The 229,896-nt window shown below is 68.4% G+C and carries 203 protein-coding genes, 7 tRNA genes and 7 pseudogenes (1 of these 217 only partly in view); 122 read left to right on the top strand and 95 right to left on the bottom strand.

Features of this window, described 5'->3' with window-relative positions:
• Positions 1-763: the 3' portion of an RNA polymerase sigma factor gene (locus EAS64_RS30475; protein WP_145858638.1), read on the top strand. Its footprint begins 419 nt before the window's first position; only the last 763 of its 1,182 coding nucleotides appear in the window; the start codon falls outside the window, past its left edge; it ends in the stop codon at positions 761-763.
• 9 nt (positions 764-772) lie between these two features.
• Here EAS64_RS30475 and EAS64_RS30470 read toward each other — a convergent pair whose 3' ends face one another.
• Entirely contained in the window at positions 773-1,864 is a 1,092-nt protein-coding gene (locus EAS64_RS30470) for a DUF5937 family protein (protein ID WP_145858637.1), read from the bottom strand.
• Positions 1,865-2,087: 223 nt separating this feature from the next.
• On the opposite strand from EAS64_RS30470, the gene EAS64_RS30465 reads away from it, so the two are divergent.
• The 5 genes from EAS64_RS30465 (at position 2,088) to EAS64_RS30445 (ending at position 7,054) form a co-directional block, all read left to right on the top strand.
• The gene (locus EAS64_RS30465; RefSeq protein WP_246115923.1) at positions 2,088-2,621 is read left to right on the top strand and encodes an MFS transporter; all 534 of its coding nucleotides are present in this window, start codon (positions 2,088-2,090) and stop codon (positions 2,619-2,621) included.
• A gap of 60 nt (positions 2,622-2,681) precedes the next feature.
• Complete coding sequence (locus tag EAS64_RS30460; RefSeq protein ID WP_145858634.1) at positions 2,682-5,447, top strand: helix-turn-helix transcriptional regulator; 2,766 nt, start codon at positions 2,682-2,684, stop codon at positions 5,445-5,447.
• 69 nt (positions 5,448-5,516) lie between these two features.
• Positions 5,517-5,846, top strand: a complete 330-nt coding sequence (locus EAS64_RS30455; protein WP_145858632.1) for a nickel-binding protein — start codon at positions 5,517-5,519, stop codon at positions 5,844-5,846.
• 9 nt (positions 5,847-5,855) lie between these two features.
• A complete protein-coding gene (locus EAS64_RS30450) occupies positions 5,856-6,377 on the top strand; it encodes a hypothetical protein (protein ID WP_145858631.1) in 522 nt (173 codons plus the stop codon).
• A gap of 89 nt (positions 6,378-6,466) precedes the next feature.
• A complete protein-coding gene (locus EAS64_RS30445; protein ID WP_145858629.1) occupies positions 6,467-7,054 on the top strand; it encodes a hypothetical protein in 588 nt (195 codons plus the stop codon).
• A 65-nt stretch (positions 7,055-7,119) separates the two neighbouring features.
• On the opposite strand, the gene EAS64_RS30440 is transcribed toward EAS64_RS30445, so the two are convergent.
• From EAS64_RS30440 to EAS64_RS30425, 4 genes are all read right to left on the bottom strand, one after another.
• A complete protein-coding gene (locus tag EAS64_RS30440) occupies positions 7,120-8,136 on the bottom strand; it encodes a CU044_5270 family protein (RefSeq protein WP_145858627.1) in 1,017 nt (338 codons plus the stop codon).
• Positions 8,133-8,789, bottom strand: coding sequence for an RNA polymerase sigma factor (locus EAS64_RS30435; protein ID WP_145858625.1), 657 nt, complete (start codon positions 8,787-8,789; stop codon positions 8,133-8,135). Before EAS64_RS30435 ends, EAS64_RS30440 begins: the two co-directional genes overlap by 4 nt.
• Positions 8,790-8,835: 46 nt before the next feature.
• The gene (locus EAS64_RS30430) at positions 8,836-9,243 is read right to left on the bottom strand and encodes a TrmH family RNA methyltransferase (RefSeq protein WP_281283348.1); all 408 of its coding nucleotides are present in this window, start codon (positions 9,241-9,243) and stop codon (positions 8,836-8,838) included.
• Positions 9,244-9,464: 221 nt separating this feature from the next.
• Entirely contained in the window at positions 9,465-10,907 is a 1,443-nt protein-coding gene (locus EAS64_RS30425) for a DUF2786 domain-containing protein (RefSeq protein ID WP_145858622.1), read from the bottom strand.
• Positions 10,908-10,992: 85 nt separating this feature from the next.
• Between EAS64_RS30425 and EAS64_RS30420 the strand changes: the two genes are divergently transcribed.
• Complete coding sequence (locus EAS64_RS30420; RefSeq protein WP_145858620.1) at positions 10,993-12,255, top strand: beta propeller repeat protein; 1,263 nt, start codon at positions 10,993-10,995, stop codon at positions 12,253-12,255.
• Positions 12,256-12,327: 72 nt separating this feature from the next.
• Here EAS64_RS30420 and EAS64_RS30415 read toward each other — a convergent pair whose 3' ends face one another.
• Entirely contained in the window at positions 12,328-16,032 is a 3,705-nt protein-coding gene (locus tag EAS64_RS30415; protein WP_145858619.1) for an FHA domain-containing protein, read from the bottom strand.
• A gap of 49 nt (positions 16,033-16,081) precedes the next feature.
• The gene (locus tag EAS64_RS30410; RefSeq protein WP_145858617.1) at positions 16,082-16,525 is read right to left on the bottom strand and encodes a CBS domain-containing protein; all 444 of its coding nucleotides are present in this window, start codon (positions 16,523-16,525) and stop codon (positions 16,082-16,084) included.
• A gap of 227 nt (positions 16,526-16,752) precedes the next feature.
• On the opposite strand from EAS64_RS30410, the gene EAS64_RS30405 reads away from it, so the two are divergent.
• Positions 16,753-17,202 carry a DUF1269 domain-containing protein gene (locus EAS64_RS30405; protein ID WP_145858615.1) on the top strand — a complete coding sequence of 150 codons (450 nt, stop codon included), beginning with the start codon at positions 16,753-16,755 and terminating at the stop codon, positions 17,200-17,202.
• 15 nt (positions 17,203-17,217) lie between these two features.
• Here EAS64_RS30405 and EAS64_RS30400 read toward each other — a convergent pair whose 3' ends face one another.
• Together EAS64_RS30400 and EAS64_RS30395 are read right to left on the bottom strand one after the other, a co-directional pair.
• Positions 17,218-17,466 carry a hypothetical protein gene (locus EAS64_RS30400; RefSeq protein ID WP_222849722.1) on the bottom strand — a complete coding sequence of 83 codons (249 nt, stop codon included), beginning with the start codon at positions 17,464-17,466 and terminating at the stop codon, positions 17,218-17,220.
• A 164-nt stretch (positions 17,467-17,630) separates the two neighbouring features.
• Complete coding sequence (locus tag EAS64_RS30395) at positions 17,631-18,626, bottom strand: sigma-70 family RNA polymerase sigma factor (RefSeq protein WP_145858614.1); 996 nt, start codon at positions 18,624-18,626, stop codon at positions 17,631-17,633.
• Positions 18,627-18,815: 189 nt separating this feature from the next.
• On the opposite strand from EAS64_RS30395, the gene EAS64_RS30390 reads away from it, so the two are divergent.
• The 6 genes from EAS64_RS30390 (at position 18,816) to EAS64_RS30360 (ending at position 24,676) form a co-directional block, all read left to right on the top strand.
• Positions 18,816-20,264, top strand: a complete 1,449-nt coding sequence (locus EAS64_RS30390) for an MFS transporter (protein WP_145858613.1) — start codon at positions 18,816-18,818, stop codon at positions 20,262-20,264.
• A gap of 203 nt (positions 20,265-20,467) precedes the next feature.
• A complete protein-coding gene (locus EAS64_RS30385; RefSeq protein ID WP_145858611.1) occupies positions 20,468-20,887 on the top strand; it encodes a hypothetical protein in 420 nt (139 codons plus the stop codon).
• On the top strand, positions 20,836-21,057 hold the full coding sequence (locus tag EAS64_RS47670; protein ID WP_369333568.1) for a S41 family peptidase: 222 nt from the start codon (positions 20,836-20,838) through the stop codon (positions 21,055-21,057). Before EAS64_RS30385 ends, EAS64_RS47670 begins: the two co-directional genes overlap by 52 nt.
• A 404-nt stretch (positions 21,058-21,461) precedes the next feature.
• Complete coding sequence (locus EAS64_RS30375; protein ID WP_145858609.1) at positions 21,462-22,307, top strand: hypothetical protein; 846 nt, start codon at positions 21,462-21,464, stop codon at positions 22,305-22,307.
• A 565-nt stretch (positions 22,308-22,872) separates the two neighbouring features.
• Positions 22,873-23,571 carry a hypothetical protein gene (locus EAS64_RS30365; protein ID WP_222849721.1) on the top strand — a complete coding sequence of 233 codons (699 nt, stop codon included), beginning with the start codon at positions 22,873-22,875 and terminating at the stop codon, positions 23,569-23,571.
• A 235-nt stretch (positions 23,572-23,806) separates the two neighbouring features.
• The gene (locus EAS64_RS30360) at positions 23,807-24,676 is read left to right on the top strand and encodes a hypothetical protein (protein ID WP_145858604.1); all 870 of its coding nucleotides are present in this window, start codon (positions 23,807-23,809) and stop codon (positions 24,674-24,676) included.
• Between the two features lie 800 nt (positions 24,677-25,476).
• Here the strand turns inward: EAS64_RS30360 and EAS64_RS30355 are convergent.
• Positions 25,477-25,764 (bottom strand): hypothetical protein, encoded by a 288-nt coding sequence (locus tag EAS64_RS30355; protein WP_145858603.1) that lies wholly within the window; start codon positions 25,762-25,764, stop codon positions 25,477-25,479.
• Between the two features lie 232 nt (positions 25,765-25,996).
• Here EAS64_RS30355 and EAS64_RS30350 point away from each other — a divergent pair, with 232 nt between their 5' ends.
• A complete protein-coding gene (locus tag EAS64_RS30350; RefSeq protein WP_145859113.1) occupies positions 25,997-26,545 on the top strand; it encodes a NuoB/complex I 20 kDa subunit family protein in 549 nt (182 codons plus the stop codon).
• Between the two features lie 797 nt (positions 26,546-27,342).
• Here the strand turns inward: EAS64_RS30350 and EAS64_RS30345 are convergent.
• Positions 27,343-27,915 carry a TetR/AcrR family transcriptional regulator gene (locus tag EAS64_RS30345; protein WP_145858601.1) on the bottom strand — a complete coding sequence of 191 codons (573 nt, stop codon included), beginning with the start codon at positions 27,913-27,915 and terminating at the stop codon, positions 27,343-27,345.
• A gap of 133 nt (positions 27,916-28,048) precedes the next feature.
• The gene (locus EAS64_RS30340) at positions 28,049-28,246 is read right to left on the bottom strand and encodes a hypothetical protein (protein WP_145858600.1); all 198 of its coding nucleotides are present in this window, start codon (positions 28,244-28,246) and stop codon (positions 28,049-28,051) included.
• A 519-nt stretch (positions 28,247-28,765) separates the two neighbouring features.
• Here EAS64_RS30340 and EAS64_RS30335 point away from each other — a divergent pair.
• Together EAS64_RS30335 and EAS64_RS30330 are read left to right on the top strand one after the other, a co-directional pair.
• Positions 28,766-29,863: an IS630 family transposase gene (locus EAS64_RS30335; protein ID WP_145852754.1), complete on the top strand. Its 1,098-nt coding sequence runs from the start codon at positions 28,766-28,768 to the stop codon at positions 29,861-29,863.
• A 785-nt stretch (positions 29,864-30,648) separates the two neighbouring features.
• Complete coding sequence (locus EAS64_RS30330) at positions 30,649-31,419, top strand: GntR family transcriptional regulator (RefSeq protein WP_145858598.1); 771 nt, start codon at positions 30,649-30,651, stop codon at positions 31,417-31,419.
• A gap of 39 nt (positions 31,420-31,458) precedes the next feature.
• Here EAS64_RS30330 and EAS64_RS30325 read toward each other — a convergent pair whose 3' ends face one another.
• The 5 genes and pseudogenes from EAS64_RS30325 to EAS64_RS30305 form a co-directional block, all read right to left on the bottom strand.
• Positions 31,459-32,061 carry a GTP-binding protein gene (locus tag EAS64_RS30325; protein WP_246115921.1) on the bottom strand — a complete coding sequence of 201 codons (603 nt, stop codon included), beginning with the start codon at positions 32,059-32,061 and terminating at the stop codon, positions 31,459-31,461.
• Positions 32,062-32,107: 46 nt separating this feature from the next.
• Positions 32,108-32,413 (bottom strand): annotated as a pseudogene (locus EAS64_RS30320) (DUF742 domain-containing protein); the annotation flags it as partial.
• Positions 32,410-32,850: a roadblock/LC7 domain-containing protein gene (locus EAS64_RS30315; protein ID WP_145858596.1), complete on the bottom strand. Its 441-nt coding sequence runs from the start codon at positions 32,848-32,850 to the stop codon at positions 32,410-32,412. The pseudogene EAS64_RS30320 and the gene EAS64_RS30315, both read right to left, overlap by 4 nt.
• Positions 32,851-32,867: 17 nt before the next feature.
• On the bottom strand, positions 32,868-35,165 hold the full coding sequence (locus EAS64_RS30310) for a sensor histidine kinase (RefSeq protein WP_187366283.1): 2,298 nt from the start codon (positions 35,163-35,165) through the stop codon (positions 32,868-32,870).
• A gap of 899 nt (positions 35,166-36,064) precedes the next feature.
• Entirely contained in the window at positions 36,065-36,943 is an 879-nt protein-coding gene (locus EAS64_RS30305) for an SAM-dependent methyltransferase (protein ID WP_145858593.1), read from the bottom strand.
• A gap of 132 nt (positions 36,944-37,075) precedes the next feature.
• Between EAS64_RS30305 and EAS64_RS43945 the strand changes: the two genes are divergently transcribed.
• The gene (locus tag EAS64_RS43945; protein ID WP_187366282.1) at positions 37,076-37,228 is read left to right on the top strand and encodes a hypothetical protein; all 153 of its coding nucleotides are present in this window, start codon (positions 37,076-37,078) and stop codon (positions 37,226-37,228) included.
• Between the two features lie 44 nt (positions 37,229-37,272).
• On the opposite strand, the gene dnaB is transcribed toward EAS64_RS43945, so the two are convergent.
• The 5 genes from dnaB to rpsF form a co-directional block, all read right to left on the bottom strand.
• Complete coding sequence (gene dnaB, locus EAS64_RS30300; protein WP_439333633.1) at positions 37,273-38,628, bottom strand: replicative DNA helicase; 1,356 nt, start codon at positions 38,626-38,628, stop codon at positions 37,273-37,275.
• A gap of 768 nt (positions 38,629-39,396) precedes the next feature.
• Positions 39,397-39,843, bottom strand: a complete 447-nt coding sequence (rplI, locus tag EAS64_RS30295) for a 50S ribosomal protein L9 (protein ID WP_145859108.1) — start codon at positions 39,841-39,843, stop codon at positions 39,397-39,399.
• A gap of 28 nt (positions 39,844-39,871) precedes the next feature.
• Complete coding sequence (gene rpsR, locus EAS64_RS30290; protein ID WP_145858592.1) at positions 39,872-40,108, bottom strand: 30S ribosomal protein S18; 237 nt, start codon at positions 40,106-40,108, stop codon at positions 39,872-39,874.
• A 59-nt stretch (positions 40,109-40,167) separates the two neighbouring features.
• Positions 40,168-40,695: a single-stranded DNA-binding protein gene (locus tag EAS64_RS30285; RefSeq protein WP_145858590.1), complete on the bottom strand. Its 528-nt coding sequence runs from the start codon at positions 40,693-40,695 to the stop codon at positions 40,168-40,170.
• A 54-nt stretch (positions 40,696-40,749) separates the two neighbouring features.
• Positions 40,750-41,040: a 30S ribosomal protein S6 gene (gene rpsF / locus EAS64_RS30280; RefSeq protein ID WP_145858589.1), complete on the bottom strand. Its 291-nt coding sequence runs from the start codon at positions 41,038-41,040 to the stop codon at positions 40,750-40,752.
• Between the two features lie 208 nt (positions 41,041-41,248).
• On the opposite strand from rpsF, the gene EAS64_RS30275 reads away from it, so the two are divergent.
• Positions 41,249-41,584: a hypothetical protein gene (locus EAS64_RS30275; RefSeq protein WP_145858587.1), complete on the top strand. Its 336-nt coding sequence runs from the start codon at positions 41,249-41,251 to the stop codon at positions 41,582-41,584.
• Between the two features lie 72 nt (positions 41,585-41,656).
• Positions 41,657-42,448: a deoxyribonuclease IV gene (locus tag EAS64_RS30270; RefSeq protein ID WP_439333632.1), complete on the top strand. Its 792-nt coding sequence runs from the start codon at positions 41,657-41,659 to the stop codon at positions 42,446-42,448.
• A 13-nt stretch (positions 42,449-42,461) separates the two neighbouring features.
• On the opposite strand, the gene EAS64_RS30265 is transcribed toward EAS64_RS30270, so the two are convergent.
• From EAS64_RS30265 to EAS64_RS30250, 3 genes are all read right to left on the bottom strand, one after another.
• Complete coding sequence (locus tag EAS64_RS30265) at positions 42,462-43,808, bottom strand: glycosyltransferase family 87 protein (protein WP_145858586.1); 1,347 nt, start codon at positions 43,806-43,808, stop codon at positions 42,462-42,464.
• A gap of 35 nt (positions 43,809-43,843) precedes the next feature.
• Positions 43,844-46,960: a transglycosylase domain-containing protein gene (locus tag EAS64_RS30260; protein ID WP_187366281.1), complete on the bottom strand. Its 3,117-nt coding sequence runs from the start codon at positions 46,958-46,960 to the stop codon at positions 43,844-43,846.
• A 221-nt stretch (positions 46,961-47,181) separates the two neighbouring features.
• Positions 47,182-47,595: a DUF5318 family protein gene (locus tag EAS64_RS30250; RefSeq protein ID WP_145858581.1), complete on the bottom strand. Its 414-nt coding sequence runs from the start codon at positions 47,593-47,595 to the stop codon at positions 47,182-47,184.
• A 211-nt stretch (positions 47,596-47,806) separates the two neighbouring features.
• Here EAS64_RS30250 and EAS64_RS30245 point away from each other — a divergent pair, with 211 nt between their 5' ends.
• From EAS64_RS30245 to EAS64_RS30235, 3 genes are all read left to right on the top strand, one after another.
• Positions 47,807-48,466 carry a PadR family transcriptional regulator gene (locus EAS64_RS30245; RefSeq protein ID WP_187366280.1) on the top strand — a complete coding sequence of 220 codons (660 nt, stop codon included), beginning with the start codon at positions 47,807-47,809 and terminating at the stop codon, positions 48,464-48,466.
• On the top strand, positions 48,466-49,560 hold the full coding sequence (locus EAS64_RS30240; RefSeq protein ID WP_145858579.1) for an inositol-3-phosphate synthase: 1,095 nt from the start codon (positions 48,466-48,468) through the stop codon (positions 49,558-49,560). Before EAS64_RS30245 ends, EAS64_RS30240 begins: the two co-directional genes overlap by 1 nt.
• Positions 49,561-49,697: 137 nt before the next feature.
• Entirely contained in the window at positions 49,698-51,110 is a 1,413-nt protein-coding gene (locus EAS64_RS30235) for an MFS transporter (RefSeq protein ID WP_145858578.1), read from the top strand.
• On the opposite strand, the gene EAS64_RS30230 is transcribed toward EAS64_RS30235, so the two are convergent.
• A complete protein-coding gene (locus EAS64_RS30230; protein ID WP_145858576.1) occupies positions 51,046-52,536 on the bottom strand; it encodes a CCA tRNA nucleotidyltransferase in 1,491 nt (496 codons plus the stop codon). The two genes, EAS64_RS30235 and EAS64_RS30230, sit on opposite strands and share 65 nt — an antisense overlap.
• A 51-nt stretch (positions 52,537-52,587) precedes the next feature.
• Between EAS64_RS30230 and EAS64_RS30225 the strand changes: the two genes are divergently transcribed.
• The 8 genes from EAS64_RS30225 (at position 52,588) to EAS64_RS30195 (ending at position 62,823) form a co-directional block, all read left to right on the top strand.
• On the top strand, positions 52,588-54,786 hold the full coding sequence (locus EAS64_RS30225; protein ID WP_145858574.1) for a DUF6049 family protein: 2,199 nt from the start codon (positions 52,588-52,590) through the stop codon (positions 54,784-54,786).
• Entirely contained in the window at positions 54,783-57,029 is a 2,247-nt protein-coding gene (gene murJ, locus EAS64_RS30220) for a murein biosynthesis integral membrane protein MurJ (RefSeq protein ID WP_145858572.1), read from the top strand. Before EAS64_RS30225 ends, murJ begins: the two co-directional genes overlap by 4 nt.
• Before the next feature lie 262 nt (positions 57,030-57,291).
• On the top strand, positions 57,292-58,965 hold the full coding sequence (locus EAS64_RS43940; RefSeq protein WP_187366279.1) for a protein kinase family protein: 1,674 nt from the start codon (positions 57,292-57,294) through the stop codon (positions 58,963-58,965).
• A gap of 18 nt (positions 58,966-58,983) precedes the next feature.
• Positions 58,984-59,616 carry an RNA polymerase sigma factor SigM gene (gene sigM / locus EAS64_RS30215; RefSeq protein ID WP_145858570.1) on the top strand — a complete coding sequence of 211 codons (633 nt, stop codon included), beginning with the start codon at positions 58,984-58,986 and terminating at the stop codon, positions 59,614-59,616.
• A complete protein-coding gene (locus EAS64_RS30210) occupies positions 59,613-60,539 on the top strand; it encodes an RsmA family anti-sigma factor (RefSeq protein ID WP_145858569.1) in 927 nt (308 codons plus the stop codon). Before sigM ends, EAS64_RS30210 begins: the two co-directional genes overlap by 4 nt.
• Positions 60,540-60,603: 64 nt before the next feature.
• Entirely contained in the window at positions 60,604-61,545 is a 942-nt protein-coding gene (gene trxB, locus EAS64_RS30205; RefSeq protein WP_145858567.1) for a thioredoxin-disulfide reductase, read from the top strand.
• 40 nt (positions 61,546-61,585) lie between these two features.
• Positions 61,586-61,909: a thioredoxin gene (gene trxA, locus EAS64_RS30200; protein WP_145858565.1), complete on the top strand. Its 324-nt coding sequence runs from the start codon at positions 61,586-61,588 to the stop codon at positions 61,907-61,909.
• A 116-nt stretch (positions 61,910-62,025) separates the two neighbouring features.
• On the top strand, positions 62,026-62,823 hold the full coding sequence (locus EAS64_RS30195; RefSeq protein ID WP_145858563.1) for a maleylpyruvate isomerase family mycothiol-dependent enzyme: 798 nt from the start codon (positions 62,026-62,028) through the stop codon (positions 62,821-62,823).
• A 35-nt stretch (positions 62,824-62,858) separates the two neighbouring features.
• Here the strand turns inward: EAS64_RS30195 and EAS64_RS30190 are convergent, their stop codons facing one another.
• Entirely contained in the window at positions 62,859-63,497 is a 639-nt protein-coding gene (locus EAS64_RS30190) for a GNAT family N-acetyltransferase (RefSeq protein ID WP_145858562.1), read from the bottom strand.
• A 116-nt stretch (positions 63,498-63,613) separates the two neighbouring features.
• Here EAS64_RS30190 and EAS64_RS30185 point away from each other — a divergent pair, with 116 nt between their 5' ends.
• Both EAS64_RS30185 and EAS64_RS30180 read left to right on the top strand, forming a co-directional pair.
• Positions 63,614-64,684: a threonine aldolase family protein gene (locus tag EAS64_RS30185; protein ID WP_145858560.1), complete on the top strand. Its 1,071-nt coding sequence runs from the start codon at positions 63,614-63,616 to the stop codon at positions 64,682-64,684.
• 196 nt (positions 64,685-64,880) lie between these two features.
• Complete coding sequence (locus EAS64_RS30180) at positions 64,881-65,918, top strand: ParB/RepB/Spo0J family partition protein (protein ID WP_145858558.1); 1,038 nt, start codon at positions 64,881-64,883, stop codon at positions 65,916-65,918.
• Between the two features lie 114 nt (positions 65,919-66,032).
• Here the strand turns inward: EAS64_RS30180 and EAS64_RS30175 are convergent, their stop codons facing one another.
• The 7 genes and pseudogenes from EAS64_RS30175 to rpmH form a co-directional block, all read right to left on the bottom strand.
• Positions 66,033-66,836, bottom strand: a complete 804-nt coding sequence (locus EAS64_RS30175) for a ParA family protein (protein ID WP_246115947.1) — start codon at positions 66,834-66,836, stop codon at positions 66,033-66,035.
• Between the two features lie 382 nt (positions 66,837-67,218).
• On the bottom strand, positions 67,219-67,848 hold the full coding sequence (gene rsmG, locus EAS64_RS30170; RefSeq protein ID WP_145859104.1) for a 16S rRNA (guanine(527)-N(7))-methyltransferase RsmG: 630 nt from the start codon (positions 67,846-67,848) through the stop codon (positions 67,219-67,221).
• Positions 67,849-67,913: 65 nt separating this feature from the next.
• The gene (locus EAS64_RS30165) at positions 67,914-68,372 is read right to left on the bottom strand and encodes a Jag family protein (protein ID WP_246115946.1); all 459 of its coding nucleotides are present in this window, start codon (positions 68,370-68,372) and stop codon (positions 67,914-67,916) included.
• A 216-nt stretch (positions 68,373-68,588) separates the two neighbouring features.
• The gene (gene yidC, locus EAS64_RS30160) at positions 68,589-69,737 is read right to left on the bottom strand and encodes a membrane protein insertase YidC (protein ID WP_145858555.1); all 1,149 of its coding nucleotides are present in this window, start codon (positions 69,735-69,737) and stop codon (positions 68,589-68,591) included.
• 8 nt (positions 69,738-69,745) lie between these two features.
• Positions 69,746-70,000 (bottom strand): annotated as a pseudogene (yidD, locus tag EAS64_RS30155) (membrane protein insertion efficiency factor YidD); the annotation flags it as partial.
• Between the two features lie 11 nt (positions 70,001-70,011).
• The gene (rnpA, locus tag EAS64_RS30150; protein WP_145858552.1) at positions 70,012-70,383 is read right to left on the bottom strand and encodes a ribonuclease P protein component; all 372 of its coding nucleotides are present in this window, start codon (positions 70,381-70,383) and stop codon (positions 70,012-70,014) included.
• A gap of 27 nt (positions 70,384-70,410) precedes the next feature.
• The gene (gene rpmH, locus EAS64_RS30145; RefSeq protein WP_145858550.1) at positions 70,411-70,548 is read right to left on the bottom strand and encodes a 50S ribosomal protein L34; all 138 of its coding nucleotides are present in this window, start codon (positions 70,546-70,548) and stop codon (positions 70,411-70,413) included.
• A gap of 451 nt (positions 70,549-70,999) precedes the next feature.
• Between rpmH and dnaA the strand changes: the two genes are divergently transcribed.
• The 12 genes and pseudogenes from dnaA to EAS64_RS30090 all read left to right on the top strand — a co-directional run bounded on the left by dnaA (position 71,000) and on the right by EAS64_RS30090 (position 85,412).
• Positions 71,000-72,643 carry a chromosomal replication initiator protein DnaA gene (gene dnaA, locus EAS64_RS30140; protein ID WP_439333631.1) on the top strand — a complete coding sequence of 548 codons (1,644 nt, stop codon included), beginning with the start codon at positions 71,000-71,002 and terminating at the stop codon, positions 72,641-72,643.
• 456 nt (positions 72,644-73,099) lie between these two features.
• Entirely contained in the window at positions 73,100-74,218 is a 1,119-nt protein-coding gene (gene dnaN / locus EAS64_RS30135; protein WP_145858546.1) for a DNA polymerase III subunit beta, read from the top strand.
• A 40-nt stretch (positions 74,219-74,258) separates the two neighbouring features.
• Positions 74,259-75,434, top strand: a pseudogene (gene recF, locus EAS64_RS30130) (DNA replication/repair protein RecF); the annotation flags it as partial.
• 193 nt (positions 75,435-75,627) lie between these two features.
• Complete coding sequence (locus EAS64_RS30125; protein WP_145858543.1) at positions 75,628-76,143, top strand: DciA family protein; 516 nt, start codon at positions 75,628-75,630, stop codon at positions 76,141-76,143.
• A gap of 240 nt (positions 76,144-76,383) precedes the next feature.
• A complete protein-coding gene (gene gyrB, locus EAS64_RS30120; RefSeq protein WP_342782087.1) occupies positions 76,384-78,384 on the top strand; it encodes a DNA topoisomerase (ATP-hydrolyzing) subunit B in 2,001 nt (666 codons plus the stop codon).
• Between the two features lie 300 nt (positions 78,385-78,684).
• Positions 78,685-81,267 carry a DNA gyrase subunit A gene (gyrA, locus tag EAS64_RS30115; protein WP_145859101.1) on the top strand — a complete coding sequence of 861 codons (2,583 nt, stop codon included), beginning with the start codon at positions 78,685-78,687 and terminating at the stop codon, positions 81,265-81,267.
• 1,105 nt (positions 81,268-82,372) lie between these two features.
• Positions 82,373-82,738 (top strand): annotated as a pseudogene (locus tag EAS64_RS48000) (DUF3566 domain-containing protein); the annotation flags it as partial.
• Between the two features lie 54 nt (positions 82,739-82,792).
• Positions 82,793-82,866 (top strand) — tRNA-Ile (locus EAS64_RS30105).
• A gap of 146 nt (positions 82,867-83,012) precedes the next feature.
• The gene (locus tag EAS64_RS45155) at positions 83,013-83,135 is read left to right on the top strand and encodes a DLW-39 family protein (protein ID WP_222849720.1); all 123 of its coding nucleotides are present in this window, start codon (positions 83,013-83,015) and stop codon (positions 83,133-83,135) included.
• A 73-nt stretch (positions 83,136-83,208) separates the two neighbouring features.
• Positions 83,209-83,886, top strand: coding sequence for an HAD family hydrolase (locus tag EAS64_RS30100; RefSeq protein WP_145858538.1), 678 nt, complete (start codon positions 83,209-83,211; stop codon positions 83,884-83,886).
• A 24-nt stretch (positions 83,887-83,910) separates the two neighbouring features.
• Positions 83,911-84,789, top strand: coding sequence for an Fpg/Nei family DNA glycosylase (locus tag EAS64_RS30095; protein ID WP_145858537.1), 879 nt, complete (start codon positions 83,911-83,913; stop codon positions 84,787-84,789).
• 550 nt (positions 84,790-85,339) lie between these two features.
• Positions 85,340-85,412 (top strand) — tRNA-Ala (locus EAS64_RS30090).
• Positions 85,413-85,545: 133 nt separating this feature from the next.
• Here EAS64_RS30090 and EAS64_RS30085 read toward each other — a convergent pair.
• From EAS64_RS30085 to EAS64_RS30075, 3 genes are all read right to left on the bottom strand, one after another.
• A complete protein-coding gene (locus EAS64_RS30085) occupies positions 85,546-86,706 on the bottom strand; it encodes an Ig domain-containing protein (protein WP_145858535.1) in 1,161 nt (386 codons plus the stop codon).
• A gap of 260 nt (positions 86,707-86,966) precedes the next feature.
• On the bottom strand, positions 86,967-88,280 hold the full coding sequence (locus EAS64_RS30080; protein ID WP_145858533.1) for an IS110 family RNA-guided transposase: 1,314 nt from the start codon (positions 88,278-88,280) through the stop codon (positions 86,967-86,969).
• Positions 88,281-88,664: 384 nt separating this feature from the next.
• Positions 88,665-89,327 carry a hypothetical protein gene (locus EAS64_RS30075; RefSeq protein ID WP_145858531.1) on the bottom strand — a complete coding sequence of 221 codons (663 nt, stop codon included), beginning with the start codon at positions 89,325-89,327 and terminating at the stop codon, positions 88,665-88,667.
• A gap of 174 nt (positions 89,328-89,501) precedes the next feature.
• Between EAS64_RS30075 and EAS64_RS47665 the strand changes: the two genes are divergently transcribed.
• From EAS64_RS47665 to EAS64_RS30045, 6 genes and pseudogenes are all read left to right on the top strand, one after another.
• Positions 89,502-89,609: a DUF4259 domain-containing protein gene (locus tag EAS64_RS47665; RefSeq protein WP_145858529.1), complete on the top strand. Its 108-nt coding sequence runs from the start codon at positions 89,502-89,504 to the stop codon at positions 89,607-89,609.
• Positions 89,610-89,754: 145 nt separating this feature from the next.
• Complete coding sequence (locus EAS64_RS30065) at positions 89,755-90,720, top strand: amidohydrolase family protein (protein WP_145858527.1); 966 nt, start codon at positions 89,755-89,757, stop codon at positions 90,718-90,720.
• A gap of 330 nt (positions 90,721-91,050) precedes the next feature.
• Positions 91,051-91,401: pseudogene (locus tag EAS64_RS30060) on the top strand (nucleoside deaminase); the annotation flags it as partial.
• A gap of 20 nt (positions 91,402-91,421) precedes the next feature.
• Positions 91,422-91,910 (top strand): DUF6188 family protein, encoded by a 489-nt coding sequence (locus EAS64_RS30055; RefSeq protein ID WP_145858523.1) that lies wholly within the window; start codon positions 91,422-91,424, stop codon positions 91,908-91,910.
• 110 nt (positions 91,911-92,020) lie between these two features.
• Positions 92,021-92,545 (top strand): GNAT family N-acetyltransferase, encoded by a 525-nt coding sequence (locus tag EAS64_RS30050; protein WP_145858521.1) that lies wholly within the window; start codon positions 92,021-92,023, stop codon positions 92,543-92,545.
• 1,631 nt (positions 92,546-94,176) lie between these two features.
• Positions 94,177-94,611: a VOC family protein gene (locus EAS64_RS30045; protein ID WP_145858519.1), complete on the top strand. Its 435-nt coding sequence runs from the start codon at positions 94,177-94,179 to the stop codon at positions 94,609-94,611.
• Positions 94,612-94,821: 210 nt separating this feature from the next.
• Here the strand turns inward: EAS64_RS30045 and EAS64_RS47660 are convergent.
• From EAS64_RS47660 to EAS64_RS30035, 3 genes and pseudogenes are all read right to left on the bottom strand, one after another.
• Positions 94,822-94,977 (bottom strand): annotated as a pseudogene (locus EAS64_RS47660) (transposase); the annotation flags it as partial.
• 18 nt (positions 94,978-94,995) lie between these two features.
• The gene (locus tag EAS64_RS43935; protein ID WP_187366278.1) at positions 94,996-95,163 is read right to left on the bottom strand and encodes a hypothetical protein; all 168 of its coding nucleotides are present in this window, start codon (positions 95,161-95,163) and stop codon (positions 94,996-94,998) included.
• Between the two features lie 596 nt (positions 95,164-95,759).
• The gene (locus EAS64_RS30035) at positions 95,760-95,996 is read right to left on the bottom strand and encodes a hypothetical protein (protein WP_145858515.1); all 237 of its coding nucleotides are present in this window, start codon (positions 95,994-95,996) and stop codon (positions 95,760-95,762) included.
• Between the two features lie 143 nt (positions 95,997-96,139).
• Here EAS64_RS30035 and EAS64_RS30030 point away from each other — a divergent pair, with 143 nt between their 5' ends.
• Positions 96,140-96,673: an isochorismatase family protein gene (locus EAS64_RS30030; protein ID WP_145858513.1), complete on the top strand. Its 534-nt coding sequence runs from the start codon at positions 96,140-96,142 to the stop codon at positions 96,671-96,673.
• 86 nt (positions 96,674-96,759) lie between these two features.
• Entirely contained in the window at positions 96,760-97,758 is a 999-nt protein-coding gene (locus tag EAS64_RS30025) for a DMT family transporter (RefSeq protein ID WP_187366277.1), read from the top strand.
• Here the strand turns inward: EAS64_RS30025 and EAS64_RS46920 are convergent.
• Both EAS64_RS46920 and EAS64_RS46915 read right to left on the bottom strand, forming a co-directional pair.
• A complete protein-coding gene (locus EAS64_RS46920; RefSeq protein WP_222849719.1) occupies positions 97,639-98,124 on the bottom strand; it encodes an FAD-dependent monooxygenase in 486 nt (161 codons plus the stop codon). The two genes, EAS64_RS30025 and EAS64_RS46920, sit on opposite strands and share 120 nt — an antisense overlap.
• A complete protein-coding gene (locus tag EAS64_RS46915; protein WP_222849718.1) occupies positions 98,121-98,828 on the bottom strand; it encodes an FAD-dependent monooxygenase in 708 nt (235 codons plus the stop codon). The genes EAS64_RS46920 and EAS64_RS46915 overlap by 4 nt, the downstream gene beginning before the upstream one ends.
• 172 nt (positions 98,829-99,000) lie before the next feature.
• On the opposite strand from EAS64_RS46915, the gene EAS64_RS30015 reads away from it, so the two are divergent.
• Positions 99,001-100,266, top strand: coding sequence for an N-acetyltransferase (locus EAS64_RS30015; RefSeq protein WP_187366276.1), 1,266 nt, complete (start codon positions 99,001-99,003; stop codon positions 100,264-100,266).
• On the top strand, positions 100,250-100,660 hold the full coding sequence (locus tag EAS64_RS30010; RefSeq protein WP_187366275.1) for a Rossmann-fold NAD(P)-binding domain-containing protein: 411 nt from the start codon (positions 100,250-100,252) through the stop codon (positions 100,658-100,660). Before EAS64_RS30015 ends, EAS64_RS30010 begins: the two co-directional genes overlap by 17 nt.
• Positions 100,661-100,667: 7 nt before the next feature.
• On the opposite strand, the gene EAS64_RS30005 is transcribed toward EAS64_RS30010, so the two are convergent.
• The 9 genes from EAS64_RS30005 to EAS64_RS29965 form a co-directional block, all read right to left on the bottom strand.
• Positions 100,668-101,894 carry an acyl-CoA dehydrogenase family protein gene (locus EAS64_RS30005; protein ID WP_145858508.1) on the bottom strand — a complete coding sequence of 409 codons (1,227 nt, stop codon included), beginning with the start codon at positions 101,892-101,894 and terminating at the stop codon, positions 100,668-100,670.
• Positions 101,894-102,907 (bottom strand): phosphotransferase family protein, encoded by a 1,014-nt coding sequence (locus EAS64_RS30000; RefSeq protein ID WP_145858506.1) that lies wholly within the window; start codon positions 102,905-102,907, stop codon positions 101,894-101,896. Before EAS64_RS30000 ends, EAS64_RS30005 begins: the two co-directional genes overlap by 1 nt.
• Positions 102,908-102,987: 80 nt before the next feature.
• Positions 102,988-103,521, bottom strand: a complete 534-nt coding sequence (locus EAS64_RS29995) for an aldo/keto reductase (RefSeq protein ID WP_145858504.1) — start codon at positions 103,519-103,521, stop codon at positions 102,988-102,990.
• Positions 103,522-103,566: 45 nt separating this feature from the next.
• Positions 103,567-104,880 (bottom strand): MFS transporter, encoded by a 1,314-nt coding sequence (locus tag EAS64_RS29990; protein ID WP_145858503.1) that lies wholly within the window; start codon positions 104,878-104,880, stop codon positions 103,567-103,569.
• Between the two features lie 73 nt (positions 104,881-104,953).
• Entirely contained in the window at positions 104,954-106,537 is a 1,584-nt protein-coding gene (locus EAS64_RS29985; RefSeq protein WP_145858501.1) for a purple acid phosphatase family protein, read from the bottom strand.
• A 119-nt stretch (positions 106,538-106,656) separates the two neighbouring features.
• Positions 106,657-107,895, bottom strand: a complete 1,239-nt coding sequence (locus EAS64_RS29980; protein WP_145858499.1) for an ABC transporter permease — start codon at positions 107,893-107,895, stop codon at positions 106,657-106,659.
• Entirely contained in the window at positions 107,892-108,875 is a 984-nt protein-coding gene (locus EAS64_RS29975; protein WP_145858497.1) for an ABC transporter ATP-binding protein, read from the bottom strand. Before EAS64_RS29975 ends, EAS64_RS29980 begins: the two co-directional genes overlap by 4 nt.
• An 87-nt stretch (positions 108,876-108,962) precedes the next feature.
• Positions 108,963-109,835: a formyltetrahydrofolate deformylase gene (gene purU, locus EAS64_RS29970; RefSeq protein ID WP_145858495.1), complete on the bottom strand. Its 873-nt coding sequence runs from the start codon at positions 109,833-109,835 to the stop codon at positions 108,963-108,965.
• A gap of 95 nt (positions 109,836-109,930) precedes the next feature.
• Entirely contained in the window at positions 109,931-111,391 is a 1,461-nt protein-coding gene (locus EAS64_RS29965) for a trimethylamine methyltransferase family protein (RefSeq protein ID WP_145858493.1), read from the bottom strand.
• Positions 111,392-111,460: 69 nt separating this feature from the next.
• Between EAS64_RS29965 and EAS64_RS29960 the strand changes: the two genes are divergently transcribed.
• From EAS64_RS29960 to EAS64_RS29920, 9 genes are all read left to right on the top strand, one after another.
• Positions 111,461-112,237, top strand: coding sequence for an IclR family transcriptional regulator (locus EAS64_RS29960; protein WP_145858491.1), 777 nt, complete (start codon positions 111,461-111,463; stop codon positions 112,235-112,237).
• Positions 112,234-112,899: a cobalamin B12-binding domain-containing protein gene (locus tag EAS64_RS29955; protein WP_145858490.1), complete on the top strand. Its 666-nt coding sequence runs from the start codon at positions 112,234-112,236 to the stop codon at positions 112,897-112,899. The genes EAS64_RS29960 and EAS64_RS29955 overlap by 4 nt, the downstream gene beginning before the upstream one ends.
• A 12-nt stretch (positions 112,900-112,911) precedes the next feature.
• On the top strand, positions 112,912-113,811 hold the full coding sequence (locus tag EAS64_RS29950; protein ID WP_145858488.1) for a dihydropteroate synthase: 900 nt from the start codon (positions 112,912-112,914) through the stop codon (positions 113,809-113,811).
• The gene (locus tag EAS64_RS29945) at positions 113,808-115,622 is read left to right on the top strand and encodes an ASKHA domain-containing protein (RefSeq protein ID WP_145858485.1); all 1,815 of its coding nucleotides are present in this window, start codon (positions 113,808-113,810) and stop codon (positions 115,620-115,622) included. The genes EAS64_RS29950 and EAS64_RS29945 overlap by 4 nt, the downstream gene beginning before the upstream one ends.
• Positions 115,591-116,217 (top strand): DUF1638 domain-containing protein, encoded by a 627-nt coding sequence (locus EAS64_RS29940; protein ID WP_222849717.1) that lies wholly within the window; start codon positions 115,591-115,593, stop codon positions 116,215-116,217. The genes EAS64_RS29945 and EAS64_RS29940 overlap by 32 nt, the downstream gene beginning before the upstream one ends.
• Positions 116,214-118,718, top strand: coding sequence for an FAD-dependent oxidoreductase (locus EAS64_RS29935; RefSeq protein ID WP_145858483.1), 2,505 nt, complete (start codon positions 116,214-116,216; stop codon positions 118,716-118,718). Before EAS64_RS29940 ends, EAS64_RS29935 begins: the two co-directional genes overlap by 4 nt.
• Before the next feature lie 2 nt (positions 118,719-118,720).
• Positions 118,721-119,494, top strand: coding sequence for an electron transfer flavoprotein subunit beta/FixA family protein (locus EAS64_RS29930; RefSeq protein WP_145858481.1), 774 nt, complete (start codon positions 118,721-118,723; stop codon positions 119,492-119,494).
• Positions 119,494-120,558 carry an electron transfer flavoprotein subunit alpha/FixB family protein gene (locus EAS64_RS29925; RefSeq protein WP_145858479.1) on the top strand — a complete coding sequence of 355 codons (1,065 nt, stop codon included), beginning with the start codon at positions 119,494-119,496 and terminating at the stop codon, positions 120,556-120,558. The genes EAS64_RS29930 and EAS64_RS29925 overlap by 1 nt, the downstream gene beginning before the upstream one ends.
• Positions 120,559-120,697: 139 nt before the next feature.
• Positions 120,698-121,483: a glutaminyl-peptide cyclotransferase gene (locus EAS64_RS29920; protein ID WP_187366274.1), complete on the top strand. Its 786-nt coding sequence runs from the start codon at positions 120,698-120,700 to the stop codon at positions 121,481-121,483.
• A gap of 27 nt (positions 121,484-121,510) precedes the next feature.
• On the opposite strand, the gene EAS64_RS29915 is transcribed toward EAS64_RS29920, so the two are convergent.
• From EAS64_RS29915 to EAS64_RS29895, 5 genes are all read right to left on the bottom strand, one after another.
• Entirely contained in the window at positions 121,511-121,936 is a 426-nt protein-coding gene (locus EAS64_RS29915; protein ID WP_145858475.1) for a hypothetical protein, read from the bottom strand.
• Position 121,937: 1 nt separating this feature from the next.
• Positions 121,938-124,529, bottom strand: coding sequence for an AAA family ATPase (locus EAS64_RS29910; protein ID WP_145858473.1), 2,592 nt, complete (start codon positions 124,527-124,529; stop codon positions 121,938-121,940).
• On the bottom strand, positions 124,526-125,089 hold the full coding sequence (locus EAS64_RS29905) for a hypothetical protein (protein ID WP_145858471.1): 564 nt from the start codon (positions 125,087-125,089) through the stop codon (positions 124,526-124,528). Before EAS64_RS29905 ends, EAS64_RS29910 begins: the two co-directional genes overlap by 4 nt.
• A gap of 185 nt (positions 125,090-125,274) precedes the next feature.
• Positions 125,275-126,573 carry an MFS transporter gene (locus EAS64_RS29900; protein ID WP_222849716.1) on the bottom strand — a complete coding sequence of 433 codons (1,299 nt, stop codon included), beginning with the start codon at positions 126,571-126,573 and terminating at the stop codon, positions 125,275-125,277.
• Complete coding sequence (locus EAS64_RS29895; RefSeq protein ID WP_246115920.1) at positions 126,566-127,789, bottom strand: amino acid deaminase/aldolase; 1,224 nt, start codon at positions 127,787-127,789, stop codon at positions 126,566-126,568. Before EAS64_RS29895 ends, EAS64_RS29900 begins: the two co-directional genes overlap by 8 nt.
• A gap of 66 nt (positions 127,790-127,855) precedes the next feature.
• Here EAS64_RS29895 and EAS64_RS29890 point away from each other — a divergent pair, with 66 nt between their 5' ends.
• Positions 127,856-129,154 (top strand): D-arabinono-1,4-lactone oxidase, encoded by a 1,299-nt coding sequence (locus EAS64_RS29890; protein WP_145858467.1) that lies wholly within the window; start codon positions 127,856-127,858, stop codon positions 129,152-129,154.
• Positions 129,155-129,196: 42 nt separating this feature from the next.
• On the opposite strand, the gene EAS64_RS29885 is transcribed toward EAS64_RS29890, so the two are convergent.
• The gene (locus EAS64_RS29885) at positions 129,197-130,375 is read right to left on the bottom strand and encodes a hypothetical protein (protein WP_145858465.1); all 1,179 of its coding nucleotides are present in this window, start codon (positions 130,373-130,375) and stop codon (positions 129,197-129,199) included.
• A 140-nt stretch (positions 130,376-130,515) separates the two neighbouring features.
• Between EAS64_RS29885 and EAS64_RS43930 the strand changes: the two genes are divergently transcribed.
• Positions 130,516-133,329 (top strand): ATP-binding protein, encoded by a 2,814-nt coding sequence (locus tag EAS64_RS43930; protein WP_187366273.1) that lies wholly within the window; start codon positions 130,516-130,518, stop codon positions 133,327-133,329.
• Positions 133,330-133,333: 4 nt separating this feature from the next.
• Here the strand turns inward: EAS64_RS43930 and EAS64_RS29875 are convergent, their stop codons facing one another.
• Positions 133,334-133,558 carry a hypothetical protein gene (locus tag EAS64_RS29875; RefSeq protein ID WP_145858463.1) on the bottom strand — a complete coding sequence of 75 codons (225 nt, stop codon included), beginning with the start codon at positions 133,556-133,558 and terminating at the stop codon, positions 133,334-133,336.
• A 139-nt stretch (positions 133,559-133,697) separates the two neighbouring features.
• Positions 133,698-134,318: a hypothetical protein gene (locus EAS64_RS29870; RefSeq protein WP_145858461.1), complete on the bottom strand. Its 621-nt coding sequence runs from the start codon at positions 134,316-134,318 to the stop codon at positions 133,698-133,700.
• A gap of 175 nt (positions 134,319-134,493) precedes the next feature.
• Here EAS64_RS29870 and EAS64_RS29865 point away from each other — a divergent pair, with 175 nt between their 5' ends.
• Positions 134,494-135,018, top strand: a complete 525-nt coding sequence (locus EAS64_RS29865) for a peptidylprolyl isomerase (protein ID WP_145858459.1) — start codon at positions 134,494-134,496, stop codon at positions 135,016-135,018.
• A 17-nt stretch (positions 135,019-135,035) separates the two neighbouring features.
• Complete coding sequence (locus EAS64_RS29860) at positions 135,036-135,968, top strand: rhomboid family intramembrane serine protease (protein ID WP_145858457.1); 933 nt, start codon at positions 135,036-135,038, stop codon at positions 135,966-135,968.
• A 91-nt stretch (positions 135,969-136,059) separates the two neighbouring features.
• On the opposite strand, the gene crgA is transcribed toward EAS64_RS29860, so the two are convergent.
• From crgA to EAS64_RS29820, 8 genes are all read right to left on the bottom strand, one after another.
• Positions 136,060-136,311 carry a cell division protein CrgA gene (crgA, locus tag EAS64_RS29855; protein WP_145858455.1) on the bottom strand — a complete coding sequence of 84 codons (252 nt, stop codon included), beginning with the start codon at positions 136,309-136,311 and terminating at the stop codon, positions 136,060-136,062.
• A 159-nt stretch (positions 136,312-136,470) separates the two neighbouring features.
• On the bottom strand, positions 136,471-138,396 hold the full coding sequence (pknB, locus tag EAS64_RS29850; RefSeq protein ID WP_145858453.1) for a Stk1 family PASTA domain-containing Ser/Thr kinase: 1,926 nt from the start codon (positions 138,394-138,396) through the stop codon (positions 136,471-136,473).
• A gap of 36 nt (positions 138,397-138,432) precedes the next feature.
• Positions 138,433-139,872 carry a serine/threonine-protein kinase gene (locus EAS64_RS29845; RefSeq protein ID WP_246115919.1) on the bottom strand — a complete coding sequence of 480 codons (1,440 nt, stop codon included), beginning with the start codon at positions 139,870-139,872 and terminating at the stop codon, positions 138,433-138,435.
• Complete coding sequence (locus tag EAS64_RS29840; protein WP_145858451.1) at positions 139,869-141,404, bottom strand: penicillin-binding transpeptidase domain-containing protein; 1,536 nt, start codon at positions 141,402-141,404, stop codon at positions 139,869-139,871. Before EAS64_RS29840 ends, EAS64_RS29845 begins: the two co-directional genes overlap by 4 nt.
• Before the next feature lie 5 nt (positions 141,405-141,409).
• A complete protein-coding gene (locus tag EAS64_RS29835; protein WP_246115944.1) occupies positions 141,410-142,852 on the bottom strand; it encodes an FtsW/RodA/SpoVE family cell cycle protein in 1,443 nt (480 codons plus the stop codon).
• A gap of 5 nt (positions 142,853-142,857) precedes the next feature.
• Positions 142,858-144,666 (bottom strand): protein phosphatase 2C domain-containing protein, encoded by a 1,809-nt coding sequence (locus EAS64_RS47220; protein WP_187366272.1) that lies wholly within the window; start codon positions 144,664-144,666, stop codon positions 142,858-142,860.
• Positions 144,663-145,145, bottom strand: a complete 483-nt coding sequence (locus tag EAS64_RS29825; RefSeq protein WP_145858449.1) for an FHA domain-containing protein FhaB/FipA — start codon at positions 145,143-145,145, stop codon at positions 144,663-144,665. The genes EAS64_RS47220 and EAS64_RS29825 overlap by 4 nt, the downstream gene beginning before the upstream one ends.
• Before the next feature lie 97 nt (positions 145,146-145,242).
• Complete coding sequence (locus tag EAS64_RS29820; RefSeq protein ID WP_145858447.1) at positions 145,243-145,998, bottom strand: FHA domain-containing protein; 756 nt, start codon at positions 145,996-145,998, stop codon at positions 145,243-145,245.
• A 91-nt stretch (positions 145,999-146,089) separates the two neighbouring features.
• Here EAS64_RS29820 and EAS64_RS29815 point away from each other — a divergent pair.
• The 8 genes from EAS64_RS29815 (at position 146,090) to EAS64_RS29780 (ending at position 155,625) form a co-directional block, all read left to right on the top strand.
• A tRNA-Leu gene (locus EAS64_RS29815) sits at positions 146,090-146,172 on the top strand.
• Between the two features lie 405 nt (positions 146,173-146,577).
• On the top strand, positions 146,578-147,261 hold the full coding sequence (locus tag EAS64_RS29810) for a BON domain-containing protein (protein ID WP_145858445.1): 684 nt from the start codon (positions 146,578-146,580) through the stop codon (positions 147,259-147,261).
• Between the two features lie 292 nt (positions 147,262-147,553).
• Positions 147,554-148,384, top strand: a complete 831-nt coding sequence (locus EAS64_RS29805) for an alpha/beta fold hydrolase (protein ID WP_187366271.1) — start codon at positions 147,554-147,556, stop codon at positions 148,382-148,384.
• 502 nt (positions 148,385-148,886) lie between these two features.
• Positions 148,887-150,482: a trypsin-like peptidase domain-containing protein gene (locus EAS64_RS29800; protein ID WP_145858442.1), complete on the top strand. Its 1,596-nt coding sequence runs from the start codon at positions 148,887-148,889 to the stop codon at positions 150,480-150,482.
• A gap of 62 nt (positions 150,483-150,544) precedes the next feature.
• Positions 150,545-152,113 (top strand): hypothetical protein, encoded by a 1,569-nt coding sequence (locus EAS64_RS29795; protein WP_145858440.1) that lies wholly within the window; start codon positions 150,545-150,547, stop codon positions 152,111-152,113.
• Positions 152,110-152,928, top strand: coding sequence for a vWA domain-containing protein (locus tag EAS64_RS29790; RefSeq protein ID WP_145858438.1), 819 nt, complete (start codon positions 152,110-152,112; stop codon positions 152,926-152,928). Before EAS64_RS29795 ends, EAS64_RS29790 begins: the two co-directional genes overlap by 4 nt.
• Positions 152,843-154,306 (top strand): protein phosphatase 2C domain-containing protein, encoded by a 1,464-nt coding sequence (locus EAS64_RS29785; protein ID WP_145858437.1) that lies wholly within the window; start codon positions 152,843-152,845, stop codon positions 154,304-154,306. The genes EAS64_RS29790 and EAS64_RS29785 overlap by 86 nt, the downstream gene beginning before the upstream one ends.
• Before the next feature lie 5 nt (positions 154,307-154,311).
• The gene (locus EAS64_RS29780) at positions 154,312-155,625 is read left to right on the top strand and encodes a protein kinase domain-containing protein (RefSeq protein WP_145858435.1); all 1,314 of its coding nucleotides are present in this window, start codon (positions 154,312-154,314) and stop codon (positions 155,623-155,625) included.
• Here the strand turns inward: EAS64_RS29780 and EAS64_RS29775 are convergent.
• Positions 155,582-156,187, bottom strand: a complete 606-nt coding sequence (locus tag EAS64_RS29775; RefSeq protein WP_145858434.1) for a universal stress protein — start codon at positions 156,185-156,187, stop codon at positions 155,582-155,584. The two genes, EAS64_RS29780 and EAS64_RS29775, sit on opposite strands and share 44 nt — an antisense overlap.
• A gap of 442 nt (positions 156,188-156,629) precedes the next feature.
• On the opposite strand from EAS64_RS29775, the pseudogene EAS64_RS29770 reads away from it, so the two are divergent.
• A pseudogene (locus tag EAS64_RS29770) lies at positions 156,630-158,477 on the top strand (PAS domain-containing sensor histidine kinase); the annotation flags it as partial.
• A gap of 6 nt (positions 158,478-158,483) precedes the next feature.
• Here EAS64_RS29770 and EAS64_RS29765 read toward each other — a convergent pair.
• Positions 158,484-159,173, bottom strand: coding sequence for an ABC transporter ATP-binding protein (locus tag EAS64_RS29765; RefSeq protein ID WP_342782091.1), 690 nt, complete (start codon positions 159,171-159,173; stop codon positions 158,484-158,486).
• 305 nt (positions 159,174-159,478) lie between these two features.
• Between EAS64_RS29765 and EAS64_RS29760 the strand changes: the two genes are divergently transcribed.
• From EAS64_RS29760 to pheA, 6 genes are all read left to right on the top strand, one after another.
• A complete protein-coding gene (locus tag EAS64_RS29760; protein WP_342782086.1) occupies positions 159,479-159,988 on the top strand; it encodes an ATP-binding protein in 510 nt (169 codons plus the stop codon).
• Positions 159,989-160,221: 233 nt separating this feature from the next.
• Positions 160,222-161,367: an arginine deiminase family protein gene (locus EAS64_RS29755; RefSeq protein WP_246115917.1), complete on the top strand. Its 1,146-nt coding sequence runs from the start codon at positions 160,222-160,224 to the stop codon at positions 161,365-161,367.
• A 154-nt stretch (positions 161,368-161,521) separates the two neighbouring features.
• Positions 161,522-161,851: an STAS domain-containing protein gene (locus EAS64_RS29750; protein ID WP_187366270.1), complete on the top strand. Its 330-nt coding sequence runs from the start codon at positions 161,522-161,524 to the stop codon at positions 161,849-161,851.
• A 24-nt stretch (positions 161,852-161,875) separates the two neighbouring features.
• Positions 161,876-162,568, top strand: coding sequence for a glycosyltransferase family 2 protein (locus EAS64_RS29745; RefSeq protein ID WP_145858427.1), 693 nt, complete (start codon positions 161,876-161,878; stop codon positions 162,566-162,568).
• 89 nt (positions 162,569-162,657) lie between these two features.
• Entirely contained in the window at positions 162,658-163,116 is a 459-nt protein-coding gene (locus tag EAS64_RS29740) for a DUF4446 family protein (RefSeq protein ID WP_145858425.1), read from the top strand.
• 7 nt (positions 163,117-163,123) lie between these two features.
• Positions 163,124-164,050 carry a prephenate dehydratase gene (gene pheA / locus EAS64_RS29735; protein ID WP_145858424.1) on the top strand — a complete coding sequence of 309 codons (927 nt, stop codon included), beginning with the start codon at positions 163,124-163,126 and terminating at the stop codon, positions 164,048-164,050.
• 65 nt (positions 164,051-164,115) lie between these two features.
• Here the strand turns inward: pheA and EAS64_RS29730 are convergent, their stop codons facing one another.
• Positions 164,116-164,655 (bottom strand): bacterial proteasome activator family protein, encoded by a 540-nt coding sequence (locus tag EAS64_RS29730; protein ID WP_145858422.1) that lies wholly within the window; start codon positions 164,653-164,655, stop codon positions 164,116-164,118.
• Between the two features lie 27 nt (positions 164,656-164,682).
• On the bottom strand, positions 164,683-165,663 hold the full coding sequence (locus tag EAS64_RS29725; protein ID WP_145858420.1) for an NAD(P)H-quinone oxidoreductase: 981 nt from the start codon (positions 165,661-165,663) through the stop codon (positions 164,683-164,685).
• A 168-nt stretch (positions 165,664-165,831) separates the two neighbouring features.
• Between EAS64_RS29725 and EAS64_RS29720 the strand changes: the two genes are divergently transcribed.
• From EAS64_RS29720 to EAS64_RS29685, 8 genes are all read left to right on the top strand, one after another.
• Entirely contained in the window at positions 165,832-167,382 is a 1,551-nt protein-coding gene (locus tag EAS64_RS29720; RefSeq protein WP_145858419.1) for a MinD/ParA family ATP-binding protein, read from the top strand.
• Positions 167,383-167,395: 13 nt separating this feature from the next.
• Positions 167,396-167,484, top strand: a tRNA-Ser gene (locus EAS64_RS29715).
• A 350-nt stretch (positions 167,485-167,834) separates the two neighbouring features.
• The gene (locus EAS64_RS29710; protein ID WP_145858417.1) at positions 167,835-168,908 is read left to right on the top strand and encodes a hypothetical protein; all 1,074 of its coding nucleotides are present in this window, start codon (positions 167,835-167,837) and stop codon (positions 168,906-168,908) included.
• A gap of 114 nt (positions 168,909-169,022) precedes the next feature.
• Entirely contained in the window at positions 169,023-169,898 is an 876-nt protein-coding gene (locus EAS64_RS29705; RefSeq protein WP_145858416.1) for a DNA-methyltransferase, read from the top strand.
• 122 nt (positions 169,899-170,020) lie between these two features.
• Positions 170,021-170,221 carry a hypothetical protein gene (locus EAS64_RS29700; RefSeq protein ID WP_145858414.1) on the top strand — a complete coding sequence of 67 codons (201 nt, stop codon included), beginning with the start codon at positions 170,021-170,023 and terminating at the stop codon, positions 170,219-170,221.
• A 49-nt stretch (positions 170,222-170,270) separates the two neighbouring features.
• Positions 170,271-171,308, top strand: a complete 1,038-nt coding sequence (locus EAS64_RS29695; RefSeq protein ID WP_145858412.1) for a cytochrome c oxidase assembly protein — start codon at positions 170,271-170,273, stop codon at positions 171,306-171,308.
• A gap of 173 nt (positions 171,309-171,481) precedes the next feature.
• Positions 171,482-171,697, top strand: a complete 216-nt coding sequence (locus EAS64_RS29690) for a hypothetical protein (RefSeq protein WP_145858411.1) — start codon at positions 171,482-171,484, stop codon at positions 171,695-171,697.
• A gap of 77 nt (positions 171,698-171,774) precedes the next feature.
• Positions 171,775-172,959: an ATP-binding protein gene (locus EAS64_RS29685; protein ID WP_145858409.1), complete on the top strand. Its 1,185-nt coding sequence runs from the start codon at positions 171,775-171,777 to the stop codon at positions 172,957-172,959.
• 43 nt (positions 172,960-173,002) lie between these two features.
• Here the strand turns inward: EAS64_RS29685 and EAS64_RS29680 are convergent, their stop codons facing one another.
• Complete coding sequence (locus tag EAS64_RS29680; RefSeq protein ID WP_187366269.1) at positions 173,003-173,881, bottom strand: MauE/DoxX family redox-associated membrane protein; 879 nt, start codon at positions 173,879-173,881, stop codon at positions 173,003-173,005.
• Positions 173,878-174,888: a hypothetical protein gene (locus tag EAS64_RS43920; protein ID WP_187366268.1), complete on the bottom strand. Its 1,011-nt coding sequence runs from the start codon at positions 174,886-174,888 to the stop codon at positions 173,878-173,880. The genes EAS64_RS29680 and EAS64_RS43920 overlap by 4 nt, the downstream gene beginning before the upstream one ends.
• Before the next feature lie 266 nt (positions 174,889-175,154).
• Here EAS64_RS43920 and EAS64_RS29675 point away from each other — a divergent pair, with 266 nt between their 5' ends.
• The 3 genes from EAS64_RS29675 (at position 175,155) to EAS64_RS29665 (ending at position 177,660) form a co-directional block, all read left to right on the top strand.
• Positions 175,155-175,769, top strand: coding sequence for a SigE family RNA polymerase sigma factor (locus EAS64_RS29675; RefSeq protein WP_145858406.1), 615 nt, complete (start codon positions 175,155-175,157; stop codon positions 175,767-175,769).
• A gap of 36 nt (positions 175,770-175,805) precedes the next feature.
• Complete coding sequence (locus EAS64_RS29670; RefSeq protein WP_145858405.1) at positions 175,806-177,458, top strand: long-chain fatty acid--CoA ligase; 1,653 nt, start codon at positions 175,806-175,808, stop codon at positions 177,456-177,458.
• A 113-nt stretch (positions 177,459-177,571) separates the two neighbouring features.
• Positions 177,572-177,660, top strand: a tRNA-Ser gene (locus EAS64_RS29665).
• 274 nt (positions 177,661-177,934) lie between these two features.
• Here EAS64_RS29665 and EAS64_RS29660 read toward each other — a convergent pair.
• Positions 177,935-179,059 (bottom strand): NHL repeat-containing protein, encoded by a 1,125-nt coding sequence (locus EAS64_RS29660; RefSeq protein WP_145858403.1) that lies wholly within the window; start codon positions 179,057-179,059, stop codon positions 177,935-177,937.
• A gap of 786 nt (positions 179,060-179,845) precedes the next feature.
• Between EAS64_RS29660 and EAS64_RS29655 the strand changes: the two genes are divergently transcribed.
• The 7 genes from EAS64_RS29655 (at position 179,846) to EAS64_RS29625 (ending at position 188,305) form a co-directional block, all read left to right on the top strand.
• The gene (locus tag EAS64_RS29655; protein ID WP_145858401.1) at positions 179,846-181,162 is read left to right on the top strand and encodes a glycosyltransferase family 2 protein; all 1,317 of its coding nucleotides are present in this window, start codon (positions 179,846-179,848) and stop codon (positions 181,160-181,162) included.
• A 30-nt stretch (positions 181,163-181,192) separates the two neighbouring features.
• On the top strand, positions 181,193-182,806 hold the full coding sequence (locus EAS64_RS29650; RefSeq protein WP_145858399.1) for an ArnT family glycosyltransferase: 1,614 nt from the start codon (positions 181,193-181,195) through the stop codon (positions 182,804-182,806).
• Positions 182,803-183,645, top strand: coding sequence for a polyprenol monophosphomannose synthase (locus tag EAS64_RS29645; RefSeq protein ID WP_145858397.1), 843 nt, complete (start codon positions 182,803-182,805; stop codon positions 183,643-183,645). Before EAS64_RS29650 ends, EAS64_RS29645 begins: the two co-directional genes overlap by 4 nt.
• Complete coding sequence (locus tag EAS64_RS29640; RefSeq protein WP_145858395.1) at positions 183,642-185,942, top strand: galactose oxidase early set domain-containing protein; 2,301 nt, start codon at positions 183,642-183,644, stop codon at positions 185,940-185,942. Before EAS64_RS29645 ends, EAS64_RS29640 begins: the two co-directional genes overlap by 4 nt.
• A 14-nt stretch (positions 185,943-185,956) precedes the next feature.
• The gene (locus EAS64_RS29635; RefSeq protein WP_145858393.1) at positions 185,957-186,412 is read left to right on the top strand and encodes a hypothetical protein; all 456 of its coding nucleotides are present in this window, start codon (positions 185,957-185,959) and stop codon (positions 186,410-186,412) included.
• Between the two features lie 12 nt (positions 186,413-186,424).
• Complete coding sequence (locus EAS64_RS29630) at positions 186,425-187,102, top strand: SCO family protein (RefSeq protein WP_222849714.1); 678 nt, start codon at positions 186,425-186,427, stop codon at positions 187,100-187,102.
• Positions 187,103-187,282: 180 nt separating this feature from the next.
• Positions 187,283-188,305 (top strand): ROK family protein, encoded by a 1,023-nt coding sequence (locus tag EAS64_RS29625; protein WP_145858391.1) that lies wholly within the window; start codon positions 187,283-187,285, stop codon positions 188,303-188,305.
• Positions 188,306-188,398: 93 nt separating this feature from the next.
• Here the strand turns inward: EAS64_RS29625 and EAS64_RS29620 are convergent, their stop codons facing one another.
• Positions 188,399-188,926, bottom strand: a complete 528-nt coding sequence (locus tag EAS64_RS29620) for a PH domain-containing protein (RefSeq protein ID WP_145858389.1) — start codon at positions 188,924-188,926, stop codon at positions 188,399-188,401.
• A gap of 31 nt (positions 188,927-188,957) precedes the next feature.
• On the bottom strand, positions 188,958-189,113 hold the full coding sequence (locus tag EAS64_RS43915) for a hypothetical protein (RefSeq protein WP_187366267.1): 156 nt from the start codon (positions 189,111-189,113) through the stop codon (positions 188,958-188,960).
• Positions 189,114-189,373: 260 nt separating this feature from the next.
• Between EAS64_RS43915 and EAS64_RS29615 the strand changes: the two genes are divergently transcribed.
• The 4 genes from EAS64_RS29615 (at position 189,374) to EAS64_RS29600 (ending at position 190,983) form a co-directional block, all read left to right on the top strand.
• Positions 189,374-189,889 (top strand): tRNA adenosine deaminase-associated protein, encoded by a 516-nt coding sequence (locus tag EAS64_RS29615; RefSeq protein WP_145858387.1) that lies wholly within the window; start codon positions 189,374-189,376, stop codon positions 189,887-189,889.
• Between the two features lie 97 nt (positions 189,890-189,986).
• On the top strand, positions 189,987-190,418 hold the full coding sequence (locus EAS64_RS29610) for a nucleoside deaminase (RefSeq protein WP_145859086.1): 432 nt from the start codon (positions 189,987-189,989) through the stop codon (positions 190,416-190,418).
• 44 nt (positions 190,419-190,462) lie between these two features.
• Positions 190,463-190,549, top strand: a tRNA-Ser gene (locus EAS64_RS29605).
• Between the two features lie 218 nt (positions 190,550-190,767).
• Positions 190,768-190,983: a hypothetical protein gene (locus EAS64_RS29600; RefSeq protein ID WP_145858386.1), complete on the top strand. Its 216-nt coding sequence runs from the start codon at positions 190,768-190,770 to the stop codon at positions 190,981-190,983.
• Between the two features lie 225 nt (positions 190,984-191,208).
• Here EAS64_RS29600 and EAS64_RS29595 read toward each other — a convergent pair whose 3' ends face one another.
• From EAS64_RS29595 to EAS64_RS29570, 6 genes are all read right to left on the bottom strand, one after another.
• Positions 191,209-192,198: a heme o synthase gene (locus EAS64_RS29595; protein WP_145858385.1), complete on the bottom strand. Its 990-nt coding sequence runs from the start codon at positions 192,196-192,198 to the stop codon at positions 191,209-191,211.
• The gene (locus tag EAS64_RS29590; RefSeq protein WP_145858383.1) at positions 192,195-192,503 is read right to left on the bottom strand and encodes a hypothetical protein; all 309 of its coding nucleotides are present in this window, start codon (positions 192,501-192,503) and stop codon (positions 192,195-192,197) included. Before EAS64_RS29590 ends, EAS64_RS29595 begins: the two co-directional genes overlap by 4 nt.
• Before the next feature lie 35 nt (positions 192,504-192,538).
• Positions 192,539-193,204 carry a cytochrome c oxidase subunit 3 family protein gene (locus EAS64_RS29585; RefSeq protein WP_145858381.1) on the bottom strand — a complete coding sequence of 222 codons (666 nt, stop codon included), beginning with the start codon at positions 193,202-193,204 and terminating at the stop codon, positions 192,539-192,541.
• A gap of 2 nt (positions 193,205-193,206) precedes the next feature.
• On the bottom strand, positions 193,207-195,174 hold the full coding sequence (locus tag EAS64_RS29580; protein WP_145858380.1) for a cytochrome c oxidase subunit I: 1,968 nt from the start codon (positions 195,172-195,174) through the stop codon (positions 193,207-193,209).
• Between the two features lie 66 nt (positions 195,175-195,240).
• Positions 195,241-196,227 (bottom strand): cytochrome c oxidase subunit II, encoded by a 987-nt coding sequence (locus EAS64_RS29575; RefSeq protein ID WP_145858378.1) that lies wholly within the window; start codon positions 196,225-196,227, stop codon positions 195,241-195,243.
• Positions 196,224-196,952 carry a hypothetical protein gene (locus EAS64_RS29570; RefSeq protein ID WP_145858377.1) on the bottom strand — a complete coding sequence of 243 codons (729 nt, stop codon included), beginning with the start codon at positions 196,950-196,952 and terminating at the stop codon, positions 196,224-196,226. The genes EAS64_RS29575 and EAS64_RS29570 overlap by 4 nt, the downstream gene beginning before the upstream one ends.
• A gap of 534 nt (positions 196,953-197,486) precedes the next feature.
• Here EAS64_RS29570 and EAS64_RS29565 point away from each other — a divergent pair.
• From EAS64_RS29565 to hisC, 5 genes are all read left to right on the top strand, one after another.
• Positions 197,487-198,035 (top strand): hypothetical protein, encoded by a 549-nt coding sequence (locus tag EAS64_RS29565; protein WP_145858375.1) that lies wholly within the window; start codon positions 197,487-197,489, stop codon positions 198,033-198,035.
• A 216-nt stretch (positions 198,036-198,251) separates the two neighbouring features.
• Positions 198,252-199,985, top strand: coding sequence for a cytochrome c oxidase assembly protein (locus tag EAS64_RS29560; RefSeq protein ID WP_145858374.1), 1,734 nt, complete (start codon positions 198,252-198,254; stop codon positions 199,983-199,985).
• A gap of 108 nt (positions 199,986-200,093) precedes the next feature.
• Positions 200,094-200,648, top strand: a complete 555-nt coding sequence (locus tag EAS64_RS29555) for a hypothetical protein (RefSeq protein ID WP_145858372.1) — start codon at positions 200,094-200,096, stop codon at positions 200,646-200,648.
• 536 nt (positions 200,649-201,184) lie between these two features.
• Positions 201,185-201,853 carry a hypothetical protein gene (locus EAS64_RS29550; protein WP_145858371.1) on the top strand — a complete coding sequence of 223 codons (669 nt, stop codon included), beginning with the start codon at positions 201,185-201,187 and terminating at the stop codon, positions 201,851-201,853.
• Positions 201,854-201,863: 10 nt separating this feature from the next.
• The gene (gene hisC / locus EAS64_RS29545; RefSeq protein WP_145858369.1) at positions 201,864-202,940 is read left to right on the top strand and encodes a histidinol-phosphate transaminase; all 1,077 of its coding nucleotides are present in this window, start codon (positions 201,864-201,866) and stop codon (positions 202,938-202,940) included.
• Between the two features lie 86 nt (positions 202,941-203,026).
• Here hisC and murA read toward each other — a convergent pair whose 3' ends face one another.
• The 5 genes from murA to EAS64_RS29520 form a co-directional block, all read right to left on the bottom strand.
• The gene (gene murA / locus EAS64_RS29540; protein WP_145858367.1) at positions 203,027-204,325 is read right to left on the bottom strand and encodes a UDP-N-acetylglucosamine 1-carboxyvinyltransferase; all 1,299 of its coding nucleotides are present in this window, start codon (positions 204,323-204,325) and stop codon (positions 203,027-203,029) included.
• A gap of 101 nt (positions 204,326-204,426) precedes the next feature.
• The gene (gene purB, locus EAS64_RS29535; RefSeq protein ID WP_145858366.1) at positions 204,427-205,734 is read right to left on the bottom strand and encodes an adenylosuccinate lyase; all 1,308 of its coding nucleotides are present in this window, start codon (positions 205,732-205,734) and stop codon (positions 204,427-204,429) included.
• Positions 205,731-206,891 (bottom strand): low temperature requirement protein A, encoded by a 1,161-nt coding sequence (locus tag EAS64_RS29530; RefSeq protein ID WP_222849713.1) that lies wholly within the window; start codon positions 206,889-206,891, stop codon positions 205,731-205,733. Before EAS64_RS29530 ends, purB begins: the two co-directional genes overlap by 4 nt.
• Complete coding sequence (gene purD / locus EAS64_RS29525; protein WP_145858364.1) at positions 206,842-208,101, bottom strand: phosphoribosylamine--glycine ligase; 1,260 nt, start codon at positions 208,099-208,101, stop codon at positions 206,842-206,844. Before purD ends, EAS64_RS29530 begins: the two co-directional genes overlap by 50 nt.
• Positions 208,102-208,174: 73 nt before the next feature.
• The gene (locus EAS64_RS29520; protein ID WP_145858362.1) at positions 208,175-209,458 is read right to left on the bottom strand and encodes an adenylosuccinate synthase; all 1,284 of its coding nucleotides are present in this window, start codon (positions 209,456-209,458) and stop codon (positions 208,175-208,177) included.
• Between the two features lie 137 nt (positions 209,459-209,595).
• Between EAS64_RS29520 and EAS64_RS29515 the strand changes: the two genes are divergently transcribed.
• Complete coding sequence (locus EAS64_RS29515; RefSeq protein WP_145858361.1) at positions 209,596-210,012, top strand: DUF3151 domain-containing protein; 417 nt, start codon at positions 209,596-209,598, stop codon at positions 210,010-210,012.
• 96 nt (positions 210,013-210,108) lie between these two features.
• Here EAS64_RS29515 and fbaA read toward each other — a convergent pair whose 3' ends face one another.
• On the bottom strand, positions 210,109-211,131 hold the full coding sequence (fbaA, locus tag EAS64_RS29510) for a class II fructose-bisphosphate aldolase (RefSeq protein WP_145858359.1): 1,023 nt from the start codon (positions 211,129-211,131) through the stop codon (positions 210,109-210,111).
• Positions 211,132-211,296: 165 nt separating this feature from the next.
• On the opposite strand from fbaA, the gene EAS64_RS29505 reads away from it, so the two are divergent.
• Positions 211,297-211,953: a DedA family protein gene (locus EAS64_RS29505; protein ID WP_145858358.1), complete on the top strand. Its 657-nt coding sequence runs from the start codon at positions 211,297-211,299 to the stop codon at positions 211,951-211,953.
• A gap of 40 nt (positions 211,954-211,993) precedes the next feature.
• Here EAS64_RS29505 and pyrE read toward each other — a convergent pair whose 3' ends face one another.
• The gene (pyrE, locus tag EAS64_RS29500) at positions 211,994-212,527 is read right to left on the bottom strand and encodes an orotate phosphoribosyltransferase (protein ID WP_145858355.1); all 534 of its coding nucleotides are present in this window, start codon (positions 212,525-212,527) and stop codon (positions 211,994-211,996) included.
• Positions 212,528-212,697: 170 nt separating this feature from the next.
• Between pyrE and EAS64_RS46215 the strand changes: the two genes are divergently transcribed.
• The 4 genes from EAS64_RS46215 to EAS64_RS29475 all read left to right on the top strand — a co-directional run bounded on the left by EAS64_RS46215 (position 212,698) and on the right by EAS64_RS29475 (position 217,259).
• Positions 212,698-214,704: an NYN domain-containing protein gene (locus tag EAS64_RS46215; protein ID WP_246115916.1), complete on the top strand. Its 2,007-nt coding sequence runs from the start codon at positions 212,698-212,700 to the stop codon at positions 214,702-214,704.
• A 124-nt stretch (positions 214,705-214,828) separates the two neighbouring features.
• Entirely contained in the window at positions 214,829-215,374 is a 546-nt protein-coding gene (locus EAS64_RS29485; protein ID WP_145858353.1) for a tetratricopeptide repeat protein, read from the top strand.
• Between the two features lie 113 nt (positions 215,375-215,487).
• Positions 215,488-216,126, top strand: a complete 639-nt coding sequence (locus EAS64_RS29480; protein ID WP_145858351.1) for an RNA polymerase sigma factor — start codon at positions 215,488-215,490, stop codon at positions 216,124-216,126.
• Positions 216,123-217,259, top strand: a complete 1,137-nt coding sequence (locus EAS64_RS29475) for a CU044_5270 family protein (protein ID WP_145858350.1) — start codon at positions 216,123-216,125, stop codon at positions 217,257-217,259. The genes EAS64_RS29480 and EAS64_RS29475 overlap by 4 nt, the downstream gene beginning before the upstream one ends.
• Before the next feature lie 72 nt (positions 217,260-217,331).
• Here EAS64_RS29475 and clpB read toward each other — a convergent pair whose 3' ends face one another.
• From clpB to dnaK, 5 genes are read right to left on the bottom strand one after another with little or no spacing between them, the layout of a single operon-like run.
• A complete protein-coding gene (gene clpB, locus EAS64_RS29470; protein WP_145858348.1) occupies positions 217,332-219,947 on the bottom strand; it encodes an ATP-dependent chaperone ClpB in 2,616 nt (871 codons plus the stop codon).
• Positions 219,948-220,006: 59 nt separating this feature from the next.
• Complete coding sequence (locus EAS64_RS29465; protein ID WP_145858347.1) at positions 220,007-220,513, bottom strand: heat shock protein transcriptional repressor HspR; 507 nt, start codon at positions 220,511-220,513, stop codon at positions 220,007-220,009.
• Between the two features lie 35 nt (positions 220,514-220,548).
• Entirely contained in the window at positions 220,549-221,694 is a 1,146-nt protein-coding gene (dnaJ, locus tag EAS64_RS29460) for a molecular chaperone DnaJ (protein WP_145858345.1), read from the bottom strand.
• Positions 221,695-221,712: 18 nt separating this feature from the next.
• Entirely contained in the window at positions 221,713-222,459 is a 747-nt protein-coding gene (gene grpE, locus EAS64_RS29455; RefSeq protein WP_145858344.1) for a nucleotide exchange factor GrpE, read from the bottom strand.
• On the bottom strand, positions 222,459-224,312 hold the full coding sequence (gene dnaK / locus EAS64_RS29450) for a molecular chaperone DnaK (protein WP_145858342.1): 1,854 nt from the start codon (positions 224,310-224,312) through the stop codon (positions 222,459-222,461). The genes grpE and dnaK overlap by 1 nt, the downstream gene beginning before the upstream one ends.
• A 230-nt stretch (positions 224,313-224,542) precedes the next feature.
• Between dnaK and EAS64_RS29445 the strand changes: the two genes are divergently transcribed.
• Positions 224,543-226,687, top strand: a complete 2,145-nt coding sequence (locus tag EAS64_RS29445) for a (Fe-S)-binding protein (protein WP_187366322.1) — start codon at positions 224,543-224,545, stop codon at positions 226,685-226,687.
• On the opposite strand, the gene EAS64_RS29440 is transcribed toward EAS64_RS29445, so the two are convergent.
• Entirely contained in the window at positions 226,666-226,881 is a 216-nt protein-coding gene (locus tag EAS64_RS29440) for a hypothetical protein (RefSeq protein ID WP_145858340.1), read from the bottom strand. The two genes, EAS64_RS29445 and EAS64_RS29440, sit on opposite strands and share 22 nt — an antisense overlap.
• Before the next feature lie 599 nt (positions 226,882-227,480).
• On the opposite strand from EAS64_RS29440, the gene EAS64_RS29435 reads away from it, so the two are divergent.
• From EAS64_RS29435 to EAS64_RS29420, 5 genes are all read left to right on the top strand, one after another.
• Entirely contained in the window at positions 227,481-228,161 is a 681-nt protein-coding gene (locus EAS64_RS29435) for a helix-turn-helix domain-containing protein (protein WP_222849712.1), read from the top strand.
• A 149-nt stretch (positions 228,162-228,310) separates the two neighbouring features.
• Positions 228,311-229,069 carry a transposase family protein gene (locus tag EAS64_RS29430; RefSeq protein WP_145851078.1) on the top strand — a complete coding sequence of 253 codons (759 nt, stop codon included), beginning with the start codon at positions 228,311-228,313 and terminating at the stop codon, positions 229,067-229,069.
• 21 nt (positions 229,070-229,090) lie between these two features.
• A complete protein-coding gene (locus EAS64_RS47655) occupies positions 229,091-229,300 on the top strand; it encodes a Scr1 family TA system antitoxin-like transcriptional regulator (protein WP_369333569.1) in 210 nt (69 codons plus the stop codon).
• Between the two features lie 93 nt (positions 229,301-229,393).
• Entirely contained in the window at positions 229,394-229,609 is a 216-nt protein-coding gene (locus EAS64_RS29425) for a DUF397 domain-containing protein (protein ID WP_145858338.1), read from the top strand.
• 148 nt (positions 229,610-229,757) lie between these two features.
• Positions 229,758-229,831 (top strand) — tRNA-Gly (locus EAS64_RS29420).
• Positions 229,832-229,896 lie beyond the last annotated feature (65 nt).

The following is a 229,896-nucleotide window of genomic DNA, read 5'->3' as shown; positions in this document are numbered from 1 at the left end:
GCTGGCGTTCCTCGTCCCGTTCGAGACGATGAGCAAGCGACTGGCCAGGGCCAAGCACAAGATCCGCGACGCGAAGATTCCGTTCGCCGTACCGCCCGATGATCAGCTGCCCGACCGGCTGGCGGCCGTACTCGCCGTGGTTTACCTGATCTTCAACGAGGGCTGGGGCGGTGGCCGCGTCGACCTCGCCGCCGAGGCGATCCGGCTCGGCCGCGCGCTTGCCGGGCTAATGCCTGACGAACCGGAAGCCCTCGGACTGCTTGCGCTGATGCTGCTGCATGACGCACGGAAAGCGGCCCGCCTGCGCGATGGGCAGTTCGTCCGCCTCGACGACCAAGACCGCGACCTCTGGGACACGCAACTGATCGACGAGGGCCGCGCGCTGTTGCGGCGGGCCATGGCGGGGAAGCGCACTGGACCGTACCTGGTCCAGGCGGCCATCGCGGACCTGCACCTGCAGCAGCCGCGCGACTGGGCTCAGATCGCCGCCCTGTACGAAACGCTCGCCAGGCAGACGGGGTCGCCGGTCGTCGAAATGAACCGTGCCATCGCCGTGGCAGAGACCGACGGGCCAGAAGCGGGCCTGGCCATCCTCGACCACCTCGGTCTCGACCACTACCGGTACTTCCACTCCACCCGTGCCGACCTGCTGCGCCGGGCCGGCCGGCCCGGCGAGGCGGACGCCGCGTACCGCCGCGCGCTCGACCTGGCGCAGACCGAGCCAGAACGGCGTTTCCTGCAAGACCGGCTGGCCGAGACGTAGGCCCAGCAGCTATCGCAGCACCGTTGCCACCAGATCCGTGCCCAGCGCGGCCAGCGCGGGCAGGTCCGCCGCGTAGTGCACATAACGTCCGCGCCGCTCGCCGGTAATCAGCCCGGCCCGTTGCAAGACCGCGAGGTGGCGGGAGACCTCAGGAGGCGTCAGGTTCCAGGCGTGCGCCAGCTCAGTGGTGGTATGCGGGCCGCGGGCGAGGGTGCGCACCAGCCGGAGCCGGACCGGGTGGGCGAGGGCGCTGAGCCTGCCTTCGACCACCTCAAGCGAGGCCGGCTCGGTGGAGGCGAACCTCGCCGGCGCGCGGACCGGGTACTGGACCACAGGCCGCCACCCAGGTGCGCGGACCGCCACGAGATGCGGGCTGCCGAAGACGCTCGGGATGAAGGTCACCCCGGTCCGGCCTGCGCTCGCCGTGTCATCCTGGAGCTTGTCGATGACGATGCGGGTGCCATCGGGGGCGAGCGTGACGGCCGTTGACACGGCCGCGAGGGCGGCGCCGAGGCCCCGGCTGTCCCGCAGGCCGGCCTTCATCCGCAGGTCCGTCTTGATCCGCGCGGCGGTAGCTGTCCATGCCGCATCGAAGAACGCGGCCGCACACTGTTCCAGCGTTTCCCGCACCCGCGCCCGCACCGCCGGCGGATCGGCGAGCAGGCGCTCGGCGAATGCCTCCTGACGCGCGCCGCGCGCCTTCGCCTGGTCGAGCGCGCGCTCACGGGCGGCCGCGTCGCTGAGCGGCGAGGCGCCGAAATGGACCCGGCTGCTGCCGCAGGAGGTGACAAGCGCGGAGGTCACGTAGGCCTCGTCCGGGATGCGATCGACGTCGTCCAGTTCCTCCTTCAGCGTCTCGCGCGGCTGGGCGGGCAGTAGGAAATCCGCGCGAGAGGATCGCCAGAGGAACTCGGCCTCCTCAAGCCGTTCCGCTAGCTCCTGCGGCAGACCCGCGCGCACGATCGCGACCCAGGCGGTTAGCTCCAGGTGATGTCCTATCGCGGCCAGGGCGTGCAGCATCGCGGTCAACTCCGCCAGCGGGGAGGCGGCGAACGACACCCGTTCTGACGGCAATCCGCTGATATCGATGCGCAGCGTCATGTCGCCATTATTACTAGTGCGGCATGCGGGCCCGCTCAGTTGACGGAGGCCGTCAACCGGAGGCACTCCCGCCCTGCGCGCGCTGGCGGGCGTTACCGGACTGAGCTACCTGCTGTCGGCCGCCCTCGCCTGGTCCGTCCGCGTCCGGGCTGACCCCAGGCAGCACGCGCCTGGCCAGCCCGGCGGCCTCGCTGACCGCGGACCCGCCGCCACCGTTCCGCGGATGCGCCTACTGCTGGCCGCAAACGTCTGCTACGTGTTCTGCCTCAACGTGCCCGAGGTCGCGCTCCCGCTCGTGCTTGTCACCCAGCTGCACGCGTCCCCGGCGTGGGCGGCGGGCGCCTTCGCCGCGAACACGGCGCTCGTGGTCGCGTTCCAGGTCCCGGTGACGATCTGGATGTCCCGGTTCTCCCGCCGCACCGCCATGGCCATCTCCGGGGTCGTGATCAGCGTCTCCTACCTGGGCTTCCTGGCCGGCGCCGAGCTCGGCCACGGCTGGGCAGCGCCCGCCCTCGTGGGCGTGTCCGTGCTTTGCACCGTCGGTGAGATTATCTACGCCGGCAGTTCCATCGCGTTGGTGACGGCGACCGCTCCGCAAGAGGCGCTCGGCCGCACCCTGGCGCGATTCCAGCTGTCCACCGGATTCGGCCTGGCCATCTCTCCCGCGGTCATCACGGTCCTCGCCGCCCACGGCCCCGCCGCCCTGTGGGTCCCCCTGGCCGCCGCGACCCTGCTTTCCGCCGCCGCGGTGCGATAGCGTCTCACCTGGGGACACTGGACCGCGGGTCCGTGTCGCCAACGCGCGGAGGCGATTGGCTTGAATCCCGTCCATGAGTCGATCGTTGGTCGCGAGGCGGAACTCGCGGTCGCGCGGGGTTTCGTAGGCAACCACGCCGCCGGTCCGGCTTCGCTGACCATCGCGGGTGAGGCCGGCATCGGCAAGACGGCGATCTGGGCGCAGGCTCTGCTGGACGCTCAGGCGGCGGGGGCCGCGGTCCGGAGCTGCCGTTGCAGCCAGTCGGACGCGGCCTTGTCCTTCGCGGGTCTCGGTGATCTCTTCGATGGGCTGGACCCGTCGGAGCTGGCGGCTCTGCCCGCCGTCCAGCAACGAGCGCTGTCCGCTGCCCTGCTGATCTCCGGTGACGGCGATCGCGAGCCAGGCAGCAGGGTCGTCGGAGTCGCGGTGCTTGGCGTGCTCCGGGCTCTCGCCCGGTCCGGGCCGGTCCTGCTCGCAATCGACGACATTCAGTGGCTGGATATCAGCTCCCGCAGCGTTCTCTCCTTCGCGCTCCGGCGGCTGGACCGCGAGCCGGTGCGGCTCATCGCGTCCTGCCGCACGGACGCCGCCAGTCCTGTCACCGCGGACCTTGGCCTGCCTGGCGAGCGACTCGTGGTAGGTCCGGCGAGCGTCGGCATGATGCAGCGAATCATCCAGACCCGGCTGCGCGAGCCGCTGGCCCGGCCGATGCTCACCCGGCTCCACCGGGCCACCGGCGGGAATCCGATGATGTGCCTGGAGATGACCCGTGCGCTGCAGCGTCGGGGCGCGGAGTTCTCGGCGTCTGATCCTCTCCCAGTGCCGGCCGACTTCAGGGTCCTGGTCACCGAGCGGCTCCGCGGGCTCGCACCGCAGACAAGCGAGGCACTGCTGCTGACGGCCGCACTCGCGCAACCCACGGTCACCGCCGTGGCCGCCGCGGTGGGGGACGCCGCGGCGGCGGCGCGATGCCTGGAGGAAGCCGTGACCGCGGGGGTCCTTGAGGTCGACGGTGAGCGGGTCCGTTTCACGCATCCGCTGATCGCGTCGATCCCGTACGCGGACCTGACTCTGGCCGCTCGCCGGGCGCTGCACGAGCGGCTGGCGGGAACGGTGGCCGATCCCGAGGAGCGCGCACGGCACGCCGCACTTGGCTCGGCCGAGCCGTCATCCGCCGTCGCGGCCGCTCTCGACTCCGCGGCCCGGCATGCCCGCCGTCGTGGCAGCATCGACGCCGCCGCCGAGCTTGCCCAACTGTCACTCAGCCGTACCGCGACGAGCGATCCTGACCGCCTGCGCCGGACCGTCGAGGCGGCACGATACCTCTTCCTGCTTGGTGACCCGGCAGCGGCACGAGAACTGCTCGCCGGTGCGATCGACGCGACACCGCCGGGGCCGACACGGGTAGACGCACTACTGCTTGCCGCATCGATCGCGTCGTGGGAGAGCGGAGATGCCAACGTCGCGCGCTGGTGCGAGCAGGCACTCGCCGAGGCGGGCGAGGACAAGCTGCTGCTAGCCCGCAGCCACGCTACGTTCGCTGAGACAAGCCCCTCCGGGACCGCTGTCGACCTGTTCCACGCCGAGGCGGCGGTGGAACTGCTTGAGGCCATGCCCGCTCCGCCCGGCGGCCTGCTCGCGAACGCCCTGACGAACGTGGCCATGCACCGGTTCCGGCTGGGACGAGGGCTGGCGGTCTCGACTCTAGAACGCGCCGTGGCCCTGCAGGCACAGGCAGAACCGGTCCCGGTCAGCGACCGGGCCGGCCTCGCCCTTGGCATGTACCTCAAGGTTGTCGACCGCTTCGCGGAGTCACGCGCCTGGCTGCAGGTCATGCGCACCTGCGCCGTCGACGAGGGGGATGACAGCGCGCTGCCCATCACGCTCGGGCACCTCGCCGCCCTCGAATGCTGGGCAGGTGAGTACGACCTCGCCGTCACGCTGGCCACGGAGGGCAGGAATCACGCCGAGCGGATGGGCATCCGCGCTCCCATGCCTGCCTCGGTGCATGTGCTGGCACTGGCCCATCGAGGGCGCGTCGGAGAAGCGCGTGCGCTCGGCGAGCATGATCTCGCCGCAGACGAGTCAGTTGGCTTCGTGTCGGCGGTGGCGCTGGACCTGCGCAGCCTGGGCGCCGTGGAACTGATGGCAGGCGACCTTCCAGCGGCTGCCGGTCACTTTCTTCGCGCATTGCTGATCTCGTCCGAGGAGGTTGGCATCAACGAGCCGGCCATCCTCCGGGTGCACGCGGACGCGGTGGAGGTGCTGGTCGCGCTCGGACGCTTTGCCGACGCTGAGCGGCTGACCCAGCAGCTCGACGCCGCTACCGAGGCCAACCACCACCCGTGGTCGACGGTAATGGCAGCGCGTTGTCATGGCCTGCTGAGGGCCGCCTCTGGCGATCGAGCCGCAGCCGTCGAACTATTTGAGAGCGCTCTCGTCGACCATCAGCGACTGCCTATGCCCTTCGAGGAGGCACGAACCCGCCTGCTGCTTGGCCACACGCTCCGGCGGGCAGGCCAGCGGTCTCACGCCCGCCGGGAGCTGGAGGCTGCCTGCGCCGTGTTCCTGAACCTCGGGACCCCGATTCAGGAACGGCAGGCGCGAACGGAACTTGACAGCATCGGCGGCCGACGGCGGCTGGAATACGAGCTCACCCCCGTCGAGCAGCGGATCGCCGACCTGGTGGCAGTGGGTAAGACCAACCGAGAGGTCGCCGCGGCCACGTTCACGAGTGTCCGGACCGTTGAGACCCATCTGGGCCGGATTTACCGCAAGCTCGGGATCCGGTCGCGCACCGAGCTTGCCGCGCGGCCGCCGGCCTGATCCCCGCGGATCAGAGTTGCGTAGTTCCCCTGACGCGGGATCGCACCTTGCGCTCGTAGCGTTCCGGGCATGACCACACTGCGCCGCCCCGACCCGGACAGCCCCAGCTCGGTGTTCCTCGTGGAGCGGTACCTCCCGGCGGCGGCGGCCGGGAACCTGGCGTCGTCCGTCGCCCGCGCGGCTCGGCTCTGCGCGTTGTCCGCCGAGTCAGGCTCCGCTTCGAGGGTGCAGTACCTGCACTCCGTATACCTGCCCGCCGAGGACACCTGCTTCTGCCTGTTCCGCGCGGCGACGGCCGAGGTCATCCACGCCCTGAACGATGAGGCCAGCTTCGCGCTCGACCGAATCGCGGAAGCGGTCCAGCTCTACCCGGTCAATCCAGCACCCGACGAAACCTGAAGGATCACCATGTCGCAGCTCCCGCACCCGCTGGTCAGCCAGCCCGTCAACCCGGCACGCAAGCGAACTGGCCGCCGCTTCGCATCGCTGCTGCTGGCCGCCGGGCTGACTGTCGGCGCAATGACCGCCCTCGCCACGTCGTCGGCAAGCGCCGCAAGCGTCTGCGCCCCCGGCACCGACACCTGTGTAATCACGGACTCGGTGAATACCCCGCTCGGCCCGGTCGCCATCGCGGTGAGCGCCGAGAACGTCGTCACCGTGCAGCTCACCCCGACGGCCCCCAGGACCCTGGTGCTCGGCATCCCGTTCGCCATCCCGCCTGGTCCGCCTGGGTTTCCCGGGTACTCGCGCACGAGCATCACGACCGCGGGCGGAGTGGTGAACATTGACACGTTCCTCGCGCCACCGGGGACGGCGACTTGGTCCGGCCTGGCGGTTGTCTCGATCCACCCGCCGGGCCCGTGCCGTGTCCAGACCAGCGGGACCACCGTGGTCTTCACCCCGATCATCCCGCCAGGACCGCCCGCCTAACAGCAGGGTTCTCCAGCCAACCGCAGCAACTCCGACGCGATTCGCGTTCGGCTCACGGCCGCGATCCGCGGCCGGCAAAGGAGATCATCATGATCGGAACCGGCACACGCAGAGTCCTGCTCGCCGCCGCAGGCTGCTTGCTTCTGGCCAGCTGCGGTGCGGCAAAAACTTCCACCGCGCCCCCTGGCGCAAACCCCGCTGGGACTTCTTCGGCGGCTTCTTCCGCGGCAATCCCTGCCGCCGCTAACCCCGCTGCGACTACTACCGCGGCAACCCCTGCTGCCACAGCCGCCGCCGCGGAGGCTGGCGGCAGTGGCATGACCGCGTGCGGGCTGGTCACCGAACAGGATGCGAGCACGGCTCTCGGCAGGCCGGCAGGCCGCGGAACGGCGGGCGGCAGCTCAGCCCTTTCTGAGTGCATCTACGACGGCGGTGCGCTCATAGTCAGCATGAAGACGGACGGCAAAGCACTCTACGACAAGTCGCGTGCACAGGCGAAGGCCAAGGGCGTGCCCGACGTGCCCGGCATCGGCGACAGCGCGTTCAAGGCGGGCACCGATAAATTCTGCACGCTGCTCTTCATCAAGGGAACGACGCTCGTCAGCGTCCTGTTCGGCGGAACTGGTGCGCAGGATGCGGCCGTCGCAGTCGCCAAGACCGCAGCGGCAAAACTGTAGGTTTCGACCGGTGGTACGGAGGTTCCTTCCGTACCACCGGTCGCCGCGGTGTGCGGTGAAAGCCGCTAGCGCTTGGGGAACTGCCCTGGCTTGGCGACAAAGGCCTGCTGCAGGATCGCCGTGTCTCCGGTCACCTGGTGTGCGTTGTTGTCGTAGTCCCGCTCGCCGATGAACTGCAGCGTGGCCCGGTCGAAGATCCATTCGCTGCGGCCCTGGCTATTGGTCCAGGCGATGGCGATGCCGGGCCGTCCAACGGCATTTGTCACGTGGCCGACCAGGGTGACGCCGGGGATAAGGGCGGCCGCCCGGTACAGCGCCGCAGCGGTTCGCGGCGGCACGATAGCCTCGCGGATCAGGTCGCCGATGGTGGTGAAGGCCTCGCCATCGGGCCCCACCGCCTGTCCCTCGCCCTGCGTGTCGGCGTAGATGAGGTTGAGCAGCGCCCTGGGATCAGTGGGCAGTGACTGAAGCAGCCGGTAGGTGGGTCCGTTCACCGTCCCCTCGCCGCACCTGACAGCAGGCTCACCGGGCGATGGATGGACAATCTTCCCGTTGATCACCGTGTAGGGGCTGAGCAGAGTGCTCTCGCCTTCCTCAATGAGCAGGCCGGTGACGCAGACGTTGGCTACCGGCAGCCAGACCTGGCGTTCGTGCAGCTTATCCATCGTCGGAGTCGGCGAACCGTTGGTGTAGCTGGCGAAGGCAACCTCGCTGCGGATGTACATGAACTCGCTGTCACGTACCTGCGGGCTGGACTGCTGCTCAGCCGCGGTGGCGATCCGGGCGAGCAGCCGAGCCGCCGCTGGGGTGGCCCCGCCCGGCGAGCTCGTTGCGGAAACAATCGCGAAACCGCCGGCCGCGGCGGCCACGGCGACCACGCAGGCACCCGCCAGCGCCATCCGCGACGGACGCCGGGCCAGTCGTCGGCGAATGCGCGCAGGGACTGCGGTGTTCCTCTCCGGTGCTCGCCGGAATTCGGTCATCATGTGCTCCCGCAGCACGTTCGCGCGGTCGTCCGGCAGATCGCGTGAAGCGGGAGAGGGCAGCATGCTCGCTAGTTCACTGATCTCGTTGCCGTTCACTGGGTACCTCCAAGGGCTGACCGGGCTGCTCTGTTGCCGTCACCTGGTAGCTGTTCGCCGCGACGACCGGGTTCCCCGACGCAGCCGCCGGACTGCCGCGGCGTCCCATCGCCCCGCGGTTCGATGGCCATCTGCCGCAGCTTCCCGCGCGCCCTGTGCAGGCGCGACCGGACGGTTCCGATGGGGACGTCCAGTGCCTCCGCCGCGGCTGCGTAGTCGAGTCCCGCCCACACGCATAGCGCGATCACTTCCTGCTCGGCCGGCCTGAGCCTGCCGAACGCGGCGCGCAGTGCGGCCAAGCGGGCTGTGTCGTCGATGCGCTCGGCGATCTCGTCGGCGAAGTCCGGCACGGCAGCCGGCTCGGGCAGCCTGGCCATCGCCGCCTTGTGCCGTCGCGCCGCCCTGGAGAAATTCCTGACGACGTTGACGGTGATACCCAGCAGCCACGGCCGCAGCGATTCACCGTCGAGCTCCACCCGAGCCCGCAGCCGCCAGGCCTCGAGGAACGTCAGCGATACGACTTCTTCGGCTTCGACCCAGCTTCCAGTCAGCCGGAACGCAAGGTTATAGACCGCGCGTGAGTGGTTGTCGAACAGCGCGCCAAAAGCATCCGGGTCACCGTCGCGCACCCGGCCACGCAGGTTTGGCTCCATACACCTGCCCTGTCCGGCTAGTGCTGCAGAGTTCCCGCCATCCTTCCTACAGGAACCCTGCCAGCCGGTACAGGACCAGCGAGCCCGCAACGGCCACGTTGAGGCTGGCCCCGGTGCCGACCATCGGAATCTCGATGGCGACGTCGATCAGTTCCATCGCGTCGTCCGGAATCCCGTCGTGCTCGTGCCCCAGGACGACGACGGTCCGCTCTCTCGCGGCAGCCAGGTCCGCCAGCCTGATCGCCTCGTCGGCGAGTTCGACGCCGACAATCCGCGAACCCTGCTCTCGATGCCGGCTGAGCCAGGCGATCGGATCCCGGCCCGTCCAGTGCACGCACGCAGGACGTCGCAGCGTATTGCCCTTGTCCAAGGCCTCGGGCATCCATGGCAACTTCGGTACCGCCATGCACGCCCCGACCGCATCGCACGTCCGGAGCAGGGTGCCGAGGTTCACCCCGTACTTGGGCCAAAGCGGGGCGATTATCAGGTGATCCCAGCAGGAGTGCGAATGCCTCCTGCGCTGGCGCTTGATCTCCTTACGAGGAGTGACGCGCGCCCCGCTCACGATGCGCGACGAGCTGATTCCGATCTCATAGATACGGTGCTTAGCGGCGCACCAAGGCCATCACCGGAAATGCTGTCGCCACCACTTTACCGATGACCGCAGCTTCATGATCAACTGCCGGTTGACGACTCATTCGTCACTGGCTGGCGGTCATGTAGCTTGGCGAGGTCGGCGGCAGCGCGGCCCGATGCCCAGCCCTCCGCGTCGGTAACCCGGGCGGCGCGGCCGCGCTTCACGTTCCCGCCGAACAATTCGCCGACGGCTTCGTCAACGGCCTGCTGCCGTGCGGCCAGGAACGGCACCAGGTCGGCGCCCGAACGCACCGTCCCGGCACCGTCCCGCTCGACTGCGGCCAGTTCATCGACGGCCTCCGCAGTGGCGTGGGCAGTCGCTTCTTCTAGTCGCTCGCCGATCCGGATCGCGTACGAGACAAGAAACGACTGGCGGAACGCCCGCGTGCGGCTGCGGCCAAACTCGTCCTTCTTGCCTCCGGCGCGCAGCATCGCCGTGTTGGCCTGCACAAGCAGCGAAGTAAAGAGGAGTTCAACCGCGTCCAGGTCGGCAGGGAACCCGACCACCGTCATCAGGCCGACATCCTTCGACCAGACCGCCCGGCATCGGTTGGCCAGGGCGATGACGTTCAGCAGGGTAGCCTTCGGCTCCTCGTAGGGGTTGTCGACGGGGATCCGGCGGCCGGACGGCTCCTCGCGCTCACCGGACCGCGCGGCGAGCAGCGCGTGGTCGATGCTGTACTTGGCCATCAGCTCCTGCGCCCGGGCAGAGAGTGCCTCGGCTTCCTCGGCGAAGTCCGTTGACTCGGCCTTGGCAAGCAGCGCGCGAATCCGGCCAAGCATCCGGTCGTCGGCCGCGCTCGCGGTGCCTGCGCGGGCCGGCGCGCTCCCGGGCTTGCGCGCCCCGGCGCGACGGACCGTCCCCGGGAGCGGAAGGAGCAGCTCCAGCCGCTGCAGGTGGCCGAAGAGATGCACAGTCTCGATCGCCGTCGCGACGGCAGCCCAGAACGTGGGGTCGGTGCTCTGTGCCTTCCACGCGGTCAGGTAATCGCCGTCGCTCCCCCACCAGTTCGGCCCTTCATAGGCAGCCGGGCCGTAGGAGGTGGCGCGCAGCCCTGCTACCTGATCGGCCCAGCGGGGATCGATGGTGGCGGCGGCGTAGGTGTGCGCCTCGTTGGTGATCATGTCCGCGATCATCGCAGCGTGCGCCGCACTCAGTTCGCGGCCGAAGTGCCTGGCCAGCTCGGCTGGCTGCCAGCCGCCGCGCCAAGCTTGCGCCACCTGGGAGCGCATGGCCTCGGCGAGAACGCGGCTGACCGTCTGGGTCCACTCCGCGGATCGCTCCGCCGCCAGCTGATCCAGGGCGGAACGGTAGGTTCGCTCGTCACCGGAGCAGACGGCCTCGATAGCACCCCCGACGAGCTCCGATACCTGCTCCGGCTGCGACCGGAAGGGCACGGACGTCGGCCTGTCGGCCGCCGCACGGGCGCGCTGGCGAGACTGCTCCTTCTTCTGCCGCCGTTGCCTGCCCGCCTTGCCCATGGAGCGAGCTTACGGTGCCGGTACCTAGCAGGGATGAGCATTCGTACTCAGGCGCGCGCGAGCGGCGGCTGCTGATACTGAGCTCATGAGCGTGTCGCGGGAATGCGGGAAGACGCAGCGGAACCGGGTCCTCGGTGCTGTAGCGGCAGCTGCGGCAGCCACGGTGCTGGCTTCGTGCGCGGCAGCCGGGCAAGGTGCCGGCGCCGGGGCGGGGACGCCCGGGCCAAGCCAGCAGGCTGGCCTGCCGGCGCCGGGGCGGGCCTCATCGCTGATCATCAGCGGCGGCCTGTACGGGGTGGCAGCGCTGTCAGCTGCCGACGTGTGGGCGGTCGGCAGCACCCCCATGACCGACCCGATGACGGTGCGCTGGAACGGCAGCGCGTGGACCGAAAAGGTGCTCACTCTCCTTAAAGGCCAGCCGGGCAACCCTCCCGGCAGTTTCGCTGCGGTAGCGACGGTGTCCCCTCATGACGTCTGGGCAGTCGGCGTGACCGCAGGGCAGCCCCTTGCCCAGCACTGGAACGGCCGGGCCTGGACAGTGGTGCCCACGCCGTCACCGGGTCCCCAGGGCAGCGGCATCGGCGCCGATCTCTACAGCGTTGCCGCGGTGTCAGCCCGGGATGCCTGGGCGGTCGGCGGAACAAACGGCGGCAAGACCTGGATCATCCGCTGGGACGGCACCGCCTGGACCCGGGTGCCCAGTCCCAGTCCCGGGCAGAGCGCGCAGCTGAACCGCGTGGCCGCCGCATCCGCGGACAGTGCCTGGGCCGTCGGCAGCTACACCAGCCCCGCCACTGGCATCTCGCTCCTCCTGATCGAGCACTGGGATGGCCATGCATGGACTGCGGTGCCCAGCCCGGCCATCCGCGGCGGGGCAGCGCTCATGGGCGTGGCCGCAGCCTCCCCGGATAGCGCCTGGGCAGTTGGCGGAGGCGGGGAAGGCGCGCTGATCGAGCACTGGGACGGCCGGGCGTGGGCGAGGGTACCCAGCCCGCACTTGGCTGGCGGGGGTACTCTGCGCGCCGTGGCAGCGCTGTCTCCCGCCAGCGCCTGGGCAGTCGGTACCGGAAGCCTGCGCCCAGGGCACTCGCTGACGACCGTCATCGAGCACTGGGACGGCCGGGCCTGGACGCTAGTCCCCAGCCCAGCCACTGGCGACCTGACCGCCGTGACCGCCGCCTCCGCCGACAGCGCCTGGGCTGTCGGATCCTCCTCGGTCGGCGGCGGCGGCACCGCCGTCATCGAGCACTGGGACGGGAAAGCCTGGACCTGGCCCCCCGGTTTCTGCGCCAGCCCCGCTGGCCCTGGCTGCCCCGCGCCCCCGAGCCAGCCTCCGGGCAGCAGCTGACGCGGGCAGAGCTGCTGACGCAGGCGCAGCAGCTGACGCGGGCGCACCGGCGAGGCTCCGGCGTGTACATGTTCAGTCGGGAAGGGCGAGCGGGCCGCCGTGCCCAGGAATGCCCCGGTCGGCCGGGATGACCTCCTCGACCGCTTCGCCGGCGTCGATGCCGTGGCCGCGCGTGTACTCGGCCAGGCGCTTGTAGTAGGCCGACACCACATCGAGCGTCTGACGCGCCGCGTTCAGCACGGTGGCTCCGGCGTGCTCGACGACATCGGCCTCGTGCGCCTCAAAGGCACGGATTCCCTCTAGCACGGTGTTCTTCAGGTCGCGCAGGAGCTGGACGTCCATGTGCGCGTAGCTGCGGCACATCGCCGCGACCCGCCCGAAGTCCTCCCCGGCGAGCAGCTGCTTCTTGACCGAGCCCACAGAACGACGGACCAGTGCGACCTCCGGGCGCGCCAAGGTGGCGGCAAGTTCGGTGTCGAAGGACCGGATATCCAGGTTCGGGTCACAGAATCCGACGGTCAGCTGCCACAGGTTGCGCAGGTCGTCGTGAACCAGGCCGTCGAGGTAACTGATGAGGAACCGCCGGTGCGCCTCCATCACGTACTGCGCCTTGAAGGGCGTCAGCTGCTTAGCATCCTCGCCCAGGGTGGTCACCATCGCCACGAACGCGTAGTCGGCATTCAGCGCATTTTCCATACCGACCAGCAGGTAAACGAACCGCACCCAGGTCCGGAACAGGTCCTCAAGCGACATCGCATGCAGGCCGTCTTCGGTGAGCACCACGCCCCATCGGTCGCGGAAGTCGAGCCTGCGCAGATGGCCGATCTCATACATGGCGAGCTGTGCGTCGATTTCGGAGTGCGCGTCGTGCAGGACTTTCCGGTAGGCGGCGGTCGCGTCGAGCCCGACGTGGTTGCGGACGATGTGCGCCCCGCCGATGTGCAGGTGCTGGAATTCGGTGACATCGAAGACCGCGCCGCTGATCGCCATCCAGTAGGGCGCACCGGGGGCGTTGTGGGTGGCCAGTTCCGATACCTCGAAGCGGCGACCCTGCTGGGCGTGACCGAGATAGGTGGTGAATACGTCCTCGCCGAGACGTCCGTCCGCCACCAGCTGGCGGAGGAATTCTGCTCCGTCACCAGGCACGATGCCGGCCAGTGCCTCGCGCACCGCGACCGCGAATCGAGCGGTGCCGCAAACATAGGCAAAGGCGCCGCGACCGCCCTCGGCCGTGGGGCGCAGCAGATCCCACAGGCTGTCTGCTTCGGCGCGGATGACGTCGTCTACCCGGCGTCGCTGCCCGCTCTGGACAACATGGCGCTGGCCGTCGAAGCTGACCGCGGCATCGGCGCGGGAGAAGGCGACGGAAAGTCTCAGCCGGCCCGCGGCGGCCGCCGCGTCCAGATCTGCCTGCACGGCGAATTCTTCCGGTGTCCTGATGCCCAGATAGAGCCGGTTCTCGCCGGAGCCGGTGCGCGCGGCGACGAATCCCAGGAAGGGGGCGACCCCCGAGCCAGCCGCGAACATCACGACCGGCGTCGCAGGATCGGCAGGCAGCCGGAACCGCGGGGCGGAGACGATCTGCAGTGACAGCCGGTGCTGCCCTTCGACGCTCGCCCGGCGCAGGAAATGCGATGCCGTTCCCTGCCGTGGGCGGGGGTATGACCAGGGCGTCTGGGCGGAGGAGTAACCCAGGCCGGCGACTACTAGCCGGAGCGCGGTCGCCGGCTGGCCAGGCGCCGCCGCCGAAGCGATTGAGTACAGCCGGAAAGGCTCGGGCGGGATCACCGCGCAGAACGCGTCGTCCTCGCCAGGATCGGCCTTCCACAGCCGGGTGACGTCATATCCCCCCGCATACAACAGGTTCAGGACGTCCCACAGCTCCCACTGATCCTCCATGCGGGCGTCAACCACTCGCTGCCACGCACCGACGGCCGTCAGCTTCACCAGTCGTTTCGCCACCGCGCGGGTGACCGGGCGGAGCTGGGCAAAGCGCAGCAACGTCCGCAGTGGCAGCAGGTCGGTTTCGCTGTATCCTTCCCGGCAGGCCACCGCCGCCTTCCATTCCGGAGTGAGCCGCACGAGTTCGTCGCCGGTTGCCTGCAGCGCGGCCACGGTGCGGCGCACCAGGTCCTGGTCGTTCTCGGCCAGCACGCCGACCCGGTCACCCGGCAGGTGGTACACCCCTTGACTGGTGACGTCGATCTCCAGGTAACAGGTCCAGGCACCAGATTCAGCGGTCACGACGCGGCCCCTGCGGGCGGTGCCGAACACGACGGGCGGTCCAACCGGCGGGCGGCGCTCTTCCCGGACAAAAGCCAGCTCGTTGTCGACCTTGTCCCAGGTCCTGTCCTTGAACAACCCGGTGAACCGGGCGCCGGTGGTCACCTGCCTGCCGACCTTGAAGGCCACCTCAAGGAAGCCGTACGCCTTGACGCGATGCAGTCCCATCCAGCCGCGGTCGCCGAGGTAGGCGTCAAGCATCGCGTTGTAGACGCCGCGCAAGGCGCCGCTGCGGCTGCGCTCGATGTACTGGCGTACCGACACCTCGCGCAGGGCGGCTACCAGCTCCTGCCAGTGACGCGGAAAGAACCCGGCGAGGTAAATGCTCTGCTGACCGACCACCGACGCGAAGTCCTGACGCTCGAGAAACGCGTCAAGTGCGTGGATCTGCGGCTGCGCGGTGCCGCTCGGGCTGGGCGCGCCATCGAAGATCGGGACGCCGGCGGTGCCGACCGTCTTGGCCCACAGCACCTGGTCGAGCGCATACCTGCCCCGCAAGTTGGGATCAATCTGCGGGTAGATGGTACGGGTCACGTACTGCAGCTGGTCGAGGATGACCAGCAGCGCTCCCTCCAGCGCCGCCGGATCGTCGGCGACCACAGCTTCCTGTGCGTCAAGCATGGCGCCGAGGACTGGGGTAAGGCCCATCGCGAATTCAGTGGTCACCAGGTAGAAGACGCGCTCGGCCGCGTTGTTCCAGGTCGGCACCAGCAGGTCCATGTTGTCCAGCATCCGCGGCCCGGCTGGGTCTCGGAGCCGCCAGTTATAGAAGAACAGGTCGATGTAGGAGACAGCCGGGACCTTCTTGCCCAGCCGACGCGAAACGGTCGTCCACGGTCGCAACAGCGAGTCCGGCAGCGCCGGCGGTGGATCGATCGCCATGTACTGATAGGCGTGGGCGAATACCCCGAGCAAAGTCGATGCGCGCAGCAGGTACCGGTCAGGCAAGGCAGCCGGCGACGCATCAAGCACTGGCATCGCATCGAACGCCCGGCGCAGGGACAGCCGCCGGAACAGGTCTGGGAGCTGATCGGTCATGTCGTCCCAGGCCCGGTGCGATTCCGGGAACGCGAGCAGCGGCTGCTCTGCGGGCAGGAATCCGTGCGCCAGCGACAGGAAGCCGTCGAGTTCGTGCCCGGACTTTTTGTTGTGCGCTTCCGCGGCCTGCACCACGCGCCGCGCCGCCACGCCCTCAAGCGGAGCCTGCCGGACGGCGGTCAGCTGGCCGGGGTCGATGAGTCTCGTCGCGCTTGAGTCAATGAAGGACCACGTGACGTCGTACCGGCCGATGCGCACTCGGTCGCCGGGGACGAGCACGTGGCGTGTCACTCGCTTATCGTTGACGTGGGTCCCGTTGGTGCTGCCGAGGTCTACGACCACCAACTCGTCGCCGGCCATCTCGATCCGCGCGTGCCGCCGGGAGACGTCGGGATCGTCGAGGACCACCGCCGCGGCGCCACTGTCGCGGCCGAGGGTCGCCGGCAGCGCGCACACCCGGTGGCCGATGTCGCGGGTGTGGCGATCGATGAGGGTAAGCCGGATTTCAGGAATGGTAAATCACCGCGCGGCACAGATCGGCCCGGGACAGCGTGCCCACCAGGGCACCGTCATCGACCACGGGAAGTCTCCGGATCCCGCGGTCGATCATCACGATCGCTGCCCTGGCGAGGTCGTCGGCCGGCCGGACCGTCGCCGCGTCGCGCACGACGAGCGGATCGATGACACGATCGGCGAGGGCACGGCCGCGCTCAAGGAAAATGCGGAACGCGTCCGCGAGCGTGCCCCCGGCGGCGGTTACGTCTCCGAAGCCGGGCAGCATGGCCCGCACCACGTCCTCCTCGGACAGCGACCCGACGAAGCGGCCGTCGTGATCCAGAACCATCAGATGGCCGACTTCAGAAACGCTGACCATCTCGGCTGCCCGCCGGATAGTCGCCCCGAGCCGTATGTACGCGGGAAACGCCGTCATCACGTCGCTGACCAGCACACGCCCACCCCTTCATGGACCAGTCAGAGGCCTTAGAACTTTCTTAAATGTTAGTGGTAAAGCCGCGAATCGTCCTAGCCCTCCGGACACGGCTGTATTGCCCTTTTTGCGAACCGGGCAGCTTTCGCGCGCCTGGAGGTGCGGGAGGTGTGCGCGGCCGCGGGCCGGGGAACATCCGGCAACGGGGACGGTTCTGGCATGTCTGACACCGGGGGAAGGAGCAGACGATGCAAACTTCAGCATGGCGGTTCAGCGGCACCGAGGGCGCCGATGACGCGGTGGTCAAGCTTAAGGCCCTGGCCGCCCAGGACCTCATCGAGCTGCAGGATGTCACGGTGATCCGCTGGCCTCGGTGGGCCGCCCAGCCCATCGTGCAGGAGCACGTTACCGAGGAGATGAGCAAGGTTTCCGCCCTGATGGGCAGGCGCAAGAACGCGGTAGTTGACGGCTCGATGATCGACGCGGCCCGAGGCGACATGACGCCGGGAACCTCGGTGATCGTGATGATGACCGCCAACGCCAAGATTGACGCGATAGCCGGGACGTTCCAGGGACTGGGACGGGACATCGAGCTAATCCGCAGCGATTTGTCGGTTCCCGAACAGGACCAGCTGAAGGAGGCCATCAGCCAGGCGATCAGCCGGGGTCAAGGTCCGCCGCCGCAGAGAACCCAGTAAGCGGGAATCGCTGGATCAGGCGATAAGCAGCCGCTCGCCAAGCTCTGCCGCGTCGAGTTCGACGAGGTCGCGGTTGCGTTCCCCTCGGCCGGATGCTAGGTCATCACGGAGGCTGCGGACTGCCCGCTGCTCGGCGGCCGGCCCGACTCTGGCCCAGATCGACATTCCGCGGCGGACGTGCTCGTCCAGGTACGCCTCGGGCCGGCGCCAGTAGGCCTCGTAGAGGCCGTCCGCGCAATCCCAGGGAATGAGCACCGGTTCCACCCGGGCTCCGATAGCGCGGGCCAGTTCGGCCGGCCGACGAGAAGGCCAAAGCGCTCGGGCAGATAGTGGCCAGCGATTCCACCCTCCCATCCTCCCCCCGCCACACCGCGCGGTACAGCCCAGCGAGCCTCGCAGCCAACCCGGCGGCGACACGCGCTGGGCGGTCATCGGCCGGGCAACGAGGTCACGGCAGCCGGGAGGGTCTGCGGCAGGCCGAACGTCGCGAATAGGCCAGGGTCCTTGAAGAAGGTGGCCCGTGCGACACGCGACCCGGCGATGGTGACCACGCATATCGCGTGTGCCCTATAGACGCCGTCGTGGTGGCGCTCGTATACGGCGAAGGCGGGCTGGCCGTTGGCGGCCACCGGGATCATCTGGAGGCGGCCCGGTCGGGTAAGGACCCGGGCTCGCAGGAAGCGCCCGATCAGCTCCCGGCCGGTGAACCAGGTCACCTCGGGCGGCATCTCGAAGACGGCGTCCTCGCGCAGCAGCTCCACGACCGCAGCGACGTCGGCATCCTGGAACGCCGTCGCGAACCTGTCGAGCAGGGCAACGTCGGCCGGGTTAGCGGGCTCGCGGATCAGGTCCTCCTCAGGTGCCGCCTGCTCCAGCCGGGCCCGAGCCCGCTGCAGCGTGCCGTTCACCGCGACCGTTGTCGTGCCGAGCAGATCGGCGACCTCCGTGGCCCGCCAGCGCAGCACGTCGCGCAGGATCAGCACGGCGCGCTGCCGGGGAGGTAGGTACTGCAAGGCGGCGATCAGGGCGATCCGCATGCGCTGACGTGACGCGACGATCTCGGCTGGATCGGCGAACCCGGCGCTGACCAGCGCGTCGGGAATGGGCTGCAGCCACGGGATCTCCGGCCGCGGCGCGGCAAGCGGAGCCTCCGGGTACTCGCTCGGGCCGCCAAGGCCGGACGGCAACGGCCTGCGGCCGCTGTTCTCCAGTGCGCGCAGGCAGGCGTTGGTCGCGATCCGGTACAGCCAGGTCCGCAGCGACGCCCGCCCCTCGAAGTCGCCGTAGGACCGCCAGGCACGGATCATGGTCTCCTGCACCTGGTCCTCCGCATCGTGGACCGAGCCCAGCATCCGGTAGCAGTGCGCAAGCAACTCAGGCCGGAAGGGATCGGTGAGACGCGCGAAATCCTCGCTCACTGCCATGGCCCCTCCCTCCGAACATCGCGTGCCAAGCCGTCACTGGTAGAGATCCGGCCCGGCCGCGAAACTAACCGGCCTGCAGCACATCCATCCGCGCGCGTGTCCCGCGGTCAGTTTCCCGTGCGTCTCGGATCTGTAGTGGCGTACGCGGCTGACGGCCGCATCATCGACTTCAGTAGCAGGGGGCAGGGCATGACTCAGGTTCATCGCTGGCGCGCGTTCGCGGTGCTGGCTGTCTCGTTCTTCATGACGATCGCGGACCTCGCGATCGTCAACGTGGCGCTGCCAACTATCGGCGTCAAGCTGCACATGCCGGAATCGAGCCTGCAGTGGGTCGTCACCGGCTACGCGCTCACCTTCGGCGGTTTCCTGCTGCTCGGCGGCCGTGCCGCGGATCTGCTTGGGCGCCGCCGCATGCTGATGATCGGCCTAGCCGTGTTCAGCGCGGCGTCGCTGGGCTGCGGGCTGGCGACCGCGGAGGGGTTCCTCATCGCGATGCGCTGCCTGCAGGGGCTCGGCGCCGCGATTGTGCTCCCGGCGGCGCTGTCGATCGTGATGAACATGTTCCCCGAGGGCGCCGAGCGGAACAAGGCGCTGGGCGTGTGGGGTGCCATCGGAGCCAGCGGCGCGACCGTCGGACTGATTGCAGGGGGCCTGCTCACCCGCTACGCCGGCTGGCAGTACATCTTCTTCCTCAACGTCCCGATCGGCGCCGCCGCGCTGCTGCTCGCCCCGCGCGTCGTGCCGGAGAGCCGGCTCGCCACAGCGCGCAGGCGCTACGACCCGTTCGGCGCGGTCGCCGTCACCGGCGGCCTGTCACTGCTGGTCTACGCGATCTCGACCGCCCCGCAGGTTGGCTGGGGCACGGCCCGGACGATCGCGCTGCTGGCGGTGTCCGCCGCCCTGCTCGCGGCCTTCCTGGTCATCGAGACGCGCGTAGAGGCGCCGCTGATGCCGCTGCGGATCTTCCAGAACAAGACGCTGGCGGGCGCGAACGCCGTCAGCGTGCTGCTGGGCGCCAGCTTCTTCGCGTTCATCTTCATCGGCACCCTGTACATGCAGCAGGTGCTGGGTTACTCCGCGCTGAAGGCCGGCCTGGCCTGGCTGGCGACGTCGCTCACCTCGGTCGCCCTCGCGGGCCTGTCGCAGGCGCTGGTCACCCGCGGCTGGGCGAAGCTCGTGATGGCGGCCGGCATGGCCATGATCGGCGGCGGCGTGCTGTGGGCCACCCAGGTGCCCGTGCACGGGCACTTCTGGGCCAACCTGGCCGGCCCGTTCGTCATCGTCGGGATCGGCACCGCATTCGCCTTCATCCCAGTCTCCATCGCCGCCCTGGCCGGGGTCGCCGAGCATGAGGCCGGCCTGGCCTCCGGGCTCCTCAACACCTCACAGCAGCTCGGCGGGGCGATCGGCGTCGCGATCGCGTCCACGCTCGCCGCCACCCAGGCCAGCACCCTGCTGCGCCAAGGCGCCGCGCCAGCCGCCGCGCTGACCAGCGGCTTCCACTGGGCGTTTTGGGCCTGCGGCTTGATCGGCCTGTGCGGTGTCCCCGTGACATACCTCCTGGTTCGGCGTAACGAGCTGGCCAAGGCGGTTGCCCGCACAGCCCAGAAGCCCCAGCCAGCAGCCGCGGAGGTTTAACCCGGCGTGTCGGGTGCCGGCACACGGCATCCGCCACCTGCGCGGATATGGCATTAAGTCCGGCGTCGAGTTCGGCGACGAGGATCTGTAGATCCGGTCACGGCCCGCGCCGCCGTGGATCGTCGGTCGGTGCCGGTCGGCGACCAGGCCTAGGAGGAGGGCTGGGCATCTCATCGAGGAGAACACAAGTAGCGTGACGCGCTATGGGCATGACCAACTCTGAGATCATCGACGCAGCGCTCGCCCGCATCTTGACTGAGTACATAGACGAGGACAAGGCGATCCAGACAGCGGACTTCGTCCGGGATCGGCTGGCCGCAGGATTGTACGAAGCGTTGCGGGCAGAAACTCTGTGCGAGTTGGTGACCGAGGACCTCCAGCAGGTCACCAACGACAAGCATCTGCGCCTGTTGTGGAGTGACGAACTGCAGGAGGTTGGCGGCGCGGAGGAGGACGAGGAGTTCTTCGCCGATCTCGCCCGCTCGGAGAACCAGGGGATCCGGCGGGTGGAGCGAACACGCGGGCGCTCATCCTGGACCTGCGAGAGAACCGCGGTGGCTCGACCTACGGCATGGCCTACTGGTGCAGCTACTTCTTCCCGGAAGGGGAGAGCGTTCACCTGACCGATGTCTACCGGCGCACCGCCGGGCAGACCCAGCAGTTCTGGACGCTTCCCTACGTGCCCGGCCAGCGCTACCTCGATCGCCCTGTGTACGTCCTGACGGGGCCGGTGGCTCTCGACGTCGCCTATCAGTGCGCGCTCGAGAGGATTTCGTCATCCCCCGCCCGATGAACTACACGCGCACCGTAGATGCGCGAGCCTTGACACGTCGGCCACGGTGGAGCTCGACGGCCCAGCCGGGACCAGTTAAGACCTTCATCGCCAGGGCGAAGGGACCCTGCCGAGCTGGCCTGCAGTCTTCCCGCTGTTCTTGCGGACCGTCACCTCGCCGGAGTCGGTGACGGCAACCGCATCCAGGCCGTAATCGGCCTGGGCCAGCCTGCGCCCTGCGCCTTTCCCTCCGGCGCAGGTTGCCCGCCCGGGCGGCCCGTCGCAGCAGGAAGAACGCGCCAGCGGGGCGACCAGGCCGCCTTCCGGGCCGAACGACCCGCCGGTCAAGGCGGCAGGACCGGGCAGCGTGGTGTGCAGCAGGCCGAAGTGCTCCTAGTGCCACCGCGCCGGGCTAGGCTGGCGCTGTGCAAGACCAAGGGTACGGTCGGCCGCCTGGGGCCGGCGCGGAGCCGTCGGCTGGCGCCACGGTCATTCGGGGCCGCAACACCGGGGCGGCTGTGATTTTCGGCTGCCTCACGCTGCTTTTCATCCTCGTCCTGACGGTCTCGGAGGGCAGCCAGGAAACCACGGGCGGGCGGATCGCGGCGGCCGTGTTCTTTGGCGTCTTCGCGCTGATCAGCCTGGCCGGGCTGATCGCCGGGCTGGTGCGCACGAGCCGCATGGAAATCGGCCGGGACGTGATCGTCAGCCGGCCCCTGGCCAGCAGGCGAGCCCCGCGCAGGCCGTCCGCGAGCACGCCGCAGACCCGGGTGTTCACGTTTCCCCGGCACGAGGGTGACACGCTGCGGCTGCTGCCGAAGTTCACGTTCTACGCCCGGGCCAGGAAGCCGAAGCTGATCTTCCTCGGCCGGGGCGGCTTCATCCCGCTGAACGGGTACTCGCCCGCCCGGGTACAGCGGGCCTGCGAGGCGCATGGCTGGCGGTTCGACGGTAACCCGGCCCTGGCGGTCAAGGACGTGCAGGACTGGCTGCACTCCGGGCTTTCCCTGGACGCGGTGCAGTTGCTGACGACGTTCGGGCCGTTCCCCGGGGCGGCGGCGGACAACGAGCCCCATACCAGCCTGGAGGCCGCGGTCTTCGAGGACCTCGGCGACAAGTTCACCGGCTCCGGCCGGAGCAACGCCCGCGACGCCTACCGGCGGGCGGCCGGGCTGCAGCGCGCGTTCGCCGGGTACGCGGCGACGCCGGACGAGGCCGCCGCCCGGGTCGCGGAGGCGGTCAGGATCGAGGGCAAGCTCCACCAGCGGTAGCGCCGCACGGGCCTGGCCTGCACCATTTGGGCTCCCGTTCCCCAGTTGTTACATAGCCGCAACCAGCGCTGGGCATGCTTGGCCTCGTGGGGGACCTCAGGCGGGCTGGCGCGGGCACGTAATCGTGTGCAGGCTGCCCGGGTGGGCCTTCGGATCGTGGAGCAGCTTGCGCTCCAGGCGCGCTCCTCGGGCGCCAGGTCGGCGGGGTCGCCCGAGTAGGCCGGCACCACCCCCGCGTCCCGAGTCGAGCGGCGGGCCATGTGCTCGCCGTGGGCAGCGACGTCATCTGAGCAGCCGTGAGCCCGATTGGTGCAGAGTCGAGGCGTCGGTGACCGGCTCGTCCGCTGCCGGCCGCCCTGGCGGGGACGACGGATCAGTGCGGAACCGGCGCGCTGCGGCGGATTGCGCCTGCGCGCAGGGGCCTGCCGCGGCTGTCTTACCGTCACCGTCGTCAGGCCCGGGGATCCCTGGGTGCCTGGGATGCCAGAGACCACCGCCCGGGTCACCTTCTGGCGTGACCCGCCAGATGATGTCTAACCTTGAGCGAAGATGGGAGTACGGCGTGATGGCAAGTGACGGGCTGTCCCCCGCGGGCGTGACTGCTCCCGCCGCAGGGATGGGGGCAGAGGACGATCTTCAGTTGCTGCGGCATTACGAGCCAGTGCTGCGCTTTACCCTCGGCGAGCTTTTCTTGCCGATGTCGGTTGAGGGCTATCTGGGCAACTGCAGTCTGTGGCGGTCGGCCGTCCCCGGGGGCGCCGGGCCGCGCGACGGCGCGGAGCAGCTGTGCACGCCGGGAGAGCTGACGCCGGCTCGCCTGGCTCAGACCAGCGCGGCGACAGGGCGGGACCTCTCGCTTCGGTTTGTGGAGCGCCCGCTAGGCCGGAGCGAGTTCCGCGCGTGGCGGCGTGATGCGGGGCGCGCGCAACTGGCGGCTGGGGGCAGTCGGTTCGCCGCGGTCGGCCTGCTGAGCCGGTTCATCGACGCGGCGATGCGGTTGTCGCTCCTGCTGCGCGGACGGGTGCCCGGCGGCACCGCGGCCGCAGCCGAGCAGAAATACCGGGCTCAGGCCGACCCGGACAGCTGCCCGTACTATGGCCGGGTCACCCGGGACCGGGGTTTCGTTGCCTTGCAGTACTGGTTCTTTTACGCGATGAACGACTGGCGGTCGACCTTCGGCGGCGTCAACGACCACGAGGCCGACTGGGAGCAGGTCCACTGTCTTCCTGCCGGACCCGCCGGACCTGTTCTGCCGCCCATCTGACGATCCCGACCTGGAGTGGCGGGACACCCACCCGGTCGTCTTCGCCGGCGCTGGGTCGCATTCGGGGGCCTGCCTGCCGGGGGATTACCTGGTCACCGTCGAGCCGCCCGAACTTGGGCGGCTGCTCGCCTCGCTGCGCCACCTGAGTCGGCTGCTTCTGCCGTGGACACGCACGCACGCCGGCACCGCACTCGGCATCCCGTTCATCGACTACCGCCGGGGCGACGGTCCCTGCGTGGGATCCGGCGAGGATAAGAAGTGGCGCCCAGTGGTCGTCAACGACCAGACGCCCTGGCTGAGGGACTACCGGGGCTTGTGGGGGCTAGACACTCGCGACCCGTTCGGCGGGGAGCGCGCGCCGGCCGGCCCGCGCTACGAGCGCGACGGGTCAGTGCGGCTCTGCTGGTCCGACCCGGTGGGATGGGCAGGCCTGGATAAGGAAGCACCCTCGCCGGGGGCGGAGCGGAAAGCAGTCATGGACCGGATTACGGAGCTAGACGTCCAGCTCGCTGCGGCCGCGGCCGAAGTCGGCGACCGCGGCGATGAGCTGCGCCGGGTCCGCGCCGGCTCCCGGACAATGAGCAGGGACGGGATCACCAGGGACCCGGCCGCGCTGGCCGCGCTGGAGACCTCTGTCGAGCAGGCGCGCCGCCGCCGTCTGGCGCTCGCCGAGGAACGCGAGGCGCTGACGCGCTCATCCGTCCACGGCCTCCCGCAGGAGGAGCCGCACGCGCACCTGCGGCACCGGGCACTGCCGAACGTCGACCCGGTGCGCACCCGCCGCCGGGTGCTGGGGGAGTGGTCCGCCGTTTCGGCATCATTCCTGCTCGCCGGGTTCGCCGTGGTGATCCTCGGTCACCTCGGCGAGTACGTGCCAGTCGTCGGCGGCCTGGCGGTGATCATGCTGTGCGCGGAGGCGTTCGCCAGAGGTCACCTGGGGCGGTTCGTCGCGGAACTGCTCGCCGCTGCCGTCGTCGCCGCAACGGTGTGGCTGGTGGCCTGGGCAGCGCTGGGCCACTGGCGGACGGCCGCAGCCGCTCTGCTCATGCTGGCCGCCACCATGCTGTTGCTCGCCAACATCCGCGACCTCTTCGTCAAGCGCTGACCTTGGCACCCGCCGCACAGGTTGCATTCATGCGCGGCCTGAACGGCGGTGGGCAAGTGTAGGATCTCAAATCCGATAACATGTTGATCTTGTCTGACCTGCGGGTTCTCGGGTTGTCTCACGACGATTGCACCAAGCTCAGTCTCAAACTCGTGGCATTTTCACAGCGCGGCCTGTTCCGCCGGGGGCCGGTCCCCACCTGGCGCCGACTCGTTCGCCGGTACATGCAAAACTCGGCGAGGACATGATCCGGCGCGGTTGGCTGGATGCACGTCGCCGGAGATAAGTCCTCGGAGGGCTGGAAGAGTACGCGCCGCACCCGCGGCATCATCGGCACGCCGGACCGCCTGGCGCAGCTCGGACCGGTGTCGGGGATGCCGGGCACCATGGGGTCGGGTATGACGGTCCTGGTGCGGCTTTCCCGGCGAGGCTGGTGGCCCGGAGCCGAGTGGCGCCGCCGCCCTGATCACAGGTCGAACGAGTAGAGCCCGGGGTAGGTGACCCATGGGGCGGGAACCGGTTCCTTCAAGCCCGAGTCAGCTGGCCGTGAGCAGGTAGGGATCCAGGTAGCCGGTGTCGCCGCCGAGTGCTTGGTAGGGAGCGAACGCGACCACCGCAGCGGTCTCAAGGTCGGGGTGCTAGTCGCCGATGGCGATGCCAACCTGGTGGCGGGTTTCCTGCATGCCGAACCGGGTGGCGACCTCAACCAGCAGCACGTCGCCCTCCGCCAGCGCCGCGGGCCTTCAGGCCGGTAGAACCAAGACGGCGCCCCCAGGCGACGAGCCCCCGGCCAGACCACATCACCGCGCTCGCCGGGCAGCCGAGCCGGAGTGCAGCGGCTGTCCCGGCCGCGCACACCGTACCGTGGCCGCAGGCTCACTGCGGTCAGCCAGGGCAGGCACGCCGACCTCGGCGAACAGTACCCGGGACCGGGCGGCGCTCTGCCGGATCAGGGCAGCCGCGGGCAGCGGGACGCCCGCGGCCACGAGTGGCTTGCTGAAATCGAGGCGCCGCGACGCCAGCACGGCATTGGGCTGAACGGTGAGCCTCGTGGCCGCCGGGGCAAGCTGCACGGCCTGCTCCGCCACGAGTGCGGGGTGCCGCGCCGCGAAAGCCCGGCCCCGAAGGCGAGTCCGCCGATGCTCGCACCGGCGATGAGCACAAGTTCCATGAATCCCTCCTCGCGAAAGACCGACCGTCGGGCGAATCCCGGCGTCCGTCCTGCGCTGCAATGACAGCGATGTGCGCTCTACACCTGTAGAGGAGGATGGTACTCTACAAATGTAGAGGACAGCTCGAGAACGGAAGGGGGCCATGCCAATGGGCCTGGAAGACCACCTGCCCGCCGGGTTCTTGCTGACCAGCGTGGAGAAGTGGGCCCGGTACGCGCGGTCCCGGTCGATGTGGCCGGCCACGTTCGGCCTGGCCTGCTGCGCGATCGAGATGATGCAGACGGCCGGCCCGCGGCACGACTTGGCCCGGTTCGGCATGGAGAAGATGGGGGCCACGCCGCGGCAGGCCGACCTGATGATCGTCGCCGGGCGGGTCAGCCAGAAGATGGCGCCGGTGATGCGGCAGGTCTACGACCAGATGCCCAGCCCGAAGTGGGTGATCGCGATGGGCGTGTGCGCGTCCTCCGGCGGCATGTTCAACAACTATGCCATCGTGCAGGGCGCCGATCACATCGTGCCCGTCGACATCTACCTGCCCGGCTGCCCGCCGCGGCCGGAGATGCTGCTGGACGCCATCCTCAAGCTGCGCGACCAGATCCGCCACACGAAGCTCGGCGCCAGCCGGGACCGGGAAATCAACGAACTTGAGCACGCCGCGCTCCGGCGGCAGCCGCTGCACCATCCCCGCAATGCATAGCCGCCACCCGTTGCCTTGTGACATGTCATAGCGACGTCATGGCCAATTGGCCAGAAGGGATCGATGCGCTATGGGGAACAAGCCGCGCTTCATTAGCACCACCTTCCCCGAGGAGTCATCGTGGGCACCATCAAGAACATCTTCTTGAGTGCGTACTTCGCGGCCTGCGTGGCTGTCCTCATTTGGGGTCCCCTGATCGTCATACACGGCTACCGTCAGTGGTGGCTGGTGAGGTTGTACGCAGTAATGGCCGTTGCTGCCATCGCTGGCAGCATCAGCCACTACCGAATCCGACGGCGGAACAGGAAGAGCTAACCCCGCCGGACCTCGCAGCGAACAGCCAAGGACAACGCCAGGACTGTGCCGCAGTAGCCTTCCAGCGAGGCAGGCACTACGCGAGCCGCGCTGGCTTCGAGACGAAGAGATCACGCCCACCATTGGCGACGCTGGGCCATCCACGGGCCGGAAGCGCGGAAGTCCGAGAGGCACGCGAGGCACGCGAGGCACGCACCGACAATGACGATAGGTCTGACCTGGGATATCGAACGCGCCGGTGAGCGCGGGTAGCGGCTCGACAGTTCTTTCAAGCTGGTCGTGCCAGCCGCATGCCAGAACGAGGCCGAACCGCCGACGTCGAGCGGTAGCCAGCCGACGAGGAAACCAGTCCTGTCCAGGTGAACAGCAGTTGACTGTCGCGCTCAAAAGAGTGCAGGTCTTCTGAAGGGATTTATGACCTGGAGTTTTTGCCTGATTTCCGGGTGATCGGTAATGCGGTCTTCGCGATACACCGCGATTTGCTACGCGCGAGAGGCGGGATCCGGGCGGGTGACGGCGGTCAGCAGGGCCTGGACAGTCGCCCGCAGGCCCGTGCCGGCCAGATCACGGTCCCCAGTCCCGGCGATGGCATCGAAGAGCAGCCCGTCCAGGAGGGCGAGCAGATCGACAGCCCGGCGGCGGGGATCAGCCAGTCCGAGGGCGGCGAGCTGCTCAGCGACCGCCTCCTGGACGACGGCCCAGGATGCGGTCAGGGCCGCGCGCAGCTCAGGACGGCGGACAGCCTCCAGGATTAGCTCGTACCGTGCCAGGTGCCGCGACCGCCCGGTGGTGGCCCCGATCTCGATGATCGTGGTGATCGCCTCGGCGGCCGCATCCAGGTCCGTAACAGGAAGGGCAGGGATCTCGGCTGTGATGAGCTCGGCCAGCCGCTCGACCACTGCCTGCAGCAGGGCCTGGCGGGTCCGGAAGTAATAGGACGTAGATCCTTCGGGCAGCCCTGCGCTCCGGTCGACAGCGCGATGGGTAAGCCCGCGCATCCCGGCCGCCGCGATCGTCTCGATGGCCGCGTCGGCTAGGTCAGACCGGCGAGTCATGAGCTGCTCTCCTCTGCTGTCCGGTTAGGCCAACATCCTTCTACAAGCGTAGAGGGTGTCTATAGGCCGCGAGCGGTCGCCGGCATGGCTGACGCGTTGCTGTTCCGGCCACGGCACGATGCGCTCGACGCGTTCAGGCAATGACGACCGATTTCCAGGGAAATGCAAGCAGATCGAGGAACGCGCCCGCCCGGCGGGTGTCGGGGATCGGGTCGCGCTGGGAGTCGCGGGCGACGACCGCGCCGCGGTGGCCGCGGTGGCCGCGATTGTGGACGACCTCGGCTTCGACCCCATCGACATCGGTCCACTTGCATCGGCGCCCTCCTGGCATCCGGCCGCGAACTGTTCGGTGCCCTGCTCAACCGTGCCGAGTGCCGCGCCGTAATCCAGCGAGCACTGCGGCAGCGCCAACGCAATCCAGCTCTCGCCACCGCATCCACACGCCCGTAACAGAGGCTTATCCGGCACCCAGCCAGGGCTGCGCTGCTAGGTGGGGGACGGTCCCAAATCTGTCTGATTATTCCCGAGAAGCGTTCCGGCGTGTCTTACAGTCAATGTCGTATACGCAACCCGTACGACATTGACTGTGCGATTCCGCACGCGACGTGAGACCCTACAACGAATCCCTACAACACCACCAAACATAGCTGCTGGGGCAATGTAGGGTCTCACGTCACGTGACATGTTGATCTTGCCTGACCTGCGGGTTCTCGCTTGTCTCACGGAGATATCGCCATGATCAGTCTCAGACTCGTGGCATTTCCTCTGCCGTAGCCCGCTTCAGTGCATGGATCTGCAGGTTCCTAGTGTCCCGAGTCATTGAAGACTTTGCAGGTTGTAGGCTTGGCTTGTGCCGAGCCCGAAGCTGATTCCGCTGGTTCTGTCTGATGCTGAGCGCGCGTCGCTGGAGGCCTTGTCGCGCAAGCGGACGGCGTCGCAGTCGCTGGCCGGGCGGGCCCGGGTGATCCTGGCCTGCGCGGAGGAGGGCGGGGTGGCGCCGCTGACCCGGGTCGCCGCCAGGACCGGGCTGTCGCGGGAGTCGGTCCGCAAGTGGCGGGTCCGGTTCGTGGAGCGCCGGCTGGACGGCCTCGGCGACGCGCCGCGGCCCGGGGCAGCGCGGAAGATCACCGACGAGCAGGTCGAGGTGCTGGTCACGCGGACGCTGACGGAGAAGGGCCGCGGGCAGGACAGCCACTGGTCGACCCGGTCGATGGCCGCCGAGACCGGCCTGTCGCAGTCGTCGGTCTCGCGGATCTGGCGGGCGTTCGGCCTCAAGCCGCACGTCGTGGAGACCTGGAAGCTGAGCACCGACCCGGAGTTCATCGGCAAGGTCCGCGACGTCGTCGGCCTTTACATGTCGCCGCCGGAGAATGCCCTGGTCCTGTGCGTGGACGAGAAGTCGCAGATCCAGGCCCTGGACCGGACCGCGCCGTGCCTGCCGATGCTGCCGACGACCCCGGCCCGGATGACGCACGACTACGTGCGCAACGGCACGACCAGCCTGTTCGCCGCGCTTGACCTGGCCAGCGGCTCGGTGATCGCCCAGCCCTACCGCCGCCACCGCCACCAGGAGTTCCTGCGCTTCCTCAAGCTCATCGACACCGCCGTCCCCAACGGCCTGGAACTGCACCTGGTGCTGGACAACTACGCCACCCACAAGACGCCCGCGATCCACCAGTGGCTGCTGAAGCACCCGCGGTTCCACCTGCACTTCACCCCGACCAGCTCCAGCTGGATGAACCTCGTCGAACGCTGGTTCGCCGAGCTGACCAACCGCAAGCTGCGCCGCTCCGCGCACCGCAGCGTCACCGAACTCGAAACCGACATCCGCAAGTGGATCAACGAGTGGAACAAGGACCCCAAGCCGTTCGTGTGGACCAAGTCCGCCGACGAAATCCTCGAAACCCTCGCCGCCTACTGCCAACGCATCATCGACTCAGGACACTAGTTTGCGTGTCATCTGAGAACCGACTGAGCTGGCATAACGCATGACGTCTCACAGCGTGGCATCGCCTCTGCGTCTCACGACCGTGGCATGCCAATGCATGCTGCGGTGTAGCGTTTAGTCGATTGGAGGCGCCTGCCGGACCTACCTGAGAGGCGTGGCGCTTCCCGGCCGCCGGCTCTGGCCACGGTCAGCTCCGCCGTCAGCCGCACCCACTCGCGGCGCGCCTGTTCTTCGACGGTCAACCCTCCCGCCTTCGAGATACCCCATTGTTCCGGAATACCGCTCGGCTGCCGGCGGGTACAGCATCACTTCCGGCACCGCCTCCAGCCCTGCCCTGGTCGCCTAATCGGCGAGCTTGCCGACCTGCGGTCTGCCGAGGCCGCGCCGATCATCGGCACGCGGAAGAAGGAGGGCGCGTCAGCGAGTGAGGACCCGGGCGGGACGTGACCTCAGCTTCACCCGCCGATGTCGGCTTTCTGCGGGCAGGCTGCTCCGCCTGGCGACGGACAGTCATCGCACGGTCGCCAGCGAGCGCTGGCGACCGCCTGCCAACGCTGCTACTGATCCTGTCCGCCTCCGTGGCGGTCGCCATGCTCGGTGACGGCTACTACCTGATGAGGCGACCACGCTGGGGCAGCCCATCTCAGCCTTCCGCCCCTCGCGGTGGTCGCCAATGACCACGCTGCCTGCGCCTTCCATCCGGCCCTCGCTACACATACATAGGGTTACTGTCGGCAGAGTGGCAGGTCTCTACAGATGCATGATTCGATCGCGGCGAGGCGTGTATGACCAAGTATCCGGCTGACGGGCACCGCGCCCGCGAACAGCGCGAGGGCGACAACGTTGAATTGGTGCACGAGAAGATCCGCCGCCAGATCCTGTCCGGGGAATTGCGGGCGGGCGAGTCGTTCTCTCAAGTCCAGCTTGCGGCGCAGTGCGGTGTCTCGCGAACTCCCCTGCGCGAGGCTGTCCGGATGCTCCAGCGCGAAGGGCTGCTCATCAACGAACCAAATCGCCGCCTTGTCATTGCGCCCTTCTCGCTTAATGATCTGGAACAGATCTACGGCATGCGACTCGTGCTCGAAGCTGCGGCCCTACGTGCGAGCGTGCCGCAGATGAGCCCGGAAGACATCGCTGACCTGCGGGGCCAACTCGCCCGGATGGAACACTTCGCTGTTCAGGGCGACTACAACCGGTGGCAGGTTCCCCATCGGGCGTTCCACATCGGACTGATCGCACACGCCGGTGAGCGGTTTCGCGCGACATCGTCCGAGCTTTCGGATCATGGCGAGCGCTATCGGCGGTACTACACGGTCAACGAGCCAAAACTCGTCCCCCCAGTGACGCAGGAACATAAGGCGATCTTTGATGCTGTCAAAGACCGCGACGCCGAGGCCAGCGCCCGCAACCTGATCGCGCACCTGTCGCACACGGCTTACGGGGTGATCGACATGGTGCAGCCAGGATATGAACCAGCGGTGCTGGACGGCATCCTGCATGATCTCGTCGGCGCCGCGGCCGCCGATCTGAGGCCGCGGCGGCAAGGCGGCAAGTGACTGCGCGCGGACCGGCCCCTCGTTGCCGGCGGCGAGTAGCTAGCGGTAGCGCTGGTGTGCCATCGCGGTAGCCATCAGGTATTCCAGCAGCCGTACCAGGACTTGTTTGCTGGAGCGGCGGTCCCGGGCGTCGCACTGCTGGACCGGGACGTGGGCGCCGATGTCGAGGGCCTGGCGCACCTCGTCTTCCTCGTAGATGTCCGCGCCGTCGAAGCAGTTCACCGCGACGATGAAGGGGATGTTGCGGGACTCGAAAAAGTCGAGGGCCCCGAAGCAGTCGCCGAGCCGACGGGTGTCGGCGAGGACGACCGCGCCGAGCGCGCCGACCGACATTTCTTTCCACATGAACCAGAACCGGTCCTGGCCGGGGGTGCCGAACAGGTACAGCACCACGTCGGAGCTGATGGTGATCCGGCCGAAGTCCAGTGCCACCGTGGTCGTGGTCTTTCCCCCCACGCCCGTGAGGTCGTCCACAGCTGCCCCAAGTTCGGACAGCCGCTCCTCGGTCCGCAGGGGCTTGATCTCGCTGACCGCGGAGACCAGGGTCGTCTTGCCTGCCCCGAACCCGCCCGCGATGAGTATCTTGACCGCCTGCGCGCCCTCTAGATCCGGGGATCCAGCTATGTAAGAGTTTGCGAACACCTTCAAGCACCGCCTGTAGCAGTTTGATGTCGGGCGCGCCCGCGGCGGGCTGCGGCGACCGGTAGATGAGATACCCCGAGTCGATCAGGTCGCTGACGAGCACCTTGACCGCCGCCAGCAGCAGGTTCATGTGAGCGGCGATCTCGGCGACCGACAGCGCTCGGTGCTGGCACAGGCGCAGTATTTCCCGGTATTCCCGGTCCAGCGCCGTGACGTCCGCCTCGGCGCGGGCGGCCATGACCAGCGTGAGGATGTCGAGCTTGTGCAGATCCTTCCCGGCACGTCCCCGGGTTACCGCGAACGGGCGGACGAGCGGCCCGGGATCGTCCTCGAACGAGAAGTCGTCCGTCATGGCGAGCGCGGAGCCGTCGATTCCGAGGGAAGCACGCGCGGGCTGGCCGAGAGGTTGCTGCCCACTTGCTGCACGATCACGTTCAGCTCATAAGCCACCATGCCCAGGTCGGCGGACGCCGAGGCGAGCAGTGCCAGGCAGGCGCCCTCGCCTGCCTCGGTCACCACGAGGTACCCGTACTCAAGCTCGACGACCGTCTGCAGCACCAAGCCCTTGCCGAACTGCGTACCCACGCCGCGCGACAGGCTCTGGAATGCCGAGGCCATCGCCGCCAGATGGTCGGCGCTGTCGCGGTCCAGGGTCGACGAACGGCCGAGCAGCAGCCCGTCGGCGGACAGGGCGATGGCCTGCTCGGCCCCCGCCAGTCGCCTGACCAGATCGTCCAGCAGCCAGTTCAGCCGGTCCCTCCTGGCCGTGGCCATCCCATCGTCATTCATCGCCTGACCATTCGTGTTCATCGGTTGTCCTGACCCGAGGAGTCACGTCCCAGACGCGTGCCCCGCTGAAATGCCGACATGGAGCCGCGGGCTTCCTCGGGGCTGCGCGTCCGCCGGGGGCCGGTGCTGTCCGCGGCCTCTGCGTCCAACCGCAGCCCCGGCGCGAGGTTCGCCATCCGCTCACGGCGCGGCAACGCCACCCGGTTTCGCCCGGCTGGCCCTGACGCCGGACCGGGGGCCGTGTCCCAGGGCGTCAGCGAGGCCGCGGCGACTTGCACGTCCGGCCAGGACGGAGGCAGTGAGACAGGTTCCGCGGGCCGCTCCGCCGTCGGCTGCCCTCGCAAGTCCGCGTCTTGCCTGCCGCGCGGCCGTGGCACCGGGCCCGGTGCCACCCCGGCCAGAACCTGCTGCGGTTGCTCGTGCCGCCCGGGGCGCCTCATCGCGGACGAGTCGCCGCCAGCGGTGGCGTCGGCTTCGATGACACCGGACGGGATTAGCACGATCGCCTTGATGCCGCCGTAGGCCGACTCCAGCAGGCTGACGGCGATGCCGTGCCGCTGGGCCAGTTGGCCGACCACGAACAGGCCCAGCTGCCGCTGCCCGGACAGGGCCATCGCCTGAAAGTCCGGCGGATTCGCCAGCGTCTCATTCAGCCGCTCCCGCTCGCCGAACTCGATGCCCAGTCCCTGGTCCTCCAACTCCACGACCACGCCCTTGCCCACCAGGTTGCCGCGCACGGTCACCGCCGCATCCGGCGGCGAAAACGCTGTGGCGTTGTCGACCAGCTCGGCCAGCAGGTGGATGAGGTCGCCCACCACGGCGCCCTGCACCTGCACGTCGGGCAGCCGTACCGTGCTCACCCGCGCGAAGTGCTCGGTCTCCGACACCGCGCTGCGCACGATGTCCTCCAGCGCCGCCGGCCGGCGCCATCTGCGGCCCGGCTGGCCGCCGCCCAGGATCAGCAGGTTCTCCGCGTTGCGCCGCGCGCGGGTGGCCAGATGGTCCAGCTGGAACAGCAGCTCCAAGTGCTCCGGGTCATTCTGCTTGGCCTCCGCGACATCCAGCAGCTCCAGCTGCCGGTGCACCACCAGCTGGCTGCGGTGCGCGATGTCCAGGAACACCTTGCTGATGCCGGCCCGGGTTCTGGCCTCGGCGGCGGCCGCCGCGACCGCCGTCCGCTGCGCGGTGTTGAACGCCTCGGCGACCTGCCCGATCTCATCGCTGCCATAGTCGAGCATCGCCACCTCCGACTCCACGTCGACCGAATCTCCGCCCCCGATGCGCCGCACTATCGACGGCAGCTTCGAGTCGGCCAGCTCAAGGGTGTTGGTACGCAACCTGCGCAGTCGGCGCACCAGCCCGTTCGCCAGCACGATGGCGGCGACGAACGCGGCGACGGCCAGCACCAGCACCAGCGAACCCGCGAGAATCGACCTGGACAGCGACCGGTTCGCCGCGTCCACGGCCGCTGCCTGAGCATGGCGGAGGTCATCTCCCCACAGTCCGAACAGGTCCGCGGATACCGTGTTCTCGGCGGAGAGCCAGGAGCCGAGGGGCATCGCGAGCTTGCCGCGCTGGGCAAGGTCGTCTTCGCCGGACGTGGCCAGCCGCCACGCGTTCCCGGCCACGAGCCGGTCGTAGGCCGCCTGCCCGGACTGGGGCAGCCGCGAGGCCAGCGCCTGGAGCTGATTCCGGTAAGCGCCCGTCAGCTGTGCCAGGATCAGCCGGTCAGGCTGAGTCACGATGCCACGCACCGCCCAGCCCGCACCCAAGCCGACCACGCGCGAATGCAGGTCGGGGACCGAGTTCAGGTCCAACACGGTGATCTCGTCTATAGCGGTCGTAGTGTCGGGGGCCGAGAGCGCGGATTGCAGCAAGACCGACGAGTCGCCGACGGCAAGGCGAGTGTAGAAGGCATCGACGTCGCTGACGCTCGCCCGGCCCGTTTGCACGCCCTGGCGCACCACCGGCATCTCGTCAGCCAGCTCATGGAGCAGCGCGTTGCTACGGGTCACCGCATGCGGGTTGAGGCCTTGCGCCACATTGGCCGCTGGGATGAGCCTGTTGAGCGCCGCGTCCGTCGTGTTCCACTGCGCCTGCAGGCCTGCCTGCGCCTGCCGGTCACCTCCGAGGGCCCGCAGGCTGATCGTCCGTTCCTGCTCTAGGGCGGATGTGAACTGGACGAGCGGCCCGCTGGCCTGCACGAAGTAGCTAGAGAAGTTGCGTGCCGAAATACCTTCGGAGATCAGGTAACCGGCGACCGAGGCGCCCGTGATAAGCAAGGCCGCGCTCGGGATCAGCACGATCGCGAGCACTCGGGTCCGGATACTCGAGGTCCATCGCCTGCGCCACCCTTGTCTTCGCCGCCGCGGGTTCGCCCGGAGATTGCCAGTCATGAACGCGCACCCTTTCCCCTCCGACGTGTGTCAAGAGACCGCGCCAGAGCTCTTGCGAATCACTGCGCGGCATGGACGATGAACGAGCTGACGAGCGCCACCGCACATGCGGCGGCCGGGTCGCTCTTCTGTACCGGAACTGTATCCAGTTCTAATGATTGGATCCAGCTGTTAACGGTATCGATTCCGGATCAAGGTCTCGTTCCGGCTGATTTCCGGTAGGACTGCACGGCGAGGTGACCCGCGGCGTTACGGCTCTGTTCGCCGGGGGCGCGGTCCTCTTCTACCGCGCGGTGTGCAGGCGATCGCGACGGGCTCAGTGCAGCGCCGTCGGCGCACCCGGCGTGCCCGCGAAGAGACGCCACCTTCCGTAGTAAGAAGCACCCAGCTCAGCAACCACACGACAAATCAGCGCAAGCCACAGCCGGCACCCCTTGATAAGTATCCTCTTACGCTGAAGGTGGCGCCTGTGGTCGGTTGGATGACTGCCCCAGCGCCGTCGCTGTCCGCGGCCGAGCAGGGATCACGCCGAGTGACGGATCCGCCATCGTCCCGCCATTCACCGTGAGATTACGTCACGCGGCGTGAGACCCTACAGACATCTGTAGGGTCTCACGCCTCATGACATGTTGATCTTGAGTGATTGCGGTTTCTCGCTTGTCTCACGACGATTGCACCGAGAGCAGTCTCAAACTCATGGCATTTCCTCGGCTGCGGTCGCCTTCACGTGCCGCGTCGCGCGCCGTCTGGGCTGTTGTCACACGTCGATGGTTCTTCGGGTGCCCGCCCGGGTGTCAATCGTTGCTGATCGCAGAATGTCAGGGCTTCCGTGCGACCAGGCCGTGGATCGGGACCTGCGCCGCCGCCGGAGGATCGGAGGAGTCGGGTCGCCAGTCGTTCACGGGGACCAGCCCGGGTGGGACCAGGTCAAGGCCGGTCACCAGGGCGGCGATCTCGGCCGACGATCGGAGCACGATGGGCATGGTGGCCGCCGCGTTCCACTGCTCGATGGCGGCGACCAGCGACGGGTCGAGGTCGCTGGCCAGGTGGTAGATCGCCAGGTAGCTTCCGGACAGCAGGGCATTCATCAGCGCCGTCACGAGGTTGGCCGCATCGGCCGCCGAGGGCACGTGGGAGAGGGTGGACAGCAGCAGGACGGCGACCGGCTGGCCGACGTCCAGGATCGCGCCGTCGCCCGGCCGGGGGACGTCCGAGGCAAAGGCGCTCGCACCGGACCTGCCCACGCCGGACAGGCCCGCGCCGGAGACGATGCCGTCCACGTCCGCGATGTCCCCGTCGACGCAGCTCACCATCCCGCCTGGCGCAGACGTCAGCGTCGCGTTGGCGTGCGCGAACACCATCGGGTCACTCTCGACGTAGACGATCCGGCAGGTCGGGTCGGCCGCCTGCGCGACCTCGTGCGTGTTGCCGGGCGGCACCAGGCCGTCGCCGACATCGAGGAACTGCCTGATCCCCGCGTCGGCGGCCAGGTACCTGACCACCCGGCAGCGGAAGGCCCGGGCCGAGGCCGGAAACGCGGCTACCGACGGCGCCGACTCGATCAGGGCGGCGGCCGCCTTGCGGTCGGCGGCGAAGTGATCCTGTCCGCCGTGCAGGAAGTCACTGGCGCGGGCGGCGTTGGGCACGGTGATGTCGATCAACCCGGGCTTGACCCAGTGACCCCCGTCATGAGCCAATTCCTCCCCCTTGCAGCGTCGTGATCCAATTCCTCACTCACGTACTATCTCTCCCCGCGAGTCACGCTAGCTAATCGTTGCCAGCGGCAACGCGTCCGTGCAGGGCGGGTCATCGGGCTCAGGACGCCAGCCGTGCAGCTCGACGAGGTCGAGGCCCAGGTCGGCGAACCAGCTCTCGACCGTGACACGGTCCCGGAGGACGACGGGGACCGGGCTGATGTGGTCCACCGCTCGCCGGCGGCCGCAAGCTTCTCGTCCGCCGTCGGCCGCATGGCGACCAGGTAGCTGCCGGACGGCAGCGGCGCCATGGAGCGCGCGCGGCAACTGGATCAACCCGGTGCCATGTCGACGAAGCGGCTGTAGTGCCCCTGGAACGCCACCGTCACCGTCGCGGTCGGGCCGTTCCTGTGCTTTGCGACGATCAGGTCCGCCTCGCCGGCGCGCGGCGATTCCCGCTCATACGCATCTTCGCGGTGCAAAAGTATGACAACATCCGCATCTTGCTCAATCGAGCCACTTTCCCGCAAATCGGACAGCATGGGCTTCTTGTCCTGGCGCTGTTCCGGACCTCGGTTGAGCTGGGAGAGTGCGACCACGGGCACCTCAAGCTCCTTGGCGAGCAGCTTGAGCGACCGGGACATCTCAGAGACTTCCTGCTGGCGGCTTTCGACTCGCTTCGGCGAGGACATCAGCTGCAGGTAGTCGATGATCACGAGCTTCAGGTCGTGCCGCTGCTTGAGACGGCGGCACTTGGCGCGGATCTCCATCAGCGACATGTTCGGCGAGTCGTCGATGAACAGCGGCGCGTCGGCGACCTCGCTCATCCGTTTCGCCAGGCGGCCCCAGTCGTCGTCGCTCATCTGCCCGGTCCGCATGATGTGCATGGGCACCCGGGCCTCGGCCGACAGGAGCCGCATGGTGATCTCGTTGCGCCCCATCTCCAGGGAGAACACGACGGTGGGCAGCCCGTGCTTGATGGTCGCGGATCGCGCGAAGTCGAGCGCGAGCGCGCTCTTGCCGACGGCAGGCCTGGCCGCCACGACGACCATCTGGCCCGCGTGCAGGCCGTTGGTCAGGGCGTCCAGGTCGGCGAAGCCGGTGGGGACACCGCTGATGCCGCCGCCGTGCGCGCCGATCGCCTCGATCTCCTCGAGGGCCGCGGGCATGATCTCGGACAGCGGGTGATAGTCCTCGGCGATCCTGCGGTCGGTGACCGCGTAGACCTCGGCCTGGGCGCGGTCCACCAGGTCGTCGGCGTCGCCGTCGCCGGCGTAGCCGAACTGGACGATGCGCGTGCCCGCCTCGACCAGCCGCCGCAGGATGGCGCGCTCCCTGACGATCCTGGCGTAATACCCGGCGTTCGCCGCGGTGGGCACCGACGCGATGAGCGTGTGCAGGTACGGCGCGCCGCCGATGCGGGTCAGCTCGCCGCGCCTGGTCAGCTCGTTCGAGACGGTGATCGCGTCGGCTGGTTCGCCGCGCGCGTACAGGTCGAGGATGGCCTCGTGCACGAGCTGGTGCGCCGGGCGGTAGTGGTCGCTTGGCCTGATGGTCTCGATGACGTCGGAGATGGCGTCCTTGGACAGGAGCATGCCGCCGAGCACGCATTGCTCGGCCGCGACGTCGTGCGGCGGCATCCGCTCGAATTCCTCGCCGCCGCGCGACGGCAGTTCGGTTACGCTCACCAGACGCCTCCCCCCAGACGAGCAGCCAGGCCCCCGTGACAGTCACCGTTTTACCGAGGGGCTCTGACATTCTTGGCGGTCGCGGCGCGGCCGGCAACACGCCCGTGTGGATAACCTGTTGACAACCAGACGACAGTCTGTGTGCAGCCGGTGGATTGCGCTGTGGACATCCCGTTGCTGCAAACGATTCCGACCGCTATGAGCTGCGATAACGATATCCACCGGCTGTGCACAAGAAAAAGTCGGTCACATTTTGGGTATGCGTTTTCCACAGAGATATTCACAAGCGGCATTCGCTTGCCTGTGGAAAAGGTGTGCGGACATGCCATCGGCCGAGGGCTTTTCCCCAGCTTCGGAACGGGTTCGGCATCCTGTCCACAGGCACGCGAACCGATCAAACGAGCCGCCGGGCGTCCGACCGGTCGGCTATCATTCGCGTGTGTGTTCGACCACGGGGGACGCGATCGAGCGCATCGCAGCGGCAATTGACCAGCTAGCGAGCGATGCGCGTGATGCCGGGAGCGCGCGGGGCGCGGCTGACCAGCGAGAGCTGAGCAGGCGCGTCGCCTGCCTTTGGCAGATGGTCAGCGATCTCGACCCAGAACTTGCGCGACGCACGCGGCGCTACACAACTCCGGCCGACGGCGGCCCTTCGGCCTGAAGGGCACACCGCCGACCGGCAGCTGTGGACACAGCGGGTTTCCTGTGGACAACCAATTGCCTGTGGAAAGCGCTGTGGATAAGACAGCCAGAGGCTGTGAATGGGGCCTAGGCTCCGGTGACCTCGATGCCCACCGAGGCGGTCACCTCGGGGTGCAGCCGGACCTGGACCTTGTAGGACCCGGCGGCCTTGATCGGGTCCGGCACGAAGATCTTCCGACGGTCGATCTCCGGGCCGCCCGCGGCGCGCACCGCGTCCGCGATGTCCGTCGCGCCTACCGAGCCGAACAGGCGGCCGTTGGAGCCGGCGCGCCGCTTGAGCCGGACGGTCAGCCGCTGGAGCTGGCCGGCCACCGACTGCGCGTCCTCGAGGCTGCGGATCTCACGCGCCGAGCGGGCCCGCTTGATCAGGTCAACCTGCTTCTCACCGCCGCGCGTCCAGGTGATCGCGAACCCGCGGGGCAGCAGGTAGTTACGGCCGAAGCCGGCAGCCACGTCCACCACATCGCCGGGAGCGCCGAGGCCACCGACCTCCTGGGTGAGGATCAGCTTCATGCGAGACATTGGTCAGTCCTCCCCAGCCCTAGCGAGCCGTGCTGGTGTACGGGAGCAGGGCCATCTCGCGCGCGTTCTTGATCGCGGTCGCGACGTCACGCTGGTGCCGGGTGCAGTTCCCGGTGACCCGGCGCGCGCGGATCTTGCCGCGGTCCGAGATGTACTTGCGCAGCAGCCCGGTGTCCTTGTAGTCCACGTAAACAATCTTTTCGTGGCAGAAGGCACAGACCTTCTTCTTGGGCTTGCGAATTGGAGGCTTCGCCATCGTGGTGCTCCTTAGGAGAGCCCCGCGTGATGCGGGGATGGTCGTTATTTACTGATTACTTAGAACGGCGGTTCGTCGGAGTAGCCGGCGTCGGACGCCCAGGGGTCCTCGTTCCTGCTGCCCCCGCCGGACGACGAACTCTGGCCGCTGTAGCCGCCGTTGCCCCCGCCGCTACCGCCGCGGTTGCCGCCGCCGGAGAACCCGCCCTCGCCGCCACCGCGGCTGACCCGGTTGACCTTGGCAGAAGCGTTCCGCAGGGACGGGCCGACATCGTCGACCTCGACCTCATACACGGTCCGCTTCTCGCCTTCCTTCGTCTCATAGTTCCGCTGCTTCAGCCGGCCGGTCACGATGACCCGCATGCCACGCTGCAGCGACTCGGCGACGTTCTCCGCCGCCTGCCGCCACACGTTGCAGGAGAGGAAGAGGCTGTCGCCGTCCTTCCACTCATTGGTCGCGTTGTCGCGGATCCGGGGCGTCGACGCGATCCGGAAGGTCGCAACCGGCTGACCGGATGGGGTGAATCGGAGTTCCGGGTCGGCGACAAGGTTGCCGACGACCGTGATGGGGGTGTCTCCTGCCGCCATGATGGCGCTCCCGGTCCTAGCAGAACGAATAAATGAAGATGAAGGCTTGGTCGCTTAGCGGTGCTCGGGCCGCAGGACCTTGGTGCGCAGCACGCCCTCGTTGAGGTTGAGCTGGCGGTCGAGCTCCTGGACGGCGCTCGGGTTCGCAGTCAGGTCGACGATGGCGTAGATGCCCTCGGGCTTCTTGTCGATCGGGTAGGAAAGACGGCGCTTCCCCCAGATGTCCATCTTGCCGACCTTGCCGCCATCGGCGGTCACGACCTTGAGAAACCCCTCGAGCGACGGCTGAACCGTCCGCTCCTCGAGGTTCGGGTCGAGGATGATCATGATTTCGTAGTGGCGCATGCGCGCTCCTCCTCTGGACTAACGCGGTCACGGTCTCTCCGTGACAGGAGGTACGGACAAGAGTTCAGGTTCCCGTCCGCAGCCATTAACTGTACCAACCCCCAGGGACATTCTGAGCCGGATCGGCGCCACCCCCTGTTCAGTGGCCGGGAAAAAGGGAACAGTAGAGGGTGAAACCCAGACGATGAAGTCCCCCTCGGAGGCCGGGATGGCTGGCACTGTCAGAACCAGCAAGTCGGGACACTTTCCGCGCCTGACGCTCAACTCGGACGGTCATTCGCACCGCGTGCTCAACATCGCGAGCGTTTTCACCCTTGTCTGCGGGCTGCTTTCTTTCGCGCTCGGCCTGTTCCTCAGGACCGGGCCGAGCGGCCTCAAGGGCTGGGCCGTCATCGCGGCGGTCACCGGCCTGGCGGCCCTGCTCATCGGCCTGTTCACCCAGATGATGTCGGCGACGCGCGAGGAGCGGATTGTCACGGTCACCGGCATCATCGCGGGTTTCGTCGGCCTGGCCCTTGGCCTCGCGTTCGGCGGGCTTAGCTAGCCGGCCGCTGCCCGCACGAAGCCTCGCGCGAGCGAGGCTCCGTTGTCGTGGGCGCGGACTACGCTAAGGCGCATGATGCGTATTGGCGGGCACTTCCACTCCGATCACCCCCTGGACGACGCGGTGGGCTGCGGTGCGAAGGTCGCGCAGTTCTTCCTCGGCGACCCGCAGGGCTGGAAGGGGCCGGTCATCCCCGGCGGTGATCCCGGCGCGCTGCGGGACGCCTACGCCGCGGCGGATGTGGACGTGTACATCCATGCCCCGTACGTGATCAACGTGGCGTCGACCAACAACCGGATCCGCATCCCGAGCAGGAAGCTGCTCGATCAGCACCTGAAGGCCGCCGCGTCCATCGGCGCCAAGGGGCTGATCGTGCATGGCGGTCACGTCACCGGCGACATCGACCCGGGCCAGGGCGTCGCCAACTGGGTTAAGGCCATCGAGCAGATCGAGCGGCCGCTCCCGCTGCTCATCGAGAACACCGCGGGCGGCAACGGCGCGATGGCCCGCACGCTCGACGCGATCGCGCGGCTCTGGGAGGCGATGGCCGACGTGACTGCCCCCGATGGCGGCGAGGTCGGGTTCTGCCTCGACACCTGCCACGCCAACTCGGCGGGCATCGACCTGGCGGACGCCGTCGACCGGGTGAAGGCGATCACCGGCCGCATCGACCTGGTGCACTGCAACAACTCGCGCGACCCGTTCGACTCTGGCGCGGACCGGCACGCCAACTTCGACGCGGGCACGATCGACCCGCAGGCACTCCTCGACGTAGTTCGCGCCGCCGGCGCTCCCGTGGTCTGCGAGACGCCGGAGCCAGGCCTGATTGTCGACATCGGCTGGCTCCGCGACCGCCTCGGCTGAGCCGGGCACACGCTCAGCCCGCGGCGGCCTCGGCCGGCCGCCGGCGGCCGCGGTTCCAGATGACGACCAGGCGGTCCGGCGCGCCGTCAAGTACGCCGCCCGCCGGGTCGTCGTTGGTGCCGGACGCACGGACACGATCCCGTTCCGGCTGAAGAATGTCGGCCACTACCGTGGACGCGAGCAGGGCGAGGGACAGCAGCCGCGCGGCGAGAATGATGAAGTACCAGCCGGGGCTGATGCCGGTGTAGCCGCCGTCGGTCGGCGCACGGTACAGGTAAACGAAGTAGCCCCAGATGCCGAGGAAGTAGGCGACCTCGGTGAGCTGCCACACCACGTACGCCCACAGCCGCGGCCGCGATAGCACCGCGAGCGGCACGAGCCAGATCACGTACTGCGGCGACCACACCTTGTTCAGGATGAGGAACGAGGCGAGCAGCAGGAAGCACAGTTGCGGCAGCCGTGGCCGCCGCGGCGCGGCCAGCGCGAGCAGGGCGATCAACACGAAAGCGATCGCGAAGGCGGCGGAGGAGATCAGGTTCAGCCGGCCGAGTGCTGAGTTGCCGACCACCGGCACCTTGTAGTTCTCGAACAGGTACCAGATCGAGCCCCAGTCGGCGCCGCGGGACCTGCTGAACGCGTAGAACTCGGCCCAGCCGGATGTCGCCGTCAGCGCGACCGGCACGTTGATCACCAGCCAGGCGATCACCGCGCCCGCGAGCGCCTTGCCGAACTCGCGCAGCTTTCCCGCGCGCAGGCACAGCAGCAGCAGCGCGCCGAAGATGAGCAGCGGGTAGAACTTCGTCGCGACCGCGAGCCCGAGCAGCGCACCCGCCAGCCATTCCCGCTCCCAGGCCCAGGCGGCGAGGCCGCCCGCGGTCAGCGCCATGGCGAACAGGTCCCAGTTGATGTAGGCGGCAAGGATGAGCCCGGGGGACAGTGCGGTCAGCAGCGCCGCCTTCCAGCCCTGGCTGTCATTCTCCCGGTACGCCGTCACCGCGGTGGCGAGCACCCCGCCGATCAGGCAGACGGCGAGCAGCAGGACCGAGACGTCGTAGAAGTCCTTGCCGCGCGCGTAGGGATCGCTAACCGAGTGCACCATCCACGCCGCGGCCTGCATCATCCACCCCATGAGCACGGGGTACTCGACCGGGTGCCCGTAGTAGGGCACCTGCCCCTTGGATAGCCCCTCGACGTAGTAGAGCGGATAGATGTCGGTGTAGCAGGCGTCGCGGAACTGGCTGGTGAAGGTGTTCCACGCGCCGCCCGCACTGCACGGCGTCTTCTGCAGGTAGCCGAGCAGTGCGGCTAGCGCGGACGCCGCGACGCCCGCGCCGAGAAATGCCGGAACCCGGTATCGCACTGCCGCTCCCCGCTGGTGACTATTGCCGACGGAGGCTATTCTGCCGTGCCCTTCCCGCGCCTGCGACGTCTCCGCGACAGGGTCGTCCACAACAGTGACCCGGGCAGCAGCACCGTGAGCACTCCGCCAACCGCGAGGCCGGCCCGCACGCCGTTCGCCGTGGCCGTGGCACCGTTACCGCCGCCGTTGCCAGGACCCGTCGTCGTGTTCGTCGGGCTTGAGGTCGCGGTACTCGTCGGCGTCCCGGTCGTCGAGTTAATCGGCGTCGCGGTGGGCGACGACGTCTGGGTGGGGAAGCCGAATGTCGACGAGGTTGTCGGGGTTGGGGTGGGGAAGCAGTTGCGCTTGTGGCCATGGCAGTTCTGGGGCTGCGTGAGGGTCGGCGTCGGGGTCGGCGTCGGGGTCACCTGGTTGCACTTCTTGTTCTTGTTCTTGCCGGTGAGCGGGATCGTGATCTTGTGGCCGTGGATCGTGAACGTGCAAGTCGACTTCTTCTTGGGCAGCTTGCCGATCTGGATCCACTTATCGCCGGAGAAGGTGGGGTTCTCGAAGTTCTGCACCGGGAGGCTGGCGAACTCCGCCTGTGCGAAGGAGTTCCAGATCTTCGCCGGCCAGTAACCGCCGAAGCCGCCGCCCGTGAGCACGGCCAGGCTTTCCGGCGAGTTCGCGGCCTGCGACTCGGTGAACATCCCGACGACCAGCGAGTACTGCGGGATCGCACCGATGAAGAAGCCGGCGTGCGAGTTGGTCGTCGTTCCGGTCTTGGCGATGATCGGCCGGTTGCCAAGGCCGACCGCGGCCGAGGTGCCGGTGCCGTTCACCGTCGTCATCGACATCGCGTACTGGACCTGCGAGGCGAGCGCCGCGTTATTGGCCGCGTTGGTTGGGTCGAGCACACCGCGGGTCTGCGTGATCGGCTTCTGCTGCGGACCGTCGGGTAGCTGCCAGTACTTGACGACGTGTGCCGTGTGGTAGACGCCGTTGTCGGCGATGGTGGCCAGCATCGTGGCCTGCTCGTTGACGGTGAGCGAGGCGGTGCCGAGGGCGAGGCCAACCTGGCCCACCATCTGGTCAAGGTTCGAGCCACCCTGCGTGAAGGCAGAGATGTTCACACCGTAGGCCTGCGCCATCTGTATGACCTTCGAGGTGGTGACTCGGTGCGCCAGGTCGGTGAAGGCGGTGTTGGACGACTGCGCGAGCGCGGTCTGCGGGGAAACCCCCCAGAGCTTCTTGGGGTCGCCGATCACCTCTCCGCCGTCGTTCTGCACCGGGAAGTAGGCGCTCAGGTTGTTCTGGGAGCATGCGCTCGTGGAGTAGTACTTCATGTCCTGGGACAGCTTGAGCGCGTCGTAGTCTGGCGGGACGCACAGCGCCGGCGCCGCGTTCAGGATGCTGGTGCTCGCGTTCATCCCGCCCGCCACCGCGGCGGAGAGCACGTACGGCTTGAACGACGAACCGACCTGCTCTCGCGCGTAGATGGACATGTCCACGTCGCAGTTCCACTCGGCGCACTTCTTGGGGGTCATCTTCTGACCGGGGCCGGGGTACGTCGCGAGGATCTCGCCGTTCTTAGGGTTCTGCAGTTCGGCGCCGACGCGCATGTACGAGGGGTACTTAGCGCCAGGTGTCGCCTTGATCGCGGCGATGTTGGTGTTGACCGCCTTGTACATCGCGACTTCCATCGGGCGGCTGATCGTGGTGACCACCCGCATGCCACCGGTCTCGAGCTGCTGCTGTGTCACGTGGTCCACGCCGGTGAGCTCGTTCTCAACCACCTTGAGGATGTACGGGGCCCACGGGTCGCTGTTGTTGGCAAGCACCCCGACCGCATCGGTAACAGTGGACGACGTCGTGTCGGTCAGCATCTTCGGGAACGTGGCGGCGTCCGCCTGCGCCTGGGTGATGAAGTTGTCCTTCACCATGTCGGCGAGCACCGCCGTCCAGCGGGCCTTGAGGTTGTCGCGGTACTGGAGCTGCGGGTAGTTGGACGGCTGCTGGATGATCGAGGCGAGCACCGCGTCCTGTGCGATGGACAGCTTGTTCACTGGCAGCCCGAAGTAGGTCTGCGCGGCAGCGGCGACACCGTAGGAGTTCTTACCCAGGTAGATGAGGTTCAGGTAGCTGGTGAGGATCCACGGCTTGGACTTCTCGCCGGCCAGCTTCTGCGCGATGAAGATCTCCTTGATCTTCCTGCTCGCCGTCTGCTGCACGCCGATGCCGGTGTAGTAGTTGCGGACGAACTCCTGGGTAATCGTTGAGCCGCCGGACGTGCCGCCGTGCATCAGGTCGTCGTAGGCGGAGCGCAGGATGCCGGTCGGCGAGATGCCGCCCTCGGTGAAGAAGTTCTTGTCCTCGGCGGCCAGCACCGCGTTCTTCAGGTTCACCGGTAGTTGCTGGTAGGTCAGGTCCTGCCGGTTGACCGTGCCGATCGTGCCCATGACAGTCTTGCCGTCGTTGTAGTAGACGATCGTGTTTTGGTAGTTGGCCGAGGCGAGCGCGGCGGGGATCACCGCGCTGTGCGACAGGTACTCATAGACGCTGACCATGCTGAGCACGATGAGGAGAAACACGCCGCCGGTGAGGGCGAGCGCCTTCTTCCAGGTCGGCCGCCACCAGGGGACCTTGGGCTTGCCGTTCCGGCCCCGCGGACCACCCGGCCTCCCCGCGCCGCCGGGACCCCCGGGTCCTCCTGGACCTCCAGGGCCGCCGGGGCCCACCGGGCCGCCAGGCCCGTAACCGCCGGGGTAGCCCGCCGCGCCGCCGTACCCGCCGGCTGGGCCTGCGCCGTAGCCGCGAGTCGTGTCGAACGTTGTGGGGTCGGACGGCTGGCCCGGCTGGCCAGCCGGGCCCGGCTGCGCACTCGCGCCAGGTGAGTTCTCCCAGCCTCTGCCGTCGGCCCAGTAGCTGTAGCCGGGGTCCTGACCCGGACCCCGGTCGACCGGGCGGATCGCACCCTGCAGGTTGGTCTCGTAGTCGGAGTCGATGGAAGAGTCGCGCCAGAAGCCGCCCGTCTCCCACCCCTCGGGCGCCGGGTATCCGGCACTTCCCGCATCGGGCGCGTCGTGTCCCGCCCCCTGGTCTCCGGCCCCCTGCCCGTCAGCTTCCCGCCCAGCGGGCCGGAAATTCGGCCCGTCAAAGTCGTTGCTACTCACACGTCCTCGCAGTGGCTGTGAGCGAGCCATTGTGGCCTGGTCCTGACTGGGATATCGTCAGGGCCCGGCTTAGGCACGCCCGTGGCTGGAAAAGCGGGGCAGCCTGGTCCCGCCGATCCCACACGTTACATGCTGACGTGAACCGCCCAGGCTGCTGAATCTTTTTGTCCCGACGTAATCCACCCGTCAGGCCTTCGGGTAGAGCGACAGGATTCCGAGGTTCAGGTCGGACGTGCGCGGCGCCCGCGGCGGGCTGGCGGCTCGCCGGTGCCAAGCACGTACGACGTGGCGAGATGGTTCCAGCCACAACTTTGGCAGACCTCAACCACATAGACCCGGAATTCGCTGTATTCGGCGGCCATCTCAGCCAATTCAGAGGTCCGCTTGACCCGTCCCGCGTACTGTCCGAGTTCGTCTCCGTACACATAGGTCACGTGTGTGACATTCGTCTTACGGCAGATCGGGCAGCGTTCTTCGGTGGGCTCACCGTGATACTTGGCCGCGCGGAGCAGGTACGGATGGGCGTCGCAGGCGTCCGCCATCGTGGTGTGGCCGGACCGCACCGACGCGAGGGCGGCGCGCCGGGCAAGCGCGTAGTCCACAACGGAGCGTCGGGTGGCTGTGCCTGCTGCCATAGATCCAGTATCGCGCGGAGGGCAATCCCCACACCGCCGGATACGCGATCGCCCGCTATCAGGGCTCTATGGCCAAGCGCACATGAACGGCCGGTTGCCTGCCGGGGAACAGTGGCCTATGCTGAGAATCGTTGGGCCGATATATCGGACCGAGATATCGGCAAGAGATATCGTCTAGATACACACAAGCCTACCCACCGGGGGAGATGCCGTGGGCCGGAACCGGACTGCCGTCCTTGAGTTCGCCGTCCTTGGGCTGTTGCACCGAACGCCCATGCATGGCTACGAGCTCAGCAAGCAGCTCAACATGCTGCTCGGCACGTTCCGCGCGCTCTCATACGGCACCCTGTACCCCTGCCTGACCAAGCTGTACGCCGAGGGCCTGATCGCCAAGGAAGGCGACGAGCCCGGTGCGGACATCAGGCCGGTCAGGGCACCGGGCAGGTCGAAGATCGTCTACCGGCTGACCGCCGAGGGCAAGGAGCGGTTCCAGGACCTGCTCATCAACTCGGGCCCCGCCGCGTGGGAGGACGACGAGTTCGGCGTCCACTTCGCCTTCTTCGGCCAGACAAGGGCGGACATCCGGCTGCGCATTCTCGAGGGCAGGCGGAGCCGTCTCGAAGACCGGGTGGAAGGGCTGCGCGCGGCGCTCGCGCGCACCCGCGAGCGCGTTGACAGCTACACGCTCGAACTACAGCGGCACGGCCTCGAAGCCGTGGAGCGCGATGTCCGCTGGCTGAATGAGCTGATCGCCGAAGAGCGGCGGTCGGAGGCAACGACCGGTGCCGCGGGCGGACCCTACCCGCCAGCGGCCCCGATTTCCATAGATCCCGGAACTAAAGATCGCAGAAGCGAGAAGGAGTCATCCTGATGGGTGCTGTGCCTGCTAAAACCGTGCGCGTTGCCATCGTGGGGGTGGGCAACTGCGCGAGCTCGCTCATCCAGGGTCTCGAATATTACAAGGACGCCGCCGATGACGCCCGCGTCCCGGGCCTCATGCACGTTCGCTTTGGCGACTATCACGTGTCAGACGTCGAGGTGGTCGCCGCCTTCGACGTGGACGCCAAGAAGGTCGGGCTCGACATCGCCGAGGCGATCTTCGCCAGCGAGAACAACACGATCAAGTTCTCCGACGTGGCACCGACCGGCGTGATCGTCCAGCGCGGCCACACGCTCGATGGCCTCGGCGAGTACTACCGGGAGATCATCACCGAGTCCGACGACCAGCCGGTCGACGTGGTCGCGGCGCTGCGCGAGGCCCAGGCCGACGTGCTCGTCTGCTACCTGCCCGTCGGCTCCGAGGAGGCGGACCGCTTCTACGCCCAGTGCGCCATCGACGCCAAGGTGGGCTTCGTCAACGCGCTGCCGGTGTTCATCGCCTCCGACCCCGTGTGGGCCGCGAAGTTCACCGAGGCCGGCGTCCCGATCGTGGGCGACGACATCAAGTCCCAGGTCGGCGCGACCATCACGCACCGCGTGCTCGCCAAGCTGTTCGAGGACCGCGGCGTTGAGCTGCTGCGCACCTACCAGCTCAACTTCGGCGGGAACATGGACTTCATGAACATGCTGGAGCGCAAGCGCCTGCAGTCCAAGAAGATCTCCAAGACCCAGTCGGTGACCTCGCAGATCCCGCATGAGATGGCGAAGGCCGACGTGCACATCGGCCCGTCGGACCACGTGCCGTGGCTGGACGACCGCAAGTTCGCCTACGTCCGCCTTGAGGGCAAGTCCTTCGGCGACACCCCGCTGAACCTGGAGTACAAGCTCGAGGTCTGGGACTCACCGAACTCGGCCGGCGTCATCATCGACGCGCTGCGCGCCTGCAAGATCGCCAAGGACCGCGGCATCGGCGGCCCGATCACCTCGGCGAGCTCCTACTTCATGAAGTCACCGCCGGAGCAGTTCGACGACAGCACCTGCCGCGACCTGGTGGAGAAGTTCATCAAGGGCGAGGTCGAGCGCTAGTTCCCTGCGGCTAAGTCCGCGACATCGGATGGCGGGCGCACGCCATGATGGTGGATAGTTCTCCACACTCGTATGTGGAGAACTATCCACCATCACCGTTCCTAGGGTCTGAGAGGCCGCCCGGATAAGCTGATCCCGTGTCCGCACGGGGAAACGAGAACGCGGCAACAGGGGAAGCGGGATCGCAGGAGACACCGCAGGAAACCACGCGGCGGTCCTCCTTCTGGGCCGATCTCAAGTCGGTGCTCGCCGAACGGGACTTCCGCAAGCTCTTCGCCGCCCGCCTGGTCAGCCAGGGCGGCGACGGCGTCTTCAACGCCGGGTTCGCCGCCTACGCCTTCTTCTCCGCGCAGTCCTTCCCGAGCCCGACGGCGGCGGTCTACGCGTTCACCGTGCTCTACGTGCCGTATTCGCTGATCGGTCCCTTCGCCGGCGTGTTCATCGACCGCTGGTCGCGGCGGCAGATCATCGTCTACGGCGCGCTGATCCGCGCCGCGATGGTCGCCATCGCCGGCTTTGTCGTGCTCGGCGGGCAGACCGGGGTTCCGCTCTACATCAGCGCACTCGCCGTGCTCGGCGTGAACCGGTTCTTCCTGTCCGCCGTCTCCGCTGGCACGCCGCACGTGGTCCCGCCCGGCAAGCTGGTCATGGCCAACGCGGTCGGCCCCACCTCCGGCACGATAATCGGCTTCGTCGGCGGCGTGGTGGGCCTCGGCGTCCACCTCGTCACCGGCGGCGGCCTACTGGGTTCCGCGGCCACCCTCTGGTTCGCCGGACTCTGCTATATCGCCGCAAGCCTAGTCGGCACCCGGATGGACAGGGGCCTGCTCGGCCCCGACAAGTCCGTCAAGCGAGAGATGCGGGCAGCCACCCTCGGCAGCGACCTCAAGGACGTGGTGGCCGGCTTGGCAGGCGGACTCAAGCACCTCGCGGAGAAGCGGAGGGCGTCCTACGCGCTCGGCGTGATCGCCATGCAGCGGGCACTGTACGGCACGCTGCTCGTCGCGGCGCTGCTGCTTTACCGCAACTACTTCTTCCATGGCGGCAACGGCAACAAGGCTCTTGGCAGCGTCACGCTGCTCGTGATCACCTCAGCGATCGGGTTTGGCCTTGCCGCCGTGATCACGCCCCAGGGCGTGAAACGGCTCTCCAAGGACCAGTGGATCGCCCTGTGGCTGCTCATCGGCGGGATCGTCACGATCCTGCTCGCCCCCACCTTCAACAAGTACACGTACCTGGCCCTCGGCTTCATGCTCGGACTGTCCGCGCAGTGCGTGAAGATCTGCGTGGACACCACCGTGCAGGAGACGGTCGACGACGCGTACATGGGCCGGGTGTTCTCGCTCTACGACATGCTCTTCAACGTGGCCTACGTCCTCGGGCCAGCGATCGCCATCCCGTTCCTGCCGAGCACGGGCAAGTCGTATCTCGTCGTGCTGGTCGTCGGCGCGCTTTACGTCGCGACCGCGGCGCTTTACGCGATGCTCACCGTTCAGGGGCGGGCGGCGCAATCCCCTCCCGCTCGGCCCACGCAAGCAGCTCGGCGGTAGCCCGCTCGGTGCCGAGCTCACCATGCTCGAGCCGGAGTTCGAGCAGGTAGTTCCACGCCTTGCCGACCAGCGGGCCCGGCTTGAGCCCGAGGATCCGCATGATCTCCCCGCCGTCGAGGTCGGGCCGGATCTTGTCCAGCTCCTCCTGCTCGCGCAGCACCTCGATGCGCGCCTCGAGCGCGTCGTAGGTCGCCGCGAGCCGCGCCGCCTTCCTCGCGTTGCGCGTGGTGCAGTCGGCCCTGGTCAGCGCGTGCAGCCGGGTCAGCAGCGGCCCCGCATCCCGCACGTAGCGGCGGACCGCTGAGTCATTCCAGTCGCCATCGCCGTACCCGTGGAAGCGCAGGTGCAGCTCGATGAGACGGGAGACGTTATCGATGACCTCGTTGGGAAACCGCAGCGCGGTGAGCCGCTTGCGGGCAATCTTGGCACCGACCACCTCGTGGTGGTGGAAGGCCACCTTGCCGCCCGGCAGCAGCGACCGGGTGGCCGGCTTGCCGATGTCGTGCAGGAGCGCCGCCAGCCGCAGCACGAGATCGGGCCCGAGACCGTAGCGCGGTTCCAGGTCGATCGCCTGGCGCAGCACGATCAGCGAGTGCGTGTAGACGTCCTTGTGCCGGTGGTGCTCGTCGACTTCCATGCGCAGCGCGGGCAGCTCAGGCAGCACGGTCTGGGCCACTCCGGTCCGCACGAGCAGGTCAATCCCCGCCTCAGGCGTCGCCGTCAGCATGAGCTTGGACAGCTCATCGGTGATCCGCTCCGCCGACACGATCGACAGCCGCGAGGCCATCTCGCCCATCGCCGCCTGCACGTCCGCGGCCACGGTGAAGCCGAGCCTGGCGGCGAACCGGGCCGCGCGCAGGATGCGCAGCGGATCGTCGGAGAAGGAGTCCTCTGGCCTACCTGGCGTCCTTAGTACCTTTTCCTTCAGCGCGGCGAGCCCGCCGAACGGGTCGACAAGCTCGAAGGAGGGCAGCCGCGCGGCCATCGCGTTGATCGTGAAGTCCCGCCGCTCCAGGTCTGCCACCAGCGATGTGCCGTACTTCACCTCCGGCTTGCGCGAGTTGCGGTCGTAGGCCTCGCTCCGGTACGTGGTGATCTCGAAGATCTCGTTCCGCTTGCGCAGGCCGATCGTGCCGAACTCGATGCCCACCGTCCACGTCTTGTCCGCCCAGGCCTTAGTGATCTCGAGCACCCGCTCTGGCACCGCGTCGGTGGTCAGGTCGAGGTCGGGTGGCGTGCCGCGAAGGAACACGTCCCGCACCGGGCCGCCGACGAGCGCCAGCTCGTGGCCCGCCGCGGCGAACAACTCGCCAAGTTCGGCCACGGTGGGTGAGGTATTGGCACGCAGCAGGACTGCGGCGGCCCTACGCTGGTCGGCGGTCAAGGTAGCCTTCTGGGCGACGGAGGTGGAATCTGACACGGGCATTGAGGGTATCTAGCCCATTCCTTTCCGGCGAACGGTCATAACATGCCAACCGTGCGCTCCGTCGTTCGTGCCCTCGGCACGCTGATCGCTGTGTTGCTTGTCGCCGTCGGCCCGGTCCTTGCGGTCCCCGCCGCGCGTGCGTCCGCAGCGGCGGAGGTCGAACAACGATCATCCGGAACGGTTGCGGCTTCCTCGCACACCCTCGCGATTTCGATCACCGGGATGACCCCGCGGACGGCGACTCAGAACTCCACGGTCACGCTGCGCGGGACGCTTGCCAACCATACCGGCTCGGCGGTCTCCGGGGTCACCGTGCAGGCGAACACCAGCACGTCGGTGTTCAATACCCGGGCGGAGATGGCCGCCTTCGCCGACAGCGATGCCTATCCCTACCTCATCCAGGCGGCAGGACTACCTGAGACGATCGCCTCGGTTCCCAGCGGCGCTACCGTCTCTTGGTCCGTTTCATTCGACGCTGGCGTCTACTACGACCACTTCGGCGTATTTCCCGTCCGGGTCTCGGCCGCCACCGCGGACGGACGATACCGCGAGACCGCGCGCACCTTTGTGCCCTTCTGGCCAAGCGACAAGACGCAGCAGCCGGCTGGGCTTCAGGTGGCCTGGATCTGGCCGCTCACCGACACACCGCAGCAGGGGGCGTGCTTGAACACGCTCACCACCTCCGAGCTTGCCGGGTCGGTTTCCGCGGGCGGCCGGCTTTCCACGCTGCTCGACGCAGGCGCCGCCTGGGCGCAAAAAGACAACCTGACCTGGAGCATTGACCCGGCACTGCTGTCCGACGTGTCGGTGATGACCAGGGGCTACCACACCTTCGGCGGTGCCGATTGCACCGGGCGGTCCGCTGAGAAGCCGAGCAAGGATGCCGCGGACTGGCTCCTCCAGCTGCAGCGGACCACTGCGGGGCAGCCGGCCTTCCTAACCTCCTACGCCAACGTGGACGTCGCGGCGCTCAGCCATGCCGGCATGGACGCGAACATCAGGTCCGCCTACCAGGTAGGAAGGACCGTGGCCGGCCAGATTCTGCCCCATACGTTCGGGCCGAAGGGAACCGGCACCGGCGACGGGGCGGTGCTGCGGGCAGCATCGCCGGCCGACGGCCTGGCCGACCGCGGCGTGCTGACCAGCCTCGCGAACGACGCGGGAATCAACACCCTGGTGCTGGCAAGCGGCGAGGCACACGCGCGGCCATCGGCAGATGGCTGGGACGACGCGCTCAGCCGGACGACGAGCGACACCGGGAAGTCGGTCCCCGTGCTGCTCGCCGACTCGAGGCTGACCACCCTGCTCGGCACCGCCTCGTCGTCGGCGTCGGCGGCCAAGCAGTTCGCCCTCATCCAGGACTTCCTCGCGCAGACCGCGATGATCATGAATGAGGGTCCTAGCCTGGCGCGTACCCTGGTCGTCGCGCCGCCGGCCGGCTGGGACCCCTCGCCGGCCGAGGCCAACGGGCTGCTCTCCGTCACGCGGGAGCCGTGGCTGCACGCGGTGTCCCTGCACGCGCTCGCCGGCCAGGCGGCGCACGTGCCGTCCAGGCCGCTGAAGGCGAAGCAGGTCAGCGGGGCCGAGTTGTCCGCTTCCTACCTGGACCAGGTCCGGACGGTCGGCAACAGCGCCTCGCTGTTCAAGAACCTTCTCTACCAGCCGACCGTCCCGATGACGAACCGTCTCGCGGCGGCGGTGGCCGCGACCGCGTCTTCGGCATGGCGCGGCGCGGGCGAGCCGGCCGGGGCGCTGGCGACGACGATGCTGTCCGGCTACCTCGCTGACTCGGAAAACAAGGTCAAGATCATCACGAGCCAGAAGGTCCTGCTTGCCGGGACAACTGGCGAAGCACCGGTGTCTGTGCTCAACGGCCTCACCTGGCCGGTTCAGGTCCGGGTGGTGGCGACGGCGCCGGAGGGCAGCCAGCTCGAGGTGGGCTCCTTGTCGAAGCCCCTCAACGTGCCGCCGCACCAGACGGGCACTGTCCGGCTTGCGTTGCATTCCGGCACCATAGGAACTACCACAGTGCAGCTACAGTTGGTGACACAGAACGGGTCGCCACTGGGGACGGCACGGCCACTGAGCGTCGAGGTGACGCGATTCGGCAGGTCGCTGCTCATCATCATCGGCGCCGCACTGGGGATTCTCGTGCTTACGTCGGCGTACCGGTTGCGCAGGAAGCGGAACGCCGCCGGCGGACACCGTGGCAGCCCTGACGATACCGCCAATGCTGGAGGCGCCGGATGACCAGGCCGACGAGGCCCGCCGGCGGGCCGCCATTCCCCGATGACAATGACCCGCAGGAATCGGGTCAGCCTCGCTTCACGCCGCGGGAGCAGCCCTACCCGCCGCCACCGCCGCCGCCGCCAGCCCAGCAGCAGCCATACGACGCGCCGCCGCCGCACGGCGCGCAGCCATACGACGTGGCGCCGCCACCGCAGCAGCCGTCCTTCAGGCCCCCGCCGCCGGGATTCCCGCCGGGCGGACAGCAGCCGTACCCGCCGCCACCGCCGCCGCCACGGGGCGCAGCGCAGGGGCCTTCGTTTACCCCGCGCCAGCCATCGGAAGGCGACCGGCAGGGACCACGGCACGGCCGTGGCAGGGGCGGCAGTCCGCGGCCGAGCTTCACGCCACGCGAGGACTACGTGCCGCCAGCGGGCGGCCGCGAGCGGCCCTCGCCGGCGCCGACGGCGTTCCTGCCCCCGGTGCCCGCCGGCTACCCGCAGCCGTCGTTCCAGCCATTCGACTTCCCCGGGGCGCCGCCCCGGCCGGCGCCGCGGTTCGTGCCGGCCGACCGCGACGCGCCGCAGGCCGACCAGGACAACAGGACCAGAGTCCTCGAGCCGGATACCGGCCTGCCCTCGACCGGGCCGCAGCGAGCCGCGGACACTTCACCGAACCTCGCCAGGTCGAGCAAGGCGATGGCGCTCGGCACGGTGGTGTCCAGAGGGACCGGGTTCCTGCGCACATTCGTGCTCCTGTACGCGCTCGGCTTGGGTACCACCGCCAACGCCTACAACACGGCCAACACGCTGCCGAACACCATCTACTACCTGATGCTCGGCGGCGTCTTCACCTCGGTCGTGGTGCCCATGCTGGTCCGCGCCGCCAAGGAGGACCCGGACCGGGGCGAGGGGTACGCGCGGCGGATCTACTCATTCGGCGTGATCTGCCTGCTGCTGGTGACCGTCGTCGCCACCCTGTTCGCCCAGCCGATCGCCAGCCTCTATGGCGGCAACCTGTCGCGGCCGAACGAATATCACCTCACGGTGGTGTTCGCCTACTTCTTCATCGCGCAGATCTTCTTCTACGGGATGGACTCGCTGCTCGGCGCCATCCTCAACGTGCGCGGCCGGTTCGGCGCCAACATGTGGACGCCGGTCATCAACAACGTCGTGGTGATCCTCGTCGTCCTCATCTTCATCGTGACCGTCGGGAGGCCGGGCGCCAGTTCCGCCACCATCTCCAGCTACGGCGTCGCCCTGCTTGGTATCGGCACCACGCTCGGCATCGTGATCCAGTCGATCGCGCTGTTCCCGGTGATGTGGCGCGCCGGGTTCAGCATGCGACTGGTCTTCGACTTCCGGCGGGCCGAGATCGGCGAGATCGGGCGGATGTCGGGCTGGATGTTCGGCTACGTGTTCACCCAGTGGCTCGGCAACCTGGTGGTGACACGGGTGGCGAACTCCGCGCCCGCCAGCAACGGAATCTCCGCCTATGCCAACGCGTATCAGCTGTTCCAGCTGCCGTACGCCATCGTTGGCATCTCCGTCATCAGCGCGCTGCTGCCGCGGATGAGCGGTCATGCCAATGACCGGCGGTACTCCCTGGTCCGCGAAGACTTCTCCAAGGGCGTGCGGCTGGCGTCGGTGATCGTGGTGCCGGCCGCGGTGTTCCTCGCGGTGCTCGGCTCGCCGTTGTGCGAGTTCCTGTTCGCCCATGGGCAGCAGACCAGTGTGCAGGATGCCAGGTACATCGGCGAAGTGTTCGGCGCGTTCTGCCTCGGCCTGCTGCCGTTCATGCTGACGCAGCTGCAGCTGCGGGTGTTCTACTCGTTCCACGAGAGCAAGACCCCTGCCGTCATCGGCATGCTCATGCTCGTGGTCGGCGTGATCGGCTACATGGTGGCGCGGGTGGCGCTGTCGCCCCCGCACATCGTGATCGGGCTCGCCTTCGCCTTTGACATCATGACGCTGGCCGGCGCGATCATCGCCTGGCCGCTGCTGCTGCGACGGGTGGGCTCGCTCGACGGCTGGCGGATCACCAGGTCGCTTGTCCGCATGCTCCTCGCCACCCTGCCCGGCCTGCTGTTCGCCTTCGTAGTCATGGCGGTGGTGGGCTCGTTCTTGCACCAGGGAGCCGTTTACGGCCTGGTGGTCACGGTAGTTGGAGGCGGCGGGGCGTTGCTGCTCTACGCGCTCTGCTGCCGGATTTTCGGCATCGAGGAATACCGCACTCTGATGCGGACCGTTCTCGGCAGATTCGGGTAGGCAACGGGATGACGCGAGTTGCGATGACGGGGCGGTGACCGGTTGCCGAACATCTGGGGTACACGGCCGAACCCGCGCGTGCACGGCGTGTCCGGGTATGCGACATTGGCAGTAGTCGCATATAACGTTAGGGCGGCCTGTGGAGCGCCTTGCGCCGGTCGCCGGGTTACCACGAGTGGCGCACATTACCATGGGACGGTGACCGTGGTATTTCCCGGGGCTGGAAGGAGGCCGAGAGCCGGCTCCGCTCTTGACGCGACGTATGAGCACGTACATCTCTGAACCAGGCACCCGGCTCGCCGGACGCTACAGGCTCGTCGACCAGGTGTCGGCGGGCAATGGCTGGACCCAGTGGAAGGCCATCGACGAGACGCTGGCGCGTCCGGTCTCGGTTCTCACGTTCGCGCAGGGCTTCCCCAGGATCTCGCAGGTCGTCACCGCCGCCCGCGCGGCGAGCAGGCTGACGGACCCGCGCATGGCCCAGGTCTTCGACGTCGAGGACGGCGGCGGCCAGGCCTACATAGTGCTCGAATGGGTGGGCGGCGACTCACTCGGCGACATGCTCGACGGCGGGACGCTCGAGCCGGCCCGCGCCTGCTCGCTGATCAGTGACGCGTCCCGGGCCATCGCCGGCGCCCATGCCGTCGGCCAGGCCCACCTGCGGCTGACACCGGACGCCGTCCGCTGGACCCGCGGCAGTGGCGTCAAGATCACCGGGCTTGGCATCGACGCCGCGCTGGCCGGCGATGGCCTGACCGGTCCCGCGGCCCACGACCCGTCGGTCGCGGACACGACAGCCCTTGCCGCGCTGCTCTACGCGGCGCTCACCGGCTACTGGCCGGGGGAAGAGCCGACCAGGCTGCCCGCCGCTCCCGTTTCCGATGGCGTGGTCTGCACGCCGCGCCAGGTCTCCGCCGACGTCTCGTCCCCACTCGACAGCGTGATCACCCGCGCCTTGCTGCAGCGTCCCACCAGGCAGGGCCCGCCGATCCAGTCGCCAGGCGATTTCGCGGACGCCCTCGCCATGGTGGCACCGCCGCCGCCGCTCCCCGAGCCCGCACCAGCCGCACCTCCTGGGTACCAGGACCGGCGCGGCTATGAGGGCTACGGCTACGCGGACCCGAACAACCCCGACACCTGGCAGACAGACCGCGGGCACGGCGGCACCGCCCCGTATCCGCCGCCGTCCAGCGCGTTCCCGATGGCGGCCTACGGCGGAGGCGCGCAGTACACCGGGGCGCAGCGGCCCGCGGCCGACTTCCAGGGCCGCGAGCGCGGCGGCCCAAGCCGGGTCATGCTCGCGGTCGTCATAGTGCTCGTGCTCGCCGTGATCGGGGCAACGGTGTGGGCAATCGGTTTCCGCAAGTCCGGGACGCCGTCGGCGGGCGGTGGCTCGCACCCGTCCACTTCGGCACCCGCCGCGGCGGGGAGCACGGTGCTCACGCCGACCGGGGTGAGCACGTTCAACATCCTCGGCACGGACAACGAGGACGGCTCCACGGCACAGCAGGCGATCGACGGCAGCCTCTCGACCGCCTGGGCGACGTCCTATTACCTCGACAACCCGAAGTTCGGCGGAATCAAAACGGGAACCGGGCTGCTCATCGACATGGGCAAGCAGGTGCGGCTCAGCCAGGTCGAGGTGCTGTTCGGCACGGACGGCGCCACGACGGCCGAGATCTACCTCGGCAACTCCGCTGCCATGTCGAAGGGCGCGCTGAGCAACTTCACGCGAGTGTCGCCGTCCGCCTCAGCGACAGGCAAGCACGACTTCCCCGTCAGCAGCCCGGCCACCGGCCGTTACGTGCTGATCTGGCTCACAAGCCTGCCCAAGCTGCCGAAGACGCCCTCTGGTGCCAAACCAGGGCACACGTATTACCAGGCCTCCATTTACAACGTCGTGGTGCGCGGCAGCGCCGCCTCCGGATCCTCCTGACGGGGGCGGGGATCGCCGATGTCGGGCCTGGCTCCCGGCGAGCCTACAGACGGAGTGCTGCTCCGGCGGCACGTGGAGGGCAATGCCGACGCCTTCGGGCAGCTATTTAAGCGGCACAAGGACCGGCTCTGGGCCGTGGCGCTGCGCATCACCTGCGATCCCGACGACGCGGCGGACGCGCTCCAGGACGCGATGATCGCGGCGTTCCGGCGGGCCGGCGACTTCCGCGGCGACTCCGCGGTGACCACCTGGCTGCACCGGATCGTGGTCAACGCCTCGCTCGACCTGCTGCGGCGCCGCGGGTCGCGCACGACGACCTGGTCGGGCGACCCCGACGAACTGCCTGTCCCCGAGGCGCGGCACGGCGTGGACAGCGCCGCGTACACGGACTCCCGCCTCGACGTGGACGCGGCCCTGCACATGCTGCCGCCGCCGCAGCGCGCCGCGCTGGTCCTGGTGGACATGCTCGGCTACCAGGTTTCCGATGCGGCCGTGATTCTCGGGGTCTCCGAGGGCACAGTGAAGAGTAGGTGCGCACGGGGCAGGATGAAACTAGTGCCCTACCTTTCGCATTTGCGCGCCAATTATCCCGGGAAGGGGAACCGACCGGTCGCCGACGGCGTCTCATCTGAGCAGGGAGGAGGCGCATGAGCAGGGAATGGCCGCCCGGATGGGAAGATCCGGAGGACGCGGAACTGGACGCGGAAGAGCTGGACGAGGAAACCGACGTGCGGCTGGCTGAGGTCGCCGCGTTCCTCGCGACCGTGTCCGCCCCCGTCCTGCCCGGCGCCATCGAGTCCCGGATCATCGCGGCGCTCGCGGCGGAGTCGGCGGCACGCGGCGAGGGCTCACCCGCTCGCGCGCCAGAGCCCGATGGTCCCCGGATCCTTCGTCCCGCACCGGCGCGGGCACGCGTGAGGCGCGGCGTCTACCGGGTCGGGCGGTTCGACCGGATCCGGCCGGCCATGGTCGCCGGGCCACTGGTCGCCATCCTGCTGTTCTCAGGACTCGGTTACGCCATATCCCTCGCTGGGGGCCAGTCATCAAGCTCGTCCGCGGCATCCGCGCCGTCGGCAGCGTCGAGCGCGGCGGCGGGGGCCGTGGGGGGACCCCAGTACAGCGCCTCGTCGGGTCGGGCAGCCGAGGGTAGCGCGGCCTCTACGGCAGGCTTCGCACTCATCCAGAGCGGTACGGATTACCGGCAAGCGACTCTCGCTGAACAGGTACAGACCGTGATAGCGGCAGCAAAGAGGGCATCGGTTCCAGCGGCGGTCCCGTCGGCGACTACACCGAGCTCTAGTGCAGCGTCGGCATCGGCGCCGGCTACCATCACGGCCGCCCCCGCCAGCACGGCCCCCGCCGGCCAGTTCTACAGCCTGGCCGCCCTCCCGCCGAGCCTGCATAGCTGCGTGGCGCATTTCACCGGAGGGGCGGCACCTCGCCTCATCGACCTGGCCACCTATCAGGGAACGCCTGCCTACGTGATTGCCACTTCGACACACGTGTGGGTGGTGGGACTGGACTGCACGGCGCAGCACCTAGACCTGATCGCATCGGCATCGCTGGCGGGCTGAACCCGGGAATCTTCGCGCCCTAGGATCGGTTAGCGAGTAAGCATTCTTGAGGAGGCTCGGCTAAGTGACCGACGTACGCGATGTCATCATTATCGGCTCTGGCCCGGCGGGTTACACCGCCGCCATCTATTCGGCTCGGGCCAAGCTCCAGCCGCTGCTCTTCGAGGGGTCCGTGACCGCGGGCGGCGCGCTGATGCAGACCACCGATGTGGAGAACTTCCCCGGCTTCCCGGACGGGATCATGGGCCCGGAGCTGATGGACTCGCTGCGCAAGCAGGCGGAGCGATTCGGCGCCGAGCTGGTTTCCGACGACGTTGTCGAGGTTGACCTGACCGTCTCGCCGAAGGTCGTGAAGACCGAGACCGACACCTACCTGGCCAATGCCGTGATCATCGCTACCGGCTCCAGGTACAAGGAGCTCGGGGTTCCCGGTGAGAAGACGCTGTCGGGACACGGCGTCTCCTGGTGCGCGACCTGTGACGGCTTCTTCTTCCGTGAGCAGGACATCGCGGTAATCGGCGGCGGTGACTCGGCCCTGGAGGAGGCGTTGTTCCTCACCAGGTTCGGCAAGTCGGTGACGCTCGTGCACCGGCGCGACACGCTGCGCGCCTCCAAGATCATGCAGGAGCGCGCGTTCGCCAACCCGAAGATCAAGTTCCAGTGGGACAGCGACGTCGTCTCCATGGAGGGCGACGGGAAGGTCTGCGGGCTGCGGGTGCGCAACGTGCACAGCGGCGAGGAGACCGTGCTTCCGGTCGGCGGCGTGTTCATCGCGATCGGCCATTCGCCGCGCAGCGAGCTGTTCGCCGGGCAGCTCGCCACCAACCCCGACGGCTACCTGGAGGTCGAGGGCCGGTCCACCAGAACCGCCATCGACGGGGTCTTCGCCTGCGGCGACGTGGTTGACCACGTGTACCGGCAGGCCATCACCGCGGCGGGCAGCGGTTGCTCGGCCGCGATCGACGCGGAGCGCTGGCTGGCCGAGCGCCAGCACGCGCACGCGTAATCAGCGAACCTTCTCATCCAGACACGAAAGGGTGATCACAATGGGTGCGACCAAGGCCGTCACCGACGCGACCTTCGAGGCAGAGGTCCTGAAGAGCAGCAAGCCCGTCATCGTCGATTACTGGGCCGAGTGGTGCGGACCGTGCCGGATGATCGCCCCGGTTCTCGAGGAGATCGCTTCCGAGTACGGCGAGAAGATCGACGTCGTGAAGCTCAACGTCGACGAGAACCCGGCCATCGCGCAGCGGTACCAGATCCTCGCGATCCCGACGCTCAACGTGTTCCAGAACGGCGAGGTCGTGAAGCAGATCAAGGGCGCCAAGCCGAAGGCCGCGCTGCTCAAGGACCTGGCCGAATTCATCTGAGCTCACTGCCACTGCTCCCGCAGGCAAAACGGGGGGCCGGGGGAATCATCCCCCGGCCCCCCGTTTCCTTTATCGAAATCCTGTACTACTGCGGGAGGGCGTGATTGACTTCTCGCATGGAAAACGCGCGGCTCCTTGAGTGCCTTGAGTCGGACTACCGGCGAATGCGGGAGATTGTGCCCGGGCACCTCGAATCCCGGGTGCCCAGCTGCCCCGACTGGACCGTCGACGACCTGACCTGGCACGTGGGGATGGTCTACCTGCACAAGGCCGCCACCATGCGCGAGGGGGCGGACCCCAAGCCGTGGCCGCCGTCATTCGATGACAGCTATCCGGCCCTCACCCTGATCGACGACGCCTACCGGCAGCTGCTTGCGGAATTCGCCGCGCGCAATCCGTCGGACCCCATGTGGACCTGGTACGGGCCAGACCAGACAGTGGGGTTCTGGATCCGCCGGATGGCGCAGGAGACGGTCATCCACCGGATCGACGCCGAGCTGGGCGTCAGGGAGCAGGTCACGCCGGTCGCCGACGACCTCGCCATCGACGGCATCGATGAACTGCTTAAGGTCTTCGTCGCGTTCGACGTGCGTGAGTGGCCCAAGTACTTCACGGAAGCGCTCCAGGACTCTCCCGGCCGCAGCTATCTCATCAGGGCCGATGTCACCACCGACAGCCCGAGCGTCTCCTGGCTCGTGAAAACCGCCCCCGGCCAGTTCACTGTCGAGGGCGGCCCGGACGAGAAGATCAGCGACGACAGCGCAGCCGACGTCACGGTGAGCGGCACCCCGACGGACGTCCTGCGCTGGTCGTGGAACCGGGAGACACCGGGAATGCCGAGCCGGGTGAAGATCGACGGTAACGGCGACGCCCTGGCGGAGTTCCGCGCCTGCGTCACCACGGCGACCCAGTAGCACAGAACGTCTGCACCGGACCGCGTGCAGAGGCTCTAGATCCGGCTGCTGACCACGGCGGGCGCCGGGCGGAGAACGCGCTCGGGAGTCATCGACCCGAGCAGCCTCTCCAGCGCGACTTCCACGTCCTCCCGCCAGCTGAGCGTCGAGCGGAGTTCCATCCGCAGCCGCGGGTGCCTGTGGTGCGGCCGGACGGTCTTGAAGCCGACAGCGAGCAGATAGTCGACCGGCAGCACGCAGGCGGGCGCGGTCCACTCCTTGTTCCCGAAGGCCTCGATCGCTCGCACGCCGCGGCGCGTCAGGTCTTTCGCCATTCCCTGGATGAGCATGCGCCCGAGGCCGCCACCGGAGAACTCGCTGAGCACCCGGGCCGTCATCAGGAGCACCGCGTCGGCGCTTACCGGGCTAGTCGGGAAGGCGACCGAGCGCGGCACGTATTGCGGCGGTGCGAAGAGCACATAGGCAGCGGGCACGCCGTCGACGTAGAGGATCTTCCCGCAGCTGCCCCACTCAAGGAGCACCGAGGAGATCCACGACTCCTTTTCCAGCGCCGGGTCATTCGCCTCGGCGCGGACCTTGCTCACCGGATCGAGTTCCCAGAAAACGCAGGAACGGCAGCTCGGCGGAAGGTCGCCGAGATTATCCAGCGTAATGTTGACAAGTCGGCGTGACATCCCGATGCGTTCCCCGATCAGGTCAGCGTGAACTAGCCACTATTTTGGCATGGTACCCCGCCGACGGCAGGGAATGCTGTGACCCGTGATCTAGAAATCTTTACTTGGAGGACCCGATGACCGGGGCGACCCATTCGCCGGACGCGCCGCGCAAGAGCTTCGGCAGCGACAACCACGCGGGGACCCACCCGACCGTCATGCGCGCCATCGTCGAGGCGAACACCGGCGATGCCATCGCGTACGGCGCCGACCCGTGGACTGCCCATGCGGTGAGCGAGATCCGCCGGCTCACAGGGGCGCAGGGCGAGGTGTACCTGGTGCTCAACGGCAGCGGCGCGAACGTGCTCGGGCTCGGCCTGCTGCTCGGCCGGCACGAGTCGGTCATCTGCGCCGACTCGGCGCACATCAACACCGACGAGTGCGGCTCCGCGGAGCGGATCCTTGGGACGAAGCTCCTCACGGTCCCCGCGCGAGACGGGAAGATAACTCCGGAACTAATCGGCTCCCGGCTCGCGGGCCGCGGCGATGAGCACTTCGCCCAGCCGGGCGCCGTCGCCGTCACCCAGTCGACGGAATTCGGCACTTGTTACTCGCTCGACGAACTCCGGGCTATCAAGGAGTTCTGTGCGGCCAACAATCTGCGCGTCTTCCTGGATGGCGCACGACTCGCCAACGCGGCGGCTCATCTGGACTGCACGCTCGCGGACATCGCGGAGAACGCTGACGTGCTCAGCTTCGGCGGCACCAAAAACGGGGCAATGGGCGTGGAAGCGGTCGTGGTGATGCGGCCCGGCGACGCGGCCAACGCTCCCTATCTCCGCAAGCAGCACATGCAGCTCTCGTCCAAGATGCGCTTCCTCGGCGCGCAGTTCAGTGCTCTCCTCACCGACGACCTGTGGCGGCACAATGCCGAGCATGCCAACGCGATGGCCAACCGGCTAGCCGGCGGCCTGGCTTCGATTCCCGGCGTCGACGTCGTGTACCCCGTCCAGGCGGACGCCGTCTTCGCGCGTCTCGACCCCGCCCGCATCGCCGCACTGCAGCGCGACTGGATTTTCCACGTGTGGGATGAGTCCGCGTCGGTGGTTCGCTGGATGACCGCCTTTGACACGCAGGAAAGCGACGTCGACGCGTTCCTTGGCGACATCGCCGCCGCCGCCGAGCTCGTGGGATCGGTCCGCGCATAGCGCCGGGAACGCGCCTTGTTTCACGTGAAACGAGCACCGGGACGGTGGCCGTCCCGTCTGTTTCACGTGAAACAAGGCACAGCGAACACGCTGAATCCGCGGCCAGATGCCATTAGATTGGTGTGGCGGCCACGGTTCTCCTCGGCGATCCGTGTGCCGTCTTCGCAGCACAACCGGCTCTTACACAGGAGAAGCAGTGGCGCAGCAACGGCGGGGTCTCGGCAAGGGGCTCGGAGCACTGATCCCGGAGGCACCCCGGACTGGCGGCGCGGCGGACACGGCGGCCCCGGGCTCGGTTGGCCCGTCAGGCACGACGGCGAACGCGGTGGGCGTCATCGGCCACGGGTATGTCAGCGACGCGGCCGGAAGCACCTACGACCCGGCTGACGCCGGACTGCGCCAGGTGGCTGGTGCCTACTTCGAGGAAATCGCGGTTGGCTCGATCACGCCCAATCCTCGTCAGCCGCGCCGGACATTCGACGAGGAGGCTCTCGAGGAGCTCTCCGCCTCCATCACCGAGGTCGGCCTACTCCAGCCGGTCGTAGTACGGAAGATCGGGGACGGAAACTACGAGCTTGTCATGGGCGAGCGCCGCTGGCGCGCGTCACAGCGGGCCGGGCTCGAGTACATTCCCGCCATCGTCCGCGAGACGCCGGACACCGACATGCTCCGCGACGCCCTGCTGGAAAACCTGCACAGGCAGCAGCTCGATCCGCTGGAGGAGGCGGCGGCCTACCAGCAGCTGCTTGACGACTTCGGCGCCACACACGAGCAGCTCGCGCAGAAGATTGGCCGCTCCCGCCCGCACATCAGCAACACGCTGCGGCTGCTGAACCTGCCTCCAGGGGTGCAGAAGCGAGTCGCGGCCGGGGTGATTAGCGCGGGTCACGCCAGGGCGCTGCTCTCCCTCGACGATCCGCAGGCACAGGAGCGGCTGGCCCAGCGGATCGTGGCAGAGGGACTCTCGGTCCGCTCCGTCGAAGAAATCGTCGCCATCGGCGACGACAACCCGGTGAAGCAGTCCCGCAGGCAGGTATCAGCCAAGCCGGTCGCGCCCGCCCTGCGTCACCTGTCCGACCGGCTCTCCGACATCTTCGAGACCCGGGTCAAGGTGGAGATGGGACGGAACAAGGGCAAGATCACCGTTGAATTCGCGACGATCGACGACCTGGAGCGCATCGTCAAGGCGATGTCACCCGAGGCCGCCACTCGTCCCGGCCCCGCGCAGGACTGACTCCGCTCAGGACTGACTCCGCTCAGGACTCACTCCGCTCGGGCCGGACAAGCCGGTAACGCTGAGGGCCGGGGTATGACGCCCCCGGCCCTCAGCGTGTCTAGTGTCTCGCTGCTATGCGGTGATCGCCCGGTGGGCCAGCTCGCGGGCCGCCTCGGCATAGGCGACCGCGCCGGTCGAGGCCGGGTCGTAGGTGATGACCGACTGACCGTAGCTTGGCGCCTCGGAAACCCGGACCGAGCGCGGGATGATCGTCTGCAGCACCACATCGCCGAAGTGCGAGCGGACGTCCTCCGCGACCTGCGTCGCGAGCCGGGTGCGTCCGTCGTACATGGTCAGCAGGATGGTGGAGATGCGAAGATTCGCATTCAGGTGTGCGCGCACCAGCTCGACAGTCCGCAGCAGCTGCTCGAGACCCTCGAGCGCGTAATACTCGCACTGGATCGGGATGAGCACTTCCTCGGCGGCCACCAGCGCGTTGAGCGTCAGCAGGCCGAGGGACGGCGGGCAGTCAATCAGCACGTAGTCCAGATTCGAGACGTCGAGCGACTCAATCGCGCGGGATAGCCGCGACTCACGCGCCACGAGCGGCACCAGTTCGATCTCGGCGCCGGCTAGGTCGATCGTCGCGGGCGCGCAGTACAGCCCGGGCATGCCCTCGACCTCGGTCACAATCTCCGACAGCGGCCGGTCCTCGACGAGCGAGTTGTATACCGACTCCCTGCCAACGTGATGGTCCACGTCGAGCGCGGTCGACGCGTTCCCCTGCGGGTCAAGGTCCACGACAAGCACCCGGTTGCCGTGCTGGGACAGGCTCGCCGCCAGGTTGACCGCGGTGGTGGTCTTGCCCACCCCGCCCTTCTGGTTGGCGATCGTCATGATCCGGCACCGCCCCGGACGCGGCCAGGGCTCGCGCATGGCCGCACCGCGAACACCGACGGCCGCCTCGGCCGCCCGCGCGATGGGCGTGTCGGCCGCGTTCACCGGCGCCTCAGGCACCACGACCGGTCCATCTGTTCCTACAGCCTCCGGCGACATCTGGCCCTCTCCGCTCGTGCGAGCGCTGCCCGGCGCGCCCGTGCTCACCACAACACCAGGGGTTCCACGTGAAACCGCCGCCGCCAGCGCATTCCGAACCCGGTCCGACCCGGGAAGGGAAGGATCGTCTTGACCGTTCACCGAAAGACCTTCCACGCCCCGCTGACTCGAGGCCTGCTCAGGGGATTGAGAAGACAAAAGTCCCAGTCGTCCCGCGGGCCAACCCAGCCCGGAAACGCCCAGCATTAGCGCACTGCCCCCGTCAGGCCACCCCACGCCGGCTGCGCTGAGCACTCGCTCGCTCCTCTCGGCCGCCGTGTGCCTCCATGACGACACGGATCACCGTGGTCGCCGATACGACCCTACCGCGACCAGCCTGCAGAACCTCCGCACTCCGCACGCCAAGCCGGGAAAGGACGGGTCTCGCGGCCGCCAGTTCGTCGGCCGCGGACTGCCCCTTGATCGCGATCAGCTGTCCGCCAGGACGAAGCAGCGGCGCGGCCCAGCCGGCCAGCCGACCGAGCGGAGCGACAGCGCGCGCCGTGGCGACGTCGGCCTTGATCCGCGCGGCGGCCTTCTCCTCAGCCCTGGCGCGCAGCACGGTGGTGTTAGCGAGTCCGAGCTCCGCGACGCACTCCTCGAGGAACACAGATCGCCGCAGCAGCGGTTCGAGCAGCGTCACCTCAAGCGACGGGCGGAGCAAAGCGAGCACGACTCCCGGCAGCCCGGCTCCGGAACCGATGTCCACAAGCGAACCTCGCTCGGGAAGCAGCTCCGCCACCACCGCGCAGTTCAGCAGGTGCCGTTCCCAGAGCCGTTCCGTCTCACGCGGACCGATGAGCCCACGGGTCACCCCGTCGGTGGCCAGCAGTTCCGCGTACCGGCGCGCCATACCCAGCGCGTCGCCGAAGACCAGGCCGGCCTCGGCTGGTGGTTCCGCGGCCACCGCGTCCCGCCTCAGCCGGCCGGGAAGACCACCACGCGCCGGTTCGGCTCCTCGCCCTCCGACTCGCTCCGCAGCCCGGCGACCGCGACAGCATCGTGGATGATCTTTCGCTCGAACGGGGACATCGCGCGCAGCTTCTTCGGCTCGCCGGACTCCGATACCTCCGCTGCTACGGAACGGCCGAGTTCGGCGAGTTCAGCGCGGCGCCGCGACCGGAAGCCGCCGACGTCGAGCATCAGCCGGGCGCGTGACCCAGTCTTCCGGTGCACAGCGAGCCTGGTCAGCTCCTGCAGCGCCTCGAGAACCTCGCCGTCGTCTCCGACAAGCTCGTCCAGCGTGGCGCCGACGACGGAGACAACGGCACGGTCGCCCTCCACGTCCATGTCGATGTCGCCGTCGAGGTCGGCGATGTCGAGAAGACCCTCGATGTAGTCAGCGGCGATCTCGCCCTCTTCTTCGAGAGAGCTCAGGTCTTCCTCGTCGTCCGCTTCCTCGTCGGAGTCTTCGTCATCATCCTCGTCGTCTTCGACGTCTTCGACGTTCTCGACGTTCTCGACGTCTTCATCCTCGACGTCCAGGTCGTCGCCGGCTTCGATGATGTCGTTATCGTCGACCACGCCGTCAAGCTCCTGATCTTCGCCTACCACCGTGCCGAACCCCTCACCGGGACCATCCCCCACAGCCGCTCACCTCTTGCCCGTGTTGCCGCGCTTACTGCGTGTCTGCCGGACCGGCTGCTGCCGGACGACCTTGGTCGGCGGAGTGTCCTGGACCTCCTCCGGCTCCTGCTTGCCCCGGCCGAACCGCCGCAGGACGCTAGAGCCGTTCGCCCATCCGTTGGCGGCGGCACCGGCAGCGGAGCCGTTGGCGCTGGGCCTGGGGCCAGGCGCCTTCGCGGCCGCGGCGGCTGACGCGCCGCCCTTACCGCCGGGCTTGGTGTCGGCCGGGGCCGCCTTGGCGCCGGGCTTGGCTCCCGCCTTGCCGGCCGCACCCGTGTTACCTGATGCCGCCTGCACCGCAGACGCTCCTACCGTAGCGCTCCCCACCACGGGAAGGTTGCGGAACAGGAAGTGCTGCTGTCCCAGCGTCCACAGGTTGGTGGTGACCCAGTAAAGCACCAGCCCGAACTGCCAGTAGAGGCCGGTCAGCGCGAAGAACGGGGCGATGTACATCATGTTCTTCGACATCGCCTGGGCGGCCGCGGCGCCCGGCTGGTCCGGGTCCGGCGCCGTCTGGTTCAGCATGCCGCGCCGCTGGCTCTGCTTCATGGTGAGGAACGTCGTCGCGGCGCTGATCAGTACCGCGGCCAGGATGACGGCCTTCGTCTCCCACGACTCAACCTGTCCGGTGGGGACGAAGAGGAACTTGTCGTACAGGTGGACACCGAAGATCTTCGCCTGGCGTGCGCTCTCCACCACGGGCACGGTCAGGCCGTACTGCGGCGTCGTGCCTGGCTTCCAGTCGGCGATGGCCTTGAGCACGTTGAACAGCGACCAGAAGACGGGCAGCTGTGCCAGCAGGGGAAGGCACCCGCCAAGCGGGTTGATGCCGTTCTCCTTGTAGAACTTCATCGTCTCTTCGTTGAGCCGCTGCTTGTCGTTCTTGAACTTCTTGCGGATCTCCTGCAGCTGCGGCATGTGCGACTGCATCTTCCACATGGAGTTCCGCTGCTTGATGAACAGCGGCACCATGATCAGGCGCATCAGCACCACGAGCAGGACGATCGACAGGCCCCAAGTCAAGCCGCTCGACGCGCCAAACGGCACGGAGAGCACCGCGTGGATGCGCATCATCACCCAGGCGACCGCGTAGAACAGCGGGTTGAGAATGCTCACCTGAAAACTCCTTGGGGCCGGGGAGGCACGGGATCGTATCCGCCGGGATTGAAGGGGTGGCAGCGCGCGAGCCGCCGCATGGCCAGCCAGAGTCCCCGTATCGCGCCATGCGTGCGCAGCGCCTCCAGGGCGTACTCACTGCACGAGGGAGCGAACCGGCACGCGGGGGGAAGCAGGGGGCTGATGTACCGGCGGTAACCGATCACGGGAACGATAAGTAGCCGCGCCGCCAATGTCGGCACGGCTGCGTCTGCCGAGCTCATCTTCGATGCGCTCATTGCTGGCGTGCCCCAACCTGCCGCCGGAGCAGTCTTCCGAGCACCAGGTCCAGATCGGCGGCTAGATCCGCCTGGCGTGCGCCAGCGGCCGCCGGGTGGGCACGCACCACGAGAAGACAACCTCCGGGAAGCGAGGCGACCCGCCTGCGCATCAGTTCCCGAAGTCGTCGCTTCACCCGGTTGCGAACCACCGCCGAGCCAACCGCACGGCTGACAACAAAGCCTACCTTCGCGGTGGCGTCGCTTTGTACCTGACCGACAGCGAAGAGCAGATGCCCGGAGAGCGCGGAACCGCCGGCCCGGCGACCCGAGCGCAGCGTGCGCTTGAACTCCTCCGGGCTTCTCATCCGCGACTGCTGCGGCAGCACCGGCGCTGCCGGGTTCGCTAATGAAACTCAGACGGCGAGCTGGTCGCGGCCCTTACGGCGGCGCGCGGCAAGGACGGCGCGGCCGGCCCTGGTACGCATCCGCTCACGGAAGCCGTGGACCTTCGCCCGCCGACGGTTGTTCGGCTGGAACGTGCGCTTGCTCACTGGAACTCCCAGTACGATCCGGAAAATTGTCGTAAATCAACGGCAGACGTACCATGCGCCGCGCGGTCAGGCTCGGGCCTGACACCGGCCGAGCGGCCATCGCAGGCGGGACATGGGTCAGCCTGTTAACGGTAAAGGCGATCCCCTCGCAGGTCAAACTGAACGACCAGGCACCGTGGCCGCGGGCGCTGCGGTCGGCCGCGACCTGCTCATTTCCGGGTCTACCATCGGGGAACACGCGATTTCCACAACGGAGGCGCCTTCGGCGACTTAGGCTGTGGAAAATTAGGGTCCGCAGGCCAGCCTCACGACAGCTAGCTGCCGCCACGGGATGGGGAAACCGCACGCAGCGCGCGTTCACACCTTGTGGACGATCCTGTGGACAACGAGTTGCGGCGGACGGGACGGACGCGTCGCGGCTTTGGCAGTGGCGATGCGAGGGGAGCGCTCGGTGAGTGATCTGGATCTGGCGGACGTTTGGGCGCGCTCCCTTGACGGACTCTCCGAGATGGGCCTGCCGCCGAGCCAGCTCGCCTGGCTTCGGCTGACCAGGCCGCTCGGCCTTGTCGAGAACACGGCGCTGATCGCCACGCCCAACCTGTTCGTCAAGGAGCACCTGGAAACCAAGCTGCGGCCCCTGGTCATCCACGCACTGTCCAAGGAGCTCGGGCGTCCGATCCAGATCGCCGTCACCGTCGATCCGAGCCCGGTCTCCCCGCCCGAGCAGCCGCCTGGCCCGCTGAGCTCGCCGCTGTCGGTGATAGACCCGCTGACCGCGCCGCCACAGGATGACCTGCTGGTCAGGGCGCCGCAGCCGCCTGAGCTGTCATCGCACCAGGCGCAGCCGCAGCAGTACGCCTACCCGGACTCGTATCAGGACTCCGGGTACCAGCCTTACCGCTCTCCCCAGGGATACGCCGAGCAGGCGGAGCAGCAGTCCACGGGAGGCCAGCCCGAGCCCCGGGACATCGACCAGTACCAGGCTCAGGTGCCGCGCGAGCCGCAGCCGCAGCCGGTGCATCAGCACGATCAGCCGCCGCGCCCGGCCTCGGCCCGGCTGAACGCGAAGTACACCTTCGAGACGTTCGTCATCGGCAGCAGCAACCGGTTCGCACACGCGGCCGCGGTGGCGGTCGCCGAGGCGCCGGCCAAGGCCTACAACCCGCTGTTCATCTACGGCGACTCGGGTCTCGGCAAGACCCACCTGCTGCACGCCATCGGGCACTATGCCCAGACGCTCTACAACGGGCTCAAGGTCCGCTACGTGAGCTCGGAGGAGTTCACCAACGAGTTCATCAACATGATCCGCGACGGCAAGCAGGACGGGTTCCGCCGGCGGTACCGGGATGTGGACGTCCTCCTCGTGGACGACATCCAGTTCCTGGAAAACAAGGAAGGAACTCAGGAAGAGTTTTTCCACACCTTTAACACACTGCACAACGCCAGCAAGCAGATCGTCATCTCCTCCGACCGGGCGCCGAAGCGCCTCGTCACGCTGGAGGACCGGCTGCGCAGCCGGTTCGAGTGGGGGCTGCTGACCGATGTTCAGCCGCCGGAACTCGAGACCCGGATCGCCATCCTGCGGAAGAAGGCAATCCAGGAGGGCCTGAACGCGCCACCGGACGTGCTCGAGTACATCGCGAGCCGCATCTCGACGAACATCCGCGAGCTTGAGGGCGCGCTTATCCGGGTCACCGCCTTTGCCAGCCTCAACAGGCAGGGTGTGGACATCAGCCTGGCCGAGATCGTGCTGAAGGACCTGATACCTGAATCCCAGGGGAACGGCAGCCCGCAGATCACCGCGGCCACCATCATGGGCCAGACCGCCGCCTACTTCGGGTTGTCCATCGAGGATCTGTGCGGCACGAGCCGGTCCAGGGTCCTGGTGACCGCCAGGCACATCGCCATGTACCTGTGCAGGGAACTGACCGACATGTCGCTGCCGAAGATCGGCCAGCAGTTCGGCGGACGCGACCACACCACCGTGATCAACGCGGATCGCAAGATCCGCTCCCTGATGGCCGAGCGCCGCTCGATCTACACACAGGTCACCGAGCTGACCAACCGGATCAAGCAGCAGGCGCGGACGAACTAGCGACGACGCGGAAATGCCGGAACACGCGGACATAAAGGCACTACTAATGGTTATTAACCGCACACACTTGCCGGCGGCAACAGCGCACAGGTTCTCCACAAGAGTTATCCAGAACCTGTGGACTGGCGATGTGGACAACTCAGTGGACAACACGTGGAAAGACGGGGGACTACCGGTGGACAAGCTGGGAAAACTCCGGCACGGTCCACACGGGCCGCCGCGCCGTCCACAGCGGACACACAGGCCCTGTGCATAAAAAACGGGCCGCGGACTGGGAAAACGACGTTCTCCCCAGAATCCACAGGCCCTATTACTACTACGTTCTTATAACTCAATGAAAGCTAAAAACAAGTAGGCTCGCGCCTGGCTGTGGACAGCAGCCCGGGCAGAGGCCCGACAACGGACGACATACCCAGTCGCGGTGAACCCGCAAACATCACCGGCAGGAGGCATCCAGTGAAGCTCCAGGTTGAGCGTGACCCACTCGCAGAGGCCGTCGCATGGACCGCCCGTGCGCTCCCGGCCCGCCCCACCGCCCCGGTGCTGGCAGGCATGCGGCTGCAGGCCGGCAGCGAGCTGACCCTGTCCACCTTCGACTACGAGGTATCCGCACAGTCGACGATTCCTGTGCAGGCCGATGAGCCAGGCACCGTACTCGTCTCGGGCAGGCTGCTCGCGGAGATCGTCAGGTCGCTGCCCGCCCGGCCTGTTGACCTGTCGACCGACGGGACGCGGACCACAGTCAAGTGCGGCAGCGCCACGTTCACCCTGATGCTGCTCCCCGCCGAGGAGTACCCGACCCTGCCCGACATGCCGGACACCACGGGGACCGTCGGCGCGGACGCGTTCGCCTCGGCCATTCACCAGGTCGCCATCGCCGCGGGCAAGGACGACACGCTGCCCGCGCTGACCGGCATCCGGATGGAGATCAACGAGGACACGCTGACCCTGGTCGCCACCGACCGCTACCGGCTGGCCGTGCGCGAGCTGCGCTGGACTCCGGTGGCACCGGGCCTCAGCACCGCCGTCCTCGTCCCCGCGCGGGTGCTCGGCGACACCGCGCGGCAGATGACCGGCGGTGCCGAGGTCAACGTCGCGCTCGCCACGACAGCAAGCGGCAACGACGGCATCATCGGGTTCGAGGGCGGCGGACGCCGGACGACGACCCGGCTGCTTTCCGGCGAGTACCCCCGCTACCAGACCCTGTTGCCGAGCGAGTTCTCCGCGGTCGCCGAGCTGCCCGCCGCCCCGTTCGCGGACGCGGTCAAGCGGGTCGCGCTCGTCGCGGAGCGGAACACCCCGGTCCGGCTCACCTTCGCCGCCGGCGAAGTGCTGCTCGAGGCGGGCACCGGCGACGAGGCCCAGGCGAGCGAGGGGATCGGCGCGAGCTTCGACGGCGAGACGATGCAGATCGCGTTCAACCCGCAGTACCTGCTCGACGGCATCAACGCGGTGGACTCCGACACGGTCCGCGTCTCGTTCACCACCGCGACAAGGCCCGCCGTGATCACCGGCAAGGGCGACGCCACCCCGGATTACCGGTACGTCATCATGCCCATTAGATCGGCCGGGTGAGCCGGGCCCAGGGTCGCACTCAACCGCTAATCTCGAAAGCGTGCATCTCACCCGCTTGGCGCTGACCGACTTCCGGTCTTATACGGATGTCGACGTGCCGCTCGAGGCGGGCGTGACGATCTTCGGCGGGCCGAATGGCGAGGGCAAGACCAACCTTGTCGAGGCCGTCGGCTACGTGGCGACCCTGGCGAGCCACCGGGCGGCACAGGACGCGCCGCTGATCCGCAAGGGGGCGGAGCAGGCGATCATCAGGGCGGCGATATCCACAGCTGTGAACGACGCACTGGTGGAAATCGAGCTGAACGCGGGCCGGGCCAACCGGGTCAGGCTCAACAGGACACCGCTGACGCGGCCGCGCGACGTGCTCGGGGTGCTGCGCACGGTGCTGTTCGCCCCCGAGGACCTCGCCCTGGTCAAGGGTGACCCGGGCGAGCGCAGGAGATTCCTCGATGACCTGCTCGTCGCCATGGCCCCCAGGTACGCCGCGGTCCGCGCCGACTACGACCGGGTGCTCAAGCAGCGCACTGCCCTGCTCAAGTCGGCGGGTCCCAAGGGCGGCCGCGGCGGCGGTCAGTCGCGCGAGACGGTGATGGCCACCCTCGATGTCTGGGACGCGCACCTGGCAAGGACCGGCGCGGAGCTGCTTGTCGCCCGCGAGCATCTGGTCGCGGCGCTGCGGCCGCACGTGGAAGGCGCCTACCTCGCGGTGGCCGGTGATCGCGGTGGCGCCGATCGTGGCACTGCCGCGATCGAATACCGGCGCTCGTTCGACCCCCCGCGTCCGCAGCAAGCACAGCCGGCTGATCATGCCGCCAGCCACGGCGAGCGCGTCCGCGGCGCCGAACAGGCGCTGCGCGAGGCGCTGCTTGAGGTGCGGCCGAGCGAGCTCGACCGCGGCGTCTGCCTGGCAGGCCCGCATCGCGACGAGCTCGAGCTGACGATCAGGAACCTGCCCGCCCGCGGCTACGCCAGCCACGGCGAATCCTGGTCGCTCGCGCTCGCGCTCCGCCTCGCCAGCTTCGACCTGCTCCGCGCGGGCCGCGAGGATCCGGTCCTGATACTTGACGACGTGTTCGCCGAGCTCGACGTCGGCCGCAGGGAACGGCTCGCCGCGCTGGTCGCGGGCGCGGAGCAGGTCCTGGTCACCGCCGCGGTCCCCGAGGACATCCCGCGACTGCTCACCGGCGCGCACTTCAGGGTTTCCGCCGGCACCCTCACCGAGGTGCCCGGCGCCGCAGCCGCCGTCCCCGGCCTTCGTCCCGGCGAGGGGGATGAAAGCGACCCACCGACCCCAGCCACTGGGAGCGACCCCGGCGCCGCAGGCGCCGTCCCGGGGTTCCGCCCCGGCGAGGGGGTAATGGGGGAGGGACTCCCCCATGATTGGGGGGGTCATCCCCCCGGGAGCAAAAATGCGTCCTGACCCGGAGCGTGCCAGGCTGGCCGCCGAGGCGCTGGCGCGGGCGAGGGCCGATGCCTGGGCCAGGGGCGAGCGTCCCGGTGCGGCTCCCCGCTCCCCGCAAAACCAGGACCATTCCGAACGAGTTGGGTCAAATCAGTCACCGTCCGGGTCTTCCGCCTGGTCGGCGCGACCGCGGCGGGACGATCCGCAGCCGCTCACCGCCGCCTTCGGCGGCCTGCTTTCCGCCAGGGGCTGGCGGGAACAGGCGGCGGTCGGCGCGATTTTCGGCCACTGGGCTGACATCGTGGGACCGCAGCTGGCCCTGCACACCAAGCCGGAATCCTTCGAGTCAGGCGAGCTCACCGTCACCGCCGACTCCTCGGCCTGGGCCGCTCAGGTCCGCCTGATGGCTCCGCAGCTGGTCAAGCGCCTGGCAGAGGAGCTTGGCCACGGTGCGGTCCGCCGGATCCGCGTGAAAGGCCCGTCCGGCCCGCCCCGCTCACCCGGCCGGCTCCGGGTCCGGTGACCGTAAGCGGCGGTTCGTGACCCTGAGAACCCGGCCGGCACGGGGACACGTACCGTCAAGGCGAACGCGAGAGTCAGTAACCACAGCTAAAATGGAAGGTAGTCACGAGGATAAGACTGCCGGTGGCTGGGGCTGCGTGAGGGCCGCGCGACCGCAGGGCGGCAGCGCCGAGAGGCTGGTAACCGGGGGCCCTGGTTACCGGGGACTGGGCGACTGCCAGCAGCAGGGATGGAGCTTCATTTGTCCAACGATTACGACGCGCGGTCCATTACGGTACTTGAGGGCCTTGAGGCCGTCCGTAAGCGTCCCGGCATGTACATCGGCTCGACCGGCGAGCGCGGGCTGCACCACCTCGTGTATGAGGTTGTGGACAACTCGGTGGACGAGGCGCTGGCCGGCTACGCGACCGAGGTCGAGGTGACCCTGCTCGCCGATGGCGGCGTCCGGGTCATTGACGACGGCCGTGGCATCCCGGTGGACGAGCATCCGGTGGAGAAGCGCCCGGCGCTCGAGGTCGTGATGACCACGCTGCACGCCGGCGGCAAGTTCGACGGCCAGTCCTACGCGGTATCCGGGGGCCTGCACGGCGTCGGCATCTCCGTCGTCAACGCGCTCTCCGCGCAGGTCGATATCGAGGTCCGCAAGGACGGGTACCTCTGGTCGCAGAGCTACCGGCAGGGCGCGCCGCTCGCGCCGCTGCACAAGGGCGACGCGACGGCCGAGACCGGCACCACCACCACGTTCTGGCCGGACGACACGATCTTCGAGACCACCGACTGGTCGTTCGAGACCCTGTCGCGCCGGCTGCAGGAGACGGCCTTCCTTAACCGGGGCCTGCGCATCTCGCTGACCGACGAGCGGCCGGCCAAGGTCGTCACCGACGACGACGAGGACGGCGCGCCAGGCTCTGGCGGCGTATCCGCCGTCGGCAAGGCGCGCACTGTCATCTACGAGTACCCCGGCGGCATCGCCGACTTCGTCCGCTACCTGAACGCGTCCAAGGAGCCGGTGCACGCGCAGGTCATCGAGTTCGGCGACGAGGACAACGACCTCCGGATGTCGCTCGAGGTCGCGATGCAGTGGAACTCCTCGTACAACGAGTCCGTGCACACCTTCGCCAACGTCATCAACACCGCGGAGGGCGGCACCCACGAGGAGGGGTTCCGTGCCGCGCTGACGTCGGTCATCAACCGGTACGCGCGGGACCAGAAGTTCCTCAAGGAGAAGGACCTCAACCTGACCGGCGAGGACGTCCGCGAGGGCCTCACCGCGATCGTCTCCATCAAGCTCGCCGAGCCGCAGTTCGAGGGCCAGACCAAGACGAAGCTCGGCAACACCGAGGCCAAGTCCTTCGTGCAGAAGGTGACCAACGACCGGCTGCGCGACTGGCTGGACCGCAACCCCGGCGAGGCCAAGGGCATCATCGACAAGGCGCAGCAGGCCTCGCGAGCGCGGATCGCGGCCCGCCAGGCGCGCGACCTGACCCGGCGCAAGTCGGCGATGGAGAGCAACGGCCTGCCGGGCAAGCTGGCCGACTGCCAGTCGACCGACCCGGCGAAGTCGGAGATCTACGTCGTCGAGGGCGACTCGGCAGGCGGCTCGGCCAAGGGCGGCAGGGACCCGAAGTTTCAGGCGATCCTGCCGATCCGCGGCAAGATCATCAACGTCGAGAAGTCCCGCATCGACCGGGTGCTCAAGAACACCGAGGTCCAGTCGATGATCACCGCGCTCGGCGCGGGCATCCACGACGAGTTCGACATTACCAAGCTCAGGTACCACAAGATCATCCTGATGGCGGACGCCGACGTGGACGGTCAGCACATCAGGACGCTGCTGCTGACGCTGCTCTTCCGGTTCATGAAGCCGCTCGTCGACGCGGGGCACGTCTACCTCGCGCAGCCGCCGCTCTACAAGATCAAGTGGGGCGAGCGCAACGTCGATCCCGAGTACGCGTACTCGGACATCGAGCGGGACCGGGTCATCGAGGCGGGCATCGCGCTCGGCCGCAGGGATCCGCGGCCGCGTGACGGCGTGCAGCGGTTCAAGGGCCTCGGCGAGATGAACGCGGAAGAGCTGTGGGAGACCACGATGAACCCGGCCCACCGGGTGCTGCTCCAGGTCACCCTCGACGACGCGGCGCAGGCGGACGAGCTGTTCAGCGTGCTGATGGGTGAGGATGTCGAGTCCCGCCGCTCATTCATCACGCGCAACGCCAAGGACGTGCGCTTCCTGGACATCTGAGCAGATCCGGAACGGATTCACGTGAAACGCGGATCCGTTCCGGATGACTTGCGTGGTTTTGATCTTCAGAACGAGAGGTTGCGAATTGACATCCTCCACTGCCCCTAGGGGCAGGGATTCCAGCCACGGCCAACCCGTGCTGTCGGTTCGCGGTTCGCAGGCCCGGCAACCCGGTGGCCTCCCCGCGCGTCCACGGCATGCCCTGCCGCGGTTTACAACGAATGCTACTTCCGCGTTGGCTTGGTTCTCGCTGACGTGTTCGATCATAGCGAATGGCCGGAGGTTCCAGTGACCGAAGTGATGGGGCCGCCCGAGGGGGGGCACGACCGGACCGAGCCGGTTGACATCCAGGTCGAGATGCAGCGCAGCTACATCGACTACGCGATGTCGGTAATCGTCGGGCGGGCGCTGCCCGACGTGCGCGACGGGCTCAAGCCGGTGCACACGCGCATCCTCTACGCGATGTACGACGGCGGCTACCGGCCCGACCGGGGATTCTTCAAGTGCTCCCGCGTCGTCGGCGACGTGATGGGCAACTACCACCCGCACGGCGACACCGCGCTGTACGACGCGCTGGTGCGGATGGCCCAGCCCTGGTCGATGCGGATGCGGCTGGTCGACGGACAGGGGAACTTCGGCTCGCCTGGCAACGACCCGCCCGCCGCGATGCGGTATACCGAGTGCCGTCTGGCCCCGCTGGCGATGGAGATGCTGCGGGACATCAACGAGGACACCGTCGACTTCCGGCCGAACTACGACGGCCGGTCGGCGGAGCCCGTGGTGCTGCCCGCGCGCTTCCCCAACCTGCTGATCAACGGCTCGCAGGGCATCGCCGTGGGCATGGCGACCAACATCCCGCCGCACAACCTGCGCGAGGTCGCGGCGGGCGTCCAGTGGTACCTGGACAACTATGAGCGCTTCGAGCACCCGGCGACGGAGACGCGGACCGAGAACGAGGACGGGCTTCCGCAACGGGCGCCTTGGGAGGACCTGCTCGACGGGCTGATGGAGCGCATCCTCGGCCCCGACTTCCCGACCAAGGGCCTGATCGTCGGGCGGCGCGGCATCCGCGAGGCGTACCGGACCGGGCGCGGCTCCATCACCATGCGGGCGGTGGTCGAGCACGAGGAGATCCAGGGCCGCAACTGCCTGGTTGTCAAGGAGCTCCCGTTCCAGGTCAACCCGGACAACCTGGCGTCGAAGATCGCCGAGCTTGTGAAAGACGGCCGGCTGACCGGCATCGCCGACATCGCGGACGAGACGAGCGGGCGCACTGGACAGCGGCTCGTGATCAAGCTCAAGCGCGACGCGATCGCCAAGGTCGTGCTGAACAATCTGTACAAGCACACCCAGCTGCAGGACACCTTCGGCGTGAACATGCTGGCGCTTGTCGACGGAGTGCCGCGGACCCTGCGGCTTGACCAGATCATCAGGTACTGGGTCGCGCACCAGATCGAGGTCATCCAGCGGCGGACCAGGTTCCGGCTCCGGAAGGCGCAGGAGCGGCTGCACATTGTCGCCGCGCTGCTCGCCGCGATCGACGCGATCGATGAGGTCATCGCGCTCATCCGCGGCTCCGAGTCGGCGGCGGCGGCGCAGGTCGGCCTCATGGGCCTGCTGAACATCGACGAGGTGCAGGCACGCGCCATCCTCGACATGCAGCTGCGCAAGCTGGCCGCCCTGGAGCGGCAGGCGCTGATCGACGAGCGCGACGAGCTTGAAGCCACGATCGCCGACCTCCAGGCGATCCTCGACTCGCCCGCCAGGCAGCGGGAGATCATCGGGACCGAGCTCGGCGAGATCGTCGGCAAGTACGGCGACGCGCGGCGGACCGAGATCATCGCCTACGACGGCGAGGTCCCCGACGAGGACCTGATCGCGGAGTCCGACATCGTGGTGACCATCACCCGAGGCGGGTACGCGAAGCGGACCAACACCGACCAGTACCGGGCACAGCGGCGCGGCGGCAAGGGCGTGCGCGGCGCGCAGCTGCGGTCCGATGACATCGTCGACCACTTCTTCGTCACCTCAACGCACCACTGGATCCTGTTCTTCACGAACAAGGGCCGGGTGTACCGGGCGAAGGGATACGAGCTGCCAGACACCGGGCGGGACGCGCGCGGTCAGCACGTGGCCAACATGCTCGCCTTCCAGCCCGACGAGGAGATCGCCGAGGTCCTGACGCTGCGGGACTACACCGTGGCGCCCTACCTGGTGCTCGCCACCCGGGCGGGTCTGGTGAAGAAGTCGCGGCTCGCCGAGTACGACTCGCCGCGCTCTGGCGGCCTTATCGCAATCAACCTCCGCGAGGATGACGAGGTGATCAGCGCCGCGCTCGTGTCGCCGGAGGAGGACCTGATCCTGGTGAGCAAGGGGGCGCAGGCGCTGCGCTTCCACGCCGATGACGATCAGCTCCGCCCGATGGGCCGTGCCACCTCGGGCGTGATCGGGATGCGGTTCAACGAGGGCGACAAGCTGCTTGGCATGCATGTGGTCCGCGAGGGCGAGGACGTCCTGGTCGCGACGGACGGCGGGTACGCTAAGCGGACGCCTGCCGACCAGTACCCGCTGCGTAACAGGGGCGGCCTCGGCGTCATCACGGCACGGATCGTCGAGGACCGGGGAGGCCTTGTCGGTGCGCTGATGGTCCGGCCCGAGGATGAGGTGTTCGCGATTACCTCCGCCGGAGGCGTCATCAGGACGCGAGCCGGTGAGGTGAAGCAGTCCGGGCGGCAGACGATGGGCGTCCGGCTGATGAACCTCGCGCCGGGAGACAGCGTGGTCGCGCTCGCGAGGAACGCGGAAGCGGAGTCGGTCGCCGAGACGGTGGACGAGGCCGCGGATGACAATTCCGGCGATCCGGGTAACGAATCGAGCGATTAAGGCAACTAAGCCGGGGGTAGCAGCGTCTGATGTTTGGGCGCTCTCGGATAGTGTCAGGAATCGGCATAAAGGTGCACCAGTGAATACTGAGGAGGACGGCGTGGACGACGCGGGACGGACGACGCCAGCGGCGCTCATAACGGCGCCGTCAGGCCCTGAAGTCGACCCGGATGGGGAGTCTGCGGACGCGGTCATCGACAATGGCACCATGTCATCATCACGGGGAAGGACTGGGAGCTCACGTTCCGGAGCCGACGATCGGGCCGGTGCCAACGGTAAGCCAGCCAGCGATTCCGCGGCCAAGGCCGAGAATGCCGCGGGCAACGGAACCGACAGTTCAGTGCCGCTGCCCGCGGACACGGTCGGCAAGTCGTCCGCCGGCACGTCAGGCAAGCCGTCTGCTGGCACGCCAGGCAAGCCGAAGGCCGCCGCGGCGGACACCGCCGACGATGGCAACGAGCAGGGGGTCCGGAAGTCGATGACCTCGGGGAACGGGACCTGGTTCGCGGGCCGCACGCAGACCGCGCCGTCGCCGGACGAGGCTGAGAAAGACAGCAGCGTCCCGGCCGCCAAGGACGACCGCAAGCCCAGCTTCACACCGGCGTCCCCCGCACCGACTTCGCCCGCGGCCTCGTCTTCCGCCGCACCCTCGTCCGCCGCCGCCGCGTCTTCCGCGTCGTCACCCGATGGCTCGGGCGCGACCGCGGCGCGGCCCGGGGCGACGTCGGGGCAGCAGAGCCCGGGCTACTCGGGCACGAGTTCACACTCGGGCACGTCCTACGCGCCCACCGCGAGTTCGTCATCGTCGTCCGGCTACCAGGGATCGGGATCGCCGTGGCAGGCCAGCCGGGACGCGACGATGACAGCGAAGTCCGCCCCGTCTGTCCCGCCCGTCCCGTCCCCGGGTTCAGCCCCGTCCACCGGTCCGTCGACCGGCGGTTTCGCGGCCGCTACCTCCGCCGCCTCCGCAGCTACCTCCGCGGTTACCGGCGTGGCGGCGGGCCTGGCCAGTTCCGTCTCCTCGGCCTGGCAGAACCGCGGCTCGAATGACGCCAAGCAGAAGCCAAAGCAGAAGCCGACCGTCAAGGGACGCAAGCCGGCCAAGCGGCAGGCGATGCTGACGCTCGCGCGGCTCGAGCCATGGTCGGTCATGAAGTTCAGCTTCCTGGCGTCGGTAGTGGCGTTCATCATCCTGTTCGTCGCGGTGGCGGTGCTGTACATGGTGCTGTCCTCGCTCGGCGCCTTCGACTCGATCCAGCACTTCGTCACGACGATCACGTCGGCGAAGAACCAGTCGGGCACGAACATCTCGCACTGGTTCTCCGCCTCGCTGATCCTCGGCTACACGGCGATGCTCGGCGCGGTCAACATCGTGCTCATCACCGCGATGTCCACCGTCGGATCGGTGATCTACAACCTGATCGCCAAGACCGTCGGCGGCGTCGAAGTGACTCTGCGGGAGACGGAGTAAAGCATCGTTCGCAGTGCGGTAGAGTTACTCAGTCACCGAACCGGTGCCCCCTGCGGGGGTATAGCTCAGACGGTTAGAGCGCTTCCCTGATAAGGAAGAGGTCCGTGGTTCAAGTCCACGTACCCCCACCCGGTGACGAAGCGGCCCCGGTCCTCACGCGAGGACCCGGGCCGCTTCCGTTTTGCTACTTCTGCCCCAAGGTGCCGGAAACGAAGGGCAGATCCTTGCGGGAGCTTGAGCAGGAGCCGACCGGGCGAGGGGTAGGCTAACGGGCATGAAGAAGCTGCTGATCCTCATCGTCGTTGTGCTTGGCGGTCTCGCGGTGTGGCGGAAGGTCCAAGCGCAGCGTGCTGACCTCGACCTGTGGAGCGAGGCCACCGCCACTGACGACTACTGACACTGGCGACTACTGACATTGGCAACTGCCGGCCGCTGACGCTGCGGCGCCAAACCCCTCTTAGGCGCGTGCGATGACCGATTCACCCCCGATCTCGCTGGTCTGCCTCGACCTGGCGAGCGTCGTCATTGACGGTTCCATCGTGGAGCGCGCCTTTGCGGAGGCACTCGCCACGCAGGGAATCGTCGCGGGAACGCAGGACTACGCCCGGTCCATGGTCAGTCTTGACCGGTCGTACGGCCGGGCGCCGGCCGACGTGCTCCGTGACGTGTTCGACGCTGACGAGCCGCGCGCGCAGGCGGCGTCGCTCGCCTTCGACCGCTCGTTCCGCGCGATGGCGCAGCGGTTCAGCCTCGACCTTCCCGCCGACGTCGGCGACGCGATAGGGAAGACGGCCGGATCGGGTGCCAGGATCTGCTTGCTCACCATGCTGTCTCGGCGCTCATGCCGCGACCTGCTCGGCCTGCTGCGCACCGCGGACCTGGTCCTCTGCGCCGACGACGCGCCACGCGGCTTCCCATGGCCCGACCCGGTGCTTACCGCGATGCTCCGCCTCGGCGCCGCCGACGTGCGCGAGGTGGCGGTCGTCAGCGCGACGACGGACGGGGTGCTCTCCGGGCACCGGGCGGGGGCCGGGATCGTGGCCGGGCTCGGCACCGGCCGCAGGGCCGCTGCGCTCATCGAGGCCGGCGCCACTGACGTGCTTGACAGCGTCGCGGGACTTCCCGATCTCGTAGCTCAGTCGTCGTAGCTGCGGCGGCTTACACTCGTATTCATGCCGGAACTCCCGGAAGTTGAATCGCTCGCCGTCTTCCTGCGCGACCGCGCCGTCGGGCACGTCGTCGCCCGCGCCGACGCGGCGTCCTTCGCCGTGCTCAAGACCTTCGATCCGCAGCTGACCGCGCTCTCCGGGCGGGAGATCACCGCGGTGGCAAGGCACGGCAAGTTTCTCGACCTCAGCTGCCGCGGTCAGGACGGCGACGGGGACCTGCACCTCGTCTTCCACCTGGCGCGTGCGGGCTGGCTGCTCTGGCGGGAGGACATCCCCGACAAGCCGGTCAAGCCGGGCAAGAGCCCGCTGGCGTTCCGCCTCATGCTCGACGACGGGTCAGGGTTCGACCTCACCGAGGCAGGAACGCAGAAGCGTCTCGCCGTATACCTCGTCAAGGATCCCGCGGAAGTGCCAGGGGTGGCGACCCTCGGTCCCGAGCCTCTGGCGGATGACTTCACAGTCGAGGCGCTTGCCGCGATCCTCGACGGCAGGCGTACTCAGATCAAGGGGGTGCTTCGCGACCAGCACATCATTGCCGGGATCGGCAACGCATACTCCGATGAGGTGCTGCACGTCGCGAAGATGTCGCCGTTCAAGCTCGCCTCGAGCTTCACACCCGACGAGGTAGCCGCCCTGCACGAGGCGATCGTGACCACGCTGCGCGACGCCGTGAAGCGGTCGGCTGGCCTGGCGGCCGCGGACCTGAAGGGCGAGAAGAAGACGGGTCTGCGGGTGCACGGCAAAACAGGACAGCCCTGTCCGGAGTGCGGTGACACGATCCGCGAGGTCTCCTTCGCCGATTCCTCGCTCCAGTACTGCGCCACCTGCCAGACGGGCGGCAAACCCCTGGCTGACCGAAGGCTTTCCCGGCTGCTCAAGTAGCGGTTCTCATCCCTCACCACTGTGGATGAAGAGCCGCCGCCATACCGCCCGGATAAGGCGCTCGATCCAGTCCGAGATATCCGCGCCGGCCGCCCGCCCGCGCTGGTTCGTAGTGCCCTCGCCCTCACCCCAGACAACGCCCACGAAAGCCCCCTCATGGAAAGGGGGGTTGAGGCGCCGATGGTCGGCCCCTAGGCGGGGCCGGCCGCCCAGGGGCCGGCCTACAGGCGTCCCCAGTAACCCCCCAGAACCCGGGACGCCCATGGCGCTACTTCGCGGCGGCCCGTGGGAAATAAGCGAGCAACTATGCGTAGCGCGGTGCTCACTGTAGCGCTACCTGCGATCGGTTGTCTACATGAACCTACAACTCTAAAAAAAAACGCAAAAGGCCTGGTTATGGGCGCTTTTGAGCGTCCCGATCCCGCGCAAGCCGGGTGGTTGGACCCTCATCACCCCTGTCGCTCTCGGCGGTGATCCCAAGATCCCCGAGGTCGCCGTCACGGCCCGCCATGTCCGGGAGTAACCGCTGGTACCCTAAACGAGGAAACACGGGGCTTTAGCTCAGCTGGAAGAGCACCTGCTTTGCAAGCAGGGGGTCAGGGGTTCGAGTCCCCTAAGCTCCACCCAGGTCGGATGCCGGTTCGGATGTAGCTCGTTGTCCTGGTCCTGGTCGCGGCGGGCGAGACCCGCCAGCCAGTACACCCACAGGTTGGCTCCGAACCTTGGGCGGCGTCCCCCCGGAGGACGCTCAGGCGGCTAGCTGACGAAGTAGACCGCGCCGGGGTTGGCTCCCGGGATCGGGGAGCCGCCCTTGGCGGTGTACGGCGTGTACGTCACGGTGTAACCGTGGTGCGCCTCGAGGCCGGAGTAGTAGCCGATTTCCGTGCCCGGGGGCACCCAGCCGACGTGGCCGTTGATCGCGCCCGGCCCCACGATGGTGAACTTCTCCCATGAGGGGACCGTCTGCTGCCAGGTCACCGTCTCACGGGTCGGCGTGGTCGCGACCGCCTTGCCGTGCGACAGGACAGGAACCGGCGCCGGCGCCGGGTTGACCGTGTAGGCGATCGTCGCGGTCCCGGTCTGGCCGTAGGCGTCCGTTGCGTTTAGGGTCGCGGTGCCGCTGTGTGCGTCGGGCGCCGGCGTGCCGGTGATCGTGTTGTCTGGGTTGAGCGTGAGCCCGTCTGGCAGGCCGGTCGCCCTGACGGTCAGTCCGTTCGTGTCGCTGCTCGTCGTCGAGGGCTTAATCCTGAGGAGGGGAGCCGCAGACCCGATCGTCACGGTCTGCGGCCCAGCCAGCACGGTAACCGTTACCGTCCCGGCTCCGAGGGACCTGCCGTCGTACTGGACGCTGGTCACGGTAGTCGCGGTGCCGCCGTCCGCCTCGATGAAGGCCTGAAGGACCGTCGCCGAGGAAGCCGCGGCCGCGTTGTAGGCTGCCAGGTAGTCGGTGTAGGTGGTGCTGTCTCCCACCGCCCAGGCCATGACGGCCGCGTCAGGCCCGCTCTGGCCGGCCAGCGCCAGGCCGGGGTACCCGGCCAGCGACTCGCCGTTGGCCAGGTCGATCACCATGCGCGGGCTGGGACCCGTACCCGAAGTGCTCGCCGTGAACGTCGGCTCCGTCGTCGGCGCGGCGAGGCGGGCCGCACTGGTAATGGCCATCCAGGAGAAGGCCGGGTTGTCGGCCGGGCCCAGCGGGTTTGTCCGGCACCCGCCCGGAAGGGCGGTGCCGGACGTCAGGACTGGTTCGAGGGCGCTGTTCCACCCGGCAGAGCCACCTCCGCAGTGCCCGAAACCCAACGAAAGCGGTGTCGCTGCCACACCGGCACCGCTCGCAGCAGCAGTGGCCGCCAGCATTCCCGGCACGATGATGCCCGCGACGACGAGCCGCTTACGCCCGGCCTTGACCTTCTTGGCCACCCTGTGGCCTCCTATCTGCCAGTGCCTTGAAACACCTTTCGCGCCACAGGCTGCGACGACTGCCACCCAGGCAACAGACACCGCACCGCGCACAAGCCGGCCGCAATCTTCCGGGGGATCATGAGACTCCCGCGCAACGGCGCCGCGCAGCGATACAGGGACTGGTCCGAAAATAGGAGCCTCATATGAGCATGGGTTTTGAGCCGACGGCGGTTTGTGCCGTCGGCTCAGGGTGCGAGGCGCCGGGAGGCGCGGGCCAGCTATCCGGCAGCGCGGGCGATGATCTCGCCGGTCTCGGGGTCGGTGCCGGCCAGGGGCTTGAGCGTGACCTCGTAGCCGAGGCGCTCGAGGCTGCGGACATGGCCGCGGGCCTGGCGGCGGGTGCCGGCCTGCTGGTCGTAGTAGCCGGGGCCGAGCTCGTGGTATTCGGCGGCGGGATCGGACAGCAGGGCATGGGCGATGGCGAGCTGGGTTCTCATGACCGCGCCCTGGGCCTTCTTCCTGGGCATGTGCCGGCACAGGCGCCGGAGCTTGGCGCCGAGGAAGGTCTGCGTGCGGCCGGCGCTGGAGGACGCCTCGCCGAGGGCGGCGCCGATATAGGGGTTGCCTCGGCCGGTCGCGCTCTGGCCCTTGCGCTTGCCGCCGGATTCCTTGGCGCGGGGGGCGACGCGGGCCCAGGAGCACAGGTGCCCGGCGGTCGGGAAGACGCTCATGTCGACGCCGATCTCGGCGATCAGGTCCTGGGCGGTCGTCACGCCGAAGCCGGGGATGGCGTCAAGCTGGTCGATCTGCCGCTGGTACGGCTGGCACAAGATCGCGATCCGCTCGTCGAGCACGGCGATCTGGGCGGTGTAATGGTCGATGTTGTCCAGCATCATCCGCAGGACGAAGGCGTGCTCGGGGGTGAAGAACGAGCAGTCCAGGGCCTCTTCCAGCAGGGCGAGCTTGCGGCGCATCACGCCCCGGGCCAGGGCCGCCAGGGCCCTGGGGTTCCGCTCTCCGGCGATGACTGCCTCCAGCATGGCGCGGCCCGAGACGCCGTGGATGTCGCTGATCACGCTCGACAGCTTCAGGTGCGCGTCCTCCAGCAGCTTCTCGGCCCGTTGCTTCTCCGCGGTGCGGGCCTGGGTCAGCTTCCGCCGGTAGCGGGTGTGGGCGCGCAGCCGCCGGATGTCGTCGGGCGGCACGAACGACCCGGCCAGCGACCCGCGCTCGGTGACCTTCGCCAGCCAGACCGAGTCCAGCTTGTCGGTCTTGGGCCGCCCGGGCAGGGCCTTGACCTGCGACGCCTGGTAGAGCAGGAGGTCCAGGCCCTGCTGCTCCAGCAGGAAGTACACCGGCTTCCAGTAATCGGACGTTGCCTCCATCCCGGCCCGTTCCACGCCCCAGCAGCGCAGCCAGTCCGCCATCTCCAGCAGCTGGCGGCGGGTGGTGCCGAACTCGCGGGTCTCCTGCTGCCGGCCGCCCCGCCGGGTGTCGCTCGGAACCCGGATCGTGACGCTGACCATCTGCTTTCCGATGTCGATCCCGGCGGCGCGCTCGCAGAACAGCGGCTCGTCCTCTGCCTCTTCCATCGCGGTCTCCTAGCATGGGGGTGCGGTAAACGGCGGCGGCCGCCCGCAGGAGCAAGGGGCAAGCGGAAATCTGGTCCGCGGGCTCGAAGCACCAATTCACGGCCCTCAGGGAAGCTCCCGGCGCTCAGACTTATTAACGGGGTTCAGGCCCGCCAAAGAGCAAACGGCGTCAGCGGGCGGCCGCACCACCGCATCCTCTATCCCGCACGCGCCCCGCGAGGCCGAAAACCCGCGCAAGCCCGCCATGCGAGCCACAGAGCGCCAGCGACCCCAGCCACAGCAGACCCGCAGTGCCCCGGAATTTTCACGCCGCCACGGCGTCCAACGGGCACCAGAGACTTATTGGTGTCAAGCCGAGTTGGCGAAGGGTAGCGATCGGGCTGGTTAGGCGGTGATCGTGAGAGGCAGGATCGGTGTGCGCCGACGAGGTGAGCTGCGAGGGTCTGAGCCGAGCTTTAGGGTCACCTGGATGCCCCATTCCCCCGCTGGGACCGTGTAGCCGAGCCGGAGCGTGCGGCTAGCCGTGCCGATCAGCAGGGGGATCCGCGCGCTTCCGCCCGGGGCCGCCCGGAAAAAGATCAGCGGCTGGGTTTGCCAGCCGGAGAAACCGCCCACCACCTCGCCGGTCTGCGGGTCGACGACGACGGCGGTGACGTGGCCGTTGGTCGCGATCTGGAGTTCGCTGCCGGTCAGGTTGTGAACCGTCAGATGGTGATGCAGGGTGTGCCCGGAGCTGACCACGGCCGGGCCGTCCAACGCAGCCGTGACCTCGCGTGGGTCGAGCAGGTCCGGGACCTGGCCGGGGGCATGCCGCCGTGGCCCCTGGCGGCCGGGCGGATAGGGAAGAGTCCCGACCGATAGCTCCACGTCGTCTCCGAACTGGCGGTGGAGTTCTTCGGCAGTGTCAGCGGCCCAGGGAGCCAGCTGGACCCTGAAGGGCGGTGTCCTGCCCTCGTCCGATTCTGGCGAGGGGTAGGTCGTCAGGGCGCCGGGCTGCTGGTCGCGCAACCTGGCGAGGACTAGCTTCAACTCGTCCCAGGCGGTCACGACGGTCAGACTACCGGACGCACTTCGGGCGTCATAGGACACGAAATCGCACCTTCGTATGACGATCATGTGCAGGTCGCTAGCACCTGATCGTCGGACACAGCGCGTGCCCTGACGCTCCAAGCGGCGGTGCTAGGGGCGGCCAGGAGCGAGACGTCGCGGTAGAGTCGCCGGGTGGGAACCTGGGGACCGGGTGCGTTCGATAACGACGATGCGCTCGACCTGCTTGGTTTGCTGGAGGGATACGACATGTGGCCTTGTCTCCGTGCAAATCCTCAGTGAAGACGGCGTGGGGTGCGGGTACGCGAAGGCGCGCGAGGTCGCGTAGTGGCTGGCGGCCTGGCTGAGGGCCCGGTGCGGCAGGGACGCTGGCTCGTGGTGCGGCCTGATGCGCAGGATGGGCTGATCATGAGAGTGGGACACCGGGATGACAGGCTGGCTGGACGCGCACGCGCACTACGTCACCGAACGCTATGCGAACGAGTGCTGGGCCGCCGGGCACGCTCACCCGGACGGAATGCCCGGCCTGCCGGGCTGGAGCGTCGCGGCGGCCCTGGATGTCATGGGGGCCGCGGGTATCAGCGCCGCGGTGCTGTCCGTCTCCTCGCCCGGGGTGCATTTCGGGAACGACTCGCTGGAGGAAAACCGGGCTGCTCGGGACCTGGCCCGCCACGTCAACGACGCCGGGGCCGATATCGCCGCCAGCCAGCCGGGCCGGTTCGGGCTCTCGGCTGTGCTCCCGCTGCCGGACGTGGACGGCGCGCTGGCCGAGCTGGCCCGCGCCTGCGACGAACTGGGCGCCGACGCGATCGCGCTGGAGACGAACTACCACGGGCGCTACCTCGGCGACCCCGCGTTCGCCCCAGTGCTGGCCGAGCTGGACGCTCGCGCCGCCGTGGTGACGCTGCACCCGACGTCCCCGCCGGGCGCGGAGCACACGGCGCTGGGCCGACCAGCCCCGATGATCGAGTTCCTGTTCGACACCACCCGCTGCGTCGTCGACCTCGCGCTGCGCGGGACCTTGACCCGCCATCCGCAGATCCGCTGGATCGTGCCGCACGCCGGCGCGGTACTGCCCATCGTGGCGCACCGGGTCGCCGGGATGTCGATGATGCAGGCCGGAACACCCGTGGACATGCCAGCTGTCCTCGCCGGGCTGTACTACGACCTGGCCGGCGCGGCGCTCCCGGTGGCGCTCGGCGCTTTGCTCGAGGTCGCCGGGCCAGACCGGCTGCTGTACGGCAGCGATTTCCCGTTCACCCCCGCCCCAGCGGTCGCCCAGCTGGCTGCCGCGCTCCGCGACGCGCCCGCCCTCAAGAACGTCCGCCTCGAAGCAGTGCCCGGCTCGGCCGCCGCAGCGCTGTTCCCGCGACTGCAGGCGGCGGCGTCTTGAAACACCAGGCGGCCGCCCTGGCAAAGACAAACTCCGGCACCGGATAGAGCACAGCAGGCACGCAGACCGCCCAATTCAGCGCTTGCCCGGGCCATCCTTACGGGTCAAACAGCCGGAACCCGTTCGTCACGCCGCTCAAGCCGTGGCCCAACCCTCCGCAGAAGCGAAAGAAGTAGCGCCGATGTCGTCGCTCACACCGATTGACGAAACCTACCTTCGCGTGGCCATTGAGCTTTCCCGGCGCGCCCTTGAGGACCAGGGGAAGACGCCCTTCGGAGCGATCCTCGTCCTTGACGGCGAGGTAGTCAGCGAAGGCACCAGCAGCGTCATCGAACTTATCGACCCGCGCACGCCGAAGTCATGGCACTCCGGAACGCGGCGCAGAAGCTCAAGCGCCACCTGCTGCCCGGCAGCGTGCTCTACAGCAGCAGCGAACCATGCCCGATGTGCCTGACCGCCTGCTACTGGGCGCGCGTATCACGCCTCGTGTTCGGAGCCACCAGCTACGACGTAGCAACGTACGGGTTCGAAGACCTCCAGCTCTACCGCGAGCTAGCCACCAATACGGACCAGCGCTCGCTACCGGAAGCCAGCGCAGACGAATCACTGCGTACTCTAGCCGCTGACGTGCTGAGGGATTGGGCCAATACCTTCCCTGAGCCTGTCACGCCCAAGTATTAGGATCGCCGAGCAGCGCGATCTTGCTGCTCAAATACCAACGGGACCGCCGCATGTACGAATGGATAAAGCGACACCGCTCCCGACAGGCCGGGGGGATCGCAGTGCAGACGCCCGCCAGCCTCATCGGCTCTCAGGTCTTCCAGATCAAATTCGACTACCAGACCCATCTTGAGCTGCTCCACCAGGCGGACAACGGGAGTATCCGCGTCCATCTCGACCTGGTTATCTTTTCACCGTTCGTGCTACGCAGCTCTGATGGCACGATCCATAACCTCAACCCACAGACAAGCCGCACCACGCTCGCGCCCGTCATCGACTTGCGCGGAGGGACCATCACAAGCGTCACCGTCGACGGCGACGAAACGGTCGAGCATGACAGCAACGGCAACCCGATCAATGCACTCGGCACACTTACTGTCGACTTCGCCGACGGCGCCCAGATCACCGTGCCCGCAGTCGCCGACCCCTACTACGAATCCTGGGACCTAAACTACCGCGAGTATCTGTGACAATTTTCTCTACGGGTTCAAGGGCGACTGGCTACGCCGCACGCCATCTCCTACCGCATCCTGCGATACGCTCCGTTGCCGATTGGCCCATGCGAACGAAACCAGGTGACATGAACACGCCACGAACCAGTATCCGTCTGGTTGAGCCAGACGACGCGGAAGCGCTGGCCGCCCACCTGGGTCGCGATGCCGAAGCCTTCGCCCGGTGGGATCCGGAGCGCCCGCCCGAGTTCTACACCCCGGCCGAGCAGCGCAGTCGCATCAAAAGCATGATTACGAGGCATCATAACGGCGAGGTATGGCCGGGCGTGGTCCTGGCGGACGATGTTGTCATTGGGCAGGTAACGGTTCAGAACATCCTGCGCAGCGCGTGGCGGAAGGCGGAGCTGGGTTACTGGATCGCGTACCAGTATCAGGGACAGGGACATGCCACGCGTGCGGTCAGCCTGGCGGTCGAGATGATGATCACTGAGCTTGAGCTGCATCGCGCCGAGGCCATTACCCAGATGGACAATCTGGGCTCACAGCATGTGCTCCGCAATAACGGGTTCCTGCCGTGCGGGGTCCTCCGAGCGCGTATCTTCACCGCCGGGGCCTGGCGCGACGAGATCTTGTGGGAACGGCTGCTCAACTAGTAGCTGCGCCGTTCCTCTGGCCAGCTGGCGTACGCGCGGTGAGCGTGGGCAGACGTCGGGACAGCACCGAGGCGAGAGGATCTGTCGTCGGGGCCCCATGGAGCTGCCTGCCGACTCACTAGTAACCGCCAGCTCGGCGCCGAAGCCGGACGTCGGCTGGGCCGGGGCATGTGCCCTCGCGGTCGTGCTCCTGTACTCACTGCCATTCGTCGCTGGCGGCGGGTATTTCTTTTACGCGTCCATCCGGCCTGTCTCGATAGCGACGGGGTACGGTGCTGTCTTTCTTGATTGGCCCTGGGTACTGGCGTGGGTAGTGCTGCTGGCCGCGTGGGTGGGGGGTCCGGTGATTCTGCTCGTCCTCGGCCCGATCCATCTGCTCCGGCATGCCCGTCACCGGTGGTGGTCAGCGGCCTGCTGGCTTATCCTGCTGGTCGCAGGTGCCGCGGTCGGCTTCCTGATCATTCATGATTACCGCCTGCTGTTCAGGGCTTCCCCCCTGGGCCCCGATGGGAGTGAGCTCGGCCCCTCTTGCTGGGCACCGGGCACGCCATACTGGCAAGCTCTCTTCGCGGCAGGCGGTCAACTCGCGGTGGGCGCTGTCATGATCGCCCTGATAACCGCATCGGCACGAAAAGGCACTACTGCGGCTAAACAGGTAGCCGCAGTTTGACAGGGCGGGATCATCGAATTGCCGAGCTGTGTAGCGCCGGTTGCCTAGCTTCACTTGATGCGCGACACACATCGGCCCCGCTTGATGTGCGACACACCCTGGCTTCCCTTCGTGCGCCGCGAGCTGCCGCCCGATGTCATGATCGGGGCGTGACTCGCACCGGAATGGGAGCCGGAGCTGAGACGATATTCCTGGACTGGAAGAACACGACGCGGTACATCCCAGCGGGGAGCGGGGGCGGTCCCCCGCCGGGCAGGCACGCAGGCAGGGGTGGGCTTCCCGTACCACCACAACTGCAGTAGCTCGCTGTGATCGTCTCCGGATAGCTGGATTTGCCCATCGCGATGGTGAGAGGCTGCAGGCAGGCGGGCCAGCCTACTCCGGCAGGGTGGCTGCTGCTCCCGAGCGCGAGCGCAAAAAGCTGCCCGCAGCCGTAGGCGTGGATAGCGTGGCCCGTCCTGTTGTCGACGACGATGTGCGCGAGCATGGAAGATCCGGCCTCCATCGTCCGTGACGGCACCTGCACCTGAACTGAGACCAGCGCCGGAGAATCGCGCGGTGCGGCGGCCGACGCGTGACCGCTGGCATAGCTACCGCTGGCGCACCCGGCAACCGCGAGAGCCAGGAGAACGACCGATACCCTCATGCCAATTTGACGTTCGAGGGAGACTGCCGGTTCCAGCGCCATCGCATTGGCTCAGAAGAGCGCGGTGAGAGTGTCGCACATCAAGTGAAGCCACGGTGCGCAAAACACTCGGATTCATGACACCATCGGAAAAGCTCGCCGAACTCGTTGCGCACACCGCTTGAATCCGCCGTGTCGCACATCAAGCGGAGCCCGACATGGACCCCAGCGAGTAACTGATGCTCTTATTGCTGTCAAGCGGTCAGCGTCCCGGCCGAACGCACTAGATGTCGGCCCGCGCAGCAGCGGCTGCGGTGGCTCCTCTACGGTGTTCTGATGGCATCGGTCAAACAGTTCCAGGTTACCTTCGACTGCGCTGACCCTGAGCGCGTCGCCCGTTTCTGGTGCGAGGTGCTGGGTTACGTCCCCCCGCAGCCACCGGAAGGTTTCGCCACCTGGGACGACTTCAATCGCACGCTACCGCCCGAGGAGCAGGGTTCCTGGTTCGCCTGCACCGATCCCACCGGTGCGGGACCACGGCTGTACTTCCAGCGCGTTCCAGAAGGCAAGGCAGTCAAGAACCGGGTGCATCTCGACGTGCGGGTCGGCACCGGGCTCGCGGGCGAGGAGCGCCTAGCCGCCCTGGAGGCCGAATGCGCACGGCTGATCCCCCTGGGCGCAGTACGCGTGCGACTGCTGCCCGCCGATGACGACAACGAGTCGTGCCTCGTGATGCAGGACATCGAGGGCAACGAGTTCTGCCTCGACTGAGCCTGTGCTCACAGGTCTCGGCGAAGTAGACCCGGAGCACGTGTTCTTCCGCGATCTACCCAGCCCGGCCAGGTTCTGGTCGGGCCGGGACGTCGGAGGGGCGGCGGTGAGCAGGTGGGGGAAGATTTCGCGCGCGATATAGCGCTCCAGGCAGCGCATGATCTCGGTCTTGGTCTTTCCCTCGGCAGTGCGCCGGGCCACGTAGTCCCTGGTCTCTTGATAGCAGCCCATGCGGACCCGGGCGATCCGCCACAGGGCGCTGTTTGCCTGCCGGTCGCCGCCGCGATGCAGCCGGTGCCGGTCAGTCCGCCCGGATGACACCGGGATCGGCGCGGCGCCGCACAACCGGGCGAAGGAAGCCTCGGACCGGAGCCGTTCCCGGTGTCATCCGGCTGTGACCAGCAGCTGCCCGGCGGTCTCCACCCCGACACCGGGCAGTGCCAGCAGCTCCGGGGCGACGGAGGTGACGAGCGGGGTGAGCTGAGTGTCGAGGTCGTCGATCTCCGCCTGCAGCGCCACGGCCCTGCGAGGCGCTGGGCCGACAGCACCCATACGACGTTCTCTTTGACCTGCCTCTCGCGCTGATTGTCCTGGTCGTGGAAGCAGTCCCGCAGGTCCAGCACAACGGGCACGTTCGAAATTTGTGGTCTAGGTGACCACCGCACCTGACCACAACGAGGCCCGACAGACGCCGATCGAAGCAGACCTGCGCGAGGTTGATCCCCAGGCGAGCGACGGTATACCGACAACGTGCGCGTACTTTTGCAAACAGGTGGTCAGGGGTTCGAGTCCCGTAAGCTCCACCGCAGATCAAAGGCCGGTTCCGGTGTCGGAAACCGGCCTTCTTCATGCCCGTGCAGCAGCAAGCCCCTATCTCCGCCCGGCAAACACGGCAAATCGGGCGGATGGTGCCCCCGGCCTCCTGCCGTAGGGGTGCCGTGGGTCAAGGTATACCGAGTTTGGGGGAACAAACCGGGCCGAATCGGGCGCACTTTCACCCCGAAGTCAGTACATGTCTCTCCGTGCACCCTGCGTAGGCATGATCAACTCAGGCTAAGTGGCATTGGCCTTGAACCTGTCAAGAGCGGCGATGGTCGCGGGCGTGCGCTCCGTGGACGAGAATGGGTCAGCGTGCGCGTCTCGCCTGGTCACTGCGTCCTTCGTTCAGCTAGCCATGCTTGATGGAATGCCCGCTGCTCATCGACTGTCGCCAACTGGTCAGGCGGCGCTTCATCAAAGATCCGCACCAAGTCCGGGCGACCGGGAACGCCAGGGCGCAAGATGTACAGCTGCATGCCGCCGCCCATATCCCGCGCCATACCGCTGGGGTAGGTATCAGGCGAGACGTCCCGATCCACCAGAAGCCGCGGGTAGTCGTCTCCCATGAGCTCAATCCAATCAGGTCGCCAGACCTGTCACAGGTGGGACAGCGGGAGCCATGCTTGGAGCGACGCGCGAAGGCGTGGATTTTCAGCGCTGCCGCCAAGCAGACGGTTCAGCCTTTACTCGGTGTGTCTAGAATGCCGCCATGGCCGGAGAAGCCGTGCTCATCATTGACATGCAGGCGGGCATACTCGCCGAGGTTCCTGACGCCGATGCGCTGACCGCGCGCTTGGCGGGGCTGGCCGATCGGGCCCGTGCCGCCGGCCGGCCGGTTTTCGTGATCCAGCATGAGGCCGCTGACCTTGTTCCCGGTGAACCCGATTGGCGGCTGGCCGAGCCGATCGCCCCTCGTGATGGCGATGTCCTGCTGGCCAAACGCAACGCCGACAGCTTCATCGGGACTGATCTCGACAAACGGCTACGCGATCTGGACGTCAGCCGTGTCATCGTCACCGGGCTGGCCACCGAGTTCTGCATCGACTCCACCTGTCGTGCCGCCCTCAGCCGTGGGTATGACCTGACGCTGGTCGAGGACGGGCATTCCACTCCGGTGGAAGCAGGCGATTCCCTGCTCAGCGTCGAGAGCATCGTCGCCCGCTACAACCAGGTACTCAGCTGGGTTGACTACCCCGATCGCGAGGTCAGCGTCATCCCCGCCGCCGCCATCACATTCGGCTGAGTAGTGGGAAGGTTTCCGCCTTCTCTGGCGCTGTCAAGAAACGTGCTGGACATGCCGGGGAAATGCGTTGAATCGGGGCGTGCGTCGTGAGCCGTCGTGGCTGGATCCTGTTCGCTGCGATGTGCGTGATCTGGGGGATCCCCTACCTGCTGATCCGGGTGGCGGTCCGCGATGTGGCGCCTGGAACGCTTGTCTTCCTGCGCACGGTGGTGGGCGGCCTTGTGCTGGTGCCGTTCGCCCTGCGGTCCGGAGGATACGGCCCGGTATTGCGGCGCTGGAAGCCGCTCGTCGCGTTCGCCGCGATCGAGATCGCGATTCCGTGGCTGCTGCTCGGTGACGCGGAGCAGCACCTGCCGAGCGCGCTGACCGGATTGCTCGTCGCCGCCGTGCCGCTGGTCGGCGTCGTGGCCGGGCGTATCGCCGGCACCGGAGACCACGTCGACGGGCGGCGCTGGGCCGGACTGCTGCTCGGGCTTCTCGGGGTTGGGCTGCTCGTCGGCCTGGACATCGGAAGCCTCAGCGCGATCGCCCTCGTCGAGGTCGGCCTTGTCGCCGTCGGCTACGCGACCGCCCCGATCATCATGGCCAAGACGCTCTCCGACCTGCCGAGCATTCCCGTGGTCTCCGCGGCGCTGCTGCTTTCCGCACTAGCGTGGGCTCCGTACGGACTCACCCACTGGCCGAGTCACGTGGCCGCGAGCGGCGTCGTGTCGATCGCGGTGCTCGGCCTCGTCTGCACCGCGCTGGCATTCGTGCTCTTTTTCGCGCTGATCAGCGAGATAGGTCCGGCCCGGGCGACGGTCATCACCTACGTGAACCCGGCGGTCGCGGTGGCGCTCGGCCTGCTGCTGCTCAACGAGCGGTTCACGGCGGGCATGGGGATCGGCTTCCCGCTGATCCTGATCGGCTCGGTTCTCGCGGCGAGCAGCAGCCGGATCAGGATCGGCCGCGCCAAGCCGGCAGACTCAGCCGAGGCCGGTGAACATCTCCGCGTAGTAACGCGCGGCCACCTCGGAGGACAGCAGCCGTTCCAGGCGGGCCCGCATGATCCGCTGGCGGAAGGAGTCACCGCCGCCGACCGGTGAGCCAGACGCGCCGTGCATCATGTCGGCAAGCCAGTTGGAGTACTCCTGGTAACGCCAGGTCCGGGCCAGGCAGGTGTCCGAGTAGCCACGCAACCCCGATTCGTCGCCAGTCGCGGTGTAGTCCCTGACGGCGGAGGCGAACACCTCGGCGTCGAACAGGGCAAGGTTCATGCCCTTGGCGCCCATCGGCGGAATGATGGGCGCGGCGTCGCCGAGCAGGAACAGCCGGCCGTGGCTCATCGGCTCGCGGATCGAACTTCGCAGCGGGAAGATCTCGGTCGCGGTGACCGGCCCGGTGGGCAGGTCCGGCTGGTGCAGGCGGTGGGTGAGCTCGGCCCAGATTCGCTCGTCCGGCCAGTCCGTCACCGTGTCCTCTGCGGCGACGTGCAGGTAGAACCGGCTGGCCCGCGGTCCGCGCGCGAATGGGCCGCGTACCCGCGCTCTCCGGCCGCCATCAGCGCGTACCTCGGCGCGGGCGCGTCGGCGAGCACGGTCAGCCAGTGGATGCCGTAGTCATATCGGTGCACCGCGGTCACGACGGACGGGATGCTCGCGGCGCTTATCCCCCGGTCGCCGTCGCAGCCAGCCACGAAGTCGCATTCGATCTTGCGGGCCTGCCCGTCTCTGTCGGTGTAGCTGACCACGGGCCTATCGGAGTCAATCCCGTGCAGCGCCACGTCGGCCGCCTCGAAGCGCAGGTCACCGCCGTCGGCGAGGAAGGCGGCGACGAGGCCGCGCACCAGGGCCTGCTGCAGAACCGACTTCCCGGCGGCGCCGATGTCGGGCAGGTCCTCGGTGAGCAGCCGGCTCTGCCCGTCGACGCGGACCTCGAGCAGGTTGTTCGACGGGAAGCCGTGCAGAACACGGCCGAGCCCCCACTGCTCGAACATGCGGACCGCCCGGTGCTCGACAAGCCCGGCACGCTGGCGCTCTTCCACCCGGGCGCGCGTCTGGCGTTCGAGGATCACGCTGTTGATCCCGCAGGACCGCAGCAGCATCGCGGCGGTCAGCCCGGATACGCCGCCGCCGACAATGACGACCGGCACGGATTCGTGCGGCACCTGCGTCATGGCGCTTGCCCGCCAGTGGTGCGCACGCGGATAAGCACCTGCGGATCATCTCATGTCAGGCAGCCGGTATCGCACAACCAGAGCTGAAGACCGTACGGCTTGAACCGGCGTCGGAAAACCGCTCGCGTTCCCAGCCCGGCGGGTGTTTGTTGGAAGGGTGCGGATAGAACGGGTGGACATGGCGGACGGCGACCTCGTGCGGGCCTGCCACGCCGTGCACGTGGCGGCGCAGGAGGCGGACGACCCGCAGCAGGAACCGCCCTTCTCGCTTCAGCTTTTCACCGCATTGCTCACGCATGGCTGGGGGTACGATCCGGCCGAGGCCTGGTACGTGCCCGCCGGCTCAACAGCGGCCGCAGGGCCGAGCGGTGTCGCCGCGTGGTGCCGGGTCGTGTTGCCTGACCTGGAGAACAGGGACCGCGCGTTCATCGAACCGGTCGTGCACCCCGCGTTCCGACGCCGCGGCATCGGCCGCGGACTCCTCGCCCACGGGTGGCGCCGGGCAGCGGCCGGCGGGCGCAGGTTCCTCGATGGGAATGCGATCCAGGGATCGGCAGGCGAGGCCTTCGCGCGGTCGCTCGGCGCGGAGCCTGGCATTGTGGACGCGCGCCGCATCCTCGACCTGCGGAAGGTTCCCGCCGGCCGGTTCGCGGACCTCCAGGCGCAGGCCGTACCGCACGCGGCCGGATACTCCATGCTGCGGTGGACAGGCGCGACACCGGAGGCCGCGCTGGGCGGGGTCGCCGGGGTGCTCAACGCGATGAACGACGCGCCGCGCGAGGAAGGCTGGTTCGAGGACGACATCTGGGACGCCGACCGGGTGCGCGCGCGGGGCGACATGTCGGTGCGGCTCGGCGGGCAACTGGGCTACTCGGTCGCTGCGGTGCACGAGGAAACAGGAGAGATGGCGGCAATGACCCAGGTGTTCGTCGACCCCGGGGAACCGGCCTGGGGACGCCAGGGGCTCACCGGGGTGACCAGGCCGCACCGCGGTCACCGCCTCGGCCTGCTCACCAAGGCGGCGATGCTCGACTGGCTCGCGACGGCGGAGCCGGGCATCGAGCGGATCGAGACCAACAACGCCGAGGCCAACTCGTACATGATCGCGGTCAACGAGACACTCGGCTACGAACTGGCCGAGCCCGGCGCCCAGTTCTTCGCCCTCCCGGTACGCGGGTTACTCGCGGGCGGCGAGACGGTCCAGCCATTCGCGCAGCAGCGACTGCTCCGCGCCGCTGAGTGCCGTCTGGTCTGGCAGGACGGCGCGCAATGCCCTGGCAGCGCCGCCCGGCCCCGAGTCCCGGACAGCGGGCTGCTGGCTGGTGACGGCGGCGACCGTGGACTCCCGGAGAATGCCCAGCAAGGCCGGGTCACCCTTGAGCGCGCTGCATTTCCTCGGCCACGCGCTGGAGGCCGGCAGCGTGGCGCTTCCCGCTGACGGTCCGGCGAGCTGGACGGCACACGCCGACCTGGCCGAGGCCGCCGCCGTGATCCTGGCGGACGAGGGCCGGTTCGACGGCCCGACGCCGCCGCTCACCGGAGCGCAGGCACTGACGTTCGCGGACATCGGGTCAATCGCGACCGACCTCACCGGACGGGTCTTCACTAGGACCATCGTCCCCGGCGATGAATTCAGGGAGAAGCTCACGGCCGGCGGCGTTCCCGCCGAGGCGGCCGTGAGCTGCTCGCCATCTTCGCCGCAAGCCGGGCGGGCGAATTCGCCACGATCGACCCGACGCTGGCCGCCCTGCTCGGCCGCGAGCCAGTCACCTTCCGCAGCGCGCTGCGGCAACGGCTGTCCGCCGGCTGACTCACGACCGGGCAGGGCGTAATTCAGGCCTACGCGCCGCGCTTGGCGCGCTGCCTGGCAAGCTCGGCACGGGCTAGGCCGTTCTTGTGCACCTCGTCGGGGCCGTCGGCGAAGCGGAGCGTGCGGATGCCCGCGAAGGAGGCCGCGAGCGGGAAGTCCTGGCTGAGCCCGCCGGCGCCGTGCACCTGGATCGCCTTGTCGAGGATCCACTCCACGGTCGCGGGCGTCGCGATCTTGATGGCCTGGATCTCCGTGTGCGCCTTCTTGTTGCCGACCGTGTCCATCAGCCAGGCGGCCTTGAACACCAGGAGCCGCAGCTGCTCGATCCGCACGCGCGACTCGGCGATCCAGTCCCTGATGACACCCTGGTCGGCCAAGGGCTTGCCGAAGGCGACCCGCGAGTCCGCGCGGGCGCACATGAGCTCGACGGCCCGCTCGGCGACGCCGATCGAGCGCATGCAGTGGTGGATGCGGCCAGGCCCGAGCCGGGCCTGCGCGATGGCGAAGCCGTCTCCCTCGCCGCCGATCAGGTTGGCCGCGGGCACCCGGACGTCGCTGAAATCGAGCTCGGCGTGCCCGCCGTGGTTGTGGTCGTCGTAGCCGAAGACCTCCATGCCGCGGAGGATGGACAGGCCGGGTGTGTCGCGCGGCACCAGGATCATGGACTGCTGGCGGTGTCGTTCGGCGGACGGGTCGGTCTTGCCCATCACGATGAAGATCTCCGCCTGCGGGTTGAGCGCCCCGGTGATCCACCACTTGCGGCCGTTGATCACGTACTCGTCGCCGTCGCGCTCGATGCGGGTGGCGATGTTGGTCGCATCAGAGGAGGCAACGTCCGGCTCCGTCATCGCGAACGACGAGCGGATCTCGCCGTTGAGCAGCGGCTGGAGCCAGCGCTTCTGCTGATCGGGACTGCCGAAGGCGGCGAGAACCTCCATGTTGCCGGTGTCGGGCGCGGAGCAGTTGAGCGAGGCGGGCGCCAGGTGGCTCCGGCCGGTGATCTCGGCGAGCGGCGCGTACTGGAGGTTCGTCAGTCCCGCGCCGTGCTCGCCCGGCAGGAAGAAGTTCCACAGGCCGCGGGACTTTGCCTGCGCCCGCAGTTCGGCGAGCACCGGCACGGTCGTCCATGCCCAGCGGTTATCGAGCGCCGCGAGCTGCTCGTGGAAGACCGGCTCGGCCGGGTAGACGCACTCGTCCATGAATCCGAGCAGTTGGCCGCGCAGTTCTTCGGTGCGCGCGTCGAAGCCGAAGTCCATCAGTTTTCCTTCCGAATGGCTGCTAGTCCGGAAACCACCAGCGGCTCGACTTGCGAGCCGATCCGCTCGAACCCGTCGCCGACAGTCTGGCCGTGGACGTACCGGTAGTGAATGCCCTCGAGGATCACCGCCAGCTTGAACGAGCCGAGGGCGATATAGAAGCCAAGATCGGACAGGTCGCGCCCGCTGGCCTCCGCGTAGCGGTCGAGTATCTCGGTCTCGCTCGGATAGCCGGGCGCCTCGCTCGCCATCGGACCCTCATGCAGCCTGTCCATCCGCTGGTAGACCACGAGCAGGCCGAGGTCGGTCAGGGGATCGCCCAGGGTCGCCATCTCCCAGTCCACCACCGCCGCGATCTTGTCGTCGGGGCCGACAAGAAGGTTGTCAAGACGGTAGTCGCCGTGCACGATCGTGGCCGGGGTGCCCTCAGGCTGCCTCGCCGCGAGCAGTTCGTACAGCTCGTCGATCCCGGGAACCGGCCGGCTACGAGACGCGTCCAGCTGCTTCTTCCAGCGGCGAACCTGCCGGGGCAGGAAGCCCTCAGGTCGGCCGAAGTCGGCCAGCCCCACCTCGGCGGGCGCCACCGCGTGCAGCAGCGCCAGGGTTTCGATCATCCGCCAGGCGATGGCCCTGGTGCGGACGGGGCCGAGCGGCCTGATCTCCTCCTCGGTCCGGTAGGGGATCCCGTCGATCCGCGACATCACGTAGAAGGGCGCGCCGATCACCTCGGGGTCGGTGCACAGGGCATAGGTCAGGGCGACGGGAACGCTGGTGTCGCGCAACGCGCTTATCACCCGGTACTCGCGCCCCATGTCGTGCGCGGTGGCGAGCACGTGGCCGAGCGGCGGACGGCGCACCACCCAGCGGTGCGTGCCGTCGCTGACCTCGTAGGTCAGGTTGGACCTGCCGCCGGCCAGCAGGCGTCCGGTCAGCGGCCCGCCGATCTGGCCGGGGCACGCGCCGTCGAACCAGGCGGCGAACCGTGACAAGTCCAGCCCGGGGAGGTCGGTCATTTCTGGAATCTGCTTCGGTGCGACTGGACCATCCTTGGGTTTTACCCTCCAGCCACCTATACCCGCAAGCCCCCCGGCGGCTACGTGGCGGACGCCTCATCGAGTACCGCGATGTCGTCGGGCGTCAGGTTGAGGGCGGCCGAGGCGAGCAACGCGGGCAGCTGTTCCACGGTGCGGGCGCTAGCGAGCGGCGCAACCACACCCGGCCTGGTGAGCAGCCAGGCCAGCGCCACCGTCGCCGGCGAGACCCCGTGGTCGGCGGCAACCGAATCGAGCGCCGCCAGTACGCCGAGCCCGGCCGGCGTCAGGTACCTGGCGGCAGCCGGCTGCCTGGCTGCCCCCGCGTGGTCGGCGGCGCTGCGGTACTTGCCGGCGAGGAAGCCGCCGGCCAGCGCGCAGTACGGCAGGACGCCGAGTCCGAACTCGGCGGCCGAGGGCGCGAGCGAGGTCTCGTATGAGGCGCGTTCAAGCAGGTTGTAGTGCGGCTGGAGCGCCACCGCCACGAAGGCGTCGAGCACCGCGAACGACGTTTCCCTGTCCGACGTCCAGCCGAAGGTGTTGCCGCCAAGCCCGAGCGGGAACACGTCGAGGCCGGAACTCCCGATAGCGGTCATCATTGAACCCGTTCACGATTTGCTGACCCGGACACAGGCCACGTATCACCCTACGGCGGACTCGGCGGAAACGTCCGCGACGACGGCGGGGCTCGCGGTCAGCGCCTGCCAGCCGGCGCCGGCGATCGCGGAGAGCGCCATGGCGGGCAGCGCGAAGCCCACCCGGGGACCGGCCACCTCCGTCACCCAGCCGGCGAACGGCCCGGTGCCCACCTGGGCACCCGGCAGCGCCATGGTCCACAGCCCCATCATCCGGCCGCGCATCCCGTCGCCGGCGGCGAGCTGGACCAGCGTGTTGGCCGCGGCGATGAACCAGATCGACAGCAGCCCTACCGCCAGCAGCCCGATGATGGCCAGCCACAGCGCCGGCGCGAGCGCGGTGCATCCGATCGCGGCAGCGGTCGCCAGGGCGAGGACGCCGACCCGCCGTCCAGTCGGCCGGCCATCGCCTGAGGAGGCCAGCAGCGCGCCGGGCAGCGCACCGATCCCGAACACCGACATCAGCAGCCCGTACCCGCCACCGCCCAGGTGAAAGGCATGAGTGGCAAGCACCGGCAGCGAGACACCCATGTTGAACAGCAGCCCCGAGGCCGCCGCGAGCCCGACGCAGACCCGGATCGGCCCGTGCCGCCACGCATACCCGATCCCGTCGCGGAGCGAAACCGAAGGCTGCCGCTGAGCGCCCGCCGTCCTGAGGGTTGCGGCCGTCACATGTGCGGGCTTGTACCGCAGCAGCACGTAGAGCGGTATCAGGTAGGAGGCGGCGTTCACCGCACAGCAGGCGGCGACCCCCGCCGTGGCGAGCAGCGCCCCGCCAAGCGCGGGCCCGGCGACTCGGGAGACGTTCAGGATGATCTCGTAGAGTCCGACCGCCGAAGCCAGCCGCTCGGTGCCCACCAGGTCCACCACGTAGACCTGGCGCGCGGTGCTGTCCGGCGCGAACACGAAGCCGTTAAGCAGCGTGATCAGGAAGATCATCCACGCCTCGGCGACACCTGCGGCGATGATCGCGGCGGCGGCCGCGGCGAGGAGCCCGAACGCTATCTGGGTCGCGATCAGCAGCTTGCGCCGGTCGACCCGGTCGACAAGTGCCCCGGCGTGCGGGCTGAGCAGCAGCACCGGCAGGAAGGTGAATGTGGCCATCAGCCCGAGGTCGACGCTGTCGCCGGTCAGCCGCAGCAGAAACCAGGACATCGCCACGACCTGAGTCATGGTCCCCGACGCGGAAAACACCTGGCTGAAAAACCAGGCCCGATAGGCGGGCGACTCAAGCGACTGAAAAGACCTGCGCAGGATCAGCCGTCTCCGCTCGGGTTCCGCGTCTTGCCCCGCCTGAGCGTCGGCGTCCGACATGGTCATATATGAGCATTTTAGCGAGTCGTCCGGACGGCTGGCTGAGCTGGCCGCCCGGACAACCCGCTGTGTGCGCCAGCTACGCCCAGGCGAGCTTCTTGCGCATCACGAACTGGTCGCGCTGGGTGTAGTCGGGTGAGCCGACTTCGGCGCCGTAGTGGGTGACGGTGATCGAGGTGGTGCCGCCATGCTCGTGCGGCACGAAGTCGAACGAGGCGAACCCGTACGGCGTGACCAGGTCCCGGTAGGCCGACCACGGGGCAGGCTCGGTGGTGGTGATCGAGGGGTGCCCGGCCTGCGGGCTGCCCGCCCCGACCGAGGTGATCAGGACCCCGTCGTGCGGCGAGTCGAAGTCGGCCACCGGCGTGGGCGTCGAGTGACCGCCGCCGCCGATGATCATGTGGACGGTGCCGCGCGATGTGTCCATGACCGACGGGTCGCTGGACTGCGGCGCCGGCGTGAGCAGCGTGGAACCGGACAGGGTGCCGCGCACTGGGAAGCTCCGCTCGAAGTGGTGCTCATGCCCCGCCACCACCAGGTCGACGCCGTACTTGTCGAACAGCGGCAGCCAGTTCTGCCTGATGCCCAGGTCGGCGCCGTTGAAGTGCGCCGACGACATCGCGACCTGGTGCATGCAGACAATGATCCAGTCGATGTCATCCGACCGGGACGCGGCGGCGAGCTCCCGCTCAAGCCACGCCCGCTGCGCGCCGCCCGAGTAGCCGGTGATGTAGGGGTTGTACCCGTTCGCCGCGTAGTTCGGCACGTGGTCACGGCGGAAGGCGCTGAATGCGCCGTCCTGCAGGCAGACGTCGTCGTTGTTGAGTGAGATGACCCGGATCGACCCGACGGTGAACGCGTACCAGTTGCCCTTGAAGCTGGCCGAGCCGTTGTCGGGGAGCGCGAACCGTGTCTGGTACGACAGATAGCCCTGCGGGCCGTTGCCGACCTCGTTTTCGTGGTTGCCCGCGGCAGGCATCCAGGCGCGGTTCGCCCACGAGGCCTGGTCGTTGTTGTGGAAGGCCGACCAGGTCGCGACCGGGTCGTCGCTGACGTTGGCGTAGCAGAGGTCGCCGTTGAACAGGTTGAACAGCGGGTCGAGCTTCTCGACGGCGGGCACGATGTACCCGGCGTTCACGGTCCACGGGCCAAGGCCCTGGCCGATCTTCATCGGGACCGCCTGGTCGCCGAAGCTGGTGAACCGGAAGCCGCGGGACCGGCCCCTCGGGGCGGTGCGGAACATTCCGTTCGCGGGAGCGGCGCCGTCGCTGAGCACCTGGTAGAGGTAATGGGTGTCGGGGTTGAGGTGGTCGAGGATGGCGTGATAGGTGAACACGGTCTGACCGGTGAGCGCCTCGGTATAGACGCGTTCCTCCGCGTGCACCTCGGTGCCGTAACCGGTGTCGACCTTGCCGAGCCGGAGCCGGGGCCTCCATACCCGGGCCGGCGATACCCACGACACCGCCGCCTGCTTCGCCGCGTCCGCCCCGAACTGCACGTGCAGACCCTGCGGGGTTGGCGCGCCGGCCACATCGGCCTGCCGGACGAGCGGCGCCGCCTTGGCGCGCCCGGCCGCCGCGAGCGGGACCGCGACGGCCGCAGCCCCCGCGGCCGCCAGCGCTTGCCGCCGCGAGAGCGTCGGCTTATTACCGTCAGCGTTCATGCCTGTCTCCTGAGTTTGGCTGGAGTAGGGACGGCGGCAATACTCGCCGGGTGCATTGCACTCCGGGTACATGCACGATGAACGCAAGGTGGCTTTTGCGGGTTTTCCTATTACGCGCCTTAGGCGTTCCTGCTTTCCCTGATGGCCTGGCGGAAGCTGATGCGCGGGCCGGTCTTCAGAATGGAATTGGCGTAGATCCGCACGGCGATCCTGGCCATCCACACGACACCGGCGGCGCAGATGACGGCGGACACGGCTACCTGCCACAGCGGTACGTCGCCCGCGGCGTACAGCACGGGCATCGCGATCGGCGCGGTCGGCGGCAGGAAGCCGAGCACGTGATAGAACTTGCTCGCCCCGTTGGCGTAGATGACCGTGTAGGACAGCGCGTAGGCGAGGATCAGCGGGAGCTGCACCGGCATGATGGTCGAGTTCACGTCGGACTGCCTGGACACCAGCGACCCCGCGGCCGCGAATGCGGTGCAGTAGAACGCGTAGCCCAGCACGATGAACACACCGCCGGCGATGACCACGCCGAGCGTGGCGCCGTGCACCAGGTTCGAACCCGACGCGAAGCCCGCGATGATGAACACCAGGACCATCGCCACCGCCTGGCCGAGCGCGAGCAGTCCGATGCCGAGCACCTTGCCGATCAGCAACTGCGTCGGGCGGACCGTCGACAGCAGCACCTCGATCACCCGGCTTGACTTCTCCTCGCCGATGCCGAGCGCGATCTGCGACCCGTACACGCTGATCAGTATCCAGACGACGATGACGGTGAACAGGCCGGTCAGCCGGGACGACAGCGAGGTCGACGGCGCCTGGAGCCCGCGCACCGGCAGCGAAACCCCCTGGGCCACCGCGGACGCGGCGCCGGGCACGGTCTGGATCAGGTGGGAGAGCCCGGCGAGTTGCGCGAGCGACGCGACGGCACCGGAAGGGCCGCCGAGCGGCACCTGCTTGACGATGATCTCCTTGCCGTCGACGAGCACGGCGCCCAGGTCGCCGCTGCGCAGCGCCGCTTCCGCGGCTGCCTGGCTCGGCTCGGTAACAGCGATCGCCTGCCCGCCGGACAGCCGTCCCGCCTCGGTGACGATGCTGCTCAGCGTGGTCGTGTCGCCGCCCACGATGCCGACACGCGTCGGCTTGCTCTTGCCGGACAGGATGGCGGGCAGCGCCACGGCGAGCGCGACCGCGATGAGCATGATCACGGTCGTGATCACGAACACCCGCGTCTTGGCCCGCAGCCTGATCTCCCTGCGCGCCACCAGCCAGGTCATTCGCAGCGCCGCCCCGTCGCGCGCGGAGCCGCCCTGGCCGCTCGCCGGCTGGGCCGTCCTCACCGTGTCCGTGCTCATCGCCGCGCTCCCGTCGTTACCCCGCTTGCCATGCTCGCCGCGGCGTGCTCGGCCTCCGCCTGGCCCACCGAGGCCCCCGTGGCCCGGCGGAACACCTCAGAAAGCGACCGGTCCTCGTACGCGAAGTGCTCCACGGTCCCCGCCGCCCTGGCGCGATCCAGGATCGCCTGGGAGTCGGCCGAACTCGTTATGGATATCTCCGCGGTGCCATCGGCGCGCACCGCGTCCACCGTCCCGCTTGTCTCACCGAGCCCCGCCGCCCAGGCGGCCGCGGTGTCGCCCGACACCCGGACCGCGAGCCGGGGACGGTCGCCGCGGCGCAGCTCGGCCACCGGGCCGGACACGACGAGGCGGCCGTGGTGGATGATCGCCACCGCCTCGCAGATGTCCTCGACGAGGTCGAGCTGGTGGCTGGAGAACAGCACGGTGACGCCGGCGGCGGCGCGCTCCCTGAGGATGGAGCTCATGTCGTCGATGCCGCCGGGGTCGAGGCCGGAGAACGGCTCATCGAGCACGAGCAGTTCCGGATCGTGGACGAGCGCGACGGCGAGCTGCGCCCGCTGCTGGTTGCCGTGGGAGAGCGCGTCGATCCTGGTGCCTTCCCTGCCAGACAGGCCAAGGCGGTCGATCCAGTGCTTCGCGGCACTCGCGGCGGCCGGGGCGTCCATGCCGTGCAGCAGCGCGAAGTACTCCACCTGGTCGAACAGCTCCATGGCGGGGTAGAGACCGCGCTCCTCAGGCATGTAGCCGAACGTGCGGCGGGCGGCCTCACCGACCGGGCGACTCCGCCAGCGGATCTCGCCCGCGTCCAGTGCGGCGACGCCGAAGATGGCGCGCATGGTGGTCGTCTTGCCCGCGCCGTTCGGGCCGAGGAATCCGAAGACCTGGCCCGCGGGAACGCCGAAAGTCAGCCCGTCGAGCGCGGTGACCGTCCCGTACCGCCGCCGCAGCCCGTCGAGCTCGAGTTCTGGCGAAGTCATATCAAAGTGATATCACATATTGAAGTCCGCCAACAAGACGTATCTTGAGGTGCGGCGGAACTCGGGTACGGGGGACGCCCCCGGCGGTTACTGCAAAACGACGGTCCGGTTCCCGTTGAGCAGGATGCGGTGCTCGGCGTGCCAGGTGACCGCGCGGGCCAGCACCTGGGCCTCCACGTCGCGGCCCGCCTCGACCAGCCGCTCCGGTGAGTGGGAGTGGTCCACGCGCATCAGGCCCTGCTCGATGATCGGTCCCTCGTCCAGGTCAGGCGTCACGTAGTGCGCCGTCGCGCCGATCAGCTTCACGCCCTTCGCGTGCGCCTGGTGGTAGGGCTTGGCGCCCTTGAAGGACGGCAGGAACGAGTGGTGGATGTTGATCATCCGGCCCTCGACGCGCTTGCACACCTCGGGAGACAGGATCTGCATGTAGCGGGCGAGCACGATCAGCTCGGTGTTCGTCTCGTCGATGATCGACATGAGCTCGGCCTCGGCGGCCGGCTTGGTCTCCTTGGTCACGGGGATGTGGTGGAAGGCCAGCTTGTAGGACTCCGTGAGGCCGCGGAAGACCGCGTGGTTGGAGACCACACCGGTGATGTCGATCGGCAGTGAGCCCGTCGACCAGCGGAACAGCAGGTCGTTCAGGCAGTGGCCGAGCTGGGAGACCATGAGCAGGGTCTTGATCCGCTCGGACTTGTCGTGCAGCTGCCAGGTCATGTGGAAGGCCTCGGCAACCCAGGTGAAGTCGCGCTCGAGCTCGGCAGTCGCCCGGCCGGGCTGCGGCACGGAGAAGTGCACGCGCATGAAGAACAGGCCGCCGTCCGGCTCGCCATACTGCTGGCTGGCGATGATGTTGGCCGAGTGCTGCACCAGGAAACTCGACACCGCGTAGACAATGCCTGGCTTGTCCGGGCAGGACAGCGTCAGCACAAACTCAAGGCCGTTAGTCTGCGACTTGCTCATATCACCCACCATACATGCCTTGCTGAGCATGGATTTAGTCGTACAAAGGGAGTGCCAGACGCCTTTGTGGCCAGCCCCAAAGGCGTCTGGACTTATCAGTCGCCAAGCTCCACACGCCGCCTCGATACGTAGTCGTCCAGCTCCGCCCGGATGGCGTCGTCGAGCGGGGGCGGCTGGTAGCTGTCGAGGGTTGACCGCCAGATCTCGCCCGCCCGCTCGGTGGCGTCCTTGCCGCCGTACCGCAGCCAGCGCTCGAAGTTGGCCGTAGAGGAAAGCAGCGGACGGTAGAAGCAGTCCCTGAACCGTTCCATAGTGTGGGCCGCGCCGAGGAAGTGCCCGCCGTGACCGACCTCGACGTGAGCGCCGAATGCGAGCGATTCCTCGGTGATCTCCAGCGGGGTGAATTCGACCCGGAGCTCGCGGAGCAGCTCGATGTCGATAATGAACTTCTCATAGCAGCTGACAAGACCGCCCTCGAGCCATCCCGCCGCGTGCATCACGAAGTTGGCGCCTGCAAGGAACGTGGGCAGCAGGGTCATCAGCGACTCGTAGGCGGCCTGGGCGTCCGCGGTCTGCGAGGAGTTGAGACCGCCGCCGGTGCGGAAGGGCAGACCGTAGTGCCGTGCGAGCTGGCCGGTGCACAGCAGGCCGATCGCCGACTCGGGCGTGCCGAACGAGGGCGACCCCGACTGCATGTCGATGTTGGACAGGAATGACCCGAAGATGACCGGGCAGCCGGGCCTGATGAGCTGCGCGAGGGCGATGCCCGCCATGGCCTCGGCGAGCTGCTGCGCGAGCGCCGCCGGGATCGACACCGGGGACATCGCGCCCATCAGCAGGAACGGCGTGAGCACCACCGGCTGGCCGGCGGCGCAGTACTCGAACTGCGCGTCGAGCATCCGGTCGTCCCAGCGCAGCGGCGAGTTGCAGTTGATCAGCGAGACCACGGCTGGCGTCCGCTCGATCGAGGCGTGGCCGGCCTCGCGGCCCGCACCGCCGCCGAACAGGATCTCGGTCATCGCGATCGTGTCCGCCGCGTTCGGCCCGGAGACCACGTTGCCCATGTAGATCTTGTCGGTCAGCGTGCTGAGTGCGTGGATCATGTCCAGGTGCCTGGAGTCGAGCGGCGCGTCGTTCGGCTCGCAGATCACCCCGCCGGCGGTGTCCAGCTGCGGGAATGCCTGTGAGAGCTGGCACAGCTTGTGGAAGTCGTCGAGCGTGGCGTCGCGCCTGACCGCGCCCTCGCGGACGAACGGTGACCCGTAGACCGCGCCGAACACCATGTGGTCGCCGCCGATGTGCACCGTGTTGGCGGGGTTGCGCGCCTGGATGTCGAACTCGCGCGGCACCTTGGCGACCTGCTCGAGCACGAACTCGGGGTCGAGGTAGACGATCTCGCCGTCGGTCCGCTGCCCGGCCTTGGCGAATAGGTCGACCGCCTCCGGTTTGGCGAATTGCACGCCGACCTCGGAGACAATGCGTCGCCAGCCCTTGTCGAGGACCGCGATCGCGTCCGGAGAGAGGATCTCGTAGCGCGGCATTCTATTGACAAACACGCTCATATCGTAGAACTTGGTTCCATAAAGTGGAATAGGACCACCGAGCACGGCAGGCGGAAAATCCCGATGAGCAACCCCAACGGCACCCAGGCCGTGGACCGGGCCGCGCGCCTGCTCTCGGAGGTCGTGCACGCCGCCGATCCGGTCACCTTCACCGAGCTCGCCGAGGTCACCGGCCTCGCCAAGTCCACGACATCGCGCCTGCTGCTCGCCCTCGAGCGCAACCACCTAGTCCGCCGCGATGATCACGGCCGGTTCCTGCCAGGCGAGATGTTCGTCAGCTTCGCTTGGCGCGGCGGCGCGGACACCTCGCTGGTCGCCGTCGCCCAGCCGTTCCTCGACCGGCTCGGCAAGACCACCGGCGAGACGGTCAACCTCGGCGTGGCCGCGGGGGACACGGTGGAGCAGATCGCGCAGGTCGACTGCACCTACCTGATCGGCGGGACCAACTGGATCGGCCGCCCGGTCCCGCTGCACGCCTCGGGCCTCGGCAAGGTGCTGCTCGCCTACGGCGTGGCGAAGCTGCCCTCGGGCGAGCTCGCGCGGTGCACCGACAAGACCATCACCAGCGAGGCCGCGCTGCGCGCCGAGCTCGCCGCGGTCCGCGCCAGGGGCTACGCGGTCACCGACGAGGAGCTTGAGCGCGGCCTTATCGCGTTCGCGGCGCCCGTCTTCCGCTATGACGGCGCCGTGGTGGCGGCCCTGTCAGTGTCGGCGCCGACCTCCCGGATGACCAGGGAAGCGGCGGCGAACGCGGCCCGCCGCTGCGTGGAGGAGGCGGCCGGGCTGTCCGCCGCGCTCGGCCACCGGCCGCGGACATCGAGGAAGGCGAGCACCGCATGACCCGAGAAGAACTGCTCACCGAGCTCTACGACAGGACGCTGACCGGGAACGGGCCCGCCGTTCTCGAGCTGACCAGGCAGGGGCTCGCCGACGGGCTCGGGCCAGAGACGCTGCTTTACGAGGCGCTCATCCCGTCGCTCGAGGAGGTCGGCGCGCGCTTCGAGCGCGGCGACTTCTTCGTACCTGAGATGCTCATCGCCGGCAAGGCCATGGCCGGCGCGCTCGAGATCCTCCGCCCGCTGCTCGCCGAGACCGGCGCGGACCAGATCGGCACGGTGGTGATGGGCACCGTCAAGGGCGATGTGCACGACATCGGCAAGAACCTGGTGAACATCATGTTCGAGGGCGCCGGATTCCAGGTCATCGACCTCGGCGTGCAGGTCTCACCGGAGAAGTTCGTCGACGCGGTCAAGACGCACAAGCCGGACATCGTGGGCTTCTCCGCGTTCCTCACCACGACGATGCCGATGTTCAAGGCGAACATCAACGCGCTGACCAAGGCCGGCCTGCGGGATCAGGTGATCGTCATGGTCGGCGGCGCCCCGGTCACCCAGGAGTACGCCGACGTGGTCGGTGCCGATGGCTACGCGGCGGACGCCTCCGCTGCCGTGGTCAAGGCCAAGGAGCTCATCAGGCGCCGTCGCGCCCTCGCCCCCGTCTGACCGGAGGACAGCGTGCACACGACGATCTCCAGCTACGCGAAGACCGTCACGATAGGCCATGACCAGCCGTTCGCCATCATCGGGGAACGGATCAACCCCACCGGCCGTGCCAAGTTCCAGCGGCAGCTCCGCGACGGCGACCTGTCCCGCGTCGAGATCGACGTCGCGCAGCAGGTCGCGGGCGGCGCCATGCTGCTCGACGTCAACATGGGCGCGCCGCTGGCCGACGAGGCCGAGCTGATGGTCCAGGCGGTCACGCTCATCCAGCGGCTGACCGACCTGCCGCTCGTCATCGACTCCTCCATCCCCGAGGTGCTCGAGGCGGGCCTGGCCGTCTACCAGGGCAAGGCCCTGGTCAATTCGGTGACCGCGGAGGACGAGCGGCTGGACACGATCCTCCCGCTGGTGAAGCGGTACGGCGCCGCCGTGATTGGCCTGCCCAACGACGAGGAGCAGATACCCGACGAACCGCAGGAGCGCCTCGCGCTGACCCGGAAGCTCATCTACACGGCAACCGAGCGGTACCAGATCCCCATCGAGGACATCGTCATCGACCCGCTCGCGATGCCCGCGGGCGCGGACACCGGCAACACCATGCGCACGCTGGAGACCCTGGCCCTGATCAGGGAAGAGTTCGGCGTCAACACCACCTGCGGCGCGTCCAACCTGTCCTTCGGCATGCCGGACAGGCACGCGCTGACCGCCGCATTCCTGCCGGTCGCGGCGGCGCACGGGCTGACGAGTGCCATCATGGACGCACGCACTCCGCAGGTGGTCACCGCCGTCAGGGCCGCCGACCTGCTGCTCGGCCACGACGACTGGGGCGCCGCCTGGATCGCCGCCTACCGGGCCGCGATGGCGGCCCCCGCGACGCAGGCGATGCCGGCCATGCCGGGCCAAGCCCAGTCATGAGCCAGCGGGTCGACCTGCGGTTCAACGACCGCCCGGTGCGGGTGCCGCTCGGCGTCACCCTCTTCGACGCGGCGAGCTGGAATGGCATCGCGATCGACTCCACCTGCGGCGGCCACGGCACCTGCAAGAAGTGCCGGATCAGGTTCAAGGCCGACGCGCCGCTGCCGACCAGCCTCGACCTGCGCGCCTACACCGCGCAGGAGATCAAGGACGGCTGGCGGCTCGCCTGCCGCACGCCCGCCACCACCGACGCCGACATCGAGGTGCCGCCGCTGACCACCCGGCCCAAGGCGGCCACCGTCGGCGTGGGCCGCCAGGTCATCCTCCGGCCCGCGGTCATCAAGCGATACCTGGAACTGTCCGAGCCGACGCTGACCGATCAGGTCACCGACCTGGAGCGGGTACTCGCCGAGCTGGCCGACCTCAACCCCGCGCCCGACCTGGCCGTGCTGCGCACCCTCGGCGGCACGCTGCGCCGGGCGGACTTCAAGGTGACCGCCGTCGTCGCCGACGAGACGCTGATCGCGGTCGAGGAGGGCGACACCAGCGGCCGCGTGTACGGGCTCGCCTTCGACCTCGGCACGACCACGGTCGTCGCCGCCCTGCTCGACCTCACCACCGGCACCCCGGTGGCCGTCGAGTCCATGCTCAACAAGCAGCAGCCGTTCGGCGCCGACGTGATCGCCAGGATCTCCGCGACCATGCTCGACCCCGCCGCCGGGGACAAGCTGCGGCAGCTCGCCCAGGACACACTCGCCGAGCTGAGTCATGCCGTGCTCAAGGCGGGCGGCGTGCCGCCTGAGGAGGTCTACGAGGTCGCCCTGGCGGGCAACGCCACCATGGTCCACCTGGTCCTCGGCATCGACCCCGAGCCGCTCGGCGTCGCGCCGTTCATCATGGCCGCTCGGCTGCTGCCCGAGGTGCGCGCAGGCGATCTCGGCGTGCCCGCGCACCCGCAGGCGCGGGCCGTCGTCTTCCCCGCGTTCGGTGCCTATGTCGGCGGCGACATCACCGCGGGGCTGCTGGCAAGCGGCATGGACCGCGACCCGCGGGTCAGGCTGTTCATCGACATCGGCACCAACTGCGAGATCGTGCTCGGCGGCCGCGACTGGCTGCTCGCCACCGCGGCGCCGGCCGGCCCTGCCTTCGAGGGCGCGTCCATCCGCTGCGGCATGCGGGCCGCCGACGGCGCCATCGAGGCGGTCACGATCACCGAGGACGGCGAACTCAAGCTGACCGTCATCGGCGACACCGAGCCCGCCGGGCTGTGCGGCTCCGGCCTGGTGGACGCGGTGGCCGCGCTCGTGGAGGCCGGCGTTATCGACTCGTCGGGCCGGTTCGTGCGGGACGCCGACGTGGCGCCAGGACTGGCCGGCCGGCTGACGATGATCGGCAAGGAGCGCGTCTTCGTGCTGCACTGGTCCGCGGACCGCGACCCGGCGAGCAGCGTGTACCTGTCGCAGCGGGACATCCGCGAGCTGCAGTTCGCCAAGACGGCGATCTCCACCGGCTGGCAGATCCTCCTCGAGGAAGCCGGCCTGACAACGGAGGACGTCAAGCAGGTGCTGCTCGCGGGCAGCTTCGGCTCCTACCTGTCGGCGAAGTCCGCGATCAGGATCGGCCTGGTTCCCGACGTGGGGCCGCGCCGGATCGTCGCCGCCGGCAACGTGGCGGGCGAGGGCGCCAAGATGGCCCTGCTGTCAGTCCGCGACCGGGCCGCCGCCCTCGCCCTCCTTGAGGAGGTGCGCTATGTCGAACTCAGCGACCGACCCGACTTCAATGACAGGTTCATCGACCAGCTCGGCTTCTAACCCAATCGAAATCATCGCCTGCGGCGCGCTGGCCGGCCACATCCGCGAGATAGCCGCCCGTCGCGGCTGGCCGGTCGTCGTCCGGCCGCTGTCCGCCGCCTTGCACAACCGCCCGGAAAAAATCTCAGCGCACGCCGAACGGTTGCTGCTGACTCCGCACCCGCCGGGTTCCCGCACTGTTCTTGGCTACGCCGACTGCGGCAGCTACGGCGCGCTCGACAAACTGTCCGCCCGCACCGGCGCGGCACGCCTTCCCGGCCTGCACTGCTACGACCTGTACGCCGGCGCACAGGCCATCGAGGCCATCTTCGCCGCGGAGCCAGGGACGTACCTGCTCACCGACTACCTGATCAGGTCCTTCGACAGATCGGTCATCCAGCCGCTGGGCCTCGACCGCCACCCGGAGCTCTGGGCGGACTACTTCGGCCACTACACCCGCCTTGTCTGGCTGGCACAGGGCGCGACGAGCGAGCTTGGCGAGGCCGCCGCCGCGATCGCCAGCCGATTCGACCTCCCGCTGACCCGCATCGACACCGGCACAAGCGGGCTAGAAGCAGCCCTAGCCGCATTGTTTGAGTATGAGGAGCAACCATGAGCGACGACGTTCCAGCGCGCGCCAGCGCCGTAGTCATCGGCGCGGGAATCGTAGGCAACAGCCTGGTTCACCATCTGGCCTTGCTCGGCTGGAAGGACCTCGTGCTCGTGGATAAGGGGCCGCTGCCCAACCCGGGCGGCAGCACCGGGCACGCGTCCAACTTCATCTTCCCCATCGAGTACTCGCGGCTGATGTTCGAGCTGACCAGGGACTCGACCGAGCAGTACAAGGCCCTTGGCGTGTTCACCGAGTCCGGCGGCATCGAGGTGGCCCGCACGCCGGAGCGGATGCAGGAGCTCAAGCGCCGCGTCACGAAGGCCAAGGCATGGGGCATCCCGGCCGAGCACCTCACGCCCGAGGGCGTGCAGAAGCTGGTCCCCTACCTGGACCCGGGTGTCATACTCGGCGGCGGCTATTTCCCGACGGTCGGCGTGGTGGACAGCCTGCGGGCAGGCACGCTGATGCGCGAGCAGGCCCAGGCCTCAGGCGCGCTGTCGGTCGTCTCCGGCGCCGAGGTGCTCGACATCACCACCGTGGGCGACCGGGTGACAGGCGTCGTCACCACCAAGGGCGAGATCGCCACGGACAACGTGGTGATCTGCTGCGGCGTCTGGTCGACGAAGGTGGCCGCCCTGGCCGGCGCGCGGCTCGCGCTGACGCCGGTGGTGCACCAGATGATCAGCGTCGGCCCGATCGGCCTGTTCGCCGGGACCACGGGAGAGATCTCCTACCCGATCGTCAGGGACGTGGACGAGGGCATGTACGAGCGGCAGCACGGCGGTGACATGGAGGTCGGCTCCTACATGCACCGGCCGATCATCGTGCCGCCGGAGACGATCCCGTCCAACGAGGAGGCCGTGCTCTCCCCGACCGAGCTGCCGTTCACCGCCGACGACTTCGACCCGCAGCTCGCCGCGTCACTCGAGCTCATGCCCGAGCTGCTCGGCGACGAGAAGGCCGGCATCAGGTACGCGATCAACGGGCTCATCTCGATGACGCCGGACGGGCACCCGCTGCTCGGCGAGACCCCCGAGGTGACGGGCCTTTGGACGGCCGCGGCGAGCTGGATCAAGGAGGGGCCGGGCTGCGGCCGCGCCCTGGCCGAGCTGATGTCGGGCCGGGTGCCCACGGTCGACGTGCACGAGGCCGACGTCGCCAGGTTCTACCCGTCGTCGCGGACGACGGAGTTCGCGCGGGCCCGCGCCGCCGAGGCGTTCAACAAGATGTACGGCATCGTGCACCCCGCGGAACAGTACGAGTCGCTGCGACCGCTGCGCACCGGCCCGCTCTACGGGCGGACCGCGAACCTCGGCGCCGTGTGCTACGAGACGGCACGCTGGGAGCGCCCGTTCTGGTACGCCGCCAACGAGCCGCTGCTCGAGAAGTACGCGGGCGCGCTGATGGACAGGCCCGCCGAATGGGAGTCGCGGTGGTGGTCGCCTGTCATCAACGCCGAGCACCTGGCGATGCGGGAGGGCGCGGGCATCGTCGACCTGTCCGCGTTCACCATCCTCGAGGTAACCGGGCCCGGCGCGCTCGCCGGGCTGCAGAATGTCGCGGTCGCCCAGCTCGACGTGGCGCCGGGCCGCACTGTCTACACGCCGTTCCTCAACGAGTCCGGCGGCTTCGTCGCAGACCTCACGATCATGCGGCTCGGCGCCAATCGCTTCTGGGTGGTGACCGGGGCGGCCGACGGCGGGCGCGACGCCAAGTGGATCAGCGACCGGCTGCCGGACAATGCGCAGCTCACCGACGTCAGCTCGGCCTGGGCGACGATCGGCCTGTGGGGACCCACCGCCAGGGACATCCTGGCCGAAGCGAGATGGGAGGGCGACCAGAGTCAGCCGCAACCGTTCGGGAGTAATGCCTTTATCGAACTGGGCGGGGCCGTGGTCCTTGCCTCTCGCATCTCCTACGTGGGCGAGTTCGGCTGGGAGCTGCACGCGCCGGTGGATCAGGCGGGGCACCTGTGGGACCTGCTCTGGACGGCGGGCCAGTCGCACGGTCTGGTGCCCGTCGGCATCGGCGTCTACGGGACGACCGCGCGGCTGGAAAAGGGGTACCGGGCATTCGGCGCGGAGCTCACCGGGGAGTACAACCCGGTGGAGGCCGGGATGATGCGGCCCCGGGTGAAGGCCCAGTCGTTCATCGGCAAGGAGGCCTACCTCGCGGCCCGGGCGGCGCCGCCCGCCGCGGTGCTGTGCACGCTGACGGTCGACTCGCACCGGTCTGCCGACGGCACGCCCAGGTACATGCTCGGCGGCGAGCCGATCCTGACCCTGGACGGCGAGCGCCTGGTCGACGCGCTCGGCCGGCCGTCCTATGTGACCTCGGCGGGCTCCGGGCCGTCGGTCGGCAAGCACCTGCTGATGGCGTACCTGCCGCCGGAGCTTGCCGCCGCGGGCACGCCGCTGCTGGTGGAGTATATGGGTGAGCAGTACCCGGTCACCGTCGCATCCACCGGGGCCGTGTTCGACCCGGCCGGCCTGCGGATGCGGTGACGATGGAGATTCTCGTCTGCGTCAAGCGAGTGCCGACGGTCGGCGGCGCCATCGCGCTGACCGCCGACCGGCGCGCCATCGACACGAAGTCATCCGGCTTCACCATCAGCCCGCACGAGGAATGCGCGGTCGAGGAGGCGGTGCGGCTCGTCGAGCGGTTCGGCGGCTCGGTGACCGTGGTCTCGCTCGGGCCCGTCGAGGCCGAGGAGCAGCTCCGCGCCTGCATGGCGCTCGGCGCGTCGGGCGCAGTCCTCGTCGAGACCGCTCCAGGCGAGGAGACCGGACCGCTCACCACGGCCGCCGCGCTGCACTCGGTGGCGGCGTCGGCGGCCTACGACCTGGTGCTGCTCGGCAATGAGGCGTCGGACACCGGGGATTACCAGGTCGGCATCCGGCTCGCGCACCTGCTCGGCAGGCCGGTGGCGACCGGCATCAAGGCGATCACGGTGGCCGATGACGGCGCTTCGCTCGCCGCCTCCCGTACCTACCGGGGCGTGACGGAGACCTTCACGCTGCCCCTGCCGTGCGTGGTGACGGTCAAGGAGGGCATCAACCTGCCGCGGTACCCGTCGCTGCCGGGCCGGCTGCGCGCCAAGCGGGCGGCGATCACCCGGATACCGCTCTCGTCGGTGGCGGCGTCCGCGCCGGTTCCCGATGTCCGCATGGTCCGGCTGCGCGTGCCAGACGCGCCGAAGAAGCAGGCGACCGTGCTCGGCAGGGGCGCCGACGCGGTTCCCGCGCTCGTCTCCGTGCTCGCCGACATCGGGGTGCTGTGATGACCGTCTTCTGCCTGATTGAGCTGGACGGCGCGGAAGTCGCCGACGCCTCCCTTCGCGCACTCACCCTCGCCCGCGGCCTGGCCGGCGCCGATGGCGGCCCCGCCGGGCTCGTCGCCGTGGCCTTCGACACCCTGCCGGCCCCGGTCGGCGCGAGCCTCGCTGCCTACGGGGCCGATGACGTCTACCTGGTCTCGGGGATCGAGGGTTACGCGCCGCAGGCGCAGGCCCGCGGCCTCGCCGGACTTCTCGCATCCGCCGCCGACGTTTCGGTGGCGGGTGCCTTCCTACCGGGCGGCGCCCTGCCAGATGGCGCCCTGCCAGATGGCGCCGGGCCGGATGGCGCCGGGCACGCGGTGGTCGCGGCAGGCACCGATCATGGCAACGAGATACTCGCCCATCTGGGTGCGATCACCGGACTGCCGATGGCCGCCAACTGCGTGACGGCCTCGGCGGCCGGCGCGGGCACGGTGGACCTGGTCCGGCAGCGGTGGGCCGGCCTGCTGCTCGAGGAGGCCGTGCTCGACGCTCCGCACGTGCTGCTCACCGTGGCGACGGACGCCGTCGCGGCGGAGCCGGCGCCAGCACCAGGCGCCGCGGTGGTGCATGAGGTCGCGGCGGCAGTGACCGAGTCCGACCTGGCGGTCCGCGCCGTCGAGACATCCGCGGGTACCGGGGGCGCGTCGCTCGCCACCGCACGCGTCGTCGTCGGCGGCGGCCGCGGCGTCGGCAGCGCCGACGGGTTCGCGCCGCTTGAGGAGCTGGCGGCGCTGCTCGGCGGGGTCGTCGGGGTGTCCCGGGTGGTGACCTCCGAGGGCTGGCGCCCGCACTCCATGCAGGTGGGTCAGACGGGCACCAAGATCACTCCCGACCTCTACCTGGCCTGCGGCATCAGCGGCGCCATCCAGCACTTCGCAGGCTGCGCTGGCGCGAGGCACATCATCGCGATCAACACCGACCCGTCCGCCCCGATGATGACCCGCGCCGACTACGCGATCATCGGCGACTTGCACGAGGTGATTCCGGCCCTGCTCAAGGCCCTCCACGACCGCGCCCCCAGCTGACTCGCGGCCATGAATGTACCGTTGGGCCAGCCAGAGGCGGCCTGAACGTACATTCATAAACGGAGATGCCGACGCGGCCCCGACGGGCGGGCGCGGCAGGAAGCGCCCGCGGGAGCGGCGGCGGCGGGATAATCGGGTTGTGCGGTTCTTCCGGGTACGAGTAGTGCGGACGATGCCGCATCCCGCGCGGGGCTTTACCCAGGGGCTCCTCGCCGATGGCGGGACGGTGTGGGAGTCCGGCGGGCAATACGGGATGTCTGTGCTGCGGCGGTACCCGGTGGGCGCCGAGGCGCCTGCGGCAGAGTCGAGGCTGGCGGACGAGCTTTTCGGTGAGGGGATCTGCCGAGCTGGCGACAGCATCTGGCAGCTCACCTGGAAGGAACGGGTCGCCCTGCGCTGGGACGCGACGACGCTTGAGCTGCGGGACATGGTCTCCTACAACCGTGACGGCTGGGGGATCTGCGGGGTTCCCGTGGGCAACCGAAATGAGGTAGCCGCTGGCTACCCCGGTCCGCCGTCGGGTGAGGTGGTGACAAGCGACGGGACCAGCGAGCTCGTGCGGCGTGACCCGGCGACACTTGAACCCAGGGAAGTCGTGCACGTTCGCTGCCAGGGCTGGCGGGTTCGCTGGCTGAACGACCTAACCTGGTCCGGCGGGCTTGTCTGGGCGAACGTCCTCGGAACCGAGATCCTCGTGGGGATCGACCTGGCAACCGGCGAGGTCGTGTGCGTGACGGACGCGCGCCGCGCCGGCGAACGGCACACGGACCCGCAGATGGTCATGAACGGGATCGCGGCAATGGCCGCGCCTGGCGAGTTCCTGCTCACCGGCAAAGGCTGGCGGTCCATCCGTCACGTCCAGCTCGTCCCTGACCGCGACCGCGGGCAGCTCGACCGCCTGCTCACCGGCCCCACCGTCTTTTAGTGCACGGGACTTGCCGGCGGCAAACGTCTAGGCGGGGCCACGGAACGGCCCGCGGAGCGGTCGGTCGGTGTAGCCTCCGTCGGCCAGGCCGGCGGCGCGCTCGAAGAGGTTCCACGAGCCGGGATCACCGGACAGCAGCCAGGACACTCCGGCGGCGGTGAAGTAGAGCGGCAGCATGAGCAGGCCGCCGCACCAGGCGTACTGCGTGCAGTGCCTGGCCTCGTGGCGGAGCAGGGCGGCGTCCTGCGCGAGGACGGACTGCCTGGCGATGATCACGTTCCCGAGGGTGAACGCGGGCGCGGGCGGCACCGGCAGGCGGTAGCCGGTGCCGACGAGCACGCCGTCTGGGTAGCGGGCCAGCCGGGCGCGTCCCGCCGCGGAAACAGCGAATCCGGCCGGCGTCGACCCGTTGAGCAGGTTGACGGCCAGCCGGACTCGATGTCTTGGATGCACCTCAGGTTTCGTCGTTGCCGGAATCGTCCGGCTCGCCATACGCGGGCGGGTCATAGGTGGGCGCGCCGAGCGGCCCGCCGTGCGACCCGTTCCCGGTGCCGATGCCGCCGAAATCGATCACGTCCTCGGATCCACTGGTCCCGGTGCCGCTTCCGTTGCCGTTCGGGCCGTACGCGCTGCCGCCGAGGAAGCCGCCGGAACCGTATGAGTCGGCGATGGCGAACACGGGTTCGGCCACCGGCAGCGTCAGCTGCGGCTGGTTGTGCTGCTGGTGCGCGAGCTTGGCCGCCAGGTGGTAGTCGCGCAGCTTCGCGATGAAAGCATCGTCCGCGTACGGCGCGCCGTCCACGAGCGGGCCGCGCCCGCCCTCGAACACGGCGGTGACATCCTCGCCGCTGAGCGTCTTGTGCGACTCAAGCGCGTGCGCGAGCGCGAGCACGTACCGCTCGTTTTCGCGCAGGATCTCCTCGACCTTGACGAGCAGCAGGCCGAGGTTGTCCTCAATCCGGTCCGCGAGCCTGCCGAACGGCGATGGCCCAGCGTCCCCGCCCTTGCCCGGCGCGGCGGCGGACCGGGGACCGCCCGGCGTACCCGCCTCCAGGCGGCGGGCCGAGGCGGCGGAGGTCACCGTCTTGCCCATGCCCCAGTACCCCTCCATGAAGGAGGCGACGGTGGTCGCGGAGTCCAGGTCGCCGGAAACGCCGGACGAGCTGTCGCTGTCGAAGAACATCCGCTCCCCGGCCAGCGAGGCAAGCGCCACGAGGATGTCCGACTCGTACTCACTGCGCCACCGGGTGAACTGGTCCTCCGGCTTGATCGACGAAACCATGCCGAGGTAGTCGCTGCCCTTCTCGATCGTAGCTATGTCGATCTCCATGTGGTGCCTGGTCCGGTAGGCCACCACCGCGTGGCACGCCTCGTGGATCGCGACCGCGTGCCGTTCCCGCTCGATGTACTCGACGTCCTCGGGCGGGCCGAGCTCCTTGAGCTGCTTGGCCTTGATCACGTCCTGGTAGGTGATGACGTCGCGGCCGTCCCTGATCGCGATGATCAGGGCCTCGTTGACCATGTCCTTGATCGAGGCACCCGTCGCGTACGGGGTGATCGTGGCGAGCTTGTCGATCTGCTCGGCGGTCAGCTCGTGCGAGACCTTGGCGAAATAGCCCTCGTAGGTGCGGATGCGGCCGGCCTTTGACGGGTAACCGACCCGGTACATGCGGTCGATGCGGCCCGGCCGCAGTAGCGCCTCGTCGAGCGTGGACGGCATGTTGGTCGCCATCATGACCAGGATGCGATAGTGGGGCGGCGGCTTCGGCTTCATGCCGAGCGCCCGCCGGACCACCCGGTTGATGAATCCGCGCGGCTTCTTAAGGCCGGACAGCTCGGTGAGCAGGGCCTGGAGCGTGCCCATGCCGCCGCCTCCGCCGCCGCCGTTCATGCCGGCGCCGATGATCTGCTTGTTCCGCCGCGCACGGGGCTCGGCGGGGTCGACGGCGAACTGCGAGCTCAGCATGTCGCGGGTGATCCGCCACTGGCTGTCGGAGGACAGGTAGGAGAAGCCGTGACAGCCGGCGTTGGCGAACGGTGCCGCGCCGACGTTGCCGCCGCCGGGCTGGCCGCCCATGGCGATGCCACGGTTGCCGAGCGAGTCGGCCTCGTCAAAGAAGACGATCACGCCGCCGTAGCGCAGCGACAGCTTGCGCAGCTTGCGGAACAGGCTCTTGACCTTCAGGATGCCGACACCCATGAACATGTTGATGAACGCGCCCGGGTCGACGAATACGTACGGCCTGCCGGTCTCGCCGGCGACCGCCTCGGCCATCAGCGTCTTGCCGGTGCCTGGCGGCCCCCACAGCAGGATGCCGCCTGGCACGTAGCCGCCGCGATCCTCGATGAGCTCGGGGTTCTGCAGGAAGACGATGTTCTCCTTGACCCGCTCGAGCACGTGGTCCTGGCCCCAGACGTCGGAGAACCTGGTCTTGATGTCGTCCGGGTAGTAGACGTCTACGCCGCCCCTGGACATGAACCAGAACAGCAGCGCGAACTGAGCGACCGTGAAGAACAGCAGGAAGGCGTACTGGATGAAGGTCGGCAGTGCGTGCCACAAAATCGACGGGACGAGCACGAGCGCGGTGAGCGGCGCTTCGTGCATGATCTTGCCGGCCAGGATGGCGAGGACGGCGATCAGGATTACCCAGCGGATTACCCGGCCGATGCGGTAGCGCGTCCACGCCGACAGCTTGCGCTCCTGGAAGCGCTCCGACCTGCCCCAGACCTTGTGAATCCAGAACTGGTTGTAGCGCGCCGAGTGCTCGCTGATCAGGAAGTGCGCCTGGTGCACTACCTCAAGGCCGGCCAGGATGAAGACCCACCAGCCCAGCTGCACCTCGATCCGCAGCGCGTCCTGGAAGCCCATGATCTGGTTGTCCGCCATCAGCGACCAGACGAGGAGGAACCAGATCACGGCGAGCAGGACCAGCCACTTGATCCGGTCCCAGAGAGGAATCCGCCGGCGCGTCAGTATGTCTTCTTCTCGCGGGCGCCCGCCCTCGTAGGTGAGTCCCAGCTCCGCCGGCTGCTTGGACTTCTTCATGTCGGGCTCCCGACGGTAAATGATGACATGACGGTATCTATGTTGTTTACGTTGCTGGAGTAACAAGAGTCCGTGCAGTGCACCATGAGGAAGTAGACCTGGGTCTGGTCCGCGTTGGTCAGCACGTCCTCGTCAAAGGTGTCGACGACGCCGCCGGGGAAGGTGTACTGGAAGGTCTCCCGGACCCCGTGCACGCCAGCCTTCCCGGTGATGGTCTGGTCGCGCAACTGCTTGAAGTTGGTCAGCGGGAAGCCGCTTGCCGCGTCCTGCTGCCGCGAGTTGGAGGTCACCGGCAGCATGAAGTCGCGCATCAGGTTGTACGAGAGCTCGTTGCTGACGGTCGGCGATAGCGTTCCCACCTCGGCGAACAAGAACGGCTTGCTGATGGCCGGCGCGAGGAAGTTGCTCCCCGACGGCGCCGTGCCCGCGTCGAACGCACTGGACCACACGCCGGCACTGGAACCGCCGGCCGCCTTCAGCGCCGCGGCCAGGTCCTTCTGTGAAATCTGGTGCCACTGGGACGGAACCTTGTAATACGTCTTCGCGGCCGAGTCGGCCACGTACGTATAAGCGGGGGCTCCGCAAGCGCTCAATCCCACCGTGGCAAGTGCACCCATGAGGAGGAACGCCAACCCCCCGGTGAGGCCTCGTGTTGAGCGGAAGGCCCGTTTCGTCAAAGGGGTGACCTCCACATATCGTCTTCTCCTGCTAAGTATGCCGTTAGATATCGATTTGGTAAAGGCGCTCAGCGGACCGAGCGGACGCGGCTCACCGTCCAGATGGCGATGATTGTGACAAAGCCAGACAAGGCGAAGAGTGCCGGATAGCTGTTCATCAACCCCAGTACTACCCCGGCTGCGAGCGGTGCCACCACAAGCGGCAGGTTATAACCCATGTTGATGATGCCGACATCCTTGCCGCGGTCGACCGCAGCCGGAAGCACCTGCGTGAGCAGGGCAGGCGCCGCGGCCCAGTAGGTGCCGAAGCCCGCGCCGAGCAGCGGCGCCGCGACCAGCGCCATCGTCCAGGTAGGTGACGTAGCGAGGAGTGCGGCGGCCAGCGCCATCAACACCGCGGCGCCGACGATGAAGGGCTTGCGCCTGCCCGACTTGTCGGACAGCGTGCCGAGAACCGATCCAGCGGCAAGCAGCGCCACCGCATAGAGCGCCATCAGGATCAGCAGGCCCGTCTGCGGGTCGTGGTAGTGCGCGCCGCGGGACAGGAAGTAGAGCAGGTACAGCGTGCCCAGGTCGTTGCCCAGGTTGACCAGGAAGTGAGTGGCCCAGCCCCAGGCGAAGTCCGGGTAGGCCCGCGGCGAGACCCACATGCGCCGCAGCGCGGTGGACAGCGGGTGATCCGGCTTGTACCTGACGGGCAGCGGCTCGTCCGCTGTCCGCAGCGTGAACACGGCCGCGAAGCCGACGACGATGACGGCGCAGGCCGCGTAGCCGGCCGACATCCTGGTGATGATCACGGTGACGAGCAGGGCGCCGAGCACCGTGCCGAGCATCTGGCTGATCCCGATCAGCGCGCCGAGGGTGCCTCGCTGGCTGACGGGAACCCGGTCAGGGAGCGCGGCGGTGAGCGTGGCGAGCATGCCGCCGAGGCCAAGTTCGGCGATGAACCAGCCGACCGCCATCACGCCGATGGCGGGAGAGGCGGCGACCACCGCGAGGCCGAGAGCGGCGACAAGCGCGCAGCCGAAAGTCCACGGGTGGCGGCGGCCGCGCGGCGAGGTGGTCCTGTCTGACAGGGCGCCGACGACCGGGTTGGCGATAAGCCCGGCGATAGCTCCCACACCCATTACCACGGACAGCAGGACCGCATCGGTTCCGCTCGGTACGGCATTGTTTTTCACGACATGGTCGTGCAGCGACTGCACCTGCTCGGGCAGCAGCACCTGGAGCGGCGCGTAGATGGCCAGCCAGAGCCCGATGTTGGCGAGGAACAGCAGCGAAATCCAGCCCCTGCGGACCGGCACGGCCGGCTCGGCCAGGGCGGCGGGCAGCGTGGTCTCCCGGCCCGTCGCGATGGCCTCATCCAAAGCAGTGCCCTTCCCCGCGATAGGTGGGAACGCTCTCGGTGGTGCCCTCTTCCTCATTGATGAGGTGATATTCCGTGAGCCGCTCGGCAAGTTCGCCGCCCTTGGCGTGCCTGAGCCAGACGCGATCTCCGATGGAGAGCCGGTCCGCGGCGTCGCCGGTGACCGGGGTCTGCACCTCGCCCGCTCCCTCGACCTTGGTCAGCTTCAGTCCCACGGGCCGGAACGGCTTGGGCAGCCGGTCCGGTGTCCCCGTGCCCGAGGCGACGTAGCCGCCGCTGTACAGGGTGGCTACCCCCGGCGCCGGCCTGCGCACCACCGGCAGCGCGAACATCAGGGCGGGCTTGGGGTGGAACCGGCGGTAAGCGTCGAAGAGGGTCGGCCCGACCAGGCCAGAGCCCGCGGCCAGCTCGGTGACCGAGCTGTCGGCCGCCGTCGACTCGAGCGAGCCGGTGCCGCCGCCGTTGACGAACTCGAGCGGGGTCAGCGCCTGGATGCGGCGGACGGTCTCCGCCCGCCGCTCGCGCAGTTCCGCGGACGAGCGGGACTGCATCGCCCGGATGAACCGGGCGCGCACCGGGTGGCCGGGCGGAGCGTCGCCGAGGCCGGCGATCTGTCCCTCGTAGCCGAGCACGCCGACGAGCGAGAACCCGGGCCGCCGCAGCACCGTCTCGGCGAAAAGCGCGGCCTCGGCTGGTGCGCGCAGCGGCGAGCGCCAGGTGCCGATCTGCACGACGGGGCCGTAGGGCAGCGGCCGCCAGGAAACGTCGAGTTCGACGCAGACCCGGATCGTCCGATGGCCTGCGCCGAGCGTGGCATCGATGAAGTCGAGATGGCCGGCGGAGTCGATGGTTATCGTGATGTGCTCGCGAGCCGCCTCGTCGGCGGCAAGTGCCCGCAGCGCCGCGCGGTCGGCCGACGGGTAGGCGACGAGCAGATCGTCGCTGATGCCAGTGCCGTGCAGCCAGAGGGCCTCGGCAAGTGAATAGCACATCACGCCCCGGTATCCTGGCCGGGCCAGGGCACGCTGGAGCAGGGCCCGGCAGCGCAGCGACTTGCTCGCCACCCGGATGGGCAGGCCGTTGGCTCGCCGTACCAGGTCCCGTGCATTGGCGTCGAACGCCGCGAGGTCGACCGCGGCGAACGGCGGGTCCAGGTGAGCGGTGAGGGCCTCGAGTGGATCCTGCCTGGTCACGTGGCTCGACATGATGCCTGACATGCGCAAACATTAACCGCTCCACGGGGGAAATAGGCCACCGGGGCGGAAGATCTGGAAAATGGATCAATGACCTGGCAGAACTGGGCAGGAACGGCGAGCGCGGACCCGGCGCGACGGCGCTGGCCGCGCAGCGCCGAGGAGATCTCGGACGCCGTGACGACGGCGGCGAAGGACGACCTGACCGTCAGGGCCCTCGGCAGCGGTCACTCGTTCACCCCCGCGGCGGTGACATCTGGTGTCGCGCTCGACCTTTCCGGCTGGACCGGCATTGTCGCCGCCGACCTGGAATCCGGGCTGATCACCGTCCGGTCGGGCACCACCCTCAGGGACCTGAACGCCGCGCTCGACGCCCTCGGCCTCGCCATGGCCAATCTCGGCGACATCGACGCGCAGACGATCTCCGGTGCGATATCGACAGGCACCCACGGCACGGGCGCGCGACTCGGCGGGCTCGCCGCCCAGGTGACCGGGCTGGAACTGGTCCTCGCTGACGGCTCGATCGTCGCCTGCTCGGCAGACGAGCGGCCCGACCTGTTCGCCGCGGCCCGCGTGTCGATCGGCGCGCTCGGGGTCATCTCGACGGTGACGCTGCAATGCCTGCCCGCGTTCACGCTGGCCGCCGAGGAGCAGCCGATGGCTCTCGACGAGGTTCTGGCGCGGTTCGGCGAGTTCGCGGACAGCAACGACCATTTCGAGTTCTACTGGTTCCCCTACGGGAAGAACGCCCTGCTCAAGCGCAATAACCGGGTCGCCCATGGCGGCGGCCCTGGTGCCATGCCACGGTGGCGGCGGTTCTACGAGTACGAGGTGATCGAGAACGCCGCCTTCGGCGCGCTGTGCCGGACCGGACGGGCGTTGCCCGCGACGATCAAGCCCCTGGGCAGGCTCACCTCGGCCATGCTGTCCAAGCGGACGTACTCCGCGCCGTCCCACCAGGTGTTCGTGTCACCGCGCCGAGTGCGGTTCACGGAATCGGAGTACGCCGTCCCGCGCGAGGCGCTGCTCGACGTGCTCGCCGAACTGCGGGCCGGCGTGCCCCGGCTCGCGGATGCGGTCATGTTCCCTGTCGAAGTCCGGGTCGCTGCGGCCGACGACATCTGGCTGTCCACCGCCTACGGCCGCGAGTCCGCCTATGTGGCCATCCACCAGTACAGCGGTCTGCCGTATAAGGACTACTTCCGGCTTTTCGAGTCGATCGTAGCGGCGGCGGGTGGCCGTCCGCACTGGGGCAAGATGCACACCAGGGACGCGGAGTACCTGGGCGGCGTCTATCCGCGATTCGCAGACTTCCTCCGGCTCCGCGACGAGACCGACCCCGGACGGCTGTTCGCCAACCCCTACCTCGAGCAAGTGTTCGGTAGCTGAGTCGGCCGATGTCGCTCCCTGGGGGTTAGGTGCGGGTGATGATCAGGGGCCGTACTTGAGGATCAGCGCCTTGCTGCCCTTGGCGCCGATGCTCTGCGCGGTGGCCCACAGGGACCGGCTGCCCGGGATCCAGGTCAGTGTCAGCGGCGACTGTGACCAGACCCCCGGCGGGAGGGTCAGCTGCGTCCACTTGCCGCCGGAGAAGTGGTCGAGCAGCCAGAATCCGCCGGGGTTGGCGTCGATGCTGTCTGCCCACAGGCCGCCGTGGCCGTCGGGGGCGACACTGCCGACGAAATTGGTCGGCCCGACATTGAAGCCCCACGACTTGCCGTTCCAGTGCTGCGTGAACCAGACGTTCTTGGCGGGGCCCGCGGTGGCGGTGACCTGGCCGACGAGCCAGACGTCAGCCGGGCTCGCCGCTGTCAGCTGCGTGTACTGGATCGTTCCTTCCGGCAGGATGCCGCCCCCCGGCGGCATCGGCGGCAGCGGCATCGTGTGCCAGCCGCCGTTGAAGGGGTTCCAGTGCATGATCTCGCGCGCGCCGAGCGCCCAGATGTCGTTGGACGCGTCCACGTCGACCGCGAGCGGCGTCGCCGGCAGGCTTTCCTTATGCCAGGCGTGGCCGTTGTAGTAGGCGGCGTAGGCGCCGGCGTTCAGGCTGAACACCCAGACGTGCGAACTGGAGTAGGTGCCCCACACGTTCGCGACGACGTTGTAGCCGGCGCCGCCCCGTTGCTTGCGCAGCGCCCAGGACGGGATCTGCTGCGTTGCCCACTTGGTGCCCGAGTAGCGCAGCGCCGTGGCCGGATGACTGGAGTCGAAGAGCCAGAAGTTGCCCGGGGTGTTGCCGTCGAAGGCGACCGCCGAGCGGACGGCGCCGGTCAGCTTGGCGGGCACTGCGACCTGCTTCCACGCGGTGCCGTTCCAGCGGTCCACCGCGGTGAAGCCCTGGCCCTTCCATACCGACCAGGCGGCCTTCGGCGTGCCCGCGGTCAGCGCGCCAGCTACCTGCCTGCCGTACGGCCCCACCTTGGCGATCACCCGCCAGCCCGGGGTCTTCCCCGTCACGCGGTCCGCCGTCGTCGTCGCGCCAGGCGACACCGTGTTGGCCTTGGACAGGTTCTCGAACGGGCTGCCGGCGATGACGCTGAGCGCGGCGGTGCCGAGCACGGCAGTCGCGACGATTGCGGGAGCAACCAGAGACCCTGCAAAGCGCTTCATCGCGGCTCCCGCCATCCGGACTTGCAACGCCAGATTGCATGTACCCCTTAGACGCGCAAATGAAGAGTTGAGGTTGCACCCGCGGGCCCGCAAATTCGGTCGAGCCGAGCATCGCTTCGATACGTGTTCCTATGAGAACGGTGAGTTATCCGCGCGCCGGGGCGGGCGGGGCGAGATCGGTGGCGGCGATGTCTGACGGCGGGTACGGCGACGGCCTCGTCGCGCTACTGCGCGAGCTGGCCGGCTACCTGATCGGTGAGATACCGCGCCGGGACGACGCCACCGCCGGCTGGGAGCCCGCCGATGCCGGGCGCGGGCAGCGGGCCGCGGCGCTTACCGCCGCCTACCACGCGGGGACGGCAGAGCCTTGCGCTTACGGCACGCTGGCGTTCGGCTGGGTGCGCCTGGCGGCCGGCGGTCCGGTACGGGTGGTGGTGGCCGGGGAGGCGCTGGCAGGCGGCCCGGCGGGAGCGGACGGCGAGGTGCTGCTCGCCCTGCCTGCGGGAGCCCGGGGATCGGTGCTTACCGCGGCGGCGCTCGGCGGGCTGATCCGGGGTCTCGGCTGCTGGCGAGAGGTCGCCGGGATCAGCGACGGGCTGCTCGCCGCCGATGGAGACCGGGATGCCGCCCAACCGGCGACGCGCGGCCGGGTGTCGCTCGACGAGGGACTGCTCGGGAGCTGGACCGGGGCGTTCGGCTGGCTGGTGGTTGCCGAGCCCGTCCCGCCCGGCCGGCTGCTCGCGCTGGCCGAGGAGGCGGGACGACGGCAGCGGCTGGCGGAGGCGTCGGCCGACCGGTTTCCCGAGCGAGCCGCGCAGGCGCGGCGGCTCAAGGAGCGGCACGCGGAGTTCCAGCGCGGCCTGTCCGAGGGATTCTGGCGGATCACGGTGGCGGCGGGCGGGACCGACGAAGCGAGCGCCGCGCGGGTCGCCGGGCTGCTGTGCGCGTCCGCCGACCTCGCCGGGCTACCCTACGCGCTCAGCCCGGTCACGGCGAGCCCGTCCGCGACCGCGGCGACCGCCCCGACCGCCGGGACCGCCCCCGCACGCGGGACCGTTCCGGCCGCCGGGACAGCCATGGAGCCCGGCGGCGACGGCAGCCCCGCCGCTCCGTTCTACGGGTCGACCGGGCTGCTCGCCTCGCTTGCCCGGCCGCCGGAGGCGGAGGTGCCGGGCGTGCGCTTCCCGCTGCGACCGGAGTTCGACGTGACACCGGAGGCGCCAGCCGCCGGAACTGATGCCGGAGCCGTCAGGCTCGGTGAGGTGCTCGACAGGAACCTGCGGCCCGCCGGCCCGTTCACCGTGGCCGCAGGCTCTCTCAACAGGCACGTGTTCGTCTGCGGGGCGACCGGCGCGGGCAAGTCGCAGACCGTCCGCTGCCTGCTCGAGGCCGCGACCGGTCGCGGCATCCCATGGCTGGTCGTCGAGCCGGCCAAGGCCGAGTACCGGCTGATGGCGAACCGGCTGCCCGGCACCGAGGTAATCAGGATCAGGCCGGGCGAGCCGGACGCGATCGCCGCCGGGCTCAACCCGCTCGAGCCCGCCGGCGACGGCAACGGCGCCAGGTTTCCGCTGCAGACCCACGCCGACCTGGTGAAGGCCCTGTTCGTCGCGTCGTTCCAGGCCGAGGAGCCGTTCCCGCAGGTGCTCAGCGCAGCCCTCGGCCGGGTGTACGAGGAGGCTGGCTGGGATCTCGCCCTCGGCGAGCCGTCCGGCTGCGAGGCTGCCTACCCGACGCTCACCGGGCTGCAGCGCGCCGCGGAACGTGTCGTGGCGGAGATCGGCTACAGCCAGCGGGTCACCGACGACGTGCTCGGCTTCATCAGGGTCCGGCTTGCCAGCCTGCGGCATGGCACCACCGGGCGGTTCCTCGAGGGCGGTCACCCGCTTGACTTCGGCGCGCTGCTGCGGTCGAACGTCGTGCTCGAGATCGAGGATGTGGGCGACGACGCGGACAAGGCGTTCCTGATGGGAACCGTGCTCATCAGGCTGGCCGAGCACCTGCGGCTGGCCAGCAGGACAGCTGGCCAGGCGGCGCCTGGTCTCGCGCACCTGACCGTGGTCGAGGAGGCACACCGGCTGCTGCGCCGCCCGGAACCCGCGAGCCAGGGCGGTGCGGGCGCCGCCGCGCACGCGGTGGAGCTGTTCGCTGGCCTGCTCGCGGAGATCCGCGCCTACGGCGAGGGCCTGGTGATCGCCGAGCAGATTCCGGCCCGGCTGCTGGCAGACGTCATCAAGAACACCGCGGTGAAGATCACCCACCGGCTCCCGGCCGCCGATGACAGGGAGGCGGTCGGCGCGACGATGAACGCGACGCCCGCCCAGTCGCGGTACCTGGTCACCCTGCCGCCTGGGCAGGCGGCGGTCTTCTCCGACGGCATGGACTTTCCAGTGCTCGTGCAGATAAAGGACGGCACCGAACGGGAGCGCGCTTCGCCCGCACCCACCGCGGATCCGCGTGGCGTGGTCAGCCCCCGGTCGGTCACCTGCGGCGGCGAATGCGCGCTGCGCCCGTGCACGCTGCGGGACATGCGCGCCGGGCAGCGGGTGCTCGGCGAACTGCCGTGGACAGGGCTGTGGGCGGAACTCGCGGTGCTCGCGCACCTGACCGGATGGCCGGTCCCGGTGCCCGTTCCCGCCACGCTCGCCGCGCTGCGGGCGCTGCCGCCGCGCGTGGCGCAGTGTGCGCTGTCCCATGCCATCGACGCCGCCGTGGCGGCGCGCGGCGAGATCGTCAGGCCGCGCTCGCTCGCGGCGCATGTGGCAGACGTTCTGCTGGCGCGGGCCTACCGCGACGAATGGCGATGCCTGCCCGATGAGCCGGAGTGGCTGCTGCGCGGGGAGCGGACGGCGGGGGCGCTCACGCTGCCCGCCGGGCATGCGGGGGAACTGCTTGACGCGTTCATCGAGTGCCAGTGGCCGCGCCGCTTCCTGCCGCGGGAGGAGGAGGGCTAGGCGTTCATGCCCCGACCTCGCGGTCGAGGCTGATCTGGGCAGCGAGCTCCTCGCGCAGCGCCCCGGCGTCGTCGGCGTCCAGGGTCATGACGCGTCCGGTGCCAAGGTCATCGCGACGTACCACGAGACCGGTCCGGGTGGCCCACCAGCGCCCAGCATTGCTGTGCCAGATGTGCCACCCGGGAAAATCTGCTTCCAGTTGCGCGGCCTGCTCGTCGGACCCTGCCATCGCTACCTCCCGGAGTGGGACTGCGCCCCGTAGGGGAATCGCTCCCCGGGAGATGACAGTGTGCCCGTATTCAAAATGAACGTGCATCCGCACAGTGTCAAGGGATCATCCGCGACAGGAGGTCACCCGTTGCACTGCTTTACCAACTGGACGTTGCAACCCGCCCATTCACTGACGTATCAGCGTTTGGGTCCTTCTGCGTCGCGCCGTCGGGTCCGGCCGCCGACGACGGCCTCCCCATGCCTTCCTCGTCCGTGATATCGCTCTCGGCGGCGATCGCCGCGCGGTAGCGATAGCTGACCAGGGCAGCGGCGGCGCCAAGGCCGGCCGCGGTGGCCGCGGCGAGCAGCGACCACTTCAGTGCCGAGCGCTTCTTCGACTTCGGCTCGACCGGGCTGACCTGACGGGCCGCCGAACGTAGCGCCGAGGACACCTTGGGCGCGACAGTGCCCGTGGTGTAGTCGGCCGCGTCCTCAAGACGCGGGGCCGCCCACCTGCGAGCGCTGACGACCTGAACCTTCATCTGCTTGTTCAGGCCAGTCGCGGTGTCGCCCGCGATTTGTGCCTTGGCGACGGCGACGGTCGCCGCCTGCTGTGCCGCGACCTGTGCGGCGTTCGCCGCCTGCTGTGCCGCGACGGCGGCGTTCTGTGCCGCCTTCGAGGCGTTCGACGCTGCGGCCATCCCGGCCGCCCGTGCCCGCTTTACGGCCTTGGCCGTAGTTGCGGTGCTGAGATCGGACTTCGACTTGTCCAGGAACACGAGTACCCCCTCATCCGTTTCTCGGTAGCTCAAAGTTCCCAGCGATCCGCGGTTCAATCATCTTGGGCACGACTGAGGGCCCACTACCGTGGAGCCGGTACGGTGGTAAAGCAGTCGCAAGACCTGAGTAATGCCGGGTTTCCCCGGCTTCACGATGAAAACCGGAGTCAAGCAAATGACGGAAGCAACGACCGCGACGCTGACGACGACGCAGGGGACGGTCACTGTCCGGCTGTTCCCAGACCACGCGCCGAAGACGGTCCGGAACTTCGTCGAGCTCGCCGAGGGCGGCCGCGAGTGGACCGACCCGCGCACCCGGGCCACCACCAAGGACAAGCTGTACGACGGTACGATTTTCCACCGGGTGATCACCGGTTTCATGATTCAGGGCGGTGATCCGCTCGGCACGGGTACCGGCGGCCCCGGGTACCGGTTCGCCGACGAGATCCACCCGGACCTGCGTTTCGACAAGCCGTACCTGCTTGCCATGGCCAACTCGGGTCCCGGCACCAACGGCTCGCAGTTCTTCATCACCACCGTGCCGACCCCGTGGCTCAACGGCAAGCACACGATTTTCGGCGAAGTGATTAACGGCGCCGACGTGGTGGAAAAGATCAGTCGAGTGCAGACCGTCCCTGGCGACCGGCCCGTCCAGGACGTGGTGCTCGAGTCGGTCAGCATCCAGCGCGGCCAGGACTAGGGAAGCGGTAACCCCTCATGACCGCGCCGGGTCACGACCTGCCTTCCGGGCAGGACATCCCTTCAGGGAACGATGTCCCGCCCACCTGTTACCGGCATCCCGACCGGGAGACCTGGGTCTCCTGCGTCCGGTGCGGTCGTCACGCCTGCCCCGACTGCCTCCGCGAGGCGGCAGTCGGGCAGCAGTGCGTCGAATGCGTGCGCGGCGCCAGCAGCGGCGGCCGGGCGGCGCGGACGGTGTTCGGCGGCCGGCAGGCCGCTGGCGCGATCGTCACGTGGACCCTGGTCGGCATCAACGTCCTGCTGTTCCTCGTCGAGCTCGCCAAGCCGAGCATCGGCACCGACTGGGGGCTGCTCGGCTACGCGTCGTACGCCTCCGGCGGGCCGGTCCAGGGCATCGCGGCCGGCCAGTGGTACCGCCTGATCACGTCCGCGTTCCTGCCGCCGGCCACCGGCCTCGGCGGCCTCGGGTTCATGGACATCCTGTTCAACATGTGGGCGCTGATCGTGGTCGGGCCGAGCCTTGAGCAGTTGCTCGGCCGGGCCCGCTTCGTCGCCGTCTATCTGCTCAGCGCCCTCGGCGGCGGGGTGGCGTTCTTCCTGCTCGGGCCGCCCTACGTGCTGGCGCTAGGCGCCAGCGGCGCGATCTTCGGCCTGTTCGGCGCCTGGTTCGTGGTCGCGAGGAAGCTGCGACTCGACGTCCGCGGCATCGTCGTGATCATCGGCATCAACCTGGTGTTCAGCCTGATCTACCGCTCGACGATCGCCTGGCAGGACCACGTTGGCGGGCTGATCGTCGGCGCGGTGACCACCGCGGCCTTCGCCTACGCCCCGCGCAAGAACCGCACGGTCTTCCAGGCAGGCGCGGCGCTCCTCATCCTGGCCATCATCATCGTGATCGCGGTGCTGCGCGCCCACCACCTGACGAGCCAGCTCGGCTTACAGCCTTAGTCGATCGAGTGAGTACCGCATTGCCGGCTTGGGTCGGCCCAACGGTACTCACTCGGTCGCAGGACGGCCGCGAGACGGGCGACTCAGGGCGCTATTGCCACCTGGTGGCGAGGACCACGCCGGCCACGATGAGCCCGAAACCGCAGACCAGGTTCCAGCCGCTGAGCGTGCGAAGCACCGGCATGTTCGCCGCGGTGACGTAGTAGAGCGAGATCCAGACAAGACCGATCACGAAGCAGGCGATCATCGTGGGCGCCAGCCATGCCGGGCTCACGGCCCGCTTGGGCGACCGCGTCGGCGGCGGCGTATAAACCGGCTTCTTCCGGACGCGGGACTTAGGCACCGCGCACCTCCTGCTCGTAACAGCGACTGTTCGGGGAAAGCGTAGTGCACCATGGCCGGTACTACGGCAATCGGAAGGATAACGAAACGCCCGGCCGCACTCGGTGCGGCCGGGCGATCGGTTAAGTCACGGCACTCGTTAAGGCTGGCTGGCCGGGTGCTACCCGTTGTTGCCAGGCCCCGGCGGCGTGCTGCCCGTGTCCGTCGGGGTGGCGGTCGCGGTGTCGGTCGGCGTCGCCGTCGCCGTGTCGGTTGGCGTGGTGGTCGGCGATGTCGAAGTCGTCGGCGTCGTGGATGTGGACGGCGTGGGCGTGGACGTCTGCGCTGGCTGCACGTACACCGTGATCAGGGTGCTTGTCGGCTTCACAGTCCCCGCGGTCGGATTCTGGAAGTAGCAGGTGCCCGGCTCGACCATCTGGCCGTTTTGCGCGGCTATGACGATGAAGTGGATGTTGTTGAACCCGTCGCCGTTCAGCACCGTCTGCGCCTCGGACTGAGTGAGGCCGCCGCTGATCACGTCTGGCACCTTCACGCTGCCGCCGGAGACGAACAGCGTGATCTGCTGATCCGACGGGATCGGGGTGCCCGGGACCGGCTGCGTGTGGTCGACCTCACCCGTCGGGAGTGTCGACTGGTCATCGGTCTGGGTCTGGACGTTGGTGAATCCGGCGTTCTTGAGCTGGTTCTCCGCGTCCTGCTGCGACAGCTTAGTGACGTCGGGGATCTTGATCGTTCCCGCGCCCGTGGAGACGTAGACCTTGACGGTGCCGTTCTTGGCGATGCTGTCGCCACCCGCCGGATCCGTCCTGATCACGTGGCCCTTCACGGTGTCAGCGCTGACCTGCTGTATGACGTCGGCCTTCAGGCCCGCGGCAGTCAGGTCGCTGACCGCCTGAGACTGCGTCTCGCCGTTCAGGCCGGTCGGGACGAACGTGTTACCACCGCCGTGGCCCTGCAGCAGGATGACGGCCACCACAATCGCCGCGACGGCCACGAGCCCGGCTATCAGCCACGGGATCCAGCGGCGTCCGCCGCCCTGCTTCTCGGGCTCGCCGTTGCCGTTGTAGCCGCCGTCACCGTACGGGTAGGGCTGCTGGTAGCCGGTCTGGAAGCCGCCCGTCTGGTACGGGCTTACCGTGGTCGGCGCGGCGCCCATCATTGTCTGCGGGCCCATGTGCTGGGTGCGCTGCTGGTAGTCGTAGTAATTCTCGGCCCTGGTGGGCGGCTGCATCGAGGCGGCCACCTGCATCCCTGACGCGGCGCGCTGGATGTCCGCCGCCATCTCCGCGGCCGACTGGTAGCGGTCGTTCGGCGACTTGGCCATGGCCTTGAGCACGATCGAGTCCGCCCAGGGCGGCAGCGACGGGTCCAGGCGGGAGGGCGGGATCGGATTCTCCCGCACGTGCTGGTAGGCGATCGCCACGGGGGAGTCGCCGGTGAACGGCGGGCGCCCGGTGAGCAGCTCGTACATCAGGCAGCCGGTGGAGTAAAGGTCGGAGCGGGCGTCAACCCGCTCGCCCCGGGCCTGCTCCGGCGACAGGTACTGCGCGGTGCCGATCACTTGCGCGGTCTGCGTCATGGTGGCCTGGGCGTCGCTCATCGCGCGGGCGATGCCGAAGTCCATCACCTTGATATCGCCGTTGCGGGTCACCATCACGTTGCCCGGCTTGATGTCCCGGTGCACGATGCCGGCCTGGTGGCTGTACTCAAGGGCGCGCAGGACGCCGAGGACGATCTCAAGCGTCCGCTCCGGGAGCAGCCGGTGACCCTCGATAAGCAGGTCCCTGACCGTCCGGCCGTCGACGTACTCCATCACGATGAAGGGAACGGGCACCCCGCTCGACAGATCCTCGCCCGTGTCGTACACGGCGACGATCGACGGGTTGTTCAGCGATGCGGCGGACTGCGCCTCCCGGCGGAACCGCGCCTGGAACGTCTGGTCGCGTGCGAGGTCGGTGCGCAGCGTCTTGATGGCGACGATGCGGTCAAGCCGGAGGTCGCGGGCGCGGTACACCTCCGCCATGCCACCCCGTCCAACGACGCCATCTAGCTCGTATCTGTCACCGAGCAGCCGGGGCTGTGTCATGTCTCGCACTCTTCCAAACCATCCTGCATCGAAGTGTCATCCCCCGTGCCTCTGGTGCCCTGGCAGGGCCGTTGAGTCCGTCGGCGTGGCCGACGGCGAAGTGGGCGTCGGGCTGGTTGTTGTCGTCGACGCCGGCGGAGTGGTCGGCGCCGTCGACGTGGCTGTTGTTGACGGCGCAGTCGCCGTGGTTGTCGTCGGCGGGGCAGGGGATGTGCTCGTCGCCGGCGAATCGTGCGTTGGTGTCGGGGATGTCCGCCTGGTCGCCGTCGGGCTGACTGACTTCGACGATGACGGGGCGGCGGTCCCCGATGCCGTTCCTAGATTAGTGCCTGGGTCAGTTTGGCCCGCCGTACTTCCCGGCAAGGAGGCCGTTGTCGGCACGCCTGCCCGGCTGGCCGACGAGCCGGGACCGCCCGGCTTGCCCGTCCCCTTTGCGGTTGGCGTGCCCGCGCCGGACAGCAGCACGGCCACGATGGCGATGACTCCGCAGGTAGCCACGGCGATGCCGGCGAACAGGAAGCCTCGCGTGCGTGGACGGCGCGAGCCACGCAACCGTTCGGCATCATTCTGATAAAAATTAGCGGGGTGGGCGGTCGTCGGGAAATTGGGCACCACGGGGAGATCCGAGGTGACCGGACCCGCGAAACCGCCGGACCTCGCGTCGCGGATCACGTCCGCGCGGTCGGCCACGTGCAGGGCCGAGCCGGGGCGCCCGTCCGGCGTCTTCGCCAGCATCGCGTACACCAGTTCGGCGACCGGGCGGGGCACGTCGGGCGGCAGCGCTGGCACCGGGTCGTGCTTGTGCATGATGGCGATGGCGAGCGGCTGGTCCGCGATGAACGGGGGATCTCCGGACAGGCACTCGTAGGCGACCACGCCGAGCGAGTAGATGTCGGAGGCGCCGGTCAGCGGCGAGCCCGTCGCCTGCTCCGGCGACACGTAAAGCGCCGTGCCCATCACGATGCCGGTGGCGGTCAGGTTCACCGCCTGGAGGCTGTTGGCCTTGGCGATGCCGAAGTCGGTGATCTTGGTGGTGCCGTCGGCCATGATCAGCAGGTTGCCCGGCTTGATGTCCCGGTGCACGATGTCCGCCTGGTGCGCGGTGTCGAGCGCGCGGGCCGCCTGTGCGACAATGTCGAGCGCGACGTACGGGTCCAGCCGGTGGTACCGCTCGAGGATCTCGGAAAGCGGCTGGCCGTCCACCAGTTCCATGACCAGGTAAGGGCCGCCGAGCGGGCTGTGCTCGCCGTAGTCGAAGACCCGGGTGATGCCCGGGTGCGACAGCGAGGACGCGTACCGCGCCTCGGCGCGGAACCGCGCGCGGAACTGCTCGTCGTCCGCGTGCATGGCGGCGAGCATCTTGATGGCGACCGGCCTGCCGAGAATCTGGTCGATGCCCCGCCAGACCTCACCCATTCCGCCGGTCGCGATTCGCTCGATCAGCCCGTACCGGCCGTCGAGTACGTATTCGGTCACCGTGGATTCCCCAGCGTTGCCAGATAGGCGTTGATGACCGCGACGGCAATCGGCGCGGCGGCGGCAGCCCCGTAGCCACCGCCTTGAATCATGACGCCGATGGCGATCTTTGGGTTGTCAGCCGGTGCAAAAGCGGTGAAAACCGCGTCGGGGTTGTTGCTTCCGCTTCCGTTCTGTGCCGTTCCGGTCTTGCCGGCGATGACGAGGCCGTTCTCGTTGCCCGAGTTGAACTGAAAGGCGGTGCCATTGCTGTCCTGCAGCACGGCGGTCATCATCTGCTTCTCATAGCCGGCGACAGTGCTCGAGATCGGCTGGCTCAGCTGCTGCGCCTGCGTCTGCTGGACAACTGACAGGTCGCTGGCCGTGACCTGCTGGATCAGGTAGGGCTTCATCAGCTTGCCGCCGTTGGCGACGGTCGCCGCGAACATTGCCTCCTGCAGCGCCGTCACCGTGGTGTCATGCTGCCCGATCGCGTCGAAGGCGGTAAATGACTTGTCCGCCTCGGCGGTGAAGTTGGACGGCGAGACCGACACGCCGGGTACGTCGAGCGCCGCCGGGTTGTTCAGGCCGTAGCTGGTAGCCGTCGACTTGATCGTGGCGCCGCCGAGCTCGGTGCCGATCTTCGCGAACGGCGTGTTGCACGACTGGGCGAATGCGATGAGCACCTGGGTCTTGCCCGAGCCGTTGCCGCACTGCTCGCCGTTGTCGTTGTTGAGCGGGTTGCCGTTCGGCAGGATGAGCGGCTGCGGCGAGTCGACAACCGTGCTGGTGTTCCTCGTGGAGTCCTGGGTGTACCAGGCGGAGCTAGTGACGATCTTGAACGTCGACCCCGGCGGCATCGTGGTCTGCGACGCGCTGTTGACAAGCGGGCTTGGGCTCTTCTGGGTGAGCTCGGTGAACGTCTTGTTGAGCTGCGTGGTGTCGTGTACCGCGAGGTTGTTCGGGTCGTAGCTCGGGTAGGAGGCCATCGCCAGGATCGCGCCGGTGGACGGGTTGAGCGCGACGACGCCGCCGACCTGCTGCTTGCCGTTGAGCGTCTTGCCCCGGAGGGTCTGCTCAAGCTGCTGGTAGGCCACCTTCTGCGCCGCTGAGTTGATCGTCGTCTGGACGGTCGCGCCCTTCTGCGGCTTGTTGGTGATCATGTCGATGAAGTTGCGGAACGCTAGCTGCGACCCGGTGCCGGTAAGCAGCGCGTTCTGCGCGCGCTCCACGCCCGCCGCGTAGTTGGGCGCCTGCGACTGGGTGTAGATGGTGTCGTAGCCGGTGACAGGCGCGTAAACGGCGGCGCCCGGGTATTTGCGCTGCCACTTGAACAGGCCGCTGTTGGCCGACACCGAGGTGGCGATGGTCACGCCGTCGGCGGTCACGATGTTGCCGCGCTGCACCTGGCTCTGCTCGTACTCGGTCCTGTCGTTCAGCGGTCGGTTGGCCAGGCTCGGCGCCTGCACCGCCTGCAGGTAGTTCACGTCGACGAGCAGAATCAGGAACATTACGAGGACCGCGATGGCGATCCGCTTGATCGAGCGGTTCATCCCGGTCACCGTAGCGACACCACCTGAGTCATCCCCTCGTCCTGGATCGGCTTCGGCGCCGGCCGGCGTGCGCCGTCGCTGAGCCGCGCGAGCACCGCGACGAGCAGCCAGCTCGCCACCAGGCTCGAACCGCCCTGCGACAGGAACGGCGTGGTGATGCCGGTGAGCGGGATCAGCCGGGTCACGCCGCCGACGATCACGAACACCTGCAGCGCGAACATGAACGACAGGCCGCTGGCGAGCAGCTTGGAGTACTCGTCCTTGACCAGCATCGCGGTGCGCAGGCCGCGCTGCACGAACAGTCCGTAGAGCAGCAGCAGCCCCATCACGCCCGCCAGGCCGATCTCCTCGCCGAAGGAGGTGAAGATCAGGTCGCTCTGCACGAGCGGCGTCCAGAACGGCTGGCCGTTGCCAAGCCCCTTGCCGAGCAGGCCGCCGTTGGCCATCCCGTACAGGCCCTGCACGGTCTGGTAGGAGCGCTGCGGCGCATTGATGAGGTTCGCAGTGCTGAACGGATCGAGCCAGACGGTGAACCGCTGCCGCACGTGCGGCACCAGTTCGGCCGCGAGGAAGGCGCCGACGATGAACATCAGGAAGCCGAGGATCGCCCACGACCTGCGCCCGGTGGCCACGTAGAGCATGGCCACGAACAGGCCCATGAACACCGCGCTGGTGCCGACGTCGCCCTCGAAGACCAGCAGCAGCATGCTCAGCGCCCAGATCACCAGGATCGGACCGAGATCACGGCGCCTGGGCAAGCTGAAGATCCACCACTTCTCGGTGAGCAGCGACAGCTTCCTGCCGTTGACCACCAGGTAGCTGGCGAAGGAGGCGGCGAGCAGCAGTTTGCCGAACTCCTCCGGCTGGAAGGAGAAGCCGCCGATGCTCACCTGGATCTTGGCGTTTGTTCCCGCCACGCCGCTGATGCTCGACGGCAGCAGCGCAGGAATCGCGATCAGGAACATGCCGGCCAGGCCAAGAATGTAGGTGTACGGCTGCAGGATCCTGATGTCCTTGAAGAAGGCGAGGAACGCCACGAAGATCGCGATGCCGAGCACCGTGTAGATGATCTGGGTGACCGTCGCACTGTGGCTGAGCGTGCTGATCGGGCTGCCCGCGCTCGCGTTGCCGTCGCGTCCCACCTGGTTCAGCCGGTAGATCATCACCAGGCCGAGCCCGTTGAGCAGGGTCGCGATGGGCAGCAGCAGAGGATCCGCGTAGGGCGCCCAGCGGCGGACCGCCACGTGCGCACCGAGCACGAGGACCGCGTACGCGAGCATGTACTCGACGATGATCGATAGGTGCTGGCCCTTGAGGCTGAACGCCGTGTTCGCGAAGGCGAAGGCGACGATGCCGAGCGCGAACAGGACCATCCACATCTCGGTGGACCTGCGGGCCGTGTCCTCCGCCGGCGGCTGGCTGCCCAGCGCCGGTGACGGCATTGTCATGCTGCTCACGTGGTCGCCCGCGTGCTCGGGGACGCCTTGGCCGGCGAGCCTGTCGCCTTAGCGGAAGCCTTAGTGCTCGCCTTAGTGCTCGCCTTGGCACTCGGTGACGCGGTTGCCGAACGTGACGGCGTGGGCACCGTGGCGCTCGACTGCCCGCTCGGCAGCGCCGAGACCGGAATGCCGAACGCGGTCGACGGCGCGCAGTCGGCGCTCTCCGGCTTGGCCGGCTGCGGGCCGGGGTTCGCCGGGACCGTGACCTTCTTCTTAGACGTCCTGTTGTGCGTCAGGGCCTGCTGGTACGCGGTGTTCTTGGCCTGCCAGGTAGCCAGCGCCTGCCAGGCCGTGTGGCACTGGTCGACCTTGGCCTGGAGCCGGTCGATCAGCGTCGTCGCGTCGTTCACGCTGCCCTCGGAAATCGTCTGGTTGAGGGTGGCCTGATCGGTGCCGCGCAGCTGGCTGACCGGCAGGGTCGACCGGCTGACAAGGCTGGACAGGTTGATGCCCGCCAGGCTCTCGTTGCTGCCGCGGAAGATCGCGACGTACCCGTCTTTGACTCCGACGTAGTACTGGTGCTGGTTGTACTGCCAGGCGCCGTACAGGCCGCCGCCGATAAGCAGCACAAGGAGCACAAGCGAGCCCGTAACGATGGGCCAGCGGCGCCTGCCGCGACCGTCGTCGTCATCGTAGTACCGGTCGCGCCCGCCACTAGCGCGGTGGCCGCCACCGCGCCGCCTGCGCCCCTCGCGGAGGTCGTCCTGGCCGGTGTCGGATCCGGGGAAGCCATCGGGCCGCTCGAACGCGGTGGTGTCGTGCACCCTGCCGCCGGCCTCGGTCCTCGTCCCGCCGCGCTCGTAGCCGCCGGGTTCGAACGCCGGGCTGTCGAACGTTCCCGTGTAACCGTCTCGGTACCCGGCGGCCGGCCATACCCCGGTCGTGGGCTCGTCGGGCACCGCCGGCTGCGGCGCGGTCCTGGTGAGCCGCATGGCCCTGGTCGCGGGCGAGCTTTGCCGTGCCGACGGCCGGGTTTCTGACGGATCGCCGTGCGCGGCCGCGCCGGCGAACGCCGGCTTCCATGTCGGCTGCACCTGGCTGGACTGCGTGTCGATTACGTCGGCGACGATGCAGGTGATGTTGTCGGGCCCGCCGCCCCTGATGGCGAGGTCGACAAGCTGCAGCGCGGCCTTGTCCGGGTCGCGGATCGAGCCGAGCGTCTGGTGCAGCGTCTGCTCGGTCACGACGCCGGACAGGCCGTCCGAGCAGAGCAGGAAACGGTCGCCGTACTGCGTCTCGATGGTGTTCAGGTCCGGCTCGGCGATCGTCCGGCCGTCGAGGGCGCGAAGCAGCAGCGAGCGGTGCGGGTGGGTGGCGACGTCATCCTCGGTGATCTTGCCCTCGTCGACCAGGGACTGCACGAGCGTGTGGTCGTGGGTGATCTGCACGAACTGGCCGCTGCGCAGCAGGTAGGCGCGCGAGTCACCGATATGGCAGAGCGCGGCGTATCCCTCCGACCACAGCAGCGCGGTCAGCGTCGTCCCCATGCCCTCGATCGCCGGGTCAGAGATGATCATTTCCTGGAGCCGCAGGTTCGCCCTGGCCACGGCGTCTTCCAGCGCGGCGACCAGGTCGCCCTGGGGATCGGAGTCGAGCGAAGCGAGCGTCGTGATAGTGGCGGCGCTAGCGACCTCACCGGCGGCGTGCCCCCCCATGCCGTCGGCGACCGCGAGCAGGTGCGGGCCGGCGTAGGCCGAGTCCTCGTTCCCCTCACGAAGGAGACCGACATCGGACCTTATCGCGTATCTGAGGGCTAGTGTCATCTGCGCAGTTCCAGAACGGTCTTGCCAATGCGAATCGGCACGCCTACAGGGACCGGGGTGGGCCGGATCACCTTCTGGCGGTCCAGGTAGGTGCCGTTGGTTGACCCGAGGTCCTCAACGAACCACTGTCCGTCCTGCGGAAATATCCGGGCATGGTAGCTGGAAGAGTAGTCGTCATTCAGAACAAGCGTGGCGTCATTCGCCCGGCCCATCGTGATCTGCTGGTCCGACAGGTCGATGCTGACGCCCGCCAGGCCGCCCTCGGTTACCACGAGGAAGCGCGGCGTGCCACGGCCGGGCCGTGCGGGCCTCGGCGGTCGCTGCGGCTGCGGGGCGGGCGGCTGATTGCGGGCGCGACGGGCCTTGGCCGTCCCCGTGCCGAGCAGGTCGGTGCGCACCACGCCGATGGCCGCGATCACGAAGAGCCACAAGACGGCCAGGAAGGCGACCCTGATAAGGGTAAGGGTGAGCGCATTCATTCCCTGCTGAGTCCTCGGCTTCTGCGTCGCAATCGGTTGGCTGCCCTAAGGGTAGTCACTCCTTGGTCTTCTGGGCGCCCGTCTGGTCGCGGCCTGATCAATACCTTTCCTGACGGAAAATCATCGTGGTCCGGCCGAGCGTGACGTTCGTGCCGTCTACGAGGGCGACACGGCGCACCGGCTGGCCGTTCACGAAGGTCCCGTTGGTCGAGCCAAGATCGACAAGGACGACCTGGCCGTCCTCGACTCGCAGTTCCGCGTGGTGCCGGGATACCCCGGGGTCGACCATCCGCAGGTCGCAGTCCGTGCCACGGCCAAGCAGGGTCACCGGGGTCTGCAGCTCATAGGTGCTGCCCGCCTCGAGGCCGGTTCCCGGAGACGACCCGGAGATGACCAGGCGCGGCCTGCCAGGGAACTGAGTGCCGCCAGACCGCGGCAGGTCGCTGACCGGCTGCCGGACCTCGCCCGCCTCGACAGTGTGCCCGCGGATCACGCCGGATCTGATGCGGAACATGCCGGTCGCGAGTTCGGGCACGCCCTCGAACCGGATCCGCACCGGACCCACAAATGAGTAGCCCTGCTCTCTGGCATGGTCTCTGGCCAGCGTGGCCAGTTCCAGGCTGAGGCTCTCCACCAGGATGTCAAGCCGTTCGGCGTCGGTCTGGGCAATCTCGACAACGAAGTCGTTCGGCACCAGCGTGCGACCCTGTGCGACGATCGCAGCTCGCTCGTCCATCTCATGCTGGATCGCGCTCGCTACCTCGACCGGCTGCAATTCGGACTTGAAGACCCGGGCAAAGGTCCCCTCAACCATGCCCTCAAGCCGTCGTTCGAAGCGCTGAAGAACGCCCACCCGTCGAGCCTCCCTTCGGCCTGTTACGCATCCGATGTTATCTGCGGTACGAGCACGTTCGCGGCCGTGCTAACCTAAGTCGTCCTTGCTCGGGCGAGTGGCGGAACGGCAGACGCGCACGGTTCAGGTCCGTGTGTCCGAAAGGATGTGAGGGTTCAAATCCCTCCTCGCCCACTGAAAGCTGGCCTGCGCAAACGCGGGCCAGCTTCGTACTTCCGGGGCTACCCGAAGTAGCCGCCGTCACCTTTGCCAATGGGCGCATGGTGCTGGCATGTGCTAACCGCAAGGGCACATCCGCAAGCACGGCGCGGGGTACGAGGTAGCCGTCCCAGTAGGCCGGGATCCGATAACCAAGCGTTACCGGTACCTGTACCAGCAAGCCCCGACCATCGAGGAAGGCCGTCGCCACCCTGAGCGCAGCCGCCCGCGCCCCCGCCGCGCGCGGCGACGGCGGTCGAGTTCGACGCGCTGGACGCCTGGTTGCAGTGAGCTGAGAAGCACCAGCAGCAAGATTGCCGGCTGACGCCGTTGGGTACACGGCGAGGTGACAATAGTCGCCTGGCAGGAAGGGGACCCGCCGTGGCAGCGCCCAAGGGCATCCGCGAAGCAGCCAAAACGGCCAAGGACATCCGCGAAGCAGTCCAGAAAGAACTGGACTTCGACATACTGGTGGATGCGGCAGGCATCACTGTGAAGAACATGAACGGGGACGTGGCGCTCAGCGGCACGGTGTCTAGCTACCCGCAGTACCGGGAGGCGGCAGCAGCCGCCAAGCGGGTGCAGGGCGTCACTAGGGTGCACAACCATCTGATGGTGGTGCTGCCGGCGACCGACTACCGGGATGATGTGGTGCTGACCACGGCCGCTAACAACGCGCTCACGATGACGGTCACCGTACCGACGACCGTCGAGGCCAGCGCCAGCGACGGCGATGTCTGGCTGACCGGCATGGTGAGCAACCGCTTCGAGCGGGACGCCGCCGAGCGGGCCGTCGCCGGGCTGACCGGCGTGCGCAACATCGTCGACGACATTGAAATCTACACCGACATGGAAGCGGCGGACGTGACCGATCTGGTCCAGGATGCCCTCGACCGGAACGCGCTGATCGCCGATGACAGCGACGTCCTGGTGAGCGCCAGCGACGGTACCGTCTCGCTTACTGGGCATGTCCGCACCTGGGCCGAGCATGATGCGGTGATCGACGCCGCCTGGTACGGCATTGGCGTCAGGAACGTCCGCGATGAGCTGGTAGTCACCGGCTGACCGGCACCCGCCGCCAAGGACCTGGTCAACGGCACGTGAATTCTGGCTCTGACACAACTCGCGTGCCGTTGACAAGGGTGGAATCGGATTGATTTCGGTTCCGGCTGGCGTGATGAGACTAGGGGGCGGCTCAGCCCACCGCTGCGGTTCGCTACCCGGCCGCTGGCGCTGTGGGTCAGTACACCGGAGCCTGCCGGAGCAACCATCGGGGCTGGCGGCTGTCTTACGGCGCCGCTCGAAAAGCGGGTGGCGTACCGATGTGACGGCCGTGGCCGCGGGGCACAATGCGGGGATGGGAATTGAGGTCGCGGGCGGTGGCTGCGAGGTGCTTGCACTGCCCGGTGCCCGGCTGGCCTATCAGGTGACCGGGGAGGGGCCCGCCGTGGTGCTTGTGCACGGCTTCGGGCTCGACATGCGCATGTGGGAGCCGCAGGAGGCGCACCTGGCCGCGCGGCACCGGGTGATCAGGTACGACTGCAGGGGTTTCGGTAGTTCTGGCCCGTTTGATCCCGCCGTCGGCTACACCCACGCCGGTGACCTGCTCGCACTGCTCGATCACCTCGGCATCGGGCGGGCCGTGCTCGCCGGGCTGTCGTTTGGCGGCCAGGTGGTGCTGAAGACAGCCCTGGCCGCTCCGCAACGGGTACGCGGCCTGGTGATGATGGACGCGGTACTGGACGGCGTTCCTTGGGACCCGGAATCACTCGCCGCGATCAGGCTGGCCGGCGAGATGGCGATGAGCCGCGGTCTGCTGGCAGGCCGCGCGGCCTGGCTTGCCCATCCGCTGTTCGCACCGGCCAGGAAGCTGGCCGAGGTGAGCGACCAGCTCACGGCCATGGTGGCGGCCTACCCGGGCCAGCACTGGATCGGCCGCGACCCGCACGAGGAGGAAGGGCAGCGGCCGATCGACGTGCTCGAGCAGCTGGACGTGCCGGCGCTCGTGCTGGTCGGCGAGCACGATGTGCCCGGATTCCTTGACATGTCCGCGGTGCTTGCCCGCCGAATCTCCGGCGCCAGGTATCACGTCGTGGCTGACGCCGGGCACATGATCAATATGGAGCAGCCGGCCGCGGTCAACGAGGTACTGACCCGGTTCCTCGATGAACTCCCCAGCAGCACGTGAATGGCGCGGCGGAACGGGCGAAGCACGCACCCGTTCGGGCTAATACGTAGGGCAACGACCCCGCGCGAATGCGGGGCTACCGCTGGCCGCTGGCCGCTGGCCGTCGAGCCGGATAGGACTGGCTCGGGCCACGCGGCCGTTGCTTCGTTCACACCACGTTGTTTCCGTCACTTTATTCACGTGCGTGCAAGTTTACGTTCATGGGTTATTGGGCCTACGGGACCGGTGCTGAGCTATACCGGCGATTGCTGTTGAGTAGTGGTGATGATTTGTGTGTGGAATGCGGGCCATTTACCGGTTACTAAATATCGCCGCAGGGCGTACCATGGCGCTGAAAAATAGGTATGTCCCTGGGAGCGGCGGCGGCCTAGGCGGATTGATTTATATCTAATGCGTGATTAGGCCTGGGCGCGGCTGCTGGGGCGGGGCGGAGCGGGACTTGGAGCGGCGTGGGGGACGTGTGCGCTAAGCGCATTGGACATGCGGTGAGGCTGGTGTTCGCATGATGCCGCAGCAGCCGGCCGACGGTCAGGCGCGGACGCCGGTGGTCGTCGCGCGGATCGGGCGCGAGCAGCGCATATTTCCCGTGGGAATGCAAATCCGGGTGGGGCGTGATCCGACACTTGAACTCGTCTCGATAAATCCTCTCGTGTCCAGGGACACGCACGGCCTGATCGTCTCCGATGAAAAGGGCGCGACCTATATAGATAGATCCCGACGGGGGACCTTCCTTGACGGAAAGCGGCTGCGCGGTCCGCTCCGCATCACGGAATCGGTGACGCTGCGGCTCGGCGATCCGGCGACTGGCGAGGAACTCGGCATCACGCCGCCGCTGAGCAGCACCGAGCTCGAGCACAACAGGGACCGCCGGCTGCGCCGCGGCCGCGCGCGGATGGCCGTCATCGTGGCCGCGGGCGCCGCTGTGTCCGGTGGCATCGCCGCCGTGATCCTGACCACGGTCGGGTCACCCTCCGCGAGCGGCAGGCCGCCGCAGGGCAGCACCCTGCCGGCATCCGCCCTGCAGCACGCCGAAGCGTCCACGGTCCGGTTGCTTCAGGGGTCGCAGTCCTCGTACACGGGCTGGGGCTCGGGGACGATCATCGCCCCCGACGGACTCATCCTCACCAACGCGCACGTCGCACAGCCGCAGGCGGCCGGTCTGGCCGTGGCGATCGGCGAACCGGGAAGCCAGCTCGAGCAGGACCCGCCCTACCTGACCGTCGAGCTGACCACCGGTCCCTCGTCACCGGTCAAGGCCGCGTACCGTGCGCGCCCGGTGGCCGTCGACGGCTACCTCGACCTGGCCGTCGTGCAGATATACGCCACAAGCGGCGGCACCCCGGTCAACGGGAAGAGCCTGCACCTGCCGTACCTCGCGCTCGGGAACGACGCGGCGGTCCAGCTCGACCAGCCGGTGACCGTTCTCGGCTTCCCCGGCGTGGCCGACTCCGACTCGATCAGCGTCACCAGCGGTGTCATCTCGACGTTCGTGCCCGATCCGCTCAGACACGTACTCGATCCCCGCTTCGAGCTCGAGACGACGGCGCGCCTGGCGCACGGCAACTCGGGCGGCGCCGCGGTCAGCAACGCGGGGCAGCTGATCGGGGTGCCCAGCCTCGAGGTGACCGGCGAGGGCGGCGACCTGTCGTGGCGGCTGCGGTCAGTCACCGAGGCGCGGACGCTGATCGCGGCGGCCAGGGACGGCGCCGCGTATCACAGCAAGTACCTGGTGCAGCGCACCGGCGCGGAGCGGTCAGGCGGCGCGGGCATCGGCGCGAGCCAGCACGGGGCATGCGCGGGCGGCACGTCCGTCGCGCCATCGGCGTCGGCCGTGTTCGGCGCGGACTTCAGCGGGGTTCCGTCAGGACTCGACCTGGCCCTGCTCGTTGAGCTGCCAGACGGCTCGCCAGTTACCGACTCCACCGACGGCCTGCCGCAGCTCGCGGCGAAGTCCGGCAGCGGCTGCTTCGCGATCCAGGTATCCGCCGAGCAGCTAGGGCTCGGGTCGATGCCATCGGGGACCTATCACATTCAGCTCTACGGCGGTCCAAGCCTGGCCCCGATCGGGACGGCCACCTCGGTGACCGTCGGGGCGTAGCAAGACATGCGGATCAAGACGCGTGCTGCGGCACGCGAAGACAGAGGCCCGGAGGTAATCCAATGAGCGGGGACTCATTCGACGCGAACGGTGAGGCACACGAGGCACTGAGCACCGCCGTCAGCAGCTACGGCGCGCGTGTACTCGGCGACCCGCGCATCCTCGGCAACCTGGTGACTGACCTGCTGCCCGATATGCCACGCGAGCGCAGCCTGCTTGTCGCCGCGGCCGAGGCGGGCGTCGCCGCCGAACTCACTCAGCACGTCGAGGGCCAGCACCTGGACGTGGAGACGGCGATCGCTCTTGTCGCGCGCTCGCTGACGGAGAACAGGCTGCTTGACCCGGCCGCCAGCATCTGGGTGAGCACCGAGTACGCGCAGGCGCTCGGCTACCAGGTACGGCCGCAGGCGGCGCCGACCGTCGTGCACAAGGTGCTCGCGCCTACCCCGACGGAGACGGTGGCGCCGCCGCAGTCGCCGCCTGTTGCCCCGCTTCCCACTGTTCCCCCGCCGCCGGCCAAGTCTGAGCCGTCGTTCACTCCGGCCGCGTCCTCCGGGGGAGAAACCCGCATTGACCTGCGGCCCGCCCCCCGGTTCACGCCGGCGCCGCCGCCGCCCGCCGCACCGCGTAACCCGGTGCCGCCCGCCGCGGTGCCGCCCGCCGCGCCACCGCAGGATCCCTGGCCGCCGGCCCCGGCGTCCGCGGGGGACCTATGGCAGCAGCCGACGCAGGCGTCGATCCAGGATCCATGGGCGAAGGCCGCCGCGGCGCCGCCCGCGCAGCCCGCGCCGCAGCCGCAGAACGCGTGGCAGCAGCCCGCGCCACCCGGCCCGGCACAGCCGGGCCAGGCACAGCCCTGGCCGACTCCGTCCAGCGGCGCGGGAAGCCCGCCGTGGCCGTCCGTCGGCGGCAGCGGGCCGCGGCGCCCGCGGCGAGGGCTGCTGCTCGGCGGAACCATCGCCGTGATCATCGTGCTCTACCTGGTCATCGCGGCCGTCGCGCAGACCTTCCCGTTCTCGAAGGCGACACCGAAGCCGTCGGCGGGCCCCAAGGTGGTCGTCAGCACCACCCCGGCGGTCATTCCGAGCACCACCCCGCCCGTCATTCCCAGCACTACGCCTCCGGTTGTCCCGAGCACGACCCGGCCGGCCGGGCCCTCGCTCGCGGCGGGCGTGAAGCCGCTGAAGGTCCTGCTGCCCACCGACATCGCGGACGCCAGCACCGAGTGCTCGACGCAGACGGACATCCCGTGGACGAACCCCGGACTGGTGCGGGCACTCGACTGCACCGCTCCCGACATGGCAGGCGGCGACATCTTCGGCTATCAGGTCGACAACAACCGCGACTTCGCCAAGGCCTGGGCCAACTACAACGCCTGGGCGAAATTCGGCAAGTCAAGCTCCGAGTCATGCCCGCCGCCGAGCGGTCAGTCGCAGGCCGGCCCGATCGAGTGGAACAACAACAACTTCCCGTCACGTGCGGGCCAGGTGCTCGAGTGCTTCACCGCGAGCAAGGGCGAGGGCGTGTACGTATGGACGTACCCGACAGAGAACACGTTCATCATCGTGCAGGCGCCCAAGAGCTGGTCATTCAGCCAGCTGCATGAGTGGTGGAGGGTCGACGCGGCATGAACCCTGCGGATTCCTACTCCCGGATGCCAGGCGGCGGCATCTCCCGGCGGCCGCTGCACCTCATCATCCTCGCCGACTGCTCCGGCTCGACCAAGGGCGAGAAGATCCAGGCGCTGAACTACGCGATCGCCGACATGATGTCGCACCTGGAGGAGTGGGAGCAGGACCAAGAGCAGGCGCAGGTGTTCCTCCGGGCGATTGCCTTCGCGACCGAGCCGCGCTGGCACATCAAGGACCCGGTACCGGTCTCGGGCATCCGGTGGAAGCCGCTGCAGACCGTGAACAAGGGGCTCACCAACATGGGTCCGGCGTTCCGGATGGCCGCCGAGGCGCTGGCTCCCGGGCAGGTCGAACGCCGGGCGCTGCGGCCCGCGCTGCTGCTGATCACCGATGGCCTGGCGACCGATCCACCAGGAGTGTTCGAGGACGGCCTTGGGGCCCTGATGGCCCAGCCAGCGGGCAAGGCCGCGCTCCGGCTCTCCCTTGCCATCGGCCGCGATGCCCAGTCAGAGGCACTGAACCGCTTCAACGGCGATCCGAGCGTTCCCGTCCTCGTGGCCGACAGCACCGAAGACATCGCGGGTCGGCTGGTGATCGCCTCGCTGGCGGTGTCGCGCATGTCGGAATCCGGGGCCGACCGCAGCGCGGTGGCGCGCAAGCTGTTCGGCACGCCACCGGGCGGGGAGATCCCGTCCACCATCTTCAACCAGGACACGATCGTCTTATCCGATGACAAGCGCAACAGATCAGGGGCCGTGGCTGGCCATCGTGGGCACGGCCCGCGGTGCGGCGCACGTGGCGCGCGGCCTCGATAACCAGGACAGCGTCGAGTCGCACATCATTGACGCGGTCGGCGGCACCGTGGTCGCCGTCGGTGACGGGCACGGCCACGACCGCCATTTCCGCAGCGCCGCCGGATCGCGGCTGGCGACGCGCACCGCCTGCACGGTCATCGCGGAACTCGCCGGCGAGAACACCGGCACGCCGTGGACCGCCGGGGAGGCAGGCGCGCTGTGCGACACCCTGCCCCAGGCCATCGTCGATGAATGGCGGGCCGCGGTAGCCGTTGACATCGCCGCCCATCCGTACACTGCCGACGAACTCGGCACGCTCGAGCGCGCGGGCGACGGTCCGGAGATTCCCTACGGCTCAACGCTGCTCGTGGCGGTTGTCGCCGCGGGCTGGCTGGTCTGCGCCCAGATCGGCGACGGTGACCTGGTCGCGATCCGGCCGAACGGGCATGCGTGGTCTCCGGTCGCGGGAGACGATCTACTGGACGGCCACCGGACGACGAGCCTGTGTCAGTCGAGTGCCGTGGCCTCCTTCCGTACCGCCGCGCACGACCTGCGATCCCAGCCGCTGCTTGCCCTGCTGCTCGGCACCGACGGGTACGGCAACGCCCAGGCAAGGGACCCGTGGCAGCCGTACGTGGCAGGGGACATCGCGGAACTCGCCATCGAGCACGATGGCGGCTGGTTCGCACAGCAGCTTCCGGCCTGGGCGCAGCGCTGCGCGTCGACGGACGGAAGCGGTGATGACACCACGGTCGCCCTGCTGCTCGCCCCCGACAGCATGCAGCGCGCCGCCGCCGCGCGTCCGGCGGTCCGCCCGGACGCGGTGACCGTGCCTGCCGCCCCGACCATCCCCATCACTATGGCTGCCCCCGTAACCACGCCAGTGCCGCCACCGCCCGCCGCTCCGCCACCCGTGTCGCCGCCGGCGCCCCCGCCAGTCCTGGCGCCGCCATCGTCGCCGGCTGGCCCTGTTTACCCGGCCGCGCCGCCGCCAGCGCTGGTTTCACCCGCGGTGCCGCCGCCAGCGCGCCAGGGACCTGACGTCAATGTGCCACCCGGTCCCGGGCGGCATGCCGCGCCGCAGTCGCGGCGCGGCCGTCGTCGGCTGGCCCTCGCCGGAATCGGCGCGGTGGTGGCGGCCGGGGCGATCGCCGCGGGCCTGATGCTGTCGCAGTCGTCGGGGCACGCTCCCGCCACCAATCAGACGGCCCGTCCGGCCCCCAAGGCGACGCAGACGGCCACCTCCACGGCCACCGCCGGCGTGCCGGCGCCGCGTGCGACGGCCACCCCGCCCGTCGTCGCACCGTCCAAGCGGCGGACGTCGGCCACCCCGACAAGGGCATCGAAGCCCGCCGGGACCGCGAGCCCCGGCCAGCTCACGCAGAACCAGGGGGGATAGGCCTCTTGGACTCGCTGATACGGCCAGGACAGACACTGCGGATGGAACGCGGCAAGGCGGTGGTCACCGTCGGCGACCGCATCGGCGAGGGCGGAGCCGGCGTCGTCCATCGGGCGGTGCTCAACGGCGGGCCGTTCGCGGTGAAGTGGTACCGCCCCGGGCCTTACATGGAGGACATCCGCAAGTCCATCACCGGCCTGCTTCTGCGCGGCAGGCCGCCGCACAAGGCGTTCGTGTGGCCGATTGACCTCGTCAGCTCGCCGCACATCCCGGGGTTCGGCTATGTCATGCCCCTGCTCGAGCCGAGGTTCATCTCGCTGGCCGCGATGCTCAACCGGCAGGAGCAGCCGTCGTTCCGCGTGGTGACCACCCTCGGCAGGGAACTGGCCGACGCCTTCGCCGTGCTGCACGCGAGCGGGCTGTGCTACCGGGACATCAGCTTCGGCAACGTCCGGGTCGACCCCGAGGCGAGCGAGGTCGCGATCATCGACATCGACAACATCGGCACCGACGGCGGCCAGGCGCTGGTGAAGGGCACCGGACCGTTCATGGCGCCCGAGGTGCTGCGCGACGAGGCGCTCCCGTCGACGGTGACCGACCTGCACTCCCTCGCTGTCTTCCTCTTCTTCCTGCTGATGCACGGCCATCCGCTTGAGGGCGTGCGCACCGACGCGTCCTACAGCTGGGACGGGGAACGGCCGTCCGACGGCGAGCTCGCGCTGCAGAACTACGGTGTCTCGCCGCTCTTCGCCTTCGATCCCGACGATGAGTCCAACCGGCCGCCGCCTGGCGAGGTGGTCAGCCTCTGGTGGTCGATCTACCCGCAGAGCTTTCGCCGGGTGTTCATCAGGGCCTTCACGGTGGGACTGCACGACGCGTCGCTCTACGGCAGGGTCAAGGAAGGCACCTGGCGGCGGGCGCTGCTCAGCCTGCACGACAGCGTGTCCGCCTGTCCTGGCTGCGGCGCGGCGGCGTTCTACGACCAGGAGCGCCCCGACCAGCGGTGCTGGAGCTGCCGCAAGATACTGCCGGTGCCGCCGAGGCTCGAGATGCCAGGCGGGACCCTGGTCCTGTCCGAGGGCGCCCTGGTGACGAATCATCACCTGTACCGTGACCGCGGCTACCGCAATATCTGGGCGGCGGTCGAGCCGCACCCGGGCCGGCCCGGCAAGGTGGTGCTCAGGAACATGAGCGAGAAGATCTGGACGGTGGTCCCCGAGGGCGAGGAGCCGAAGCGCGTCGCGCCAAGCGTCCGCGTCGCCGTCCGCCCGATGCTCATCGACTTCGGTGACGCGCAGGGCCGGATTCTCGCGGCATAGCCCGAAGGCCGGACCAGGATAACGGCACGACGATGACGGGGCAGCGGGCGTTGCGCGCCAGCCAGCTCGGCACGGAACCCACCAGGTGGTGCCAGAAATGCCTCGGCGCGCCGATCACCAGCGCGTCTGCGCTGAATTCCGCCGCGATCGATGCGAGTTCACGCGCCGGGCTGCCGCGTCGCGTCCGCACATGAACCTCGAGTTCGGTCGCGTCCGCGGCTTGGTCGAGTTCGGTGAGCAGCCAGCGCTCTAGCGAGTCAGCGTCCCTGAGCAGGCCGACCACCTGCCCGGTCAGCGGCTCGCAGTAAACGCCAGGCGATGTCACGTAGACCATGAGCAGCGGGCGCCCGAGCCGGCGCGCCATCCCGGCGGCGTAGGCGAGGGCGTTGCGCGCGGAGGCAGACCCGTTGTACCCCACCACGACGGGATGCGCGAGTGACATGGGGCGGGGCTGCGCAGGCTGCCGAATCGGCTCCTGGCGCAGATCATCCCGCTGACGGCGGCGCTCTGGTCGCCGCTGGTCAGGCGTGCCCTGTTCCGGGGAAAGGTCGGGCGTTTCCATCTCCGCGTCCTCGCGGCCACTTGGGTCGGTAGTTTTGTTATAGCAAGTATCCGCCGGCAAGTTAAGCGGAAGACCTGCTGTACCTCAAGGATTGCCCTGTCTTGTCCGAGATATTCGACTGCGTTTCGCAGAACTATAGGCCTCAGGGCGGCAGTGGGGAAGAACCACGTCTCGTAGCGCATCGCGATCGTGCCCTCACCGGACTGCCACACCCGGCGCTCGCGGCGGCTGAGCGGCCGAAACCGTGACGTTGATCACCGCGAACCACGAAAATCTCGGCGGAAACAGACCTCCCCGTGCGGGATCGGCGCATCTTGCGGAAGGGAAGTCGCGGCCTTTCGCTGACCTGGGCGATTTCAGGTGGCACCATGAGGATGTGGTGGCAGACCAGGCACACACAACGTGGGGGGTCGGAACGGGGCCTACCCCTTCCGGTCAGGTTGTGGGACGCGATGACCGGGACCGGGTAGACGCGACCGCGCGCGCGGTTATCGAGTCGGCGGCCGACGCCATCGTCGCCTTCAACACCGACCGTGCCGTCATGCTGTGGAACCCGGCCGCTGAGCGGATGTTCGGCTGGGCCGCCGCCGAAGTGCTCGGCCTTGAACCGCCCACGATCCCCGAGGAACTCGCGGCGGAGCACAACGCGGTATTCGAGCGGGTCCGCGGCGGCGGCCAGATCTCCTTCGCCACCCGGCGGATCCGCAAAGACGGTTCGATCCTCGACGTCCGCATCGACACCAGCGCGCTGACCGACAGCGAGGGCGAGGTCATCGGCTGGGTCAACATCTGCCATGAGACCGGCGAGGACGACGTCGCCAGGCACTACATGGCTGAGCGTGCCCGCGTGGTCCGCCGTCTCGGCGACGTGGTCGCCGACATGAACGCGCAGCGCGACCTGGAGTCCGTGCTCGACCGGATCGCCGCCAGCCTGCGCGAGCTGACCGGGGCCGACGCGGGCGGGTTCGTGCTGATCGAGGAGGACAGGCTCAGGCTGGTCTCGACCGCCGGGCTGCCCGCACGGCTGCGCGGCCGGGTGGCCTCGCTGTCCAGCAGCCTGGTCGGCGAGCTGCTGCGGTCAGGCAAGACGGTGATGATGGCGACCGGCGAGTCGGGCGTTTTCGACGACCTCATCTGGTCCGCGCTGCCCGGATTGCACACCATCGCGCTCAGCCTGTCGCACGTGGGCGGCAGGCCCTACGGCGCGCTCTACGCGCTGTACAGCCGCAGGACCCTCAGCCACGTCGAGCTCGAACTGCTCGAACTGCTCGCCGGGCACGCCGGGGTGGCACTCACCAACGCGATGGCATTCGAAGAGGTCGTCAGGCAGCGGGCCCACGAGCGCGCCGTCATCGACGGCAGCGCCGACGGCATCGCGGTGCTCGACGAGGCGGGAAACGTCAAGCAGTGGAATCCCTCCGCGCACCGGATCACCGGCATGACGGCGAGCGACGCGATGGGCGCGCCGCCGCCGTTCCCGCTGCCCGAGCCCGGGGCGCGGCGCACGCACAAGCTGCCGAGCGGCCGCTGGATCGACGTGCTGTGCACCGAGCTCGGCGACGGTGGCGAGCAGGTCGTTGACTTCCGTGACGTCACCGCCGCCAAGGAACTCGAAGAGGCCAAGGACCTGTTCCTCGCGACGACCAGCCACGAGCTGCGCACGCCGATCACCGTGGTGCAGGGGTTCGCCTCCACGCTGGCCAGCCGGTGGGAGCAGCTGTCCGACGCCGACCGGCGGGCCGCCGTGCGGACGATCGCCGAGCGTGCGGGCTCGCTTGGCAGGCTTGTCGAGCAGCTCCTGCTCGGCGCCCGGGCCGGCGCCGATGCGCTGCCGGTGACCAACGGGCCGTTCGACCTGGCGGCGCTGCTGCGCGCGGCCGTCGTGTCGTTCAGCCCGCTGTCGGACCGGCACCAGGTGGTCGCCGACGTGCCAGACGGCCTGCCGTTCGCGAGCGGCGATCCGATGGCCACCGACATCATCGTCGGCCAGCTGCTCGAGAACGCCTTCAAGTACTCGCCGTCGGGCGGCACCGTAACGGTGCGCGCGCGCACCGTTGGGACCATGATCGAGGTAGATGTCGAGGACGAGGGCATCGGCATCGCCCCCGGCGATCACGAACGGATCTTCGAGCGGTTCGTTCAGGGCGAGACAGGCGACCGCCGCCGCTTCGGCGGCGTCGGCATCGGCCTGTACATCGTCAGGCGGCTGGCGATCGCCCAGCACGGCACGGTGGTCGCGCTGACCCGTCCCGAGTGCGGCACGATCATGCGGCTGACCATGCAGCGCGCCGAGGAATTACAAGCGGGCCTGTTCGCGGTGGCGCGGCTCGCCGCCGGTCGCCGCCAGGTACTCGTCGATGACGCCGGTCACGTCGTCGCTGTCCCGCAGGATCTGGCCGGCTTCCATCCAGATCACCCGGTTGCAGCTCTGCTCGATCTCGCCGAGGTTGTGCGCCACGAGGAAGACAGTGCCGGCCTCGTCGCGAAGCTCCTTGATCCTGTTGTGGCTCTTGGTGCGGAACGAGGCGTCGCCGGTCGCGAGGGCCTCGTCGATCATCAGGATCTCGTGGCTCTTGGCGGAGGCGATCGCGAACCGCAGTCGCTGGGCCATGCCCGTCGAGTAGGCGCGCATGGGCAGGTCGATGAAGCTGCCGACACCGGAAAAGTCGACGATCTGCGGGTACCTGGTCTTGACCTCCGCCGGCGGCATGCCCATCGCGAGGCAGCCGAGCACCACGTTCCGCTCGCCAGTGAGGTCATCGAGCAGCGCGGCGTTCACGCCAAGCAGCGCCGCCTGGCCGGATGTATACACGGCGCCCTGCTCCGCGGGCAGCAGCCCGGCGATGGCACGCAGCAGCGTGGACTTGCCCGAGCCGTTCCTGCCGATAACGCCGACCACGTCGCCGTGGTTCACCACGAACGAGATGCCGCGGATCGCGTGGACCTCGCGGATCGAGACGCGGCGCTGCCGCTTGACGAGGCGCATCAGCGAGGTGGCGGCGGTTCCCTTGTTGCCGCCCGCGCCATAGACGCGGTAGACCACGTGCAGGTTGTCGACCACGACGGTCGGGTCAGCCATGGAGCCACTCACTCACTGGGGTATCTCGGCGGACAACGGTGAAGTGCCATCTGACGTTACCGCCTCCGCGGGACCGGTGCGTATCGGGCGAGGACACTCCGGACATATGTGTCAGATAACACGGCGGAAATCTGGAGTTCACGGTTTCGCGGGCATCTCACCGGGCATTCCGCTCATGCCGGGTTCGTACAGGGTTCCACGGGCGGGGCGGGATGTGTATGGAGGTGGGTACGTCGAGCGTTCAGATGCTCCCGTATACAGCCTCTAGCGTCGGCGTGGCTCGCCGCCGTCTGCTTGGCGACCTCACCGAGGCTGGCGTCCATGAGGCTACTGCATGTGATGCCAGCCTAATACTCAGTGAACTGATCAGCAATGCGCTGCGCCATGCCTCGCCGCTGCCGGGCGGGATGGTTAAGGTGTCGTGGCGGCTGAGCGGCGACCGCGTAGAGATCGCGGTGGGTGATGGCGGCGGACCGACGGCGCCGGTGGTTAACAGGCCTGCGGCCGGGGCGCTTGGCGGGCGCGGGCTCGGCATCGTGGACCGGCTGTCGCTGCGCTGGGGCGTCTACACGCGCCCGGACGGCGGCGAGACCACGGTCTGGGCGGAACTCGCGCTGTCAACTGAGGGCGAGCGCCACCGGCGCAACGCGGCGAAAAACGGGCCGGACGGACATCGCGGGACCGGTCCTGGTCTGGTAATCGCATCGTCACGTGATGCGTAATCGCGCCAGGAAGTGGTGATAATTCCCCGCGGGGGTGCCGCACGAGGAAGCTGGCCCATTGCGGGATAGTGCGGTGATCGGACGTGAATGTTGCGTATCCGGGGGGATTCGTGTCCGAATTCTGCGGGGTAGACAGTGAGGTTGGCCGGCTGCGCACAGTGCTGCTGCACCGGCCTGGAGCCGAGCTAAGAAGGGTCACACCACAGCACCGGTGCGGGATGCTCTTGCCCAACGTGCCCTGGGCAGAGCGGGCGCAGGCCGAGCACGACGCGTTCGCCGACGCGCTGCGCCGCGCGGACGTCACGGTGCTGTACCTGACCGAACTGCTTCAGGACGCGCTTGAGTACGCGCCGGCCAGGAAGCAGGCGATAGGCACAGTGACAAGGGACAAGCGGCTCGGCGAGGAACTGCGTGCCCAGGTACGGGATCATCTGCTGAGCCTGCGCCCAGAGGAACTGGCCCAGGTGATGATCATGGGCCTGGCACGCGACGAGTTTCCCGGTGGCAGGGGGGCGGTTTTCGGCCTGCTTGGCGCCTGGGACTACGTCATCGATCCGCTGCCGAACCTGGTCTTCGCCAGGGACACCAGCGTGTGGATCGGCGACAGTGTGGCGGTGACCAGCCCGCCGGGGCGGCGCCAGGAGGCGGAGCTCGTCGAGATCGTATTCGCCTACCACCCGATGTTCGCCGGGACCAAGCGGCTCTACGATCCGGGGCAGGAGCTGCTCGCGGGTGGTGACATCCTGCTGCTCGCCCCCGGTGTGGTGGCGATCGGCATCGGCGCGCAAACCTCGTCGGCGGGCATGGAGCGGCTGGCGAGGAAGGTCTTCGACACCGGCTTCGCGCATACCGTGCTCGTGGTGCTTACCGACTCGGGCGTCATGGAGTGCCTCGACACGCTGTGCACGCTGGCCGGGCCAGGCACCGTGGTAATGCGGCCGTCGGTTGCCTATTCGCTCGTCGCGAGGACCATCACGCAGCGCGGTGAGGGGCTGAGGCTGTCTCACCCGCGGCCGTTCCTCGAGGCGGCCGCCGACGCGATGGGCGTCAGCAAGCTGCGGGTCATCGAGACCGGGCTCGGCCCGGGCAGGGCTGGGCCGAGCCAGCAGGGATCGATCGGCGGGCCTGCCGCTCAGTGGGATGACGCGGGCAATCTGCTCGCGCTCGGCCCGCACACGGTCGTCTCCTACGAGCGGAACACGCTCACCAACGCGCGTCTTGAAGCCGCGGGAATCGACGTGATCAGGGTTCCCGGCGGGGAGCTTGCCGGGTGCCGTGGCGGCCCGCGAGCCATCTGCTGTCCTGTCGGCCGCGAGCCGGGCGCGATGCCCGAACCCGCGGGGGAATGCCCGACAGACTCCGGCGATCAGGCGGCGTGACGGAGTCTAGGTTTGAAATGGCGGATAATACGCCTATGAGGGCCTGTTACGTGGTGATACGCAGAGGGATGCCTGTTAACAGAGTGTGAGTTAGGCCACAGTCGGTGCCATCATCCCTAGCGTTTCGCCCGTACGGGGCGGTATGGTTCCAGCCGTGGAGCTGAATGTCTCGAGTCGATCTCAGGGCGATCACGAGCTAGTGATCGCGACGGGCGAAATCGACCTCTACACCGCTCCGCGGCTACAGAGTGAGCTCGCCGCGGTCATCGCAAGCGCAGCCCCGTCGTCGCGCGTCGTCATCGACATGTCGGGCGTGGAGTTCTGTGACTCCACCGGCATGAACGTGCTGCTCTCCTGTCTCCGCCAAGCGCGCGAGCGCGGCGGTGAACTGGAGTTGGCGGCGCCGCGTCCCGCGGTCAGAAAGATCTTGTCGGTAACCGGCCTTGACGCCGTGTTTACCGTCGCCGACTTCCCGGCCAACTAGCAGGACCGCGGCTACGATCGGCTCATGCCGCCGGTAGCCGTCGTCATCCCGGCCTACAACGAGGCCGACCTCATCGCCGCGACCGTGACCGCCGCGTTGACGCTGCCCGGTGTCGACGTGGTGCTTGTCGCGAGCGACGGGTCCACCGACGACACCGTCGGCTTGGCAAGGCGGGCGGGCGCGACGGTGTGGCGGAGCTCGAGGAACCATGGCAAGGCGGCGGCCATGACGGCCGGCGCAGCGGCGGTCGGCGATATCGACCGGCGTGACCGGCGCGGTCCTCGTCATCTCCTGTTCCTCGATGCCGACCTCGGGCCGACAGCGGCGGCCGCGGGCCCGCTCATCGAACCGGTGGCGGCGGGCGCCGCCGACATGACCATCGCCGTCTTCAAGAACCGGGTCAGGCAGGGCGGCCACGGCTTCGTGGTGCGGCTGTCCGGCGCGGGGATCAGGCACGCGACCGGCTGGGCACCCGCGCAGCCGCTGAACGGCCAGCGCTGCCTGACCAGGGCCGGCTTCGATGCCGCCCGACCGCTCGCACGCGGTTTCGGCGTGGAGACCGCGATGACCATCGACCTGAAGCGCAAGGGCCTGCGGGTCCTGGAGGTCGAGGTCGACATGGCGCACCGCGCGACCGGCAAGGACCTGGCGGCGCAGTTGCACCGCGCGCGGCAGTTCGCCGATGTCGCCAGGGCGCTGGCCGTGCGGGTTCGGTAGCGGCGGCGGACGCGGCAGTGCCGGACCTGGTTCGCTGGCCGGGGACGGCCGCCCGATGATGACTGAGGGTCACAGGTATAGTGCTGATCGTGATACTGATCGCGATTTCTGTTGCAGGTGCGCTGGCCGGCGTGATCGGCGTCGCGGCCGGGGTGGTCGCGAGCCGGCGGGCGGCGCGAGCCGTACGCGAGTGCCGCGACCTGGTGGAGGGCGCAGTGGGATCGCGCGGCACCGTTGACCCGAGGGCGCTGCGGGATGTCGCGGTCGTCAGGTATGACGCGCTGAACGAGATGTCCGGGCAGTTCTCGTTCTCCCTTGCGCTACTCGACGCCATGGGTGACGGGGTGGTCCTCAGCTCGATCAACGGCCGTGCGGAGACCCGCACCTACGCCAAGCCGGTCGTGGGCGGCGAGGGCGAGCTGGAACTGTCGCCCGAGGAGGCGCAGGCCGTCCGTACCGCGCGGCGCGGCGACGGGACCGTACCGGCCGTGCCAGCGCCCGCCAGCCCCGGCGACCGTGCGTCGCGGCGGGCCGAAGCTACGGCATGATGGGACCATGCGCTATGCCTATCTCGGGCCCGAGGGGACGTTTACAGAGGCGGCGGCGGCCGTGCTCGCCACCTCGCGGGCTCGCGCCGACGCGGAGCTCGTCCCCTGCGCCTCCGTCGGCGCCGCCCTTACCGCGGTGCGGACCGGAGCGGCCGAACGTGCGGTGGTGCCCATCGAGTCATCGGTCGAGGGCATCGTCACCGCGACGGTCGATGACCTGGCGGGCGGCGGTGACGTGCTCATCTGGGCCGAGACGCGGCTGCCCATCGAGTTCGGGCTGCTCGCGCGCGAAGGCACCACGCTGGCCGACGTGAAGACGGTCGGCGGTCACCCGCAGGCGGAGGGCCAGTGCAGGCGGTGGCTGGCGACGAACCTCCCTGGGCGCGAATGGGTGCCGCTCTCCTCCAACGCCGAGGCGGCACGGCGGGTCGGTGAGGGTGATCTGGACGCTGCGCTTGCCTCGGCCGCGGCCGCTCCCCGGTACGGCCTGACAGTGCTCGCTCCCGACGTGCACGACCGGTCGAACGCGATGACCCGGTTCGTCGAGGTGGCGCCGCCCGGCTCGCTGCCGCCGCCAACCGGGGCTGACCGGACCTCGCTCGCCGCGTTCCTCGCGGATGACCACGCGGGCGCGCTAATGGAGATCCTCACCGAGTTCGCGGTGCGCGGGATCAACCTGTCCACGATCCAGTCGCGGCCAACGGGGGACGGGCTTGGCAGCTACTTTTTCTTCATCGACTGCGAGGGGCACATCGACGATGCCCGCGTCGGCGAGGCGATGATGGGCGTCCGCCGTGTCTGCGCCGAGGTCCGGTTCCTCGGCAGCTATCCGCGCTGTGACGGAGGGCGGACACAGGTCAGGCGAGGGACATCGGATGCGGAGTTCGCCGAGGCGGCGGCCTGGCTGGCCCGGCTCAGGTACGGCCGTCCCTGACCTGGCTAAACCAGGTCAGGGAGGTAACCGTCAGCGAAAGAATCCGAGCCGAAGAGGCCGGGCAGTCAAAGGTACGGGCCCGAGCCGCGTGATGGCTGGTCCGGGTCGGGGGCGGGCATGATGCCCGGGGGAAGCGCGCGGCGCATCTGCTCGAGTTGGGCCCTGGCCGCCATCTGCTGCGCGAACAGGGTGGTCTGAATGCCGTGGAACAGGCCCTCGAGCCAGCCCACGAGCTGAGCCTGCGCGACGCGAAGCTCCGCCTCGCTCGGCGTCCCGTCCTCGAACGGGAGCGATAGCCGCTCAAGTTCCGCGATGAGCTCAGGCGCGAGCCCGTCCTCAAGCTCCTTGATGGAGTTCTGGTGGATCTCCTTCAGCCGCGCGCGGCTCTTCTCATCAAGCGGCGCGGACTTAACCTCCTCGAGCAACTGGCGGATCATCGAGCCGATCCGCATGACCTTGGCCGGCTGCTCGACCATCTCGGTGACCGAACGCTCTGCTTGCGCGTCCCCGAGGTCGTCCTGGGCGGTGCCGATGGCCATGCCGTCGGGCCCGACGACGACGACCTGATGCCTTCCCTGGTCTTCTGGGCTGTTTTCGTCGCTCATGGTTCACACGCTATCGGGTTGCCGCGGTCACTCGGTGCGCAGCACGATCTTCCCCGTGTGGCTGGACGCCGTCATGATGCGGTGCGCCTCGCCCGCCTGCCTCATGGGCAGTTCGCGGTCGATGACGGGCCGGATCACGCCCGCGTCCACGAGCGGCCACACGTTCGCGGCCACCGCCTTGACGATGCTGGCCTTCTGCTCCGCGGGCCGGGCACGCAGCGTGGTGGACATGATGGTGCCACGCTTGGACATGAGCAGGCTAAGGTCGAGTTCCGCGGTGCGGCCCTGCTGCAGCCCGATGTTCGCGATCCGCCCGTCCGGGGCGAGAGCGGCGAGGTTTCTTGCCAGGTAGCCGGCGCCGATGATGTCGAGAATCACGTCCGCACCGTGGCCGCCGGTGGCTTCCATCAGCCGCTCCGCGAAGTCGTCTTCCCGGTAGTTGATCAAGATGTCCGCGCCGAGTTCGCGGCAGGCGTCGAGCTTCTCCTGCGAGCCGGCGGTGACCGCGACAATGGCCCCGGCGTGCTTGCCGAGCTGGATCGCGGTCGTGCCGATGCCGCCGCCGCCGCCGTGGATGAGCAGCGTCTCACCGCTGGCCAGGCGGGCGCCCTGGAAGACGTTGGAGTACACGGTGCAGACCGTCTCGGGTAGGGCGGCGGCCTCGAACAGCGTCGTGCTCTGCGGAACGCGCAGCAACTGGCCCGCGGGCACCGCGACCTTCTCGGCGTAACCGCCGCCGGCCAGCAGGGCGCACACCTGCTCGCCGACACGCCAGCCGGCCACTCCCTCGCCGAGCGCCGCGATGGTGCCCGAGCACTCGAGACCTGGGTAGGCCGGCGCACCCTGGGGCGGCGGGTAGAACCCCTGGCGCTGCATCATGTCGGCCCTGTTGACGGCCGACGCAGCCACGTCGATGAGGACCTCGCCCGGCGCCGGCTGCGGGTCAGGCACCTCGATCCACTGGAGAACCTCGGGACCGCCTGGCTCGCTGATGATGACCGCGTGCATAGCTGCCTCCTTGCGCGGGAACCTCATGGACAGGGTCTGTCAATGCCACCGGGCGGGGTGCTGCGTAATGAGCTGACGATATCGCGGTGAGATCGCGGGTATCCCCTGCGGCGGCGTGCCGCTACGAGCATGGCAATGAACCGAACAGGTGGCTATTGGGGGCGGCCAATGACACCGAACGAGCATGACAATCCCGAAACGGACCACGAGCTGAAGACGACGGAAGTCTTCCCGTTCGGGCCCGGCGGTGCCGGGCGCGACGAACGGGATCCCGGCGCCACGCTGCCCGACGTGCCGGTGATGGAGCAGTTGCCGAACTCCGACGCGCTGCCCGACCCCGAGTTTCCGGAGATGCCCGCACCGGCGCGAGACTACGCGAGCGGCGTACTCGACTTTCCCCCGTACCCCGAGCCGACCGACGGGCCCCGCGCGCCTGCCTGGCCGAGGCCGCCGGAAACCTGGCCCCACGAGCCCGTCCGGCCCCACGAGCCCGTCCGGCCGGCCGAGCCTGGCGAGCCCGCCGAGGCTGTCGAGCCTGCCGAGCACCGGCCGGCCGGCCGCCCGTGCTGGTCGCCGCACCCGTACACGGCGCCGCGGGAACCGGATCAGGCGCCTCCGCTGCACGGCCCCTCGGTGCCGTGGTCTGCGGTCCGCGCGGCGGCGGACCACGAGGCGCCCGGCCAGCCGCTCACCGCGCCGCCCCCGCTTGATACGAACGGCACCAGGACGCCGCCAGATGGCCTCGAACGGCCGAACTCGGAGGCACTCAGCTCCGACCTGCTGCTTCAGGGCAGGCGGCCACGGCCGGACAGCGGCTGGCGGCAGACGGTGTACCGCGCGAGCGGCGGCCTGATCCGCGTCGGCGAATCGTCGGCCGGCCTGCGGCGGCGCGAACTGACCGGCCGCGTCAAGACCCCGATCGCAGGCGGTCATCACCGGGTGGCCGTGCTCAGCCTCAAGGGCGGGGTGGGCAAGACCACGGCGACCGTCGCCCTCGGCGCCACCCTGGCGTCGCTGCGCGGTGACCGGGTGATTGCGGTGGACGGGAACCCCGACAGGGGCACCCTGTCGGACAAGGTCCGGCTCGAAACCACGGCCACCATCCGCGACCTGCTCAATGAGCGCGCGATGATCGGCAGGTACGCCGACGTCCGCAAGTTCACGTCCCAGGCACCGAGCAGGCTCGAGATCCTCGCGTCCGACCGCGACCCGGGGGTCTCGGTGGCGTTCAGCGCCGACGACTACCGTGCGGTGGTCGGCGTGCTCGAGCACTACTACTCGATCTGCATCACCGACTGCGGTACCGGCCTGCTGCATTCGGCCATGTCGGGGATACTCGAACTCGCTGACCAGATCGTTCTCGTCAGCTCCCCGTCGGTGGACGGCGCGCGCAGCGCGAGCGCGACGCTCGACTGGCTGGAGGCGCACGACTACGGCGACCTGGTGCGCAACGGGGTCGTCGTGCTGTCCGCGATCCGGCGCAACAGCAGGTCAACCGTCGACCTGGACCGCCTGGAACAGCACTTCGCCGCCCGCTGCCGCGCGGTCGTGCGCATCCCGTACGACCCGCATCTCGAGGAGGGGGCAGAGGTGGAACTCGAGTACCTCAGCGCCGAGACCGCCGACGCCTACCTGACCCTCGCCGCCCTGGTAGCCGACGGCTTCGCCCGGCCCGGCCGTTCGATCGCGAATGCCGCGTCAAGCTCGCCGCTCGCGTAAGGTTATGCACACAGGAGGGCTCGCCTAGTGGCCGATGGCGGTTGTCTTGAAAACAACTAGGTCGGGAGACCGACCTCGTGGGTTCGAATCCCACGCCCTCCGCTCGGCACTCCCTGTTCGGTTGGCTTCGCCAACCTTCCCACGGCTCGCGGAGGATATCTTCCGGGGGGACGACCCCCCGGAACCCCCCGATGCCGGCTTGCGCCGGCAAGAGCTGCGGACGATTCCACTTCTGGTGCCGCCTTGTTAAGTCGGGCTTTCGCCCGGCAAGCCTGCGCGGGATGCCGCCGGATTGTTGGTTCAGGTCCTATCCAGAACCTTTAAGATCTCCCAAAGTTATCGATATTCATCGTTTCCTATCCGTTATCAACAAAGCGATAACTAATCGTTGGGTAGCGCCGTCTTAAATGTCGTAAGTCTCACGGGATGACTGACTGACGGAGGAGTAGGACATGGCGCGCAAGATGCTGAAGGTTGTCGCGGGGGCGGCGGCGCTGCTGAGCCTGGGCGCGGGAGTGGCGAACGCGGCGACCACATCGGCGACGGCGTCGGGCTGGCAATCGGTCGGCCGTAGCGGAGTCGGCGGTGAGGTCACGGCGGTCACTTCGGTCATGTACTCGGGCGGGAAGGTCGCGGAGTTCGCGTTCGCCTTCCACGGCACTAAGCCGTCGATGTACACCCGCAGCGGCAACGGGTCATGGGCCTTCGACACCATCAACGTCGCGAAGACCGGCGAGCGGATCGTGTCGGCCAAGGCAATCGCGCCCAACGAGGTGCTGGCGGCCACCAGCCTGGGCCGGGTGCTGAAGAGGACCGGCCAAACGTGGACGGTCCTTGGGGCATTCGGCGCGGAGATCGGCAGCGCGTCCTTCCTCTCGGCGAGCAACGTCTGGGTGTTCGGCACCTCCGCGAAGGGCGGCGGGAACCTGGGCGTGTGGCACTTCAACGGGAAGGCCTGGACCCGGGTGGCGAAGGGCTACGCCAACGGCAGCGCGCAGTCGTCCAAGAGCGTGTGGGCGGCCTCGGGCACGACGCTTGAGCACTGGAATGGCGCGAAGTGGACGGCCACGAGCGTCGCCGGGTTCCTGTCGACCAGGAACGCGACCGTGAGCACGATCTTCACCGGCGGCTGCGGCGGCTGTGCCCCGTTCGCCATTGTCTCCGAGCACGCGAAGCCCGCCGGCGGCGGTGGCCCGGTCGTGGTCCTGGAGTACAACGGCCATGCCTGGGTGAAGGTCGCTACCTACGCTTCGGGCAGCGCGGTTCCCGGTGCGGCCGCGGCCGACGGTGCCGCGGGCCTGTGGTTCCCGGTCAGCGAGGGCGCTGGCAAGCCCGCGCGGCTGCTGCACTACGGCAACGCCCACCGCACGCTCACCGTGGCGACGCTCCCCGGCCTCACCACTGACCCGGCAGGCAGCGCGATCAGCAGCATCGCCCAGATTGGCGCATCCACCAGGGAATTGGCCGGAGGCGACGCGGTCGGTGCGAGGGGCAACCTCATCGCGAAGATCTACTACCTCAGCTAGCTCAAGCGCGCAAACAGCGTGAGCGGCACGGCCGGCCCGCCCGGGTTCCGGGCAGGCCGGCCGTTCGCGCACTACAGTGAGGCACCTGAGGTTGCCGGCGGGTGCGGAGGACGGATGGGCCACGGAAAGATCGGTCCCTACCCGCTCAATCGCGTAGCGCTCGGCGACTGCGCCGAGCTCGGCGCCGTCCTGCCCGACGAGAGCATCGACGTGCTCGTCACCTCGCCGCCCTACTGGGGACAGCGGATGTCCGGCGGCATGGGCGTGGAGGAAGACCCGCGAGAGTACGTCAGGCGGCTGGTGCAGATATTCCGGGTCTTCCTGCCGAAGCTGAAGGAGGACGGCCTCGTCTGGATCAACATCGGCGACGCGTACAACACGCCGGTCAACTGGCGCCCAGGCGATCACGGCTATAGCTCGCTCGGGCCGGACCAGGCGGGACTCGTCGCGAACAACTCGGCGTACATCAAGCCGCGGGCCAAGCGGAAGGCCTACCTCCGGCGGGCCGACGCACCGTGGCTGACCTACGGCAACCTGCTCGCGTTGCCCTACCGGATGGTCATCGGCATGTGCGACGACGGCTGGCTCTTCCGCGGCGAGGTCATCTGGCGGAAGAAGAATCCCATGCCAGAGGGGCGCTGCCGCCGGCCGCACCGGGCGCATGAGCCTGTGTATCTCTTCACCCGGTCGGAAAAGCACGCCTTCCTTACCGACCCGCCGGTGAAAAGCGTCTGGGAATTCTCGAACGAGCGGATAGCGGGCCCGGCCCATTATTCGCGATTCCCGCTTGAGCTGCCGCGACGGTGCGTCTCCGCGCTTGGCCGCTGCGGTGCGGACGTAGTGGTGCTCGACCCGTTCTCCGGCAGCGGCACGTCCGGGCTGGCGGCGCTGTCCCTTGGCTGCTCGTACGTGGGTTTCGAGATCGATCCGGAACAGGTTGCCGCCTCTAACGCCAGGCTGGAGGCCGCAGACGCCGGCGGACCAAGTTGAGTCGGCTGCCCGAGCCCACCGGCCCCGGCGTGGCGGTGGGCATTGTGACCTGATCCGAGTAGCAGGAGGCTATTATCCAGGCTAGGTAGATTATGGGCGTTCTGGAGGAGGCGTAGGGGGCCATGTCGCGACGGACGATGATCCTCTTCGCCTGGCTTATCATCGGCGCGGCCGCCGCCGGGCAGCGCGGCTATTTCACCAACATGCCCGCTACCTGCAGCGCGGGCGCGACGATCGCGGCGACCATGGTGACCGGCCCGCTCAACTACCTCGGCGTGAATCCGCAGATCACCTGCAACTGGCCGGTGCCCTCCACGTCCTGACCCCGCCGTCAACTACGACAGCGTGTAGGAGCGAGGTAGGCTTCCATCCATGGATGAGCTGCCGCCGTTTAACTGGAGCGAAGCCGCCACAAACTGGCAATTCGCCCCGGTCGTGACCGCGTTCACCGCGGTTGTCGCGGTGGCGTACCTGTGGGGCGTGCTCCGCGTGCGGCGCCGCCACCCGCGCCGTCCGTGGCCGCTGCGCCGGACCATCCCGTTCCTGCTCGGCCTGCTCGTCATCAACGCGGCGACGCAGAGCGGGATCGGCACGTACGACGACACCCTGTTCTGGGATCACATGATCCAGCACCTGATGCTGCTCATGATCGCGCCGCCGCTGCTCGTCGCGGGCCAGCCCGTGACGCTGCTGCTGCACGCCAGCAGGAATCCGCTGCACACCGGTGTCAAGAGGATCGTCAGGTCGCGCCCGGTGGCCTGGCTCACTTGGCCCGGTTTTGTCGTTGCGGCCTACGCGGCGACGGTCGTCGGCACCCACCTGACCGGCTTTATGAACCTGGTTACCGGGTATGACGCGGTCCACGAGGCCGAGCACGTGCTCTACCTGGTCGTCGGGTACCTGTACTTCCTGCCGCTGATCGGCAGGGAACCTATCAAGTGGAAGGTGTCGTATCCGCTGCGGCTCTTCCTGCTGTTCATCGCGATGCCGGTGGACGCGTTCACGGGAGTCGTACTCGGCTCCTACCAGACCGATCCGTTCGTCCCGATGGAGCCGCGGACCTGGGGTCCCTCCCCGGTCAGCGACCTGCACGAGGGGGGTGCCGTCATGTGGATCGGCGGCGCGGCCATCATGTTCGTGGTGATCATGGTGACCTTCTTCCAGTGGACTAGGGAGACCCGGTCTTCGGCGGCCATGGGCTGGCTGGAGGCGGCGCGCCGGGTAAGCATGGCCGAACGGATCGCGGAGTCCAGCCCGGCCGGGCCAGCCGGTGACCCGGCCCGGAATGGCACCCAAGGTGCCTCCCCGCGGCTGACTGACGTCGATGAAGACGACGATCAGCTCGCGGCTTACAACGCCTATCTCACCAGGATCAACAGTCATGGCAGTGACGGCGGCAGCGTCGGCTAAGCCTTGAGTGTGATCTAGATCACATATAACGCCTGGCAACGGTGATGATCGCGTGAGGCCATCCATCATGGCTGTTTCTACAGTGAAAAGTGAGTCCGTGCAGCTTAGCCCGCACATGGACCGCCATGCGGTTGACTGTCATGCCGGGGGTGCAGGATGAAAGGCAAACAGCGTTGACCGTCAACATCAGCAAGGCTGACCAACAGTACGTGGACGATGCCCTCACCATCGAGGACGAGTATGAGTCCGAGCTCGCGGCCGTGCAGGTGGAGCTGACCCGGTTCGAGGTGGCGCCGCAGGAGTACGCCGCCCGCCGTGCCGAGATCGCCGCACGCGCCTACTTCAAGCTTGCCGAGGCCCACAAGAGGTTCCTGGGCCGGAACAACTGACAGGCGGCCGCGACACGCCGGTAGCGCTCTCTACGGAAATCTACGGATCGTGCTAGATGGCGTCATAGAGTCCGATCGTGGACCCCGTACGGAATCCCTATGCGCCAGGAGCCGGGCAGCGGCCGCCGGAACTCGCCGGGCGCGACCGCGAGATCAGCCAGTTCGAGGTAGTTCTCGAGCGAGTAGCCCGGGCCAGGCCAGAACGGTCCATGGTGCTCACCGGCCTGCGCGGCGTGGGCAAGACCGTTCTGCTCAACACGTTCCGGTCGATGGCACTACAGCGGCTGTGGGGAACGGGCAAGCTCGAGGCGCGGCCCGACCAGTCCATCCGGCGCCCGGTCGCGAGCGCGCTGCACATGGCGGTACGCGAACTCGCGCCCAGGCACCGCGCGCCGGAGCGTATCGACGACTTCCTCGGCGTGCTCAAGGCGTTCGCGCTCCGCGACCCGAAGGCACCCAAGGGATCCACCGTTAGCGCCCAGTTCGGCATCGACGTGCCCGCCGCCCGCGGGCGGGCCGACTCAGGCGATCTCGAGGTCGACCTGACGGAACTGTTCACCGACGCCGCCTCGGTCGCCGCCGACCTCGGCGTGGGCATCGCGCTGTTCGTCGACGAGATGCAGGACATCCCGGCCACGGACGTGTCCGCCCTCTGCGCCGCCTGTCACGAGCTCTCCCAGGTCGGCGGGCCGCTCATCGTGGTGGGCGCGGGCCTGCCGCACCTGCCCTCGGTGCTGTCGGCGAGCAAGAGTTATTCAGAACGGTTGTTTCGCTACGCCAGAATCGACCGGCTCGACCGCGAGGCGGCGGACCAGGCGCTCATCGCACCCGCCGAGCGCGAGGATGTGCTCTTCAAGCAGGACGCGCTCGACGCGCTGTACCGGGCCGCCGACGGTTACCCGTACTTCGTGCAGGCCTATGGCAAGGTGACCTGGGACGTGGCTGCGGCCAGCCCCATTAGCGGTGCCGACGTGGCCGTGGCGGCGCCCGAGGCGGAAGGGGAGCTCGCCGTCGGGTTCTTCGGGTCGCGCTACGAGCGCGCGACGCCAGCGGAGCGCGAGTACATGCGCGCCATGGCGGCGATCGGCGATGAGCCGGTGGCCACCTCAAGCGTGGCGGAAGAGCTCGCGAGGCGGCCGTCGAGCCTCTCCCCGGCGCGGGACGGCCTGATCAAGAAGGGCCTGATCTACAGCTCGGAGCGGGGCCTGATCGCGTTCACCGTCCCGCACTTCGGCAAGTTCCTTAGGTCCCAGCCGGTGTAGCCGCAGCGAATTATCGAGGCTATTCGACTGTATTGGGTTTTTCTTATACGGGGTTAGACGCCTGTAGCGAATCCGCCGTGGGCGCGTGCCACACCTCGGCGACGCCCGGGGCGACGTCCAGCGTTCCGACGCGGACCGGAGCCCGCCGGCCGGCCAGGTAGACGGCGAAAACCATCTCCACGCGCCTGCTGCCGAGGACGCCGGGGAAAACAAGGAAACGCCAGCACCCCTCCCGCCACACGTCGACCGGCCGATCGGTGACGAGGTACCGCCGGTACCTTCGCCACGGCGCGCTCGCCTCGAGTGTGGAGAACGTACGGGCGAGGGGAACCTCGCGCAGCTCGCACGGATCGGCGTGGCTCATCCTGGTCAGGATCTCGCCCACCTCGGGTGACAGCACGGCGAGCACGGCGAGCTCGGCCGCGACGACCGCGAGCGTCAGCCCGGCCTGCCCGGCCGAGCCAGGCATCCGCAACGGCGGCACGCCGATCGAGGACAGCGCGGCCAGGCACAGCACGGCCGTCCGTGCGATCGTCCGCAGGCTCACGGGGGTGTGGCTCAGTTCGCCGAAGCAGCCGCAGCCGGCCTCCGGCCGGCGGTCGCGCAGCTCGTGCAGCGCGCCCACCGCCGTGATGAACAGCAGCGCCGTCGCGGCGCGAACGGCGAGTGCGGGCACTCCCGTGCCGATGCGGCCGGCGGTGAGCAGCAAGCCCACGCCGAGCGCGAGTTCTGCCGTGCACAGGCCGAGGGCGGCCGTTCGGCGCAGCCGGACTGGGAAGATCACGGTCGGCCCCGTCTCCGCCTCGAGGGAGCGAGCGCGTATCGCCTGTGCCGCCTTGGCAGCACTGCCGCAGACAAGCAGCGCGGCGAGGATCGGAATCTGCACCTCACGTACGACGTCAAGGATGTCTGCCCCGCTCACAGGTACCCCAGTGTCGCGTTGAAGCAGCCGTTCTCTAGGTTGCCGCCGAGTTCGGCGAAGGCCACCATGGTCAGGTCGGCCACCCGTCCCTTTGGTGACGTACCGCATTGCACGCAGCGGTCGCAGAACTGCCTGGCCATGGCCCCATCGCTGGTGACGGGGAGCACGGCTCCCCGGTCGGCGCACTCGTTGCGGACCCGGACGGCGCTGCCAAGCGACAGGAACGGCAGCCGGGCGCATCCGGTGCCGCCGCGTGCGGGTCGGTCGCCTGTCTCCGGGTCGAGTGCGGGGTAACCGAGGCCAAGCAGGTCGTCCGGCTCGTCGTCCGGCTCGTGCCAGACGGCCGATCCGCTGACCGGGACAGGGACAGGGACGGAACCGCTGACGAGCGGCGGCGCGGGCAAGTGACCTGCGTGGTAGGTGGGCTGTGCGGTGGCGGGTGCCACCGCGAGCAGGTAGTCGGAGTGCCTGGTGCCGATGACGTCGATCAGGTAGCCGGGGGTGAGCCTGGGGAACCGCACCTGGATCTGCCGCTGCGCCGCCGTGGCTATCACGACCCGCCGCGGCTGCCGGTCGTGGCGCCCGCCGTCGACCAGGATCTCGCGCGCGTCCACCGCGACGATCGTGCCGGTGACCCGGCCGATCCTGGCCCAGATGCGCTCGGCGAGGCGCGGAGTCCGCGAGTACGCGCCAGCGGACCGGTGCCTGACGATGACAGGATCGCCGGGGCGCAGCACGGACAGTGCGGCGCGCGCACCGAGCCAGGTGACGGTGGTGGGAGAGACTGTCACCGCTTCAGTCCCATGACGCCCCTCGAGCACCATGGTGTCGTCGTTTACCTTCGCAATGACTCCGGTGAGCACGGAGGCGGCTCGGGCCGGGCGCTGTGTCCAGTGACGATGATCATCGGTCTCGAAGACCGCGGCCCGCAGCAGGGCGCGCCGGGCGTACCAGGCTGAAGTGCCGTATTCGGTCAGGTCTTCCCAACTCGCGTTAATGGGTGCCATATGACGCACTTGCCTGACGTGCGATTGCGGCCGTCGCCATGCCATGTCCGACCATCCCCATATTGGCATGGACGCGTCAAGCGATTCGGCGATTTCGGTCCGCTATGCCCCAGCGATATGTCGGTTATGCGGCATTGATTCATGCATTCGTTTGCCGTCGCTGCCCCGCACTTCTCGGGGGGAGTGAGTGGTGACCCGCCTTGGCCGAGGGCGTATCGTAGCCGAGTACTTACTCTAAGTAGCACCGGCTGGAGCATAGGGCACGCATGAGCGTCGGGGACCGCGTCGCGTTTGGCGAGTACGTACGTGATCGCAGTCACGCGCTCCTCCGGTCCGCCCAGGCGCTCACCGGCAATCGCGCCGACGCCGAGGACCTTGTCCAGGCCACCCTGGTCAAGGCCTATCAATCCTGGGACCGGATCGACGATGCCGCCGCGCTCGACACCTATGTCCGCCGGGTGATGGTGAACACGCACATTTCCGGCTGGCGTCGGCGCCGGGTCGACGAGTACCCGACCGACGAGATCCCCGATGCCCCCAGTGCCGGGGACGCCACCAGGGACAGCGACCTGCGCGATGTCGTACAGCGGGCGCTCGACCGGCTGCCGCGCCAGATGCGCGCCGCCGTCATGCTCCGGTTCTACGACGACATGACGGAGCCCGAGGTGGCCGCGGCGCTCGGCGTATCGGTGGGGACGGTCAAGTCCACCGTGGCCCGGGCGGTGGCCAAGCTCAGGAAGGACGCCGAGCTCGGGGACGGCGACCAGCCGGGTCTGCAGGATCCGTCGTTAGATCCCTACCCCGCGGGGGGTGTAAATGCGACATTGGTCCGTGGCAATATCCCTGTAATAAGGCACCTGGCGCGGCCACGGTCTAGCTAGCCCGGGTACTCGACGAGGAGATGCGGGGAACGCCGTATGGACAGCACGATGATGGATTTCCCGCTGACGATCACGACGGTCATGCGGTATGGCACCACGGTGTTCGGCGGTAAGGAGGTCGTCACCTGTGCGGGCGACCAGCCGGCCAGGCGGCGGAGCTACGCGGCCGTCGGCGAGCGGGCGGCCCGGCTGGCCGGCGCCCTGCGATCGCTCGGAGTGGACGCTGATCAGCGGGTCGGGACGTTCATGTGGAACAACGCCGAGCATCTCGAGGCCTACCTGGCGATCCCGTCGATGGGTGCCGTGCTGCACACGCTTAACCTGCGCCTGTCCGCCGACCAGGTTGGCTACATCGCCACCCACGCCGGCGACCACGCGGTGATCGTGGACGCGTCGCTGATCCCGCTGTTCGCCCCGGTGCTACCGCTGGCGCAGACCATCAGGCACGTGATCGTCTCCGGCCCCGCCGATGACGAGGCGCTCGCCCAGCTGGCCGGTCCCGGCCGCGAGGTGCACTCCTATGAGGACCTGCTTGCCGCCGCGCCCGCCGTCTTCGACTGGCCGCAGCTCGACGAGCGGTCCGCGGCCGCCATGTGCTACACGAGCGGGACGACCGGGCTGCCGAAGGGCGTGGCGTACAGCCACCGCTCCTCGTATCTGCATTCCATGGCGGCGTGCACCATGAACGGGCTGCGCGTCGGCGAGCATGACCGGATCATGCCGATCGTTCCGCAGTTCCACGCGAACGCCTGGGGACTGCCGTATGCCGCGATGATGTCCGGCGCCAACCTTGTCATGCCAGACCGGTTCATGATCCCTGACGCGATCGTCAAGCTCATCGAGACGGAGCGGGCCACCGTGGGCGCCGGGGTGCCGACGATCTGGCAGGGCGTGCTCGCCCACCTGCGCGCCAACGGCGGGGATATCTCCTCGCTGCGCACCCTGGTCTGCGGCGGCTCGGCGTTGCCGGAGGCGGTGATGCGCGCGTACGCCAGCGAGTACGGCGTCGTCATGACGCACGCCTGGGGCATGACCGAGCTGTCACCCCTGGGCTCGATCGCCCGCGAGCCCGTCGGCGTCACGGGCGAGGAGGTCTGGCCGTACCGTGCGTCTCAGGGGCGGCTGGTCTGCGGAGTGGAGGGCCGGCTCACCGGGGACGACGGCGAGGTGGTGCCTTCGGACGGCAAGGCCGTCGGCGAGCTCGAGACTCGCGGTCCGTGGATCACCGCGTCGTACTACAAGGACCCCGCGCCGGAGAAGTTCCACGACGGCTGGCTGCGCACCGGCGACGTCGGCAGCCTGGACCCAGAGGGCTTCGTCCGGCTCACCGACCGGGCCAAGGACGTGATCAAGTCGGGCGGCGAGTGGATCTCGTCGATGGAACTCGAGAACCTGCTCATGGCGCACCCGGACGTGGCGGAGGCCGCCGTGATCGGCGTGCCCGACGAGAAGTGGGGCGAGCGCCCGCTGGCCGCCGTTGTGCTCCGTCCGGGCGCGAGCCAGGTGTCACCCGATGAGCTGCGCGCCTATCTTGGCGAGCGGATTCCCCGCTGGCAACTCCCCGAGCGCTGGTCCTTCATCGATGAGGTGCCGAAGACCTCGGTCGGCAAGTTCCAGAAGACCTCGCTGCGCGACCGCTACGCCGCGGGCTCGCTCGACGTGACCACCCTCGGTCCCGTTCCGCACTGAGCCACGGTCGCCGCGGGCGCCCCGGACTCGGCACTCGCTTTGCCGAGTCCGGCCAGCCTCCGGTACGCTGATCGACACCGCGACCTTCTGGCTCCGGCCGGGTGTCTGCGGATGGAGGATTCGCCTAGTCAGGTCTATGGCGCCGCACTGCTAATGCGGTTTGGGAGTGATCCCATCCGGGGTTCAAATCCCCGATCCTCCGCCCCTAGCTCCACCCAGGTGATGTCGCAAGACGTCGGAATGACCCTGAACCCCTATCGGGTTCGGGGTCGTTTTGGTTTGGGGGCCGGGTGGGCGGCGTTTGGGACGGACTGAAGACGATGCCGCTGAGCGGTGGCCCCGCCGACGTGGTGGCCGGCGTTCGCGTGGTGGCTCGCCCTGTCCTGAGAATCCGGCGCTGAGACGAGGAAGCCGCACCCGTTCGGGATGGTAGATCTTGAGTATCCCGAACGAGTGCGGCTGACCCTGGCCCCGAACTATGGCAGGTAGCGGACGATCCCGCCGACGGCGGCGTTCCCTGGTACCGCAATGGGCACGCAGTTGCTTGTCGACTCCACCCACACCGAGCCGTCCGACGTCGCCGCGGTCGAGCCCGCGACCGTCAGCTGGCCGCAGCCGCCGGGCAGCGTGAACGAGTAGCCCTTCACCTTGTTACCCGCGGTGAGCTTGAGGAAGTACTGGCCGGTCTTGGAGACGGTGCCGTCGTTGAGGGTCCACACGTCGCCCTTGGGGTCCATCGCTGGCCCGTAGGTGTTGCTGATCGCCGCGGTCTTGCCTGGCTCGACGGCCACCTTCTTGTACTTGCCACTCGTGGAGACCGTCAGGTAGCAGGTCTGCGAGCCGCAGCCGGCGATCTCGACCAGGCGGCCAGAGCCGTTCCCCGCCACTCTCTGCGCGGCGAAGCCCTTCGGTGAGGCGAAGAAGGCCTGCTTGCCCGCCGCGGTGAAGCGCACCAGCCCGGTGGCCTGGCCGGCCTTGTTGCGGCCGACCGCCCACATCGAGCCGCCCACCCCGGCGGCGAAGGCGCCGATGGACGTCTCGCCCTTGAGGGTGAACTCCTTGATCGAGCCCCCCGTGGTGACGCGGAGCAGCTTGGGGATGGCGCTGCTTGTCGTGGTTCCGCAACTCGCCCAGACTGAGCCGTCGCTGGCGCTCGTCAGGCCGCCGGGGACCGCGCAGGTCTTCGGCACCGCGAAGGTCTTGGTTGTGCTCGGGCCCGGGGTGTAGCGGACAAGGACGTAGGACTGAGCGCCCTTGACCGTGGTCGCGGTGGCGATCAGCCACGCGTTCTTGCCGCCGTCGAACGCGGGCGCCCCGTTCGAGTACGAGAACAGGGTGGGCGCGTTCTTGCTGCCAACGTAGGGCAACAGCGGCCCGTAGTAAGAAACGCTGCCCGTTGACGGGTTCACCGCGTCGAGGGCCTGGGAACCCTTGGGGTTCCCCTGCCACTGCGGCGGCATGAACGCGGTCAGCCAGATCCGCCCGTCGGGACCGCGGACCGCCCCCTGCTGTGACCCGTACGTTGGGTAGAAGTGGAGGCCGGCCTTGGCCGCGGCGGCGCCGGCCGAACCAGCGGCGGCGGACACCGTCCCAATCGCCACAAGTGCCGCTCCCGCGAGCGCGGCCAGCCCGCGCCGGGACCTCACCCGTCGCGCGAGGCGCGCAGACCGTGGATGCAAGGAAACATAATTCAACGCTTCTCACCAACTAGAGCCTAGAATTGACACAATGCGCCAGTCATTATTGCATCCGGCCAATCGAGTTGTCAGCCTGCTCAGTGATAATTCTGGGACGGCCCCCGTGACGGCCCCGGGCCCGGCCGCCCTGCACCGCCGATTACGCTAAGCCGTGACAAGGCCACGCTGAATTAATGGCGAATTAGCAGGCTTACCAGATCGGCAGCCCGCAACGTCGCCTCGAAATTCAAATTTGCTGTGACCTCACCCAGATTGTAATAACGATTTGGCGGCCCGCCTCTACCGCTCGATGGCCCAGACCCTCTACTGTTGAGACGTACCGCTCGCGTCAGTGGTTCACGTGCGTGACCCGGCAGTTCCGCCCCGCTCTGCCTCCGTGGACATCGACGCAGGCCAGTCGGCCAATGGTAGGCAGGTAGCCAATTCGCCATCTAGTAAGACGCGCGAACCGCCCAGTCGGTTTACCTCCTTTCCAAGAAACTTTATTAAGTCTTGGTTTCGAATCTAACAAATTGGTCAGATGCCTGAATCTTCCGCTACCGCCCTTGCCTGCAAGCCTAGTTGGCGGTTAACTTCAGGTTGCCACATTCAGTGGCATTGCGGAGAGTCACCAGAGACTACTTATAGGTAGATGTCGGCCTTGACCGGCATTCTTTGCCGTCTTCCGGGGCCCAGAGGGGGAGCGGGGTAATGCTTGCTGTTGCAGTGCTCGTTGTGTCGATCGTGCTTTTCGCCATGGCGTTCGCGACGCTGTGGTGGATGATGCACGCTTGGCGGACACCCGAGACGCTCGCATCGACCAGCTTCGCTAAGCCCGTCGGGGAGACCGGGCTTTCTTTCACGCTGCTGCTGCCCATCAGGCACGAGCGGCAGGACGTGGTTGAGAACACCGTGCAGAAGATGCTCGAGTCCAGCCACGACAAGTTCGAAATCGTGATCATCACCGGTGCGGACGACCCGGAGACCACGGGGATCGCCGAGCGGCTCGCCACCATCGACCCGGACCGGATCACCACCGTGATCGACCCGGCGCCGCGGAACAAGTCGACCGGCCTCAACTCGGCGCTGCTCTCCGGCAAGTGCCATGGTGACGTCATCGGGGTCTTCGATGCCGAGGACGTGGTCCACCCCGACCTGCTGACGCACGTGGACCACGCGTTCCGCTCGGAAAACGCGGACGTGGTCCAGGGCGGCGTTCAGCTGCTCAACTTCTACTCGAGCTGGTACAGCCTGCGGAACTGCCTGGAGTACTTCTTCTGGTTCCGCAGCAGGCTGCACCTGCAGGCGGAGAAGGGCTTCATCACCCTCGGCGGCAACACGGTCTTCGTTAAGCGGGAGCTGCTCGAGCCCAAGCGCGGCTCCAGCGAGCAGTGGGGCTGGGACGAGACGTGCCTCGCCGAGGACTGCGAACTCGGCGTCCGGCTGTCGAGCGCGGGCAAGAAGGTCGTCGTCGCCTACTCGCCCGAGATGGTCACCCGCGAGGAGACGCCGGACACCATCACCAGCTTCGTCAAGCAGCGGACCCGGTGGAACCAGGGCTTCCTGCAGGTGTACCGCAAGGGGACCTGGAAGAGGCTGCCGACGAACCGGCAGCGGTGGCTCGCCAGGTTCACCCTGTCCACCCCCTTCTATCAGGCGGCGTCCGGCCTCGCCGTCCCCATTGGCATCGCCATCGGCGTCTTCGTCAAGGTCCCGATGGTGATCGCGATGATCTCCTGGATGCCCGCGATTCCCGCATTCCTCGTCCTGGCCTTCGAGGTGGCGGCGCTGCGCGACTTCGGCAAGGAGTACTTCGGCAAGGACCGTGCTGACCAGACGCACCGGGTGCGGGGCATCCACTACCTGAAGCTCATCGTCAGCATGCCGTTCTTCCAGATCCTGCTGATGTTCGCGGCGTTGCGCGCCGTCTGGCGCGAGCTGCGCGGTCGGACGAACTGGGAGCTGACCGAGCACGTCGGCGCTCACCTGAACGTCGCCGCGTCGACGTCCGCCACCACATCCGTCTGACTCCCTCACGAGGACTAGCAGGAGCCTTCCGTGACTGTGCTTGACCGCCCGGTAGAGCGGGCCCCGATAGATAGGGCCAAGGACTGGCGATTCCTTGGCCGCTCCGCGGACTTCTGGCTCTGCGCCACGCTGACGCTCATCGTGCTGCTCGTCCAGGGCTGGAACATCGCCGGGTACCCGACGGTGTTCGACGACGAGGGCACCTACCTGGCGCAGGCCTGGGCGATCGACCACGGGGTCGGCATGGCGCCGTACACGTACTGGTTCGACCACCCGCCGCTTGGCTGGATCCAGCTGTCCGCGCTTGCCTGGATTCCGTCGCTGATTTTCCACGCTCCCGGGCAGCTCGTGGTGGCGTACAGCCGGATCATCATGCTGCCGTTCACCGCGGCGTCCTCGATCCTCGTCTACGTGCTCGCCCGCCGGATGAAGCTGCCGCGCTGGTCGGCGGCGCTCGCGGTCGCGCTGTTCGGGCTCTGCCCGCTGTCGGTGACACTGCAGCGCGAGATCTTCCTGGACAACGTCGCGGTCACCTGGATACTCGCGGCCTTCGTGCTCGCCTACTCGCCGCGCAAGCACCTGTGGCACCACGTCGCCTCCGGGCTCTGCGCCGCGGTCGCGGTGCTGTCGAAGGAGACCATGCTCCTGGTGGTCCCGGCGCTGGTCGTGGCGCTCTGGCAGAACGTGCACAAGGACACGAGGAAGTACTCCTTCGTCGGCTTCATCGGCGCGTTCATCCTGGTCGGCGTCCAGTACCCGCTGTACGCGACGCTCAAGGGCGAGCTCTACGCCAGCGGCGGCCGGGTGTCCCTCTGGTCCGGCCTGAAGTACCAGCTCACCCGGCCGGGCTCGGGATCGGTGTTCCACGGCGGTGCTCACCCGAGCAATGCCTACTCAGTTCTGCACAACTGGCTGTTCTACGATCCGGTCCTGATCGTGGTCGGCGCCCTGGCCGTCCTGCTCTGCCTGGCGTTCTACGACACGCGCCCGGTGGCGATCGCGGGCGTGATCCTGGTGCTCACGGTGCTGCGGCCCAGCGGCTACCTGCCGTCCATGTACGTCATCGGCATGCTGCCGTTCTTCGCACTCGGCATCGCCGGCCTGTCCTACCGGCTGGTGACGTTCATCCTCACCTACCGGGCGAATCCGGTGTTCTGGCAGCAGATAACCCGGCTCGGCGTGGTTGCGGTGATTGTCTTTGCCGCCGCGTTCTCCGTGGTGCCGCGCTGGTACTCCCACGACAGCGACGCCGACAGCCAGAACATCAACAAGGGGTACCAGCTAGCGGTCGAGTGGATCGACTCGCACATACCGCATCCGGGCAACGCCCGGATCGTGGTCGACGACACCATCTGGCTCGACATGGTCAAGGACGGCTTCAAGCCGGGGCGGCGCGACATCTACTTCTTCAAGCTCGACGTCGACCCGGACGTCATGCTGAACCTGCCGGGCAAGTTCGGGAACGGGTGGAAGGGCGTCCAGTACGTGATCCAGACGCCGTACATGACCGAGAACCCGAGCTACTCGACCACGCTGCTGCTGGACCACTCCAAGGTGCTGTGGAAGTACGGCAGCGGCGACCGCTTCAGTACTATCTTCGTCCTTAAGGTCACGCCCCAACACGTAAGGCCGAACTATCCGTGACCGCATCAGTCACCGGGGTCGAATCGGTTGACGGCCAGGTTCCGCCGAGCGGACCTCTCGTCTCGCTGGTCATCCCGACCTTCAACGAGGCGGCGAATATCGCCGAGCTGCTGGCCCGGCTGACGGGCGCGATTCCCGCGCAGGTGCCCGCCGAGGTCATCTTTGTCGACGACAGCACCGACGACACGCCCGCGGTCATCGCGGAGGCCGCCAGGTTCTGCAGGCTCGCGGTTTCTGTGCTGCACCGCGACGTGCCGGCTGGCGGGCTCGGCGGCGCGGTCACCATGGGCCTGCGCGCGGCGACCGCGCCGTGGATCGTGGTAATGGACGCCGACCTGCAGCACCCGCCTGCGACTGTCCCCGCGCTCGTCTCGGCGGGCCAGCGGGCGGGGGCGGACCTCGTCGTCGCCACCAGGTACGCGGGCGGCGGCAGCCGCGCCGGACTTGACGGCGTGTTCAGGCGGTTCGCGTCCGGCGGGACCACGTTCCTCGCCAAGACGGTGTTCCTGCGTCACCTGCACGGCGTCAGCGACCCGATGAGCGGGTTCTTCGCGGTTCGCGCCGCCGCGCTCGACACCACCGTGCTCCGTCCGCTTGGTTACAAGATCCTGCTCGAGCTAATCGTGCGCTGCAGGATTCGCAAGGTGACCGAGGTGCCCTATGAATTCCAAGACCGGTTTGCCGGACAGTCCAAGGCAAACCTGAATGAAGGTCTACGATTTCTCCGGCACCTGATGGTCCTCAGGTTCGGCAGCGTCGCTTCCGGCCTTATCAACCTGGCGCGGCCCGGTCGCCGGACGGCACCTGTCCATGAAGCCACCGCAGCGGAGGTCCAATGAGGAACCCCCTGGGCCGAGGAGGCCGCAAGCGCTCCTCGCGCGTCAGTCATGTCGGCAACGTGTCACGTAAGTGGCGCGACAGCAAGCCACTGCGAGCCGCGCTAGGCGCGGCGACGCTGGCGCTCCCGGTCGTGGCCGTGGCGAGCACGAGCGCGTCCGCGGGGGTCAACCTGGTGGTCAACCCTGGGTTCGAGCAGGGATCCGGCGTCGGCGTTTGCTGGCAGGCGGGCGGCACAGGAACGAATACGTACTCCATCGGCACCACCAGCCTGGCCCATTCCGGCGGCAAGGCGCTCAAGGTGTCGATCTCGAAGTTCAGCAGCGGCGAGCGCATCGCGATGACCGCGGAGAACGCGGGGTGCGCACCGACCGTCATCCCAGGGCATCAGTACAACCTGGGCGTGTACTACATGTCGAACACCCCGAACGCGGTGATCGACGTGTACCGGCATGACGCCAAAAAGGGCTGGGTCTTCTGGATGGACCTCACGACCCTGAAGGCGAGCAGCAAGTACAAGCTCGCCTCGGTGCGCACGCCGGTGGTACCGACGGGAACCACGCAGCTCTCCTTCGGCGTGGCGCTCTACGGCAAGGGCACGCTGATCACCGACGACTACTCGATGGTGGACGCGACGGTGCCCGCGGCCACGTCGACCCAGTGCTCGGCGGGTGCGGCGTGCACCAAGGGCGCCTGGCAGGTGCTGCCCTTCCCGAACCCGGTCCGGTCCATCCACTCGGTGGTTCTCTACAACGGCGACGTCCTGTTGGTGGCGGGTTCTGGCAACGACCCGAACGAGTTCGCGGCGGGGACCTTCGAGTCGGCCGTCTACGACCCGTACAAGGGCACCTTCAAGGTGATCCCGACCCCTGACGACTTCTTCTGCTCCGGTCACGTGCAGCTCGCCAACGGCAACGTGCTCATCCTCGGCGGCAACAAGCGGTATCCGGACGCGACTGCCCCAGTGAACCAGCAGGGCTACGAGGGGCTCAACACCTCGTACATCTTCAATCCGGTAACGGAGCGGTACGTCAAGGAGAACAACCTCAACGACGGCCACTGGTATCCCTCGGCCACCGAGCTCGGCAACGGCGACATCATCTCCTACGGCGGCCTCGACGCGACGAGCGGCGGGAGCGTCAAGACCGAGTACTTCCAGTACAACAAGCCGCTCACCGATTCCACGCCGGACAGTTCGACCGACGGCAAGTGGCTTCCGTCAGGCACGACCCCCAACACGGTCAACCAGACCTATACCGGCTGGGGCCTGTACCCGACCATGATCCTCCGGCAGGACGGCACGCTGTTCTACACCGGCAGCCACGTGTTCGGCAACAACGAGACCCCGTTCGGTACCGTTGGCACGCCGCGCGGCCAGGGCGGGGCCGGCATTCTCGACATCGGGAACATCATCAACACCAGGCCGGCCGACACCGACCCGATGACCGTGGTCAACGGGCTCCAGGACACGCCGGGTGGCCCGGCCGGCACGGACATGACCGACCAGTCGATGTCCGTGCTGCTGCCGCCCGCGCAGAGCCAGCAGGTGTTCCTGGCAGGCGGCGGCAACATCAACTGGCAGAAGCCCGGCACCAGGCTCACCGACCTGATCAACCTCAACGCGGCGAACCCGACATACGTTCCTGGACCGCTGCTGCCACTGGGCATCTTGTCGAACGGCAAGCAGGAACCCGCTGCTGACGGCAAGATGTACCCCTCGATGGTGCTGCTGCCTAACGGCAACGTCTTCGAGACCGGCGGCGGCCTGATCGACCGCGAGGACCCGGTCTACGAGGCCTCGATGATCAACACGGCGCAGCTTGAGGCAGGGGCGCCCGCCTCCTCCGTGTACACCAAGATGGCCACCGACCCCGTGCCGCGCGGCTACCACTCGCAGTCCATGCTGCTCGCCGACGGCAGGATCCTGTCGATCGGCAACAACCCTGGTGACGGGTCGTTCGAGATGCGGATCTCCGTTTACTCGCCGCCCTACCTGTTCCACGGCGCCCGGCCGCAGATCACCGGGGTGCAGTCGGCGAGCAACTGGACGTACAGCGGCAAATACAACATCACCACCAACCAGCCGATCACCTCGGCTGAGCTGATCAGGCCCGCCGCTGTCACCCACCAATCGGACCCGAACCAGCGGTTCGTCGCGCTGGGGATCACCGGCGCAGGAAACGCCCTCACGCTCAGCGTGCCGAGCCAGGCAACCATCGCCCCGCCCGGCTGGTACATGCTGTTCGTCACCAACGCGAACGGCGTGCCGTCGGTCGCCAAATGGGTCCACGTCGGCTGAGCGGGAGACAAGCGATGAACCACAAGCCGTTCGGGCGCAGCGTCTTCGCCGGCATCAGGAACCACCCGCGGTGGGCCGCCGCGATCGCCGTGCCCGTGGTGGCGGCGAGCGTCGTCACGGGCACCACGATGGCCTCGGCCGGCCCGCAGCCGACACTCGCGGTCTCCGCGTCCGCGCTGCAGGCGAAGTCGGCCGCGCACATCATGGATTTCGGATCGGCGCCAGCCGGGAAGCAGATACATCCCAGAGGCCACGCCAAGCCGATCAAGGAGTCGTGGCATATAGACGGCTGCGATCACGACTACGGCACGGCCAATCAGTGTGTGCCGTGGGCGATTCCCGGCGCCACCGCGCAGGCCAAGTGCGCGTGGCTGCAGTCCAACGGGTTCGGCCCGCTAACGGTCCCAGGTAAGAATCGCCAGCACCTTCCTGAGAACGCGGAGGGCGAAGCCTGCCCCGCTAACGTGTGAGGTGCATGCCCAATGCTTAGCTCAAGGCGCCAGCGTCGGCTGCTGACCCTGGCATCAGCCGTGACGGCCCTCGCGGCCGTCACGGCGGGGTGCTCGAGCAGCACCGTCGCGACCGCGAGCGACGGCGGCAGCGCGCCCGGCATGGTGCTGATCAACACCAGCAAGTACAAGGGCAACATCATCACCCCGGTGACCAAGCCGGTAGGAACGCTCACCGACGACTTGGGCAAGCCGTTCAGCATCAAGAACGACACTGCCGGCGTGGTGACGCTGCTTTTCTTCGGCTACACGCACTGCCCGGACGAGTGCCCGCTCACCATGTCCAACACGGGGGCGGCCTTCAGGATGATCCCCGCGGCGGACCGGGCCAAGATCCGGGTGCTGTTCGTCTCGGTGGACCCTGGCAGGGACACCCCGGCCAGGCTCCGCTCCTGGCTCGGCAACTTCAACCCGGCGTTCATCGGCTTGCGCGGCAGCCTCGCGCAGGTGGAGGCCCTCGAGAAGCAGACCGGCCTGCCGATCGGCCAGACCTTCAAGGACTCGGCCGGCGAGGCTCAGCTGGACCATGCGACTGAGATGTTCGCCTTCAGTACAGATAACGTAGCGACCGAGGCGTTTTTCCCCTCCACGCCGCCGGCCAACATGGCGAATGACCTTAAGCTTCTAGTTGCGGGCGGAAAGCCTTCTTAAGCCCCTGGCCACCGGTCACCACCCCTGACCGGTGGCCAGGCCCGCCTGTGGGTCCTTATCCGGGCGTTCCCGGCTCATCGGGGCATAGCCGGAAGAGACGGGATGAAAGGGCGCATTCCCTACCGCCGCGTCGGTGGGATACCTTCTTGGGGACATAGGCGGGTTTAAGGAGAGGCCACCATGGCATCGGGTGACTGGGTAACCGTTGGGATTGACAACGGGGGCACGGCGAACAACGGGACCGTGCTCGATTCAGAGGGCAGGTTCCTCATCGACACGATGGCGGAGCTGCCCAGCCTGGTACGCGAGGGGCCAGACAAGGCCATTTCCCAGCTCGTCGACTCCTTTGACAAGGTTCTCGGGATCACCGGTGTGTCCAGGGAGAAGGTCAGGGCCGTCGGCCTTGACACGCCCGGCCCGGCGAGCGCGGACGGCGTGCTGGCCACGGGCGGTGCGACGAACTTTGGTCACCCGGACTGGTCCAGGTTCAACATCAGGGCCGCCCTGGAAGAGCGGCTTGGCATTCCCGTCCTGTACAACAACGACGGCAACGCCGCGGCCCTCTACGCGCACTACGTGCGGCACGGCTCGGACGCGGAGAACCGCAGCTCGGTGTCGGCGATCGTGGGCACCGGCTTCGGCGGCGGCGTGGTCTACGACGGGCGCATCATCAAGGGCGCGGCGGGCATGGCAGGCGAGCTCGGCCACATGCCCATCCCCGTTTACGGCGTACTCGAGCCGGGCCAGCCGATGCCGTCTTGCGCCTGCGGGCAGGTGGGTGACGCGGAGTCGATCGCGTCGCTGACCGGGATCACCCGCAACCTGCTGCCCTACTGGCTGAGCAGGTACCCCGATCACGAGCTGGCGGGCGTGGACATCGCGAAGGCGGCGAAGCAGGTCCGCGGCTACGCGGAGCGCGGCGATGAGATGGCGCTCGCGATCTTCAAGCAGCAGGCGATGGCCATGGGCCAGGTGTTCTCCATCGCGGCCAAGTTCACCGACCCCGACACCTACTTCGTCGGCGGCGGGGTGATCGAGGCAGCGCCGCACTTCCGTGACTGGTTCGTGGCCACGGTCAAGGAGCACACCAAGTTCTACGTCGAGCAGTCGGAGATCGCGGAGATCACCTTGGTCCCCGACCTGGACATGGCAGGTGCCCGCGGCTCGGCCATCGCCGCCGCCACCTGGGTCAGAAACCGGTAAAGGGCCTATTAACGCGAAACGGGTGCGGCTGTCTGACCTGGCAGATTGCCGCACCCGTTCCGAATGGTTATGAACTTTTGCTGCCGGAAGGGGCTAATCATCCCCTGAGCCGGGGTCCTTGAAGATCAGGCCGCACACCTCGATGTAGAGCTGCTCAGGATAGGGCAGGTGATTAATCGTGTGCAGCGCCTGGTCCTGGCCGGCCGATTCGACGATGAACGTGCCGAAGCCAAAGAGCCGCCCGATCGCCGAGCGCTCGAAGCGCATGTCGGTGACCTTGGACAAAGGCATCATGTTCACCGTCTTCTTCACCACGCCCGTGGCGAGGAGAAGACGAGCAGAAGTTACTACAAAGTAATCTTCGAGCCACTCGTAGACCTTGTAAAGCAGCCTGATCACGAGCAGGAGCCAGAGCAGCCAGACCACGAGCAGGACCGTGCTGCTCAGATGGGCGATGGTCGAGATCAGGCCGGCGAGTGCGAGCCCGGCGAGGGTGTGGGCCACCGGCTTGATCAGGATGGCTGGGTGGAACCGTACGGTGATGACCCGGCGTTCGTGCGGGAGGAGGACCCGGTACACGCTGGCCGGGACTGTTTCGTTCGGGACGACCCTGATGCCCATCGATTACCTTTTTGTCGAGCTTAGGTTCAGGCTAGATGGAGGTGAAGAAATTCGAAAGGCCGTTCGCTGCGCTGCTCAGCAGATTCCCGATGTTGTGGACTAGGTGCGCGGCATGTGCGGGCTGCTGCACGATCCACCAAACGACGAAAACGATGATCGCCCATTTGACGATGTTACCGAGTTTCACTGCCGCCTCCTGGAAGCGCAGAGTGCTCCATCGTGCCAGTTCCTTAATCCTAGTCCGAAGCGGCTTGGATGGGGGGATCATCCAAGCGGGTACGGCTCTGGCCATGCCCGTCCGGCACAAAGTATGCCCGCAACTCGTGGCTGCTACTCATGAGCCCAAGTAAGAATGTATCAACCCGCGACGCAGTATGCCTTCGGGCAACGGGCGAGTGAAGCAGCCACGCCGGCGTCCCCGACGGCGGTATCTTCGTATCTGTGGCGATGCCTGAGGTGAGTGAGACAGACTTTGCGATTGTCGTCTTCCGCGAGGACGACAGCTGGGATGCCGACGTGCTGCCGGCGGCGATGACGAACGACCTGGCCGGATTCATCCGGGTGCTGCGGCAGCAGCCGAGCATCGCGGGGACGATCGGCCTCGCGGGGATTGACGACTACTTCTTCGTGGCGATCCGTGTCGTCGGCAACCAGGTGACTGTGCTGCTGTCCGACATCGGCGCCGCGCTTGACTACCCCCTTGCCGAGCAGGTGCTCGATTACCTCGAGATCCCCGTGCCCGACGAGGAGGACCTGGATCAGGTGCTGCCCGTCGGAGACCTGTCGATCTTCGCTGACCTCGGCCTCGACGAGATGGAGCTCGCGGCGATCTGCAGTCGGCTTGACTTCGAGTCAGACGATGACCCGTGGGATCACGTTGAGGACGCGGTGGAGTCCATCGCCGTCAGGCTCGGGTTCGGTCCCGCCATGGAGCGCGCGCTCGACGTCGCACTCGGCGCCTGATAACGCACGGCGCGCGCGAGTGCCTGACGAGCCAGTGCCTGACGAGCCACTGCCCGAGGGGCCGGTAACCGGATACGAGGCGACATTCGAACCCGCCATGCGGGCGGCGCTCGCCGAGGCGGAGGCCGCGCTCGCGACCGGTGACGTGCCGGTCGGCGCGGTCGTCACCGACGACGCGGGCACGATCGTCGCGCGCGGCCGCAACCGCCGCGAGGCGGCGGGCGACCCCACCGCGCACGCCGAGATCGAGGCCATCAGGGCCGCGGCCGCCGCGATCGGCGGATGGCGGCTTGACGGGCTGACCCTTGTCGTGACCCTGGAGCCCTGCACGATGTGCGCGGGCGCCATCACGACCGCACGCCTTGACCGACTGGTATACGGCGCCCAGGACCCGCGTGCGGGCGCGGTGGGCTCACTCTGGGACGTCGTGCGCGACCAGCGCCTCACCCCCGTACCCGAAGTACTCGGCGGCATCCTCGCCGACGACTGCCTCGCCGTCATCAGACGATTCTTTTCCGGACGCAGGTAGCCCCGAGTCGTCGTTTGGGGCGAACGTCAGGTATGCTCACCCGCGGTGGAGTCGCCTAGTGGCCGAGGGCGCACGCCTCGAAAGCGTGTGAGGGGGCAACCCCTCCGTGGGTTCAAATCCCACCTCCACCGCTCAGATACGCGCATTTCCCCCGGTTCGACAGCCGCTTGAACACGCGGCGGTGCGTCCTCCCCACCTGGGGAAAACGTACTGGCCAGCGTGGCAGAGTGGTGCTTCAGGCGCCGGTTCGGGCGGGAAATCCCCCTCGCGCACATCACTTTGGTTACTGCGCCGACGGCACTGCCGTCCGCATCGCGGCCAGCCCTGTCCTCCCCCTAGGGAGGCAGCCGTGACCGCGCAGCCCCTGGCTCCCGTCATCCCCTCCTCCGGCGTCGCGGCGTACTGGCAGCGCGCCGGGCCGGCCGCGGCCCGGCGGCTGCCGCTCGCCTCTCCGGTTCCCGTGCCGTCAGCGCCGGAGGACGTCGTGTACGGGATCGCCCGCATCGCCTCCTCGGGCCGGATCTGCGAGCGGGCCAGACGGCTAAGAGCGGCTGTAACACCCTAGGGTGGTGCACGTCCCCCGGGGTGTTACACCCGCTCTTAGCCACGGGACACGGGGACGGGAAATTAGAGAGGGCGGGGACACCAGCCTCTAGGCCATGTCCCCGGTCGCCGGCCACGTTTCCGCAGTTCAATGGGGATTCGGGGACACCAGGGACACCGGGGACAACACCTGGAGCCCGCTTGGCTGGGTTCGCATCCGCCAGGCCTGCTGCCGTGATCCGCCTGCCTACCAGCGGCCCCAGGGGAGGAGGGCGGTGACGGCGACCGCGACGAACAGCAGGGTCAGGTAGGTGATCGACAGGTGAAACAGGCGCATCGGGACCGGGCGCGCGCCGGGGTCCGCGCCGGCCCGGGCAACCAGGGCGTGCAGCCGGTGCGCCTCGGCCAGGAACCAGCCGCCGAGCCCGAGCGCGCCGGCGCCGTAGATCCACCCGGCGTACGGCGCAAGGGCCAGCGTGGCCGCCACCATCGCGTAGGAGTACCAGACGATCTTGCGCGTCACCTCGGCGGCCGGGGCGACCACCGGGAGCATCGGGACGCCCGCCGCGGCGTAGTCGTTGCGGAATTTCATCGCCAGCGCCCAGAAGTGGGGCGGGGTCCACAGGAAAATCACCGCGAACAGCACGATCGCGGGCACCGCTATCGTGCCCTTGACGGCGGCCCAGCCGACCAGCACCGGGAAGCAGCCGGCTGCGCCGCCGATCACGATGTTGGCCGGGCTACGCCGCTTGAGCAGCAGCGTGTAGACGAAGACGTAGAACAAGATGGCCGCGTCGGCCAGCGACGCAGCGAGCCAGTTGGCCGTCAGGCCGAGCAGCGCGGTGGCGCCCGCGCCGAGCGCGATTCCCCACGCCAGCGCCTCCCCAGGCCTGATCGTCCCGTGCCCGCCGACCACCAGCGGCCGGCGCGCGGTCCGCTTCATGACCGCGTCGATGTCGCGGTCGAGATAACAGTTGATCGTGTTCGCGCTGCCCGCCGCCAGCGTACCGCCGACCAGCGTGACGAGGACGAGCCTGACCGAGGGCACCCCGCGCTGGGCCAGCAGCATCGCCGGGACCGTCGTGACCAGCAGCAACTCGATAATCCTGGGCTTGGTCAGCGCAACCAGCCCGCGGGCGACTACTCCCGCCGAACGGCGGCTGCCGCTGGCCGGGCCCCCCGGTCCGGGGCCGGGGACTCCGGGCGCGCCCGCGGGGGCCGCCGTCGGCGTCTTCACTCCTGGGCTTCGGGCGCCGCGTTCTCGCCCTCGGCTGCCTTCGTGCTGTCGTCCGCCGCCGGGTTGCCCGGGGCGGGCGCCGGTTTGCCGGGGACCTCGGTGGCCGTCGGGGTACCCGGCATCGCGGTGTAGGACACCGGACGCTCCGCGATCCAGGTACGGTGCCCCGGCACGACTTCCGGCTTGGTGTACCAGAGGTACAGTCCAACCGCCACGCCAATGAACAAGAGCATCGGAAACGCGAAGGTCAGTATCGCCCCGCCATAGCTCCACGCGCTGTTGCCAGACGCGATCACACTGCTCACTCCAGGTCCCTTCTTCCTCGTCGGCTCACGGCGCTCTACAGGGCGTAGAACAGGAACCAGAAAAACACCGCGACCAGTGCCAGGTAGTTCCAGATCGTCGAGAAGGCGCTCACCGAGGCCTGGAACCGTTGTACCGAGTAGATCTCGGTGATGGTCGGCGGCTGCTCCACGAACGACATGGCCGGTATGAACCTGGACCTGGCCAGCAGTATCTCCAGCCAGATCAGCACGGCGAACTGGATGGTAAGCAGGACCGGGTAAAAGCCGGTGAAAAGGCTCGAGTACCCGGAGCTTCCCGGCGGGAACGGGAGGACCGCGAGCTGATAGATCTGCATCGCGACCGCCGCCAGGCCGAGGGCCATGGCGACCAGCGAGTCGATCTGCCAGGTCGCCTTGTGCCCGGCCTTGATCCGCTGCAGGCCGAAATAGTGCACGCCTGCGCTGAGCAAGGCGAGGAACATGATCGTGGTGCCCATCCACAGCGACGGGTGCACGTAGCCCGATCCCCGCCACCGCGCGGCCGAATCAAGCGAGCGCAGGTAGAAGTAGGCGAACGCGAAGCAGCCGAAGAGGAACGTCAGCCCGCCGATCGCCAGCCGGGAACCGGTCCAGGCGGCGTTGAGCGCGGCCTCGTGGTAAAAGCCTTCATCCTCGGCCTGGACCGCGGCCTCGGCCGACGGCTGTGCAGCCATATCCGCCATGGCTAACCCTCCACTCCTCCGCTGGCCGGCGCGTAAGCGGAGCCGATAACGCCGGGCGGCGGATTCAGGTCGGCCACCGGGAGCGCGTCGCGGACGCCGTAGTCATACGGGCTGGCCAGGATCACCGGCACCCGCTCGAAATTCTCCGGTGGGGGCGGCGTGGAAACCTGCCATTCCAGGCTGCGCGCCCGCCACGGGTTGCCGGCCTCGCGTTCCCGCCAGAATGTCATGGACATGACGAAGTTGATCAGGAAGATAAGCATCGAGCCACCCAGGCAGAAGGCGGAGATCGATACCCAGTCGTTGAGCGTCTCCAGGTTGCGCGCATACTCGAACACCCGGCGCGGCATGCCCAGCAGGCCGAGCGCGAACAACGGCAGGAAGGTCGTGTTGAAGAAGATGAACATGGTCCAGAAGTGGATCTTGCCGAGCGTCTCGTTCAGCTTGATCCCGGTCATCTTCGGCAGCCAGTAGTAGATGCCCGCCATGAACGCGAAGATCAGGCCGCCCATGATCGTGTAGTGGAAGTGCGCCATCACGAAGAAGGAGCCGTGCTCGGTCGTGTCCGCGGGGACGTCCGACAGGAACACGCCGCTGATGCCGCCGATCAGGAAATTAAAGTAGAAGGCCAGCGCGAACAGCATGGGGATGGAGAACCGGATCTTGGCCTTCCAGAACGTCCCCATCGCCACGAGGAAGATGAACCCGGTCGGGATGGAGATGAGCTCGGTGGTCAGCATGAACAGCGGCCGCATGTCCGAGTTGATCCCGCTCATGAACAGATGGTGCTGCCAGACGAAGAACGACAGGATGCCGACGCCGAGGATCCCGGCCACCATGACCTTGTAACCGAACAGCGGCTTACGGCAGAAGACCGAGATGATCTCGGCGACGATGCCGAAACCGGGTAGCGCCAGGATGTACACCTCGGGATGGCCGAAGAACCAGAACAGGTCCTGGTACAGGTAGCTGCTGCCGCCGAGTTGGTTGGTGAAGAACGCGGTCTGGAAGGTCCGGTCGGTAAGCGCCATGTAGCACGCCCCGATGAGCACCGGCACCGCCAGCACCTGCAGGAATGCCACCCCGAACATCGACCAGACGAACATCGGCAGCCTGCTCCAGCGCATGCCGGGCGCCCGGTAGTTGATGACGGTGACGATTATGTTGAAGCCGGCCAGGATCATCGAGATGCCCATCAGGCCGAACGCGAAGAAGTACGCGTCCATTGGCTGCGTCGACTGGGTGGCCAGCGGCTCGTAACCGGTCCAGCCGGTGGGGAACCCGCCCATCATCAGGGCGGACAGCAAGATGAAGTAGGCAGGCACGGTGAGCCAGAAGCCGAGCGCCTCCAGCCGCGGGAACGCGACCCGCTTCGACCCGATCAGCAACGGGGCGAAGTACTGGCCGAACGGGCCGAGGATGACCGACGACATCATCATCATCATCATCGTGCCGTGCAAGCCGACCACCATCAGGTACTGCTCCGGGCCGAGGAGGTGGTAGGACGGCGACAGCAGCTCGCTCCTGATCGCCATGGCGAACAGGCCGCCGGTCAGGAAGTAGGCGATCATGCTGTACAGGTACTGGATGCCCACCACCTTGTGGTCGAGCGTGAACCTGAAGTACCTGGCCAGGCCGGTCTCCGCCGCGCCGCGCAGCCTGGGCTCCTTGGCCGGCGGCTTGCCCAGCATGAGCCGGCCCAGGTCGTTGAACACGCCCAGGCCGGCCAGCCAGCCGATCGTGCCCACGGCGTAGCCGAGCACGATGGCCGCGTCGTTGGTGTCGGCCAGGGTACTGCGGACGAAATCCCCAGCGATGAGGTCGCCGAGCCAGTGGCCGAGGAAATAGCCGGCCACCGCGCCGATTACTCCGGTGTGGATGCCGGGGCGCAGCCAATAGGGCCGCGGCGCGGCGACCTCGGGACCGCGGGGCGCGGGCCCCGCTCGCTCCGGCTCTATCTCGATGGCCATCCCGTCACTCCTTCACCGACGTCATGCCAGATCTAAAGTGCGCCGTGGTCAGTAGCAGGGAGCACGTCATGGCGTCACCGGGTTGCTGGGCTCGTAGTAGTTGCCCGCGGCGCCCGTGATGCCGTCTATCTTGATCACGGCCTTGCCGAGCTGGGGGATCACGGTGGGGTCGTAGGTCAGCGCGTACGGGGGCAGCGCGGCCAGCACTCCGTCCGCCTGCTCCTTGGCCTGCACGCCGCTCGCCCACGCCTGGAACGCGCGCTGCGAAAGGACGGTTCCGTTGTTGAACATGGCCCCGTGCCAGATGCCGCACAGCTCGTTGCAGCGGACGACGAAGCCGCCGAGCTGCTTCGCGGTCGTGTACGCCACGTTGTCCACCTGCGGGTTGGCGTCGGCCTTCACGCCGAGCAGGTAGGCCCAGAAGCTGTGGATCACGTCCAGCGAGGTCACGTGGAACTCGATCGGAGTGTCCAGCGGCAGGTCGAGCACCGTGGACTCCATCCCGCCGAACTGCGGATACCGGTAGGTAAAGGCCCACTGCTGGCCGATCACCTGCACCTGGAGCATGTCGTTGGAGCCCGGGGTCCAGGTCGCGGCCTTGTTTCCGGCCAGCTTCCAGATCGGCGACGGGCCCTCCCCGCCGCCGGCGCCGGCCGGAGCGATGAGCTCGACCGTGCCGAACACGAACAGCCAGAGCACGATCACCGTGGTGCCGATGATCCACGTCGCCTGGACCTTGGTGTCGCCGTAGATCGGCGGGCCGTCGCTGTCGTCCCCGGGTCTGGCCCGCCAGACCACGATCGCGTAGCCGAAGTAGAGCAGGACGAAGATGATGACCGGCGCCGCGCTGACTGCCAGCACCGCGATGTCGAACTGCTGGTGTTTCGCGGATTCGGTCATCCGGCCCGGCGGCAGGTGCGGATACCAGGCGAACCAGATGACCAGGTCGGCGGCAAGCGCCAGGACGAGCCAGATTGCGAGCAGGCGCCAGCCGTGACGCAGCTTGGCCGGCGCATTCCCGTCGGCCGTCGCCGGGGTCTCGGTCGAGCTCACGAGGACACCACGTCCATTTCACCCGCCATCCATCCGAGGGTCTGCATCGGACCGCCGTTGCCGTCGAGATATCCGCCGCCGCACGGGACAAAGCACTGCCACCGGTACGTACCGGTCTGACTGGGGGACATGAAACTGAACGTCTCAAGCGAATAGGGGTTGCCCTGCGTGACACATGGCGAGGAACTGCACAGGTTGTTCGCCGAGAGCAGCGCGTTCGGGGAGGCGACCGGCACGGACACGCCCAGCTCCGGGATCGCGAACGTGTGCCCCACGTTGCAGTCCGACCACCCGTTGACGATCGGCGTCGTGTGGTTGCTGACGTACTCCCTGCCGTGCTGGTCGAACTGCGAGACGGTCACCGTGCCGCCGATCGTGCCCTGCACCTGGCTCCAGTAGTTGTTCCGCAGCGGCGTGCAGCCGTCATAGCCGTAGATGGTCACGTTGACCTTCGTGTTGGCCGGGACCGAGAACAGCGTGGTGTGCAGCCACTGCTTGGTCGCCGGGTCCTGGGTGTAGTAGGTCACCCAGTCCGGCCTGCTGGTGGAGTCGTTCTGCGCATCCTCCTGCAGCACGACGTTGACCTGGCCGCCGGACGCCGTGTAGTGAACGATCGGCAGCTGCGTTGTCGCCGAGCCGATGTAATACACGGCGGCGAATACCCCTACCCCCACCACGCAGAGGAAGGCCACGATCAGGACCGCCGCCCGGGTCGTCACGGACACCCGTACCACCTCGCTTCGCAGACCCGCAGCAGCAACGGACCCATACTGGAGGAATACGTATTCGATCCGGCCAGTATGCGAGCCGTCGCTGCAGGCCAGCAGATATTCCTATTATCCCTATCGCGCACCACAAGGCAACACCTCCCGTCACGAACGAACGAAACTTTCATCGGGAGTTTGGGGCATTTTGCGACCATCGGAGCTCAAAAGTCCGACGGAGCCGGGCTCCGCCAAGCCGGACTGGCGTCCCCGGCCAGGAAAGGCTGACCAGGTCAGGGAAGACGGCGAGCTTCGCCACGCGCCGTACCGCAATCAGGTCGCGCCCACACCCCATCTTGGTCGAAAACAAACAAGAAGCGACAATAGAAATGCCGTCTCGGAGCACCCAGAGGCGACCGGAAGACAGCGCAGGTGCTCGCGTGATGACGCCGGCAGGACCCGCGCGGCCGGGAATCGGAGGGAGGGACCATGGCGAAGCCACCACGGGCCGCATATCGGCCTACCGGCTGGCCCGTGCTGCGGACCCCCAGATGGATGCTGGCCGTCGCAGTGGTGCTCGTCGCCGGGCTGGTGCTCGTCGCCATCCCGCACCGGCCATCGGCCGCGCAGCGAGCCGCCGACCTGCGAGGCGTGGTCCATGACCTGACCATCGACATCGAGTCGTGCGCGGGAGGAGTCACCGATTCGCTCACGGCCCTGCGGGCCATCGAGTCCGGCACGAGTCATGACGTCAAGACGGCGGTGACGATTGCTAACACGGCCGCAGCGAACTGCTCGCCCGGCAACAACATGCAGATGGAGGACCTAGTCCTGTACCAGGTTCCGGGGTCGCTAGCCTCGTTTCACCTCGATGCGGCGGTAAAAGACCTTGTCACCTGGGGGTTCCCCCTGGCGCAACGGGTTCAGAGCGACGTGGCCAGCCGACTGGCCGCCACGACGCCAGCCGAGATCGAGCGCACGTCCGCGCAGTTGCGCCGAGACCAGCAGGCGATGGACGCGCAACGTGCCCGGATAGACCAGCTCTTCACCTCGGCAAGCACAGCGCTGTCCGCCCACGTGGCACCGCCTGGCCTGCCCGGCTGAGTGGTGCTGTTCCGCCGAAACGGGTCCTGGCAAGCAGCGGAGCGCGCTGGATGGCATTTTCTTCATCGTGCATGCCACCCCTGTTACCTGGGCAAAGGGATGCTTAACTTGATATCGCACGGTTGACCCGCTGTCGCGGGAGCCCGCAGAGCGCAGAAGGGAGCCGGCGCCGTGTCTGGCATGAACTCGGGGCTGAACCAGGCAGGGTAGGCCACGATGAACTATCTGCTGAACAACTGGTCCTTCGACCCGTTCCTCGTCGCGGCCGTCCTCGTCGCGGCCTGGCATGAGGCGGGCCTGTGGCAGCTGGCCCGGCGTTCCCGGCCGGAACGGACCCGGCAGCGGCGGCTGCGGTCGGCGTGCTTCTACGCTGGGCTCGCCGTGCTGCTGTTCGCCACCGAGTCACCCATTGACTACTGGTCCGACGATTACTTCTTCGTGCACATGATCCAGCACCTGCTGCTGATGTTCGCCGCCCCCACCCTGATCGCCGCCGGCGCCCCGTGGCAGCCGCTGCTGGCCGCGCTGCCCGCTCGCCTGGGCCGCGCCGCCACCCGCGGCGTCCTGGCCGGCGGCTGGTCCCGGCCGCTGCGCGCGGCCAGCGGATTCCTGCTGCGGCCCTGGGTGTCAGTGGTCCTCTTCAACGCGGTGATGATCGCCTGGCATGTTCCCGCCCTATTCGACTTGGGTGAAAACAACCAGGCCGTGCACATCTGGCTGCTGCACGGCAGCTTCCTCGCCGTGGGCTTGCTGTTCTGGTTGCAGTACGTCCCCTCGCCGCCGTTCCGCCGCCGGATGCCGCTGACCAGCCGCGCCGCCGCCCTCCTCGGCACCAACGCGGTGATGATCATGCTGGCCATGGCACTGAGCATCTTCAGCAGGACCTCGGTGTACCCGGTCTACAACCACCTGCCCGGCGTGATCTTGCCCCCGTTCGCCGACCAGCAGATCGGCGCGGCGATCTTGTGGGTCTGCGGGGACTTCTGGGCCCTGCCCACCCTGATCGTCATCATCCGGCAGATCGTCGGCAGCGAAGGCGGCCTGAGCGCCACCCTCGACCGCGGGCTCAGGCGCCGGCCGGCACGCTGGCCGCAACCCCGTCCAGCCGCCGGGCTAACGCCGGACAGGCGGTTAGTGACTATGAGATCCAGCAGGCAAGTGCCCCGGCACGGCGCGGATACCGCGCAGGCGGCCCGGGCCGCGGACGCCCGGGGCGCTGCCAGCGACCCGAATCGCCGGGCGTGGATTCTGGCAGCGGCGGTCGCGGTCGCGGTCATCCTCATCGCCGGGCTCGTCACCTTGGTGGTCGCCGTCAGGCGGCACGACGCGGGTGCGCTCGCCGGGCAGCGGCCCTCGGGCATCCCGGCGAGCGTTTCGCTGCCCACAATCAACCTGATGGGGCTGTCCCCCGTCCCCGCCAGGGCGGCGCCCGGGTTCCGGTTTACCGACCAGGACGGCAGGACGCTGGCATTGTCCGGCCTGCGCGGCAAGGTCGTCGTCCTCGAGTTCATGGACCCGCACTGCACCGACATCTGCCCGCTGGTCTCCCAGGAGTTCGTCGACGCCTACCACGACCTCGGCAAGGCGGCGGGGCAGGTGGTCTTCGCCGCCGTCAACGTCAACCAGTTCTTCAACCGGGTTTCGGACGTCGCGGCGTTCTCGAACGAGCACCAGCTCGGCTCGATCCCCGGCTGGCATTTCTTCACCGGGCCGGTGAACTCCCTGCGGGCTGCCTGGCGCGGCTACGGCGTCGCGGTCGCTGTGCCCAGCCGCAATGCGGACATCGTGCACACCTCGGTCATCTACTTCATCGGCCCGGACGGCCGCGAGCGGTACATCGCCGCCCCGATGGCCGACCACACAACGGCGGGGACCGCGTACCTGGCGCCAGGACAGATCGCGTCATGGGGCCGGGGCATCGCGCAGGTCGCCGATTCCCTTGTGCCCTAGCGGCGGCCAGCGGGGACCCTGTCCCGTCGGGTGCGGGCAGATGACCTGTGCAAGACTGGACTAGTCAAGGCCGATCATCCTGGTCTGAATAGGTGCCAGGGAGATGTCATGCGGTTCGCAACGTTCATTAGCTGGCTGCTGACCGCGAGCCTGGGCGCCTTCATGCTGCGGACCTGGCTGGTGCGCGGCGGTCTGCGCCGGGAGCGCGCCCGGGCCGGCGGGCTGCCGCCGCAGCTGATCTTCGGCCACGCCGGGCTGGCTCTCTTCGGTTTGGTCGTCTGGGTCGCTTATCTGGCTTCCGGCGCGCGGGCGCTGGCCTGGACGGCGGTCGGCGTGCTGATGGTGACCGTGGGGCTCGGGCTCTGTACCGTGACGCTGTGGACGCCGTATCCGGCCCGCAAGCCGGGTGGGCGGCGGACGTCCCCATGGGACGCGCCGGCGGTGGCCCTCCCCGAGACTGCCGCGGGCGCGGCCGAGGGCGGCGACTCGCTGGAGTACCAGATCACCGATGAGATGATCGCGCGCCTGATCGATGAGCACCGCCGCGAAGCCGCGGCCGGGCACCGCCCCATCCGCCCCAACCCGGCCGTTCTCGTCCCTATCGCGCACGGCTTCGCGGCGGTTGGGACGTTCCTGCTCGCGGTGATGACCGCGAGCATGTGAATTGCTTGTGCCAGTCGCTGGTGATCGCCCAGCGAGTCTTACCCAGGTGTAACACTTGACACGAGGCGAGCCGCGCCCGTTACCAAAACCGCATGAAATCCCCAGGTGGACCGGTACCGCTTCTACGTGATCCCCGTTCGCGGCCGGCGGCGGCGTTCCCATCTTCACACCGGACGCCCACCCGGGCCGCCTGCGCGCTGGCAGCAGCAGCTGGGCAAGCGGCATCCTCGAGCTCGACTCCCGCCATGGTCGGCTTGAGTCGGCCCCGCCTGGCCTCACCGCCACTGGACCGCCAAGAAGCTCCCGTTTAGCCGGCCAGAGCCGGCCCAGCGGTACATCCATACGCGACAGGTCTATGCAAAGTGCGGTGCGAGGGCCGTAGGCCGGCCCGTTTCTTACTCCCAGTAATTCTTCGTCACTCACGGTGCGCTATTGTCGCGCAGTGATGGGGGTATGGTTCTTAGGGGGAGGAGCGGGGGATGGGGGACCGTCGCTGGCGCACGGGGATGTGGGGGCTCCTTGTGGCCGTCATGTGTGTGAGTTTCGCCGGGTGCACTGGTGGCGGGCATTCCGCGGCCGCCGAAGGGTCCGCCGCGGCGTCCGCGTCGGCGGCGGCCAAGGCGTCTCGGCTGTCGAGTGAGGAGAAGCTGCGCGCTGCGCTGCTTACCCGGGTCAACGGCGTCGCCCCGGCCGGACCCGCGAGCATGGGCGATTACGGCACGCTCGCCTCCGTGTATGCGGGCAGCCAAGGAGCGGCTGGCAGCCAGGTGACGCCCAAGGCCTGCGCCGCGGCCGCCCGGAACGGATTCGAGCCGGCTGCGCTGCAGGGCGCGGAGGCCGCCGCCGTCACCTTCAAGGTGGCCAAGAACCTGGTCTCCGAGGTGCTCATCTCGTCGTCCGGCAGCTCCGCTACGGCCGCGATCTCCGGCCTCGTCCCTGCCCGGTGCACGCACTACGTGGCCAAGTCCGGCGGCAAGAGCGTGACGTACAGCGTCAGTCAGGCCGCGGTCACCGGGATCGGCAGGCAGGCCGAGGCGCTCGACGTGCGCCCGAGCGGCGACGGCGCGCAGGAGATGTGGTCGCTGATCTACCGCGGCGCCGGATTCGTCGGCACGGTGACAGTGGTCGGCCCGAACGCCTCGGAGAAGGCGGTCCAGGAACTCGGTCAGCAGGCCTACACGTTCGCAGCCAAGACCCTGTCCTAATCTAAGGGGCATGACTGACGTAACGCCCCGATTCCGTCCGGTGCTCGACACCGTTCCCGCGTACAAGCCAGGCAAAATGCCGGCCGTCGCGACGGGCGAAGCGCACAAGCTGTCGTCCAACGAGTCTCCCTACGGGCCGCTGCCGTCGGTCGTCGAGGTGATCGCGGAGGCGGGACGCGGCGTCAACCGCTACCCGGACAACGGCGCGGAGGCGCTGACGAGCGCGCTCGCCGAGCGGTTCGACGTCCCCGCCGGGCACGTGGCGGTCGGCTGCGGCTCCGTCGGTGTGCTGCAGCAGCTCATTGTGGCCGTCAGCGATCCGGGCGACGAGGTCATGTACGGCTGGCGCTCGTTCGAGGCCTACCCGCCCCTGGCGGACCTTGCGGGCGCCACCTCGGTGCGGGTCCCGCTGCGGGACGAGACGCACGACCTGGCCGCGATGGCGGCGGCGATCACCCGGCGCACCAGGCTCATCCTGGTCTGCAACCCCAACAACCCGACAGGGACAGCGGTTCGCGAGCAGGAACTCATCAGCTTCCTCGACCGGGTTCCCGCCGACTGCCTTGTCGTGCTCGACGAGGCCTACCACGAGTACATCAGGGACCCCGCCGTTCCCGACGGCGTTGAGGTGTACCGCGACCGGCCGAACGTGGCCGTGCTGCGCACCTTCTCCAAGGCCTACGGGCTCGCGGGCCTGAGAGTCGGCTTCCTCATCGGCCATAAGCCGGTGGCCGAGGCGGTCAGGAAGACGATGCTGCCGTTCACGGTCAACTCGGTAGCGCAGGCCGCGGCGGTGGCCTCGCTGAACGCCGAGGACGAACTGCTGAGCCGCGTGGAGAGCGTGGTGAAGGAACGCGAACGGGTGCGCGAGACGCTGCTTGCGGACGGCTGGACGGTGCCGGTGACTGAGGCGAACTTCGTCTGGCTCCGCCTCGGCGAGCACACGATGGAGTTCGCCCAGGCGTGCGACACCGCGGGCGTCGCGGTCCGTCCGTTCGCCGGCGAGGGTGCGCGGATCTCGGTCGGCACGCCTGCCGCGAACGACGCTATCCTTGCGGTGGCTAGCGCCTTCCCCCACCGGAACTAGCGCTACCGCGCCGCCCGGCGCGGTCAACGCAAAACGCGGCCGGCCCCGCTGAAGGGTCGGCCGCGTTACGCGTAAAGCTGATGTCGCTAGGCCGCGACTACGGCCTCGTGCTCCTCGCAGGTGACGTCCGCGCCAAGGGCGCGCAGCCGCTCGTCGATCGCGGAGTGCCCGCGGTCGATGTAGTAGCCGGGAGAGATCACGGTCTCGCCCTCGGCGGCCAGGCCCGCGAGGATGAGCGCCGCGCCGCCGCGCAGGTCGGGCGCGACCACCTCGGTGCCGCGCAGCACGGACGGACCGTGCACGATCGCCACGTTGTTGTCGATCTCGACCTTCGCGCCCATCTTGTTCAGCTCGGCCGCCAGCGAGTAGCGGCCGTCGAAGATGGTCTCGCGGATGTAGCTCGCACCTTCCGCCATCGTCGCCAGGGTCATGATCGGCGACTGCAGGTCCGTCGCGAACCCGGGGAACGGGCTGGTGATCACGTTTATCGGCCGCAGCGGCTTCTCCCGGTGGACCTGGAGCACCGCGCCATTGGTGGCGAACTCGACGCCCATCTGCTCGAGCTTCCAGCGGACCACGCCGAGGTGGTCCAGGTTCGCGCCGACCAGGTTGATCTCGCCGCCCGCGGACGCGGCCGCCATGGCGAACACGCCGGCGTCGATCCGGTCCGCCATCACCGTGTGCTCGACCGCCCTGAGCTCGGACACCCCGTGCACGGTGATGAACCCGGTGCCGCCGCCGCTGATCTCCGCGCCCATCTTGCTAAGGAACGCGATCATGTCGAGAACCTCGGGCTCCTGCGCCGTGTTGTCGATGATCGTCGTGCCGGGCGCGAGCGAGGCCGCCATCATCAGGTTCTCTGTGCCGGTGTGCGACGGCGTGTCCAGGTACAGGTGCGCACCGCGCAGGCCGTCCCTGGCGGTGATGCGGATGACCGACTCGCCCTCGTCGACGGTCGCGCCGAGCCGGGCGAAGCCACGGTAGTGGAAGTCGAGGTTCCTGCTGCCAAGGTTGCAGCCGCCGACGCCCTCGATCACCGCCTCACCGAACCGGTGCAGCAGCGCGGGCACGAAGAGCACAGAACCCCGGAACCGCCTGGCGATCTCCGCGGGCAGGACCGGAGAGGTGAGCGTGGAGGCATCGACGACCAGGGTCCGCTCCGCCTCGTGAAACTCGACGCGGGCGCCGATGACCTGCGCGAGTTCGACGGCGCGCCGCACGTCCTCAATCGGCGGGACATTCCTGAGCACGGTCCGGCCCTTGTCCGTGAGCAGCGCCGCGGCGATCATTTTCAGCGCCGCGTTCTTGGCGCCTTGAACGAAGACCGTGCCCTGAAGGGGCGTGCCGCCACGGACGCGGTAGCGGATCTCGGTGCCCTTGGTCATGTGGATGCAGCTCCTGTCCGAGGGGAATCGACGAGAAACGGCGCACTCCATGAGCACACCCGTGCGAACGCGTTGTCCAGTATGCCACCCGTTTCGGGTGCTCAGGAGAGACTCGCTAGTCGGTCAAAGACATGTCCAAGCCGCGCGACGTAATTTTCCGCGCGGAACGCCCGGTCAAGTGCCAGTTCATCAAGAACCATGCCTTTCTTCTTACCCTGAGCAATCAGGGAATCACGGAAGGGCGTCTGCGTGTCCCAGGTTTCCATCGCCGCGGCCTGGACCAGCGCATACGCGTCTTCCCTGGAAAGGCCGCTCGACACCAGTTCGAGCAGGACAGACGACGAGTAGAGCAGGCCGTGCGTGATGTTCATGTTCGCCCGCATCCGGGCGGCGTCCACGACGAGGCCCTCGACGAGGCCGATGGTCAGGTGCAGCATGTAGTCCGTCGCGATCGCGGCGTCGGGCAGCGCGATCCGCTCCACGCTCGAGTGTGAGATGTCCCGCTCGTGCCACAGCGGTATGCCCTCGGTAACCGGTGTCACGTGCGACCTGACCACGCGCGCGAGCCCGCAGATCCGCTCCGAGCGGATCGGGTTCTTCTTGTGCGGCATCGCCGACGAGCCCTTCTGGCCCGTACGGAACGGCTCGGCGAGCTCGCGGAGTTCCGTCCGCTGCCCGTGCCTGACCTCGAGCGCGATCGCCTCGCACACCGTGGCGAGAATGGCGAGCGCGGAGACCCACTCCGCGATGCCGTCGCGGATCACCACCTGGGTGGCGACGTCCGCCGCGCGCAGCCCGAGCGCCGGCATCACCTCGGCCTCGATCGCCGGGTCGATGTTCGAGTAGCTGCCAACTGGCCCGGAAAGCGTGCCGACCGCGACCGCCTCACGGGCCCGGCGGATCCGGTCGCGTGACCTGGCGGCGGCGAAGGCGAAGTCGGCGACCCGGTGACCCCACACGTCGGGCTCGGCATGGATGCCGTGCGTCCGCCCGGAGCGCAGCGTCTCGCGGTGCTCGAGCCCGTGATCCCGCAGCACCGCCACCAGCCGGTCGGCCTTGGCGAGCAGCAGGTCGGTCGCCTCGGCGAGCTGCATGGCGAGCGCGGTGTCGAGCAGGTCGGATGACGTCATGCCGTAGTGCACAAACGCCGCGGCCGACCGGGGCTCGGTGTTGTCCGCCCAGGCGGTGAGGAACGCGATCACGTCGTGCTCGGTAACCGCCTCCACCTCCGCCACGGCCTCCGGCGTGGGCGGCGGCGCGGCGCGGACCGGCCCGACCGCGTCGGCAGGCACCGTCCCGGCCCGCGCGTGAGCCTCGAGAACCAGGGTCTCCACCTGGCACCAGAGCTCGTACTTGTGGGCCTCGGACCAGATCCGGCCCATTTCCGGCAGCGTGTACCTGTCGATCATGGTTCAACGGTAGCGTGCTCGGCGAAACCCTCCACCGCCAGCGCACCCGCCACCACGGCCGTGAGCAGGGCAATCCCCGCGGCGGCGCCGACCGACACGGCAACCGGCCAGGCCGCGAGAGCCAGCACCGCGGCGAGCATCCGGTACCTGGGCCTTCCGATGCCGAGCACCGCGCGGAACGCGACATCTCCGGCGAGGAACAGCGTCACGCCGCCTGCCAGCGCGATCGCGGGCCCTGCCGTCAGCGTGGCGCCCGGATGCCCGATGGAGCTGCGCAGCCCGGCGGCGGTCGTCATGATGCCGAGCAGCATCGGGATGTAAGCGTAGAAGTAGGCAGTGAGGACCAGCCGTGGCCGCCTGGCAGGCGCGGCACTCGTCAGCATCTCCTCGGCTCTGTCGTCGTCGCCGGTGCCGAAGAAGGCCCACCACAGCGCGGCGGTGAGCGCGAGCCCGAGCGTGGCGGACAGGGCGAGGGCCGCGTCGACCGGACTGCCTTCCGCCCCGATCCCCACGTCGGCCACCGACTCGCCGAAGGCCACGATCATCAGCGCGCCATGCCGCTCGACGAAGTGTGCGGGCTGGATGTCGAACCGGCTCTCCAGCCGGACGAAGACTGACCCGAGCACCTGGATAGCCAGGGCAGCCGCCCACACCCCGTATGCGGCAGGTGCGGGTGTTACGCCGGCGATGATCACCAGCACCGCACACGCGAGGTTGAGTGGCAGTATCCGCTTGATGTTCCGGTTGACTCGCAGGTAGAGGCCGCCGTGCACGCAAACGACGACTAGGTACCCGAGGCCGAGCGCGAGGCCGTCCCTGCCGTGGCTGCCGTTCGCGCCGAATGCGTGCGGTATGGACAGCCCGATGACCAGGAACCCGGCCATGCCGAGCAACAGCAGCAGGCGCTCAGGCGCGAGCGACGGCGTCCTTGTATTGGTCAGCCAGGCATAGCCGCCGTACATCCACCACAGCAGGCCGAACACCAGCAGCACCCGCCCGGCGGCCGCCAGCGTCACGTCGCGTGCGAGGTAGGAGGTGAGCTGCGTAATGGTGAAGACGAAGACGAGATCAAAGAACAGTTCAAGCGTGCTGACCCGCTGCGGCAGATCAGCCGGGGGCGCTTGCCCGCTCGGCGATGTCACGTCGGTACCAGCCACCGCGGAACTCCACGCATTCCGCGACGGCGTAGGCCGCGGCACGCGCGGCCGCGAGGTCGGCGCCCGAGCCCACGGCGTTGAGCACCCGCCCGCCCGATGTCACTAGGTCACCGCCGGACAGTGCGGTGCCGGCGTGCAGCAGGTAGCCATCCGTGCCGTCGGGCAGAGCATTCGAAGGCAGGTCCTTTATCGTGATCACGTCGCCCTTGGCAGGCTCTTCCGGGTATCCGGAGGCGGCGATCACCACGGTGACCGCCGCACCTGGGCGCCAGGCGAGGTGGCGCGAGGTGTCCAGGTCGCCCACCGCCGATGCGTGCAGCAGGCCGGCCAGCGGAGTCGCCAGCCGGTCGAGCACCACTTGGGTCTCCGGGTCGCCGAACCGCGCGTTGAACTCCACCACCCTGACCCCCTTAGAGGTCAGCGCGAGACCCACGTACAGCAGCCCGCGGTACGGCGCGCCGCGCCGCGCCAGCTCGTCGAGCGCGGGCTGGACCACGGTGGCCATCACCTCGGCGGTCAGCCCGGCAGGCGCCCACGGCAGCGGCACGTAGGCGCCCATGCCCCCGGTGTTCGGCCCCCGGTCACCGTCCTGTGCCCGCTTGAAGTCCTGCGCCGCGAGCAGCGGCACCGCCGTCAGCCCGTCCGCCACCGCGAACAGCGACACCTCGGGCCCGTCAAGAAACTCCTCGATGACGACCCGCCGGCAGGCGGCAGCGTGCGCCAGCGCCACCGAGAGGTCCGCGGTGACCACCACACCCTTGCCGGCGGCAAGCGCGTCATCCTTGACCACATACGGCGCTCCGAACTCCCGAAGCGCCTCCTCGGCGTCGGCGGGAGTGGTAGCGACCCGCGCCCGAGCCGTGGGAATCCCCGCCGCCGTCATAACGTCCTTGGCGAACGCCTTAGACCCCTCAACCCGCGCCGCAGAAGCATCAGGCCCGAAAACAGCGATCCCCGAATCCCGCAGCGCATCCGCAACGCCAGCCACAAGCGGCGCCTCAGGCCCAACCACTACAAGATCCGCAGAAACAGACCGAGCCACCCGGACCACATCAGATGGATCGCTAGCAGAGACCCCATGCAATGACGCAAGCCCCGCCATCCCCGGATTCCCCGGAGCAGCAAAGAGCGCGCTGACCGAAGGGTCCGCGGCCAGCGTCCGCACAAGTGCGTGCTCCCGCCCCCCGCCGCCGATCACAAGTACTCGCACGCCACCGCAGCCTACTCCGCAACCAGCGACGACCACGGACCAGGGAGCACGTGGGGCGCAAAATGCGGCAGCCCTAAAGCAGCGGACGAAGCTGCAAGGTCTGGTCCCGCCGGGGCCCGACGCCAACAGCGCTAACCGGCGCCCCAGACATCTCCTCGATCGCCTTGACGTAGTTTTGCGCCGCCTTAGGCAGCTCAGCGAACGAGCGGGCCTGCGTGATGTCCTCCCACCACCCGTCCAGGTACTCATAAACCGGCTTCGCGTGGTGGAAGTCCGTCTGCGTCATCGGGATCTCGTCGTAGCGCTTGCCGTCGATCTCGTAGGCGACGCACACCGGCACCTTGTCAAGCGAGGACAGCACGTCGAGCTTCGTGACGAAGAAGTCGGTGACCCCGTTGACCCGGGTGGCATAGCGCGCGATGACCGCGTCGAACCAGCCGCAGCGCCGGGCCCGCCCGGTCGTCACGCCGTACTCGCCGCCGGTCTTGCGCAGGTACTCGCCCCACTCGTCCTTGAGCTCGGTGGGGAACGGCCCGGAGCCGACGCGCGTGGTGTACGCCTTGACGATGCCGATGACCTTGCCGATCCTGGTCGGCCCGACGCCCGCGCCGACGCAGGCGCCTCCCGCCGTCGGGTTGGACGAGGTGACGAACGGATAGGTGCCGTGGTCGATGTCGAGCAGCGATCCCTGCGCGCCCTCGAGGAGCACCGTCTCGCCGTTGTCGAGCGCCTTGCCGAGCACGAGGCCCACGTCGGCGACGTAGGGACGCAGCCGGTCGCCGTAGGCGAGGTACTCGTCGGCGACCTGCTTCGCGTCCACGCCGCGGCGGTTGTAGACCTTCGTGAGCAGCTGGTTCTTGTCCCGGAGGGCCAGTTCAAGCTTCTGGTTGAGAATGCCGGGGTCGAACAGGTCCTGCACCCTGATGCCAACGCGCGCGATCTTGTCGCCATAGGTCGGCCCGATGCCGCGGCCGGTGGTGCCGATCTTCGCGTTGCCGAGGAACCGCTCGCTGACCTTATCGAGGGCGCGGTGGTAGGGCATGATCAGGTGCGCGTTCGCGCTGACCAGGAGGCGTTCGCAGCTGACGCCGCGCGCCTCGAGCGCGTCAATCTCCTCGAAAAGGACCTTCGGGTCGATGACGACGCCGTTGCCGATGACCGGGACGACGCTCGGTGACAGCACGCCGGACGGCAGGACGTGCAGGGCGTACTTCTCCTCGCCGATGACAACCGTGTGTCCAGCGTTATTGCCGCCCTGGTACCTGACGACGTACTGGACTTGGTCTCCGAGCAGGTCGGTCGCCTTGCCCTTACCCTCGTCGCCCCACTGGGCACCGATCAGCACGATCGCCGGCATCTTCTTCAGCCTTTCACACGACGAAAGCCCCTGACGACGCAAGTGCGACAGGGGCTCTTGCCACATGAGATTACCCGAAAGACCCTGGTAAAACCCAGGCGGGGTGGCCTGGATGAGGATCTGGCAGACTCGTGCCCATGAGTGATCACGTGAACCTGCTCGGCGAGCCCCCGGCAACCCTGCTGCCAGCGCAGGTCGCGGCGGAGGAACTCGTGGCTTCCGGCACCGCTCCGGTGGACGTGGCGGCCAAGTACCCGGCGTTTTCGCTGGCCTGGGCGATGCTGGCGGAGGCGGCCCTGGATGGCGGCCGCCCTGTCGAGGCCTACGCCTACGCCCGCACCGGCTACCACCGGGGCCTCGACGCGCTGCGCCGGAGCGGCTGGAAGGGCCACGGGCCTGTGCCCTGGTCCCACGAGCCCAACCGCGGCTTCCTCCGCTGCCTGGCCGCCCTGGCGACCGCGGCGGGGATCATCGGCGAGACCGATGAGGAGCAGCGCTGCTGGTCGTTCCTCGCCGACAGCAGCAAGGAAGCCTACGCAGAACTCAAGAACTAAAACCTAGACACCGAACGGGTGCGTGCTTCGCGGTTCACGTGAAACACGCACCCGTTCGGGATGATCCGTTTTTTGGGTTTTGACCTAGTTCGGCACTTAGGAGAGCCTGGTCCCGGCGGAGAGCAGGTCCTGGCAGGCCTGGGTAACCCTGGCCGCCATGCCCGCCTCGGCCGACTTGCCCCAGGTGCGCGGGTCGTACGCCTTCTTGTTGCCGACCTCACCGTCCACCTTGAGCACGCCGTCGTAGTTGCTGAACATGTGGCCGGCGACCGGGCGGGTGAAGGCGTACTGGGTGTCGGTGTCGACGTTCATCTTCACCACGCCGTAGGAGATCGCCTCGCGGATCTCGGACTCCGCAGAGCCTGAGCCGCCGTGGAAGACCAGGTCGAACGGCTTTTCCTTGCCGTATTTGGCGCCCACCGTGTCCTGGATGTCCTTGAGCACGCTCGGGCGGAGCTTGACGTGACCCGGCTTGTACACGCCGTGCACGTTCCCGAAGGTCGCCGCCAGGATGTACCTGCCGCGCTCGCCGAGGCCGAGGGCCTCGACCGTGGCCAGGGCGTCCTCCGTGGTGGAGTACAGCTTCTCGTTGATCTCGCCGACGACGCCGTCTTCCTCGCCGCCGACGACGCCGATCTCGAGCTCCATGATGATCTTGGCCTCGGCGCACTTGGCGAGCAGGTCGGCGGCGATCTCCAGGTTCTCGGCAAGCGGCACCGCTGACCCGTCCCACATGTGCGACTGGAACAGCGGTTCCCGTCCGGCCCGGACCCGCTCAGCGGAGATGGCCACGAGCGGGCGCATGTAGCCGTCGAGCTTGTCCTTCGGGCAGTGGTCGGTGTGCAGCGCAACGTTGACCGGGTACCTGGCCGCGACCACGTGCGCGTATTCGGCAAGCGCGGTCGCGCCGGTGACCATGTCCTTAACCGCCTGGCCGGACAGGTACTCGGCGCCGCCGGTGGAGACCTGGATGATGCCGTCGCTTTCCGCGTCGGCGAAGCCCTTCAGCGCGGCGTTCAGCGTCTGGCTTGAGGTCACGTTGATCGCCGGGTAAGCGAAGCCCTGCTGCTTGGCCCGGTCGAGCATCTGCGCGTAGATCTCTGGGGTCGCGATCGGCATGGGGATGACTCCTGAATAAGTTGGCTCAGCAGAACTCTAGTGGCCGGGCCGCGGGCGCCGCAGACCGGCTCTAACCTCGCGGCTTGGGGAATTCAGCAAGATCTCATAGGCCGCCGCACCCGGAACCGGCGTGGGCCATGCCTGCCATGGGGTACAAAGGTGCGCATGACCAGCTTCCTGATTTCGCACGCCATCTACGCCGTGATCGTGTTCGGCGTGCTGCAAGCGATGTGCGTGCCGATCTCGTCCGAGCTGACGTTCCTGCTCGGCGGTGCGGTCGCGTCCGGTGCCATCCCCGGCACGCACCAGCACCCGTCGCTGGCCATGGTGATCATCCTAGGGACGCTCGCCGAGATGATCGGCTCCTACATCTCCTATGGTGTCGGCCGGGCAGGCGGCCGGCCGCTGGTCCACCGACTCGGCAGGTACGTCCTCATCACCGAGAGGGACGTGGCCCGCGCCGAGCGGTTCCTTGTCGGGCGCGGCGCGTGGGCGCTGCCGGTGGCGCGCATGCTGCCCGTCGTCCGGGCGTTCGCGTCGATCGTCGCCGGGATCGTGGAGATCCCGCCGCTGCGGTTCGGGATCCTCAGCTTCATCGGCACCGCTGTCTACGTGACCGCGCTGTCCTGGGCTGGGTACAGCCTCGGCGGCGAGTGGAGCAAGGTCAACCACAGCCTCACCCAGGCCACCTACGTCCTGGTGGCCGTGGTCGGCATCGCGATCATCGCGTTCGTCGTGATCCGGCTGCGCGAGTTCCGGCGGGAGGCCGCGGCGAACGCGGCCCGCGGCGGCGGTGCGCCGGCGGACCGCATTCGCCGCTAGTTCCCGCTCGCCTCCGCGCGCGCCGCTTTGGCTCGTGGGGCTATGTCCCTAGTTCGTCAAGTTCGTATACGGCGACGTAGGGCAGGCCGCGCTCGACGACCTTCTGCCTGGCGCCACGGTCGACGAGGACCGCGACGCCGACGACCTCGGCGCCCGCCTCCTCGAGCGCGTCGACCGCCGTGAGCACGGAGTTGCCCGTGGTGGACGTGTCCTCGAGTGCGAGCACCCGGCGGCCCTGCACGTCGGGTCCCTCAATGCGCCGCTGCAGCCCGTGCGCCTTCTCGGACTTGCGCACCACGAATGCGTCGATGGGGGTGCCACGGCTCGCCGCCGCGTGCATCATCGCCGTCGCGACCGGGTCCGCGCCGAGCGTAAGGCCGCCGACCGCGTCGTATGACAGGTCCGCGGTCGCGTTGAGCAGTACCCGCCCGACAAGGGGGGCGAGCCGGCCATCTAGCGTCACCCGGCGCAGGTCCACGTAGCTGGTGGCGTGGGCGCCAGACGAGAGCTGGAAGTCGCCGTGCACCACGCCTTTCGCCTTGATGCCTGCCAGCAGTTCCTCGCGATCATCCACGTCTCAGAGCATACGGTGAGGCTGTTTGACGTGTGACTTCGCCCGGAACGGCCAGCGAGGGCGCCGGCGTTTTATTACCCTAGTAAGGGCGGAGAACAATCGACCGATTTGTCGGATCGGTCGCTGACCTGGCCCGTTCTTCGCACGGTGAGGGGAAGGGACGGTGGAACGTGGATCGCTGCGCGCTGTTCGTGGACGCGAGCTATGTGCTGGCGGACGGTGCCATGGCGGTGCACGGTACGCGCCGTAGAGAATCGGTGTCCTGGGATTATCCCGGCCTGCTGCAGCTGCTCGGCAACCTGGCCATGGAGCGCACGAACCTGCCGCTCCTGCGCTGCTACTGGTACGAGGCCACGGTGGAGGGCCGCCGGTCGGCCGATCACGACACCCTCGCCGACCTGCCCGGCGTCAAACTCAGGGTGGCCAAGATGCGGCCGGGGCGCCGCGAGGGCGTCGAGGGCGAGATCCACCGCGACCTAACGACGCTCGCGCGGAACAAGGCCGTCAGCGACGCGATGGTGGTCAGCGGCGAGGAAGACCTGGCGCAGGTGATCGCCGATGTCCAGGACATGGGCATGCGGGTCACCCTGCTGCAGATCGTCGGCGAGGGCAGTCAGGCCGTCTCCCGCACGCTCCGCCAGGAGTGCGATGACATCGTGGAGATCAGCGCCGCGCACCTGCGGCCCTATGTCGAGCTGATTACTGGCGCCGAGCCGCCGCGCTCCGACGAATCCGACGGAACGCTGGTCGCGCTGCGCCCGGCGCTGAACGGCAATGGCAACGGGTACTTCGCGACGCAGGGCCAGCAGGCCTACCCGCAGCCGCAAGCAGTGCCTGCCGCGGGCCAGCAGCAGACCGATCCGCTGCCTGCACCGCCTGCCGCCGAGTACCAGCCGCACGCCGAGCCGCCGCAGCGGGTGGCGGCAGAGGTCGTCCAGGCGGACGGGCTGCCGCCGGAGCACACGGACGGCGCCATGGCGGCGGACTATTCGTCGCTAATGCCGGACTTCAACGCGAACGTGGACTACCACACCTCGGTCGACTTCGGGTCGATCGACTACGGCTCCGCGCCGGACTACGGGCGGGCGGCCGAATACGCGTCGTTCCCCGACCGCCCCGCGGCCCCCGTTCCTCCCGTGCCGCCGGTTCCGTCGGCGCAGCCGCCCGGCATGCGCGAGGACCTGTACGCGGCGCCCGTCGTCCTGCCGGCGCCCGCGGAGTACCTGCCTGCGGAGCGGGAGCAGCCGCCGGGCAGGCCACAGCACGACATGGGACCGGCGGCGTATGCCCCGGGTGTCGCACGGGAGCAGTACCAGCGGGACGGCATGCTGCGAGACCATGGCGCGCCGGACGCGGACGACAGGCAGCCCGTGCCTGTCCCCGTTCCCGTCGGCTCGGCTCAGGTGCGGCGGCTGCCCACCCGCGGTGCGGTGACCGCGGGACCGAACCCGGCGCAGGCGCCGTCGGGGCTGGTGCCCGGGCGCATCCCGGACGGCGAGCCAGGCATGGCCCAGTCGCTGCCGGGCCAGTCGCTGCCGGCCCAGCCTCCGTCGGTACCGCAGTTCACGGCCGAGCCCACCGCCGCCCAGCCGCTGTCCGGCGGGTTCCAGGGCGGCCAGCCGATCGCCCCGGTGCTCCCGATGGACCCGAACGGCGCGGGATACGCGGGTGCCCGCGGCAATGGCCCTGACGGGCCGCGCCCGTTCATCCCCGGCGTGCCCGGTGGGCCGGTCGGTCTCAGCGGGAACATGGGAGCGGGTCAGCAGGGCAACTCCGGTCCGCAGCACGCGCTTGGCCCAGTCGGACCTGGTCAGCAGCCGCCGGCCATGGCTCCGCAGGCGCCGATCCCGGCGGGGCCGGGCACCGGTGCCCCTTCCGGGCCCATTGGCCTGGTAGGTCCCGCAGGCTACCCGGGCGCCGCCCAGCCCGGCCCGTCCCTGGCCGACGCGGTCCAGTCGGCGCACGAGGAGGGGCAGGCGTTCGGGGAATCCGTGGCAAGGGACGCTCCGGCGCTCTGGCTGGAAGCCGTACTCGCGCGAAAGCCGCGGATGCCCTCCGATCTTGAGGCGAGGCTGCTTCAGGGCTCGGCCCTGCCCATCGACTTCCTGTTGCATGATGAGGTCAGGCACGCGCTGCGGCGCGGCTTCTGGGACGCTCTGGAGCGCTCCCGTCGCTAACCGCGATCTCACCGTGATCTGACCGAGACCTGAGGCAGGGAATCTCGCAAATGCGTGTGGCAACCCCGATGCGCACGCCGAATCCGTAGGAATCATGAAGGGCCGCTGGGGTACCGTGGGAAGAGTGGCGAACGTCGAAGACTTCGACGAGATCGAATTCCAGGCGGCACGTACTGGCAATCATGTGCGGGCCGCTGTTCGCATGAGCAAACTCGCCGAGGGGGCCGAGCCTGGCTTGCGCGCGGAGTTCCACCTCAGGGCGGGCGAGCAGTGGATGAGCGCCGACGACCCGCAGCGCGCGGCCGACGAGTTCACCGCCGCGATCGCGGACGGCGGCAGCACCTTCGCGGATCCCCGGGTGCTCCTGGCCAGGGCGCTGCTCGACCTTGAGCGTGAAGCTGAGGCTAGGGAACTGATCAGCGGGCTCACCGCCGACCGCGAGGTCGTCACCCCGCGCACCTGTGACCTGCTCGCCGAGCTGTTCACCGAGGAGGGCGACCTGCAGGGCGCGCTCGACTGGGCGACGACGGGCGTCGAGCGGTGCATTCAGCTCGAAGACGACGCGGAGCTGCAGCTGCTGCTCCGCCTGCGCTACCGCATCCGGGTCGATCTCGGTCTCGACGAGGACGACTACGACCACATGCTGGACACGACGAAGCCCCGCGGCTGACGGCCGGCCGCGCGCCGAGCGACCTCCCACCCTCGTGCTGGCCCGGAAACGGGAACAGCGCGGGGGTGTTCTGGCATAGAGAGGTGTCCTGTCCATCACCCGGAGGGCCGCCTGTGAGACTTCCGAACGAAGACGTTGCATGGCTAGCCGCGGCACCTGACCACGCCGGCCGGCCTTTTCCCCATGACGACGGCACGATCATCCGTCACTCGATAGCCGATCCCGAGCTATTCGCCGTCCTCGTCAGGCGGCACGCACCGGCCATCGCCCGCTACGTGACAAGGCGCATCGGCCGCGACGCGGCAGAGGACATCGTCGCGGAGACGTTCCTCGTCGCGTTCCGGCAGCGGGCCGGCTACACCGACGAGGGCCGCGACTGCCTGCCCTGGCTGTACGGCATCGCGACCCGGCTAGCGCACCGGCACTGGCGCAGCGAGACGAAGCAGCTGCGGCTGCTCGCGCGCACCGGCGTCGACCCGGTCACCGAGCCGTTCGCCGACCGGGTGGACGCCGCGGTCAGCGCGAGCGCGGTGAAGCCCAGGCTCGCCGAGGCGCTTGCCTGCCTGCCCAAGGCACAGCGCGACGCCCTTCTGCTGCTCGTGTGGGCCGACCTGAGCTATGAGCAGATCTCCGTGGCGACCGGCGTACCGCTCGGCACCGTCCAGTCCCGAATCAGCCGGGCACGGCAGCGCATGCGCAAGCAGCTCGCAGACATTGATCCGCAGGGGATAACAGAAGGGTTCCCACGATGAACGACCTCACGCACCTGGCCGGCCTGCGGAGCGAGGTTCCGCTTGCGGACGGCGCACGACTCAGCGATGCCGTCATCGCCGCCCTCCCGCTCGAGGGCGACCGTGCTCACCACGCTGTCCCCCACGGTGCCACGGTGCGCCGCGCGCGGCGCAGGGCGCTGCGCCCGCTGCTTGCGGGCACCCTCGCTGCCGCCGTCGGTGCCGGCGCGTTCGCCGCCGTCGAATTGTCCGGCTCTTCGGCGTCCAGCCAAGGACCCGGTGGGTCGACGACCTCCGCTTGGTCCGGGCGCCCGACCGCCGCATGGCCTGCCGCCGGTCACCCGAGTTACGGACGGGCAAAGACGGCGGCGCAGCTGGTCGACTACACGACCCGGGCCGCGGCATCGGCCCCCGGGCGGGCGCCCAAGCCGAACGAGTGGGTCGTGGTGAAGTCGGAGTTCGCGGATTCCTCCGGCGGGAGCGGCGGGTACCTGTTCGGGCCGCCGGACAAGCGCGAGATCACCCTGGCGTGGTTCAGCGGGGAGCCCTGCGGCCCGGTCGCGAGTGTCCCGCGTGTGCCCGCGACGGTCGCCCCAAGCGAAACCGTCACCGGCACGCTGACGGTCGACTCGGCCGGCGGCGGCCGCGCCGGCTGTCCGGGGACCACGCTCGGCGGCTGGAAGAGCGTGAGCTACGACTACCTCAATTCGCTGCCGACTGATCCATCCGCACTGGAGCAGATCCTGGCAGGCAGCGCGGGCCCGGTGGTGGCGAACACCAAGGAGCAGGCCATCTTCCAGGCGATCGAGACGCTGCTCGACGCGGGAGAGAGCCAGGGCGTCGTGGTGCCGCCGAAGCTGACGGCCACCATGTACCGGGTGCTGCAGCAGCTGCCAGGCGTCACCTTCCAGAGCGCGACCGACCTCGCAGGGCGTGAGGGAATCGGCTTCTCCATGGTGCTCGAGGGCTACTTCACGCAGGAGATCGTCATCGACCCGGAAACCTACACCTACATGGGCTTCAAGGACGTCGTGATCAAGGACCACGCGCTGGTCGGCACCGACGGCACCAGGGACGTCAAGGTCGGGCACGTGATGGGCTGGGGAGCGCTGCTCGGCTCGGCGATCGTGGACAAGCCGGGCCAGCTGCCCTGACGGGCGCGGCAACGACGAGGCGCCCTGGCCCGCCCCTTGGGGGGCGGGCCAGGGCGCCTGAACCTTCGCGGGCTAGCCGACCCTGGCGGCCGTCTTGACGGTCAGCTCGTCGGCGTTCGCGTCCAGGTCCACGACCACCTCGTCGCCGTCGGTGACCTCTCCGGAGAGCAGCGCCTTGGCCAGCTTGTCGCCGATCGCCGACTGGACGAGCCGCCGCAGCGGCCGCGCGCCATACACCGGGTCGAACCCGGTGAGGGCGAGCCAGTCCTTGGCGGCGGGCGTCACGGTCAGCGTCAGCCGACGCGCGGACAGCCTGCTGCCGAGGCGCGCCACCTGGATGTCCACGATGCTGGCCAGCTCCGCGGTGGTGAGCGCGTCGAAGATGATCACGTCGTCGAGCCGGTTGAGGAACTCCGGCTTGAACGCGGCGCGGACCGCGGCCATGACCGCCTCGCGCTTGGCGCGCTCGTCAAGCGCCGGGTCGGCGATGAACGACGAGCCCAGGTTGGACGTGAGGATCAGGATCGTGTTCCTGAAGTCAACGGTCCGTCCCTGCCCGTCGGTGAGCCGCCCGTCATCGAGCACCTGAAGCAGCACGTCGAAGACCTCGGGGTGGGCCTTCTCCACCTCGTCGAGCAGCACCACGCAGTAGGGCCGCCGCCGCACCGCCTCGGTGAGCTGCCCGCCCTCCTCGTAGCCGACGTAGCCGGGCGGCGCGCCGACCAGCCGGGCGACCGAGTGCTTCTCGCCGTACTCGCTCATGTCGATGCGGATGATCGCCCGCTCGTCGTCGAAGAGGAACTCGGCGAGGGCCTTGGCCAGCTCCGTCTTGCCGACGCCGGTCGGCCCGAGGAACAGGAAGGAGCCGGTCGGGCGGTCCGGGTCGGAGACGCCGGCCCGTGCCCGCCGCACCGCGTCTGACACCGCCTGCACGGCGCTGGCCTGGCCGATCACCCGCGAGCCGAGCTCGGACTCCATCCGCAGCAGCTTGCCGGTCTCGCCTTCGAGCAGCCGGCCGGCCGGGATCCCGGTCCATGCCGACACGACATCGGCCACGTCGTCCGGGCCGACCTCCTCCTTCACCATCGGCGCGGACGCGGGGACGGCGGCCGCCTCCTCGGCGGAGCGATCACTCGCGGCGGCCTCGGCGATCTCCGCGTCGAGCGTCGGGATCTCACCGTAGAGCAGCCGGGAGGCCGTCTCGTAGTCGCCGTCCCGTTGGGCGCGCTCGGCCTGGCCCTTGAGGTCGTCGAGCCGCTTCTTCAGCTCGCCGACCCGGTTGAGCCCGGACTTCTCCTGCTCCCAGCGTGCGGTCAGCGCGGTGAGCTGTTCCTGCTTGTCCGCCAGGTCCGCGCGGAGCTTCTCCAGGCGGTCCTTGCTCGCCGCGTCCGACTCATGGGACAGCGCGAGCTCCTCCATCTTCATCCGGTCCACGGTGCGGCGCAGCTCGTCGATCTCCACCGGGGAGGAGTCGATCTCCATCCGCAGCCGGGAGGCGGCCTCGTCCACCAGGTCGATGGCCTTGTCAGGCAGGAACCGCGCCGTGATGTACCGGTCGGAAAGCGTCGCCGCCGCGACCAGCGCCGCGTCCGCGATCTGCACCTGGTGGTGCGCCTCGTAGCGGCCCTTGAGCCCGCGCAGGATCGCGATCGTGTCCTCGACGGACGGCTCGCCGACGAGCACCTGCTGGAACCGGCGCTCGAGCGCGGGATCCTTCTCGATCCGCTCCCGGTACTCGTCGAGCGTGGTGGCGCCGACCATGCGGAGCTCGCCGCGGGCGAGCATCGGCTTGAGCATGTTGCCCGCGTCCATCGCGCCGTCGGCCCGGCCCGCCCCGACGACCGTGTGCAGCTCGTCGATGAACGTGATCACCTGGCCGTCGCTGGCCTTGATCTCGTTCAGCACGGCCTTGAGCCGCTCCTCGAACTCGCCGCGGTACTTCGCGCCTGCCACCATGCTGCCAAGGTCGAGCGAGATCAGCCGCTTGCCGCGCAGTGACTCCGGCACGTCGCCTGCCACGATGCGCTGGGCGAGGCCCTCGACGACGGCCGTCTTGCCGACGCCCGGCTCGCCGATCAGCACCGGGTTGTTCTTGGTCCGCCTGGACAGCACCTGGACCACGCGCCGGATCTCGGAGTCGCGGCCGATTACCGGGTCAAGCTTGCCGTCCCTTGCCAGCTGCGTGAGGTCGACGCCGAACTTCTCGAGCGCCTGGTACGTGGACTCGGGGTCCTCGCTGGTTACCCGGGCGCTGCCGCGCACCTTGGTGAAGGCGCTGGTCAGCGCTTCCGGGGTGGCGCCCGCCCGCTGCAGTGCCGTCGCCACTGGCCCGCCCCCGGTGGCCAGTCCGACGAGCAGGTGCTCGGTGGAGATGTACTCGTCGTCGAGCTGCCTGGCCAGGCCCGCGGCGGTGTTGATCACCGACAGCAGCTGGCGGGACGTCTCCGGTGCACTCGCGGTGTCGCCGCGGGTCTGCGGCATCTTCCGCAGCAGCGCGGTCGCCTCCGCGATGATCCTGTTCATGTCCGCGCCCACCGCCTCAAGCAGCGGCTGCGCCGTCCCGTCGGCCTGCTTCAGCAGGGCGAGCAGCAGGTGTACCGGCTCGACCTGGGGGTTGCCATCCGAGGCGGCCTGGCGGATCGCCGCCGAGAGCGCCTCCTGGCTCTTGCGCGTGAGCTTGTCATCCATGTTGAAGTCTGATCCCCCTGGATCGTTATTAGCTTTTGTTCGCCAGCTTCACCCGGCAGTTACTCGGCTGCGCCGCGCTGGTCCTCCTGCCGCGACGGTGTGCCCGCGGCCTGCGGCGGTGTGCCCGCGGCCTGCCAGAAGGTCACCCTGGTCGACGACCGGACCGGGACCAGCGTCGCCGCCGGATCGACGGTCCGCGACCTGCGGAGCTCCGCGAGCCGTGCCGCCACCGCGCGGGTGGATTCCAGCTCGTTCCTGAGTATGGACAGCTCGGCGTGCAGCTGGGCCGCCATGAGACGGGCGCGCTCGAGCTCCCGTTCCAGGTCGAGGATGCGCTTGATGCCCTCGAGGTTGATCTTCTCGTCCTGGGAGAGCCGCTGGATCTCGCGGAGCGTGAGGATGTCCCGCATGGAGTAGCGGCGGCCGCCGCCGGTGGTGCGCCGCGGCGTCACCAGTCCGACTCTCTCGTAGCCGCGTAGCGTCTGCGGGTGCATGCCTGACAAGCTCGCGGCCACGGAGATGACATACACGGGCATGTCATCGGACAGCTCGTAGGGGCTGTTCATGTCATCTCCTTCCTTTCCTCCACTAGTGCTGGCAGCTACTGCTGCTGCCGTGCCCGGCGGAGCAGTTCCTCGCGCGGGTCCGGGCCGGCGGTAGCGATGCGCAAGTCCTCGAGAGCGGACTTCGCCTTGTTGCTCAGGTCCCGCGGAATCGTCACCTCGACGGTGGCGAGCAGCGCGCCGAGCGTCCCGTCCTTGCGGCGGACGCCGCGTCCGGGAACCCGGAACACCTGCCCATTGGGCGTGCCCGCGGGGATGCGGACGGTGACGGCGGGACCGCGGTGCGTTGGCACCTTGATCTCGGCGCCGAGCGCGAGCTCGGTGATCGTCACCGGGACGGTGACGGTCAGGTTGTCACTGCTCCTGCCGAACACATCGTGCGGCTTGACGTGGACCCGGACGTACAGGTCGCCCGCCTTGCCGCCGTGCTCGCCGGGCGCTCCCTTGCCGGGAATCCGGATCCGCTGACCGTCTGCCACCCCAGCTGGGATACGCGCCTGGATGGTCCGCGAGCTCATCGCCCGGCCGCTGCCGCTGCACGACTCGCACGGGTCGTCGACGACCAGGCCCCGTCCCCGGCAGGTCTTGCAGGGCTCGGACATCCCGAAGCCGCCGAGGTTCCTTGACTGCTGCCCGGTGCCGTGGCAATCGGGGCAGACCTTGGGCACGGTGCCCGTCTTCGCGCCGGTGCCGCCGCAGACCGGGCAGGGACCCTCGCCGGTCAGCCGGAGCGACACCGTCGCGCCGTCGATCGCGTCGCCGAAGGACAGCGTCGTCTCGGTCTCCACATCCGCGCCGCGGCGTGCCCTGGTGGACGACGCCGTGCCGCCGCGGTTGCGGAAGATCCCGCCGAGCACATCGCCGATCCCGTCGCCGCCGAAGAGGTCACCGAGGTCGAACGTCCCGCCAGGACCCTGACCCGGCCGGGCGCCGGTTGGCACGCGGAACCCGCCGAACATCGAACGGGCCTCGTCGTACTCCTTGCGCTGCTTCTCGTCGGACAGCACGTTGTACGCCTCGGTGATCTCCTTAAAGCGCTCCTCCGCGTCGGTGCTCCCCTTGTTCGCGTCGGGGTGCCACTTCCGCGCGAGCTCACGATAGGACTTCTTGATCTCGGCGGCCGTCGCGGTCTTGGGCACGCCCAGCGCCTTGTAGTAGTCCTTCTGATAGTCCTTCGCGCTCATCTGGCCTCGCTGGGCTCTTTAGTTGTTCTCTTCTCCGGATGGCCACTCGGCCGCATTACCACTGCCTTCTGGCCCGGTGGCGGGGGCGGCGACCGCCACGCGTGCGGGACGCAGGATTCGCTCGCCCACCTTGTAGCCGGGCTGGAAGATCTCCACGGCGGTGTCCTCCGCCACGTCAGGCGAGTAGGTGTGGGTCAGCGCCTCGTGGATCTTCGGGTCGAACGCGTCGCCGCGCTGCCCGTAGCTGACGAGGCCGAGCTTGGCGACCGCGGCCTGAAGCGAGTCCGCCACCGACTTGAAGCCGCCAGACAGCTCGCCGTGCTCGCGTGCCTGGCCGATGGCGTCAAGGACAGGCAGCAGGTCGGACAGCGCGCTGGCCACCGCCTGCTCCCGCACCGTCGCGCGGTCCCTGTCGACCCGCTTGCGGTAGTTGGCGTACTCCGCCTGCAGTCGCTGCAGGTCGGCGGTGCGCTCCGCAAGCTGGGTCTGCAGGGGGCCGACGGCCGGCGCCGCCGCGGCGGGCGCCGGGGCCGGCGTGCTCTCGGCCGGCTTGTCCTCCTGCGAGGTCACCGCGTTCGCCGGGGCAGAGCCCTTGTCGCCGTCCCTGCCGTGCCGGGCAGAGCCCGGCCCCCCCGGCCGGCTGGCGTTACCGCCAGCCGGCTGGGAGGCCGCGTGCTTGCCCCTTCTTGGCTGCCCGGTCACCGGGTCGATCCGCCTGTTGTCACGGATGACCGGCCCGTTGACGGGCTCCTCGGGTGCTGTCATCAGGCGGCTCCGCCTTCGCCTTCGTCCACGATCTCGGCGTCGACGACGCCCTCGTCCTGCGGCTCCTCCGCGGTGGCGCCGCCACCCTCGGGGGCGCCGGAGGCCTGCCGCTCGGCCTGAGCCGCGGCGTAGATGGCACTGCCCATCTTCTGGCTGACCGTCGCGGCGTGCTCGCTCGCGGTCTTGATGGCCTCGAGGTCGTTGCCCTCGATCGCCTTCTTGAGGTCGGCGATGGCCTCCTTGACCTCGGACTTGACGTCCGCGGGGACCTTCTCGTCGTTCTCGGCGAGGAACTTCTCCGTCGAGTAGACGAGGGTGTCGGCCTGGTTGCGGACCTCTGCCTCCTCGCGGCGGCGGCGGTCCTCCTCGGCGTACGACTCGGCGTCGCGGACCATCTTGTCGATGTCGTCCTTGGACAGCGCCGAGCCGCCGGTGATCTGCACCGACTGCTGCTTGCCGGTGCCCAGGTCCTTTGCGGACACGTTCACGATGCCGTTGGCGTCGATGTCGAAGGAGACCTCGATCTGCGGGATGCCGCGCGGGGCCGGCGCGATGCCGGTCAGGTCGAACATGCCCAGCTTCTTGTTGTAGGCCGCGATCTCACGCTCACCCTGGTACACCTGGATCTGCACCGACGGCTGGTTGTCGTCCGCCGTGGTGAAGATCTCCGACTTCTTGGTCGGGATCGTGGTGTTGCGCTCGATGAGCTTGGTGAAGATCCCGCCCTTCGTCTCGATGCCCAGCGAAAGCGGGGTCACGTCGAGCAGCAGGATGTCCTTGACCTCGCCCTTGAGCACGCCGGCCTGCAGGCAGGCGCCGACGGCGACGACCTCGTCCGGGTTGACGCCCTTGTTGGGCTCCTTGCCGCCGGTCAGCGACTTGACCAGGTCAACCACCGCGGGCATCCGGGTGGAGCCGCCGACCAGGACCACGTGGTCGATGTCGGCCACCTTGGTGTTGGCGTCCTTGATGACCTGCTGGAACGGCGACTTGCAGCGGTCGATCAGGTCGGAGGTCATGCGCTGGAACTCGGCACGGGTGAGCCGGGTGTCCAGGTGCAGGGGGCCGTCCGGGCCGTGCGAGATGTAGGGCAGGTTGATCTGCGACTCCATCGACTGCGACAGCTCGATCTTGGCCTTCTCCGCCGCCTCGCGCAGCCGCTGGAGCGCCATCTTGTCCTTGGCCAGGTCGATGCCGTAGCCGGACTTGAAGTCCTGCACCAGCCAGTCAACGATCCGCTGGTCCCAGTCGTCGCCGCCGAGGTGGTTGTCGCCGCTCGTCGCCTCGACCTCGACCACGCCGTCGCCGACGTCAAGCAGCGACACGTCGAACGTACCGCCGCCGAGGTCGAAGACCAGGATCTTCGCCGAGCCCTCCTTCTCCAGGTGGTACGCAAGCGCCGCCGAGGTCGGCTCGTTGATGATCCGCAGGACGTTAAGGCCGGCGATCTGCCCGGCCTCCTTGGTCGCCTGCCGCTGCGCGTCGCTGAAGTACGCCGGAACGGTGATCACCGCGTCGGTGATCTTCTCGCCGAGGTAGGACTCGGCGTCCCTCTTGAGCTTCTGCAGGATGAATGCGCTGATCTGCTGCGGGGTGAACTTCTTGCCGTCGATGGTGACGGTCCAGTCGGTCCCCATCTGCCGCTTGACCGAACGGATCGTCCGGTCCACGTTGGTGACGGCCTGCCGCTTCGCGACCTCGCCGACCAGTACCTCAGCGTTCTTGGCGAACGCGACGACGGACGGCGTCGTCCGCGAGCCCTCCGCGTTTGCGATGACCGTCGGTTCCCCGCCTTCGAGGACGGCGACAACAGAGTTGGTCGTCCCGAGGTCAATACCTACCGCACGTGCCATGAGCAGTCCTTGTAGTGTGTGTGAAGTTGAGTCTGCCGGGCTCAAGCCTGCCCGAGGCTAGCTCGGCTGTCAAATGAACTTGAGTCACCTACGCTCAACTTTACTGACCCTCCGATTCATTCCCGGTGGCCCGGGCAATATTCGCCGTGACGTAGGCGACCTTGGGCATCACAGGCCACCCCGTTAGGCTTGACCCCCAGGCATACAAGGAGGTTGCGGTGGTCCTGCGGATGATTGTCGGCCTGGTGGTGACTGTCGCGGCGTTTGCCGTGGCTGGCCGGCGGCTGTGGTGGCTGAAGCGGCTGGCGTTCAGCGGCCAGCCGGCGCCGGAACGCCTTGAGTACGCCAGGACGCATCCGGGGCGTGAGGCGGAGACGCAGCTGACGGAGGTGGTCGGGCAGCGGAAGCTGCTGCAGTGGACGGTGCCGGGGATGGCGCACGCGGCGACGTTCTGGGGTTTCCTGGTGCTGCTGCTGACGATCATCGAGGCGTACGGTGCTTTGTTCCAGCGGGACTTCGCGATCCCGGTGATCGGGCACTGGGCGGTGGTCGGGTTCATCGAGGACCTGTTCGCGGTCGGGGTGCTGTGCGGGATCAGCACGTTCACGGTCATCCGGTTCCGCGAGAACCCGCACAAGGAGGGCCGCAGGTCGCGGTTCTTCGGCTCGCACACCCGCGCCGCGTGGGTGGTCCTCGCCATGATCGCGCTGGTCATCATCACGCTGCTGGTCTACCGGGGTGCGCAGCAGAACACCGGGGTGTTCCCCTACCCGCACGCGTGGGCGTTCGCGTCCTGGGCGGTGGCGCAGGTCCTGCATCCCCTGGGGTACGGGGTCAACGCGGTGCTTGAGGTCGTGTTCATCTTGGCGCAGCTGGCGGTGGTGCTCGCGTTCCTGGTGGTCGTCACCTACTCCAAGCACCTGCACATCTTCCTGGCCCCGGTGAACGTGATGTTCGCCCGCCGCCCGGACGGGCTGGGCCCGCTGGAGCCGATGCGCTCGGGCGGGAAGGTGCTGGACTTTGAGGAGGCCGACCCGGACACCGATGTGTTCGGGATCGGGAAGGTGGAGGACCTGACCTGGAAGGGCATGCTCGACCTGGGCACCTGCACCGAGTGCGGCCGCTGCCAGTCGCAGTGCCCGGCCTGGGCGACCGGCAAGCCCCTGTCGCCGAAGCAGCTCATCCTGGACCTGCGCGACCACGCGTTCGCGAAGGCGCCCTACCTGCTGGCGACCGAGGAGGAGCGGGTCACGCTGTCTGCCGACGTGCTGGCCGAGGCGGAACGGCCGCTGGTCGGCGGGCCGGACGTCAACGGGGTGATCGACCCGGAGGTCATCTGGGCGTGCACCAACTGCGGTGCGTGCGTGAACGAGTGCCCGGTCGACATCGAGCACATCGACCACATCAACGGGATGCGCCGCCACCAGGTCCTCATCGAGTCCGCCTTCCCCGCCGAGGCCACCACGATGCTGAACAACCTGGAACGCAGGGGCAACCCGTGGGGGATGGCCGAGGACAAGCGGGCCGAGTGGATCACCGAGCTCGACTTCGAGGTCCCCGTCCTGGACGGGACCATCCCTGCCGACACCGAGTACCTGTACTGGGTCGGCTGCGCCGGGGCGCTGGACGACCGGGCGAAGAAGGCCACCAAGGCGATCGCCGAGCTACTCCATGTTGCCGGGGTCAAGTTCGCGGTGCTCGGCCCGGCCGAGGCCTGCACCGGCGACCCCGCCCGCCGGCTCGGCAACGAGTTCGTCTACGGCATGCTCGCCGCCCAGAACATCGAGACCCTCAACGACGCCGGGGTCGGCGCCGGGACCGGCAAGAAGGTCATCGCGTCGTGCCCGCACTGCTTCAACACCATCAGCCGCGAGTACCCCCAGCTCGGCGGCACCTACGAGGTCATCCACCACACCCAGCTGCTCGCCCGGCTCGTCGCCGACGGAAAGCTGACGCCGGTCACCGCGGTGGAAGAGAAGATCACCTACCACGACCCGTGCTTCCTCGGCCGGCACAACAAGATCTACACCCCGCCCCGGGAAATCATCGACGCCGTCCCCGGCACCACCGCCGAGGAAATGCACCGGTGCAAGGGCAAGGGCTTCTGCTGCGGCGCCGGCGGCGCCCGCATGTGGCTCGAAGAACGAACCGGCAAAAGGATCAACGAGGAACGCATCGACGAGGCCCTCGCCCTGGACCCCGACACCATCTCCACCGCCTGCCCCTACTGCATGGTCATGCTCGGCGACGCCGTCAACGCCAAGAAAGCCGCCGGCCAGGCCAAACAGACCCTCGAAGTCATCGACGTCGCCCAGCTCCTCGTCCGCGCCATCAAACTCCGCGAAGAGGCCGGTCAGGCCACCGACGCCTCGTGAAACTCGTCATTGCGCAGCGAGGGGTCGAGGCGCAACGCCGCGAACCGTTCATCCCGGTACTGGTGCACTAGCCCGCCGTGCCGCTCGGACACCCGCCACTGCCAGTGGCGGGCCTCTTCGTCGGTTATGGCGTGCAGCCAAGCCCCGGCGCGGCGTGGCAGGCCGATGAGCCAAGCGGCATAGATCGCGGCCATTGGGACCTGCAGCGTTTCCGCTGCGTTACTAATGGCCCAAGCGGGGTTGTCTTTTCTGTACAGGTTGCTACCGTAGAACGCATCGCTAGCCCTTCTCGGTGGTTCCTGAGTACGGGTGGTGTTTCGCTGGGTCGGTGTGGCAGCACCGGCCCAGCCGTATTTCCAGGGATTGTTGTCTTCTTGACAGGCCCGGCAATGCGGTGCCTGTCCCGACCCGGAAAGCTGGCGTCTCATTGCGCGCGATGCAGGGGCGCGTACGCTCGTGCATAGCGGGAGCGGACGCAGCGAATGGGCAGTAATGGCATGTCCTCCTTGTCAAATCGCCGGCTCGCGCGACGCCTCGTGGCTAGCGATCTTCGGATCGGTAACCCGTCGGGTCACCGCTCGACCCCTTTGTCGGCGGGTCGCTTGAGGATGCCTCTGCTGGCTGATTTCATCGTGCATCGAGCACATGCTGTTGGCAAGTGCCAAAATCAAGTGCCATACTCGTGAGCCACAGGCATGAAACGGTTGGACATCTTATCTACCAGGGCTTTCTTGGCCATGCGCCAAGGCGGCCCTCCCGCTAGCGCGGCAGAAAGGGACCTCCAGTGTCAGAGGTGCGCAGCCCGACGCTCCGCCGCCGGGAACTCGCCGCGCGCCTGCGGGCGCTGCGTCTGGAACGCGGCCTGACTGTCGATCAGGTCGCCGAACAGCTCCTGTGTTCACCGTCCAAGGTGAGCAGGATGGAAACCGGCCAGCGCGGCGCGACCCTGCGCGACGTCAGGGACCTGTGCGGCATCTACGGCCTGACCGATCCGGCGCAGGTCGAATACCTGATGGGGCTCGTGCGGGAGGCGAAGCAGCAGGCCTGGTGGCAGTCGTACGACCTCGATTACTACGCTACCTACGTCGGCCTTGAGCAGGCCGCGGTGACGCTGTGCTATTACCAGTCCACCATCGTCCCCGGGCTCTTGCAGACCGAGCGATACGCGCGGGCCATGCACGAGGGCAGCATGCCGTCCGAGTTCACGGCGGAAAGAGCCGGCGAATTGATCGAGGTCCGAATCAGGCGTCAGCAGGTGCTCAACAGGGAGCCCCCGCTGGAGTTGCGCGTGGTGCTTGACGAGGCGGTGCTGCACCGCGTGGTCGGCGGCCCGGATGTGATGACCGAGCAGTTGTCGCACTTCAGCGCGATCGCAAAACAGCCCAACGTGACGCTTCAGGTAATACCGTTCAGTGCCGGGGCCCATCCGGCGATGGAAAACATGTTCACTGAGCCCATTCCAACTTGCTTGTAAACAATGAATCACTTTGAGTGATGATAACGTTGTCGTCTCGCGGCGACGGCACTGTGGCCACAGGGTCACGGTTCGCCGGCGGACACGGCGAAGCCCCTGGTAGATGAGGCAATCGACCAAGAACGACTCATCACCCCCAGGGGCTTCACATGCTGTTCTACCGTGCCGCGCTGCCGTTGTCGTCCCGGACCCTGAACTACGCGGCCGGGCTGATCCGCCGGCACCTGAAGGCCGTCGGGTCGCGGTGGCGGAAGCTCAGCCCTGGGCAGCAGGCCCTGCTCGTGCTCGCTCACCTGCGCAAAGGCGAGACGTTCGAGCACCTCGCGGCCGGGTTCGGGGTCGGCAGGACCACGGCCTGGCGGTACGTCAACGAGACCGTGGAACTGCTCGCGGCCCGCGCCCCGAAACTGAGGAAAGCGGTCCGGGACGCCAAAAGGGCAGGTCACGCCTACGTCATCCTCGACGGAACCCTCATCCCGATAGACCGGGTCGCCGCGGACAAGCCGTTCTACTCCGGCAAGCACAAAAAGCACGGCATGAACCTGCAGGTCATCGCCAGTCCTGACGGCGAGGTCCTGTGGGTCTCCGGTGCGCTGCCCGGCTCGGTCCACGACAAGAAGGCCGAGTGGATATGGGGCGTGCTGAACGAGCTAGAGAAAGCCGGGCTGGTCACCCTCGCGGACAAGGGATATCAGGGCTCCACCTGGGCAAAGGTCCCGTACAAGGGCCGGAACAAACCGGAATCCCAGAAAGAAGCCAACCGGGCCCACGCCAGGCTCCGCGCCCCCGGCGAACGAGCGAACGCCCAGCTCAAGGTATGGAAGATCCTCGCGAAGCTCCGCTGCTGCCCCTGGCGCGCCGGGAAACTCGCCAAGGCCATCCACGCATTGCAACTCCACGGCGCCTAACCAGGTTGGAATGGGCTCACTATCATTGAGTTCGAGGACGTCGCTCCGCCCGTGGTGTACGTTGAGGGCTTGATGGGCTGGCTGTTCCTCGAACGCGAGAACGATGTAGCTAGATATACACGGGTCTTTAAATACCTGTGTGAAATCGCATTGAGTCCACAAGAGTCAATCGAACTAATTTCCGAAATGAGCGCACGACATAACCATATACACGGCCTCGCCTCCGGATAGTTCCGCAAATTGCATCAATGCTTGTCCTATATCAATAAAAAACTAGCCCGGCAGGTACTTGACCTCCCGGGCTAAGGGAGCGATGGGATATAAATGCCCCGTTCGAGCAGTGAAGATGAGCGCCTGACCTGGCGTAAGGCAAGACGCAGCATGAACAACGGGAACTGTGCCGAAATAGCGGCATCTATCGGAGTGATCGCCGTGCGAGACTCGAAAGACCCGCATGGTCCCGTCTTGCGTTATCCGGTCGCCTCATGGACTTCGTTCCTCGCGACGGCGAGGAACGGCGACTTCGACGCGCTGCACTAGCCCGCGGGCCGTCTGGCCCGGCGCGTGCCGCGAACCGGACCAGGCGGCCCAGCCAGAACCACTATCGGGCAGGAGCACACAACCAGGCGGCCGGTTCCTGTACGATGTTGGAGCGAGTTCAGCCCGGCACGCCGGTGCTGGCGAGAACGCGGATGTAGTTCAATGGCAGAACATCAGCTTCCCAAGCTGACAGTGCGGGTTCGATTCCCGTCATCCGCTCCAAGCATCAAGGCCCAGGTCGGAAGCAGCTTCCGAACACTGGGCCTTCGCCATCTGGCGGCCCGAAC

Source organism: Trebonia kvetii (assembly GCF_007827045.1).
GTDB classification, from domain to species: Bacteria; Actinomycetota; Actinomycetes; order Streptosporangiales; family Streptosporangiaceae; genus Trebonia; species Trebonia kvetii.
The sequence above is the reverse complement of the archived record's forward strand: the minus strand, read 5'-3'. Positions and strand labels throughout refer to the sequence as shown.

What these genes read in the sequence shown, in the direction of transcription:
- EAS64_RS30470 (WP_145858637.1), bottom strand. Translation starts at nt 1,864, where the DNA reads ATGACGCTGCGCATCGATATCAGCGGATTGCCGTCAGAACGGGTGTCG.
- EAS64_RS30465 (WP_246115923.1), top strand. Translation starts at nt 2,088, where the DNA reads ATGCGCCTACTGCTGGCCGCAAACGTCTGCTACGTGTTCTGCCTCAAC.
- EAS64_RS30455 (WP_145858632.1), top strand. Translation starts at nt 5,517, where the DNA reads ATGACCACACTGCGCCGCCCCGACCCGGACAGCCCCAGCTCGGTGTTC.
- EAS64_RS30450 (WP_145858631.1), top strand. Translation starts at nt 5,856, where the DNA reads ATGTCGCAGCTCCCGCACCCGCTGGTCAGCCAGCCCGTCAACCCGGCA.
- EAS64_RS30445 (WP_145858629.1), top strand. Translation starts at nt 6,467, where the DNA reads ATGATCGGAACCGGCACACGCAGAGTCCTGCTCGCCGCCGCAGGCTGC.
- EAS64_RS30435 (WP_145858625.1), bottom strand. Translation starts at nt 8,789, where the DNA reads ATGGAGCCAAACCTGCGTGGCCGGGTGCGCGACGGTGACCCGGATGCT.
- EAS64_RS30425 (WP_145858622.1), bottom strand. Translation starts at nt 10,907, where the DNA reads ATGGGCAAGGCGGGCAGGCAACGGCGGCAGAAGAAGGAGCAGTCTCGC.
- EAS64_RS30420 (WP_145858620.1), top strand. Translation starts at nt 10,993, where the DNA reads ATGAGCGTGTCGCGGGAATGCGGGAAGACGCAGCGGAACCGGGTCCTC.
- EAS64_RS30405 (WP_145858615.1), top strand. Translation starts at nt 16,753, where the DNA reads ATGCAAACTTCAGCATGGCGGTTCAGCGGCACCGAGGGCGCCGATGAC.
- EAS64_RS30395 (WP_145858614.1), bottom strand. Translation starts at nt 18,626, where the DNA reads ATGGCAGTGAGCGAGGATTTCGCGCGTCTCACCGATCCCTTCCGGCCT.
- EAS64_RS30390 (WP_145858613.1), top strand. Translation starts at nt 18,816, where the DNA reads ATGACTCAGGTTCATCGCTGGCGCGCGTTCGCGGTGCTGGCTGTCTCG.
- EAS64_RS30385 (WP_145858611.1), top strand. Translation starts at nt 20,468, where the DNA reads ATGGGCATGACCAACTCTGAGATCATCGACGCAGCGCTCGCCCGCATC.
- EAS64_RS47670 (WP_369333568.1), top strand. Translation starts at nt 20,836, where the DNA reads ATGGCCTACTGGTGCAGCTACTTCTTCCCGGAAGGGGAGAGCGTTCAC.
- EAS64_RS30365 (WP_222849721.1), top strand. Translation starts at nt 22,873, where the DNA reads ATGGCAAGTGACGGGCTGTCCCCCGCGGGCGTGACTGCTCCCGCCGCA.
- EAS64_RS30350 (WP_145859113.1), top strand. Translation starts at nt 25,997, where the DNA reads ATGGGCCTGGAAGACCACCTGCCCGCCGGGTTCTTGCTGACCAGCGTG.
- EAS64_RS30345 (WP_145858601.1), bottom strand. Translation starts at nt 27,915, where the DNA reads ATGACTCGCCGGTCTGACCTAGCCGACGCGGCCATCGAGACGATCGCG.
- EAS64_RS30340 (WP_145858600.1), bottom strand. Translation starts at nt 28,246, where the DNA reads ATGCCAGGAGGGCGCCGATGCAAGTGGACCGATGTCGATGGGGTCGAA.
- EAS64_RS30330 (WP_145858598.1), top strand. Translation starts at nt 30,649, where the DNA reads ATGACCAAGTATCCGGCTGACGGGCACCGCGCCCGCGAACAGCGCGAG.
- EAS64_RS30315 (WP_145858596.1), bottom strand. Translation starts at nt 32,850, where the DNA reads ATGAATGACGATGGGATGGCCACGGCCAGGAGGGACCGGCTGAACTGG.
- rplI (WP_145859108.1), bottom strand. Translation starts at nt 39,843, where the DNA reads ATGAAGCTGATCCTCACCCAGGAGGTCGGTGGCCTCGGCGCTCCCGGC.
- rpsR (WP_145858592.1), bottom strand. Translation starts at nt 40,108, where the DNA reads ATGGCGAAGCCTCCAATTCGCAAGCCCAAGAAGAAGGTCTGTGCCTTC.
- EAS64_RS30285 (WP_145858590.1), bottom strand. Translation starts at nt 40,695, where the DNA reads ATGGCGGCAGGAGACACCCCCATCACGGTCGTCGGCAACCTTGTCGCC.
- rpsF (WP_145858589.1), bottom strand. Translation starts at nt 41,040, where the DNA reads ATGCGCCACTACGAAATCATGATCATCCTCGACCCGAACCTCGAGGAG.
- EAS64_RS30275 (WP_145858587.1), top strand. Translation starts at nt 41,249, where the DNA reads ATGGCTGGCACTGTCAGAACCAGCAAGTCGGGACACTTTCCGCGCCTG.
- EAS64_RS30270 (WP_439333632.1), top strand. Translation starts at nt 41,657, where the DNA reads ATGATGCGTATTGGCGGGCACTTCCACTCCGATCACCCCCTGGACGAC.
- EAS64_RS30250 (WP_145858581.1), bottom strand. Translation starts at nt 47,595, where the DNA reads ATGGCAGCAGGCACAGCCACCCGACGCTCCGTTGTGGACTACGCGCTT.
- EAS64_RS30240 (WP_145858579.1), top strand. Translation starts at nt 48,466, where the DNA reads ATGGGTGCTGTGCCTGCTAAAACCGTGCGCGTTGCCATCGTGGGGGTG.
- EAS64_RS30230 (WP_145858576.1), bottom strand. Translation starts at nt 52,536, where the DNA reads ATGCCCGTGTCAGATTCCACCTCCGTCGCCCAGAAGGCTACCTTGACC.
- murJ (WP_145858572.1), top strand. Translation starts at nt 54,783, where the DNA reads ATGACCAGGCCGACGAGGCCCGCCGGCGGGCCGCCATTCCCCGATGAC.
- EAS64_RS43940 (WP_187366279.1), top strand. Translation starts at nt 57,292, where the DNA reads ATGAGCACGTACATCTCTGAACCAGGCACCCGGCTCGCCGGACGCTAC.
- sigM (WP_145858570.1), top strand. Translation starts at nt 58,984, where the DNA reads ATGTCGGGCCTGGCTCCCGGCGAGCCTACAGACGGAGTGCTGCTCCGG.
- EAS64_RS30210 (WP_145858569.1), top strand. Translation starts at nt 59,613, where the DNA reads ATGAGCAGGGAATGGCCGCCCGGATGGGAAGATCCGGAGGACGCGGAA.
- trxA (WP_145858565.1), top strand. Translation starts at nt 61,586, where the DNA reads ATGGGTGCGACCAAGGCCGTCACCGACGCGACCTTCGAGGCAGAGGTC.
- EAS64_RS30195 (WP_145858563.1), top strand. Translation starts at nt 62,026, where the DNA reads ATGGAAAACGCGCGGCTCCTTGAGTGCCTTGAGTCGGACTACCGGCGA.
- EAS64_RS30190 (WP_145858562.1), bottom strand. Translation starts at nt 63,497, where the DNA reads ATGTCACGCCGACTTGTCAACATTACGCTGGATAATCTCGGCGACCTT.
- EAS64_RS30185 (WP_145858560.1), top strand. Translation starts at nt 63,614, where the DNA reads ATGACCGGGGCGACCCATTCGCCGGACGCGCCGCGCAAGAGCTTCGGC.
- EAS64_RS30175 (WP_246115947.1), bottom strand. Translation starts at nt 66,836, where the DNA reads ATGCGCGAGCCCTGGCCGCGTCCGGGGCGGTGCCGGATCATGACGATC.
- rsmG (WP_145859104.1), bottom strand. Translation starts at nt 67,848, where the DNA reads ATGGCGCGCCGGTACGCGGAACTGCTGGCCACCGACGGGGTGACCCGT.
- EAS64_RS30125 (WP_145858543.1), top strand. Translation starts at nt 75,628, where the DNA reads ATGCGTCCTGACCCGGAGCGTGCCAGGCTGGCCGCCGAGGCGCTGGCG.
- gyrA (WP_145859101.1), top strand. Translation starts at nt 78,685, where the DNA reads ATGGGGCCGCCCGAGGGGGGGCACGACCGGACCGAGCCGGTTGACATC.
- EAS64_RS45155 (WP_222849720.1), top strand. Translation starts at nt 83,013, where the DNA reads ATGAAGAAGCTGCTGATCCTCATCGTCGTTGTGCTTGGCGGTCTCGCG.
- EAS64_RS30100 (WP_145858538.1), top strand. Translation starts at nt 83,209, where the DNA reads ATGACCGATTCACCCCCGATCTCGCTGGTCTGCCTCGACCTGGCGAGC.
- EAS64_RS30095 (WP_145858537.1), top strand. Translation starts at nt 83,911, where the DNA reads ATGCCGGAACTCCCGGAAGTTGAATCGCTCGCCGTCTTCCTGCGCGAC.
- EAS64_RS30080 (WP_145858533.1), bottom strand. Translation starts at nt 88,280, where the DNA reads ATGGAAGAGGCAGAGGACGAGCCGCTGTTCTGCGAGCGCGCCGCCGGG.
- EAS64_RS30065 (WP_145858527.1), top strand. Translation starts at nt 89,755, where the DNA reads ATGACAGGCTGGCTGGACGCGCACGCGCACTACGTCACCGAACGCTAT.
- EAS64_RS30050 (WP_145858521.1), top strand. Translation starts at nt 92,021, where the DNA reads ATGAACACGCCACGAACCAGTATCCGTCTGGTTGAGCCAGACGACGCG.
- EAS64_RS30045 (WP_145858519.1), top strand. Translation starts at nt 94,177, where the DNA reads ATGGCATCGGTCAAACAGTTCCAGGTTACCTTCGACTGCGCTGACCCT.
- EAS64_RS43935 (WP_187366278.1), bottom strand. Translation starts at nt 95,163, where the DNA reads ATGGGTGCTGTCGGCCCAGCGCCTCGCAGGGCCGTGGCGCTGCAGGCG.
- EAS64_RS30035 (WP_145858515.1), bottom strand. Translation starts at nt 95,996, where the DNA reads ATGGGAGACGACTACCCGCGGCTTCTGGTGGATCGGGACGTCTCGCCT.
- EAS64_RS30030 (WP_145858513.1), top strand. Translation starts at nt 96,140, where the DNA reads ATGGCCGGAGAAGCCGTGCTCATCATTGACATGCAGGCGGGCATACTC.
- EAS64_RS46915 (WP_222849718.1), bottom strand. Translation starts at nt 98,828, where the DNA reads ATGACGCAGGTGCCGCACGAATCCGTGCCGGTCGTCATTGTCGGCGGC.
- EAS64_RS30005 (WP_145858508.1), bottom strand. Translation starts at nt 101,894, where the DNA reads ATGGACTTCGGCTTCGACGCGCGCACCGAAGAACTGCGCGGCCAACTG.
- EAS64_RS30000 (WP_145858506.1), bottom strand. Translation starts at nt 102,907, where the DNA reads ATGACCGACCTCCCCGGGCTGGACTTGTCACGGTTCGCCGCCTGGTTC.
- EAS64_RS29995 (WP_145858504.1), bottom strand. Translation starts at nt 103,521, where the DNA reads ATGACCGCTATCGGGAGTTCCGGCCTCGACGTGTTCCCGCTCGGGCTT.
- EAS64_RS29990 (WP_145858503.1), bottom strand. Translation starts at nt 104,880, where the DNA reads ATGACCATGTCGGACGCCGACGCTCAGGCGGGGCAAGACGCGGAACCC.
- EAS64_RS29985 (WP_145858501.1), bottom strand. Translation starts at nt 106,537, where the DNA reads ATGAACGCTGACGGTAATAAGCCGACGCTCTCGCGGCGGCAAGCGCTG.
- EAS64_RS29980 (WP_145858499.1), bottom strand. Translation starts at nt 107,895, where the DNA reads ATGAGCACGGACACGGTGAGGACGGCCCAGCCGGCGAGCGGCCAGGGC.
- EAS64_RS29975 (WP_145858497.1), bottom strand. Translation starts at nt 108,875, where the DNA reads ATGACTTCGCCAGAACTCGAGCTCGACGGGCTGCGGCGGCGGTACGGG.
- purU (WP_145858495.1), bottom strand. Translation starts at nt 109,835, where the DNA reads ATGAGCAAGTCGCAGACTAACGGCCTTGAGTTTGTGCTGACGCTGTCC.
- EAS64_RS29960 (WP_145858491.1), top strand. Translation starts at nt 111,461, where the DNA reads ATGAGCAACCCCAACGGCACCCAGGCCGTGGACCGGGCCGCGCGCCTG.
- EAS64_RS29955 (WP_145858490.1), top strand. Translation starts at nt 112,234, where the DNA reads ATGACCCGAGAAGAACTGCTCACCGAGCTCTACGACAGGACGCTGACC.
- EAS64_RS29945 (WP_145858485.1), top strand. Translation starts at nt 113,808, where the DNA reads ATGAGCCAGCGGGTCGACCTGCGGTTCAACGACCGCCCGGTGCGGGTG.
- EAS64_RS29940 (WP_222849717.1), top strand. Translation starts at nt 115,591, where the DNA reads ATGACAGGTTCATCGACCAGCTCGGCTTCTAACCCAATCGAAATCATC.
- EAS64_RS29935 (WP_145858483.1), top strand. Translation starts at nt 116,214, where the DNA reads ATGAGCGACGACGTTCCAGCGCGCGCCAGCGCCGTAGTCATCGGCGCG.
- EAS64_RS29930 (WP_145858481.1), top strand. Translation starts at nt 118,721, where the DNA reads ATGGAGATTCTCGTCTGCGTCAAGCGAGTGCCGACGGTCGGCGGCGCC.
- EAS64_RS29925 (WP_145858479.1), top strand. Translation starts at nt 119,494, where the DNA reads ATGACCGTCTTCTGCCTGATTGAGCTGGACGGCGCGGAAGTCGCCGAC.
- EAS64_RS29910 (WP_145858473.1), bottom strand. Translation starts at nt 124,529, where the DNA reads ATGAAGAAGTCCAAGCAGCCGGCGGAGCTGGGACTCACCTACGAGGGC.
- EAS64_RS29895 (WP_246115920.1), bottom strand. Translation starts at nt 127,789, where the DNA reads ATGTCAGGCATCATGTCGAGCCACGTGACCAGGCAGGATCCACTCGAG.
- EAS64_RS29890 (WP_145858467.1), top strand. Translation starts at nt 127,856, where the DNA reads ATGACCTGGCAGAACTGGGCAGGAACGGCGAGCGCGGACCCGGCGCGA.
- EAS64_RS29885 (WP_145858465.1), bottom strand. Translation starts at nt 130,375, where the DNA reads ATGAAGCGCTTTGCAGGGTCTCTGGTTGCTCCCGCAATCGTCGCGACT.
- EAS64_RS29875 (WP_145858463.1), bottom strand. Translation starts at nt 133,558, where the DNA reads ATGGCAGGGTCCGACGAGCAGGCCGCGCAACTGGAAGCAGATTTTCCC.
- EAS64_RS29865 (WP_145858459.1), top strand. Translation starts at nt 134,494, where the DNA reads ATGACGGAAGCAACGACCGCGACGCTGACGACGACGCAGGGGACGGTC.
- EAS64_RS29860 (WP_145858457.1), top strand. Translation starts at nt 135,036, where the DNA reads ATGACCGCGCCGGGTCACGACCTGCCTTCCGGGCAGGACATCCCTTCA.
- pknB (WP_145858453.1), bottom strand. Translation starts at nt 138,396, where the DNA reads ATGACACAGCCCCGGCTGCTCGGTGACAGATACGAGCTAGATGGCGTC.
- EAS64_RS29840 (WP_145858451.1), bottom strand. Translation starts at nt 141,404, where the DNA reads ATGAACCGCTCGATCAAGCGGATCGCCATCGCGGTCCTCGTAATGTTC.
- EAS64_RS29835 (WP_246115944.1), bottom strand. Translation starts at nt 142,852, where the DNA reads ATGACAATGCCGTCACCGGCGCTGGGCAGCCAGCCGCCGGCGGAGGAC.
- EAS64_RS47220 (WP_187366272.1), bottom strand. Translation starts at nt 144,666, where the DNA reads ATGACACTAGCCCTCAGATACGCGATAAGGTCCGATGTCGGTCTCCTT.
- EAS64_RS29825 (WP_145858449.1), bottom strand. Translation starts at nt 145,145, where the DNA reads ATGAATGCGCTCACCCTTACCCTTATCAGGGTCGCCTTCCTGGCCGTC.
- EAS64_RS29805 (WP_187366271.1), top strand. Translation starts at nt 147,554, where the DNA reads ATGGGAATTGAGGTCGCGGGCGGTGGCTGCGAGGTGCTTGCACTGCCC.
- EAS64_RS29800 (WP_145858442.1), top strand. Translation starts at nt 148,887, where the DNA reads ATGATGCCGCAGCAGCCGGCCGACGGTCAGGCGCGGACGCCGGTGGTC.
- EAS64_RS29795 (WP_145858440.1), top strand. Translation starts at nt 150,545, where the DNA reads ATGAGCGGGGACTCATTCGACGCGAACGGTGAGGCACACGAGGCACTG.
- EAS64_RS29790 (WP_145858438.1), top strand. Translation starts at nt 152,110, where the DNA reads ATGAACCCTGCGGATTCCTACTCCCGGATGCCAGGCGGCGGCATCTCC.
- EAS64_RS29785 (WP_145858437.1), top strand. Translation starts at nt 152,843, where the DNA reads ATGACAAGCGCAACAGATCAGGGGCCGTGGCTGGCCATCGTGGGCACG.
- EAS64_RS29775 (WP_145858434.1), bottom strand. Translation starts at nt 156,187, where the DNA reads ATGGAAACGCCCGACCTTTCCCCGGAACAGGGCACGCCTGACCAGCGG.
- EAS64_RS29765 (WP_342782091.1), bottom strand. Translation starts at nt 159,173, where the DNA reads ATGCGCCTCGTCAAGCGGCAGCGCCGCGTCTCGATCCGCGAGGTCCAC.
- EAS64_RS29760 (WP_342782086.1), top strand. Translation starts at nt 159,479, where the DNA reads ATGTGTATGGAGGTGGGTACGTCGAGCGTTCAGATGCTCCCGTATACA.
- EAS64_RS29745 (WP_145858427.1), top strand. Translation starts at nt 161,876, where the DNA reads ATGCCGCCGGTAGCCGTCGTCATCCCGGCCTACAACGAGGCCGACCTC.
- pheA (WP_145858424.1), top strand. Translation starts at nt 163,124, where the DNA reads ATGCGCTATGCCTATCTCGGGCCCGAGGGGACGTTTACAGAGGCGGCG.
- EAS64_RS29730 (WP_145858422.1), bottom strand. Translation starts at nt 164,655, where the DNA reads ATGAGCGACGAAAACAGCCCAGAAGACCAGGGAAGGCATCAGGTCGTC.
- EAS64_RS29725 (WP_145858420.1), bottom strand. Translation starts at nt 165,663, where the DNA reads ATGCACGCGGTCATCATCAGCGAGCCAGGCGGTCCCGAGGTTCTCCAG.
- EAS64_RS29720 (WP_145858419.1), top strand. Translation starts at nt 165,832, where the DNA reads ATGACACCGAACGAGCATGACAATCCCGAAACGGACCACGAGCTGAAG.
- EAS64_RS29710 (WP_145858417.1), top strand. Translation starts at nt 167,835, where the DNA reads ATGGCGCGCAAGATGCTGAAGGTTGTCGCGGGGGCGGCGGCGCTGCTG.
- EAS64_RS29705 (WP_145858416.1), top strand. Translation starts at nt 169,023, where the DNA reads ATGGGCCACGGAAAGATCGGTCCCTACCCGCTCAATCGCGTAGCGCTC.
- EAS64_RS29700 (WP_145858414.1), top strand. Translation starts at nt 170,021, where the DNA reads ATGTCGCGACGGACGATGATCCTCTTCGCCTGGCTTATCATCGGCGCG.
- EAS64_RS29695 (WP_145858412.1), top strand. Translation starts at nt 170,271, where the DNA reads ATGGATGAGCTGCCGCCGTTTAACTGGAGCGAAGCCGCCACAAACTGG.
- EAS64_RS43920 (WP_187366268.1), bottom strand. Translation starts at nt 174,888, where the DNA reads ATGGCACCCATTAACGCGAGTTGGGAAGACCTGACCGAATACGGCACT.
- EAS64_RS29675 (WP_145858406.1), top strand. Translation starts at nt 175,155, where the DNA reads ATGAGCGTCGGGGACCGCGTCGCGTTTGGCGAGTACGTACGTGATCGC.
- EAS64_RS29670 (WP_145858405.1), top strand. Translation starts at nt 175,806, where the DNA reads ATGGACAGCACGATGATGGATTTCCCGCTGACGATCACGACGGTCATG.
- EAS64_RS29655 (WP_145858401.1), top strand. Translation starts at nt 179,846, where the DNA reads ATGCTTGCTGTTGCAGTGCTCGTTGTGTCGATCGTGCTTTTCGCCATG.
- EAS64_RS29640 (WP_145858395.1), top strand. Translation starts at nt 183,642, where the DNA reads ATGAGGAACCCCCTGGGCCGAGGAGGCCGCAAGCGCTCCTCGCGCGTC.
- EAS64_RS29635 (WP_145858393.1), top strand. Translation starts at nt 185,957, where the DNA reads ATGAACCACAAGCCGTTCGGGCGCAGCGTCTTCGCCGGCATCAGGAAC.
- EAS64_RS29630 (WP_222849714.1), top strand. Translation starts at nt 186,425, where the DNA reads ATGCTTAGCTCAAGGCGCCAGCGTCGGCTGCTGACCCTGGCATCAGCC.
- EAS64_RS29625 (WP_145858391.1), top strand. Translation starts at nt 187,283, where the DNA reads ATGGCATCGGGTGACTGGGTAACCGTTGGGATTGACAACGGGGGCACG.
- EAS64_RS29620 (WP_145858389.1), bottom strand. Translation starts at nt 188,926, where the DNA reads ATGGGCATCAGGGTCGTCCCGAACGAAACAGTCCCGGCCAGCGTGTAC.
- EAS64_RS29615 (WP_145858387.1), top strand. Translation starts at nt 189,374, where the DNA reads ATGCCTGAGGTGAGTGAGACAGACTTTGCGATTGTCGTCTTCCGCGAG.
- EAS64_RS29610 (WP_145859086.1), top strand. Translation starts at nt 189,987, where the DNA reads ATGCGGGCGGCGCTCGCCGAGGCGGAGGCCGCGCTCGCGACCGGTGAC.
- EAS64_RS29585 (WP_145858381.1), bottom strand. Translation starts at nt 193,204, where the DNA reads ATGGCGGATATGGCTGCACAGCCGTCGGCCGAGGCCGCGGTCCAGGCC.
- EAS64_RS29580 (WP_145858380.1), bottom strand. Translation starts at nt 195,174, where the DNA reads ATGGCCATCGAGATAGAGCCGGAGCGAGCGGGGCCCGCGCCCCGCGGT.
- EAS64_RS29565 (WP_145858375.1), top strand. Translation starts at nt 197,487, where the DNA reads ATGCTGGCCGTCGCAGTGGTGCTCGTCGCCGGGCTGGTGCTCGTCGCC.
- EAS64_RS29560 (WP_145858374.1), top strand. Translation starts at nt 198,252, where the DNA reads ATGAACTATCTGCTGAACAACTGGTCCTTCGACCCGTTCCTCGTCGCG.
- EAS64_RS29555 (WP_145858372.1), top strand. Translation starts at nt 200,094, where the DNA reads ATGCGGTTCGCAACGTTCATTAGCTGGCTGCTGACCGCGAGCCTGGGC.
- hisC (WP_145858369.1), top strand. Translation starts at nt 201,864, where the DNA reads ATGACTGACGTAACGCCCCGATTCCGTCCGGTGCTCGACACCGTTCCC.
- murA (WP_145858367.1), bottom strand. Translation starts at nt 204,325, where the DNA reads ATGACCAAGGGCACCGAGATCCGCTACCGCGTCCGTGGCGGCACGCCC.
- purB (WP_145858366.1), bottom strand. Translation starts at nt 205,734, where the DNA reads ATGATCGACAGGTACACGCTGCCGGAAATGGGCCGGATCTGGTCCGAG.
- EAS64_RS29520 (WP_145858362.1), bottom strand. Translation starts at nt 209,458, where the DNA reads ATGCCGGCGATCGTGCTGATCGGTGCCCAGTGGGGCGACGAGGGTAAG.
- EAS64_RS29515 (WP_145858361.1), top strand. Translation starts at nt 209,596, where the DNA reads ATGAGTGATCACGTGAACCTGCTCGGCGAGCCCCCGGCAACCCTGCTG.
- fbaA (WP_145858359.1), bottom strand. Translation starts at nt 211,131, where the DNA reads ATGCCGATCGCGACCCCAGAGATCTACGCGCAGATGCTCGACCGGGCC.
- EAS64_RS29505 (WP_145858358.1), top strand. Translation starts at nt 211,297, where the DNA reads ATGACCAGCTTCCTGATTTCGCACGCCATCTACGCCGTGATCGTGTTC.
- EAS64_RS29475 (WP_145858350.1), top strand. Translation starts at nt 216,123, where the DNA reads ATGAACGACCTCACGCACCTGGCCGGCCTGCGGAGCGAGGTTCCGCTT.
- clpB (WP_145858348.1), bottom strand. Translation starts at nt 219,947, where the DNA reads ATGGATGACAAGCTCACGCGCAAGAGCCAGGAGGCGCTCTCGGCGGCG.
- EAS64_RS29465 (WP_145858347.1), bottom strand. Translation starts at nt 220,513, where the DNA reads ATGAACAGCCCCTACGAGCTGTCCGATGACATGCCCGTGTATGTCATC.
- dnaJ (WP_145858345.1), bottom strand. Translation starts at nt 221,694, where the DNA reads ATGAGCGCGAAGGACTATCAGAAGGACTACTACAAGGCGCTGGGCGTG.
- grpE (WP_145858344.1), bottom strand. Translation starts at nt 222,459, where the DNA reads ATGACAGCACCCGAGGAGCCCGTCAACGGGCCGGTCATCCGTGACAAC.
- dnaK (WP_145858342.1), bottom strand. Translation starts at nt 224,312, where the DNA reads ATGGCACGTGCGGTAGGTATTGACCTCGGGACGACCAACTCTGTTGTC.
- EAS64_RS29445 (WP_187366322.1), top strand. Translation starts at nt 224,543, where the DNA reads ATGATTGTCGGCCTGGTGGTGACTGTCGCGGCGTTTGCCGTGGCTGGC.
- EAS64_RS29440 (WP_145858340.1), bottom strand. Translation starts at nt 226,881, where the DNA reads ATGGCCGCGATCTATGCCGCTTGGCTCATCGGCCTGCCACGCCGCGCC.
- EAS64_RS29430 (WP_145851078.1), top strand. Translation starts at nt 228,311, where the DNA reads ATGCTGTTCTACCGTGCCGCGCTGCCGTTGTCGTCCCGGACCCTGAAC.
- EAS64_RS29425 (WP_145858338.1), top strand. Translation starts at nt 229,394, where the DNA reads ATGCCCCGTTCGAGCAGTGAAGATGAGCGCCTGACCTGGCGTAAGGCA.